General features: G+C 71.3%; 213 protein-coding genes, 2 tRNA genes and 1 riboswitch (2 of these 216 cut by a window edge). Of the genes, 141 read left to right on the forward strand and 74 right to left on the reverse strand.

The features are described from left to right. Window positions 1-331 carry the 3' portion of a homoserine kinase gene (thrB, locus tag Drose_RS07115; protein ID WP_260727389.1) on the forward strand. It extends 614 nt beyond the left edge of the window, so only the last 331 of its 945 coding nucleotides appear in the window; its start codon lies beyond the left edge, outside the window; the stop codon is at window positions 329-331. Window positions 332-614: 283 nt separating this feature from the next. Then, window positions 615-2,660, forward strand: coding sequence for a transcription termination factor Rho (gene rho, locus Drose_RS07120; RefSeq protein WP_260727390.1), 2,046 nt, complete (start codon window positions 615-617; stop codon window positions 2,658-2,660). Between the two features lie 422 nt (window positions 2,661-3,082). On the opposite strand, the gene Drose_RS07125 is transcribed toward rho, so the two are convergent. After that, window positions 3,083-3,985 (reverse strand): phosphatase domain-containing protein, encoded by a 903-nt coding sequence (locus tag Drose_RS07125; RefSeq protein ID WP_260727391.1) that lies wholly within the window; start codon window positions 3,983-3,985, stop codon window positions 3,083-3,085. Next, a complete protein-coding gene (locus Drose_RS07130) occupies window positions 3,978-5,048 on the reverse strand; it encodes a T4 RnlA family RNA ligase (RefSeq protein ID WP_260727392.1) in 1,071 nt (356 codons plus the stop codon). The genes Drose_RS07125 and Drose_RS07130 overlap by 8 nt, the downstream gene beginning before the upstream one ends. Before the next feature lie 240 nt (window positions 5,049-5,288). Here Drose_RS07130 and rpmE point away from each other — a divergent pair, with 240 nt between their 5' ends. From rpmE to Drose_RS07145, 3 genes are all read left to right on the forward strand, one after another. Continuing rightward, a complete protein-coding gene (rpmE, locus tag Drose_RS07135) occupies window positions 5,289-5,516 on the forward strand; it encodes a 50S ribosomal protein L31 (RefSeq protein ID WP_260727393.1) in 228 nt (75 codons plus the stop codon). A 94-nt stretch (window positions 5,517-5,610) separates the two neighbouring features. Further along, window positions 5,611-6,705, forward strand: coding sequence for a peptide chain release factor 1 (gene prfA, locus Drose_RS07140; RefSeq protein ID WP_260727394.1), 1,095 nt, complete (start codon window positions 5,611-5,613; stop codon window positions 6,703-6,705). 134 nt (window positions 6,706-6,839) lie between these two features. After that, window positions 6,840-7,052 (forward strand): hypothetical protein, encoded by a 213-nt coding sequence (locus tag Drose_RS07145; protein WP_260727395.1) that lies wholly within the window; start codon window positions 6,840-6,842, stop codon window positions 7,050-7,052. A gap of 11 nt (window positions 7,053-7,063) precedes the next feature. Here the strand turns inward: Drose_RS07145 and Drose_RS07150 are convergent, their stop codons facing one another. Beyond that, window positions 7,064-8,596 carry a GGDEF domain-containing protein gene (locus tag Drose_RS07150; protein WP_260727396.1) on the reverse strand — a complete coding sequence of 511 codons (1,533 nt, stop codon included), beginning with the start codon at window positions 8,594-8,596 and terminating at the stop codon, window positions 7,064-7,066. A 56-nt stretch (window positions 8,597-8,652) separates the two neighbouring features. Between Drose_RS07150 and prmC the strand changes: the two genes are divergently transcribed. Further along, the gene (gene prmC, locus Drose_RS07155) at window positions 8,653-9,501 is read left to right on the forward strand and encodes a peptide chain release factor N(5)-glutamine methyltransferase (RefSeq protein WP_260729628.1); all 849 of its coding nucleotides are present in this window, start codon (window positions 8,653-8,655) and stop codon (window positions 9,499-9,501) included. Window positions 9,502-9,547: 46 nt separating this feature from the next. Next, entirely contained in the window at window positions 9,548-10,189 is a 642-nt protein-coding gene (locus Drose_RS07160; protein ID WP_260729629.1) for an L-threonylcarbamoyladenylate synthase, read from the forward strand. A gap of 19 nt (window positions 10,190-10,208) precedes the next feature. Here the strand turns inward: Drose_RS07160 and Drose_RS07165 are convergent, their stop codons facing one another. Continuing rightward, complete coding sequence (locus Drose_RS07165) at window positions 10,209-10,859, reverse strand: L-threonylcarbamoyladenylate synthase (RefSeq protein WP_260727397.1); 651 nt, start codon at window positions 10,857-10,859, stop codon at window positions 10,209-10,211. A 38-nt stretch (window positions 10,860-10,897) separates the two neighbouring features. Here Drose_RS07165 and Drose_RS07170 point away from each other — a divergent pair, with 38 nt between their 5' ends. Next, the gene (locus Drose_RS07170; protein WP_260727398.1) at window positions 10,898-11,506 is read left to right on the forward strand and encodes an arsenate reductase/protein-tyrosine-phosphatase family protein; all 609 of its coding nucleotides are present in this window, start codon (window positions 10,898-10,900) and stop codon (window positions 11,504-11,506) included. 65 nt (window positions 11,507-11,571) lie between these two features. Here Drose_RS07170 and Drose_RS07175 read toward each other — a convergent pair whose 3' ends face one another. After that, window positions 11,572-13,038 carry an SDR family oxidoreductase gene (locus tag Drose_RS07175; protein WP_260727399.1) on the reverse strand — a complete coding sequence of 489 codons (1,467 nt, stop codon included), beginning with the start codon at window positions 13,036-13,038 and terminating at the stop codon, window positions 11,572-11,574. Window positions 13,039-13,082: 44 nt separating this feature from the next. Here Drose_RS07175 and Drose_RS07180 point away from each other — a divergent pair, with 44 nt between their 5' ends. The 12 genes from Drose_RS07180 (at window position 13,083) to Drose_RS07235 (ending at window position 23,057) form a co-directional block, all read left to right on the forward strand. Continuing rightward, window positions 13,083-14,333, forward strand: coding sequence for a serine hydroxymethyltransferase (locus tag Drose_RS07180; protein WP_260727400.1), 1,251 nt, complete (start codon window positions 13,083-13,085; stop codon window positions 14,331-14,333). Continuing rightward, window positions 14,330-14,719 (forward strand): hypothetical protein, encoded by a 390-nt coding sequence (locus Drose_RS07185; protein WP_260727401.1) that lies wholly within the window; start codon window positions 14,330-14,332, stop codon window positions 14,717-14,719. Before Drose_RS07180 ends, Drose_RS07185 begins: the two co-directional genes overlap by 4 nt. Window positions 14,720-15,196: 477 nt before the next feature. Continuing rightward, a complete protein-coding gene (locus Drose_RS07190) occupies window positions 15,197-15,412 on the forward strand; it encodes an AtpZ/AtpI family protein (RefSeq protein ID WP_260727402.1) in 216 nt (71 codons plus the stop codon). Window positions 15,413-15,445: 33 nt separating this feature from the next. Next, a complete protein-coding gene (gene atpB / locus Drose_RS07195) occupies window positions 15,446-16,222 on the forward strand; it encodes a F0F1 ATP synthase subunit A (protein ID WP_260727403.1) in 777 nt (258 codons plus the stop codon). 94 nt (window positions 16,223-16,316) lie between these two features. Continuing rightward, complete coding sequence (atpE, locus tag Drose_RS07200) at window positions 16,317-16,541, forward strand: ATP synthase F0 subunit C (protein WP_260727404.1); 225 nt, start codon at window positions 16,317-16,319, stop codon at window positions 16,539-16,541. 44 nt (window positions 16,542-16,585) lie between these two features. Then, on the forward strand, window positions 16,586-17,131 hold the full coding sequence (locus Drose_RS07205; protein ID WP_260729630.1) for a F0F1 ATP synthase subunit B: 546 nt from the start codon (window positions 16,586-16,588) through the stop codon (window positions 17,129-17,131). Further along, window positions 17,128-17,949 carry a F0F1 ATP synthase subunit delta gene (locus tag Drose_RS07210; protein WP_260727405.1) on the forward strand — a complete coding sequence of 274 codons (822 nt, stop codon included), beginning with the start codon at window positions 17,128-17,130 and terminating at the stop codon, window positions 17,947-17,949. The genes Drose_RS07205 and Drose_RS07210 overlap by 4 nt, the downstream gene beginning before the upstream one ends. A 40-nt stretch (window positions 17,950-17,989) precedes the next feature. Then, a complete protein-coding gene (gene atpA / locus Drose_RS07215) occupies window positions 17,990-19,627 on the forward strand; it encodes a F0F1 ATP synthase subunit alpha (RefSeq protein ID WP_260727406.1) in 1,638 nt (545 codons plus the stop codon). Window positions 19,628-19,630: 3 nt separating this feature from the next. Then, window positions 19,631-20,557, forward strand: a complete 927-nt coding sequence (locus Drose_RS07220) for a F0F1 ATP synthase subunit gamma (protein WP_260727407.1) — start codon at window positions 19,631-19,633, stop codon at window positions 20,555-20,557. Next, a complete protein-coding gene (gene atpD, locus Drose_RS07225; RefSeq protein WP_260727408.1) occupies window positions 20,557-21,990 on the forward strand; it encodes a F0F1 ATP synthase subunit beta in 1,434 nt (477 codons plus the stop codon). Before Drose_RS07220 ends, atpD begins: the two co-directional genes overlap by 1 nt. 314 nt (window positions 21,991-22,304) lie before the next feature. Continuing rightward, window positions 22,305-22,586 (forward strand): F0F1 ATP synthase subunit epsilon, encoded by a 282-nt coding sequence (locus Drose_RS07230; protein WP_260727409.1) that lies wholly within the window; start codon window positions 22,305-22,307, stop codon window positions 22,584-22,586. Between the two features lie 15 nt (window positions 22,587-22,601). Continuing rightward, entirely contained in the window at window positions 22,602-23,057 is a 456-nt protein-coding gene (locus Drose_RS07235; protein ID WP_260727410.1) for a DUF2550 domain-containing protein, read from the forward strand. 21 nt (window positions 23,058-23,078) lie between these two features. On the opposite strand, the gene Drose_RS07240 is transcribed toward Drose_RS07235, so the two are convergent. Then, entirely contained in the window at window positions 23,079-23,651 is a 573-nt protein-coding gene (locus Drose_RS07240; protein WP_260727411.1) for a cob(I)yrinic acid a,c-diamide adenosyltransferase, read from the reverse strand. Between the two features lie 28 nt (window positions 23,652-23,679). Between Drose_RS07240 and murA the strand changes: the two genes are divergently transcribed. Continuing rightward, window positions 23,680-24,963: a UDP-N-acetylglucosamine 1-carboxyvinyltransferase gene (gene murA / locus Drose_RS07245; protein ID WP_260727412.1), complete on the forward strand. Its 1,284-nt coding sequence runs from the start codon at window positions 23,680-23,682 to the stop codon at window positions 24,961-24,963. Between the two features lie 118 nt (window positions 24,964-25,081). Here murA and Drose_RS07250 read toward each other — a convergent pair whose 3' ends face one another. Continuing rightward, a complete protein-coding gene (locus Drose_RS07250; RefSeq protein WP_260727413.1) occupies window positions 25,082-25,390 on the reverse strand; it encodes a hypothetical protein in 309 nt (102 codons plus the stop codon). Window positions 25,391-25,459: 69 nt separating this feature from the next. Between Drose_RS07250 and Drose_RS07255 the strand changes: the two genes are divergently transcribed. Beyond that, complete coding sequence (locus Drose_RS07255) at window positions 25,460-26,311, forward strand: 3-hydroxyacyl-CoA dehydrogenase family protein (RefSeq protein ID WP_260727414.1); 852 nt, start codon at window positions 25,460-25,462, stop codon at window positions 26,309-26,311. On the opposite strand, the gene Drose_RS07260 is transcribed toward Drose_RS07255, so the two are convergent. Genes Drose_RS07260 through Drose_RS07270 form a run of 3 tightly spaced genes read right to left on the reverse strand, consistent with a single transcriptional unit; the run spans window position 26,296 to window position 30,166 of the window. Further along, complete coding sequence (locus tag Drose_RS07260) at window positions 26,296-28,488, reverse strand: ATP-binding protein (RefSeq protein ID WP_260727415.1); 2,193 nt, start codon at window positions 28,486-28,488, stop codon at window positions 26,296-26,298. The two genes, Drose_RS07255 and Drose_RS07260, sit on opposite strands and share 16 nt — an antisense overlap. Before the next feature lie 53 nt (window positions 28,489-28,541). Continuing rightward, complete coding sequence (locus tag Drose_RS07265) at window positions 28,542-29,327, reverse strand: ABC transporter permease (protein ID WP_260727416.1); 786 nt, start codon at window positions 29,325-29,327, stop codon at window positions 28,542-28,544. Further along, the gene (locus Drose_RS07270; RefSeq protein ID WP_260727417.1) at window positions 29,324-30,166 is read right to left on the reverse strand and encodes an ABC transporter ATP-binding protein; all 843 of its coding nucleotides are present in this window, start codon (window positions 30,164-30,166) and stop codon (window positions 29,324-29,326) included. The genes Drose_RS07265 and Drose_RS07270 overlap by 4 nt, the downstream gene beginning before the upstream one ends. 69 nt (window positions 30,167-30,235) lie before the next feature. On the opposite strand from Drose_RS07270, the gene Drose_RS07275 reads away from it, so the two are divergent. Continuing rightward, the gene (locus Drose_RS07275; protein WP_260727418.1) at window positions 30,236-32,227 is read left to right on the forward strand and encodes a protein meaA; all 1,992 of its coding nucleotides are present in this window, start codon (window positions 30,236-30,238) and stop codon (window positions 32,225-32,227) included. Between the two features lie 19 nt (window positions 32,228-32,246). On the opposite strand, the gene Drose_RS07280 is transcribed toward Drose_RS07275, so the two are convergent. Further along, on the reverse strand, window positions 32,247-32,876 hold the full coding sequence (locus Drose_RS07280; protein WP_260727419.1) for a DUF4126 domain-containing protein: 630 nt from the start codon (window positions 32,874-32,876) through the stop codon (window positions 32,247-32,249). 64 nt (window positions 32,877-32,940) lie between these two features. Between Drose_RS07280 and nucS the strand changes: the two genes are divergently transcribed. Continuing rightward, a complete protein-coding gene (gene nucS, locus Drose_RS07285) occupies window positions 32,941-33,600 on the forward strand; it encodes an endonuclease NucS (RefSeq protein ID WP_260727420.1) in 660 nt (219 codons plus the stop codon). Between the two features lie 168 nt (window positions 33,601-33,768). On the opposite strand, the gene Drose_RS07290 is transcribed toward nucS, so the two are convergent. Next, on the reverse strand, window positions 33,769-35,274 hold the full coding sequence (locus Drose_RS07290; RefSeq protein ID WP_260727421.1) for an aldehyde dehydrogenase family protein: 1,506 nt from the start codon (window positions 35,272-35,274) through the stop codon (window positions 33,769-33,771). Window positions 35,275-35,380: 106 nt separating this feature from the next. Here Drose_RS07290 and Drose_RS07295 point away from each other — a divergent pair, with 106 nt between their 5' ends. After that, on the forward strand, window positions 35,381-36,193 hold the full coding sequence (locus Drose_RS07295; RefSeq protein ID WP_260727422.1) for an alpha/beta fold hydrolase: 813 nt from the start codon (window positions 35,381-35,383) through the stop codon (window positions 36,191-36,193). A 466-nt stretch (window positions 36,194-36,659) separates the two neighbouring features. Here Drose_RS07295 and Drose_RS07300 read toward each other — a convergent pair whose 3' ends face one another. The 3 genes from Drose_RS07300 to Drose_RS07310 all read right to left on the reverse strand — a co-directional run bounded on the left by Drose_RS07300 (window position 36,660) and on the right by Drose_RS07310 (window position 38,318). Further along, entirely contained in the window at window positions 36,660-37,361 is a 702-nt protein-coding gene (locus Drose_RS07300) for an SDR family NAD(P)-dependent oxidoreductase (RefSeq protein ID WP_260727423.1), read from the reverse strand. Between the two features lie 30 nt (window positions 37,362-37,391). Further along, window positions 37,392-37,895: a MarR family winged helix-turn-helix transcriptional regulator gene (locus Drose_RS07305; RefSeq protein ID WP_260727424.1), complete on the reverse strand. Its 504-nt coding sequence runs from the start codon at window positions 37,893-37,895 to the stop codon at window positions 37,392-37,394. Window positions 37,896-37,961: 66 nt separating this feature from the next. Next, window positions 37,962-38,318, reverse strand: coding sequence for a DoxX family protein (locus Drose_RS07310; RefSeq protein ID WP_260727425.1), 357 nt, complete (start codon window positions 38,316-38,318; stop codon window positions 37,962-37,964). Between the two features lie 225 nt (window positions 38,319-38,543). Here Drose_RS07310 and Drose_RS07315 point away from each other — a divergent pair, with 225 nt between their 5' ends. The 6 genes from Drose_RS07315 to Drose_RS07340 all read left to right on the forward strand — a co-directional run bounded on the left by Drose_RS07315 (window position 38,544) and on the right by Drose_RS07340 (window position 44,022). Beyond that, on the forward strand, window positions 38,544-38,960 hold the full coding sequence (locus tag Drose_RS07315; protein ID WP_260727426.1) for a DUF7144 family membrane protein: 417 nt from the start codon (window positions 38,544-38,546) through the stop codon (window positions 38,958-38,960). A 55-nt stretch (window positions 38,961-39,015) separates the two neighbouring features. Next, window positions 39,016-40,026 (forward strand): alpha/beta hydrolase, encoded by a 1,011-nt coding sequence (locus Drose_RS07320; RefSeq protein WP_260727427.1) that lies wholly within the window; start codon window positions 39,016-39,018, stop codon window positions 40,024-40,026. 60 nt (window positions 40,027-40,086) lie between these two features. Further along, window positions 40,087-40,587, forward strand: a complete 501-nt coding sequence (locus Drose_RS07325; protein ID WP_260727428.1) for a DUF456 domain-containing protein — start codon at window positions 40,087-40,089, stop codon at window positions 40,585-40,587. Between the two features lie 45 nt (window positions 40,588-40,632). Then, window positions 40,633-41,406, forward strand: a complete 774-nt coding sequence (locus Drose_RS07330) for a maleylpyruvate isomerase family mycothiol-dependent enzyme (protein WP_260727429.1) — start codon at window positions 40,633-40,635, stop codon at window positions 41,404-41,406. Window positions 41,407-41,813: 407 nt separating this feature from the next. Then, window positions 41,814-43,601, forward strand: a complete 1,788-nt coding sequence (locus Drose_RS07335) for a 3-hydroxyacyl-CoA dehydrogenase family protein (protein ID WP_260727430.1) — start codon at window positions 41,814-41,816, stop codon at window positions 43,599-43,601. 154 nt (window positions 43,602-43,755) lie between these two features. Then, window positions 43,756-44,022, forward strand: a complete 267-nt coding sequence (locus Drose_RS07340; protein ID WP_390891417.1) for a hypothetical protein — start codon at window positions 43,756-43,758, stop codon at window positions 44,020-44,022. Here Drose_RS07340 and Drose_RS07345 read toward each other — a convergent pair. From Drose_RS07345 to Drose_RS07410, 14 genes are all read right to left on the reverse strand, one after another. Next, a complete protein-coding gene (locus Drose_RS07345) occupies window positions 44,013-45,014 on the reverse strand; it encodes a glycosyltransferase family 2 protein (RefSeq protein ID WP_260727432.1) in 1,002 nt (333 codons plus the stop codon). The two genes, Drose_RS07340 and Drose_RS07345, sit on opposite strands and share 10 nt — an antisense overlap. Beyond that, window positions 45,011-45,874, reverse strand: coding sequence for a glycosyltransferase (locus Drose_RS07350; RefSeq protein ID WP_260727433.1), 864 nt, complete (start codon window positions 45,872-45,874; stop codon window positions 45,011-45,013). Before Drose_RS07350 ends, Drose_RS07345 begins: the two co-directional genes overlap by 4 nt. A gap of 17 nt (window positions 45,875-45,891) precedes the next feature. Further along, a complete protein-coding gene (locus tag Drose_RS07355; protein ID WP_260727434.1) occupies window positions 45,892-47,373 on the reverse strand; it encodes an O-antigen ligase family protein in 1,482 nt (493 codons plus the stop codon). Beyond that, window positions 47,370-48,356, reverse strand: coding sequence for a YveK family protein (locus Drose_RS07360; protein WP_260727435.1), 987 nt, complete (start codon window positions 48,354-48,356; stop codon window positions 47,370-47,372). Before Drose_RS07360 ends, Drose_RS07355 begins: the two co-directional genes overlap by 4 nt. 36 nt (window positions 48,357-48,392) lie before the next feature. After that, on the reverse strand, window positions 48,393-49,679 hold the full coding sequence (locus tag Drose_RS07365) for a glycosyltransferase family 4 protein (RefSeq protein WP_260727436.1): 1,287 nt from the start codon (window positions 49,677-49,679) through the stop codon (window positions 48,393-48,395). After that, window positions 49,676-50,503 (reverse strand): sugar transferase, encoded by an 828-nt coding sequence (locus Drose_RS07370; protein ID WP_260727437.1) that lies wholly within the window; start codon window positions 50,501-50,503, stop codon window positions 49,676-49,678. Before Drose_RS07370 ends, Drose_RS07365 begins: the two co-directional genes overlap by 4 nt. A gap of 67 nt (window positions 50,504-50,570) precedes the next feature. Beyond that, a complete protein-coding gene (locus Drose_RS07375; RefSeq protein ID WP_260727438.1) occupies window positions 50,571-51,698 on the reverse strand; it encodes a DegT/DnrJ/EryC1/StrS family aminotransferase in 1,128 nt (375 codons plus the stop codon). A 32-nt stretch (window positions 51,699-51,730) separates the two neighbouring features. After that, window positions 51,731-52,759 carry a Gfo/Idh/MocA family protein gene (locus tag Drose_RS07380; RefSeq protein WP_260727439.1) on the reverse strand — a complete coding sequence of 343 codons (1,029 nt, stop codon included), beginning with the start codon at window positions 52,757-52,759 and terminating at the stop codon, window positions 51,731-51,733. A gap of 415 nt (window positions 52,760-53,174) precedes the next feature. Then, window positions 53,175-54,494 carry a hypothetical protein gene (locus Drose_RS07385; protein WP_260727440.1) on the reverse strand — a complete coding sequence of 440 codons (1,320 nt, stop codon included), beginning with the start codon at window positions 54,492-54,494 and terminating at the stop codon, window positions 53,175-53,177. Window positions 54,495-54,503: 9 nt separating this feature from the next. Further along, window positions 54,504-55,814 (reverse strand): glutamate-1-semialdehyde 2,1-aminomutase, encoded by a 1,311-nt coding sequence (locus Drose_RS07390; RefSeq protein ID WP_260727441.1) that lies wholly within the window; start codon window positions 55,812-55,814, stop codon window positions 54,504-54,506. Window positions 55,815-55,823: 9 nt separating this feature from the next. Then, window positions 55,824-57,398 carry a lipopolysaccharide biosynthesis protein gene (locus Drose_RS07395; protein WP_260727442.1) on the reverse strand — a complete coding sequence of 525 codons (1,575 nt, stop codon included), beginning with the start codon at window positions 57,396-57,398 and terminating at the stop codon, window positions 55,824-55,826. A gap of 19 nt (window positions 57,399-57,417) precedes the next feature. Then, window positions 57,418-58,380, reverse strand: a complete 963-nt coding sequence (locus Drose_RS07400) for a glycosyltransferase family 2 protein (protein ID WP_260727443.1) — start codon at window positions 58,378-58,380, stop codon at window positions 57,418-57,420. Window position 58,381: 1 nt separating this feature from the next. Continuing rightward, a complete protein-coding gene (locus Drose_RS07405) occupies window positions 58,382-59,569 on the reverse strand; it encodes a class I SAM-dependent methyltransferase (protein ID WP_260727444.1) in 1,188 nt (395 codons plus the stop codon). Then, window positions 59,566-60,597: an NAD-dependent epimerase/dehydratase family protein gene (locus tag Drose_RS07410; RefSeq protein WP_260727445.1), complete on the reverse strand. Its 1,032-nt coding sequence runs from the start codon at window positions 60,595-60,597 to the stop codon at window positions 59,566-59,568. The genes Drose_RS07405 and Drose_RS07410 overlap by 4 nt, the downstream gene beginning before the upstream one ends. A gap of 281 nt (window positions 60,598-60,878) precedes the next feature. Here Drose_RS07410 and Drose_RS07415 point away from each other — a divergent pair, with 281 nt between their 5' ends. The 3 genes from Drose_RS07415 to Drose_RS07425 are packed head-to-tail and all read left to right on the forward strand — an operon-like array spanning window position 60,879 to window position 63,534. Then, window positions 60,879-62,090, forward strand: a complete 1,212-nt coding sequence (locus tag Drose_RS07415) for a class I SAM-dependent methyltransferase (RefSeq protein ID WP_260727446.1) — start codon at window positions 60,879-60,881, stop codon at window positions 62,088-62,090. A 5-nt stretch (window positions 62,091-62,095) separates the two neighbouring features. After that, window positions 62,096-62,905: a sugar phosphate nucleotidyltransferase gene (locus Drose_RS07420; protein WP_260727447.1), complete on the forward strand. Its 810-nt coding sequence runs from the start codon at window positions 62,096-62,098 to the stop codon at window positions 62,903-62,905. After that, window positions 62,902-63,534, forward strand: coding sequence for a PIG-L deacetylase family protein (locus Drose_RS07425; protein ID WP_260727448.1), 633 nt, complete (start codon window positions 62,902-62,904; stop codon window positions 63,532-63,534). Before Drose_RS07420 ends, Drose_RS07425 begins: the two co-directional genes overlap by 4 nt. Window positions 63,535-63,678: 144 nt before the next feature. Here the strand turns inward: Drose_RS07425 and Drose_RS07430 are convergent, their stop codons facing one another. The 5 genes from Drose_RS07430 to mce form a co-directional block, all read right to left on the reverse strand. After that, entirely contained in the window at window positions 63,679-65,034 is a 1,356-nt protein-coding gene (locus tag Drose_RS07430) for a right-handed parallel beta-helix repeat-containing protein (RefSeq protein WP_260727449.1), read from the reverse strand. A gap of 185 nt (window positions 65,035-65,219) precedes the next feature. Continuing rightward, on the reverse strand, window positions 65,220-67,064 hold the full coding sequence (locus Drose_RS07435) for a coiled-coil domain-containing protein (protein WP_260727450.1): 1,845 nt from the start codon (window positions 67,062-67,064) through the stop codon (window positions 65,220-65,222). Window positions 67,065-67,190: 126 nt separating this feature from the next. Then, a complete protein-coding gene (locus tag Drose_RS07440) occupies window positions 67,191-68,432 on the reverse strand; it encodes a coiled-coil domain-containing protein (protein ID WP_260727451.1) in 1,242 nt (413 codons plus the stop codon). Window positions 68,433-68,648: 216 nt separating this feature from the next. Beyond that, a complete protein-coding gene (gene ccrA, locus Drose_RS07445; protein ID WP_260727452.1) occupies window positions 68,649-69,998 on the reverse strand; it encodes a crotonyl-CoA carboxylase/reductase in 1,350 nt (449 codons plus the stop codon). Between the two features lie 160 nt (window positions 69,999-70,158). Next, complete coding sequence (gene mce, locus Drose_RS07450) at window positions 70,159-70,635, reverse strand: methylmalonyl-CoA epimerase (RefSeq protein WP_260727453.1); 477 nt, start codon at window positions 70,633-70,635, stop codon at window positions 70,159-70,161. A 73-nt stretch (window positions 70,636-70,708) separates the two neighbouring features. Between mce and Drose_RS07455 the strand changes: the two genes are divergently transcribed. From Drose_RS07455 to Drose_RS07510, 12 genes are all read left to right on the forward strand, one after another. Then, window positions 70,709-71,896 carry an acetyl-CoA C-acetyltransferase gene (locus Drose_RS07455; RefSeq protein ID WP_260727454.1) on the forward strand — a complete coding sequence of 396 codons (1,188 nt, stop codon included), beginning with the start codon at window positions 70,709-70,711 and terminating at the stop codon, window positions 71,894-71,896. After that, a complete protein-coding gene (meaB, locus tag Drose_RS07460) occupies window positions 71,893-72,873 on the forward strand; it encodes a methylmalonyl Co-A mutase-associated GTPase MeaB (RefSeq protein ID WP_260727455.1) in 981 nt (326 codons plus the stop codon). The genes Drose_RS07455 and meaB overlap by 4 nt, the downstream gene beginning before the upstream one ends. Window positions 72,874-72,981: 108 nt before the next feature. Then, window positions 72,982-76,026 carry an FtsX-like permease family protein gene (locus tag Drose_RS07465; RefSeq protein WP_260727456.1) on the forward strand — a complete coding sequence of 1,015 codons (3,045 nt, stop codon included), beginning with the start codon at window positions 72,982-72,984 and terminating at the stop codon, window positions 76,024-76,026. A 47-nt stretch (window positions 76,027-76,073) separates the two neighbouring features. Continuing rightward, the gene (locus Drose_RS07470) at window positions 76,074-76,913 is read left to right on the forward strand and encodes an ABC transporter ATP-binding protein (RefSeq protein ID WP_260729631.1); all 840 of its coding nucleotides are present in this window, start codon (window positions 76,074-76,076) and stop codon (window positions 76,911-76,913) included. Then, window positions 76,910-77,560: an ATP-binding cassette domain-containing protein gene (locus tag Drose_RS07475; protein ID WP_260727457.1), complete on the forward strand. Its 651-nt coding sequence runs from the start codon at window positions 76,910-76,912 to the stop codon at window positions 77,558-77,560. Before Drose_RS07470 ends, Drose_RS07475 begins: the two co-directional genes overlap by 4 nt. 223 nt (window positions 77,561-77,783) lie before the next feature. Further along, window positions 77,784-78,491 (forward strand): Asp23/Gls24 family envelope stress response protein, encoded by a 708-nt coding sequence (locus Drose_RS07480; RefSeq protein WP_260727458.1) that lies wholly within the window; start codon window positions 77,784-77,786, stop codon window positions 78,489-78,491. A gap of 206 nt (window positions 78,492-78,697) precedes the next feature. Beyond that, window positions 78,698-80,371, forward strand: a complete 1,674-nt coding sequence (locus Drose_RS07485) for an acyl-CoA mutase large subunit family protein (RefSeq protein ID WP_260727459.1) — start codon at window positions 78,698-78,700, stop codon at window positions 80,369-80,371. Between the two features lie 88 nt (window positions 80,372-80,459). After that, window positions 80,460-83,420, forward strand: coding sequence for an ABC transporter permease (locus tag Drose_RS07490; protein WP_260727460.1), 2,961 nt, complete (start codon window positions 80,460-80,462; stop codon window positions 83,418-83,420). Next, the gene (locus Drose_RS07495) at window positions 83,417-86,446 is read left to right on the forward strand and encodes an FtsX-like permease family protein (RefSeq protein ID WP_260727461.1); all 3,030 of its coding nucleotides are present in this window, start codon (window positions 83,417-83,419) and stop codon (window positions 86,444-86,446) included. The genes Drose_RS07490 and Drose_RS07495 overlap by 4 nt, the downstream gene beginning before the upstream one ends. Next, window positions 86,443-87,315: an ABC transporter ATP-binding protein gene (locus tag Drose_RS07500; RefSeq protein WP_260727462.1), complete on the forward strand. Its 873-nt coding sequence runs from the start codon at window positions 86,443-86,445 to the stop codon at window positions 87,313-87,315. The genes Drose_RS07495 and Drose_RS07500 overlap by 4 nt, the downstream gene beginning before the upstream one ends. A 4-nt stretch (window positions 87,316-87,319) precedes the next feature. Beyond that, window positions 87,320-88,210 (forward strand): tetratricopeptide repeat protein, encoded by an 891-nt coding sequence (locus Drose_RS07505; RefSeq protein WP_260727463.1) that lies wholly within the window; start codon window positions 87,320-87,322, stop codon window positions 88,208-88,210. Between the two features lie 11 nt (window positions 88,211-88,221). Next, on the forward strand, window positions 88,222-89,490 hold the full coding sequence (locus tag Drose_RS07510; protein WP_260727464.1) for an arginase family protein: 1,269 nt from the start codon (window positions 88,222-88,224) through the stop codon (window positions 89,488-89,490). A 164-nt stretch (window positions 89,491-89,654) separates the two neighbouring features. Here Drose_RS07510 and Drose_RS07515 read toward each other — a convergent pair whose 3' ends face one another. Then, window positions 89,655-91,544 carry a penicillin-binding transpeptidase domain-containing protein gene (locus Drose_RS07515; RefSeq protein ID WP_260727465.1) on the reverse strand — a complete coding sequence of 630 codons (1,890 nt, stop codon included), beginning with the start codon at window positions 91,542-91,544 and terminating at the stop codon, window positions 89,655-89,657. A gap of 194 nt (window positions 91,545-91,738) precedes the next feature. Between Drose_RS07515 and Drose_RS07520 the strand changes: the two genes are divergently transcribed. Beyond that, the gene (locus Drose_RS07520) at window positions 91,739-96,601 is read left to right on the forward strand and encodes an NAD-glutamate dehydrogenase (protein ID WP_390891333.1); all 4,863 of its coding nucleotides are present in this window, start codon (window positions 91,739-91,741) and stop codon (window positions 96,599-96,601) included. A 67-nt stretch (window positions 96,602-96,668) separates the two neighbouring features. On the opposite strand, the gene Drose_RS07525 is transcribed toward Drose_RS07520, so the two are convergent. Next, window positions 96,669-98,120: a glycoside hydrolase family 3 protein gene (locus Drose_RS07525; RefSeq protein WP_260727467.1), complete on the reverse strand. Its 1,452-nt coding sequence runs from the start codon at window positions 98,118-98,120 to the stop codon at window positions 96,669-96,671. Window positions 98,121-98,301: 181 nt separating this feature from the next. Between Drose_RS07525 and Drose_RS07530 the strand changes: the two genes are divergently transcribed. Further along, on the forward strand, window positions 98,302-99,477 hold the full coding sequence (locus Drose_RS07530) for an ROK family transcriptional regulator (protein WP_260727468.1): 1,176 nt from the start codon (window positions 98,302-98,304) through the stop codon (window positions 99,475-99,477). A gap of 94 nt (window positions 99,478-99,571) precedes the next feature. On the opposite strand, the gene Drose_RS07535 is transcribed toward Drose_RS07530, so the two are convergent. After that, the gene (locus tag Drose_RS07535) at window positions 99,572-100,567 is read right to left on the reverse strand and encodes an ABC transporter permease (protein WP_260727469.1); all 996 of its coding nucleotides are present in this window, start codon (window positions 100,565-100,567) and stop codon (window positions 99,572-99,574) included. Window positions 100,568-100,665: 98 nt separating this feature from the next. Continuing rightward, window positions 100,666-101,679: an ABC transporter ATP-binding protein gene (locus Drose_RS07540; RefSeq protein ID WP_260727470.1), complete on the reverse strand. Its 1,014-nt coding sequence runs from the start codon at window positions 101,677-101,679 to the stop codon at window positions 100,666-100,668. 31 nt (window positions 101,680-101,710) lie between these two features. Here Drose_RS07540 and Drose_RS07545 point away from each other — a divergent pair, with 31 nt between their 5' ends. Genes Drose_RS07545 through Drose_RS07555 form a run of 3 tightly spaced genes read left to right on the forward strand, consistent with a single transcriptional unit; the run spans window position 101,711 to window position 104,526 of the window. Next, window positions 101,711-102,541 (forward strand): ABC transporter ATP-binding protein, encoded by an 831-nt coding sequence (locus tag Drose_RS07545; protein ID WP_260727471.1) that lies wholly within the window; start codon window positions 101,711-101,713, stop codon window positions 102,539-102,541. Window positions 102,542-102,592: 51 nt separating this feature from the next. After that, window positions 102,593-103,573 (forward strand): transporter substrate-binding domain-containing protein, encoded by a 981-nt coding sequence (locus Drose_RS07550; protein ID WP_260727472.1) that lies wholly within the window; start codon window positions 102,593-102,595, stop codon window positions 103,571-103,573. Then, window positions 103,570-104,526 carry a hypothetical protein gene (locus Drose_RS07555; protein WP_260727473.1) on the forward strand — a complete coding sequence of 319 codons (957 nt, stop codon included), beginning with the start codon at window positions 103,570-103,572 and terminating at the stop codon, window positions 104,524-104,526. Before Drose_RS07550 ends, Drose_RS07555 begins: the two co-directional genes overlap by 4 nt. Here the strand turns inward: Drose_RS07555 and Drose_RS07560 are convergent. Further along, complete coding sequence (locus Drose_RS07560; protein ID WP_260727474.1) at window positions 104,513-105,301, reverse strand: enoyl-CoA hydratase/isomerase family protein; 789 nt, start codon at window positions 105,299-105,301, stop codon at window positions 104,513-104,515. The genes Drose_RS07555 and Drose_RS07560 overlap by 14 nt on opposite strands. 61 nt (window positions 105,302-105,362) lie before the next feature. Between Drose_RS07560 and Drose_RS07565 the strand changes: the two genes are divergently transcribed. From Drose_RS07565 to Drose_RS07580, 4 genes are all read left to right on the forward strand, one after another. Next, window positions 105,363-105,833, forward strand: a complete 471-nt coding sequence (locus tag Drose_RS07565; RefSeq protein WP_260727475.1) for a DUF6232 family protein — start codon at window positions 105,363-105,365, stop codon at window positions 105,831-105,833. A gap of 16 nt (window positions 105,834-105,849) precedes the next feature. Further along, entirely contained in the window at window positions 105,850-107,655 is a 1,806-nt protein-coding gene (locus Drose_RS07570) for an Hsp70 family protein (RefSeq protein WP_260727476.1), read from the forward strand. A gap of 24 nt (window positions 107,656-107,679) precedes the next feature. After that, window positions 107,680-109,554, forward strand: a complete 1,875-nt coding sequence (locus Drose_RS07575; protein WP_260727477.1) for an Hsp70 family protein — start codon at window positions 107,680-107,682, stop codon at window positions 109,552-109,554. Window positions 109,555-109,622: 68 nt separating this feature from the next. Further along, on the forward strand, window positions 109,623-111,245 hold the full coding sequence (locus Drose_RS07580; RefSeq protein ID WP_260727478.1) for an acetolactate synthase: 1,623 nt from the start codon (window positions 109,623-109,625) through the stop codon (window positions 111,243-111,245). 101 nt (window positions 111,246-111,346) lie between these two features. On the opposite strand, the gene Drose_RS07585 is transcribed toward Drose_RS07580, so the two are convergent. Beyond that, window positions 111,347-112,861 carry a phospholipase D family protein gene (locus Drose_RS07585; RefSeq protein WP_260727479.1) on the reverse strand — a complete coding sequence of 505 codons (1,515 nt, stop codon included), beginning with the start codon at window positions 112,859-112,861 and terminating at the stop codon, window positions 111,347-111,349. Next, window positions 112,858-114,297 (reverse strand): phosphatase PAP2 family protein, encoded by a 1,440-nt coding sequence (locus tag Drose_RS07590; protein ID WP_260727480.1) that lies wholly within the window; start codon window positions 114,295-114,297, stop codon window positions 112,858-112,860. Before Drose_RS07590 ends, Drose_RS07585 begins: the two co-directional genes overlap by 4 nt. 36 nt (window positions 114,298-114,333) lie before the next feature. Here Drose_RS07590 and Drose_RS07595 point away from each other — a divergent pair, with 36 nt between their 5' ends. Both Drose_RS07595 and Drose_RS07600 read left to right on the forward strand, forming a co-directional pair. Further along, window positions 114,334-115,152, forward strand: a complete 819-nt coding sequence (locus tag Drose_RS07595; RefSeq protein ID WP_260727481.1) for a DUF1206 domain-containing protein — start codon at window positions 114,334-114,336, stop codon at window positions 115,150-115,152. Beyond that, on the forward strand, window positions 115,149-116,060 hold the full coding sequence (locus Drose_RS07600) for a diacylglycerol/lipid kinase family protein (protein WP_260727482.1): 912 nt from the start codon (window positions 115,149-115,151) through the stop codon (window positions 116,058-116,060). The genes Drose_RS07595 and Drose_RS07600 overlap by 4 nt, the downstream gene beginning before the upstream one ends. A 64-nt stretch (window positions 116,061-116,124) precedes the next feature. Here Drose_RS07600 and Drose_RS07605 read toward each other — a convergent pair whose 3' ends face one another. The 3 genes from Drose_RS07605 to Drose_RS07615 are packed head-to-tail and all read right to left on the reverse strand — an operon-like array spanning window position 116,125 to window position 117,161. Continuing rightward, the gene (locus tag Drose_RS07605) at window positions 116,125-116,484 is read right to left on the reverse strand and encodes a PLD nuclease N-terminal domain-containing protein (protein ID WP_260727483.1); all 360 of its coding nucleotides are present in this window, start codon (window positions 116,482-116,484) and stop codon (window positions 116,125-116,127) included. Between the two features lie 27 nt (window positions 116,485-116,511). Further along, a complete protein-coding gene (locus Drose_RS07610; protein WP_260727484.1) occupies window positions 116,512-116,799 on the reverse strand; it encodes a DUF202 domain-containing protein in 288 nt (95 codons plus the stop codon). Then, the gene (locus tag Drose_RS07615; protein WP_260729632.1) at window positions 116,796-117,161 is read right to left on the reverse strand and encodes a YidH family protein; all 366 of its coding nucleotides are present in this window, start codon (window positions 117,159-117,161) and stop codon (window positions 116,796-116,798) included. The genes Drose_RS07610 and Drose_RS07615 overlap by 4 nt, the downstream gene beginning before the upstream one ends. 39 nt (window positions 117,162-117,200) lie before the next feature. On the opposite strand from Drose_RS07615, the gene Drose_RS07620 reads away from it, so the two are divergent. The 12 genes from Drose_RS07620 to gatA all read left to right on the forward strand — a co-directional run bounded on the left by Drose_RS07620 (window position 117,201) and on the right by gatA (window position 133,207). After that, a complete protein-coding gene (locus Drose_RS07620; RefSeq protein ID WP_260727485.1) occupies window positions 117,201-119,735 on the forward strand; it encodes an FtsX-like permease family protein in 2,535 nt (844 codons plus the stop codon). Between the two features lie 433 nt (window positions 119,736-120,168). After that, window positions 120,169-120,948: an electron transfer flavoprotein subunit beta/FixA family protein gene (locus Drose_RS07625; RefSeq protein WP_260727486.1), complete on the forward strand. Its 780-nt coding sequence runs from the start codon at window positions 120,169-120,171 to the stop codon at window positions 120,946-120,948. 15 nt (window positions 120,949-120,963) lie between these two features. After that, window positions 120,964-121,920 carry an electron transfer flavoprotein subunit alpha/FixB family protein gene (locus Drose_RS07630; protein ID WP_260727487.1) on the forward strand — a complete coding sequence of 319 codons (957 nt, stop codon included), beginning with the start codon at window positions 120,964-120,966 and terminating at the stop codon, window positions 121,918-121,920. 326 nt (window positions 121,921-122,246) lie between these two features. After that, window positions 122,247-123,410 carry a cysteine desulfurase family protein gene (locus tag Drose_RS07635; RefSeq protein WP_260727488.1) on the forward strand — a complete coding sequence of 388 codons (1,164 nt, stop codon included), beginning with the start codon at window positions 122,247-122,249 and terminating at the stop codon, window positions 123,408-123,410. Between the two features lie 167 nt (window positions 123,411-123,577). Beyond that, window positions 123,578-123,844 (forward strand): hypothetical protein, encoded by a 267-nt coding sequence (locus Drose_RS07640; protein WP_260727489.1) that lies wholly within the window; start codon window positions 123,578-123,580, stop codon window positions 123,842-123,844. Further along, window positions 123,845-124,780, forward strand: a complete 936-nt coding sequence (locus Drose_RS07645) for a chitosanase (protein ID WP_313900003.1) — start codon at window positions 123,845-123,847, stop codon at window positions 124,778-124,780. A gap of 13 nt (window positions 124,781-124,793) precedes the next feature. Continuing rightward, complete coding sequence (gene mnmA / locus Drose_RS07650; protein WP_260727490.1) at window positions 124,794-125,864, forward strand: tRNA 2-thiouridine(34) synthase MnmA; 1,071 nt, start codon at window positions 124,794-124,796, stop codon at window positions 125,862-125,864. Between the two features lie 41 nt (window positions 125,865-125,905). Continuing rightward, window positions 125,906-126,817 carry a uroporphyrinogen decarboxylase/cobalamine-independent methonine synthase family protein gene (locus tag Drose_RS07655; protein ID WP_260729633.1) on the forward strand — a complete coding sequence of 304 codons (912 nt, stop codon included), beginning with the start codon at window positions 125,906-125,908 and terminating at the stop codon, window positions 126,815-126,817. Window positions 126,818-126,856: 39 nt separating this feature from the next. Then, the gene (gene ligA, locus Drose_RS07660) at window positions 126,857-128,944 is read left to right on the forward strand and encodes an NAD-dependent DNA ligase LigA (protein ID WP_260727491.1); all 2,088 of its coding nucleotides are present in this window, start codon (window positions 126,857-126,859) and stop codon (window positions 128,942-128,944) included. A 322-nt stretch (window positions 128,945-129,266) separates the two neighbouring features. Further along, on the forward strand, window positions 129,267-131,348 hold the full coding sequence (locus tag Drose_RS07665) for a putative bifunctional diguanylate cyclase/phosphodiesterase (RefSeq protein WP_390891334.1): 2,082 nt from the start codon (window positions 129,267-129,269) through the stop codon (window positions 131,346-131,348). 79 nt (window positions 131,349-131,427) lie between these two features. Next, entirely contained in the window at window positions 131,428-131,727 is a 300-nt protein-coding gene (gatC, locus tag Drose_RS07670; RefSeq protein WP_260727492.1) for an Asp-tRNA(Asn)/Glu-tRNA(Gln) amidotransferase subunit GatC, read from the forward strand. Between the two features lie 4 nt (window positions 131,728-131,731). Further along, on the forward strand, window positions 131,732-133,207 hold the full coding sequence (gatA, locus tag Drose_RS07675; RefSeq protein ID WP_260727493.1) for an Asp-tRNA(Asn)/Glu-tRNA(Gln) amidotransferase subunit GatA: 1,476 nt from the start codon (window positions 131,732-131,734) through the stop codon (window positions 133,205-133,207). 50 nt (window positions 133,208-133,257) lie between these two features. Here the strand turns inward: gatA and Drose_RS07680 are convergent, their stop codons facing one another. After that, window positions 133,258-133,434 (reverse strand): DUF4236 domain-containing protein, encoded by a 177-nt coding sequence (locus Drose_RS07680; protein ID WP_259861868.1) that lies wholly within the window; start codon window positions 133,432-133,434, stop codon window positions 133,258-133,260. Window positions 133,435-133,515: 81 nt separating this feature from the next. On the opposite strand from Drose_RS07680, the gene gatB reads away from it, so the two are divergent. Next, the gene (gatB, locus tag Drose_RS07685) at window positions 133,516-135,009 is read left to right on the forward strand and encodes an Asp-tRNA(Asn)/Glu-tRNA(Gln) amidotransferase subunit GatB (protein WP_260727494.1); all 1,494 of its coding nucleotides are present in this window, start codon (window positions 133,516-133,518) and stop codon (window positions 135,007-135,009) included. Window positions 135,010-135,101: 92 nt separating this feature from the next. On the opposite strand, the gene Drose_RS07690 is transcribed toward gatB, so the two are convergent. Further along, on the reverse strand, window positions 135,102-136,784 hold the full coding sequence (locus tag Drose_RS07690) for a metallophosphoesterase family protein (protein WP_260727495.1): 1,683 nt from the start codon (window positions 136,782-136,784) through the stop codon (window positions 135,102-135,104). Next, window positions 136,781-137,980: a PQQ-dependent sugar dehydrogenase gene (locus tag Drose_RS07695; RefSeq protein ID WP_390891335.1), complete on the reverse strand. Its 1,200-nt coding sequence runs from the start codon at window positions 137,978-137,980 to the stop codon at window positions 136,781-136,783. The genes Drose_RS07690 and Drose_RS07695 overlap by 4 nt, the downstream gene beginning before the upstream one ends. Window positions 137,981-138,061: 81 nt before the next feature. Between Drose_RS07695 and Drose_RS07700 the strand changes: the two genes are divergently transcribed. Then, the gene (locus Drose_RS07700; RefSeq protein WP_260727496.1) at window positions 138,062-138,985 is read left to right on the forward strand and encodes a 2-hydroxyacid dehydrogenase; all 924 of its coding nucleotides are present in this window, start codon (window positions 138,062-138,064) and stop codon (window positions 138,983-138,985) included. On the opposite strand, the gene Drose_RS07705 is transcribed toward Drose_RS07700, so the two are convergent. Next, window positions 138,979-139,350: a PH domain-containing protein gene (locus Drose_RS07705; RefSeq protein ID WP_260727497.1), complete on the reverse strand. Its 372-nt coding sequence runs from the start codon at window positions 139,348-139,350 to the stop codon at window positions 138,979-138,981. The genes Drose_RS07700 and Drose_RS07705 overlap by 7 nt on opposite strands. A 174-nt stretch (window positions 139,351-139,524) precedes the next feature. Between Drose_RS07705 and Drose_RS07710 the strand changes: the two genes are divergently transcribed. Further along, entirely contained in the window at window positions 139,525-142,368 is a 2,844-nt protein-coding gene (locus tag Drose_RS07710; RefSeq protein WP_260727498.1) for a hypothetical protein, read from the forward strand. A 495-nt stretch (window positions 142,369-142,863) separates the two neighbouring features. On the opposite strand, the gene Drose_RS07715 is transcribed toward Drose_RS07710, so the two are convergent. Together Drose_RS07715 and ilvD are read right to left on the reverse strand one after the other, a co-directional pair. Further along, complete coding sequence (locus Drose_RS07715; RefSeq protein ID WP_260727499.1) at window positions 142,864-144,126, reverse strand: serine hydroxymethyltransferase; 1,263 nt, start codon at window positions 144,124-144,126, stop codon at window positions 142,864-142,866. Between the two features lie 24 nt (window positions 144,127-144,150). Then, window positions 144,151-144,241: riboswitch (ZMP/ZTP riboswitch) on the reverse strand. Between the two features lie 47 nt (window positions 144,242-144,288). After that, on the reverse strand, window positions 144,289-146,133 hold the full coding sequence (gene ilvD / locus Drose_RS07720) for a dihydroxy-acid dehydratase (protein ID WP_260727500.1): 1,845 nt from the start codon (window positions 146,131-146,133) through the stop codon (window positions 144,289-144,291). A gap of 216 nt (window positions 146,134-146,349) precedes the next feature. Here ilvD and Drose_RS07725 point away from each other — a divergent pair, with 216 nt between their 5' ends. The 7 genes from Drose_RS07725 to Drose_RS07755 all read left to right on the forward strand — a co-directional run bounded on the left by Drose_RS07725 (window position 146,350) and on the right by Drose_RS07755 (window position 154,619). Then, window positions 146,350-148,227, forward strand: a complete 1,878-nt coding sequence (locus tag Drose_RS07725) for an acetolactate synthase large subunit (RefSeq protein WP_260727501.1) — start codon at window positions 146,350-146,352, stop codon at window positions 148,225-148,227. Window position 148,228: 1 nt separating this feature from the next. Further along, a complete protein-coding gene (gene ilvN, locus Drose_RS07730; protein WP_259861879.1) occupies window positions 148,229-148,747 on the forward strand; it encodes an acetolactate synthase small subunit in 519 nt (172 codons plus the stop codon). A gap of 21 nt (window positions 148,748-148,768) precedes the next feature. Then, window positions 148,769-149,782 (forward strand): ketol-acid reductoisomerase, encoded by a 1,014-nt coding sequence (ilvC, locus tag Drose_RS07735; protein WP_260727502.1) that lies wholly within the window; start codon window positions 148,769-148,771, stop codon window positions 149,780-149,782. A gap of 80 nt (window positions 149,783-149,862) precedes the next feature. Then, on the forward strand, window positions 149,863-150,297 hold the full coding sequence (locus tag Drose_RS07740; RefSeq protein WP_260727503.1) for a TipAS antibiotic-recognition domain-containing protein: 435 nt from the start codon (window positions 149,863-149,865) through the stop codon (window positions 150,295-150,297). A gap of 276 nt (window positions 150,298-150,573) precedes the next feature. Then, on the forward strand, window positions 150,574-152,184 hold the full coding sequence (gene serA, locus Drose_RS07745) for a phosphoglycerate dehydrogenase (protein WP_260727504.1): 1,611 nt from the start codon (window positions 150,574-150,576) through the stop codon (window positions 152,182-152,184). Window positions 152,185-152,326: 142 nt separating this feature from the next. Next, entirely contained in the window at window positions 152,327-153,355 is a 1,029-nt protein-coding gene (locus Drose_RS07750; RefSeq protein WP_260727505.1) for a 3-isopropylmalate dehydrogenase, read from the forward strand. A gap of 166 nt (window positions 153,356-153,521) precedes the next feature. Next, entirely contained in the window at window positions 153,522-154,619 is a 1,098-nt protein-coding gene (locus Drose_RS07755) for a branched-chain amino acid aminotransferase (RefSeq protein WP_260727506.1), read from the forward strand. Between the two features lie 59 nt (window positions 154,620-154,678). On the opposite strand, the gene Drose_RS07760 is transcribed toward Drose_RS07755, so the two are convergent. Beyond that, entirely contained in the window at window positions 154,679-154,948 is a 270-nt protein-coding gene (locus Drose_RS07760) for a hypothetical protein (protein WP_260727507.1), read from the reverse strand. A gap of 185 nt (window positions 154,949-155,133) precedes the next feature. Further along, on the reverse strand, window positions 155,134-155,664 hold the full coding sequence (locus tag Drose_RS07765; protein WP_260727508.1) for a carboxymuconolactone decarboxylase family protein: 531 nt from the start codon (window positions 155,662-155,664) through the stop codon (window positions 155,134-155,136). 311 nt (window positions 155,665-155,975) lie between these two features. Here Drose_RS07765 and cimA point away from each other — a divergent pair, with 311 nt between their 5' ends. Further along, the gene (gene cimA, locus Drose_RS07770) at window positions 155,976-157,577 is read left to right on the forward strand and encodes a citramalate synthase (RefSeq protein ID WP_260727509.1); all 1,602 of its coding nucleotides are present in this window, start codon (window positions 155,976-155,978) and stop codon (window positions 157,575-157,577) included. A gap of 37 nt (window positions 157,578-157,614) precedes the next feature. Here the strand turns inward: cimA and Drose_RS07775 are convergent, their stop codons facing one another. Both Drose_RS07775 and Drose_RS07780 read right to left on the reverse strand, forming a co-directional pair. After that, the gene (locus Drose_RS07775; RefSeq protein ID WP_260727510.1) at window positions 157,615-158,100 is read right to left on the reverse strand and encodes a nuclear transport factor 2-like protein; all 486 of its coding nucleotides are present in this window, start codon (window positions 158,098-158,100) and stop codon (window positions 157,615-157,617) included. 137 nt (window positions 158,101-158,237) lie between these two features. Next, on the reverse strand, window positions 158,238-159,254 hold the full coding sequence (locus tag Drose_RS07780) for an endonuclease/exonuclease/phosphatase family protein (protein WP_260727511.1): 1,017 nt from the start codon (window positions 159,252-159,254) through the stop codon (window positions 158,238-158,240). Between the two features lie 101 nt (window positions 159,255-159,355). Here Drose_RS07780 and Drose_RS07785 point away from each other — a divergent pair, with 101 nt between their 5' ends. The 10 genes from Drose_RS07785 (at window position 159,356) to Drose_RS07830 (ending at window position 167,987) form a co-directional block, all read left to right on the forward strand. Beyond that, window positions 159,356-160,126 (forward strand): prolipoprotein diacylglyceryl transferase, encoded by a 771-nt coding sequence (locus Drose_RS07785; RefSeq protein WP_260727512.1) that lies wholly within the window; start codon window positions 159,356-159,358, stop codon window positions 160,124-160,126. Next, a complete protein-coding gene (locus Drose_RS07790; RefSeq protein ID WP_260727513.1) occupies window positions 160,123-160,503 on the forward strand; it encodes a hypothetical protein in 381 nt (126 codons plus the stop codon). The genes Drose_RS07785 and Drose_RS07790 overlap by 4 nt, the downstream gene beginning before the upstream one ends. Further along, window positions 160,500-162,056, forward strand: coding sequence for a radical SAM protein (locus Drose_RS07795; RefSeq protein ID WP_260727514.1), 1,557 nt, complete (start codon window positions 160,500-160,502; stop codon window positions 162,054-162,056). The genes Drose_RS07790 and Drose_RS07795 overlap by 4 nt, the downstream gene beginning before the upstream one ends. Further along, entirely contained in the window at window positions 162,049-162,306 is a 258-nt protein-coding gene (locus Drose_RS07800; protein ID WP_260727515.1) for a hypothetical protein, read from the forward strand. Before Drose_RS07795 ends, Drose_RS07800 begins: the two co-directional genes overlap by 8 nt. After that, window positions 162,303-164,309: an amylo-alpha-1,6-glucosidase gene (locus Drose_RS07805; RefSeq protein ID WP_260727516.1), complete on the forward strand. Its 2,007-nt coding sequence runs from the start codon at window positions 162,303-162,305 to the stop codon at window positions 164,307-164,309. Before Drose_RS07800 ends, Drose_RS07805 begins: the two co-directional genes overlap by 4 nt. A 62-nt stretch (window positions 164,310-164,371) precedes the next feature. After that, complete coding sequence (locus Drose_RS07810) at window positions 164,372-165,196, forward strand: 3-methyladenine DNA glycosylase (RefSeq protein WP_260729636.1); 825 nt, start codon at window positions 164,372-164,374, stop codon at window positions 165,194-165,196. Further along, the gene (locus Drose_RS07815; protein WP_260727517.1) at window positions 165,193-165,642 is read left to right on the forward strand and encodes a barstar family protein; all 450 of its coding nucleotides are present in this window, start codon (window positions 165,193-165,195) and stop codon (window positions 165,640-165,642) included. The genes Drose_RS07810 and Drose_RS07815 overlap by 4 nt, the downstream gene beginning before the upstream one ends. A 65-nt stretch (window positions 165,643-165,707) precedes the next feature. Next, window positions 165,708-166,166, forward strand: a complete 459-nt coding sequence (locus Drose_RS07820) for a hypothetical protein (protein WP_260727518.1) — start codon at window positions 165,708-165,710, stop codon at window positions 166,164-166,166. Between the two features lie 88 nt (window positions 166,167-166,254). Continuing rightward, a complete protein-coding gene (locus Drose_RS07825; protein ID WP_260727519.1) occupies window positions 166,255-167,184 on the forward strand; it encodes an ATP-binding cassette domain-containing protein in 930 nt (309 codons plus the stop codon). Next, window positions 167,181-167,987, forward strand: coding sequence for an ABC transporter permease (locus Drose_RS07830; RefSeq protein ID WP_260727520.1), 807 nt, complete (start codon window positions 167,181-167,183; stop codon window positions 167,985-167,987). Before Drose_RS07825 ends, Drose_RS07830 begins: the two co-directional genes overlap by 4 nt. On the opposite strand, the gene Drose_RS07835 is transcribed toward Drose_RS07830, so the two are convergent. Then, window positions 167,971-168,912: an FAD-dependent oxidoreductase gene (locus Drose_RS07835; RefSeq protein WP_260727521.1), complete on the reverse strand. Its 942-nt coding sequence runs from the start codon at window positions 168,910-168,912 to the stop codon at window positions 167,971-167,973. The two genes, Drose_RS07830 and Drose_RS07835, sit on opposite strands and share 17 nt — an antisense overlap. A 215-nt stretch (window positions 168,913-169,127) precedes the next feature. On the opposite strand from Drose_RS07835, the gene Drose_RS07840 reads away from it, so the two are divergent. From Drose_RS07840 to Drose_RS07850, 3 genes are all read left to right on the forward strand, one after another. Next, window positions 169,128-169,916 (forward strand): fumarylacetoacetate hydrolase family protein, encoded by a 789-nt coding sequence (locus Drose_RS07840; RefSeq protein ID WP_260727522.1) that lies wholly within the window; start codon window positions 169,128-169,130, stop codon window positions 169,914-169,916. Window positions 169,917-169,990: 74 nt separating this feature from the next. Further along, window positions 169,991-170,062: transfer RNA gene (locus Drose_RS07845), tRNA-Gln, on the forward strand. Between the two features lie 65 nt (window positions 170,063-170,127). Continuing rightward, window positions 170,128-170,203: transfer RNA gene (locus tag Drose_RS07850), tRNA-Glu, on the forward strand. Between the two features lie 1,265 nt (window positions 170,204-171,468). On the opposite strand, the gene Drose_RS07855 is transcribed toward Drose_RS07850, so the two are convergent. Beyond that, the gene (locus Drose_RS07855; protein WP_260727523.1) at window positions 171,469-171,714 is read right to left on the reverse strand and encodes a hypothetical protein; all 246 of its coding nucleotides are present in this window, start codon (window positions 171,712-171,714) and stop codon (window positions 171,469-171,471) included. A gap of 106 nt (window positions 171,715-171,820) precedes the next feature. Beyond that, window positions 171,821-172,507 carry an IclR family transcriptional regulator gene (locus Drose_RS07860; RefSeq protein ID WP_259861912.1) on the reverse strand — a complete coding sequence of 229 codons (687 nt, stop codon included), beginning with the start codon at window positions 172,505-172,507 and terminating at the stop codon, window positions 171,821-171,823. 49 nt (window positions 172,508-172,556) lie between these two features. On the opposite strand from Drose_RS07860, the gene leuC reads away from it, so the two are divergent. From leuC to Drose_RS07875, 3 genes are all read left to right on the forward strand, one after another. Continuing rightward, entirely contained in the window at window positions 172,557-173,975 is a 1,419-nt protein-coding gene (gene leuC / locus Drose_RS07865) for a 3-isopropylmalate dehydratase large subunit (protein ID WP_260727524.1), read from the forward strand. 25 nt (window positions 173,976-174,000) lie between these two features. Continuing rightward, window positions 174,001-174,588, forward strand: a complete 588-nt coding sequence (gene leuD, locus Drose_RS07870) for a 3-isopropylmalate dehydratase small subunit (protein ID WP_260727525.1) — start codon at window positions 174,001-174,003, stop codon at window positions 174,586-174,588. A 137-nt stretch (window positions 174,589-174,725) separates the two neighbouring features. Beyond that, entirely contained in the window at window positions 174,726-175,304 is a 579-nt protein-coding gene (locus Drose_RS07875; protein WP_260727526.1) for an HU family DNA-binding protein, read from the forward strand. A 100-nt stretch (window positions 175,305-175,404) separates the two neighbouring features. On the opposite strand, the gene Drose_RS07880 is transcribed toward Drose_RS07875, so the two are convergent. From Drose_RS07880 to cofC, 5 genes are all read right to left on the reverse strand, one after another. Further along, window positions 175,405-176,289 carry an NUDIX hydrolase gene (locus tag Drose_RS07880; protein WP_260727527.1) on the reverse strand — a complete coding sequence of 295 codons (885 nt, stop codon included), beginning with the start codon at window positions 176,287-176,289 and terminating at the stop codon, window positions 175,405-175,407. Continuing rightward, window positions 176,277-177,818 (reverse strand): CYTH and CHAD domain-containing protein, encoded by a 1,542-nt coding sequence (locus Drose_RS07885; protein WP_260727528.1) that lies wholly within the window; start codon window positions 177,816-177,818, stop codon window positions 176,277-176,279. The genes Drose_RS07880 and Drose_RS07885 overlap by 13 nt, the downstream gene beginning before the upstream one ends. Window positions 177,819-177,886: 68 nt before the next feature. After that, entirely contained in the window at window positions 177,887-180,247 is a 2,361-nt protein-coding gene (locus Drose_RS07890; RefSeq protein WP_390891336.1) for an RNA degradosome polyphosphate kinase, read from the reverse strand. A gap of 57 nt (window positions 180,248-180,304) precedes the next feature. Further along, complete coding sequence (locus tag Drose_RS07895) at window positions 180,305-180,502, reverse strand: cold-shock protein (RefSeq protein ID WP_260727529.1); 198 nt, start codon at window positions 180,500-180,502, stop codon at window positions 180,305-180,307. Window positions 180,503-180,506: 4 nt separating this feature from the next. Then, window positions 180,507-181,157 (reverse strand): 2-phospho-L-lactate guanylyltransferase, encoded by a 651-nt coding sequence (gene cofC / locus Drose_RS07900; RefSeq protein WP_260727530.1) that lies wholly within the window; start codon window positions 181,155-181,157, stop codon window positions 180,507-180,509. A 73-nt stretch (window positions 181,158-181,230) separates the two neighbouring features. Here cofC and Drose_RS07905 point away from each other — a divergent pair, with 73 nt between their 5' ends. The 4 genes from Drose_RS07905 (at window position 181,231) to Drose_RS07920 (ending at window position 185,210) form a co-directional block, all read left to right on the forward strand. After that, entirely contained in the window at window positions 181,231-181,959 is a 729-nt protein-coding gene (locus Drose_RS07905; protein WP_260727531.1) for a lysophospholipid acyltransferase family protein, read from the forward strand. A gap of 97 nt (window positions 181,960-182,056) precedes the next feature. Then, the gene (locus Drose_RS07910) at window positions 182,057-183,082 is read left to right on the forward strand and encodes an NAD(P)H-dependent glycerol-3-phosphate dehydrogenase (RefSeq protein WP_260729638.1); all 1,026 of its coding nucleotides are present in this window, start codon (window positions 182,057-182,059) and stop codon (window positions 183,080-183,082) included. A gap of 9 nt (window positions 183,083-183,091) precedes the next feature. Continuing rightward, the gene (locus Drose_RS07915; protein WP_260727532.1) at window positions 183,092-184,204 is read left to right on the forward strand and encodes a cystathionine gamma-lyase; all 1,113 of its coding nucleotides are present in this window, start codon (window positions 183,092-183,094) and stop codon (window positions 184,202-184,204) included. A gap of 22 nt (window positions 184,205-184,226) precedes the next feature. After that, a complete protein-coding gene (locus Drose_RS07920; protein WP_260727533.1) occupies window positions 184,227-185,210 on the forward strand; it encodes a D-alanine--D-alanine ligase in 984 nt (327 codons plus the stop codon). Between the two features lie 7 nt (window positions 185,211-185,217). Here Drose_RS07920 and Drose_RS07925 read toward each other — a convergent pair whose 3' ends face one another. Continuing rightward, window positions 185,218-185,688: a GNAT family N-acetyltransferase gene (locus Drose_RS07925; protein ID WP_390891337.1), complete on the reverse strand. Its 471-nt coding sequence runs from the start codon at window positions 185,686-185,688 to the stop codon at window positions 185,218-185,220. Window positions 185,689-185,740: 52 nt separating this feature from the next. Then, on the reverse strand, window positions 185,741-186,703 hold the full coding sequence (locus tag Drose_RS07930) for a thiamine-phosphate kinase (protein ID WP_260727534.1): 963 nt from the start codon (window positions 186,701-186,703) through the stop codon (window positions 185,741-185,743). Between the two features lie 143 nt (window positions 186,704-186,846). Here Drose_RS07930 and Drose_RS07935 point away from each other — a divergent pair, with 143 nt between their 5' ends. The 3 genes from Drose_RS07935 to Drose_RS07945 all read left to right on the forward strand — a co-directional run bounded on the left by Drose_RS07935 (window position 186,847) and on the right by Drose_RS07945 (window position 188,112). Beyond that, window positions 186,847-187,080 carry an Lrp/AsnC ligand binding domain-containing protein gene (locus Drose_RS07935; RefSeq protein ID WP_260727535.1) on the forward strand — a complete coding sequence of 78 codons (234 nt, stop codon included), beginning with the start codon at window positions 186,847-186,849 and terminating at the stop codon, window positions 187,078-187,080. After that, on the forward strand, window positions 187,081-187,590 hold the full coding sequence (locus Drose_RS07940) for a DUF3515 domain-containing protein (RefSeq protein WP_260727536.1): 510 nt from the start codon (window positions 187,081-187,083) through the stop codon (window positions 187,588-187,590). Window positions 187,591-187,659: 69 nt separating this feature from the next. Further along, a complete protein-coding gene (locus tag Drose_RS07945) occupies window positions 187,660-188,112 on the forward strand; it encodes a CHRD domain-containing protein (protein ID WP_260727537.1) in 453 nt (150 codons plus the stop codon). Window positions 188,113-188,233: 121 nt separating this feature from the next. On the opposite strand, the gene rpmB is transcribed toward Drose_RS07945, so the two are convergent. Continuing rightward, the gene (rpmB, locus tag Drose_RS07950; RefSeq protein WP_223101777.1) at window positions 188,234-188,425 is read right to left on the reverse strand and encodes a 50S ribosomal protein L28; all 192 of its coding nucleotides are present in this window, start codon (window positions 188,423-188,425) and stop codon (window positions 188,234-188,236) included. 194 nt (window positions 188,426-188,619) lie between these two features. On the opposite strand from rpmB, the gene Drose_RS07955 reads away from it, so the two are divergent. The 11 genes from Drose_RS07955 to mutM all read left to right on the forward strand — a co-directional run bounded on the left by Drose_RS07955 (window position 188,620) and on the right by mutM (window position 198,996). Then, complete coding sequence (locus Drose_RS07955) at window positions 188,620-190,413, forward strand: DAK2 domain-containing protein (RefSeq protein ID WP_260727538.1); 1,794 nt, start codon at window positions 188,620-188,622, stop codon at window positions 190,411-190,413. A gap of 19 nt (window positions 190,414-190,432) precedes the next feature. Next, complete coding sequence (gene recG, locus Drose_RS07960) at window positions 190,433-192,622, forward strand: ATP-dependent DNA helicase RecG (protein WP_260729640.1); 2,190 nt, start codon at window positions 190,433-190,435, stop codon at window positions 192,620-192,622. A 35-nt stretch (window positions 192,623-192,657) separates the two neighbouring features. Continuing rightward, on the forward strand, window positions 192,658-193,224 hold the full coding sequence (rsmD, locus tag Drose_RS07965; RefSeq protein ID WP_260727539.1) for a 16S rRNA (guanine(966)-N(2))-methyltransferase RsmD: 567 nt from the start codon (window positions 192,658-192,660) through the stop codon (window positions 193,222-193,224). 57 nt (window positions 193,225-193,281) lie between these two features. Continuing rightward, a complete protein-coding gene (gene coaD / locus Drose_RS07970; RefSeq protein ID WP_260727540.1) occupies window positions 193,282-193,779 on the forward strand; it encodes a pantetheine-phosphate adenylyltransferase in 498 nt (165 codons plus the stop codon). An 87-nt stretch (window positions 193,780-193,866) separates the two neighbouring features. Continuing rightward, window positions 193,867-194,367: a hypothetical protein gene (locus tag Drose_RS07975; protein ID WP_260727541.1), complete on the forward strand. Its 501-nt coding sequence runs from the start codon at window positions 193,867-193,869 to the stop codon at window positions 194,365-194,367. Window positions 194,368-194,464: 97 nt separating this feature from the next. Beyond that, window positions 194,465-195,028, forward strand: coding sequence for a YceD family protein (locus tag Drose_RS07980; protein ID WP_260727542.1), 564 nt, complete (start codon window positions 194,465-194,467; stop codon window positions 195,026-195,028). 5 nt (window positions 195,029-195,033) lie between these two features. After that, entirely contained in the window at window positions 195,034-195,207 is a 174-nt protein-coding gene (gene rpmF / locus Drose_RS07985) for a 50S ribosomal protein L32 (protein ID WP_259861936.1), read from the forward strand. Between the two features lie 13 nt (window positions 195,208-195,220). After that, the gene (locus Drose_RS07990; protein ID WP_260727543.1) at window positions 195,221-196,237 is read left to right on the forward strand and encodes a phosphate acyltransferase PlsX; all 1,017 of its coding nucleotides are present in this window, start codon (window positions 195,221-195,223) and stop codon (window positions 196,235-196,237) included. Window positions 196,238-196,287: 50 nt separating this feature from the next. Next, the gene (gene rnc / locus Drose_RS07995; RefSeq protein ID WP_260729641.1) at window positions 196,288-196,998 is read left to right on the forward strand and encodes a ribonuclease III; all 711 of its coding nucleotides are present in this window, start codon (window positions 196,288-196,290) and stop codon (window positions 196,996-196,998) included. A gap of 4 nt (window positions 196,999-197,002) precedes the next feature. Further along, window positions 197,003-198,136, forward strand: coding sequence for a mannosyltransferase family protein (locus tag Drose_RS08000; RefSeq protein ID WP_260727544.1), 1,134 nt, complete (start codon window positions 197,003-197,005; stop codon window positions 198,134-198,136). Between the two features lie 8 nt (window positions 198,137-198,144). Beyond that, window positions 198,145-198,996, forward strand: coding sequence for a bifunctional DNA-formamidopyrimidine glycosylase/DNA-(apurinic or apyrimidinic site) lyase (gene mutM / locus Drose_RS08005; protein ID WP_260727545.1), 852 nt, complete (start codon window positions 198,145-198,147; stop codon window positions 198,994-198,996). Window positions 198,997-199,121: 125 nt separating this feature from the next. Here mutM and Drose_RS08010 read toward each other — a convergent pair whose 3' ends face one another. Next, entirely contained in the window at window positions 199,122-199,877 is a 756-nt protein-coding gene (locus Drose_RS08010; protein WP_260727546.1) for a spherulation-specific family 4 protein, read from the reverse strand. 26 nt (window positions 199,878-199,903) lie between these two features. Beyond that, the gene (locus Drose_RS08015) at window positions 199,904-200,560 is read right to left on the reverse strand and encodes a CAP domain-containing protein (protein WP_260727547.1); all 657 of its coding nucleotides are present in this window, start codon (window positions 200,558-200,560) and stop codon (window positions 199,904-199,906) included. Between the two features lie 305 nt (window positions 200,561-200,865). Between Drose_RS08015 and Drose_RS08020 the strand changes: the two genes are divergently transcribed. The 3 genes from Drose_RS08020 to Drose_RS08030 all read left to right on the forward strand — a co-directional run bounded on the left by Drose_RS08020 (window position 200,866) and on the right by Drose_RS08030 (window position 205,529). After that, window positions 200,866-201,060 (forward strand): hypothetical protein, encoded by a 195-nt coding sequence (locus Drose_RS08020; protein WP_260727548.1) that lies wholly within the window; start codon window positions 200,866-200,868, stop codon window positions 201,058-201,060. A gap of 282 nt (window positions 201,061-201,342) precedes the next feature. Beyond that, window positions 201,343-204,915: a chromosome segregation protein SMC gene (gene smc / locus Drose_RS08025; protein WP_260727549.1), complete on the forward strand. Its 3,573-nt coding sequence runs from the start codon at window positions 201,343-201,345 to the stop codon at window positions 204,913-204,915. Beyond that, a complete protein-coding gene (locus tag Drose_RS08030) occupies window positions 204,912-205,529 on the forward strand; it encodes an HAD family hydrolase (protein ID WP_260727550.1) in 618 nt (205 codons plus the stop codon). Before smc ends, Drose_RS08030 begins: the two co-directional genes overlap by 4 nt. Before the next feature lie 340 nt (window positions 205,530-205,869). On the opposite strand, the gene Drose_RS08035 is transcribed toward Drose_RS08030, so the two are convergent. Continuing rightward, entirely contained in the window at window positions 205,870-206,355 is a 486-nt protein-coding gene (locus Drose_RS08035; RefSeq protein WP_260727551.1) for a glutathione peroxidase, read from the reverse strand. A 170-nt stretch (window positions 206,356-206,525) separates the two neighbouring features. On the opposite strand from Drose_RS08035, the gene Drose_RS08040 reads away from it, so the two are divergent. Beyond that, window positions 206,526-206,963, forward strand: coding sequence for an NUDIX hydrolase (locus tag Drose_RS08040; RefSeq protein ID WP_260727552.1), 438 nt, complete (start codon window positions 206,526-206,528; stop codon window positions 206,961-206,963). Here the strand turns inward: Drose_RS08040 and Drose_RS08045 are convergent. Next, window positions 206,950-208,632: an alkaline phosphatase D family protein gene (locus Drose_RS08045; RefSeq protein WP_260727553.1), complete on the reverse strand. Its 1,683-nt coding sequence runs from the start codon at window positions 208,630-208,632 to the stop codon at window positions 206,950-206,952. The two genes, Drose_RS08040 and Drose_RS08045, sit on opposite strands and share 14 nt — an antisense overlap. 128 nt (window positions 208,633-208,760) lie before the next feature. Here Drose_RS08045 and ftsY point away from each other — a divergent pair, with 128 nt between their 5' ends. The 19 genes from ftsY (at window position 208,761) to Drose_RS08140 (ending at window position 225,335) form a co-directional block, all read left to right on the forward strand. Next, window positions 208,761-209,987 carry a signal recognition particle-docking protein FtsY gene (gene ftsY / locus Drose_RS08050; protein ID WP_260727554.1) on the forward strand — a complete coding sequence of 409 codons (1,227 nt, stop codon included), beginning with the start codon at window positions 208,761-208,763 and terminating at the stop codon, window positions 209,985-209,987. Window positions 209,988-210,046: 59 nt separating this feature from the next. Beyond that, complete coding sequence (locus tag Drose_RS08055; protein ID WP_260727555.1) at window positions 210,047-210,835, forward strand: phosphotransferase enzyme family protein; 789 nt, start codon at window positions 210,047-210,049, stop codon at window positions 210,833-210,835. Between the two features lie 175 nt (window positions 210,836-211,010). Further along, window positions 211,011-212,396 (forward strand): ammonium transporter, encoded by a 1,386-nt coding sequence (locus Drose_RS08060; RefSeq protein WP_260727556.1) that lies wholly within the window; start codon window positions 211,011-211,013, stop codon window positions 212,394-212,396. 27 nt (window positions 212,397-212,423) lie between these two features. Continuing rightward, window positions 212,424-212,762 (forward strand): P-II family nitrogen regulator, encoded by a 339-nt coding sequence (locus Drose_RS08065; protein WP_190249674.1) that lies wholly within the window; start codon window positions 212,424-212,426, stop codon window positions 212,760-212,762. Between the two features lie 27 nt (window positions 212,763-212,789). Further along, window positions 212,790-215,042, forward strand: a complete 2,253-nt coding sequence (locus Drose_RS08070; protein WP_260727557.1) for a [protein-PII] uridylyltransferase — start codon at window positions 212,790-212,792, stop codon at window positions 215,040-215,042. Between the two features lie 68 nt (window positions 215,043-215,110). Further along, window positions 215,111-216,649, forward strand: coding sequence for a signal recognition particle protein (gene ffh / locus Drose_RS08075; RefSeq protein ID WP_260727558.1), 1,539 nt, complete (start codon window positions 215,111-215,113; stop codon window positions 216,647-216,649). Continuing rightward, window positions 216,633-217,730, forward strand: coding sequence for an amidohydrolase family protein (locus tag Drose_RS08080; protein WP_260727559.1), 1,098 nt, complete (start codon window positions 216,633-216,635; stop codon window positions 217,728-217,730). Before ffh ends, Drose_RS08080 begins: the two co-directional genes overlap by 17 nt. Before the next feature lie 44 nt (window positions 217,731-217,774). Further along, window positions 217,775-218,425 carry a DUF402 domain-containing protein gene (locus Drose_RS08085; protein ID WP_260727560.1) on the forward strand — a complete coding sequence of 217 codons (651 nt, stop codon included), beginning with the start codon at window positions 217,775-217,777 and terminating at the stop codon, window positions 218,423-218,425. Between the two features lie 2 nt (window positions 218,426-218,427). After that, complete coding sequence (locus Drose_RS08090) at window positions 218,428-219,078, forward strand: DUF402 domain-containing protein (protein ID WP_260729642.1); 651 nt, start codon at window positions 218,428-218,430, stop codon at window positions 219,076-219,078. Window positions 219,079-219,253: 175 nt separating this feature from the next. Then, on the forward strand, window positions 219,254-219,721 hold the full coding sequence (rpsP, locus tag Drose_RS08095) for a 30S ribosomal protein S16 (protein WP_260727561.1): 468 nt from the start codon (window positions 219,254-219,256) through the stop codon (window positions 219,719-219,721). Continuing rightward, on the forward strand, window positions 219,696-219,953 hold the full coding sequence (locus tag Drose_RS08100) for an RNA-binding protein (protein WP_260727562.1): 258 nt from the start codon (window positions 219,696-219,698) through the stop codon (window positions 219,951-219,953). Before rpsP ends, Drose_RS08100 begins: the two co-directional genes overlap by 26 nt. 8 nt (window positions 219,954-219,961) lie before the next feature. After that, window positions 219,962-220,510, forward strand: a complete 549-nt coding sequence (rimM, locus tag Drose_RS08105) for a ribosome maturation factor RimM (protein WP_260729643.1) — start codon at window positions 219,962-219,964, stop codon at window positions 220,508-220,510. Next, window positions 220,507-221,211 carry a tRNA (guanosine(37)-N1)-methyltransferase TrmD gene (gene trmD / locus Drose_RS08110; protein WP_313900004.1) on the forward strand — a complete coding sequence of 235 codons (705 nt, stop codon included), beginning with the start codon at window positions 220,507-220,509 and terminating at the stop codon, window positions 221,209-221,211. Before rimM ends, trmD begins: the two co-directional genes overlap by 4 nt. Before the next feature lie 132 nt (window positions 221,212-221,343). After that, the gene (gene rplS, locus Drose_RS08115) at window positions 221,344-221,703 is read left to right on the forward strand and encodes a 50S ribosomal protein L19 (RefSeq protein WP_259861964.1); all 360 of its coding nucleotides are present in this window, start codon (window positions 221,344-221,346) and stop codon (window positions 221,701-221,703) included. A 610-nt stretch (window positions 221,704-222,313) separates the two neighbouring features. Then, the gene (gene lepB / locus Drose_RS08120; RefSeq protein WP_260729644.1) at window positions 222,314-223,120 is read left to right on the forward strand and encodes a signal peptidase I; all 807 of its coding nucleotides are present in this window, start codon (window positions 222,314-222,316) and stop codon (window positions 223,118-223,120) included. A 27-nt stretch (window positions 223,121-223,147) separates the two neighbouring features. Next, the gene (gene lepB / locus Drose_RS08125; RefSeq protein WP_260727563.1) at window positions 223,148-223,789 is read left to right on the forward strand and encodes a signal peptidase I; all 642 of its coding nucleotides are present in this window, start codon (window positions 223,148-223,150) and stop codon (window positions 223,787-223,789) included. Window positions 223,790-223,810: 21 nt separating this feature from the next. Further along, the gene (locus Drose_RS08130) at window positions 223,811-224,269 is read left to right on the forward strand and encodes an NUDIX hydrolase (protein WP_260727564.1); all 459 of its coding nucleotides are present in this window, start codon (window positions 223,811-223,813) and stop codon (window positions 224,267-224,269) included. A gap of 2 nt (window positions 224,270-224,271) precedes the next feature. Next, complete coding sequence (locus Drose_RS08135; RefSeq protein ID WP_260729645.1) at window positions 224,272-225,018, forward strand: ribonuclease HII; 747 nt, start codon at window positions 224,272-224,274, stop codon at window positions 225,016-225,018. Beyond that, the gene (locus Drose_RS08140) at window positions 225,015-225,335 is read left to right on the forward strand and encodes a DUF2469 domain-containing protein (protein WP_190249654.1); all 321 of its coding nucleotides are present in this window, start codon (window positions 225,015-225,017) and stop codon (window positions 225,333-225,335) included. The genes Drose_RS08135 and Drose_RS08140 overlap by 4 nt, the downstream gene beginning before the upstream one ends. 28 nt (window positions 225,336-225,363) lie before the next feature. Here Drose_RS08140 and Drose_RS08145 read toward each other — a convergent pair whose 3' ends face one another. Continuing rightward, the gene (locus tag Drose_RS08145; RefSeq protein ID WP_260727565.1) at window positions 225,364-225,549 is read right to left on the reverse strand and encodes a hypothetical protein; all 186 of its coding nucleotides are present in this window, start codon (window positions 225,547-225,549) and stop codon (window positions 225,364-225,366) included. Window positions 225,550-225,736: 187 nt separating this feature from the next. On the opposite strand from Drose_RS08145, the gene Drose_RS08150 reads away from it, so the two are divergent. Then, a complete protein-coding gene (locus Drose_RS08150; protein ID WP_390891338.1) occupies window positions 225,737-226,165 on the forward strand; it encodes a murein hydrolase activator EnvC family protein in 429 nt (142 codons plus the stop codon). Here the strand turns inward: Drose_RS08150 and Drose_RS08155 are convergent. The 4 genes from Drose_RS08155 to Drose_RS08170 are packed head-to-tail and all read right to left on the reverse strand — an operon-like array spanning window position 226,158 to window position 228,856. After that, window positions 226,158-227,336 (reverse strand): aminotransferase class V-fold PLP-dependent enzyme, encoded by a 1,179-nt coding sequence (locus Drose_RS08155; protein WP_260727566.1) that lies wholly within the window; start codon window positions 227,334-227,336, stop codon window positions 226,158-226,160. The two genes, Drose_RS08150 and Drose_RS08155, sit on opposite strands and share 8 nt — an antisense overlap. Beyond that, entirely contained in the window at window positions 227,311-228,222 is a 912-nt protein-coding gene (locus Drose_RS08160) for a tyrosine recombinase XerC (RefSeq protein WP_260729646.1), read from the reverse strand. The genes Drose_RS08155 and Drose_RS08160 overlap by 26 nt, the downstream gene beginning before the upstream one ends. Before the next feature lie 23 nt (window positions 228,223-228,245). Further along, entirely contained in the window at window positions 228,246-228,602 is a 357-nt protein-coding gene (locus tag Drose_RS08165; protein WP_260727567.1) for a hypothetical protein, read from the reverse strand. Next, the gene (locus Drose_RS08170) at window positions 228,599-228,856 is read right to left on the reverse strand and encodes an ACT domain-containing protein (protein WP_260727568.1); all 258 of its coding nucleotides are present in this window, start codon (window positions 228,854-228,856) and stop codon (window positions 228,599-228,601) included. The genes Drose_RS08165 and Drose_RS08170 overlap by 4 nt, the downstream gene beginning before the upstream one ends. A 106-nt stretch (window positions 228,857-228,962) precedes the next feature. Between Drose_RS08170 and Drose_RS08175 the strand changes: the two genes are divergently transcribed. The 3 genes in view from Drose_RS08175 to Drose_RS08185 are tightly spaced (at most 46 nt apart) and all read left to right on the forward strand, a layout consistent with a single transcriptional unit that may run on beyond the window. After that, complete coding sequence (locus tag Drose_RS08175) at window positions 228,963-229,907, forward strand: bifunctional helix-turn-helix transcriptional regulator/GNAT family N-acetyltransferase (protein ID WP_260727569.1); 945 nt, start codon at window positions 228,963-228,965, stop codon at window positions 229,905-229,907. A gap of 46 nt (window positions 229,908-229,953) precedes the next feature. Further along, window positions 229,954-230,325 (forward strand): YraN family protein, encoded by a 372-nt coding sequence (locus Drose_RS08180; RefSeq protein WP_260727570.1) that lies wholly within the window; start codon window positions 229,954-229,956, stop codon window positions 230,323-230,325. After that, window positions 230,325-230,686 carry the 5' end (the start) of a YifB family Mg chelatase-like AAA ATPase gene (locus tag Drose_RS08185; protein ID WP_260727571.1) on the forward strand. It continues 1,147 nt past the right edge of the window, so only the first 362 of its 1,509 coding nucleotides appear in the window; it begins with the start codon at window positions 230,325-230,327; the stop codon falls past the right edge of the window. Before Drose_RS08180 ends, Drose_RS08185 begins: the two co-directional genes overlap by 1 nt.

Below are 230,686 nucleotides of genomic sequence, written 5' to 3' on the forward strand. Positions count from 1 at the left end.
CGCCGCGCTGCTGGTCCACGCGCTCTCCGGCGATCCCGGCCGGCTCTTCGCGGCGACGGAGGACCGGCTGCACCAGCGGTACCGTGCGGAAGGCATGCGCGGCACGGCGGATCTCGTGTCGGCGCTGCGTGGCCAGGGTGTGGCCGCCGTCGTCTCGGGCGCGGGGCCGAGCGTGCTCGCGCTCGCCGTCGCCCACTGGACGCCGTCACCCTTGCCGGGTTGGCGTGTTCTGCCGCTGGATGTCGATATGGCGGGTGCGCGTCTCGGCGCTGAGCTGGGATGGGGTACGCTTGAACACGCCGAGCGGGACGACCCTGTTGCCGCTGGCTAGCGGAGTTGATTACTCTCTAGTCTTACAGCAGCCGCTCAGTGCGGCGATCTCATGCGGGGCGGCGTGCTCCGATTTCCGTGGCACCCCTTGCGCACGCCCGGTCGCCAACCCGCGTCTCTTGTGGTCGCGCGCGTACGGCTGGGCCAGATGGTGGCGTCCAGCCCAACGGCATAGCAGCGCTGCAACACCTCCCGCACCGCTCGCGAGGCGGGAGCACCCGCGGGCCGCCCGGCCACCGTATCGCAGATCCGGGCAGCTCCGGCCTAACGAGGGAAGGAATCCATTGAGCGACACCACCGACGTCACGTCGGATGTCTCGAACGACCGCACCGCGGTCGAGGCCGACGGCGCCGAAGCGGGCGCGACGCGTCGGCGGCGCTCGGGCACGGGGTTGTCCGGCATGCTGCTCCCCGAGCTGCAGAGCCTGGCCGCCTCGATGGGCATTTCCGGCACCGCCCGCATGCGCAAAGGCGAGCTGGTAGCGGCCATTCAGGAGCGCCAGGCGGGTGAGGCGCGACCGGCTACCACCACGCGCGCCCGCTCCTCCCGCACCGCGACCCCCGAGGCGGAATGGCCGTCCGCCACCGAGGTCACCGAGGCACCTGCCCGCGCCCCTCGGCGGGCCACCCGGGCCGCCGGCCCGCCCGAGCCGCGTGCGGCTCGTGAGGACGCCGCCGCGGCCGCCCCGACCGAGTCGGCCGAGAAGGTCGAGAAGGTCGAGAAGGTTGCCGAGCGTAACGGCCGTGCCGAGGCACCGGAGCGCGCCGAGCGTCCCAGCCGGTCCGAGCGTGCGTCCGAGCGTGCCTCGGAGCGTGCGGACCGGACTGAGCGGACCGAGCGCGGGGAGCGGACTGAGCGGACCGAGCGCGGGGAGCGGACTGAGCGGACCGAGCGCGGAGAGCGGGCTGAGCGCGGAGAGCGGGCTGAGCGCACCGAGCGGGCTGACCGGACCGAGCGGGCTGAGCGCAACGAGCGTGGGGACCGGGCCGAGCGCACCGAGCGCACCGAGCGCACCGAGCGCGGCGGCGCCGACCGCAACCAGCGTGGCACTTTCACGCAGCACGACGAGGACTCCGACGACGACGGCTCCGGCCGCCGCAGCCGCCGCAGCCGGTTCCGGGACCGTCGCCGGGGCCGCGACCGTGACGGCGCCGAGACCGGTGCCCGCGGTGGCAACGAGCCGCAGGTCAGTGAGGACGACGTCCTCGTGCCGGTGGCCGGCATCCTCGACGTGCTCGACAACTACGCCTTTGTCCGCACCACCGGCTACCTGTCCGGGTCCAACGACGTCTACGTCGCGATGTCCCAGGTCAAGCGGTATGGGCTGCGCCGGGGCGACGCGATCACGGGTGCGGTCCGCCAGCCACGCGACGGCGAGCAGCGGCGCGACAAGTACAACCCGCTGGTCCGGCTCGACACGGTCAACGGCATGGACCCGGAGGAGGCCAAGCGCCGCCCCGAGTTCTACAAGCTGACCCCGCTCTACCCGCAGGACCGCCTGCGGCTGGAGACCGAGCCGCACATCCTCACCACGCGCGTCATCGACCTGGTGATGCCGATCGGCAAGGGCCAGCGCGCGCTCATCGTGTCGCCGCCGAAGGCCGGCAAGACCATGGTGCTCCAGGCGATCGCCAACGCGATCACCCGCAACAACCCCGAGTGCCACCTGATGGTCGTCCTGGTCGACGAGCGGCCGGAAGAGGTCACCGACATGCAGCGGTCGGTGAAGGGCGAGGTCATCGCCTCGACCTTCGACCGTCCGCCGACGGACCACGCCACGGTCGCCGAGCTGTCGATCGAGCGGGCCAAGCGCTTGGTGGAGCTGGGCCACGACGTGGTCGTCCTGCTCGACTCGATCACCCGGCTCGGCCGTGCGTACAACAACGCGTCGCCGGCGTCGGGCCGCATCCTCTCGGGTGGTATCGACTCGACCGCGCTCTACCCGCCGAAGCGCTTCCTCGGCGCCGCCCGCAACATCGAGAACGGCGGCTCGCTGACCATCATCGCGACGGCCCTGGTGGAGACGGGCTCGACCGGTGACACGGTCATCTTCGAGGAGTTCAAGGGCACGGGCAACGCCGAGCTGAAGCTCGACCGGAAGATCGCCGACCGGCGTATCTTCCCGGCGATCGACATCGACCCGTCCGGCACCCGCAAGGAAGAGATCCTGCTGGCGCCCGACGAGCTCGCGATCGTCATCAAGCTCCGCAAGGTGCTGCACGCGCTCGACTCGCAGGAGGCGCTCAACCTGCTGCTCGACCGCCTCAAGAAGACCCGGACCAACGTCGAGTTCCTCATGCAGATCGCCCAGACGACGCCTGGCGAGTAACGACCCGGACCGCCCCCGCGTGCCACGCGGGGGCGGTCCGGTGTTCGACGGACACACTCGCACGACGTGGGCGCGGCGCACCGGCGAACCCGCACGCCGACCGGTGGGCGGGCCGCGACATCGAGCCGTGCGGTCGTCTATCGACCCCCTCGTCGCACTACCGGATCGTGACGTACGGGCGTGCGGGTGGTGCCTGTCGCTCGTGGTCGCTGCTGGACCGGGCGACTCCATGATCATGGGAACGATACGGCTGCCCCGATAGCCACATCTTTCCCATGATCTGTGAGTCGCCGGCCCGGAACCCCGCCGCCCCCGGGTCCAGCGGCGATCATGAGCGACAGGCGCCATCCGCACGACTGTGCGTCACCATCCCGTAGCGGAATACCGGGGTTGACGGACGGCCGCACGGCTGAGCCTTGCGGCTAGAAGTCGCCCTCCGCGACCTGGAACACCGTCAGCCCCAGCGAGCGCCACATGCGCACCACCTGCTGGCGGTCGTCGAAGACGCCGACCACGTGGAAGCGGCTGCGGATCTCCTTCTCGAAGATCTCCGCCTTCACCACGCTGTCCCGGCGCTGGTCGCCGAACTGCCGCATGAACAGGCCGGAGTGCGGGACGCCGACGTGCTCCTCCAGCCACGCCGCCGTCTCCTCGCGGCAGTCGTCGCTGCGGCCCGAGCAGAACACGATCTCGTGGCCGGCCGCGTGCATGGCCCGGACAGCGGCGATCACCGGTGCGTTCGGCAGGTCCGTCGAGACCCGGCTCATGTCGTACGGGCTGCGCCCGTTGAACAACGCCACGGTGCCGTCGATGTCGACCAGGACGGCCCGCGGTGCGTCCGGCGGCGGCACGTACGTCTCGCCGTTCGTCGCGTCGAGCACCGGCAACGGCAGCGGCAGGATGCGGCCCGCGAGGTACCGCTGATGCATCGAGCGGATGGCGTCCTCGCCGACGCGGTCCCCCTCGCCGCGCAGGGCGTCGCGGCGAAGGCATTCCTCCAGCGGCACGTCGGTGAAGTCGCGCACCGCGAAACTCGCCCCGCACCTGGCGGCCAGCTCGGCGAACTCGCGCACGACCCGGCTGCGCAGGTTGGTGTCGTCGCAGACCACGTGGGCGCCGACGCGCAGCAGGGCCTCGACCGCGGCATGGTGCGCGGCGGTGACCTGCCGCTCGGCCCGGTTGCGGCGCTCGTCCTCGTCGACCCGGCCGCCGTGCAGCATGCGGCGCAGGTCGTCGCGGTTGACCCGGACGAGGTGGGCCTGTTCCCTGGCCCACGTGGTCTTGCCGGAGCCGGGGAGTCCCCGGGTGATGGTGAGGCTAGGCAACGACTTCCTCCGTGACCGCGACCGACGGGCGCACCTGCTGCCAGAGGTACCTGCTGTAGTCCTTGCCGTCCAGTCGCAGGAACAGGCAGGCCCGCATGGGGTGCCGCGCGACGGCGGCCGCGAAGTCCCGCCGCGCCCAGCCGTCCGGCAGCCCCGACAGCGCCGCGGCGAAGGATGCCTCGACCCCGGCCGCGAGCTCGTCGACCTCCGCCCGGAGGGACGCGGCGATGCCGGTCGCCCAGGCGTGGAACTCGTCCGGCAGCGGCTCGAGCAACTCGTCGAGCTCGCCGTTGACGATGGCCTCCCACACGACGCGGGCGTTGAGCCCGGTGACGATGCGGTGCAGGCGCACGTATTCGGCGTACTTGATCTTCAGTCGCGTGTCGGGACCGGTGAAGTGGACGACGAGCCCCTCCCGGTTGGCGCGGGGCGGCGCGGCGAGCGCCTCGGCGAACGTCGAGTATCCGAACGACTCGACGACCGGGCCGGGCCAGTCCGGCACGGCCGACGGCGCGTGGCTGCGCCCGGTCGCGATGTCGACGGCACCGAGCAGCACGAGATCGTCGAGCCCCGCGTAGTCCAGCACGATCCGGTTGGCCGGATAGATGATCTCGAACAGCACCGTGCGGCCCGGCGGCGGCGTGAAGCGGTGCGCATACCGCGTGCGCCACGTCTGCGTCGCGTGCCGTGCCTGCTCGGAGTCGAACGACCCCCGTGTCGCGATCGCCCAGCCGTCCGGCGTCGGGAAGAGCACGCCGAGTGATCCGTCGGCCTTGTCGGTGACAATGACCGGACCGTCGAGATCGAGCTCCGGGGCGCCGGGCTGATCGTGGTTGAAGAACTTCGTGAACGGCCGCGCCAGCACCTCGCCGGTCGCCGCCGACACGACCAGGCCGCGGCAGGCCAGGGTCGCCCCGTTCCACACGCCCTCGTACTGCGCCTTCTCGGTGTAGTTGTAGATCAGCAGCGGCAGCGAGGGGTGCCGCTGGGCGCGGACGTACCCGCCGCTCGCCATGTCGGCGAGCAGCGCGGGATCGCAGAGTTCATCGAGGTGGAGGCTCATGGCGTGAGCCAGGGTAGGTGAGATCGGCAACCACCGCGACGGGCTTTCGTCCGGGTGTCGTTCGTCATCCCGGCGGGCCCGGAAACCGGTTCAGGCCGGCGGGAATGCGGCGCCGCCCGCAGGCGTTGCGTACACCGGTTGAGGTGCCGTGACCCGGTCGTGGCAAACTTGACCGACGGCCAGGTTCCGGTTCACGCCAGCACGGCGACCCGGCGACCGATTAGCGAAAGGACCGCGGCCATGAAGCCGGACATTCACCCGGAGTACGTGACCACCGAGGTCACCTGCTCCTGCGGCAACTCGTTCACCACCCGCAGCACCGCCAAGGGCGGCACGATCCACGTGGAGACGTGCTCCGTCTGCCACCCGTTCTACACGGGCAAGCAGCGCGTCCTCGACACCGCTGGCCGGGTCGCGAAGTTCCAGCAGAAGTACGCGAAGGTCCAGGCCAAGCAGGCCGCCAAGTAGCGACGCTTCCGGCGCCCGCTCCGCCCGTGTGCACGGGACCGGAGCGGGCGCCGGCTTCGTTTCACCCGATTTGTTCGTAGGGACCCGAGGGGACATGAGCACCGACAGCAGGCTCGCCACGCTCCTGGCGGAGTACCAGGAGCTCGAGCAGAAGCTCGCCGATCCCGGCATCCACGCCGACCAGGCGCTGGCCCGCAAGACCGGCCGGCGCTTCGCCGAACTGTCCCCGATCGCCAAGACGGCGGGCGAGCTCGACCAGACCAGGCAGGACCTCGACGCCGCCCGTGAGCTGGCCGCCGAGGACCCGGCGTTCAACGGTGAGGCCGAGGAGCTGGAGGCCCGCATCCCGGCGCTCGAGGAGCGGCTCGCCGAGCTGCTCGCGCCCCGCGACTCCAACGACGCCAAGGACGTCATCCTCGAGATCAAGGCGGGGGAGGGCGGCGAGGAGTCCGCGCTCTTCGCCGGCGACCTGCTGCGGATGTACCTCCGGTACGCCGAACGGCACGGCTGGGCCACCGAGATGCTCGACTCCCAGGAGTCCGATCTGGGTGGTTTCAAGGATGTGGCGGTCGCCGTCAAGACCCGCGGCATCCCCGACGGCGGCAACGGCGTCTGGTCGCGGCTCAAGTGGGAGGGCGGCGTGCACCGCGTCCAGCGGGTGCCGGCCACCGAGTCGCAGGGCCGCATCCACACCTCCGCCGCCGGCGTGCTCGTGACCCCGGAGGCCGAGGAGACCGGCGAGATCGAGATCGACCCCAACGACCTGCGCGTCGACGTGTTCCGCTCCTCCGGCCCGGGCGGGCAGAGCGTCAACACCACCGACTCGGCGGTCCGCATCACCCACCTGCCGACCGGGATCGTCGTGTCCTGCCAGAACGAGCGCTCCCAGTTGCAGAACAAGGACCGCGCGCTGCGGATGCTCAAGGCCAAGCTGGTCGCGCTCGCCGAGGAGCAGGCGGCCGCCGCGGCCGGCGACGCGCGGCGCTCGCAGGTGCGTACCGTTGACCGGTCGGAGCGGATCCGCACGTACAACTTCCCGCAGAATCGGATATCCGACCATCGGATCGGTTACACCGCGTACAACCTGGATCTGGCCCTCGCGGGTGATCTCGACGGTGTGCTGGACGCGCTGGCCGAGGCGGACCGCAAGGCGCGGCTCGCGGGCGAGGACCAGCTCAGCAGAGGGTGATGCGGGTCTAACGCGGACGTCACATCATCGAAACCGTGCGGCGGGACGCTGGACTCCGGTAGCGTTTCGTGCCGGACGGAGATCGTACTGATTGTGACCGCCGCTATTCCATCGACGCCACCCGGAGGGATGCCATGCCGTCGTCGTCGCCTGTCGACCTGTCCGCAGCCCCACGCGCCGTCGTGAGCACGGCCGCCGAGCTGATCTACAAGGTCGGCCGTTCCGTGCTCGGCGCGGAGCGGATGCCGACGGCGAAGGCCAACGCGTGGGCGGCGGTGTGCGCCGACCAGGAGCGTGCCCGCATCCGCGAGGAGAACGCCCGCGTGCTGCTGTCGCGGGCCAACTGACCCGCCGGTGCTCAGGACGCCGCGCGGGGCCTCGGGGCCTTGGCGCGGAGCATGGCGTGGTCGGCCGCCTCGAACGCCTCGGCCACGCTGTCGAAGTGCTCGCCCGACAGGCCGGCCCAGCCGATGGTCACGCCCACCGGGGTGCCCGGCACCAGTGACTGCCAGTCCTCTGCCGCCACCGCTGCCCCGATCCGGCGGGCGATCTCCCTCGCCTCGCCGGCGCTCGTCGTCGGCAGAACCACCACGAACTCGTCACCGCCGTAGCGCGCCACGAAGTCGCCCTTGCGCATCACACGGTTGAGGACCCCGGCGAAGCGCTGCAGGACCAGGTCGCCGGAGAGGTGGCCGTGGACGGTGTTGACCTCCTTGAACCCGTCGAGGTCGAGCACGCCCAGCACCGCGCGGCCGCCGGTCTCGAACAGCTTGGCGACGTGCTCCTCGAGGTAGCGGCGGTTGGGCAGGCCGGTGAGCGGGTCGGTCTGCGCCTCGCCCCGGTGGAAGTCGATCCGCCGCACCATGTCCTCGTGGTCGAGCAGGGCGGCGACACCCTCGACGAACAGGTCGCGGAGCCGGTCGAGCTGGGCCACCGCGACCCGGAACGAGCTGCGGTCGGCGTGGTAGGCCAGCCGGTAGTCGGCGGCGCCCAGGTGCGCCAGGGCGCGCAGGCGGTGCAGCTCGGCGCCGCCGAGGGAGTCCTCGCTGACGTCGGCGGTCTCCAGCCGCGCGACCGCCTCGATCGGGCGGCGCTCGGCGATCGCCTGGCAGACCGCCCCGAGGGTGCGCAGGTCGCGGGCCCGGGTCGACATGCCGCCGGATTCGAGCAGCGGCCATGCCTCGATCCCGGACCGGACCGTGCCCAGCGTGCCCATGCGGACGATCGCGTAGCCCATGGCGCCGCGGGCGATCGGCCGGAGCCTGTCGACCTCGTTATCCTTCTGCTTGCGCTCCAGGTCGTGCACGATGTCGCGCAGGATCCGCTGACACCCCTCGCTGTCGCCGCGGTGGTCGAGGTCGACGGCGAGCCGCAGCCGGATCTGCGGCGCGGCGAAGTCGGTGTTGGCGGTCGGCGAGCCGACCTCGACGGCCACCTCGCGGGCCCGCTCCATGGCGGCCAGTGCGTGACCGTGAAACCCCGTGTACGAATACGCCATCGCGAGGTTGTGCCAGCCCCAGGCGGTCGTCTCGTCGGTGAGCTCGACGGCGCCGAGCGCGCGTGAGCCGTGCACCAGCGCCCGCGCACAGCGGTCCAGCGAACCGGCGCGCAAGGCCACGATGGCGGCCAGCGCCTGCAACTCGCCGTATTGGGCGGGGTCCTGCACCTGGCTGGCCGCCGCCAGCCCGGCGTCGAGCGCGGCCGGATAGTCGGCCGACCGGCCCATGTTGATCAGCGCGATGAGCCGGAGCGTCAGCGCCTCGACACGGTCGTGCGGGGACTGGTCGTCGGCCAGCACCCGGTCGACGACCGCCATCGCCTCGCCCAGGTGATCCTGGAAGATCAGCCGGCGAGCGCGCGTCAACTCCGACGTGCGGTCGGCAACCGCCATCGGAACCCCCTTTCGGCGCGCCTCATGATTATGGGGTGCACAGCCTCGAAGATGACATGCCGGAACGCGGGTTGCCCACGCCGTCCGCGGCGATCGCCGGCGCGGCCCGGGTCCTGGCCCGCGCCGGTGTCGCTTCGCCACGGGTCGACGCGGAACTGCTGGCGGCGCACGTTCTGGGCATTCCGCGCGCCCGCCTCCTGACCGCACCCCGGTTCGCCACCGAGCAGGCGGCCGAGTTCGACCGGTTGGTACTGCTGCGCGCCACCCGTGTGCCCTTGCAGCATTTGACCGGGGAAGCGCCGTTCTTCGGGTTCGAGCTCCTGGTCGGCCCGGGCGTCTTCATCCCGCGGTTCGAGACGGAGCTGCTCGTCGAATGGGCGCTGCGGCACCCGGGCCGCACGGTCGTCGACCTGTGCAGCGGTTCGGGCGCGATCGCGATCGCGGTCGCCCGGGCCCGGCCGGACGCCGACGTCTACGCCGTGGAGGCGTCGGCGAAAGCGCTGGACTGGTTGCGCCGCAACGCGACCCGGCTGGCGCCGTCGGTGCGTGTGGTGCGCGGCGACGCGACCGACCCGACGGTGCTGTCCGATGTCGATGGCGCGGCCGACCTGGTCCTGTGCAATCCGCCCTACGTGCCGGAGGATGCCCCGGTCGACGTCGAGGTGCGCGACCACGATCCGCACGAGGCGGTGTTCGGGGGCCGGGACGGCATGGACCTGATGGCCGGCATCGCCCGCCGCGCGGCGGCGCTGCTCCGTCCCGGCGGCGTCCTGGCGATCGAGCACGACGACACCCAGGGCGAGACCCTGCCCGCGCTGCTGCGCGAGGCCGGCTTCACCGAGGTCGCCGACCACCGGGATCTGGCCGGTCGCCCCCGGTTCACCACGGCGCGGCTCCCGGCCTGACCGGGCGGGCCGCATCCCGGGAACGCCTGGCAGACTAGCGATCGTGATGCTCTACGACTGCAGCCAGCTAGCCGAGCGCGAGCGCGGCATCGCCGCAGCCATCGAGGCGGTGCAGCGGGGCGACCTGATCGTCATGCCGACCGACACCATCTACGGCATCGGCGCCGACGCCTTCAAGTCGTGGTCAGTCACCGCGCTCAACAACGCCAAGGGACGCACGGCACCGGTGCCGGTGCTGGTCGGGTCGCGGCACACCCTCGACGGGCTGGTGTTCGGCCTGCCACAGGCGGCCCGCGACCTCGTCGACGCGTTCTGGCCGGGCGCCCTGACCATCGTGGTCGAGCACGCCCCGAGCCTGCAGTGGGACCTGGGCAGCGACGACGGCACCGTGGCCGTTCGCATGCCGCTGCACCCGATCGCGCTGGAGGTGCTGCGCGAGACGGGCCCGATGGCGGTCTCCTCGGCGAACAAGGTCGGTCAGCCGCTGCCGCAGACCGCGGAGGAGGCCCGCGACCAGCTCGGTTATGCGGTGAGCGTCTACCTGAGCACGCCCGCCGAGCTCGACAACGTCACGAGCACCATCGTCGACGTCACCGCGAACCGCATGCGCGCGGTGCGCCTCGGCGGCATCGACCTGGACCAGCTCCGCGAGGTCGTGCCCGAGATCGAGGACCCGGCCGCCGCCTGAGCGGAGCCGGCCGGGCACGTCAGCCGGCGACGGCCTTGATCTCCTCGAGCGTCACCGGACCCTGCCGGAGCACCTCGAAGCCGTCGCCGGTCAGCCGGACCAGCGTCGAGGCCTTGCTGTGGGTGATCGAGGTCTTGTCCTCCAGCACCGGCACGACCTCTTCGCCGGACCAGTCCAGCTCGGGCAGGAAGTCGAAGTCCAGCGGCGCGCTCTCCTCGCCGGACCGGTTGAGGCTGGTCGCCGTGACGGGCGCGCCGAGCAGGTCGACGACCTGGAGGGTCGCCGGGTGATCGGGGACCCGCACCCCGACGGTGCCGTTGAGGGTGACGAGCCGGTCCGGCAGGCGACCGCTCTGCGGTACCACCACCGTCAGCGGACCCGGCGTGAACGCCCGGACGAGCCGGTCGGCCACCTCGTCGAGCCGGGCGAACTCGTGGGCCATGCGCAGCGATCCGCACGCCACGTGCATCGGGTTGTCGAGGCTGCGGCCCTTGGCCCGAAAGACCTTCTCGACGGCCCGCTCGTCCGTCGCCAGGGCAGCGACCAGATAGCCGGTCTCGGTCGGCAGGACCGCGAGCCCGCCCCGGCGCAGATGGTCGGCGACCCTGGCGGCGGCGCCGAAGGACAGCAGTTTGGCGGGGCTGTGCGCGAGCGCTTCGAACGTGGTCACGGACCGCCATGCTATCGCTGCCCCGTAGGCTTGCCGTCATGTCGTCACCCTTCAGCGTCCTGTGCGTCTGCATGGGCAACATCTGCCGGTCGCCGATGGCGGAGCGGCTGCTCGTCGCCGACGCGCTCGCGCTCGGGGCGTCGTCGGACCTGCTCTACGTGCACGGGGCCGGGACCGGCGGGTGGCACGTGGGGGAACCGATGGACCCGCAGGCCGCCAAGCAGGTGCTGGCCCGCGGCGGTGACGTCACCGACTTTCGGGCCCGCAAGCTGCTCGCCGAGCACGTCGACGCGTCCGACCTGGTCCTGACGGCGACCGGCGAGCAGGTCGACTTCATCCGTGAGCTGCGGCCCGACGCGGCGGCACGCACGTTCGTCTTCGGCGAGTTCGGCCGCCTGCTGCGGGAGGTCGACCTGGCCGCGCTCCCGCCGGCCGGCCGCGACGCGGACGGCGTCCATGCGCGCGGGGTGGCGCTCGTCGAGGCGGTCGACCGGGCCAGGGCGGACCGCGCGCCGCTGCCGGAGGACGACCTGGACGACCCGTGGGGGCGGCCGGACGCGTACTTCAGCCGCGTGGCCGACGAGGTCCACGCCGTCACCCGCCCCCTGTCCGCCGCCCTGTTCCACCACCCCGCCAAGTCGCGTTGATCATGCACTCGTGGTGCCGCGACACTCCCAAGATGCCCGGTTTGTCAGGCACCACAAGTGCATGATCAACGCGACTTGGCGGGGCGGGTGGCGGTCCTTGCGATGTTGCGGGCCATGCCGCCGAAGACGAACGCGTGGAACGGCGCGACCGACCACCAGTAGGCGTGGCCGGCCAGGCCCTTCGGCAGGAAGACCGCGCGCTGCTCGTAGACGGTGCCGCCCGAGCCGTCGCCGACCACGCGCATCTCCAGCCAGGCGCGGCCCGGCAGCCTCATCTCGGCGCGCAGGCGCAGCAGCTCGCCGGGAACGATCTCCTCGACCCGCCAGAAGTCCAGCGCCTCGCCGACGTAGAGCCGGTGCGGGTCCCGCCGGCCGCGGCGCAGGCCGACACCGCCGACCGCGCGGTCGAGCCAGCCGCGCACCGACCAGGCGAGCGGGAACGAGTGCCAGCCGTTCTCGCCGCCGATCGCCTCGATGACCCGCCAGACCCGGTCCGGAGGCACGGCGACGCGGTGGGAGCGCTCGTCGCGGTACACGCTGCCGCCCGACCAGTCAGGATCGGTGGGCAGCGGGTCGCTCGGCGCGCCCGGCAGGACGGCGTTGGCCCAGCGGGTCTCCACCTCGGCGTCCCGGACCTTCCGGAGCGCCAGGTGTACGGCGAGGTCGAACCCGGTCAGCCCGTCGTGCGGATCCGGCACGTAGCCGGCGATGTCGTGCTCGCGGCAGACCGCCTCGTGGATCAGGCTGCCGACCAGCGGGCGGGCGATCCGGTTCGGCACCGGCGTCACCAGGCCCACCCAGTGCGACGAGAGCCACGGCGTCAGGACGCGAATCGGCAGCAGGACGCGGCGGCGCAGGCCGGCGACCTTCGCGTACCGCTGCATCATGTCGGCATACGTGAGGACGTCCGGCCCGCCGATGTCGAACGCCCGGTTGACCCGCGGCGGGAACACCTCGGCGGCGGCGACCAGGTAGCGCAGGACGTCGCGGATGGCGATCGGCTGGATGCGGTTGCGGACCCACTTCGGGGTCACCATGACCGGCAGGCGCTCGGTGAGGTACCGCAGCATCTCGAACGACGCCGAGCCGGACCCGATGATCACCGCGGCCCGGAAGACCACGGTCGGCACCCCGCTGCGCAGGAAGATGTCGCCGACCTCGCCCCGCGAGCGCAGGTGCGCGGACGCCCGCTCGCCGGGCACCGGCCCGCCGAGGTAGACGATGCGCTGGACGCCGGCGTCGCGCGCCGCGATCACCACGTTCAGCGCGCTCTCCCGGTCGACGTCCTCGAACGCGGCCCGGCCGAGGGCGTGCACCAGGTAGTACACGACCTCGATGCCCCGCATGGCCGCGGCGAGGCCCTCCTCGGAGGCCACGTCGCCGGCGACGATCTCGACCTTGCCGGCCCACGGCACGTCACGCAGCCGGCGCGGGTCGCGGGTCAGGCAGCGCACCTCATGGCCGGCGGCCAGCAGGCGCGGGACCAGCCGACCCCCGACGTAGCCGGTCGCGCCGGTCACCAGGCATCGCATGACTTCATGCTTACCCTGAGCCGTCGCCACCTAGACTGCGATTCATGGGCGACACGTACTGGGGTCCGGACTTCGAAGCACTCCGCGATACCGATCCGGAGATCGCCGACGTCGTCCTCGACGAGCTGCAACGCCTCCGCGGCGGGTTGCAGTTGATCGCGAGCGAGAACTTCACGTCCCCGGCGGTGCTGGCCGCGCTCGGCTCGACGCTGACCAACAAGTACGCCGAGGGGTATCCCGGCCGGCGGTACTACGGTGGCTGCGGCCAGGTGGACCGCGCCGAGGAACTGGGGATCGAGCGGGCCAAGGCGCTGTTCGGCGCCGAGCACGCCAACCTGCAGCCGCACAGCGGCGCGAGCGCCAACTTGGCCGCCTATGCCGCGCTGCTCGTGCCGGGCGACACGGTGCTGGCGATGGAGCTGCCGCACGGTGGCCACCTGACCCACGGCAGCAAGGTCAACTTCTCCGGCAAGTGGTTCAACACGGTCGGCTACCCGGTGAGCAAGGATGACGAGCTCATCGACTACGACGAGGTTCGCGACCTCGCGCTCGCCCACCGGCCCAAGATGATCATCTGTGGGGCGACCGCCTACCCGCGGCTCATCGACTTCGCGCGGTTCCGCGAGATCGCCGACGAGGTCGGCGCCTACCTCATGGTCGACGCGGCGCACTTCATCGGGCTCGTCGCGGGCAAGGCCGTCCCGTCGCCGGTGCCCTACGCCGACGTGGTCTGCTTCACCACGCACAAGGTCCTGCGCGGCCCGCGCGGCGGCATGATCCTGTGCCGCGAGTCGCTCGCCCAGCGCATCGACAAGGCGGTCTTCCCGTTCACCCAGGGCGGCCCGCTGATGCACGTCGTGGCCGCGAAGGCGGTCGCGCTCAAGGAGGCGGCGCAGCCGCGGTTCGCCGACTACGCGCGGCAGGTGGTCGCCAACGCCCGTGAGCTCGCCGCCGGGCTGGCCGCCGAGGGCATGCGCCCCGTCTCCGGCGGCACCGACACCCACCTGGCCCTCATCGACCTGCGTGCGCTCCAGGTCACCGGCCGGGAGGCGGAGGAGCTGTGCGACGCGAACGGGATCACGCTCAACAAGAATGCCATCCCGTACGACCCGGAGAAGCCGATGACCGCGTCCGGCATCCGGGTGGGCACCCCCTCGGTGACCACCCAGGGCATGAAGGAGCCGGAGATGCGGGAGATCGCCGGCCTGATCGCGGCCGCGGTGCGCGGTGAGCGGGTCGGCGAGCGGGTGTCGGAACTGGTCGGGCGGTTCCCGGCGTATCCTGCACCGTTGTGAGGAAGCGACTGCGGCACCTGCCCGCCGGACTGATCGCGATGGCGGCGCTGCTCGTGGTGACCGTGCCGCTCGCGCTGTGGCGGGACGGCGGCGCGGGCGCGGCCGGCGCGGTCGCCGGCGTGGCCCTCGTCACCGCCAGCTATGTGGTCTCCGGCCTCGTCGTCGCCTGGACCGACCTCAAGGCTCGACACCTGCTCATGCCGGTGGCCCTGGCCACCTACGTGCTGAAGTTCGCCGTGATCGGCGTCGCCATGTGGTTCGTCGGCGGCTCCGGCTGGACCGGCCTGAGCTGGATGGGCGCCCTGGTCATCGCCGCGGTCGTGGTGTGGATGGCGGCCCACGCCGTGTGGGTGTGGCGCGCCAAGATCCCGTACGTCGAGCTCTAGCGCCCCCAAGCCCGCGTCGATCTTGCAGTTGTGGTGCCGGGACACTCCCTGAATGCCCGGGTTTGTCAGGCACCACAACTGCAAGATCGATGCGCGACGGAGCGGCCGACGGGTGCCGTGACGCGCGGTGGTGATAGCGAACGGGCGCACCGTCGTGCTGTTCGCACTCTGCGACGAGGCGTCGGCGGCTTGCTGGCGGCGATAGCGGCTAAATCACGAAAAAAGCGATTGTGGTGTTGCGCACGGTCATCTCTGCCATACGCATTGTTAAGCTGGACTGTCCGCAGAGCCGGTGGGGGTGACCGTGCGCAACATTTACTCAGGTATCGGTCGTGTAGTTGACGTCCACCGAGCGTCGGGCGTAGTAACGTTGACGGCCGCCGGTTGATGGCCTTGGACCCACAGCAACCCCCGCGCGAGCAGCACGCGGGGGTCGACGCACAGGTGTTTCCGACCGGCTGATATGGTCACCGCGTCATGGCCGGTAACCAGACTCCCAAGCAATCCGGATCGAGTGGAGCCAACGAGGGTTGGGTCGCCGTCGGATACCTCATCTCGGGCATTGCCGTGTGGGGCTTCATTGGTTGGCTGGTCGACCGGTGGCTCAACGCCGGTGGCATCGCCACCGCCATCGGATGTGTGCTCGGTGCGGCAGGCGGCATCTATCTGGTGGTCAAGCGCCTCGGTGCCTGATCCACCGATGGTTTCGATATCGAAAGGGACGTGGTGAGCGGTCTGGTTTTGGCGGAGGCGCCGTTCCCGCCGAGCGTGAACGACATCTTCCCCCCGAACATCGGGGACATCGGCCCCTGGCTGAGCAAGTTCACTCTGTTCATCTGGCTCGCCGTTGCCATCGTCCTGATCTTCTTCCTGGTGTCGTACCGCAACCCCAAGCTCGTTCCGACCAAGAAGCAGTGGCTCGCCGAGTCCGTCTACGGGTTCGTGCGTGAGGGCGTCGCCAAGGACGTCATCGGCCACGAGGGGCTGCGGTTCGCGCCCTACCTGGCCTCGCTGTTCTGCTTCATCCTGGTCGCCAACGTCTTCGCGATCGTGCCGTTCATCCAGGTTTCACCGATGGCACACATCGCGTTTCCGCTCATGCTGGCGCTGTGTACCTACGCCCTGTACCTCTACCAGGGCGTCAAGAAGCACGGCTTCCTCGGCTATCTGAAGCACGCCACCGTGCTGCCCGCCCCGTGGTTCATGCAGCCGCTGCTGCTGCCGATCGAGGCGCTGCAGGCGTTCATTCTCCAGCCGGCCACGCTCGCCCTCCGTCTCTTCGCCAACATGTTCGCCGGCCACATGCTGCTGCTGGTGTTCACCCTGGGCGGCTTCGCGCTGCTCAACGCGGAGAGCCTCTTCCTCAAGCCGATCTCAGTGATCTCCTGGGGCATGACCATCCTGCTCACGTTCTTCGAGCTGCTGGTCGCCGCCCTGCAGGCATACGTCTTCACGCTTCTGACGGCCAACTACCTCGCCGGCACGCTGGCCGAGGAGCACTGAGCCGACCCCCGCTTCGAGCCTCGAAAGCGAACGGCACCACCTTTTTCAGTTGTCCCGCGTGATCGTCACGCGAGATCTCAGGAGGAAACACACCATGACCCTGGCAGAAGTCAGCGGTAGCCTCAGCGCCATCGGTTACGGCCTCGCCGCCATCGGCCCTGGCATCGGCGTCGGTATCGTCTTCGCCTCGTACATCCAGGCCACCGCCCGCCAGCCCGAGTCGGCCGGTCTGACCCGTACGTACATGTTCCTCGGCTTCGCCGTGGTCGAGGCGCTCGCCCTGCTGGGTATCGCCTTCGGCTTCGTGTTCCGTAGCTAGTCCTCCCGCCCTCATCCACCACGAAAGCGGGAGGTTTCCCAATGCTGTTCTACGCCGCAGAGGCAGAACACAACCCGATCATTCCGATCTGGCAGGAGATCGTCGTCGGCCTCGTCGCCTTCGCGATCCTGTGCTTCGTGCTGATGAAGCTCGTCTTCCCGCGTATGGAGGAGACCTTCCGGGCACGGGTGGACGCGATCGAGGGCGGGATCAAGCGTGCCGAGGAGGCGCAGGCCGAGGCGAATCGGCTGCTCCAGCAGTACAAGGAGCAGTTGGCCGAGGCTCGCACCGAGGCGGCTCGCATCCGTGACGAAGCGCGCGCCGACGCGACGGGGATCCGCGAGGACATCCTCGCGAAGGCCCGCGAGGAGAGCGACCGCATCATCGCGGCGGGCCGGGATGCCCTGCAGACCGAGCGGCAGACCATCGTCCGCCAGTTGCGGGCCGAGGTCGGCTCGCTCGCGGTCGACCTGGCCGGCCGGATCGTCGGGGAGTCGCTGGAGGAGGAAGCGCGCCGGCGGGGCACCGTCGAGCGGTTCCTGCGGGAGATCGGCGACGCGGACGCGGCCGGTGCCGCCGGGCGGCGTTGATGGATGCGATCAACCGGGAGGCCTACGGGGCCGCCGCCGACAAGCTCGCCGAGTTCTCGGCGAGCGCTGGCGTGCAGCAGATCAGTTCGGTGGCCGAGGAGATCCTCGCCGCCGCCGACCTGCTCCGGCGCGAGCCGCGGCTGCGCCGGGCCCTGGCCGACCCGGCCCGCGCCGCTGCGGACCGCAGCGGGCTGGTCAGCTCGATCCTGTCCGGGAAGGTGAGCGACGAGACGGTCGCGCTGCTCTCCGCCCTGGTGAGCGGTCGCTGGTCCGGCCCGGGCGCGCTGCTCGACGGCGTCGAGCGGCTCGGCGTCGACGCGCTGCTCTCCGCCGCCGACAAGGCCGGGGAGCTGGCCGACGTGGAGGACGAGCTCTTCCGCTTCGGGCAGGTCGCCTCCGGCGACCCGCGGCTCGCCGCAGCGCTCGCCGACTCGACCGCACCGCTGGCCTCCCGCCAGGAGCTGGTCCGTGACCTGCTCGACGGCAAGGTCAAGCCGGCGACACTGAGCCTCGCGCTGCTGGCGCTGGCCGGGTTCGGCGGCCGTGGGGTCGACAGTTCGCTGTCCCGTCTCGTCGAGCTGGCCGCCGCCAAGCGCGACCGGTCGGTGGCGCACGTGACCACCGCGATCCCGCTGACCGCTGAGGAAGAGGATCGCCTGGCTGGCCGGCTCGCCGCGCTGTACGGTCGAGGAGTCTCCCTGAAGATCGACATTGATCCGCGCGTTATCGGAGGCATGCGGGTCAAGGTCGGCTCCGACCTCTATGACGGCACGGTCGCGCGCCGCCTCGCCGAGGCCCGCACGGCGCTCGCCAAATAATCCAATCCCCGAAGCTTGATACACAGATAGAAGGTTGAGGATGGCCGAGCTGACCATCTCCTCGGACGACATTCGGGGCGCACTCGAGCGCTACGTCTCGTCCGTTGAATCACGGATCTCCCGCGAGGAGGTCGGCGTCGTCTCTTACGCCGGCGACGGTATCGCCCAGGTCGAGGGCCTGCCCTCGACGATGGCCAACGAGCTGCTCGAGTTCGAGGACGGCACGCTCGGCGTCTCGCTCAACCTCGACGTCCGCGAGATCGGTGTCGTCGTCCTCGGCAAGTTCGAGGGCATCGAGGAGGGCCAGCAGGTCAAGCGGACCGGCCGGGTGCTCTCGGTCCCGGTCGGTGACGCCTTCCTCGGCCGCGTGGTCAACCCGCTCGGCGAGCCGATCGACGGCCGTGGCGAGATCGTCAACGAGGGCCTCCGCGAGCTGGAGCTCCAGGCGCCCAACGTCATGGCCCGCCAGCCGGTGAAGGAGCCCCTGCAGACGGGCATCAAGGCGATCGACGCCATGACCGCCATCGGTCGGGGCCAGCGCCAGTTGATCATCGGTGACCGCAAGACGGGCAAGACGACCGTCGCGCTCGACACGATCATCAACCAGCGGGACAACTGGCAGTCCGGCGACCCGAAGCGGCAGGTCCGCTGCATCTACGTCGCCATCGGCCAGAAGGCCTCCACGGTCGCCGCCACGCGCGGAATCCTGGAGGAGCAGGGCGCGATGGAGTACACCACCATCGTCTCCTCGCCCGCGTCCGACCCGGCCGGCTTCAAGTACCTCGCCCCCTACGCCGGTTCGGCCATCGGCCAGCACTGGATGTACGGCGGCAAGCACGTCCTCATCGTCTTCGACGACCTGACCAAGCAGGCCGAGGCGTACCGCGCCGTGTCGCTGCTGCTGCGCCGCCCGCCGGGCCGTGAGGCCTACCCGGGTGACGTCTTCTACCTGCACTCCCGGTTGCTGGAGCGCTGCGCGAAGCTCTCCGACGAGCTCGGCGGTGGCTCGATGACGGGTCTGCCGATCATCGAGACGAAGGCCAACGACATCTCGGCCTACATCCCGACGAATGTCATCTCGATCACCGACGGCCAGATCTTCCTCGAGTCCGACCTGTTCAACCAGGGCGTCCGCCCGGCCATCAACGTCGGCACCTCGGTGTCCCGCGTCGGTGGTTCCGCGCAGGTCAAGGGCATGCGCAAGGTCGCCGGCCGCCTGCGTCTGGACCTGGCGCAGTATCGCGAGCTCGAGGCGTTCTCGGCGTTCGCCTCCGACCTGGACAAGGCGTCGCGGGCCCAGTTGGAGAAGGGCGCCCGCCTGGTCGAGCTGCTCAAGCAGCCCCAGTACTCGCCGTTCGCGGTCGAGGAGGAGATCATCTCGATCTGGGCCGGCACCACCGGTCAGCTCGACGACGTCCCGGTCTCCGACATCCGCCGGTTCGAGTCGGAGCTGCTGCAGTACCTCCGCGGCAACCGCAAGGAGCTGCTGATCAAGATCGCCGAGACCAAGGATCTCGACGACGAGACGGTCAACAGCCTCACCGAGGCCGTGAAGAGCTTCAAGCAGGTGTTCTCCACCAAGGCGGACGAGGTGCACCTCAACGAGGCGCCGGCCAAGGCGCTGGAGGGTGAGCAGGATCGCGAGACCGTCACCCGCCAGGTCCGGAAGTCGGGCTGAGCCATGGCCGGTCAGGTACAAGCACTGCGCCGGAAGATCCGCACGGTCAAGTCGACCAAGAAGATCACCAAGGCGCAGGAGCTCGTCGCCACGAGCCGCATCGGCAAGGCGCAGGAGCGGGTCGCCGCTTCGCTGCCGTATGCCGAGGCGATCACGGGCGTGCTGACGGCACTGGCGACCAACACCAACGTCGACCACCCGCTGCTCGTGCCCCGGACCACGGTCCACCGGGCCGGTGTCCTGCTGGTCACCAGCGACCGCGGACTGTGCGGCGGCTACAACGCCAACGCGATCCGCACGTGTGAGCAGTTGATCGCCCGCCTGCGGGAGGACGGCAAGCAGGTCGCCCTCTACATCGCCGGACGAAAGGGCGTGGCCTACTACCGGTTCCGCGGCCGCGAGATCGCGGGGAGCTGGACCGGCTTCTCCGAGCAGCCGCGGTACGACAACGCCAGCGAGATCGGCGAGACGCTGATCCAGGCGTTCGTCAACGGCGCCGACGACTCGATCGACGGCCCGGGCGCCGACGGCATCCTCGGCATCGACGAGCTCCACATGGTCCACACGCAGTTCCGCTCCCTCATGACCCAGACTCCCGTCGCGCGGATCGTCGCGCCGATGGAGGTCAAGGAGCAGGAGGTCAGCGGGCCGCTGCCGGCCTACGAGTTCGAGCCCGAGGCGGAGCAGCTACTGGACGCGCTGCTGCCGAAGTACATCAACACGCGGATCTTCGCGGCGCTGCTGGACTCGGCGGCCAGCGAGTCGGCCGCCCGCCGACGCGCCATGAAGAGCGCCTCCGACAACGCCGACGACCTGCTCAAGCGGTACACCCGCGAGATGAACTCCGCTCGGCAGGCGGCGATCACCCAGGAAATCAGTGAGATCGTCGGCGGCGCCAACGCGCTGGCGGCGGCGGGAAGTGATGTGTGATGACTGCACCAGCAGACACGAAGACCGCGGTCGGCCGCGTGGTCCGGGTCATCGGCCCGGTCGTCGACGCCGAGTTCCCGCGTGACGCCATGCCCGAAATCTACAACGCGCTCCATGTCGACGTGGTCCTCGCCGAGGGCACGAAGAAGCTGACGCTCGAGGTTGCCCAGCACCTCGGCGACAACATGGTGCGCGCCATCTCCATGCAGCCTACCGACGGCCTGGTCCGCGGCGCCGAGGTGCGCGACACCGGCGCCGGCATCTCGGTGCCGGTCGGCGACATCACCAAGGGCCACGTGTTCAACGCCCTCGGCGAGGTGCTCAACGCCGACGAGTCGACGCTCGAGATCAACGAGCGCTGGGAGATCCACCGCCCGCCGCCCGAGTTCGCGGAGCTGGAGCCGAAGACCGAGATGCTGGAGACCGGCATCAAGGTGCTCGACCTCCTCGCGCCGTATGTGCGCGGTGGGAAGATCGGCCTCTTCGGTGGCGCCGGCGTGGGCAAGACGGTGCTCATCCAGGAGATGATCATCCGGGTCGCCCGGAACTTCGGTGGCACCTCGGTGTTCGCCGGCGTCGGCGAGCGGACCCGTGAGGGCAACGACCTCATCCTGGAAATGGCCGAAGGTAACGTCCTGGACAAGACCGCTCTGGTCTTCGGCCAGATGGACGAGCCGCCGGGCACCCGGCTGCGGGTCGCGCTGGCCGCGCTGACCATGGCGGAGTACTTCCGCGACGTGCAAAACCAGGAAGTGCTGCTCTTCATCGACAACATCTTCCGGTTCACCCAGGCCGGCTCCGAGGTGTCGACGCTGCTCGGCCGTATGCCGAGCGCCGTGGGTTACCAGCCGACCCTGGCCGACGAGATGGGTCAGCTCCAGGAGCGCATCACCTCCGTCCGGGGCAAGGCCATCACCTCGCTCCAGGCGATCTACGTGCCCGCCGACGACTACACCGACCCGGCGCCCGCCACCACGTTCGCCCACCTGGACGCGACGACCAACCTCGAGCGGTCGATCTCGGACAAGGGCATCTACCCCGCCGTCGACCCGCTGGCGTCCTCCTCGCGCATCCTCGCGCCGGAGTTCGTCGGCGCCGAGCACTACGGGGTCGCCCGCGAGGTGCAGCGGATCCTGCAGAAGTACAAGGACCTCCAGGACATCATCGCCATCCTCGGTATGGACGAGCTGTCCGAAGAGGACAAGGTGACGGTGGCCCGGGCGCGGCGCATCGAGCGGTTCCTGTCGCAGAACACCTACGCGGCGGAGCAGTTCACCGGCGTTCCCGGCTCGACGGTTCCGCTCAAGGAGACGATCGAGGCATTCAAGAAGATCAGTGAGGGTGAATACGACAGCTTCCCCGAGCAGGCCTTCTTCATGTGCGGTGGCCTTGAGGATCTCGAGCGCAACGCGCACGAGCTCATGAAAGGCTGACCGGCCGCTCCAGCGACCCAGGAGAAGGCGCGGACCCGGCGGGTCCGCGCCTTCTCTCGTTCCGCGGGATCGCCTTGTGCCAAAGCAACACCCGCGGTGGAAAATTTCAGCGATTGCCCCCGCTAGTCGGTGACGTGCGTCACGCTCTGAGGTAGTGGAAACTCACGTCGGGTAGTCGCCCCGGTCAATCCCGCGGCAGCGCGCTGAATCCGTTCCTGGGCTGTTGTGCCAACGTGGCGAGGGCCACTGCTCGATCGCCCGGATCATTGACTAGACTCGTCCAAACCGAATTGCGCACACGAGGAGTAACTAGCGTGGCGAGGCAACTGCACGTCGAGCTCGTAGCCGTCGAGGAAAAGGTGTGGTCCGGCGACGCTGACATGATCGTCGCCCGCACGACCGAGGGCGAGCTCGGTGTGCTCCCCGGACACGCTCCGCTGCTCGGCCAGCTCGCCGAGCCCGGCCAGGTGCGCATCAAGCAGTCGGGCCAGGAGTTCGCCTTCGACGTCTCGGGCGGATTCCTCTCGGTCACCGCGACAGGGGTGACGGTGCTCGCCGAGAGCTGCGCGCCCGCTTCCTCCGCCGCGGCGCACTAGGCAGAGGCGGCGGAGGTGAGGATCGTCGAGGCAATCGGGATCGGCGTCCTCATCCTGCTCGCCGCGTTGGCGCTGCTGTTCCTGCGCCGCATGGTCATCACCCGCCGGGGCGGCACGATCGAGCTCGGTGTGCGGTTGAGCACCATGGTGCCCGGCCGTGGCTGGTCCGCGGGCCTCGCGAGGTTCGCCGGCGACGACCTGCGGTGGTATCGCATCTTCAGTTTCTGGCCGGGCCCACGTCGGGTGCTTTCCCGACGTGGGCTTGCCGTTGACCGCCGCCGCGCCCCCGATGCCGCCGAGCGTCTCGTGCTGCCGCCGGACTGGGTCATCGTCCGCTGCGTCACCCGGCAGTCCCCGGTCGAGATCGCGATGGCCGAGCGGGCGTTGACCGGCTTCCTGTCCTGGATCGAGGCGGCCCCTCCCGGCGAGTCGACCCCGGACACCCGCCCGTACCGCTACCGCGCCGGCTGAGCGGCTTCCGCCGGCAAGGGGTCAGCGGGAGCCGCCCGGGACCCACTTCACGTCGCCGTCCGGGTTGGCGATCCGGCACAGGATGAACAGCAGGTCGGAGAGGCGGTTCAAGTACCGCAACGCGACCGGGTTCGTCGTGTCCGGCGCCACCTCCATCAGGGTCCACGCGCTGCGCTCGGCGCGGCGGGTCACCGTGCGCGCCACGTGCAGCAGCGCCGCGCCAGGGGTGCCGCCGGGCAGGATGAACGAATCCAGCTTGGGCAGCCGCGGATTGAACTCGTCGCACCACGCCTCGAGCCGCTCGACCTGCGCCTCGGTGACACGCAGCGGCGGGTGTGCCGGCTCCGGGGTGATCGGGTTGCACAGGTCCGCCCCCACGTCGAAGAGGTCGTTCTGCACGACGGTCAACGTGTCACGCACCTCGTCGGCCAGGTCGCCGAGCGCCAGCGCCACCCCGATGGCCGCGTTCGCCTCGTCGACGTCGGCGTAGGCGCCGATGCGCGGGTGTGTCTTCGGGACCCGGGAGAAGTCCCCGAGTCCCGTCTCGCCGGCGTCGCCGGTCTTGGTGTAGATGCGTGTGAGGTGAATGGCCATGCCTTCGACAGTACGGAATGCCCCTACGATGGCGGACGTGGACGTGATCCGTGTTGTGGGCGGCGCTCGGCTGGACGGCGACGTCTCCGTGGTCGGAGCCAAGAACTCGGCCCTGAAGCTCATGGCGGCAGCGCTCCTGGCGACCGGCCGGTCGGTGCTCACCAACGTGCCGCGCATCACCGACATCGCCATCATGGCCGAGGTGCTGCGCCGGCTCGGCTGCGACGTCGAGCAGGACGGCGACCGGGTGGTCATCGACGTGCCCGAGCAGTTGGGCGCCGAGGCCGACTACGATCTCGTCCGCCGCCTGCGGGCCTCGATCTGCGTGCTCGGCCCGCTGGTCGCCCGCTGCGGCCACGTGCGGGTCGCCCATCCCGGCGGCGACGCCATCGGCTCGCGGGGCCTCGACATGCACGTGGAGGGGCTGCGCCGGATGGGTGCGGACATCTCCGGTGAGCACGGGTTCGTCATCGCCACGGCGCCGAAGCTGCACGGCGCCACCATCTGGCTCGACTTCCCCAGCGTGGGCGCGACGGAAAACCTGCTGATGGCGGCGGTGCTGGCCAACGGCCGCACCGAGATCGACAACGCCGCGCGCGAGCCGGAGATCGTCGACATCTGCCGGATGCTCACGGACATGGGCGCCGACATCGAGGGTGCCGGCAGTTCCCGCCTCGTCGTGCGGGGCGTCAGCGAGCTGCGCCCCGTGGTGCACCGCACGGTCGGCGACCGGATCGTGGCCGGCACCTGGGCGTTCGGCGCGGCGATGACCCGCGGTGACGTGACCGTCCACGGCATCGACCCCGGGTTCCTGGAGATCGCGCTCGACAAGGTCGTCACCGCCGGCGGCGAGGTCACCACCGGGCCGGACTCGTTCCGGGTGCGGATGGCCGAGCGGCCCCGCGCCGTCGACGTCGTCACCCTGCCGTATCCGGGCTTCGCGACCGATCTGCTGCCGATGGCGGTCGGCCTGGCGTCGGTCAGCGAGGGCTCCTCGCTGGTCACCGAGAACATCTTCGACGGCCGGTTCATGTTCATCAACGAGATGTCCCGGCTGGGCGCCGACATCCGCACGGACGGCCACCACGCCGTGGTCCGCGGCAAGGAGCGCCTGTCCGGCGCACCGGTCACCGCGACCGACATCCGGGCCGGCGCGGGCCTGGCGATCGCCGGTCTGTGCGCGGACGGCGTCACCGAGATCCGCCACGTGCACCACATCGACCGCGGCTACCCGAGCTTCGAGTCGGACCTGCGGGGACTGGGCGTCGCGGTGGAGCGGGCGGTGGCCCCGCCCGACGAGTTCGACTTCTGACGATAACCCGAATGACAGCGTCGATCATGCACCTGTGGTGCCTGACAAACCCGGACGAGTTGGGAGTGTCACGGCACCACAAGTGCAAGATCGACGCATGGAAGGGGCGGTGGGTGGGTCAGGAGTTGATCAGGCGTCTGGCTCGGTCGAACTCGTCCGCGAAGACGAGCACGCGGACCATCCCGTCATGCCCGGTCGCCAGGGTGGCGCGCACGCCGTTGTGCCGGAGGCGGTCCCGCACGTCGCGGGCGAAGGCCAGGTCGCCGATGACGGAGACGGACCGCAGGAGGCCGTAGTCGTCGGTGGGGAACGGTGTGAGGGATATGCCACTGGGTGCCCCGCTGTCCTTGATCAGCCGGATGATGAAGACGAGCGCGGTGAGCACGCCGGCGGAGGCGGCCCATCCCGCGAGGTACATGAGGGGCACGTGGACAGTTTGCCACCGACGAGTAACGCAGCGTAGCGAGTTGGGTTCAAGAAACCGAGGAGAGAGAGCATGGCGGGTCGTCTTGCGGTCATCGGAGCGGGGCTCATGGGGTCCGGTATCGCCCAGGTCGCCGCGCAGGCCGGTTGGGAGGTGACGCTGCGGGACCTGAACGACGAGGCCGTCCAGCGGGGTCTCAGCGGCATCCGCGCGAGCCTCGGCAAGTTCGCGAGCAAGGGCACGATCAGCGAGGCCGACGTCGAGGCCGCGCTCGCCCGCATCCACCCCGCCACCGACCTCGACGCGGCCGCGAACGCCGACATCGTGGTGGAGGCCGTGTTCGAGCGGCTGGACGTCAAGCACGAGGTCTTCCGTGCGCTGGACAAGATCTGCAAACCGGACGCGGTACTGGCGACGAACACCTCCGCCATCCCGGTGACCCAGATCGCGGCGGTCGTCGAACGGCCGGAGCGGGTCGTCGGCACCCACTTCTTCTCGCCGGTCCCGGTCATGAAGCTCTGCGAGCTCGTCCGCGGGTACAAGACCTCCGACGAGGCGCTGGCGACCGTCCGGGCCTTCGCCGAGGAGATCGGCAAGACGTGCGTCGTGGTCAACCGCGACGTCGCAGGCTTCGTCACCACACGGCTCATCGCGGCCCTGGTCGTCGAGGCGGTCAAACTCGTCGAGAGCGGCGTGGTCAGCGCCGAGGATCTCGACCTGGCCTGCAAGCTCGGCTTCGGTCACGCCATGGGCCCGCTGGCGACGACCGACCTGACCGGCGTGGACGTGCTCTACCACGCGACCAAGAACATCCACACCGACACCGACGACCCGAAGTTCTTCCCGCCGGAGCTGCTCGCCCGGATGGTGACCGCGGGTGACCTGGGCCGGAAGACCGGCAAGGGCTTCTACACGTACTCGTGACGCTCGGCGCCGTCGTGCGCGGCGGTGGACGGCGCGAGGTCCACCGCCGCCGGGACGGTGAAGCTGAACCGGCTGCCACCGCCGGGGTTGTCGGCGACGGTGATCGCGCCGCCGTGCCGGTCGACGACCCGGCGGCAGATGGCCAAGCCCAGCCCGGTGCCGCCGTACGGCTGCCCCTCGTGCGCCCGGTGGAACGACTCGAAGACGCGCGGCTTGTCCGCGTCGGGCACGCCGATGCCACGGTCGGCCACGTCGACCCGGATCCAGCCGGGCCGGTCCACCACGGCGCTGATGTCGATCTTCGGAGTCCGACCCGGGTGGACGTACTTCAACGCGTTGCCGATCAGGTTGTCGAGCACCTGCCGCAGCATCGCCGGGTCGGCCTCGACGACGGGCAGCGGCCCCACGTAGATGTCCGGCCGCGCGGCGAGGTGGTTCACCCGCTCGGCCACGACCTCGGACACCAGCTCGGCGAGGCCGATCGGCTGGGTGCGCAGCGCCGCGTCCCGGGCCGTGGTGTAGGCCAGCAGGTCGTCGATCAGCCGGCGCATGCGGATCACGCCCGCGCTGACCCGGTCGATGCTCTGCAGCGCCTCGCGGGCGTGGGGCGGCGTCTCGGACAGCGCGTCGTGCGCCAACTCGGCGTGCGCCGCGAGGACGGTCAGCGGGTTCTTCAGGTCATGCGCGACGATCCCGGCGTACGCGGCCAGCTCGGCCTCACGCTCGCGGGCCGCGGTCACGTCGTGGAACACGGCGATCGCGCCCCGGCGACCGTCGACGTCGAGCGGGCGGCCACTGACCGAGAGCAGCAGGCCGTCGGGCCGGCCGGGATTGCGGATGACCATCTCGACCCGGTCCGTCGACTCGCCGTCCAGGGCGCGGACGAGCGGCAGCTCCTCGGCGGGGAAGGGGGTGACGCCGTCGGGCCGGTAGATGCCGTAGTGCGCCTGCCAGTGCTCCACGCCGTCGATGTCGGCGTCCACACCGAGCATCGCCTTCGCGGCCGGGTTGTGGACGAGGAACGCGCCGTCCTCGTCCACCACCCCCACGCCGTCACTGATCCGCTCCAGGATGCCGTTGAGGAGTGCCACCTGGCGGTGTGCCGACCGCTGCGCCTCCCGCAGTTCGGCGGTGGCGGCCGCGACCCTGGCCTCGGCCCGCAGTCGCGCACCGGCGAGCGCCCACAGCATCGCGCCGACCAGCAGCGTGAGCATCGTCCCGCCCACGCCGACCGTCCACGGCAGCAGCGGTGACCCGCCGCCGAGTCCGGCGGAGTCGGCGGTGACGACCAGCCGCCACTGCCGGTTGGCGATCGGGACCGCCACCTCGCGCCGCAGGTCCGGCCGCGTGGCCTGGCCGCGGCGCAGCGAAGCGACCAGCATCTCCTGCCCTCCGCCGTTGGCCGCGAGCAGGCTGCCGTCGACCTGGCCGCGGATCGCCTCGGTGAGCACCCAGCCGGCGAAGTCCTGGCCGCGCAGCCCGAGGATCACCCAGCCCTTGAACACCTGCCGGCCGCTCGGGTCCGGCACGCCCAGGACCGGCGCGGCCATCACGAACGACATCTGCTGCTCCTCGATCGGCAGTTCCCGGTCGCGCAGCAGCACGTACGTGTCCGACACGGCGGGCACGCCCGACCGCCGCGACTCGTTCAGCGCCGCCGAGGGCTCGGCCGACTGCGACAGGTCGACGCCGGCCGCGATCGCCGGGTTGCCGTCCAGCGGACGAGAGAAGATCGTGAAGAGGTGCTCCCGGCCGCTGCCCTCGGCCCGCAGGTCGAGGTTGGTCACGCCGCGCTCCCGCCAGTACCGCTGGATCTCCGCGATCCGCCCGTCCGCCGCGGCGACCGCGAAGACGAGTGACGTGGCGCCGGCGAGCCCGGCGTCGCGCAGCGGTGCCGTGGTGGCGGCGAAGTCGTCGGAGGTGAGGGTCTCGTGCGCGCCGAGCGCCGCCGCGACCGTGCGCAGCGTGTCCAGGTACCGATGGATCTCGGTGCGGACGGCGACCTCCGCGAGTGACGTGTCGCGGTCCAGCAGGGCGAGCGCACGCTCGTGCCGGCCGTCGCGGATCGACCCGGCCGCGTGCCACGACGCCGCGAGGCCGAGGGCGACGACGAGCCCGATCGCCAGGATCCCGGCCGTGCCGGCCTGCCGGATCGCCCTGCGCAGCCGTCCCGTCACCTTGCACTGTTCGGCAACGGTCCGGCAACCCTGAGGTTTTCAGCCCCGCGTGATCATGAGCGGTCGGTCCAGCGGAACGTCGCCAGGCACAGCACCAGCCCGCCCACGATCCACGCGCCCAGCACCAGTGCCGTCGTGCCGTGCTGCCAGCCCCCGTCGACCTCCTGCGCGGCGAACGAGTCGGGCAGGAACACCGACCGCATCCCCTGGCACATCCACTTCAGCGGGAACACCGACGCGATGTCGCGCAGCCAGCCCGGGATGTTCTGGTACGGGATGAAGATCCCCGAGATGAACTGCAGGACGATCGCGACCGGGGTGGCGACCGCCGGCCCGCTGCGGCCGCTGCGGGCCAGCGACGAGAACGCGATCCCGCACAGCGTGCAGGCGGTGATGCCGAGCACCCCGACCCAGGCGAAGGTCAGCCACTTGCCGGCCGTGGACGGCAGCGGCAGGTCGAACAGCAGCACTGCGGTGGCCAGCAGGAGCACCGTCTCGGCCAGGCCGATCGCGAGGACCATCACGACCTTGCCGACGAAGTACGCGACGCGGGGCATCGGCGTGCCGCGCAGGCGCTTGAGGATGCCCTTCTCGCGCTCGATCGGGATCTGGATGGCCAGCGACTGGAACCCGGTGGACAGCAGGCCGGCGGCGAGCATGCCGGCGGCGAAGTACTGGGTGTACGACACGCCGGGCGCGAGCTCGTCCTCGAAGATCGCGCCGAACAGGACGAGCAGCAGGAGCGGGAACGCGAGCGTGAACACCACCGACTCGCGGCTGCGCAGGAACTGCTTGATCTCCAGCCCGCCGCGCAGGAGGCCCAGGTGCAGGGCGGTCATTCGCCGGCGCCGATCATCCGCAGATACACGTCCTCGAGGCTGGGTCTGGTGATGGTCAGGCCGGGCACCTCGCCGCCGAACTGCGCGGCGAGCCTGGTCACGACCGCGGTCGGGGTGTCGGTCCGCTCGGACCGGGGCCCGTCGGGGCCGAGCCAGCCGACGGTCGCCGTGCCGCTGCCCCGGTCGCCCAGGCGGTCGGGCGTGTCGACGGCGATGAGCCTGCCGCCGGCCAGCACGCCGACCCGGTCCGCCAGCGTCTCGGCCTCGTCGAGGTAGTGCGTGGTGAGCAGGATCGTGGTGCCGGCGGCGGCCAGGTCCCGGATGAGGCCCCAGAACTCACGGCGCGCCTCCGGGTCGAAGCCCGTCGTCGGCTCGTCGAGGAACAGCAGCTCCGGACGGCCGACGATGCCCAGGGCGACGTCGAGCCGGCGCTTCTGACCGCCGGAGAGCACGCGGGTGCGGTCGTTCTGCTTGTCCGTCAAGCCGACCCTGGCGAGGACCGCGTCGGGATCGTCGGCCTTGGGGTAGTACTGCGCGAAATGCCGCACGACCTCGCGCGCCGTCAGGTCGTCGAACTCCCCGGTGCTCTGCAGCACGACGCCGACCCGGGAGCGCCACGTCGCGTCGCCGTGCTGCGGATCGACGCCGAGCACCGACACCTCGCCCGAGGTGCGCCTGCGGAAGCCCTCCAGGATCTCGACGGTGGTCGTCTTGCCCGCCCCGTTGGGGCCGAGGAGCGCGAACACCTCGCCGTCGTGGACCCGTAGGTCGACACCGTCGACCGCGACAGCGTTCTTGTAGCGTTTGTGCAGCCCGCGCACGGTGATCGCATCCGACACGGCACTCACCCTAGCCGCGGTGACAACTTTCACCCACGCGCCATAGTTACCGTTCAGTAAGGTTCACCCATGGTTTCAGAGAGGCTCCCAGAGCGCGACCGCCCGTGGGTCATGCGGACCTACGCCGGCCACTCGTCGGCCACCGCGTCCAACGCGCTCTTCCGCCGCAACCTGGCCAAAGGTCAGACGGGGCTCTCGGTCGCCTTCGACCTGCCCACCCAGACGGGTTACGACCCCGACGCCGAGCTCGCCCGCGGTGAGGTGGGGCGGGTCGGTGTGCCGATCGCCCACCTCGGTGACATGCGCACCCTGGTCGATGGCATCGATCTCGGCCGGGCCAACACCTCGATGACGATCAACGCGACGGCCATGTGGCTGCTGGCGCTGTACGTGACGTGCGCGCGCGAGCACGGCGTGCCGATCGAGTCGCTGGCCGGCACCACGCAGAACGACATCGTCAAGGAGTACCTGTCGCGGGGTACGCACATCTTCCCGCCCGGGCCGTCGCTGCGCCTGACCACCGACACCATCGCCTGGACCGTGGCCAACTGCCCGAAGTGGAACCCGGTCAACATCTGCTCGTACCACCTCCAGGAGGCCGGCGCGACGCCGGTCCAGGAGGTCGCCTTCGCCCTGGCGACCGCGATCGCCGTGCTCGACGCCGTGCGCGACTCCGGCCAGGTCCCCGGCGACCGCTTCGCCGACGTCGTCGCGCGGATCTCGTTCTTCGTCAACGCCTCGGTGCGGTTCGTCGAGGAGACGGCGAAGATGCGCGCCTTCACGACACTGTGGTCGTCGATCACCGAGTCCCGCTACGGCGTGACCGATCCGGCCGCCCGCCGCTTCCGTTACGGCGTGCAGGTCAACTCGCTGGGGCTCACCGAGGCGCAGCCGGAGAACAACGTCCAGCGGATCGTCTTGGAGATGCTGGGGGTGACGCTGTCGCGTGATGCGCGGGCACGGGCCGTACAACTCCCGGCCTGGAACGAGGCGCTCGGCCTGCCGCGGCCCTGGGACCAGCAGTGGTCCCTGCGGATGCAGCAGGTGCTGGCGTTCGAGTCGGACCTGCTGGAGTACCCGGACCTGCTCGAGGGTTCCCACGTGATGAGGGCGCTGGTCGACGAGATCGTCACCGGCGCGACCGCGGAGCTGGACCGGGTGCTGGAGATGGGCGGCGTGGTGGCCGCCGTCGAGTCCGGCTACCTCAAGAGTTCCCTGGTCGCGTCGCTCGCCGAGCGCCGGGCCCGCATGGAGCGCGGCGACGACGTCGTGGTGGGCGTCAACCGGTTCACCGAGACCGAGCCGTCGCCGCTGATGGCGGCCGGTGCCGCGGCCATCGAGCAGATCGACCCGGCGGTCGAGGCCACGGCGGTCGCGTCGGTCGCCGAGTGGCGGGCGTCCCGCGGCGACGTGAGCGCCGCCCTGGACGCGCTGCGGACGGCGGCCTCCGGGGAGGCCAACCTCATGGAGGCCACGCTCGAGTGCGTGCGCGTCGGGGTCACCACCGGCGAGTGGGCGGGCACGCTGCGCTCGGTCTTCGGCGAGTACCGCGCGCCGACCGGCCTCTCCGCCTCGGTGTCCCCGCCGACGGCCGACGGCCACCTGGAGCAGGTCCGCGAGCGCGTCCGGCGGACCGCGGACGAGCTCGGCAGCGGCCGCCTGCGCATGCTGGTCGGAAAGCCCGGGCTCGACGGCCACTCCAACGGCGCGGAGCAGATCGCGGTGCGCGCCCGGGACGCCGGCTTCGAGGTCGTCTACCAGGGCATCCGGCTGACCCCGGCGCAGATCGTCGCCGCGGCCGTCGAGGAGGACGTCGACCTGGTGGGCCTGTCGGTGCTCTCCGGTTCCCATCTCGCGGCCGTGGCGTCGGTACTGTCCGGGCTGCGCGCCGAGGGCCTCTCCGACGTGCCGGTGGTCGTCGGCGGCATCATCCCGCCCGACGACGCCGAGGTGCTCCGCGAGTCGGGGGTGGCGCGGGTCTTCACCCCCAAGGACTTCGCCATCACCGACGTGGTGAACGAGCTCGTCACCGTGGTGCGGGAGGCCCACAACCTCGCATAGCGGCCGGACCACCGCCGCCCTAGGACGGTCGATAGCCCTGGGCGTGGGCCCACTTCGCGGCTTCCTTCTCGGCCTTGCGGCGCTTCCGGCGGCGCAGCAGCCAGCCGAACCCGAGGAAGAGCAGCAGCAGGAACAGCAGGACCAGCACCGGCAGGACGATCGCGATCACCGACAGCAGCACGCTGGCGATGTCCTCGACGGTGCTGGCCACCGGGGCGCCGAAGCCGACCGTCGTGGCGTTGATGACCGGCCGTGACGCGGCCTTCATAGTGTGCACGCCGAGTGAGATCGCGCCGCCGACGACGATCGGGACCCATTGATGGCCGCTGAAGAAGTCGCCCGGGTCGGTGACCGTCACCGTCGACGAGCTCGCCGCCGCGCCGAAGGCCAGCCCGCCCGCCGTCGGCCGGATGAACGTCTGGATCACGTCATTGACGTGGTCGACCACCGGCACCTTGTCGGCGACGAACTCGATGGCCAGCAGCACCGCGACGATCGCCAGTGTCCAGCCGTTCTCCATCCACGCCCAGTTGGAGGGCAGGGTGATGAGGTCGGTGTACCGCGCGAGCACGCCGATGGCCAGCAGGGGGATGTACGCGTTCAGCCCGGCCGATGTCGCCAGGCCGAGGCCTGTCAATGACTCCAACACGTCCTCAGCATGACACCGGGACGCCAATCCGGCTGGCTCGGCATGCTCCGCGTAGGCTGTCGCGGTGCGTCTCGTCATCGCCAAGTGCTCGGTCGACTACATCGGCCGGCTCACGGCCCACCTGCCGCCCGCGACCCGCCTCCTGCTCATGAAGGCTGATGGTTCGATCTCGATCCACGCCGATGACCGGGCATACAAGCCGCTCAACTGGATGAGCCCACCCTGCCGGCTGGAAGAGTCCGAGGGCCTGTGGAAGGTCGTCAACAAGGCCGGCGAGGAGCTGCGGATCACGATCGAGGAGATCCTGCACGACTCGTCGCACGAGCTGGGCATCGACCCGGGCCTGGTCAAGGACGGCGTGGAGGCCCACTTGCAGGAGCTGCTGGCCGCCGCGCCGCAGACGCTCGGCCAGGGGTTCACGCTGATCCGCCGCGAGTACATGACGGCCATCGGCCCGGTCGACCTGCTCTGCAAGAACGGCGAGGGCGCCACGGTCGCGGTCGAGATCAAGCGCCGCGGCGAGATCGACGGGGTCGAGCAGCTCACGAGATATCTCGAGCTGCTCGGCCGTGATCCGCTGCTGGCGCCGGTGAGCGGCGTCTTCGCCGCCCAGGAGATCAAGCCGCAGGCTCGGGTGCTGGCCGAGGACCGGGGCATCCGCTGCGTGGTGCTCGACTACAACGCGCTGCGCGGCATCGAGCGCGACGAACTGACCCTCTTCTAGTCCCTCGGCCCGTCGGGCCCCCGTCGGGCCCCCGTCGGGCCCCCGTCGGGCCCGTCGGGCCCGTCGGGCCCGTTCGGCGCGTTGATCATGCACTTGTGGTGCCTGACAAACCCGGACATCTTGGGAGTGTCGAGGCACCACAAGTGCATGATCAACGTGGGAAGGGGGTTAGTGGGAGCGGCCGTGCACCAGGCGGACCACCTTGACGATCTGGGCCATGCTCTTCTCGGTGCGGTTGAAGGTCATGGCGGCCAGGACCGTCGGGCCGCGGCGCTTCACGATCGCCTTCGGGCGGGTGAACTCGCGCAGGCCGTCCTCGCCGTGGATGCGGCCGAAGCCGGAACCGCCGACGCCGCCGAAGGGCAGTGACGGCATCCCGGCGAACGTCAGCGCCGAGTTCACCGAGGTCATCCCGGACCGGATCCGCCGCGCGAGGTCCACGCCGCCCGACTTGGCGAACACCGCACCGCCCAGGCCGTAGCCGGTGCCGTTGGTCAGCCGGACCGCCTCGTCGGCGTCGCGGACGCGAGTGACCGTCAGGGTCGGGCCGAACGTCTCCTCCTGTACCGCCGCGGCATCCTCCGGCACGTCGACCAGGATCGTCGGGCTGACGAACGGCGGCCGGACCGCCTCCGCGCCGCCGAGCACCGCCCGGCCGCCCCGGGAGAGGGCGTCCTCGATGTGCCGGCGGATGACGTCGATCTGGGACGGCATGGTGATCGGGCCGATGTCGGCCGTGGCGTCCGCGCCGACCTGGAGCTTCGCGGCGCGGGAGACCACCCGGCCGAGGAAGTCGTCGTAGACCGCGTCGGCGACGTAGACCCGCTCGATGCCGACGCACGTCTGGCCGGCGTTGGTCAGGCCGCCCCAGACACAGGCCGACGCGGCGGCGTCGAGGTCGGCGTCGGCGGCCACGATCATCGAGTCTTTGCCGCCGCACTCGAGCAGCACCGGGGTCAGCGACTCGGCGGCCGCGGCCATGACCTTCTTGCCGGTGGCGGTCGAGCCGGTGAACGCGATCTTGTCGACGCCGGAGCGGCACAGGGTCGCGCCGACGTCGCCCATCCCGTGCACGACCTGTAGGACGGGACTCTCGGGTACCACCTCGGCGAACCGGTCGGCCAGCCACTGCCCGACCGCCGGGGTGTACTCGCTGGGCTTGAAGACGACCGCGTTGCCCGCCGCCAGCGCGTAGGCGATCGAGCCCATCGGCGTGAGCACCGGGTAGTTCCACGGGCCGATGACGCCGACGACACCGAGGGGGAGGTACTCCAGGTACGACGTGTGCTCCTTGAGCAGGAGCGAGCTGCTGACCCGGCGCCGCCCGAGGACCTTCCGCGCGTGCTGCGCGGCCCACGCGATGTGGTCGACGGCGGCGACGGCCTCGACCAGCGCGTCGGCGGTCGGCTTGCCGCCCTCGCGGCGCATGAGCTCGGTGAGCTCGTCGATGCGGTTGACGAGCAGGCTGCGGTAGGCGAGCAGCCGCCGCCTGCGACCGGCGAACTCCAGGCCCGCCCACCACGCGGCCGCGTCACGGGCGCGGGCCACGGCGGCGGTGAGATGATCCGGGGAGGCGACCGGAAAGCGGCCGACCTCCTCGCCACCGGCGGGATTGGTCGAGATCAGCGAGCCCTCGTCGACGGCAGGGACACCGGGAGTTCGCGTGGCGGTCATGGCGCGATTCTAGACCCGGAAATTACTCACGAGTAGGTCACGGATCCATGTCGAGGACCGCAGTGGTGCTCCGACCGGTTGGCGAACGACGAGTCAGGAGGAACCGTTGAAGACCGAGACCCTCACCGTGCCGGGTGCCACCGTCTACTACGAGGTTCGCGGTAGCGGGCCTGTGCTGCTGCTGATCTGCGGCGGCGTCTACGACGCGGAGGGCTTCGCGGGGCTGGCCGACGGGCTCGCCGACAGCCGTACCGTCGTCACCTACGACCGGCGGGGCAACTCTCGCAGCCCGCTGGACGGCCCGCCCGCCATGCAGAGCGTCGAGGAGCACGCCGACGATGCGTACCGGTTGCTCGCCGCGGTCGGGGTGACCGAGCACGAGCCGGCCGAGGTGTTCGGCAACAGCTCCGGCGCGACGATCGCCCTGGAACTGGCCGCCCGGCACCCCGAGCTCGTGCGCACGGTCGTCGCCCACGAGCCGCCGGTTTTCGAGCTGCTGCCGGACTTCGACCGGTTCCGGACCCTGACGCGACGCGTCGAGGAGACCTATCGGCAGGCCGGCTGGGGCGCGGCGATGGGCGTGCTCGGCGAGGGCATGGGCGAGGGACACCATGACGCCGGCGAGCCGCCGTCGCCGGAGTTCGCCGCGCGGATGCAGAAGAACATGGAGTTCTTCGTCGGTTACGAGGTGCCGCCGGTCGGCGCCTACCTGCCCGACCTCGAGGCGCTGCGGTCCGGCGCCACGCGCGTGGTGCCCGCCGTCGGCGCCGCGAGCACCGGCGAGCCACCGAACCGGGCCGGTCTGGAGCTGGCCACCCGGCTCGACACGACCGCCGAGGTCTTCCCCGGCGGCCACGGCGGCTTCGGCGACGCGGCGAACTTCGGCCCGAAGCTCCGCGAGGTCCTGGACCGCGGGTAGGGCGCGGAAGCGAGCGACCAGTTGTCATGATCGCGGAGCTGCGCACCCCCTTGGCTCAAGGCCGCGAAGTCGAGCCCAGCAGCGCCTGGTCGAACCCGGCCAAGGTGAACGATTCGGGCGCGTGGTTTCGCCGCCGAGGTGTGCCGGCCGGCGCGATCCGCCGCCGTGCCGTTCGCTTTTGTGATCATGGGAAAGATGTGGCTGCCCGGATAGCCAGATCTTTCCCATGATCATGGGGTCGCCCGGCACGGAACGCGCCGTGCCGGGTTCAGCGGCGACCGCGATCGACGGACACCCGCCCGCGCGAGCGTGCGAGCGCAGCCCGCAATGCCGCAGGCCGTACGGAGACGGACACCCGCCCGCGCGAGCGTGCGTCACCGGCCCATGGCGCAACACCGGGTAGACGGACCTCTACGCGGTCAGGAGTGCAGAACGCTTCGCGATGATGAAACTGCGGTCGAACCGCTCAGGAAGCGTGCTCCTTGAGGATTCGCTCGGCGACGGCGACCGGGTCGGCGAGCTTGCCCTCGATGTGCGCGTCGACCCATCGCTGCTTGCCCGGGAAGTAGGCGCCGGACCCCGCGGCCCGGCGGATGGTCTCCTGCATGCCGGTGTCCATCATGCCCGGGTCGACGTTGACGACGCTGATCCGCTCGTCGTCCTGCACCTGTGAGGCGACGACGTCGATGAACGTCTCGCCGGCCGCCTTCGTGGTGCAGTAGAGCGCCCAGCCGTCGATGATCCGCCGGGCCGCGCCCGAGGAGATGAACAGCACCCGCAGGCGTGCGTCGCGCGGCGCGGCCCGCAGGAAGGTGTTGGTCAGCACGACCGGCGCGGTGAGGTTGACCGCGATCGCGTTGGTGATGGCCTCGGTGGTGAGCTTGCCCACCTCGCCGATCGGATCGACGACGGCGGCGTTGTGGATGAGCACCGCGTCGTCGGAGCCCCGCAGGAACGAGCGCAGTGTGTCGTTGTCCGGGAGCCAGTGCGCGTCGGCCAGATCGGTGGAGAACAGCATGACGTCAGTGGGGCGCTCGTCACGCTGTTCTTGTTGGTCGGGGGTGAAGTGGCGGCCGACCGCCAGGATGCGGTCACCACGCGCGTTGGCCACGTCGAAGAAGGCGGCCCCCAGGCCGCGGGACACTCCGGTGATCACGACGGCACGCATGCGGTCACTGTATTCCTGTCGCGGCGGCATTTATATGGCGCGGGCGCCGGGGATCGGTGGTCCCTTCGGCGCACCGGGACACGTCTCGCCCAGCTTGCCCGCGATCGTGCCGAGTGCGTCGGCGAGCGCGGCGGTCTGAGCCCGGTCGAGGTGGTCGAAGATCAGCCGGCGCACGTCGGCGAGGTGGGCCGGCGCGACCTCGTCGGCGAACCGGCGGCCGGCCTCGGTGATGCGGGCGATGGTCACCCGTCCGTCGCAGGCGTCGCCGGTCACCTCGACGTATCCGAGGTCGACCAGCTTGCGCATGCGGTGACTCAACCGGCTCGCCGTCATGTTCATCTTGCCGGCCAGGTCGGACAGGCGCAGCCCGTCGTCGGCGTGGCTCAGCGCCGCCAGCAGCCCGTATTCGACGTGGACCAGGCCGTGCGGACGGAACGTGCGCTCCAGTTCGGGAAATCCGACGAGCACGATGGCGAGCAGCGACAGCCAAGCGCGCTGCTCGGTGTCGTCCAGCCGCCGTGCCTCGTCGTTCATGCCATCCATGGTGCCTGGATCTTGCCGGATGGGGCCAATGACGGGTCCGAAACGCGTCAGAACGCGTCAGAAGCGGCCGATCGCGATCACCACGGCGAGGGCGCCGAGGATCACGTTGATCGGGATCACCTGATGTTCCCTGGCGCGCACGTGGTCGGCGACGGCCAGGACCATGATGAGCGCGAGGCCGACCGCGGCGAGGGGCGTCAGGATCGTCGCGATCCCGGTCGCCCAGGGCAGGATGAGCCCGAGGCCGCCCAGGATCTCCGTCGCGCCGATGAACTTGACCGTGCCCGGCGTTCGCCGCTCGACCCACGTCATGTTCTTCGCGAGTTTCTCCTTGGGCTGACCGACTTTCATGGCGCCGGCCACGACGAAGGCCGCGCCCAGCAGGCCTTGCAGGATCCACAGGAAGACGTTCATTCCGGTTCCTTATGGTTGAAGGTTCAAGTTATTGACGCTCACGATATGACGGTCGTACTTGACGCGTCAAGCATTGCTCCGGGGTCGACCGGCACCGATGGGTCGTCGGGTGGGTCGCCGGGCGCATGCCGTCATCCTCCGGCCCACCCGGCCGCCGGTCATGGGACGAAATGTCCCGACGTCCGGGTGACGGAGGTTCACCCAGGGTCAGCCGACCGTGGCGGCATGGATACCACTTCCAGCTCGATGCGGCAGCGGTCCCGCTGGATCACCAGCTTTGCCGTCTTCGGTGGCAGCATGATGATCGTCATCGGCATCTTCCAGATCGTGGTAGGCCTGACCGCGATCTTCGAGGACACCTTCTACGTGCTCAGTGACAACTACCTCTTCGGCTTCGACGTGAGCACCTGGGGCTGGATTCACCTCGCGCTCGGTGTGATCGTCGCCGCCGGAGGCGTCGGGGTCCTCGTCGGGCAGGTGTGGGCACGCGTGCTCGGTATCGTGCTGGCCGCGCTGAGCGCCGTCGCCAACTTCCTGTTCCTGCCCTACTATCCGCTGTGGTCGATGCTGATCATCGCCGCCGACGTCGCGGTGATCTGGGCCCTGACGAAGTATGGGCGCGACGAGGCCATCGTCACCTAGGACCGTGTGGCCGGCCCACATGTGACCCGGCGCCACTCGGTGCGACCATGCGGTGATGCACGTCACTACACGCGGGCCGATCGACGGTCCACCCGTCTTGCTCATCCACGGCAACTGCTCCTCGTCGGGCTATTGGGAGCCCCTGATCCGTCACCTGCCGTCCGGGTGGCGGATCGTCGCGCCCGACCTGCGCGGCTACGGCGCCTCGGAGGCGTTGCCCGTCGACGCCACGCGGGGACTGCGCGACTTCGCCGACGACGTCGCCGGTCTGCTCGACTCCTTCGGCGGCGCGCGGCCGGTCGTCGTGGGGCACTCGCTGGGCGGGGGCGTGGCGATGCAGTTGCTGCTCGACCACCCCGACTCGATCGCCGCCCTGGTGCTCGAGTCGCCCGTCTCGCCGTACGGCTTCGGCGGCACCCGGGACCTGGACGGCACGCCCACCACACCCGACTTCGCCGGCACCGGCGGCGGCTCGGCCAACCCCGACTTCGTCCGCCTGCTCGCCGCCAAGGACCGCGGGACCGGCGAGCAGGCCAGCCCGCGCAACGTCATGCGGGCGTTCTACGTCGCCGCGCCGGAGTCCTTCGGCGCCGACGAGGAGCTCCTGCTCGACACCATGCTGTCGACGGCGACGGGCGAGGACAACTACCCGGGGGACGCCTCGGCGAGCGAGCACTGGCCCAACGCCGGCCCCGGCACCCGCGGCGTCCTCAACACCTTGTCACCGCGCTGGGTGAACCTGTCCGGCATCGTCGACCTGCCGGTCAAGCCGCCGATCACCTGGATCCGCGGCGACAAGGACGCGATCGTGTCCGACGCGTCGTTCTTCGACCTGGCGCAGCTCGGCAAACTCGGCCTGGTCCCCGGCTGGCCGGGCGACGAGGCGTGCCCGCCGCAGCCGATGGTGGGCCAGACCCGGGCGGTGCTGCAGCGGTACGAGCGGAACGGCGGCACCTTCCGCGAGATCGTCTACGACGACTGCGGCCACTCGCCGCACATCGAGCGGCCGGCCGAGTTCGCCGCCGTGCTGAAGGAGGTCGTCGGCGCTGCGAGGGTCCGTCAGTAGGGCGGTGGTGTCCGGCGAGGTCGCGGTGCCGCCGACCTTGACACCCCTTAGAGTCTTCGCGTGGATCTGACCGACAGCAGCGGGCTGGTCTCGCTCCTCGCCGGCGCCGCGGTGATCATCGGTGTCGTCGGGGTCGTCGTCCCCATGCTCCCCGGCCTGGTCCTGTGCTGGGCCGGGGTGATGGTGTGGGCGCTTTTCGGCGGTCACGGCGCCGTCGGCTGGACGGTCGCCGTCGCGGCCACCGTCGTGCTGGCGCTGGGCCTCGTCGCGAAGTACCTCGTGCCGGGACGCAACCTGAAGCGCGCCGGGGTGTCCAACCTCACCCTGCTGCTCGGCGGCGTCTGCGGCCTCGTCGGCTTCTTCGTCATCCCGGTCGTCGGCCTGGTGATCGGCTTCGTGCTCGGGGTCTACGTGGTCGAGCAGATCCGGCAGAAGGACGCGCGCCGCGCGTGGACGTCGACCAAACACGCCCTCAAGGCCGCCGGCGTGTCGATGCTCATCGAGCTCGCCACCGCGCTGGTCATCGCCGGCATCTGGGTCACCGGCCTGCTGATGGTGTGAAATCTCGCTACGGATTTTGTCCTAGGCGTCTGGCAAAGTGACGGGATGGAGATCGGTCGGCACATCGACGCCCTGGAGCGCGCCGGGCTGGACTTCGTCGACGCGGCGGAGAAGGCCGGGTTCGACGCACCCGTTCCCACCTGTCCCGAGTGGACCGTTCGAGAGCTGGTGCACCACGTCGGTTATGTCCATCGCTGGGCCGCCACCTACGTCCGGGAGTGCCGCACGGTGGTGCTGACCGACGACGAGGAGGAGGCCGCCGTCGGCCCGATGCCGGGCGACGCCGACCTCGTCGCCTGGTTCCAGGCCGGACACGCCGAGCTGGTCGACCTGCTGCGCGCCGCGCCCGGCGACCTCACCTGCTGGCACTTCCTGCCCGCGCCGTCGCCGCTGGCGTTCTGGGCCCGTCGGCAGGCCCACGAGACGACCATTCACCGGGCCGACCTACAGGGTGCCGTCGGCACGATCGGGGGTGTCGATGCCGACGTCGGCATCGACGGCATCGACGAGCTGCTCATGGGGTTCTACGGCTCGCGTGGCGGTCGTCGCCTGCGCGCCGAGGCGCCGTGCACGCTCTCGGTCGGCGTGACCGACGGGGCCTGCTGCGCCGGCCCCCACGCGTGGACCGTCCACATAGGGCCGGAGGGCGCGGAGATCAGCCGCGGCGACCCGGACGCCGCCGACTGCACGCTCCGCGGCCCGGCCAGCGATCTCTACCTGGCGTTGTGGAACCGGCGCGCCACCGCCGACCTCCACGTTGACGGCGACCCGGCGGTCCTCGACCTCTGGCGCTCGCGGGCCGCGATCCGCTGGACCTGATTTCTTGTCGTAGCGGTCCTGACGCGGCGCACGACGGTCGCCACGAGTTCGTCTTCGGGTCGTGGCGCATCACAAACCGGATGGAGCCGAGGACTTCGAGGGCTTCAAGCTCCGCCGGTTCGACCCCGTGGCCGGGGTGTGGCGCATATGGTGGGCATCGAGCCGGAGCGCCGGGCTGTGGCGGGCCCAAGCGCCCCCTGGCCGGCCGGTGAAGCACCGCCGGATCGGCGGACACGGTCCGCTGGGCGCCGGCGTTCGCCGAGGACGGCGGCGCGACGTGTCGCACCAACTGAACCATGAATGTGACTCGGGTGGTGAGCGGTGTTCACCGGAAGCACTCACCGGCCCGGCTCCGGCGGCATGGGATACTCGCCGGTAACTTGAGCGGTCGTCAGGGAGGTCGTGCGGTGGGGCGCGAGTTTGGATCCGTGGGCGTGGTGGGTCTTGGCACCATGGGCGCCGGCATCGTCGAGGTCTTCGCCCGCAACGGGCTGGCGGTGACCGCGGTCGAGGTCGGCGACGCGGCCCTGCGCCGGGGCGCGGAGACACTGCGGGGCTCGATCGACCGCGCGGTGAACCGCGGCAAGCTCTCCGCCGAGGACCGCGACACGCTGCTCGGTCACGTGACGTTCACCGTCGGGCTCGACGCCCTGCGTGACGTCGACCTGGTGGTCGAGGCGGTGCCCGAGCACCTCGACCTCAAGCGGCGGATCTTCGCCGAGCTCGACCGGGTCTGCAAGCCCGGGACGATCCTCGCGACCAACACCTCCAGTCTCTCGGTCACCGAGATCTCCGTCGCGACCAGCCGGCCCGACCAGGTGGTCGGCATGCACTTCTTCAACCCGGCGCCGATCATGAAGCTCGTCGAGGTGGTGCGCACGGTCGTCACCGCCGAGGACGTCGTCGCCGACGTCGAGGCGCTCTGCACGCGGCTCGGCAAGGTCGACGTGACCATCAACGACCGGGCCGGCTTCATCGCCAACGCGCTCCTGTTCGGCTACCTCAACCAGGCCGTTTCGATGGTCGAGGCCAAATACGCCACCCGCGAGGGCGTCGACGCCGCGATGAAGCTGGGTTGCGGCCTGCCGATGGGGCCGCTCGCCCTGATGGACCTGATCGGGCTCGACACGGCCTACGAGATCCTCGACACGATGTACCGGCGGGGCGGGCGCGACCGCCGTCACGCACCGGTCCCGCTGATCAAGCAGATGGTGACCGCCGGGCTGCTGGGGCGGAAGTCGGGGCGGGGCTTCTACACGTATGAGAAGCCCGGCTCGCCGGTGGTCGTGCCCGACGAGTTCACGCCGCGCGCCGACGCCGGGACGGCCGGCGCCGCCCGCGACGTCGCCAAGGTCGGGGTCGTCGGCTCCGGCACGATGGCGACGGGCATCATCGAGGTCTTCGCCAAGGCCGGGTTCGAGGTCGTGTCGGTGACCCGCGGTGCCGAGAAGTCGGCCCGGGCCTGCGAGGCGCTGAAGACGTCGCTGAACAAGGGCGTGGTCCGCGGCAAGCTGACCGAGGAGCAGCGCGACGCGACGATCGGCCGGATCACCTGGTCGGCGACGCTCGAGCACCTGTCCGACGTCGACCTGGTCGTCGAGGCGGTGGTCGAGGAGCTGTCGGTCAAGAAGGCGCTGTTCGCGTCGCTCGACGAGATCTGCAAGCCGGGTGTCGTCCTGGCCACCACCACGTCGAGCCTGCCGGTCATCGAGTGCGCGGTGGCGACCGAGCGGCCGGCCGACGTGGTGGGCCTGCACTTCTTCAACCCGGCGCCGGTCATGGGCCTGGTCGAGGTCGTGCGCACGATCCGCGCGTCCGACGAGACGGTGGCGACGGCGACGGCGGTCTGCCGCGCGCTGGCCAAGCACGCGGTGGTCTGCGCCGACCGCTCGGGCTTCGTGGTCAACGCGCTGCTGTTCCCGTATCTCAACGACGCGGTCAAGATGGTCGAGGCCTCCTACTCCACGGCCGACGACATCGACCACGCGATGAAGCTCGGCTGTGGCTACCCGATGGGTCCGTTCGAGCTCCTCGACGTGGTCGGCCTCGACGTGTCGCTGGCCATCCAGCGCGAGCTCTACCTAGAGTTTCGCGAGCCAGGCTTCGCCCCCGCCCCGCTGCTCGAGCACCTGGTGACCGCCGGCTACCTGGGCCGCAAGGTCGGCCGCGGCTTCCGCGACTACTCGAAGCGCTGACCGGAGACCCGGGCGGCATCAGCGAGTTCAGGCGCCCCGCCGCCGAGCACCGGATCCGATCGGTGGGGTGAATGATCGGTACGCTGAAGAGGTGAGTCCCCGTCGCAATCATTCTCGCCGCGACGCCGAGCCTGAGCCGCTCGACGTCGAGCGCATCAAGCGTGGCGTCGGCGGGGTGCAGGCGTGGAGCGACGGGGACTGGCAGGTGCGCACCATCCCCGCGGGCGCTGCCGCCAAGCCGTACCGCTGCCCGGGATGCGACCACGAGATCGCTCCCGGGATTCCGCACGTCGTGGCCTGGCCCGCCGACGAGCGCGGTGATCTCACCGACCGGCGGCACTGGCACACAGGGTGCTGGCGCGCTCGCGACCGCCGGACCCCCAACGTCCAGCGGTCGCGGAGCGCACCCCGCTACGGGTGACGGTCGCCGACCGTTTCCGCCGGGGCGGGAGCCGCCGAAACCGGCGCCGGTGGCGACTGCGCCGGGACGGCCGGCACCACCGGCGTCGGGGCGGGCCAGCCCGCCAGCCAGGTCGCCCGCTGCCGCCAGACGTCACGCCAGCCCTTGCCGGCCAGTGCGCGTAGCAGGACGCCGGCGCGCAGCAGGAGCCGGGCCTTCTTGGCGCGGCCGGCCGGCCAGCGCAGCCGGACGTAGGTCGTTTTGCCGCGCAGCACCATGATCCGCTTGTTCACCGTGCTCGACGCGGCGCCGCCGATGTGGAGCAGTTGGGCGTCGGGGACCAGGACCGGGCGGGCGCCGCGCTCGCGAGCCCGGGCGCTCAGGTCGATGTCCTCGCTGTACATGAAGTAGTCCGGCGTGAACCCGCCGAGTTCCTCCCACAGCGGACGGTCGATGAGCAGCAGGCAGCCCGAGACCGCCGGCACCTCGCCGCCGATCGCACGGTCCAGCGCCGGCAGCTCGTCCGGGTTGAACCGGGCCGACTTGCGAAAGACCGAGGACAGGCCGGTCGCGAAGCAGAGGTACCCCCACAGGCTCGGCAGCGCGTGCACCGAGTGCCCGTCGTCGGTCCGGTCCGCGCGGAGCGTCCGGCCGGTGTAGATCCGGTGGTCCGGGTGTGTCGCGGCGAATTCGATCAGGGTGCGGATGACGTCGCCGATCGGCTCGGTGTCCGGGTTGATGAGCAGGATCCAGCGGCCCCGGGCGTGTGCCGCGCCGAGGTTCACCGCGTTGCCGAAGCCGGCGTTGGTCGGCTGGCGCAGGACCCGGACCTCCGGGAACGCATGCTGGACGGCGGCCGCCGAGTTGTCGGTCGACGCGTTGTCGACCACGATCACCTCGATCGGCACCACCGTGCCCGCCTGTAGGGCCGCGAGGTTCTTGAGCGTGTGTTCGCGGGTGTTGTACGAGACGAGGACGACGCTGACGAGCGGGTCCTGGTTACGGCTGTTCACTGCGAGACTCCGACGCTGGTGCGAGTGGACGAGTCGTGGCCCCAGCCGACCTGGCTCCGGCGGGCGGCACGCGAAGCGGCGACGGTCAGAGCGACGTAGCCCACGGCCGCCGGCAACAGCCAGGGCCGGGGAAGGACCACGTCGCGCAGCCACGAGGAGCGCGCCGCCGGGCGGGCGGCACCCGCGGCGCGCAGAGCGGCATTACCCGCGCGCACCCGCGCCAAACGTCGAACCAGGTCGGAAGTGCGCCGCGGGGTCTCCACGACCGCCACCACGGCCGGTGTCTCGGCCTTCTCGCCGGGTCCGAAGAGCCCGTCGAGGAACAGGTCGTCGGCGACGACCTCCGGGAACGTGTCGAAGCGGGCGCGTCCCGCTGCGGACAGCATGACGACACCGCGGCCGTAGAGGGCGTCACGGTACGCCGGGAGCCGCCCGTTGATCGCGCTGTGCGCCCGGACGAGCAACGGCCGCTTGCGGGTGTCCAGGGTCCGGTGCGCGGTCGCGGCGAGGAGTCCCGGTGTCGAGGACAGGAAGGCCGCCAGCGCGCGGATGTCAGCGGCGGTCAGCGGGATGTCGGCGTCGAGGTACACGCGCGGGAAGCCCACCGCGACCGCGTCACCGGCGTTGAGCGCGGCGGACTTGCCCGGCTCCGGGCGATCGACGACCCGGACACCGGGACGCGCGGCGGCGACCGCGGCGGTGTCGTCGGAGCAGCCGTTGGCCACGACGGTGATGTCGATGTCCGGGGCGAGCAGTCCGTCGAGGCACCGGCCGATCACGGCTGCCTCGTTGTGGGCGGCGATCACGACCGAGATCGACCGCCGAAGGCGCCGGTCGGTGGGGGAAGGGTCCGAGGTCACTGATGGCTCCAAGAGAGTCAGCGGTTGAGCGCGCCGACCGCGGCGCCGCGGGTGGTGCGCGCCGGGTGGGTGAACCGCCACATCGCGCCCGCGGCGCCGAGTTGCAGGCCGAGCACCACGACGAAGGTGCTGAACGAGAACGAGTCGAACGTCAGACCGGTGAGTGCGGCGATCAGCGGCACCGCGGCGATCGCCGCGCACAGGTGCCGGTCGACCTCATTCTCGGCCCGGCGGAACGCGATGATGGCGAGGAACACGCCGGTGAAGTGCAGCACCACCATGGCGGCGATGCCGATGTAGCCGTTGTTCATCAGCGTCATGAGCCATTGGTTGTCGAGGTAGCGGTACAGCTCGGGGATGAACGTGCCGGTGCCCCGGCCGAGCCACGGCCGCTCGGAGGCGTACTGGAAGACGACCTCGTAGTCGTCCGTGCGTCCCTTGATGCTCGGGTCGTCCTCGGCGTTGCTGAACAGCGAGCGCAGGGTGCCCAGCAACCCGGGCCGGACGACCGAAAGGACCCCGAGCAGACCGGCGGTGACGACCAGGACATTGAACCGGAAGCGCCAGTTCCAGGCCGGCCACATGCACAGCAGGGCGACACCCACGGCGAGGATGCCGGTGCGGGACAGTGCGAGCGGGATGGAGCCGGCGATGATCAGCGTGCAGATCAGGAACAGCCGGCGCTCGGCCTTGCGGGCGGCGAAACGCGCGTAGTGGATGCCCAGCGGCACCGCGAACGCCATCACCACGCTGAACTCGATGTAGTGCCCGGTCGTGCCGGCCACCCGGATCAGCCCGCCGCCGCCGCGGTCGGCGAGGCCGACCAGCTCGCCCTGGAGCGTCAGGCCCGGGATGATGATGTTCTGCGTGAGGTCCTTCTTGGTGATGAACTGCAGGATGCCGAGCAACGAGTTGATCGCCGTGCAGTAGATGAGGACCCGCTGCAGGTCGTCGAGCCGCTCCCGGGTCGGCACGCCGTCGGCGGTCATGAAGACGATGCCCATGAACGCCAATGCGCCCAGCAGGGCGCGGTCGGCGGAGTTGGCCTCGAGGGTCGGCATGCCCCGGAACTGGCCGGCCGCATACGACAGCAGCAGCGACAGCGCGTAGGCGACGAACGCCCAGCGCATCGGCTGCGGGCCGGTCATCGCCAGCCGGGGATGCAGCTTGGACAGCAGCCACCACACCGCGAGCAGCAGGCCGACCAGCAGGCCGGGCCGGCCGACCGAGGTGAGGTCGGGCACGACGAGCCGGGAGGGCAGTAGCTGGATCAGGACGATGACGAAGACCAGCAGCGACGCCGCGTCGACGTGGCTACGCCGGCGCCGCGAGGCGTAGGTGCCCGTGTCGACGAGGACCGGGAGCAGGTCGGGGGAGGGCCGATAGGCCGCCGGCCGCTTCCTCGGCCTGCGTTTGAAGATCCGCAGATCGTCGGGCGCCACCGGGGTCGGTGGCGCCTTCGTCCCGCGGGTCTGCCCGGCCATCGTGCTGGAGGTCAACGGTTGCGCGCCTCGGCGTCCGCGTCCCGGCCGTCACGCCCGGCCCAGGGCGTGTTGCCCAGCGGCAGGATGATCGTCGCGTCGTCCGTCTCGCCACCGCGCCGGTGGTCACCCTCGCCCTCCACCTGCTTGTACGAGACGGTGAGCCCGGAGCCGTTGGTGTCGCTCACATTGCGGTTCTTGGCCTTGCCACCGTTGTTCGAGACGATCGTCGTCGGCTCGTCGGACAGGTTGACCGGCCGCCTCGGCTCGTTGCCGTTGACCGCCGTCGGTATCCGGCTCTTCGTGACCCGGTCGCTGTCGGCGATGACGTCGGTGCCGCCGTCCGGCTCGAGGTCGTCCGGGGCGGTCAGGCCCGCGGCGCGCCGGCGGGTGTTGTTCCGGCGGCGCAGCAGGTTGTCGCCCACGATCGTGATCGCCGCGGTGAGCAGCAGACCGACGCCGATGATGACCACGGCGGCGCGCTTCACCTTCGAGGAGACGACCTCGATGGTGTCACCCGGGTCGAGCACCTGCGTGGTGATCGCGCGGCCGGGCTGCGGCTTGTACCGGGCCTGCTTGTCCTCGACCTCCTTGGCGACCTGCTGCTCCAGGCGCTGCACGGTGGCCTTCGCGGCCTCCGGCGTCGACGCGGTCGCGGTCACGGTGAGAATGCTGGACCGGTCCTCGGCCACCACCTCGAACGAGGGGGAGAACCCCTCGGCCGCGATCTCCTTCTTCGTGGCGTCGGTGTTGAGCGAGATCGCCACGGCGGTCGCCATGATGTCCTCGCCGACCTCGACCCACGTGTTGGTCGACGCGAGCTCGGCCTGCGTCAGCGGGGTCCGGTTGGCCGGCGGGATGAGCATGATGGTGCCGGTCGACGTGTAGTCCGGCTTGATCGTGACGAGCGCCCACGTGGTAGTGGCCAGCGTCAGCAGGATCATCGGTGCCATCAGGTACCACCGTCGACCCATCAGCTTGGCGAGATCCCAGAGGTCCACGTCATCCCCTCACACAAGCGCGGTCGCTCGTCGGTATCACTGTCGGTGTTCTGCCTGGCGGACTTCAAGAGGCTGTTCGCCCGGGCCTGGTTGCCGAACGATTGAAGTCGTCTTGTATCTGGCCCGGCGGGTTGACAGCAAGTCATCCCATAGCCGGACATAGGCCGCCGCCTGATGCTCCCAGGCGAGGGTGTTACGGAATCGGGCCAGTGCGACATTTCGCATCGACGCGCGGGCCACGGGGTCATCGAGGAGGCGGTGCAGGGCGGCGGCAAGTTCTTCGGGCGTGCCGTGTTCAACGTAGACGCCGGCGTCACCGGCGCTGCGCCGGGTCTCCCTCATGTCCACACCGACCACGGGAAGCCCTCGTGCGAGGTACTCCACGGTCTTGGCCATTGTCGACACCTCGGCGTGCGCACTGCGCGGATCTGGCTGCAATCCGACGGAAGCGGTGCGCAACAGCCGGTCGATCTCCTCGACGCCGAGCCAGCCGGTGAACTCGACGACGTCGTCGAGCTTCCGCTCGGTGGTCAGCGCCCGCAGGCTCTCCAGGCACTCGCCGTCGCCCGCGACCACGAGCCGCCAGCCCAGCCGGCCGCGCAGCTCGACCAGCCGCTCGGCGGCCAGGATCGCGTTGTCGACGCCGTCCTGTGCGCCGAGCACCCCGAGGTAGACGATCGTGTGGTCGTCGTCGGCGGCGGGCGCGCTGTCGACCGGCTTGACCTCGCTCGCCGCGGGACCGTTGCGGACGACGACGACCCGTGACGGGTCGCAGCCGCCGCGGGTGATGGCGAGCTCCCGGTAGGACTCGTTGGTCGAGACGACCGCCGAGGCGGTGCGCTGGGACCACTTCTCGAGGCGCAGGAGCACCTTGTCGAGGGCCGAGCCGGGCCGGCCGCCGCGCGCCTGGTAGACCTCGGGCGACAGGTCGTGGTGGTCGAAGACCCACGGCCGGCCGATCGCGCGCATGGCGATGGCCAGCGGCCAGAAGACGTCCGGCGGGTTGCAGACCTGTGCGGCGACGGCCCTGTCCCGAAGTACCGCTGCCATGAGATGCCAGCCGATGCACAGGAACGACCAGGCGAACTCGACCGCGAACGAGACCGCGCCGCCGCTGGACTCGTACATCTTGTACGAGCGGATCCGCGCGTCGTTGGTGCCGGGCACCCTCGTGAGCTTCTGCTTGCCGCGCGGGCAGATCACCGTCACGCGGTAACCGGCCGCCTCCAGGGCCTTGACCTCACGAATAACCCGCCGGTCGCGCTCGACCGGCAGGTTCGCCACCGCTATGACCACGTGGAGCCGTGGATCTTTGTTCCTCACCGAGCCACCGATCGATTGAAGACGACGCCGACCGTGCGGAAGAGAATCTTGATGTCGTACCAGAGCGACTTGTTCTCGACATAGACGACATCGAGGTCCAGCGCGGCCTTGAAGTCGAGGGTGCTGCGGCCGGAAACCTGCCACAGGCCGGTCATGCCCGGCCGGCACGCGAAGCGGCGCTCGGCCTCCGGCGGGAACAGGTCGGCCTCCCAGGCGAGCACCGGCCGGGGGCCGACCAGCGACATCTCGCCGCGCACCACGTTCCACAACTGCGGCAGCTCGTCGATGCTGGTGCGGCGCAGGAAGCCGCCGATCGGGGTGATCCGCGGGTCGTTGACGAGCTTGTAGACGCCCTGCTCGCCACCGTCGACGTCCTCGTCCGAGGTGAGCATCTTCTTGACGAACTCGCGGTGCTGGGCGTCGCTGTTCTTGTTCGACATCGTGCGAAACTTGATGATCTTGAAGGAGCTGCGGTGCAACCCCAACCGCTCCTGCTTGAACAGCATCGGGCCGGGGCTCGTCCACTTCACGGCGAGCGCGACCACGAGGAGCACCGGAGACAGCACGACCAGGATGCACAGCGCGACGAAACCCTCGACCAGTTGCCGCAGCGACCGCTTCGGGATGAGCGAGCGGCCCTCCCGGTGTCCCTGGATCAGGCCCCAGCCGTTGCCGACGACCCGCAGGACGCGCTGCGGCATCGGGATCTCGACGGTGGCGTCGTCGGCGAGCTCGGACGCGGGTTGCTTGGGAAGGGACGAGAGCTCAACGGTCGCGTCGCCGGTGTCGACGACGGAGTCGGGAACAGCCTGGGGCGCTGTCAACAGCGACACCTCCTCACTGCGCGTTGGTGCGACAACGAACGAGCGAGCACTACGGGCCGGGGTCGGCTCAGACCGCGGCGATCGCCTTGGCGAGGCTTTCAGCCACGTAGGCGATGTCGTCGTCCCGCATGTGCGGGAAGAAGGGAAGGGACAGGATCTCGGTGGCGGCCTGCTCGGCCACCGGAAGGCTGACGGTCTGATCGGAGAGGTAGGCGAGCTGCTGGTGGCACGGCACGGGGTAGTGGACCCCGGTGCCGATGCCGGCCTCGTCCAGCAGGCGGCGCACGGTCGCACGCCCCGGCACCCGGACGACGAGCAGGTGCCAGGCGCTGTCCACGCCGGACAGCGGCGCGACCAGCGGGATGCTGTGTGCGGCCAGCGCCTCCGCGTAGACCGACGCGACGCGCCGGCGCTGCGCGGTGGCTTCGGGGAGGTCTGCCAGCTTGCGCCGCAGTACCGCGGCCTGCAGTGCGTCGAGCCGGCTGTTCCGCCCGATGTATCGGTGTTCATAGTGGTCGGTGCCCTCGGACCGGCCGTGGTTGGCCAGCGAACGGATGCGGGAGGCGAGTGCCGGGTCATCGGTGACGACCGCGCCGCCGTCGCCCCACGCGCCGAGGTTCTTACCCGGGTAAAAGCTAAAGGTCCCCGCGACGCCGTACGATCCGGCCCGCGTTTTCTCATCCCCGCCCTCATTCGGGGCGTCGGCGCCGTGGGCCTGCGCCGAGTCCTCGATCACGATCAGGCCGTGCCGCTGGGCGAACGCCAGCACGTCCGCCGGCGGCACCATGTGCCCGAAGAGGTGGACCGGGACGACCGCCTTGGTCCGCTCGGTGAGCCCGGCCTCGAGCGTCGCCGGAGTGACCAGGAGGCTGACCGGGTCGACGTCGACGAAGACCGGCCGGGCGCCGGTGGCCGCGACCGCGGAGGCGGTGGCGATGAACGTGTTGGCCGGGACCAGCACCTCGTCACCGGCGCCGAGCCCGAGGGCGCGCAGCGTCAACTCGATCGCGTCGGTGCCGTTGGCCACCCCGACCGCGTGCCGGGTGCGGCAGAACGCCGCGAAGTCCTGCTCGAAGGCATCCACCGCCGGGCCGCCGATGAACCGCGAGTTGCCGGCCAGCGCACGGACCTCCGCGACGACGTCCTCGACGATCGACGCGTGCGGAGTGGCGAGGTCGTTGAACGGGATGCGCACGAAGGGGGGGTCCTTTCCAGCAGGAGCGAGGATTACGCCGGCACGGCGTCGGTGGCGATGTCGTTGGCGGGAGAGATCTCGACGGTCCGGCCGGTCGCCATGGACTCCGCCGCGGCCTCCAGGACCTCGACGACGGCCAGCCCGCGGCGCCCGTCGACGGCCGGACGCCGGCCGGTGACGGCCGACTCGACGAAGTCGCGGTCCACCTCCGCGAGCGGCTCGGTCATCGGGATGTGCGGGGAGACGATGCCGCCGTAGCGGTACGACATCGGGACCGTGCCGTCGAGCGGCGCACCCTGGACACCCTTGTCGTAGATGCGCAGGCGGCCCTCGTCGAGCATGTCGTCGTAGACGGCCATCCGCTGGCTGCCGACCACGGTCACCCGGCGGACCTTCGACGGGTCGAGCCAGCTCACGTGGATGTTCGCGGTGGCGTCGATGGTGCCGTATTCCAGCCGGAGGTACGCGACGTCCTCGAACGGTGTGCCGGCGTGCCGGTCGCCCCGTGCGCTCACCGCCGTCGGCGTGGCGCCGAGGATCATGTTGATGATCGAGATGTCGTGCGGCGCGAGGTCCCAGACGACGTTGACGTCGGGCTGGTAGAGCCCGAGGTTCAGCCGCGCGGTGTCGAAATAGTAGATCTTGCCCAGCTCACCGGCGGCGACGATGTCGCGCAGGTGCTTCACCACGGCGTTGTGCTCGAAGGTGTGCCCGGTGGCGAGCGTCAGGCCGGCCTCGTCGGCCATCGCGACGAGCTCGCGGGCCTCCGCCGTCGACGCGGTCATGGGCTTCTCGACCATCACGTGCTTGCCGGCCGCGAGCAGCCGCTTGGCGAGCGGGCCGTGTGAGCGGGGCGGCGTGGCGATGACCGCGGCGTCGATGAGGTCGATGACATCGTCGAGGCTGGTTACGCACAGTGCGCTGGGGTACATGCGGCGCAGCGGCTCGATCCGCTCTGCCTGGGCGTCGATGGCGACGACGAGTGACACTTCGGGCAGCGAGGAGAGCACGCGGACGTGCTTGGCTCCCCAGTAACCACAGCCGATGACGCCAACCTTCATGACCGACCCTGACTCTCGAAGACAGATCCCGAAGAAAAATCCATCGCGCACCCCCCATGGGCAGTCGCCTAGGAACCCTCGCGGATGACGCACTCGCGAGGCAAGTAGGCATCGGCACTCTCGCCGTGTCGCATTTTTTACACGCGTCATTCAACGCGAACATGAAATGCCGCTACTGGTGCTGGGCCGCATAATTCTGAATTATTTGTATATTTTTGACTTAGGTTATTAAACGGACAGAGTGGTCTTCTGATCCGCAGGTCAACGCCCGTGTGGCCAGTAGCTCGACGATGTTCTGCCGGCTTGGTGCGCACTCGGTCGTTTTGTCAACCAGGACTAGCCGAACGGTTGAACAAATTCACCCTCAACCGGCTGGCTGTCGGATCGGATCATAGCCGTGCGGGCAATTCCCAAGTCAATTCCTGTCGACATAGTCACAGGGCAGCGTGGCGTGCCATCCGGGTGCCGCCAGCGGCGGCAGTTCGATGGACACGGTGCCGCCGGGTGACTGCACGCATGCGACCCGACCTGAGTCAATCCCGTCGTCCCACGCCGGTCCTTCCGATCTGGGATTGACCACCCGGAAGTTCACTACGCAGACGATCGCGATCAGCACGCTCAGTGCCGTCAACACCCGGGCGTCGTACTTCGGCAGCACCAGGCTGACCACCGCGACGAGCAGGAGGAGGGCGGGCGCGACGTTGTAGCGGGGTGTGGCGATGCCGCTCAGCCCGACCGGTGCGATGTAGAGGGCGGCGCTGTGCAGCGCCGCGGCGAGCGCGAACCACCACCGTGCCGTGGTCCTCCGCAGCCAGGCCAGCAGCAGCACCGCCACGACCAGCAGGACGGCCAGCGCGGTGAACACGAGGCTCACGGTGCTCACCTTGGTGCCGACCCACCGCTCGCCGAAGAACGCCGCCGGCACCGCGCGGAAGACGTAGCCGGTGACACCGAGCACCGGGTCCGGCGTGAGCCCCTCGCGCTCGCTCTGGCCGGTCAGCAGACCGAGGACCTGCACCGCGAACGGCACCCCGAACGCGGCGGCCTTGATCCAGGCGTACCGGTCGCGGTGGAACCAGACCACAAACGCCGCCAGCGGCACGTAGACGCCGGTGAGGATGTCGCTGGCGGTGACGAGCACGATGCCGGCACAGGCCAGGACCCGCCCCGCCGTGGTCGCGGGCCGGCTCACCAGCAGCCAGAACAGCAGGTACAGCCCGGTCCAGTGCAGGTTGGCGGGGGAGTTGAGCACGTCGCCCTGCGCCATCGGCAGCACGGCGACCGGGACCGACACCACCAGCCGGGGGAGGGTTGAGGTCAAGCGCCGAAGGCGTCGACCGGTGGGGGGTGGATTCGACGACAGGTATTCGCCGCTGAGGTGGTAGACGGCGACGGCGAACACGGTCGTGATCAGCGCGGCCCCGGCGGCCAGAACGGCACCCGCCCAGGCGGCGGGCAGCACCGCGGCGACCGCGGCCACGATCCGGGCGACCAGGTGGTAGTAGCCGGCGTACGACGTCGTGAACGCCCCGGCCCCGTCGCGCACGGCCTGGGTCAGGAAGATCTCACCGTCTTCCGCCCAGATCGTGTTCAGCGCGCCCGGGCCGGGCTGGCGCAGCAGGCTCGCGGCCGTGCCGGCCACGACGGCGGCCGTGGTCAGCGCGATCGACCTGCCGCGGCCGCGCGGTGGTGTGTCGATCGCCTCATTTGTGCGGGTCTGCGACGTCAGCGCCATGGACAGTCCTCAGACGTACGGGCGGAACACCGGCTTCACCGGCCGCCCCACCAGATGACCCTCGACACCGTCACTGAGCGCCTTCGCGTAGACGGCGAGCGCACCGTCGACCGCTTCGACCGTACGGTCGACGTCCGCGTCGGTGTGCGAGTAGCTCATGACGAACGACGGGGCGATCACCCCGCGGCGGATCAGCTCCTGAAGGAACAGCGTCCGGAACGCCTGGGAGCGCTCGCCCTCGGCGTCCTTCGTCACGTAGATGAGATTGCTGTCCCGGCCGGCGACGCCGAAGAACTCGGCGATCCCGTGCGCCTGCGCGGCCTGCCGCACACCCTCGGCGAGCCGGCGGCCCTGCCGGTGCAGGTGCTCGATGACCGGCTCCCGCTCGTACGCTTCGAGCACCGCCATCGCCGCGGCGAGCGTGTGCGTGTCGGCGCCGTACGTCGTGGAGAGCAGGAACACGCGCTCCCGGTCGGTGCGCAGGCCGCCCAGCTCCATCAGCTCCGGCTTGCCGACCAGCGCCGCGACCGCGAAGCCGTTGCCGAGCGCCTTTCCGTAGCTGGTCAGGTCGGCCCGGACCCCGTACACGTGGGAGGCGCCCCGGACGTGCCAGCGGAAGCCGGTGATGATCTCGTCGAAGATGAGCACGATGCCGTGCGCGTCGCACAGCGCCCGCAGCCCGGCCAGGAAGCCCGGCGCCGGCGGCTCGGTGGTCTCGACCTCCTGCACCAGGCAGGCGATCCGGCCCGGGTGCGCGGCGATGAGCGCCTCGACGCTCGCGAGGTCGTTGTAGCGGTACTTGACGGTGAGCTCGCGGACGGCCTGCGGGATGCCGCCGGGCATGCCGGTCGTACCGATGAACCAGTCGTCGGTCGAGAAGAACGGGTGGTCGCCGCAGATCGCCACCAGGTCCCGCCCGGTGGCCGCCCGCGCGAGCTTCACCGCGGCACTGGTCACGTCGGAGCCGTTCTTGGCGAACTTCACCATCCGGTCGTCCTGCCCGAGCGTGCGGCGCAGCTTCTCCGCCGCGGTCAGCTCGAGCGCGGCCGGGCGGGTGAAGTTGAGCCCGTTGCGCATCTCGGCGGCGGCCGCCGCGACGACCGGGGCGTACCCGTGGCCGAGCGAGACGGCCCGCAGCCCCATGCCGTATTCGACGAACTCGTTGCCGTCGACGTCCCACACGTGGCAGCCCTCGCCACGCACGATGAAGCCCGGCGCCTCTTCCGGGAACTGGTCATCGCCCTTCGCGTACGTGTGGGCGCCACCGGGGATCACGGCGTGCGCCATCGGCCGCAGGCGGTTCGACTCCTCGAACTGCAAGACTCTTTCCTACGCTTTCTTCAGCATGGGGCGGATTCGTCCCATGACCATTCCCGACAGGCGCCGGTCGAGCGCGAGCAGCACGCCGCCCGAGATCGCCGTGGCGAGGACGCCGTAGACCACGAACTTGAGCGTCCACGGTCCGCTGATCAGGCCGAAGCGGTCGACGCTCCAGGTGATCCCGAAGCCCAGGAGGCTGGCGAAGAGGGCCGGCAGGGTCGGCCGGACGACGCGCCAGCTACTGACCTTCAGCACCCGGTTGAAGGTGATGTAGGCCATGACGATCGTGATCGTCAGCTCCAGGCCCGCCATGCCGAGCGCGATGGCGGCGACCTGCTTACGGTCGTCGGCCGAGCCGTCGAGCCACTGCCCGATGACGTAGAACCCGACGATGCCGACCGCTAGCTGGGTCCAGGCGAGCGCGGTGTTGATCCCGACCCGCCCGACCGCCTGGAGCGCCGGGCCGAGCAGCACGCCGTAGACGTTGACCGCGCCGACGATGCACAGCAACTGCATGCCGACACCGGCCGGCGACCACTCCGGGCCGAGCAGCGCGACGAGCGGCTTGGCGTCGGCGGCCAGGATGCCCAGCGCGGGCAGCCCCACGACCGCCGAGACGTGCAGCATCTTGCCGAGCCGGTCGGCGAGCACCTCGGGCTCCCGTTGCAGGCGGGCCAGCTCCGGCAGCGACACCTGCTGCAGCGACCGGGACGTCACCTCGGTCAGCATGTCGGGCAGGCGCTGCGCGATGCGGTAGAGACCGACGGCGACCGGCCCGAACCACTTCGCCAGGACCAGCACGTCGATCCGGATCGCCAGGAAGACGCCGATGCCGCCGAGCGCGGACTGCGCCGAGAAGCCCCGCAGGTCCCTCCACGCCTGCCTGGGGAACCGGAGCCGGGGCCGCCAGTCGGTGACCGTCCACAGCACGACCGCGCCGACCACGCCGGTGACGAGCTGCTGCGCCACCAGCGCCCACGCCTGGAAGCCGACGAGCGCCAGGATGATGCCGACGATGCCGCCGATCGCGTTCGCGATGAGCGTGCGGATGGCCAAGGGACGGAACGTCATCTTCCGGCGCAGGATCGCCTCGGGCACCACGGTCAGGCCCTGCAGCACGATCATCGGTGTCAGCGCGACGCAGAGCCAGGTGATCTCCGGCTGCTCGTTGAACGCCGCCCACAGCGGTGCCGCGCCAGCGGCCAGGGCGGTGAGGCCGAGGCTGCCGCCCATGACGACCCAGAAGCCCGCGTCGAGGTGGTCGTCGTCGAGCTGCTCGCGCTGGATGATCGTGGTGAGCAGCGTCTGCTGGAGCAGCATCTGCGTGATCATCACGAACAGCAGTGCCGTCGCCACGACGCCGAACGCGTGCGGGCCCAGCATGCTCGCCAGGACGAACGTGACGATGGTGGTCGTGCCGAGCCGGCCCGCGGTCAGCGCGTACGACCAGAAGATGGCGGACTTGAGCCGTTTCCGCGGCGCCTCTTCGCGCTCTGGCTGTTCGGGCGCCTCGATCTCGACGGTGCGGTCCAGGTCGACGGTCCGGTCGAGCGGGTCGACGGACTGATCGATGGTCTGGCTCATGCGGGCTCCGCTCGCTGCTTCAGGACTGCTGGGAATCTCCCGCCGGCGGCTGCTCCCACGGCGGCGGAGCGATCGGCGTGCGCGTGATGGTCCGGCGGATCCGGCCGAGCTTGGCGCGACCGCGCCGGGTGCCCCACGACGTGAGGAACGCCGCGGTCCCGGCGGCCCGCTGTGTCACCGGCAGCTCGTTGTTGAGCAAGGCCTTGGTGATCTCCCAGGTCATCCGGGTGTGGTGGCTCTGGTTGCTGGCCGGCCTGCGCTTCTTCGACTTCTTCGCGCCCGGCTCCAGCCACTCCAGGACCTCGTCGGTGTCCCGGTTGGCGCCGAACGTGTTGGTGGCGTGCATGCGGCGGAAGAACAGCCGCTCCGGCACCTGGACGAACTCACCGCGCAGCGCCAGCTCGTGCAGCATCACCACGTCGCTGGAGAGGAACGGGCCGAGCAGGCGCGTCCTGCGCAGCACGTCGGTGCGCAGGACGCCGAATACCTCGTTGCAGAGGTTCCACTTCCGGGCATACCACGAGACCCGGCTCCGCGAGCGCAGGTCCGCCGTGTCCATCGCGTCGTCCCACGGGCCGATCTCGTTGCCGTCGCTGTCGATCAGCATCGTCTGCGGGAACGCGAGGATCGCCGACGGGTGCGCGTCGAGCGCGGCGACACACCGGCTGATGAGGGTCGGCGCGGCGAGGTCGTCGTGCGCGGTGAGCCGGAACAGCTCGCCGCGCGCCAGCGAGACGACGCGCCGGAAGTTGCCCGCCTCGCCGAGGTTCTCCGGATTGCGGTAGATCCGCAGCCGGTCGTCCTTCTGCGCGTAGGTCTCCAGGATGTCCCAGGTGCTGTCGGTGGAGAGGTTGTCGCAGACGACGATCTCGAAGTCCGGATAGTCCTGCGCCAACATGGACTCGAGCGCCAGCGGCAGGTATCGCTCGACGTTGTACGTCGTCATGCCGATCGTCACCCTGGGCGTGCCAGCACCGGTCATGTCAGGCCACCAGGATCTCTGCGGTCACGCCCAGGTCCGCCAGGGACTTGGCGATCTCGTCCTTGTACGCCGGGTTCGTGATGATCACCGCCTTCGGTTGGAGCGCCGTCAGCGTCGACGGCGGGTCGACCCGGTGTCCGGTGACCGGCAGGAACCGTCCCCACTTCCTCGGGTTGAGGTCGACCACACCGTGCAGGCCCAGTTCGCGGTCGGCGAGCGTGAGGAACTGCACGCCCCGCGATCCGGCGCCCCACAGGACGGGCTTCGCGCCCTCCGCGTTGAGCCGCGAGATCGTGCTCCGCCAGCGCTCGCGCTCCGCGTGGTGCCGCTCGGCGAAGCCGGCGATCGCGGCGAGCTGCTTGTCACGGGCACGCAGCGAGGGCAGCTCGCCGGTGTGGGCGACGTGGCCTCCTGCCCGTGGGCGGTTCGCCGAAACCTCGATGTAGCGGAACATCCCGGAGAACAGCGTGCCGGTCGACTCCACCGTCCAGCCGGCCCGGCCGAAGATGCTCGCCAGCGAGTAGGCGTCGAAGTACGACACGTGCGGGTAGATGACCTCCCAGCCGGCGGTGGCGAGGTCGTAGACCGCGTCCGGCACCTCGACGTATCCGAAGACCTCGCGACCCTTGGCCTGCTCGCGCAGGTCGACGAGGAACTCGTAGGGGTCGTCGAGGTGCTCGAACCAGTGGCGCGAGGTGAAGAAGTCGTAGTCGGGCAGGCCGCTGCCGCGCGGCGCCAGTCCGCTGTGGAAGGTGACCGCGCCCTGTTCGCCGACCTCGCCGGCGTACATCGCGTCGTAGCCGACGCCGCGCGCGCCGCCGACGTGGGTCAGCTCCTTGAGGAACTCGCCCTGCCCGCAGCCGATGTCCAGCACGAGCTTGCCGCTCAGGTCGTACCGCTCGCTGAGGCTCTGGACGAGATCGCTGGAGAACCGCTGGAACGCCGGGGAGAAGTGGAGGTTGGTGTCCATCGTCGTGTCGTAGACCAGCAGGTCCTTGTCGAACGCGACATTACGGACGTAGGCACAGGTCGGACAGTGCGCCAGCACCATCCTGCCCACCGGTGAGGCGACGGCGTCGCCGTGCGCCTCCCAGTGCACCCCGCACAGGACGGGGATCTCGCCCAGGTCGGCGAACTCGACGAGCCGGTCGTCGCCGCAGGCGTCGCAGATCCGCTGATCGTCGCTCACGCGTTCACCCACCGCAGGTTGTCGTCCAGCTTGCCCTGCTCCATCAGCGACCGGATGCGCTTGATGCGCTGGTGCCGCTCGCTGCCGAACTGCTCGATGGTCAGCCCGTGCCGCTGGTACTCCTCGACGAGCTGCTCCACGCCCAGCTTCACCGTCCACTTCGGCTGGAACTCGGGGATCTCGGCGGCGATCAGGTCACACGTGACGCGGTAGTTGCGCAGGTCGGTGCCGGCGCCGGCCGCGAAGGTGACCTCGCTGCCCGGGACCACCTCGGCGACCAGGTTGGCCACGTCCCGGATGAGGTAGTTCTCGCTGGAGCGTCCGATGTTGTACGCCTTGGCGTGCACCCGCTCGCGGCCGACCTCCAGCAGCGCGAGGAACGCCGCGGAGATGTCCTCGATGTGCACCAGCGGCCGCCATGCCTTGCCGTCGGACAGCAGCCGCACCTGGCCGGTGAGCAGCGCGTGCGCGGCGAGGTCGTTGACGACGAGGTCACCGCGCAGGCGCGGGGAGAAGCCGTACGCCGTGGCGTTGCGCAGGAACGTGGGGGAGAAGTCGTCGTCGGCCAGCTCCAGCAGCCCCTGCTCGGAGAGGATCTTCGACTCGCCGTACGGGGTCACGGGCTGGAAGCCGGCCGTCTCGTCCAGCGGCGTGTCGTCGTCGCCCTTGCCGTACAGCGAGCAGGACGACGCGAAGAGGAAGCGCCGCGCGCCGACGGCCTTCGCGGCCCGGGCCAGGCGGAGCGTCGAGCGGTGGTTGACGTCGTACGTCAGGTCCGGGTTGAGGTTGCCCAGCGGGTCGTTGCAGAGCGCGGCGAGGTGCACCACCGCGTCGAAGCCGGTGACGTGCTCCGGCTCGACGTCCCGCAGGTCGACGCGGAGCGTCTTGACCTCCTCGGGCGCCGGGCCGAGGACGCAGTCCGCGAAAAGCCCGGTGTCCAGGCCGACCACCTCGTGCCCGGCTTGACGGAGTATCGGCACCAGCACGCTGCCGATGTATCCGTCGTGACCAGTGACGAGTACGCGCATGGCAAAGCTCCCGAACGCTCGGCGGGTGGAAGGCGAGTCTATGAGGCGCCGAAAAGGCCCTCGGTGGTGTGTCGGACTTCTTACTCTGGCGTTTACCGGAAGCCACCGGCGACCGCTAGCTTCTTGCCTTGGATTTTGCCTTAGGCTGACTCGTCCATGGCCGCGTGGGGCGTGGCTTCGGATGTGATTCGTCAGTCATTCGCTGGATCGCCGGTTCGCTGGTGGGGAGCCTAGCGCCAGTGACAATTTGGGGGGAACATATGCCCGTAGTCTCGTGCCGGTTGTGTGGGGCCGAGCTCACCGAGACCTTCGTCGACCTTGGGATGTCCCCGCTCTGCGAGAGCTACGTGCCCGCGGAGAAGATCGACGCCCCGGAGACCTTCTACCCGCTCCACGTGCGGATCTGCTCCGAGTGCCTGCTCGTGCAGCTCCCGGCGTACGTGGCGGGTGAGGAGATCTTCTCCGACTACCTGTACTTCTCCTCCTACTCGACGTCCTGGGTGGAGCACGCCCGGCGGTACGCGGTGTCGATGATCGAGAAGCTCAACCTAACGGCCGACAGCCTGGTCGCCGAAGTGGCCAGTAATGACGGATACCTTCTCCAGCATTTTGTGGACGCAGGTATCCCGGTGGTCGGCGTTGAGCCAGCGGGAAATGTCGCAGCGGTTGCCCGGGAAAAGGGCGTCCGCACCGAGGTGTGCTTTCTCGGGCCGGAAACGGGTGCATCGGTCGCGGCGCAATACGGCGCCGCGGATCTGGTGGCGGCAAATAACGTTTATGCCCATATTCCGGACATTATTGGGTTTTCGCAGGGCCTGGCTAATCTGGTCAAACCGGGCGGGTTGGTCACCCTTGAGTTTCCGCACCTGCTGCGCCTGATCGAGCGGCGCCAGTTCGACACCATCTACCACGAGCACTACCAGTACCTGTCCCTGCTCACCGCGTCGCGGGCGCTGGCGAAGGGCGGCCTCACCGTCGTCGACGTCGAGGAGCTCTCCACGCACGGCGGCTCGCTGCGCGTACACGCCATGCACGCGGATCACGCGGGGGAGCCGTCGCTCGCCGTGAAGAACCTGCTGGAGGCGGAGGCGGCCGCCGGCCTGCACACGCTGGACGGGCACAAGGGCTTCGCCGACGAGGTCTTCACGATCAAGCGCGACCTGCTCGACTTCCTCATGACGGCGCGCCGCGAGGGCAAGCGGGTGGTCGGCTACGGTGCGCCGGGCAAGGGCAACACGCTGCTCAACCACTGCGGCATCCGGGAGGACCTGCTCGAGTACACGGTCGACCGGTCGCCGCACAAGCAGGGTATGTTCCTCCCCGGTACGCACATCCCGATCCACGAGCCGGAGCGCATCGCCGCGGACCGGCCCGACTATGTCCTGGTCCTGCCGTGGAACCTGCGCACGGAGATCGGCGCGCAGCTCTCCTACGTGCGCGACTGGGGCGGCAAGCTGGTGTACCCGATTCCCGCGCTCGAGGTAGAGGGGTAGTTGCGGTGAAGGTGGTCCTGTTCTGCGGTGGCCTCGGCATGCGCATGCGCGAGGGCACGAACAACGCGCCCAAGCCGATGGCGATGATCGGTGACCGGCCGCTGCTGTGGCACGTCATGCGGTATTACGCACATTTCGGGCACACCGACTTCATCCTCGCGCTCGGCTACGGTGCCGCCGTGGTCAAGGACTACTTCCTGCACTACGACGAGACGCTGTCCAACGACTTCACCCTCGTCGGCGGCAACCGTGACGTGCAGTTGTTCTCGACCGACATCACGGACTGGAACATCACGTTCATCGACACCGGCCTCAAGGCGACCATCGGCGAGCGGCTCATGCGCGTGCGCAAGTATGTCGAGGACGAGCCGATGTTCCTGGCCAACTACGCCGACACGCTCACCGACGCGCCGCTGCCCGAGATGGTCGAGCGGTTCCGCACGTCGGAAGCGACCGTGAGCATGCTGGCCGTACCGCCGGTGTCGACCCACCACGTCGTCGAGATGGGCGACGACGGGTCGGTCTCCCGGGTCCGGGACTTCCGTGAGCTGATGACGTGGGAGAACGGCGGATACTTCATCATGCGGCCGCAGATCTTCGACGCCCTGCGGGAGGGCGAGGACATGGTGCCGCACGCGTTCGACCGGCTGATCCCCGACCGCAAGCTCCTGGCCCAGCAGTACGACGGGTTCTGGCGCGCGGTCGACACCTTCAAGGACCGGGCGGAGATGGAAGAGGCGTACAACGGCGGCAACTGCCCCTGGATGCTGTGGGACTCCGCACGACGGCCGGTCGTACCGGCGCAGCGCTCATGATCGGATTCTCACTCGCCGGCGTGCGGTCCGTCGTCCTGCTGGGTGCCCACCCGGACGACATCGAGATCGCCGCCGGCGGCCTGCTGCTGTCGTTGCCGGCCGGGGTGTCGGTGGAGTATGTCCTGGCGACCGGGGTCCCCGACCGGCAGGACGAGGCCCGGTCGGCGGCGTCGGCGTTCCTCGCGCGGGCGTCGTCGCTGCGGTTCCATCTGCACGACCTGCCGGACGGGCGGCTGCCCGCACACTGGAACGCGGCGAAGGAGATCGTGGAGGCGGCGGCCGGGCTGGGCCGGGCAGACCTGGTGCTGGCCCCGTCCCGGAACGACGCGCACCAGGACCACCGGCTGCTGGGCACGCTGGCGTCGACCGCGTTCCGCGACTCGCTGGTCCTGCACTACGAGATCCCCAAGTGGGACGGCGACCTGTCGCGGCGAAACGTCTACGTGCCGTTGACGGTGGAGCAGGGCCGCCAGAAGGTGGCGCTGCTCCACGAGCACTTCCCGTCGCAGAAGGCGCGCGACTGGTGGGACGACGAGGTGTTCCTGGGCTTGGCCCGCCTCCGCGGCATGGAGTGCCGGTCCCACTACGCGGAAGCGTTCACGGTGGACAAGGCGGTCTTGTCGTTCTGACCGCGTCAGCCCGCCTGTCGCCGAAGCCGACTTGACCTTGGTGGCTTTCGGGGGCCCCGACCACGGAAAGCGACCAAGGTCAACGCAAGCCCTCATGATCTTGAATCTATCGCGATCATGGGCAAGGCGGGGTGCTGATCGGTGTCAGCCGTGGGTCACGGGCTTGGCGGTGTCGAGGTACACGTTGCTCGACTCCCACTTCACGCCCGGCAGGTCCTCGTTCGACGCGGGGCCGTAGCGGCTGTTCCGCACGAACACGTTGCCGCGGAAGACGACGTTGTCGGCCTTCGTGTCGGGGCGGATGTTCACCGTGTAGTTGCCGCCGGTGAACAGGTTGTCCTCGACCAGCAGGTTGCTCAACGACGGCGCCGTCTCCGAGCCTAGCTGGAACCCCGCGTTGAACGGTTCGTTCGTCGTGGGGTTGAAGGCCTCCAGCGTGTTGTGCCGCACCACCATGCCCGTGCCGCCGGTCGTCTGCAGGATGTCCTGGTGATCCTTCTCGTCGGTGAAGATCAGGCCGTGAATCCAGCAGTCCTCGATCACGGCGCCGTCCGAGACGCGCGGTCCCTCGTTCAGCGTGTGCATGTGGACCCGGCGCAGCGTGTAGTGGCCGAAACCGACGCCCAGCCCTTCACCCTCGCCCTGGATCTCCGAGTCCTCGACGGTGAGGCTCGCGTCGGGGACCATGTCGTCGAACACCCGGATAATCATCCCGCCCTTGTTCTTGCAGGTGATCTTCGACCGCTTGATCGTCACGTTCTTCGCCTTGATGTCCAGGCAGTCGGTGAGGATCTTCCCGTCGATGACCGTGCCGGGCTCGGTGATCACGTATTTTCCGGTGTACGGCGTGAGCTTCGTCCCGGCGGGAACGCCCGTGTTCTCCGGCCCGGGCCACGGCTTCGAGGCCTTGACGGGGCCGGGAGTGAGGCCGGCGCCGCTGGTCGCGTGTTTCTTGCCGGGCTCGTCGAAGGCGTACTTCGCCTCGTACGGCTTGGCGTCGACCGACGAGTCGCTCACGATCACCGGCGCCGCGGCGCTGTGCGAGAAGCCCGTCGTGCAGCCGTGGACCTTCACCCGGCTCGCCGTGTAGTTGCCGTGGCCGACGCCGGTCATGTCCTTGCCGCCGCAGAACACCTCGGTGTTGTCGATGACGGTGCCGGTGAACCCGGCGAACACCTTGATCGCGACCGTTCCGGTGTGGTGGACGGTGGTGTTGGTGATCTTGACGTTGTTCGCCTTGACGTACAGGGCGTTGGTGAGCTTCTGCCGGTCGACCGTGGCACCGTCGGTGCTGATGACGGTGGCCTTCTCGTGGGTGCCGCCGTCCGGACCGGCGTGGCCGTCACCGTCGACCAACTGGAGGATCACGACGGTGGCGGCGCCCACGACGGCCAGGGCGCCGACGATCGCGCCTCCGATGATCCACGGGCGGCGCGGGCGGGATGGCGGTGGTGTCGCATCGCGATCGGCTCGGCTTCCCCGCACCTGATCAGTGCTCACACCATCTCCCCCAGAACGCGGTCTGGCCACCCGCCGCACAGACCCGCGGACGATACGTGAGGAACATTGCCCCGATCAACCCGACTGTCAACTTTCGGCATCCTTCCCACAGGAAGTCGCAGGCCACAAGCAGTCGGGGCCACGCACCGAATCGTCGGCGCGCGGCCCCGAGCCGACGGGAACGGTCAGCGCGTGCCGCCGTTGGCCTCCACGGCGACCTTGCCGTTGCTCGGCGCGCCGGTCGTCGTCTTCTCCTGCGTGGCCGCCTCGCGGATGGCCTCGGCGGCCTTCTCGGCGTCGGCGACCGTCTGAGCGGCGCGGTCGGCGGCCTCGGTGCCGGCGGCCGTCGCCAGTTCGTCGATCTCCTTGGCCCGCTGCTCGGCTTTCCTGATCTTCTCCTCGGCCGCGCGGAGCCGCTCCTCGGTGGCGGCGAGCTTCGCGGCCGCCTCCTCGGCATTGGCCGTCTGCTGCCGCAGCTCGGCGAGACGCATCTCGGCTGCGGTGACCTGGCTGGTCAGCTCGGTCTCCTGAGCGCGCAGCCCGGCGAGCTGGGTGCTGAGCTCCGCTTCCGACTTCGCGATCCGGCTGGTGAGCTCGGTTTCCTGCTCGCGCAGCTCGGTCAGGCGCGCCTCGGCCGCCTCGACCTCTTCGGCCCGCTTGTCCAGCGCGGTCTCCCGCTCGCGCAGCTCGGCCAGACGCGTCTCGACGTCGGTCTCCTTCGCCTGCACCTCGGCCAGGCGCGCCGCGGCCGTGGCCGCCGACTCCGCCGCCGTGGCCGCCGTTGCGGTGTCGGCCGCACTCACAAGTGCCTCGGCCTCGGTCTTGGCGGTCGCACGGAGCTGCTCGGCCTCCGTTTCCGCGGTGGCGCGGGCCTTGGCCAGCTCCTCCTCGGCGGTCGCCCATAGCTGGGCGATCTCGGCCTCGCGCGCCGTGCGCAGGTCGAGCAGCTCCTGCTCGACGGCGGCGCGTTGCTCGGCCGCCCGCTGTTCGGCCTCGGCGCGGGCCTGGTCGTCGTCCTTGGCGGCCTGCTGCTGGATCTGCGCCGCCTGCTGCCTGGCCTGCTCGGTCACGGCGGCGGCCGACTGCTCGGCCTGCGCGGCGAGCACGTCCGCAGCCTCCCTGGCCTGGGCGGTCACGGTGGCGGCGTGCTGCTCCGCCTGCGCGGCGACGGCCGCCGCGGCCTCCTGCGCCTTGGCCGCCACGGCCGCGGCCGCCTGCTGGGCCTGGGCATTGACCGCCTCGGCCTGCTGTTGCGCCTGCGCGGCCAGGGCCGTCGCCTGCTGCTGCACCGCCGCGAAGTGCTGGTCCGCCTGCGCCCGCACCTGGGCCGCGTGCTGCTCCGCCTCGGCGCGCAGCGCCGCCGCCTGCTGCTCGGCCGACGTGCGCAGAGCGTGGGCGTGCTGCTCGGCCTGCTGGCGGGCCTGCTCGATCTGGGCGGTGCCGGTCTGGACGATCCGCTGTGCCTCGGTCTGCGCGGTGGCGATGATGTGCTCCGCCTCGGCGCGCGCCCGCGTCGCGCGCTCCTCGACGGCGCGGGACTCGGCGTCGATCGACCGGCGACGGTCCGCCACCGTCCGCTCCTCCTCGGTGCGGCGGGCGGCGAGGGCGAGCTCGAAGTCCTCGTTGGCCTGGGCGGCGCGGCCACGGGCGTCGGCGAGGAGCCGCTCGGCCTCGGCACGCAGGCCGGCGATCTCCTGCGCCGCGCTGGCGCGGATCGATTCGGCCTGGTCCTCGGCGAGGCCGAGGATCTGCTCGACGCGTGGTCCGAGGTGCCGGAAGGAGACCTCACCGTGGTGCGGGATGCGACGGCGTAGCTCGGCCAGCTCCATCTGCAGGTCTTGCGCCTGCGAGGCGAGGGCCTGCACCTGGCCCCAGACCTCCTCGTTCTCCAGTTTCAGTGCGGCGATCTCGTTCTCGGACTGGGTCCAGTACTTGTCGACCTGGTCCTTCTTGTAGCCCCGGATCGCGGTCTCGAAGTCAGGCTCCGAAGAGACCCCGGTCCCCGAGCCGAAGAGGTCGCCGTCTGACATAGCATCCATCCTCACACGCAACGTCCCGCCACGCGCAATTACACACCGCGCATGACGGGACGTGCGATCGAACTCCCCGTGAATGGTTCAGGAAGCGGCAGATCATCCGCCGCGACCTACCGTACGTCAGGCGGAGACCTTCTCGCCGTCTCCCGACTTGCCCTTCTTCTCGGACCCACCCTGCTGCGGCGGCGAGACCGACGGCATGATGCCGGCGAGGCCGGAGAGCATCTGACCGAGCTGTGAGGTGACCGCGTCCTTCTGGCGGGTGAGGTCCTCGACCTCGCGCCGGGCACGCTGCGTGGTGTCGTCGGCCTCGGCGCGGGCCTCGCTGAGCACCCGGTGCGCCTCGGCGCGGGCCTCGTTGACCGTCTTCTCGGCGAGTGCCTTGGCCTTGTCGACGGTCTCGGCGGCGGCGCGCTCGGACTCGACACGGCGCGTCTCGGCGCGCTGCTCGATCTCCTTGGCGCGATCTTCGGCGGCACGGGCGCGGCCCTCGGCCTCGGTGACGAGCTTCTGCGTCGCGGCGACGGCGGAGGCGTGGCGGGCGGACTCTTCGCGCTCGGCCTTCTCCTGCCGCTCGGCGATCTCGAGGGCCAGGGACTGGAGGTCCTTGTCGCGCTTGTCGCGGGCGTCGGTGAGCAGCTTGGTCGCCTCGGCGCGCTTCTCCTCCGCCTCGCGGGCGGCCTTGGCGCGTAGCTGGGTGATCTCCCGCTCGGCGGTCGCTCGCAGCGTCGCGACCTCACGCTCGACGGTCGCCTTCAGTTCGGCGACCTCGTGGGCGGTGGCGGTGCGGAGCTGCTTGGTCTCCCGCTCCGCGTCGGCCCGCAGCGTGTCGGCCTCGCGCCGGGCCTGCACCCGGACCTCGGCGGCCTCCCGCTCCGCGGCGGTGCGCAGGTTGCCCGCCTCGCGCTCGGCGGTCGCCTTCATGGCGGCGGACTCGGCGCGCGCCTTGTCGGTGATCTCGCGAGCCTCGAGCCGCGCCGCGGAGATGATGCCCTCGGACTCCCGCTTGGCCTCGCCCCGGTGGTCGTTGGCCTGCTCCTCGGCCAGGCGCAGGATCTGCTCGACCCGCGTGCCCAGGCCCGACAGCGTCGGCCGGTTGTTCTCCTCCAACTGTTTGTTGGTGTCGCTGAGCTTCTGCTCCATCGTGCCGAGCCGCTGTTCGGCCTGGCGGATGCGGCGCTGGGCCTCGGCGATTCGGCCCTCGGCCTCTTCCCGGGCCTGGTTGGCCTGCTGGAGCTGCGCGTTGAGACGCTGCAGCTTGCTGTCGACCTGCTGGCGGTCGTAGCCGCGCAGGACGACGCTCAGCTCTTCGTGATCCGAGCCGTTCTGGAAGAAGTCAACCGAGGACTGCTGCTGGGGCATTGGCACATACTTGCAGACCACCCGGGGGCCTTCGCAAGGGTACAACGGCTATCTTCCTCAGGGCCCGCATGGTCAACTTTGCGGGTCCAGGACACGCCACGGTTTTGTCATGCGGTGCGGGCGTGTCACCTGACGGTGCGACCGCTGAGCCGCACCGGGCCGGTCACGACGCTGTGACCGTCCCGGGGCGGGGTCATGGTGGGCCGGCGGGCCGGCCTACCGGTCGCGGAACCGGTTGATGGCGTCGGCGTGGCGGGCGCGGAACTCGGGATCCCGCACGCCGAGACCCTCCGCGGGAGCCAGGCCGAGCACGCCGACCTTGCCCTGGTGCGTGTTGCGGTGGACGTCGTAGGTCGCCTGCCCGGTCTGCTCCAGGGAGTAGGTGCGCGAGAGCGTCGGGTGGATCCGTCCGCGCGCGATGAGCCGGTTGGCCTCCCACGCCTCACGGTAGTTCGCGAAGTGGCTGCCGACGATGCGTTTGAGGTTCATCCAGAGGTACCGGTTGTCGTACTGGTGCAGGTAGCCGGACGTGGAGGCACACGTGACGATCGTGCCGCCGCGCTTGGCGACGTAGACGCTCACGCCGAACGTCTCCCGGCCCGGGTGCTCGAACACGATGTCGGGATCCTCGCCACCGGTCAGCGAGCGGATCTCCGCGCCGAAGCGGCGCCACTCGGCGACGTCCTGCGTCTGCTCGTCCTTCCAGAACTGATACCCCGACCGGTCGATCACCAGCTCGGCGCCCATGCTGCGGCACAGCGCGGCCTTCTCCGGGCTGGACACGACACACACGGGCGTGGCGCCGCCGTTGAGGGCGAACTGGACCGCATACGAGCCGAGGCCGCCGGACGCGCCCCAGATGAGCACGGTGTCACCCTGCTTCATCTGTGCGCCGTGGTGGGAGACGAGCTGCCGGTAGGCGGTCGAGTTGACCAGCCCGGGGCAGGCCGCCTCCTCCCAGGACAGGTGCGCGGGCTTGGGCATGAGCTGGTTGGCCTTCACGAGCGCCAGCTCGGCGAGCCCGCCGAAGTTCGTCTCGAAGCCCCAGATGCGCTGCTGCGGGTCGAGCATCGTGTCGTCGTGCCCGGCCGCGTCCTCCAGCTCCACGCTGAGGCAGTGCGCGACCACCTCGTCGCCGGGCTTCCACTTGCTCACCCCCGGTCCCACCCGCAGGACGACGCCGGCCGCGTCCGAGCCGACGACGTGGTACGGCAGGTCGTGACGTTTGCTGAGGTCGCTCTGGTTCCCGTACCGCCGCAGGAACCCGAACGTCGAAACAGGCTCGAAGACCGAGGTCCAGACGGTGTTGTAGTTGATCGCGCTGCCCATCACCGCGATGAGCGCCTCACCCGGTCCGACGGCCGGTGTCGCGACCTCCTGGACGTGCAAGGACTTGCGCGGGTCCTTGTCGCGGGTGGCCAGGCCGGCGAACATCTCGGCCTCGTCGGCCCGGACCACCACGCCCCGGTAGCTGTCGGGCACCGGCAGGTCCGCCACGGCGCGGAGCTCGGCCGCGGGGTCGGTGGCCCCTTCCGCCTGCATGATCGCGTCGAGGATGTGCTGCACCGCTACGTCTCCTAACGTCCACGATTTCCAAGGGAAGCGTCGCCGGAGGAACAGGGGGACGACTATGGGGAACGGCGACACATTCACGTGCGCCGAGGCGGAGGTTACTGAACGGTAGCTAAATCAGGAACCGGCCTGTGAAGAACTCCACTGGCCCGCTTCAGCCGTCCTCGCGTGAATCTGCGCGGCAAGGCTCCACCAGCTCCACGAGCACGCCGCCGGCGTCTCTCGGGTGCACGAAGTTGATGCGCGAGTCGGAGGTGCCACGGCGGGGCGTGTCATACAGCAGCCGTACCCCGCGCTCGCGCAATGAAGCGCACGCGGCGTCGACATCCTCCACGGTGTAGGCCAACTGTTGTACGCCGGGACCGTTGCGGTCCAGGAACTTGGCGATCGTCGACGAGGGTGACAGCGGTGCGAGCAGTTGCAGGCAGCCGCCTTCGGTGGAGGGTCCGACGGACAGCATGGCCTCGCGGACGCCCTGCTCCTCGTTGACCTCTTCGTGCACGCAGCGCATGCCGAAGACCCGTGCGTAGAACTCGATCGCTGCGTCAAGATCCGCGACCGCGATGCCGACGTGGTCGATCCGCAGGATGCCGATCGGTGAGATATCCAACTTCTGATCCGAGGTCTCCATGGCGATAGTCTGAACTGATCCATCGTTCAGGTCGCAACGCGGCTGCTGTGAACCATCTCTCGGAGGCCACCCGATGACTCAGTCGGTGATTGTCAACGGCGCCCGCACGCCGATGGGGCGACTGCTCGGCGCGCTCAAGGACTTCCCGGCCACCAAGCTGGGCGAGATCGCGATCAAGGCGGCGCTCGAGCGCTCCGGCGTCGCGCCTGACCAAGTGCAGTATGTGATCATGGGGCAGGTGCTCCAGGCCGGGGCCAGCCAGATGCCCGCCCGCCAGGCGGCCGTCGGCGCGGGCATCCCGATGAGTGTGCCGGCCCTCACCATCAACAAGGTATGCCTGTCGGGCCTCGACGCGATCGCGCTCGCCGACCAGCTCATCCGGGCAGGTGAGTTCGACATCGTGGTCGCGGGCGGCATGGAGTCGATGACCAACGCGCCGCACCTGCTGCTCAACCAGCGGCAGGGGTACAAGTACGGCGACGTGGTGGTCAAGGACCACATGGCCCTCGACGGGCTCACCGACGTCTTCGACCAGGTGTCGATGGGCGAGTCGACCGAGCGGCACGTCGCCCGACTCGGCATCACCCGCGAGGCGCAGGACGCGTTCGGCGCCGCGAGCCACCAGAAGGCCGCCGCCGCCCAGAAGAACGGCCACTTCGCCGAGGAGATCGTCCCGGTGGAGATCCCGCAGCGGAAGGGCGACCCGCTGCTGGTGACCGACGACGAGCAGATCCGGCCGGAGACGACCGCCGAGACGCTCGCCAAGCTCCGGCCGGCCTTCACCAAGGACGGCACCATCACCGCCGCCACCTCCTCGCCGATCTCCGACGGCGCCTGCGCCGTTGTCGTGATGAGCCGTCGGAAGGCCGAGGAGCTGGGGCTCACCTGGCTCGCCGAGATCGGCGCGCACGGCAACGTCGCCGGCCCGGACAACTCGCTGACCAGCCAGCCGTCCAACGCGATCAAGCACGCGCTCACCAAGGCCGGGCTCACCACCGACGACCTCGACCTGGTCGAGATCAACGAGGCGTTCGCCGCCGTGGGCGTGCAGTCGACCGCCGACCTCGGCGTCGACCCGGCGATCGTCAACGTCAACGGCGGGGCCATCGCGCTCGGCCACCCGATCGGCATGAGCGGTGCCCGGCTCGCCCTCACGCTCGCCTTGGAGCTGCGTCGCCGCGGCGGCGGGCTCGGCGCGGCCGCGCTGTGCGGTGGCGGCGGCCAGGGTGACGCGCTGCTGCTGCGGGTCCCCAAGCAGTGACGGTCCGCCGCTCCCGAGACGTGTCGTCGCTCGTCGAGAGCGCCCGCGACGGCGACCCCCGGGCGGTGGCACGGCTGATCACGCTGGTGGAGGACGGCGACGAGGTGCTGCCGCGGCTTGCGGCGGCCCTCGCGCCGCACACCGGTGACGCGCGGGTCATCGGCCTCACCGGCGCGCCCGGCGTCGGCAAGTCCACCACGACCAACGAGCTGGTCCGGGCCTTCCGCAAGGCCGGACGGCGGGTCGGGGTGCTCGCCGTCGACCCCTCCAGCCCGTTCACCGGGGGTGCGATCCTCGGCGACCGCGTCCGCATGCAGGACCACGCCACCGACCCGGGCGTCTACATCCGCTCCATGTCCAGCCGCGGCCACCTCGGCGGGCTCTCCGCGGCCACCCCGCAGGCGGCACGGGTGCTCGAAGGGGCGGGCTGCGACCCGGTCGTCGTGGAGACGGTCGGCGTCGGGCAGGCCGAGGTGGAGATCGCCGGCCTCGCCGACACCACGCTGGTCCTGCTCGCACCCGGGATGGGCGACGCGATCCAGGCCGCCAAGGCCGGCGTGCTCGAGATCGCCGACATCTTTGTCGTGAACAAGGCCGACCGCGACGGCGCCGACGCCACGTACCGCGACATCCAGGGCATGATCGGCCTCGGCGAGCGCGCACCGGGGCAGTGGCGGCCCCGGGTCGTGCGCTGCGTCGCGGCCCGCGCCGAGGGCATCGACGACGTCGTGGCCGCGATCGACGAGCACCGCGAGCACCTGGAGCGCTCGGGCGAGCTGCGCCGGCGGCGCGAGCGGCGGGCCGCGGCGGAGGTCGAGGCGATCGCGCTGGGCACCCTCCGCGCCCGCATGAAAGACCTTCGCAGCGGCACCGAACTGCACTCCCTCGCTACGGAAGTAGCGCACGGTCGACTGGATCCCTACGCAGCGGCAGCGGCCCTGTTGGCTCAACTCGACGCAGGTGGGCGGTCTGGCTAAGGTCTGCGCGTCAACCTTTCGTCAGGGTCGGTCCGGCCGATCCTGACGGCCCGTGGCAGGCCGTCAGGATCGGCCGGACCGAGCCTGGGACCAGCACAGGGGGCTCACTTGACGGCCTGGACCGTCATGTTGCGCGGCATCAGGCACCGGGCCGGCCGGTCGCTCGTGGTCTTCCTCCTCGCCGTCACGGCGACCACGGCGGCTGTCCTCGCTCCCGCGTACGGACGTGCCGCGCAGCAGTCGGTGCTCACCGACGGGCTGTCCGCAGCGTCCACCGGCGCGACCGGGCTCACGGTCGGCGCCAAGGGCACCGGCGACAGCGCGGCCTTCATGGACCTCGCCGAGATCCGGCGCGCCATGAACACGGCACTCGCCAAGGACAACCGGCTCGCTGACCGCCTGGACCTGCCGGTGGCCGCCGTCGACACGGAGGTCACCTTCGACGGGACGGGCGCCAAACTCGCCTATCGCGACAACGCCTGCACCCGGCTCGACATCGACGGGGACTGCCCGGACGGGCCGGGCCAGATCGTCGTCAGCAAGCGCACCGCCGCCGGCCGGAATCTCCGGAAGGGCGACGACCTCACGCTGCACCTCGGTCCGGCGGGCGCCGGCCGGGACAAGACCTTCCGGATCACCGGGCTCTACAGCCCGAAGGACGCCGACGCCGCCTACTGGGGCCGCACCGCGTACTTCAGCGCGGGGACGGACGGTGCCGGTGAACACGTCGACTCGCTGTTCACGATGACCGAGGAGGACGTCCGCGCCGACGCCGCGGCCACCGTCTCGGCCCGGCTGGAATACCCGCTGCGCCCCCGCCTGGTGCACCTCGACGACGTCGCCGGGCTGCGCGACGGTCTCCAGCTCCTCGGCGACCGCCTGCGCGGGCAGGAGCTGGAGGTCACCACGACGCTGCCGGCGGTGCTGCGCGACATCGACGCCGACCAGCGTGCGATCGCCCGCACGGCACCCGTCGTGGCCGTACCGCTGCTGCTCCTGTGCTGGTTCGTGCTGTTCCTGCTTGTCGCGTCGCTCACGGAGGAGCGTGCGCCCGAGATCGCGCTCGCGAAGTTGCGGGGTTATCCGGCCGGGCGGGCGGCGCGGTTCGGTCTCGGGGAGGTGCTGCTGCTGACCGCGGCGGCGGTCCCCGTCGGCATCGTCGCCGGACTCGTGCTGGTGCGGGCCGCCGCCGGCGCGCTCCTCGCGCCCGGCGTGGGCGTCGAGGTGCGCTGGCCGGTGTTCGCCGCGGCCGGCATCGCGTTCGCCGCCGGGCTCGTCGCCGCCGTCCTCGCCGGCCGCCAGACGCTCGCCAGACCCGTGCTCGGCCTGCTGCGGCGGGTGCCCGAGCGGGGCGGCCGGCGGGCCGGCGTCGCCGAGGGGATCGTCGTGGCGCTCGCCGCGGCCAGCCTCATCGCCGCCGTCAGCGACCGCGGATCCCCGCTCGCGCTGCTCGCGCCGCCGCTGCTCGCCGTGGTCGCCGGCGTGGCCGCGGCCCGGCTGCTCAGCCTCTGGTCGGTTGCCCGGCTGCGGATCGCGCGCCGGCGCGGCCGCATCGTCGCGCTGCTGTCCGCGGCCCAGTTGTCCCGCCGCCCCGCCGGCCAGCGGCTGGTCGTGGTCGTCACCGTCGCCGTGGCGCTGCTGTCGTTCGCCGCGACCGCCTGGGACGTCGCCGCGACCGCCCGGCGCGACACCGCCGAGGACGCCGTCGGTGCGCAACGGGTGCTGACGGTCAACGCCCAGCACCCGGCCGAGCTCGCCGAAGCGGTCACGAAGGCCGATCCCGGTGGGCATGCGATGGCGGTCGTACGAGCAAGCCAGCGCTTCGACAACAGCACCGTCGAGCTGCTGGGGGTCCAGGCCGACCGGCTCGCCGGCGTGGCCGTCTGGCGCGGGCACTCCCGCGAACAGGTGGCCGAGATCGCGGGGCGCCTGCACCCGACCGCCGCCGACCCGCTGCGGCTCGGCAAGGACCTCAGCGCCGAGGTGTCCGTCGAGACGCTGCCGGCCAAGCCCGCGCTGCGCCTCGCCGCGATCGTCGCCGACCCCGGGCAGCCGCCCCGGACGGTGCCGCTGGGCCCGCTGGCCAAGGGCATCCGCACCTACCACGCGGTGCTGTCCGGCTGCGTCACCGAGTGCCGGCTGATCGGGCTCGCCGTCGGCCGGGCCGCGGGCGGCAGCGACCCGTTCACGGTCACCGTCGCGGTGCGCGCGCTCACCACCGACGCCGGCCCGCTGGCGCCCGGCTTCGACCTGGCCGGCCGCTGGCAGGCCCGGCCCGGCGCCGGGAGCGCCAAGGTGACGGTCCACGCCGGCACGGCCCTCGTCATCGACGTCTCCGGCAGCGACCCGGCCGACGCCGTCGTCGAGCACGTCGACACGCCCGAAGCGCTGCCCGCCGTCCTCGCCGGTGGCGCGCCGGCCGACGACGCGCGGGCGGCGACGTTCGCACTGCCCGGCTTCTCCGAGCAGCCGCAGCCCTTCACCGTCGCGGCGCGCACCGACAGCCTGCCCCGGGCCGGGCGGCACGGCGTGCTCTTCGACCTGGACTACGCGACCCGCATGGCCGAGCGCAGCGCCAGCCTCACCGACAACGGCGGCCTGCGGTACGAGGTCTGGGCCGGCACCGGCGCACCCGCGGACCTCGACCAGCGGCTCGCCGCGGCGGGGGTGCGGGTGCTGACGAGCGAGACCATCGACGGCTACCTGGACCGGCTGGCCCGGCGGGCACCCGCGCTCGGGCTGTGGCTCTACCTGCTGGCCGGGGCCGCGGCGATCCTGCTGGCGATCGGCGTGGTGCTGCTGACCGCATACGTCGGGGTGCGCGCCCGGCTCTACGAGCTGGCCGCCCTGCGAGTCGCCGGTGTGCGCGCCGGTCAGTTGCGGCGGGCGGTCTTCCGCGAGCACCGTGCGCTGCTCGGCCTGCCGTTCCTGGTCGGCCTGGCGGCGGGCGTCGCGGGCGCGTTCGTGATGCTTCCGGGCATGCCGCTGGTGACCGTCGACGAGCCGACCGGCTCGTTCGCCTTCGAGCCGGGCATGGGCGCCCTCCCGGCGGCCGTCGCCGTCATGGTGGTCGGCCTGTTGCTCGCCGTCCTGGTGGTGCTGCGTCTGCTCGGCCGCGCCACCCCGCTGCGGCTCAAGGACGGTGCCCAGTGAGCGGTCCGGAGCGGAGCGGAGGCGGCGTGAGCGCAGGCCTTGCTGTGATGTGCCGGGGGCTGGTGTACATCTACCGGCTCGAGGGATACGACGTCGTCGCCCTGTCCGGCGTCGACCTCGACATCTCGGCCGGGGAGTCGGTCGCGTTGCTCGGGCCGTCCGGTTCCGGTAAGTCGACGCTGCTGTCGCTGCTCGCCGGGCTGCTCCCACCGTCCGCGGGCCGGCTCACGGTCGGCGACCACGACCTGGTCCGGGCCACGCCGGCCGAGTTGCAGACGCTGCGGGCCACGGACGTGGGCGTGGTACTGCAGGGCGCGTCGCGCAACCTCCTGCCGTACCTGACGGCGGAGCAGAACGTGCGCTTCGCGCAGCGCGGCGTGCCCGCGGAGCGGCGGCGGGAGCTGCCCGATCCGCGTGACGCGCTCGCGATGGTGGGCCTGACGGGGCGGGGCCGCAACCGGCAGCGCCCGCAGCGACTCTCTCCTGGTGAGCGCCAGCGGTTGGCGCTCGCCGTAGGGCTGGCCGGCCGGCCGGGCCTGCTGCTCGCGGACGAGCCGACCAGCCAGCTCGACACCCGGGCCCGCGACGAGGTGCTCCTCGCCCTCGACGCGGTGCGTCGCTCGGGCACGACCGTCGTGGTCGTGACCCACGACCCGGACGTCGGGCTGCGCATGGGGCGCACCGTCACCATCCGCGACGGCAGGGTCGGCGCGGAAGGCAGGCGCGGAGAGGACTACGCGGTGGTGGGTCGCGACGGTACGGTGCACCTGCCGCAGGAAGCGCTGCGCATGCTGCCGCCGGGCACGCTCGTTGGCATCGAGCCCCAGCCCGACGGCACCGTGCTGCTGGTGCCGGCCCGTTCGTCCGACGTGGAGGGTGTGCAGTGAAGACGTTGACGGTCGACGGCGTGACCGTGGCCTACGAGCGGGACCATCCCGTCCTGCGTGACGTGTCCGTCGTCGTGTCACCGGGGCAGATCCTCGCCGTCACCGGACCGTCCGGCGCGGGCAAGACGACGCTGCTGTGGGCGATGGCGGGCCTGTTGCGCCCGGCCGTCGGGGCGGTGTCGGTCGACAACACGCCGCTGCGCGACCGCGACCACGCGGTCGCCGAGCGGGTCGTGCTCATCCCGCAGGACAACGGCCTCGCCGCGATCCTCACCGCGCAGGAGAACATCCAGGTCGCGATGATCGCCGGCGGCGCCGCACCGGCCGACGCCCGCCGGGCGACGGTGTCGTCGCTGGAGCGCCTGGGCCTGGCCGGCCAGGCCGACCAGTTGGTCGAGGAGCTTTCCGGCGGCCAGCAGCAGCGCACCGCGATCGCCCGGGGCCTGGCCCTGCACGGCGAGGTGGTCCTGGCCGACGAGGTGACCAGCGAGCTGGACGCGACGAACCGCCAGCGGGTCATGGAGATCCTCCAGGAGGAGGCCCGCCGCGGCGCCGCGGTCGTCTTCGCCACCCACGACCCGGAGGCCGCGGCCGCCTGCGACCGCGAGTTGCACCTCTCCGACGGCGCCGCCGAACTGATCCGCTGACCGCTCGCCCGAACACGGCGGACCCGCACCGCTCGGAGTGCGGGTGCGCCGCTCGACGCCGACCGGTGCACGGATGGTCGTCGCGGCCCTCTCGAGCGCCGTTGCGGGATTGCTCCGGGTAGCGGGGCGGACCGTAAGTCGGGGTGTTCGGGGGAGTCCCTTGCCTGGCGGGCCGCGAGTACGCTCGGCGCGGCCTGAGAACAGGGACAGGGGAGAAGCAGACATGACCGAGGCGACGGCGGGCATCCCCGCCCGCACCGATGCGCACGATCCTGACATGACCCGCGACGCGCTCGCCGCCGTCGAGCCCGCCGCGCCGGCCGCCGTACCGGCCGCCGTGCCGGCCCAGGGCGGCGCGCCGGCCGAGGAGCAGTCGCGCCTGCGTGCCGCTGCCGACGAGGCGGCCGAGCGGGTGACCACCTTCGCCGCCGACGCCGCCGAGCGGGTCGGCGAGTTCGCGTCCTCCACGGCGGCCGCGTCCGGGCGGATCGCCTCGCAAGTGGTCGACCGCCTGCGCAACAACGCCGAGCTGGCCGCCGAGCGCGGCACCACCACGATCGCCGACGAGGTCGTCGAGAAGATCGCCGGCATCGCGGCCCGCGAGGTGCCCGGCGTCTACGACCTGGGCGGCGACGTCGCACGCGTGTTCGCCGCCGTCCGCGACCGCATCGGCCTGGGGGAGTCGGAGGGTGAATCCTCCGACCGCGGCGTGCAGGTCCGCCTGGAGGGTCGTTCGGCCGTCGTCAAGATCACGCTCGTGATCGAGTACGGCTTCGTCCTCTACTCGGTGGCGGAGAAGGTCCGCGCCAAGGTCATCGGGGCGGTCGAAAACCTGCTGGGTCTCGAGGTCACCGCGGTGGACATCGTGGTCGACGACGTTCACGTCGAGGACAAGGCGCCGGTCGGCGACGCGGCCGACTACCACCCCTGACCCACCGCCCAACCCTCTCGACTCCCGTCGATCTTGCAGTTGTGGTGCCCCGCAAACCCGGACAATCTGGGAGTGTCCCGGCACCACAACTGCAAGATCAACGCTAAATGGGGGGAGGGGGTCCGGTGGGCCTTAGCGATCGTTCAGGGGGTCGATAGCATCGAGGGAGACGGAGAACCCGCCACACCCGAGGAGCGCCGACATCCATGGACGCCCACGAGATCGCCGAGGGGCGCGCGCGCTGGCAGCGCCGCTACGACGAGGCCCGCAAGCGTGACGCCGACTTCACCACCCTGTCCGGGACGCCGGTCGAGCCGGTCTACGGGCCGCCCGAGGGCGCCGACGTGCCCGGCTTCGAGCGCATCGGCTGGCCCGGCGAATTCCCGTACACCCGGGGCCTGCACCCCACCGGATACCGCGGCCGCACCTGGACGATCCGCCAGTTCTCCGGATTCGGCAACGCGCGGCAGACCAACGCGCGATACAAGATGCTCCTCGGCGCGGGCGGCGGCGGGCTGTCCGTCGCCTTCGACATGCCGACCCTGATGGGCCGCGACTCCGACGAACCGCAGTCGCTCGGCGAGGTCGGCCACTGCGGCGTCGCCATCGACTCCGCCGCCGACATGGACGTGCTCTTCGACGGCATCCCGCTCGCCGACGTGACCACGAGCATGACGATCTCCGGGCCCGCCGTCCCGGTCTTCTGCATGTATCTCGTCGCGGCCGAACGCCAGGACGCCGACCTCCGCAAGCTCGACGGCACCCTGCAGACGGACATCTTCAAGGAGTACATCGCGCAGAAGGAGTGGCTGTTCCCGCCCGAGCCGCACCTGCGTCTCATCGGCGACCTGATGGAGTTCTGCGGCGCGAACATCCCGAAGTACAAGCCGCTCTCCGTGTCCGGCTACCACATCCGCGAGGCCGGCGCGACCGCCGCGCAGGAGCTGGCGTTCACGCTCGCCGACGGGTTCGGCTACGTCGAGCTGGGCCTGAGCCGCGGCCTGGACGTCAACAAGTTCGCCCCCGGGCTGAGCTTCTTCTTCGACGCGCACATCGACTTCTTCGAGGAGATCGCGAAGTTTCGCGCGGCCCGGCGGATCTGGGCCCGCTGGCTGCGCGACGTCTACGGCGCCACCAGCGAGAAGGCGCTCTGGCTGAAGTTCCACACGCAGACCGCCGGCGTCTCGCTGACCGCGCAGCAGCCGTACAACAACGTCGTCCGCACCGCGGTCGAGGCCCTGAGCGCCGTGCTCGGCGGCACGAACTCGCTGCACACCAACGCGCTCGACGAGACCCTCGCGCTGCCCACCGACGAGGCCGCCGAGATCGCGCTGCGCACCCAGCAGGTGCTGATGGAGGAGACCGGCGTGACCAACGTCGCCGACCCGCTCGGCGGTTCCTGGTACGTCGAGGCGCTCACCGACCGGATCGAGGCCGAGGCGGAGGCCATCTTCCAGCGGATCCGCGACATGGGCGGCGACGGCACCGTCACCAGCGGCATCCTGCGCGGCATCGAGGACGGCTGGTTCATGTCCGAGCTCGCCGACAGCGCGTTCCTGTACCAGCAGGCCTTGGAGAAGGGCGACAAGCGGGTCGTCGGCGTCAACGTGCACACCGGCTCCGTCACGCGCGACCTCGACATCCTGCGGGTCTCGCACGAGGTGGAGGTGGAGCAGAACCGGCTCCTCGCCGCCCGCCGCACCGGCCGCGACAACGCGCTGGTCAAGGAGCGCCTGGAGCAGATGGTCGCCGCGGCGCGGACCGACCAGAACCTGATCCCGGCGATGCTCGACGCGGCGCGGGCCGAGGCGACCCTCGGCGAGATCTGCGGGGCATTGAAGGATCTCTGGGGCGTGTACCGGGAGCCCGCCCGCTTCTGACCCTTTCCGCGTTACCGAATCGCAACGCAACCGGATTCTCCCCCGGCTGGTCTACCTACGTACGACCTTGACCAACGGGGGAGGGTCCTTGCTGGCACTCGTGCTCGCGGCGTTGCGGGCGAGGCGCGCGCAGGCGCTGACGCTGCTCGTGTTGAGTACCTTGGCCGCGGCCGCCGCGGCGGCCGCCCCGTGGTACGTATTGGCGTCCACCGAGCGGGTGGCCACGCGACACATGGAGACGGCGCCGATCCAGGAGCGCTCCCTCGAAACCATCGCCGAAGGTCCCATCGAGGGCGGCTCGATCGCGGCGCTGCTGGCCGCCGACGCCGAGCTCACCCAGCGCATCGTGGGCCTGGACGGCTTCACCACGTACACGCAGGCGTTCATCGGCGGCCAGGCCAAGTCCGCGCAACCGACCGCGCAGGGTGACACGCGTGGCACCACCTCACCGCTGACGCTGCGCACCGGCGCCTGCGAGCACGCCTCGATCGAGGGCGCCTGCGCGACCGGCGCCGACGAGGCGATGCTCAGCTACCGCACCGCCCGCTGGCTACAGGTGAAGGTCGGCGACCAGATCACCTTCTCCAGCCCGGACCTCCAGGCGCCGGCCGTGCTGAAGGTCGTCGGCATCTATCTCCCCGAGAACCCGGGCGACCCGTTCTGGAGCGGCAACGCCAAGTTGCTCGCGGTCGACCTGCCGACCGGCGCGGCGCCCGAGATCACCGAGCCGGTCGACGACGCCGTGCTCGTCGGGCCCGCCGTCCTCGACCGGCTCAAGCCCAAGGCCGTCCGCATGATCGTCGACATGGTGGCGCGGCCCGCGCTGCTGGTCGACCACCAGCCGGACGAGGTCCGCGCTTCCCTCAACGCCTCGACGGTCGAGGCCGGCAACAACCGGCTGACGCTCAACACCCAGCTACATGCGACGATCGACCGGGTCGAGCGGGACCGGCAGTTGGTCTCGCTGGGCGTGCCCGTCGGCGCGTTCCAGCTCCTCGTGCTGTGCTGGTTCGCGCTGTACCTCGCGGTGAAGTACACGGGCGAGGAGCGGCGGCCCGACATCGGGCTCGTGAAGCTGCGCGGCGCGACCCGCGGTCGGACCTGGGCCCTGGTGAGCGGCCAGAGCGCGCTGCCGATGCTGGCGGGTGCGGTGCTCGGCCTGCCGGTCGGATATCTCGTCGCCACCGCCGTCAACGGCTCGATCCGCGAGCCCGCCGTGCGGGACCGGGCGTTGACGCTGTCGGTCGGCGCGGTCGCCCTCGCCGTCCTCGGCGCACTGCTCGCGGCGCTGCTCGCCGAGCGCCGGTCGCTCGGGGCGACCGTCGCCGAACTGCTGCGGCAGAGCCCGGCCCGGGCCCGCGCCTGGCGGGACCTCTTCGACCTGGTGCTCGTGGTCGTCGCGGTCGCCGCGGTCTGGCAGGTGAAGACCCGTGCCGAGGGAGACATCGCCGGCCTCGCATTGCTCGCCCCGGGCCTGGTCGCCCTGGCCTTCGCGCTCGTCGCCGCGCGCCTCATCACGTACAGTGCCGGCCGCATCGTCGAAAGCGCGCTGCGCCACGGCCGTGCGGCGCGCGCGCTCACGGCCATCTACCTGGCCCGGCGCCCGGGCGTGCACCGGCTGGCCGCGCTGATGATCGTGACCGTGGCGCTGCTGTGCACCTCGTTCCTGACCTGGAGCGCGGGGCGGGAACAGGGCCGGGTCCGCGCGGAGCTGGAGGTCGGTGCCGACCGGGTGTTGTCGGTACGCGCGGAGAACCGCCTCGCCCTGCTCCACGCGGTCCGCCGCGCCGATCCCGAGGGTCGCCACGCGATGGCGGCCGTCCAGTCACTGCGCTCCGGCAACGACCGGGTCCTCCTGGTCGACAGCCCGCGGCTGGCGGCGACGGCGACGTGGCGGCCGGAGTACGGCATGACCGCGGCGGAGACCGCCGCCGCCCTGCACCCGCCCGCCCCGGACGCCGCCTACGTCACCGCCGACACGCTGACGCTCGACGTCACCAACCACTACACGGTCGTCGACGATCAGCGGGTGGTCGTCCTCGACGTGATCATGGCCGATCCGAAGGGCAACCGGCTGGTCGCCCGGCTCGGTCCGCTGCGGGAGGGCCGGCAGCGGCTCACCGCGTCGCTGCCCGCCTGCGCGACCGCACCCGGCTGCCGGCTCAGCTCGCTGGGCATCATGCAGAGCACGCTGGAGGCGAAGATCTACTTCCCGTCTCGCCCCGGCGTCGAGGTGACCGTCCACGGCATCAGCCAGAGCGGCGCCGACCCGACCGTGGTGGCCAGGGAGACGCTCACGGACCGCACCCGGTGGCGCCTCGACGTGTCCGGCACGCCGCCGAACCTGATCGTCACCCCGGCCGCCGACGGGCTGCTGCTGCGGGTGGGGCCGATCCGCCAGGGCAGCACCGACCCGGGCGTCTATCCGCTCGACTCGCCCGCGCCGATCGCGAGCATCCGCGCCAAGCGGCTCCTGCCCAAGATCGCCGGTGACCAGCGGGTCAGCTACGGCTCGATCGCCCTGTCCGAGCGGGTCGTCGGCACCGCCTCCCGGCTGCCCCGGCTCGGCGACCAGGGTGTGCTCATCGACCTGGAATACGCCGACCGGCTCGGCGCGGACTTCGGTGCCGGCGAGTCGATGCAGGTGTGGCTGTCCGCGTCCGCGCCGGCGGACATGACGGACCGGCTCAGCCGCGAAGGGCTCATCGTCCTCGGTGAGGAGACGATCGACGGTGTCGCCGACCGGTACGGGTCGTTCGGCCCGCCGCTGACCCTGCAGTTCATGCTGCTGTCCGCGGTCATCGGGCTCGCGCTGGCGATCGGCTCGGCCTCCGTGGTCGCGGCGGTGGAGCGCCGGCCGCGCGCCCGGGAGCTGACCGCGCTGCGGTCGCAGGGCGCCTCCGCGCGGCTGGTCCGGCGCGTGAGCGTCGAGGGCTACATCGTCCTCGTGGGCGTGTCACTGCTGCTCGGCCTCGTGCTCGCGGCGCTGATCCGGTTCACGATCGGTGACGTCATGCCCTACTTCGCCGACGGATGGAGCGCGCCGTGATCGGGCTGGCCCTGTCGATGATCCGGGCCCGTCCCGGACAGGCGCTCACGGCGTTCATCCTGGCCATGCTGGCGATGGCCGCCGCCGTCAGCGCGCCGGTCTACACGACGACCGCCGACCGGGCGGTCGTCGCGAGCGAGGTCGCCGCCGCGCCGGTCGAGGAGCGGGTGGTGCGGGCCCGGCGGGTGTCCGAGACCCGGGACCGCGCCTTCGAGGACCTGGTGCCGCAGGTCTTCACCATTCCAGGGTTCAGCGGCGTGTTCAGCACCGAGTACGACTCGTACGTGACGACCGCCGACCCGAAGGTCGATGCGGTCGCGCCCCGCCTGGTCTACCGCGACGACGCCTGCGCGCACCTGCGCTTCGTCGCCGGCCGCTGCTTCATCAGCGACACCGAGATCGTGCTGAGCAAGGAGACTCTCGACCAGCTCAAGCTGCCGATCGGCGCGACCGTCCAGACCAGCTTCGCGGCCTACGACACGGAGGGCTACGAGTGGGTCTCCGCCGGGCCCGCGGTCACGCTCACCGTCGTCGGCGCCTTCGAGGTCGTCGACAAGACCGACCAGTACTGGGCCGACTTCGACTACTTCAACCCCCGCCGCACCGACCGGCTGGTGACCTCCCCGATCTTCGCGAGCCGGCTCACGCTCGAGGGCATCGAGCACTCACGCGAGCGGCAGGGCCTCGACGTGGTCATCGGCGACGGGGCCATCTCGGGCGACACGCTCGACGGCGTGAACGCGGCGGTGCGGGAGGGCCGCGACAAGCTGACCGCCCTGCCCGGCGGCGCGACCGTGCACACCGGGTTGCCGGCCCTGCTGGCCCGGATCAACGCCAACCGCTCGCTCGTCGGCGAGGTCGTACCCATCGCCGCGGTACCGCTGGTGCTCCTGTGCTGGTTCGTCCTCTTCATCGCGGTCGCCTCGGCGACCCAGGAGCGCCGTCTGGAGCTCGGGCTGTTCGCCCTGCGCGGGGTCAGCGCGCCCCGGCGCTGGTGGCTCGCCGCCGGCGAGAGCATCGTGCCGATCCTGGCCGGGGCCGCCGCCGGCTTCCTGCTGGGCCACTACCTCGTCCGGCTCGCCGCCTGGCTGCTGCTGCACAGCTCGGCGGAGGTACCGCTGTCCGCCGGCGCCGACTGGTGGGCGCTGACCGCGGTCGCCGGCGCGATCTTCGCGGCCCTGCTCGCCCAGCGTGCCGAGCTGGCGAAGAAGACCATCGACCTGCTGCGCAACGTGCCGAGCCGGCTGTCGCGCTGGCGCAACGCCCCCGTCCTCGAGGCCGCGGTGGTCGTGCTCGCCGTCGTCGCCGTGATCCAGATGCGCCAGGGCGACAACGGGCTGACCGGGTTCGCCGTCTTCGCGCCCTCGCTGATCGTCATCGCCGTGGCCCTGCTCGCCGCGCGGGCCGTGCTCCCGATCGCGGAGCGGGTCGGGCGCCGGGCCATGCGCCAGGGCCGGATCGGTGCCACGCTCGCGGCCTACGCGATGTCCCGCCGTCCCGGCAGCCAGCGGATCCTCGCCTTGTTCGTGGTGGCGATCGCGCTGCTGTGCTTCGCGGCGACCGGGGCCAGCGCGTCGAGCGACACCCGCGACCGGCGGACCCGGGTCGAGCTGGGCGCGCCGCGCGTGCTGTCGCTCGAGCCGCTCAGTCGCGCCGCGCTGCTGGCCAAGGTCCGCGCGCTCGACCCGGACGGCACCTTCGCCATGGCCGCCTCGATGGTCCCGGTCTCGGAGGACACGGGCATACCGCCGATGCTCGCCGTCGACAGCTCCCGCCTGCCCACTGTGGCGCTCTGGGACGACCCCCACGTCACCGCGCAGGAGGCGGCGGCGCGGCTGCATCCCCGGGTCGGCCGCGAGCCGATCATCGTGAACAACAAGGACCTGTCCCTCGACGTCACCGTCGACGCGATGGTCGACGCGTTCCGCGTCCGGTGGACCGCGGTGGTCGTACCGCTGGACGGTTCGGCGACCGGGGAGGTCGACCTCGGCGGGGTCCAGTTGGGCCGGCGAACGTACGTGCGGAACCTGCCGATGTGCGTTGACGGCTGCCGGCTCGTGGCACTGCGGATCGACCAGCCCGAGGGGCGCGGCTTCGACGTCTCGATGACGCTGCACAGTCTGAAGCAGGCCGGGAGGACCATCGCCGACGAGGCCGGCTTCGCCGACACCGACGCGTGGCGGGTGCCTCAGTCGCCGGGGCCGAAGCTGCTCGTACCGACGCTGTCCGCGACCAAGGACGGACTGCGCGCCGAGGTGGCCAACTATCGGGGCGCCGACGTCGCCGTGCGGATCATGCCGACCGACGCGCCGTCGCCGCTGCCGGTCGTGATGGCCCGTACCGCGGGTATCGGCGACCACATGAGCGGCTTCGACGGCGCGCAGCTCCCGATCGACCTCGCGGCCGAGGTCGACGCCGTGCCACGTCTCGGGCCCAAGGGCGGGCTCGTCGACTTCGACTACGCCGAGCGGCACTCGATCGACGGCGGCGAGGCGTCACAGCCGCAGATCTGGCTCGGCGAGCGCGCCCCGGCCAACGTGCTCGACCTGGTCCGCGACCAGGGCCTGACGGTCATCTCCGACCGGCAGCTCGGCCCGCTGCGCGCGCAGCTCGACGAGCAGGGGCCGGCGGTCGCGCTGCGCTTCCACGAGCTGGCCGGCGGGTTCGCGGTGCTGCTCGCGGTGGGCGCGCTCTGGCTCGTCTCCAGCCTCGACCGCCAGCGGCGCGCGGGCGAGCTGCGTGCGCTGCGGGCACAGGGTGTGGCCCGGCGGGACGCCGCCGCCAACGGATACCTCGCGCTCGTCGGCACGGCGGCGGTCATCGGGCCGTTCGCGGCCTTGGCGAGCTGGCTCCTGGTGCGCGAATACCTCCCGGTGTTCACCGACGACCCCGGTACGTTCGAGGTCTCGTACTGGCCGTCGCCGATGCCGGTCGCCGTGGCCTGGTCGGCGGCCGGGCTGCTCCTGGCCGTGGCCGCACTGCTCGCCGGAGCCCGGCTCCGCGCTTCGACAAGGGGGATGCGATGAACGGTTTGGCGGTCGCCTGCCGGCGGGTCGTGCACATCTACCGGGCCGAGGCCGGCGACGTCGTCGCGCTCGCCGGGGTGGATCTGTCGATCGGACCGGGGGAGACGCTCGCGCTGGTCGGGCCGTCCGGCTCCGGCAAGTCGACGCTGATCGCGCTGCTGGCCGGGCTCATGCGTCCATCGGCCGGCCGGGTCAACATCGGTACCTACGACATGGGCAAGCTGTCCGACAGCGAGATCGCCCGGCTGCGGGGCACCGAGATCGGCGTCGTCCTCCAGGGCGCCGCCCGCAACCTGCTGCCCTATGCCTCGCTGCACCGCAACATCTGGCTGGCGCAGCGGCGCGCGGCCCGTACCGAAGGCATCAAACTCGACGATCCCGACCGCATCCTCGACCTCGTCGGCCTGCCCGGTCTGGGCCGGGCCCGCATCGACGAGCTGGCGCCCGGCGCCCGGCAGCGCGCGGCCCTCGCCGTCGGTGTCGCCGCCGGCCCCGGCCTCCTCCTCGTCGACGAGCCGACCAGCCAGCTCGACACCGCCGGCCGGGACGAGGTGATCGAGGCGCTCGAGACGGTCAACCGGGAGCGCAACACCACCATCGTCGTGGTCACCCACGACGGTGAGGTCGGCACCCGGCTCGGCCGCGCCGTGACCATCCGCGACGGCCGGGTCGGCGCCGAGGGGCGCGACGGCCAGGACTTCGCCGTGGTCGCGGGTGACGGTACGGTGCAGCTACCGCCGGAGGTTCTCGGCGAGTTCCCGCCCGGCACGCTCTTCACCGTCGACCACGTCGACGGTCAGGTCACGCTGGTGGCGGGCGGATCCGACCGGTCACTTGCGGCGGACCACCTGGGGCACGTGCAAAACTAGGGCCATGAGCGACCCACGGCAGACCCAGTCGATCTTCACCCGCGGGGCGGTGGACCTCGGCGCCCTGGCCCGCAGCAACGCGGCCGCCGCGCAGCGATCTGCCCAGCCCACCCCCGCCTCCCCCAGTGCGCACATCGTCGACGTCACCGAGGCGAACTTCCAGAGCGAGGTTCTGCAGCGGTCGCTGACCACGCCCGTCGTGGTCGACTTCTACGTCGCCGGGAGCCAGCCGCACCAGCAGTTCTCCCCGCTGCTGGAGAAGCTCGCGGCGGAGAGCGACGGTGCTTGGGTGCTCGCCAGGGCCGACATCGAGGCCAGTCCGCGCCTCGCGCAGATGTTCCGGATCCAGGGCATCCCGTTTGTGGTGGCGATCGTCGGCGGCCAGCCGGTCGACGCCTTCAACCAGATGCTGCCGGAGCCGCACCTGCGCCAGTGGATCGACGCGGTGCTCAAGGCCGCCGGTGTCGACGTCGAGCGACCGGAGGACCCGCGCCTGCTCGCCGCCGACGACGCCATGGCCGACGGTGACCTGGACGCGGCCGAGGCCGCCTACCGCAAGATCCTGGCGGAGACGCCCAACGACGCCGTGGCCGAGTCGGGCCTGGCCCAGGTCGGGCTGCTCCGCCGCACCGAAGGCGTCGACCTCGGCGCGGCCGTGGCCGCGGCGCAGGCCGCGCCCGGCGACATGGCGGCGCAGTTGCTCGCCGCCGACGTCGAGGTGCTGTCGGGCGAGGCGGAAAAGGCCTACCAGCGACTTGTCGACCTGATCCGCCGCACGGCGGGCGACGACCGGGAGACCGCGCGCAAGCACCTGGTCTCGCTGTTCACCGTCGCCGGCCCCGACGACCCCGCGGTCGCCAAGGCCCGCCGGGCGCTGGCGAGCGCGCTCTTCTGAGCCGGGCGCACATGCGCCGAATCGCCGTCGTCGACGCACCGAGCAACCTGGGGTTGCGGCCACCGACCGCCACCTCCGTGCCCGGCTGCGCGAAGGCGCCCGGTGCCCTGCGCGACAACGGGCTGCTGACCCGCCTGGGTGCCCGTGACGCCGGGTGCATCACCCCGCCGCGGTACGACCCGGCGGGGTGGGAGCCCGGCGACGGTGTGGCCCAGGCAGACGAGATCGCCGTGTTCGTCCGCCGGCTGGCCGACCGGATCGGCACGATCCTCGGCGCCGGTGACTTCCCGTTGGTCCTCGGCGGCGACTGCTCGATCCTCCTGGGCGCGGGCCTGGCGATGCGGCGCCATGCCGCGACGCTCGACGGGCGGATCGGGCTGGTCTACGTCGACGGTCACTCCGACTTCCGGCACGAGGGCAACGCGTCGTACGTCGGCGCCGCCGCGGGTGAGGCCCTGGCCCTGGCCACGGGCCGCGGCCAGGCCAACCTGGCGGCGATCGAGCAGCGGCGCCCGTACTTTCGCGACGTCGACGTGGTGCTGCTCGGCATCCGCACGCACGATGAGTACCGTCTGGATCTCCAAGCGGCGGGTATCGTCGCGCGCGCCGTCCCGGAGCTGCGCTCCAACGGCGCGGCGCGCTCGGCGCAGTGGGCTCGCGACCAGCTCCGCGACTGCACCGGCTTCTGGGTCCACGTCGACGTCGACGTGCTCGACCCCGCGGTCATGCCCGCGGTCGACGCCCCCGATGTGGGCGGCATCGCATACCGGGAGCTGGAGATCCTGCTGAGCAGCCTGGTGTCCGACCCCCGCTGCGTCGGCGCCCAGGTGACGGTGTTCGATCCGGACTACGATCCGGACGGCCGGTATGCGGCGGAGGTGACCGACGCGCTGGTGGCGGGCCTGGAGCCGCTGGTGACGTCGTCGGCCCTGGTCGCGGCCGACCTGCCCCCTCCGGTTTCGGCTCCTCCGGTGTCCGCTCCTCCTGTGCTCTCGGTGCCGCCTGTTGTCTCCGCTCCTCCTGTGCCGGCTCCGCCGGAGTTCGTCGAGGCTTCGCCGGAACAGGCGGACGATCCTGATCCCGTGGAGCCGGACGGTCCGGAGCCCGGGCGGACCAGAATGCTGGGGCCCGGCGCGCTGGCGGTGCCGTTCGTGCCCGCGCAGACGGTCCCTCACCGCGATGCCGCGGACGGGGTGGAGCCCCCGGAGTCGCCGCTGGCCGACGTCGTGCCGGCGGCGCGGACCCCCCTCGACAAGGAGGAACCCGAGCCGGCGAGCTGAGCGGCACGGCCTGGCGGCGGATTGCGGCGGAACGCGTGCCGGCTGGCGCGCCCCGGCGGCGACACCTCCGAGACCCGCGCCCGAATTGTCGGCTTTATTGCTGGTTGGTCGATGCGAAGTCTTTCGGATCACGACAAGTTCGCCCACCGGCCACCCCGCCGGGGTCAGCCGATCGTCTGGAAGAACTTGCCGGCGATCGGGACCGCCGCCGCGGTACTGGCGCCGCCGTTCTCGACGAACACGCAGAACGCGATGTCGCCGCGGTAGCCCATGAACCACGAGTGCGTGTGCGCCGGGTCGTTGTCGTACTCCGCCGTGCCGGTCTTGCCCCGCAGGTCGCCCGGCAGGTTCTTGAGCTGGTCCGCCGTGCCGACCGTGACCACCTCGCGCATCATCTGCCGCAGCGCGTCCAGCGACGCGGGGTTGAGCTGCGGGCCGTCGGCCGCCGGGCTCTTGGGGGCCGGGTCGAGAACGAGCTGCGGCTGCTTCCACTGGCCGCGGGCGATCGCCGCCGCCGCGCCGGCCAGGATGACCGGGGACGCGAGCGTGGTGCCCTGGCCGAAGGCGGCGGCCGCCTGCTCGGACTTCGAGCCGTTCGTCGAGACCTTGCCGGTGAACACGTCCGCGCCGAGGTCCCACGGGATGCCGATGCCGACCGCCTGGGCGGTCTTCGCCAGGCCGTCGGGACCGAGCTGCGGCGCCAGGCTGGCGAACGCGGTGTTGCACGACTTCGCGAAGTCGGTGCGCAGGGGGACGTTGCCGAGTTCCATGTCGTGGGAGTTGCGGAACGTGCGGCCGTCGACCGTCAGGTTCTTCGGGCACGACACGATCGACTCGCCGGTGAGGCCCTTGTCCAGCGCGCTCAACGCGGTGATCGTCTTGAACGTCGAGCCGGGTGGCGTCTGGCCGGTCAGCGCGAAGTTGTTGCCGGCCGCGCCGGGGCCGTTGGCGACCGCGACGATCGAGTTGTCGCTGATCCGGATCGCGACCAGGGCCGAGCGGCGCGTGTCGAGCGCCAGGGCCTGCTCGGCCGCGTTCTGGATGGTGACGTCGAGCGTTAGTTTGATCTTGGCACCCTCGGCGGGATCCGCGGAGAAGAGCTTCACATCGGGTGTACCGGTGGGCTTGGGGATGACCACGGACACGCCGGGCCTGCCCTGGAGGATCGAGTCGTACCTCTGCTGGAGCCCCGACAGGCCGACGACGTCGCCGACCTTGTACTTGCCCGGGTTCTTGTCCATGATCTCCTTCGTCACCTCGCCGGAGACGCCGAGGAGCGCGCGGGCGAACTGCGCCGAAGGCGCCAGGGACTGCGTCGAGTTGCGGGTGACGACACCCGGCGTGGAGCGGAGCTTGTTCGCGACCGAGTCGTACGCCTCCTTGCGGAGCGTGACGATCTCGACGAACGCGTCCGACTTGGCGGACTTCACCCGGTTGGGCAGGTTGGTCAGGTCGACGGACACGTTCGCCGCCGTGAACGCCTCGCCGAGGTTCTTGACGACCAGGTTGATGTCGGTGATCTGGCGCGGCTCCACGCCGACGATGACCACGGCCTTGCTGCTCACGATCGGCTGCCCGGCGCCGTCGAGGATGCTCCCGCGGGTGCCCGCGGTCTTGCGGACGGCGAGTTTGTCGGTGTCCTGGAGGTCGGGGTGGATCGTCTTCGCGCTGAAGACCACGGTCCACTGCTTGTCGACCCGCCTGGCGTTGACCGTCGTGTCGTACGCCCACGTGGAGCCCGACACCGGCCACTCCACGCCGACGACCGCGCTGCTCTGGTCGTCCTTGACCGCCGGGGCGCCCTTGAGCGCCAGCTTCGGCGGCTGGGCGGCCAGGTCGCCGGCGACCGTGGTCAGCAGTTTCTGGGCCGCGTCGCCACTGAGCGCCTTGCCGTCCGGACCCACGAACTTCAGGCCCGCGATGTTGCCCTGCTCCCACGCCCCGAGGAACGTCTTCAACGCGTCGTCCGGCGGCTTGCTCGAGCACGCCGGCAACGTGCCGAGCACCGCCAGGGCGGCGAAGAGGGCGATGGGGCGACGGAGTGAAACGGCCATGTGGGCGATTCTGCGTCATGAAAGCCAGGATCCGCACGCCCCAAGATCGAACAAGTACGACAATTAGTGCACGGGTGTGCGGTTGATCGGGTAACCGACGTTTGCCCGGCTGGGCGGCGGGTCGACATGTCAGGGGTACGTCTTAGGCTGTCAATGGACAACCCACAGCGTCGTGGGTGAGGGGAGAACAACCGATGAACGGGCCTACGGCCACCCGGGTGAGCGAACCCGAAGCCGAACCTGCGGTCGAAGACGACGAGTTAGAGCAGCAAGTGCCAAACGCGGAGCATCTCGTCGCGGAGGCCGTCGTCCTGGCGACAGCCCAGGACGCCGACCCCGAGCTGGTCGCGCACTACTGGCGCCTCGTACCCGACGAGGAGCTCGCCGGCTGCGACGTGGCCAAGATGGTCGCCGCCACCCGGTCCCACCTGGAGCTGGCCCAGCAGCGGGTGCCCGGCGAGCTGAAGCTGCGGCTCGGCATGAGTGTCGCCGGCGGCACGTCGCTGGAGATCGTCACCGACGACATGCCGTTCCTCGTCGACTCCATCACAAGTGCCCTGTCGTCGCGCGACATCGACCTGAATCTGATGGTCCACCCGCTCGTCGTCGTCCGGCGGGCACCGCTGGGCGCGCTGGAGAAGGTGCGGGTCGGCCTCGAGCCGGAGGACGCCGCACCGGGTGACATCGTCGAGAGCTGGATCCGCGTCGAGGTCGACCGGATCCGCGACGAGGCCGATCTCGAGGAATTGCGCAACGACCTGGCCCGGGTGCTCAACGACGTGCGCGAGGCGGTCGAGGACTGGCCCAAGATGCGCATCCAGGCACTCACGCTGGCCGACGAGCTCGGCAGTGCGCAGCTACCGGTGCCGGACAAGGACATCACCGACTCCGTCGAGCTGCTGCGCTGGCTGGTGGACGACCACTTCACGTTCCTCGGCTACCGGGAATACCGGCTGACCAAGGGGGACGACGGCGAGGAGTTGCTGCAGGCGGTGCTCGGCTCGGGCCTGGGCATCCTGCGGGCCGACCAGACGCACCCCCGGGTGCTGAGCTCGATGACCGCCGAGGCCTACGCCAAGGCGCTGGAGAAGCGCCTGCTCATCATCACCAAGGCCAACTCGCGCGCGACCGTCCACCGTGCGGCATACCTGGACTACATCGGGTTCAAGCAGTTCGACGCCCAGGGCAACGTGGTGGGGGAGAAGCGGTTCCTCGGCCTGTTCTCGTCGGCGGCCTACCGCACCAGCGTCCGTGACCTGCCGGTCGTCAAGCGCAAGGTCGCCGAGGTGGTCGAGCGCTCGGGGCTGTCGCCGCGCAGCCACTCCGGCAAGGACCTGCTGGAGACGCTGGAGACCTACCCGCGCGACGAACTGTTCCAGATCACGACCGACGAGCTCTTCAACGCCGTCATGGGCGTCCTGCGCCTGGCCGGCCGCCGTCAGCTACGCCTGTTCTTGCGCCGCGACGGCTACGGGCGGTTCATCTCCTGCCTGGTCTACCTGCCCCGCGACCGGTTCACCACCGCCAACCGGCTGCGCATCCAGCAGATCCTGCTCGCCGAGCTCAACGGTATCGGCGTCGACTACACCACCCGGGTCGGTGAGTCGAAGTTCGCCCGCGTGCACTTCATCGTGCGCACCGAGCCCGGAAACCCGCCCGGCGACCTCAACGTCGACCGTCTCACCGAGCGCCTGGCCGAGGCCACCCGCCTGTGGGACGACGACTTCCACATGGTGCTGGAGCGCAAGCTCAACGACGAGCACCAGGCCAAGCAGCTCCACCAGCGGTATGTGGGCGCGCTCCCAGAGACGTACAAGGACGAGCACACGCCGAACGAAGCGGTGAAGGACGTCGCCAAGCTGGAGCTGCTCGACGAACCGGGCCAGCTCGTCATGCACGTCTACCGGCGCCGGCAGGATGAGAGCGACCTCCGGTTCAAGGTGTTCCGCTACGGCGAGCCGATGATCCTCTCCGCCGTCCTCCCGGTGCTGCACTCGCTCGGCGTGCGGGTCACCGACGAGCGGCCGTATGAGATCGTCCGCTCCGACGGCACCATCTACCTCTACGACTTCGGGCTGCAATTGCCGTCCGACTCGCGGGCGATCATCGAGGTCCGCCCGCACCTGGAGAACGCGTTCTCCGCCACCTGGCGGGGTGAGGCCGAGGTCGACAGCTTCAACAGCCTCGTGCTGAAGGCCGGCCTCACCTGGCGCGAGGTCGTCATCCTCCGGGCCTACGCGAAGTACCTGCGCCAGGCCGGCACGGTGTTCTCGCAGGACTACATGGAGACGACGCTCCTGACCTACCCCTCGATCGCCGCGAAACTCGTGGACCTGTTCACGGCGCGCTTCGACCCGCGACTGCAGCTCTCCGACACGGCGCGCTCGGAGTGGTCGAAGGAGATGGTCGCGGCGATCAACGAGGACCTCGACACGGTGACCAGCCTCGATCAGGACCGCATCCTGCGCTCGTTCCTGCACCTGATCCAGGCCACGCTGCGCACGTCGTTCTTCCAGCGTGGTGCGGCGGGACGCCCCAAGTCGTACACAGCCTTCAAGTTCGACTCGCAGTCGATCCCCGACCTGCCGGCGCCGCGACCGCGGTTCGAGATGTTCGTCTACTCGCCGCGGTTCGAGGGTGTGCACCTGCGGTTCGGCTCGGTCGCGCGGGGCGGTCTGCGCTGGTCCGACCGGCGTGAGGACTTCCGGACCGAGATCCTCGGCCTGGTCAAGGCGCAGATGGTGAAAAACTCGGTCATCGTGCCGACCGGTGCCAAGGGCGGGTTCGTCCTCAAGGAGAAGCCGGGCGACCGCGACGAGGCCGTCGAGTGCTACCAGCTCTTCATCTCGGCCCTGCTGGACGTCACCGACAACCTCGATGGCGGCAAGGTCATCGCGCCGCCCGAGGTGGTGCGGCACGATCCCGACGACCCCTACCTGGTCGTCGCCGCCGACAAGGGCACGGCGACGTTCTCGGACATCGCCAACGAGATCTCGATGAAGTACGGCTTCTGGCTCGGCGACGCGTTCGCGTCCGGCGGCTCGGCCGGCTACGACCACAAGAAGATGGGCATCACCGCCAGGGGCGCCTGGGAGTCGGTGAAGCGGCACTTCCGCGAGCTCGGCGTCGACACCCAGACGACCGAGTTCACGGTGGTCGGCGTCGGCGACATGTCCGGTGACGTGTTCGGCAACGGGATGCTGCTCTCGCGGCACATCCGGCTCGTGGCCGCGTTCGACCACCGGCACATCTTCATCGACCCGCAGCCCGACGCCGCGACGGCGTTCGAGGAGCGGGCGCGGCTGTTCGCACTGCCCCGGTCCTCGTGGGACGACTACGACAAGGCGCTGATCTCCGCCGGCGGCGGTGTCTACCCGCGCACGGCGAAATCGATTCCGATCTCGCCCGAGGCGAAGGAGGCGCTGGGGATCCCGGCGTCGATCACCGCGCTCACGCCCAACGAGCTGATGCACGCGATCCTGGCCGCGCCGGTGGACCTGTTCTGGAACGGTGGCATCGGGACGTACGTCAAGGCCACGAGCGAGTCACACGCCGACGTCGGCGACAAGGCCAACGACTACGTCCGGGTCAACGGCCGCGAGCTGCGCGTCAAGGTCGTCGGTGAGGGCGGCAACCTGGGCCTGACCCAGCGGGGCCGGATCGAGTTCGCGCTCGGCGGCGGCCGCATCGCGACCGACTTCATCGACAACTCCGCCGGCGTCGACTGCTCCGACCACGAGGTCAACATCAAGATCCTGCTCGACCGCGCGGTCCTCGACGGTGCGCTCGCCCCGAAGGACCGCAACCCGCTGCTCGCAGAGATGACCGACGAGGTCGGCGAGCTGGTCCTGAAGGACAACTACGACCAGGCGACGGCGCTCGGCAACGCCCGTGCGCAGTCTCGCTCGCTCCTGCCGGTCCACAAGCGGCTCATCGCCGACCTGGAGCGGCGTGGCCAGCTCGACCGCGCGCTGGAGGGCCTGCCGACCGACGAGGAGCTCGACGCGCGCGCCGAGGCGGGGGTCGGCCTGACCTCACCCGAGTTCGCGGTCCTGCTGTCCTACGTCAAGATCGTCCTCGAGCGCGAGATCCTCGACTCGAACCTGCCCGACGAGGACTGGACCAACGCGGTGCTCGTCGACTACTTCCCGACCCCGCTGCGGGAGCGGTTCGTGGAGGCGATGGCCGAGCACCCGCTCCGCCGCGAGATCGTCACCACGCAGGTGGTCAACGAGGCCGTCAACCGCGGCGGCACGTCGTTCTTCCACCGCGCAGCCGAGGAGACCGGAGCCGGCGCCGCCGACATCCTCCGGGCATCCGTGGTGATCCGGGAGGTGTACGGCCTGGGCGAGCTGCGCCGCGCCGTCGAGTCCCTCGACAACCAGGTCCCGACGGGGGCGCAGACAGCGGTCTACCTGGAGAGCCGGCGACTGCTCGACCGGGCGGTCCGCTGGCTGGTCTCCAACCGGCGCCTGCCGATCGACGTCCCCGGCGAGATCGCCCGGCTGCGGCCCGGCGTCTCGCGCCTGCTGCCGCAGATGGAGACGCTGTTCCGCGGCCAGGAGCGGGAGGCGCTGCACGCCAACGCGGCCACGCTGCGGGGGATGGGCCTGCCGGACGAGATCGCGGACACGATGACCCGGATCATGTACGGCTTCGGTCTCCTCGACATCGTCGAGGTCGCGTCGCAGACGGGCCGGGACGTCAGCGAGGTCGCCACGGTCTACTACGTGCTGTCGGAGCGGTTCCGCGTCGACGACCTGCTCTCGCGGATCTCCAGCCTGCCGCGTGAGGACCGCTGGCAGACGCTGGCCCGGATGGCGCTGCGCTACGACCTGTACGCGGCCCTGGCCGCCCTGACGGCGGAGGTCCTCAACGCGACGGCGCCGGACGACGACGCCGAGGCCCGCGTCCACGAGTGGGAGCAGAGCAACGCCACGTCGATCGCCCGCACCCGCAACGCGATCGGCGAGTTCGGCGAGTCCCCGGGCGACCTGGCCGCCATCTCGGTGCTGCTCCGCCAGATCCGCACACTGGTCCGCACCTCCGCCGCCTGACCACCCATGATCGCGAAGGGTTGTGGCACCCCGGGTGCCGCAACCCTTCGCGATCCTGACGGTCGGGTCAGGCGGCCAGGCCCAGGGTCTGAGCGGCGGCTCGGCCGTTGGCGTGGCTGGCGCCCCACGTGGTGATGAACGCCTGCGCCTTGGCCGGGCGCCACGACGACGGCCAGCCCATCTCCACCACCGTCACCGCGTGGGTCTCGGCCAAGTCCTCGACCAGTGCGCGGGCGCCCGGCAGGCGGTGGACGTTGCGGCCCACGACGACGATCGGACGGGCGCCGGCCCGGGCGCGGAGCTGGGCGGCGTCGGCCTGGTCGGCCACCACCCGGACCTGCTCGGTGCCGTTGACGTGCGGGCCCAGGCCCCACGGGACACGGCCGGCGGCGATCGAGGACTCCGACTCCAACTGGACGATCAACGGGGGCGTGCCCGCGTCCAGTTTGCCCTCGACGCGCACCGCGCCCAGGGCGGCCGGGTAGCCGACGCCGGGCTCCTCGCGGTCGGTGCGGTCGCCCTGGCGGGTCCACTCCGCCAGGGCGGTGACCCGGGCCACGGCCTCCTCCAGGCGCGCCACCGGCAGGCGGCCGTCGCGGACCGCGGCCACGATCTCGTCGGCGCAGGCCAGGGTGAGCGCCTCGTCCACGTCGGCGCCGACGCAGAGCAGATCGGCGCCCGCCGACAGGGCCAGGACCGCGCCGGCGGGGACGCTGCCGGCATGCCGGGCGGCGCCGAGCATCTCCAGCGCGTCGGTGACCACGACACCGTCGAAGCCGAGGTCGCCGCGCAGCAGGTCGACGAGGACCGCACGGCTGAACGTGGCCGGGGCGTCGCCGGTCAGGGCCGGCACCCGGATGTGGGCGGTCATGATCGACTTGATGCCGGCCTCGATCGCGGCGACGAAGGGCGGCAGCTCCCGGCCACGCAGGACCGACAGGTCGATGTCGACCGTCGGCAGCTCCAGGTGCGAGTCGGCGAGGGTCGCGCCGTGGCCGGGGAAGTGCTTGGCGCAGGCCGCGACCCCGGCGCTCTGGAGGCCGAGGACGGCGGCGGCGGCGTGCGCGGCGACGGCCTGCGGGTCGGCGCCGAAGCTGCGGGTGCCGATGATCGGATTGTCGTCGGCGGTGTTCACGTCGACGGTCGGCGCGAGGTTGAGATTGAGCCCCAGCTCGTCCAGCTCGGCGCCGATCGTGCGGTAGACACGGCGGGTGATGGCGGGGTCGCCGAGGACGCCGAGGGCGGCATTGCCGGGATACGGGCTGCCGGAGCGATGGGCGAGCCGGGTGACGTCGCCGCCCTCCTCGTCGATGCCGATGAGGACGCCGTCGCGGGCGGCGTGCAGGCTCGCGTTCAGTGCGGCGAGCTGGTCGCGGTCCACGATGTTGAACCCGAACAGGACATGCCCGGCCAGCCCCTCGGCGAGCAGGTCCACGGCCCAGCGTGGAGCCTGCTCTCCCCGGAAGGCGCTCAGCAGCGTGCCCAGGGCCAGCCTGCGGAGTCCGGGATCAGTCGACACGGTATCCCCCCTCGGCGCCGACGAATGCCGCACACTCGTCTGATGCGCTATCCACGATCGTAAGAGCTTCCTGGCCAGTTGTGGGTAGGCCGAGTGGGTGATCCGACCGTACGCTTTCACATTAGGTTGCCTGTGGCAGGTTAATAGGAAAGTTTACTAAAAGCTAGGGGTGTTCGTCGCGATGAGTTCCGCCCGATTGCCCGGCACCCCCAGGTTGCTGCGTGCCCTCAACGACCGTGCCGCTCTCGAGCTGCTCCTGAGCCGCGGACCGCTGACCCGGGCGCAGCTCGGCGAGCTCACCGGGTTGTCCAAGGTCACCGCGTCGCAGTTGGTGGAGCGGCTGGAGGAGCGCGGCCTCGTGACGCGTGTCGGCGAGCAGGCCGGTGGCCGTGGCCCCAACGCGCAGATGTACGCCGTGGTGCCGGAGATCGCGTACGTCGTCGGTGTCGAGGCCGGCCCGCAGCACGTGGTCGCCGCAGTGGCGGACATCACGGGCAACATCGTCGGTCGCACCGACGTCTCGATCGGCGACGGGGTGGAAGACCCCGTCAAGGTCGTCCACGCCGCGGTCGTCGAGGCCGCGAGCGCCGCGGGCGCCCCGACCGACCGCATCCGCCGGATCGTCCTGGGCACGCCGGGCCTCGTCGACCCGAAGAGCGGCGAGATCACCTTCGCCTGGGACCTGCCGCGCTGGCACCGTGGGCTGTTGCCCGCGCTGAAGGAGGACCTCGGCCGGCCGGTCCTGTTCGAGAACGACGTGAACCTGGCCGCGATCGCCGAGCAGCACAGCGGCGCCGCCGTCGGGGTGAAGGACTTCGTGCTCGTCTGGCTGGACCGCGGCGTCGGCACGGCGGTCGTCCTGGACGGACGCCTGCACCGCGGCAGTGTCGGTGCGGCGGGTGAGATCGGATACCTGCCGGTCGCCGGCACGCAGGTGAGCCGCGACGTGTCCCGCCGGGCGAAGAGCGGGTTCCGCACCCTGGCCGACGCGGCGGCGGTCAAGGCGATCGCCAGGACGCACGGCTTCAAGGCCGCCGGGGCCGCCGACGCGATCCGGTCCGCGATCGCCGCCGGCACGGCGGGCAGCCCGTTTCTCGACGAGTTGGCCCGGCGCATCTCGCTGGGTGTCGCGTCGGTCGGCCTGGTCCTGGATCCGGAGCTGGTGGTGCTGGCCGGTGACGTCGGCCAGGCGGGCGGCGCCGACCTGGCCCAGCGGGTCCAGAACGAGGTGGCCGCCATCGCGGTGGTGTCGCCGCGGGTGGTGGCCACGGAGGTCGAGTCGGAGCCGGTCCTCCACGGCGCGATCCTGACCGCCCTGGACACGGTCCGCGAGGAGGTGTTCGGCTCGACGGCGTGACGGCGTGACGGCCGCCGAGCCGGAGCGGCGTGGTCGCCGAGCCGGGTGGCGTGGAGATGCGAGCGGCGCGGCCGCCGAGCCGGGCGAAGGCCGATCAGTTGGCGTCGCGGCGGCGCATGCTGACGAACGCACCCGCCAGTACCGCCGCCAGCGCCAGCGCGATGATCAGGCCACCCTGCTGCCAGCTCCCGGAGAAGCCGGCCTCCGGGACGCAGCCTCGCAGGCGGCAATCGGCGGTGTCCACCTCGAAGGTGTAGCTCTTGGTGAGCCAGGCCGACACGTAACTCGACAGCCGGTACTTCTCCGAGTAGTCCGTGCCGATCAGCCCGAAGATGATGATCGACCCGAGCTCGTAGATCAGCAGGTAGGCGACGCCGACGCCGAGGGCCGTCGACGTGTGCCGGCCGATCGAGGCGATGGCGAACCCGAGCGCCGTGCCCGCGGCGGCCAGCAGGACGACCCGCGCGCCGGTCAGGAGCAGCGACACCACGTCCGAACCCGACAGATGGCTGACGGTGTCCGAGCCGGCGGACACGGCCAGGAACGCGCCGGTCCAGACGGCCAGGTACACCACCGAGACGGCCGCCACCCCGGTACACGCGGCGATGAGTTTGGCGGCCAGGACCGACGCCCGGCGCGGGACCCACAGCAGCAGGTTGACCATGCCGCCCGAGCTCCACTCCACGCCCACGAACGAGGCGCCCAGCACGAACCCGGCCACGGCCAGCACGATCGCCGCGGTGTAGTACAGGTCGGGCCACTGGCGGTGGAACGAGAAGCCGTAGTCGAGCATCATGTCGGCGGTGGGGCGCGGGCCGTAGTCGCAGCCGCGCGGGAACTCCTGGCCCGGCTCCGGCTGCTTGAGGCCGCTCTGCACCTTTTCGCACGTCTCGACGTTGCGGTCGTAGACGGCGGCGGCGCCGGCGGCGCGCTCGGTGGCGGTGGCCACCTCGCCGGCCGTGGGGGTGCTGCGGGTCAGCGTGAAACCGAACGTGAGGAACGCCAGCAGCGTGCCGATGAGCACGAGCGTGACGACCGTGACCCGGCGACTGAACAGCCGCGTCCACTCAGCGGTCAGCAATTCGGTCATGCGTCCTCCGCTGCGCTCCGGACCCGCCTGACCTCCGGACTGCCTGACCTCCGGGCTGGGCCCATGATGACCGGCCCCTCCGCTGCGCTCCGGACCGGTCATGCCGGCCGGCCGTGTTCCATGACGTGCCCCGTCGGACCGTCCACGACGTCCTCCGGTCCGGGCCAGTCGGAGTTGTCCACCGGGCGGAACTGGCCGCGCCGCGGGCCGCCGCCGGTCAGGCTCAGGAACGCGTCCTCCAACTGCGCCACCGGCGTCAGCTCGCGCACCCAGAAGTCGTGGAGGCCGAGTGCCCGCGTCACCCATGCCGCGTCGGCCAGGTCGCGCACGACGATGTGATCGCCCGCCACGGTCACGTCGGCGCCCGCGTCGGCGAGGAGCCGCGCGGCGCGGTGGTGGTCGTCGACCCGCACCCGATACGTGCCGCGGTCGGCGACCGCGAGCACCTCGGACACCGGTCCGGCGGCGACGGTACGCCCGCGCGAGATGATCGTCACCGAGTCGCAGACCTGCTGGATCTCGGCCAGGATGTGGCTGGAGATCACGATGGTCATGCCCCGGTCGGCCTGCTCGCGCAGCAGGTCGCGCATCTCGCGGATGCCCGCCGGGTCGAGGCCGTTGTTCGGCTCGTCGAGGATCAGCAACTCGGGGTCCTTCAGCAGCGCCGACGCCACGGCCAGCCGCTGTCGCATGCCCAGCGAGTAGGACTTGACCTGGTCCTCCGCGCGGTCGGTGAGCCCCACGTGGTCGAGGACGACGCCGATCCGGTGCTTCGGCACGCCGCCGGCCTTCGCCAGCAGTGCGAGGGTTTTGTACGCCGTGAAGTTGCCGAAGAACGCCGGCGCCTCCACGATCGCGCCGACCCGCGACGCGACCGCCGGCAACGCCCGTGGCACGGGCCGGCCGAGAATCCGCATGGTCCCGGCGTCGGGGCGCAGGAGCCCGAGCAGCGTCTTGAGCGCGGTGCTCTTGCCGGAGCCGTTCGGGCCGAGGAAGCCGTGGATCTCACCCTGCGCCACGACCATGTCGAGGCGGTCGAGCGCGACCCGCGGCTTGCCGAACAGGCTCTGGTAGGTCTTCACAAGACCTTCGATTTCCAGCGCGGCAGTCATCCCCGCGCACGATACGGGTTCCGCCGACCGTGTGGGGGGCAGGCTCGGACATCGGCTCGGCCCGTGGTTGGATTGGCACGTGTCAGATGACCTTGTCATCGCCGTGGATCGGGCGACCGTCACCCGCAACCGCACCGACCTCGTCCGGTCGGTCGACTGGCAGGTCGAGCTCGACGAGCGGTGGGTGGTGCTCGGGCCCAACGGCGCCGGCAAGACCACGCTGCTCAACCTGGCCGGTGCGCGCGTCTATCCCTCGCGCGGCTCGGTCACGGTGCTGGGGGAGCGGCTCGGCCGCACCAACGTCAACGAGCTCAAGACCCGGCTCGGCTTCACCTCCAACGGGCTGGCCCTGCCGCCGGACGAGACGGCCCTCGACGTGGTGCTCACGGCGTCGTGGGCGGTGGTCGGCCGGTTCACCGAGCGTTACGACGACGTCGACGTGGCACGGGCGCGGAGCCTGCTGGAGCAGTTCGGCGTCGGCGCGCTCGCCGACCGGCTCTACGGCACGCTGTCGGAGGGCGAGCGCAAGCGGGTGCAGATCGCCCGGTCGCTGATGGCCGACCCCGAGCTGCTGCTGCTCGACGAGCCGGCGGCGGGCCTGGACCTCGGCGCCCGTGAGGATCTCGTGCGCCGGCTCGGCACCCTGGCCGCCGACCCCGACGCGCCGGCGATCGTGCTCGTCACGCACCACGTCGAGGAGATCCCGCCCGGGTTCACGCACGCGCTGCTGATGCGAGCCGGCGGCGTGGTCGCCCAGGGCCTGCTCAGAGATACCGTCACCGCGGAGAATCTCTCGAAGACCTTCGGCCTGCGGCTGCGACTGTCCACAATCGACGGCCGGTATCACGCACAGGCGGCCTGACGGCTCCGCCGATTCTTCGGTACGGTTCGATGAACCGAAACGGAGGATCGTTTGGCAGAGCCGGAAGTCGAGGCACCGCCGGAGCCGAGGCGGGTCCACCGGACCAGGCTGGTCCGGCTGGTGGCGTGGATCGTGGTCCTGGTCGCCGTCGTGGTCGTGGCGGTCGTCGTGGTCGTCGACGTCGGGCCGCCGTCCGAGGCGGAGCTGCGCCGCCAGGCCGTCGGCGGCAAGAGCGAGCTGCTCATCGGTGTGAAGGACGACACGCCCGGCGTGAGCCTGCGTGACCCGGCGACGGGGGAATACACGGGGTTCGACATCGACATCGCCTACCTCGTCGCCGGTGATCTCGGCTTCCGCCCCGACCAGGTGCGATTCCTGTCGATCGAGACCGAGGACCGGTCCCGCATGCAGGCCCGCGGCGTCGACGGCCGGTTCGTGACCGTCGATCTCGTGGTGGCGAGCTTCAGCATGACCAAGGAGCGGGCCGAGCAGCCGGGCGTGCGGTTCGCCGGGCCGTACCTGAGCACCCAGCAGTCGGTCGTCACGCTGACCGGGCACAAGGGTGTCAGCAGCCTCGAAGACCTGCGCGGCGAGAAGGTCTGCACGCTCGCGACCTCGACGTCGAGCAACGCGGCGAAGGCCGCCGGCGTCACCTTCTCCGGCAAGAACGAGATCAGCGACTGCGTCGCCGGGCTCAAGGCCGGCGAGTTCGACGCGGTGACCACCGACGCCGCGATCCTCGCCGGGTTCGTCGCCGACGACCAGGGCAAGACGCTCGTCCACCACGACGTCGGGCTGGTCGACGACGAGCTGTGGGGCATCAACTGTGGCGACGACGATGCCATGCAGACGCTGGTCAACCTCATCCTGTACCGCTCCGCGCACGACCCGGCGGACCGCCGCTGGGAGGAGGCGTACGACCGTCACCTGCGCAGCGAGCAGCGGTGGAGTCCCAACCAGCAGGTCGCGATCGACCACCAGCCCGCGATCCGCCGGCCGGACGTGCGTCGCTGGCCGTGGGAGCGCAGTTGACCGACCGGCAGTGGCTGCTGCCCTTGCTGCCGGCGTTCCCGCTGGTGCTGCTGGTGCTGCGGCTGTGGTACCTGAGCCGCCAGAACCTCGAGACGATGCTGCTCCTGGTGCAGTACGTCAGCCCGCTCGGCCTGCTGAGCACGCTGACGATCGCGCTGCTCTGGGTCTTCCCGGCGACGATCCTGCTCACCCGGGCCCTCGGCGCGCTGCTGCTCGTCAGCGACCCGCACCGGGCCGCCCGGTCGCGGCTGGCCCGTGTCGCCGGGCGCATCCCCGACTGGGTGGTCGTCGTCGCCGTCGTCGTCGGCGCGCTCACCTGGCAACTGCGGTTCCTGCCCACGCTGGTGATGGCCACCCTGTCGATCCTCGGCCTGGTGATCCGCCAGCGGGTCGCCAACGTCGGCGCCTACGCCGCCGCGACGGGTGTGGTGCTGCCGTTCGTCGTGGCCCTGCTGGAGTACACCTCCTTCGGCCCGGCGATCGTCGACGCGATCCGGGAGGGCGAGGCGGTGACCGTACTGCTGCTGGCACTGCCGCCGGCGGCGACGCCGCTGCTGACCGGGCCGGTGCCCGCCCGGGCGGCCCAGGCCGTCACCCACTGGCCGGCCGGGTGCGCCGCGTTCGCCGCCCCGTTCCTGATCGGCGTGATCTTCCTGCGGGCGCCGATCCTGCCGACGGTCGCGATGGAGGTCGACGACGGCGTGCTCGTCGGCTCCGTCATCACCGTCGACGACCGGATGACCACCGTGATCGACACCGGCGGCGCGGTTCGGTTCGTGCTGAACGACCACGTGCGGTCGAAGACCCTGTGCGACGCGGGCGACCGGCCACCGGCCAGCCGGGTCACCGTCCACGGCTGGTCGGTCGAGCGGACCGCACTGTCCTGGATCGCCCCGGCCCGGCGGCCGGCGGCCATCGACCCGCGATGCGAGGGCCGGGCTACTTCCCGGTGAAGGTCGGCTTCCGCTTCTCCACGAACGCGGCCATGCCCTCGACCTTGTCCTGCGTGGCGAAGAGCGCGGCGAACAGCTCGCTCTCCCACCGCAGGCCGGACGCCAGATCCAGGTCAAGGCCGCCGTCGACGGCCAGCTTCGCCGCGCGCAGCGCCAGGGCGGGGCCGTCGACGAACCGGCGCGCCATCTCCACCGCGGTGTCGTAGACGGCCTCAGCCGGTACGACCCGATCCACCAGCCCGATCGAAAGGGCCTCGTCCGCCTTGACGAACCGTCCCGTCATGACGAGGTCCTTGGCGCGCGCCGGGCCGATGAGGCGGGCGAGGCGCTGCGTGCCGCCCGCGCCGGGGATGATGCCGAGTGTGATCTCCGGCTGGCCGAGCGTCGCGTCCTCGGCCACGACCCGCCAGTCCGCGGTCAGCGCCAGCTCGCAGCCGCCGCCGAGCGCATAGCCGTTGATCGCGGCGACGACCGGCTTCGGGATGCGGGCGACGGCGTCGAACGCGCTGGTGAGCGCGCTCGCCCGTGCGGCCATCGCCGCGTAACCCATGCCGGCCATCTCCTTGATGTCGGCACCGGCGGCGAACACCTTCGGTCCCCCGTAGAGGATGATCGCGCGAACCGACTCGTTGTCGGTCGCCTCGCGCGCCGCCTCCCGCAACTCCTCCTGGACCTGGATGTTGAGCGCGTTCATCGGCGGGCGGTCCAGCCGGATCGTGCCGATGCCATCGGCGATTTCCAATTGAACCAGTGCGCCGGCCTTCTCCGCCACCATGTGTCTCCTCAACGTCGTTGTCGTTGTCCGCAGCGTATTCCGCCGTACCCTGTGAGGTGCGATGGCCACCACCTATTACCGCGACAACGTGGTGCACGTCAGTTCCGGCGGTGTGCGGGTCGATGACGTCTGGTATCCGCTGGAGACCCTGACGTACATCTGGCACCGGCGGACCGGACGGCTGCGCCACGGTGGCTACATGCTGTTGACCCGCGGCCTCGGGGTGCTGGTGGTCCTCGGCCTGCTCGCCGGCGGGGGCATCCTGGCGCGGCGGATCGACTTCAGCGGCGAGCAGAAGACGATGTACATCGCCGGCGGCATCCTCGGCGTGCTCGTCATCGGCGGGATCGTCGCGTTCAGCGTCGAGGGCCTGCTCGACCTGCTCGACCGGGCGCACGACCACGGCAAGGGCGTCCACGAGATCTGGGTCCGCACCAGCGACGGCGAGACGATGATCTACTCGACGACGGACGCGCCGAAGTTCGGCCAGATCTACCGCGCCCTCCAACGTGCCGTGGAGCAGGCACCGTAGTTCTAGACTCGCCCGCATGGTGGCCTTGGGTGTCGACTTCGGCACGTCGCACACCGTGGCCGTCGCGCGGTGGCCGGACGGGCGGGTCCGTCCGCTGCTCTTCGACGGCTCGCCGCTGCTGCCGTCCGCCGTCTTCTGCGAGCCCGGCGACGCCGACCTTGTGGTCGGGCGTGACGCACTCCACAGCGCCCGGCGGGAGCCGTCGCTGTTCGAGCCCAACCCCAAGCGCCGCATCGACGACGGGTCCGTGCTGCTCGGCGAGCGCGACGTCACCGTGCACGCCCTGCTGACCGCGGTCTTCCAGCGGGTCCTCGCCGAGTTCACCCGCACCGCCGGTGGCGCGCCGACGGCCGTGACGGTGACCCACCCCGCCGGTTGGGCCGCCACCCGGCGGAAGGTGCTCAAGGACGCGGCGCGAGCCGCCGGTCTCACCGGCGCCGTCCTCGTGCCCGAGCCGGTGGCCGCCGCGACGTACTTCGTGCGGGTCCTGCGCCACATGGTGCCGGTCGGCTCCGCCGTCGTCGTCTACGACCTGGGCGCCGGCACGTTCGACGGCAGCGTCGTCGCGCGGACGGCGGAAGGCTTCGAGGTGCGCGCCGTCGGCGGCCGCGACGACCTCGGCGGCCTCGACTTCGACGAGGCCGTGCTCACCCTGATCGGGCGTTCCTGCCCGGCCGCGGACCGGCAGCGGCTCACGGCGCCGTCGACGGTCGAGGAGGCGCGTGCCGCCCGGCTCCTGCGCGAAGAGGCCAGGGAGGCGAAGGAGCGGCTGTCGCGGACCTCCGCCGTGACCGTCCTGGTGCCGCTGCTGGACGTGGACGTCCAGCTCACCCGCGACGAGTTCGAGGCGGCCGCGCGGCCGCTGGTGGAGCGCTCGGTGCGAGTGCTGACGGAGACGGTACGGCTGTCGAAGGTCGCCTCCGACCGCATCGCCGGCATCTTCCTCGTCGGCGGGGCGAGCCAGATGCCGCTGGTGGCGACCGAGCTGCACCGGGCGTTCGGGCGGGCGCCGGTGATGATCGAGCAGCCCGAGCTGGTGGTCGCCGAGGGCAGCGTGCTGGTCGGCCCGGCGGTGCGCCCGCGGTCCGCCAAGCCGTCGACCGAGATCGTCCCGGCCAGCCCGGCGCCGGTGCTGCCGCCGCGTTCGCCGGCTGGTCCGGCGCCCGGGTCGCCGGTGCCGCCGCCGGTCAGTCCCGGGCCCGCGGGGGTCGTGCCGCACAGCCCGCCGTCCCCGCGGCGGCGGCCGGTGTCGCCGGCGGCCGTGCCGATGACGCGGCCGGGTCCACCGTTCGTGCCGGTACCGCAGCCGATCCGGGTCGTCTACCCGCCGCCGCAGGTGGTGTATGTCCCGCAGTACGTGCTGCCGCCCGTCCCGCCTCCTCCACGCCGCCGGCCGCCGTGGAGCATCCGCTGGCCGGCGCGGTTCATGACGCTGTACGCCGTGCTGCTGTTCATCTTCGTCGCGCTCGCGTTGCTCGTGCAGGTGGTCGAGCCGGAGACCAGGGACCAGGCCGAGTGGCGCCAGTTGCGGGGTGATGCCCTGCAACTGGCGATCGCGGGCGCGATCCTGGCGTCGCTGCTGATCCACGCCGCCCGCCGGCTCCGGCGGGGGACGAACGGGCACCTGTGGTATCCGCTGCTGCTCTGCGGCACGCTCGGCGTCGGCGCGGTGGTCACCGGGCTGGGCCACCGGTCGGCGGAGGCACTCGGTGCCGTGTTCCTGGCCTCGACGGTGTTCCTGCTGCTGCCGACCGCTCGGGCCTGGGTGCGCAAGCCCCCGCGCGCCCCCGAACCGGACACCTCCGAGGGCACGGAGAGCTAGTGCGCGCCGCCTAGACTTCCAGGCATGCCTACGCCTGGGATCCGGCTCGGTGTCGACTTCGGCACCTCGAACACCGTCGCGGTGGTGCGGTGGCCGGACGGGCGTTCGCGCCCCCTGCTCTTCGAGGGCTCGCCGCTGCTGCCGTCGGCCGTCTACGCCGAGCCCGCCGGTCAGATCGTCGTCGGCCGGGACGCGGTGCATAGCGCGCGCCTGGAGCCGGCCCGCTTCGAGCCCAACCCGAAGCGCCGCATCGACGAGGGCACCGTGCTGCTCGGCGACCGCGAGGTGGCGGTCAACGACCTCATCGCCGCGGTGCTGCGCCGCGTGCGGGACGAGTGGACGCGTACCGTCGGAGGTGAGGCTCCCGACGTCACCGTGACGTTCCCGGCGTCGTGGGGCGCGACCCGCCGGCTGTCGATCGCCGACGCCGCGGCCGCCGCCGGGCTCGGCCGGGTGCGGCTGGTGCCCGAGCCGGTGGCCGCCGCGGCGTACTTCACCCAGGTCCTCGGTCACGAGGTGCCGGTCGGCTCGGTGGTCGTGGTGCACGACTTCGGCGCCGGCACGTTCGACGCGTCGGTGGTGGCGCGCACCGCGGGCGGCTTCGAGGTGCTCGCCGTCGACGGCCGTGACGACATCGGCGGCATCGACGTCGACAACGCGATCGTCGCCCACATCGGGTCGATCTGCCGGCCGCAGGACCCGGCGGCGTGGCAGCGGCTGATGAGCCCGGCGACGGTCGAGGACCGCCGGCACCGCCGCATGCTCTGGGACGATGTCCGGGTCGCGAAGGAGCGGCTGTCCCGCCAGCCGTCCGCCGACCTGACCGTCCCGCTGCTCAACGTGGACGTCCACCTGACCCGTGAGGAGCTGGAGCGCCTGGCCCAGCCGCTGCTGGAGCAGACGGTCCGCGTCACCCAGGGCGTGATGCGCTGGGCCCAGTTGAGCGAGGACAGCATCGCCGGCGTCTTCCTGGTGGGTGGCTCCAGCCGGATGCCCCTCGTGGCGACCCTGCTCCACCGCGCCCTCGGTGCCGCCCCGGTGGTGATCGAGCAGCCCGAGCTCGTGGTCGCCGAGGGCAGCATGCTCGCCGGCTCGACAGCGATCCCCGCCGCCGCGGCGCCCGCCCCGGGCCCGGCGACCGGCGTGTTCCCTCGGGTGCCGGGCTTCGACTGGCAGCAGCCCGCCCCTACGTCCGGCCCGCCGGCGGGTGCGTTCGGCCCGGCGGGCGCCGCCGGCCCGGGCGGGGTGGGCGCGGTCGACGGGTTGTTGTGGCCCGATCTGGGCTCGATCAACGGCGACGCGCCGGTTTCCGCCGCCCCGATGTCCGGCATCCCGGCCTCCGGGCCGCCGGCCGGTCATCCCACGTCCGGGCCGCCGGCCGGGTATCCGACCTCCGGGCCGCCGGCCGGAGGGCCGCTCGCCGGTGCGGGGCCGGTCTTCGCGCCGCCGGGGAACCCGCGCGGGCCGGCCGGCGGCGCCAGGTCCGGGACCTACACGGCCGGGCAGGTGCCGGGGCCGCCGCCGGGGAGCAACCGGCCGGTCTCCGCGCCGCCGCAGCGGCCGACCGGTGCCGGGCGGGTCTTCGTCTCCGGCGGGGCCGGTCCCGCGCCGAAGGCGGAGCCCGCGACCCGCTACGACGAATACGGCAAGTCAGTCCGCCCCGATGAGGCTCCGCCGCTGCCGCGATCGGGGCCCGCCCGGCAGGCCACCCCGAGCCGTCCGCGACCGGTCGAGGGCGAGCGCCGGCGGGGCCCCTTCGCCCGCGCCGTGCTCACCCTGTTCACGCTCCTGCTGCTCGTGCTCACGCCGGTCGCCGCGGGATACGTCTCGTACTACCTGACGACCGATCGCTGGCCGCCGCCGGTGCGGGGCTGGCTGGGCGACGACACGAGCCCCTGAACTCCGAGGGTCCGTCCGTAGGGCGGCGGCGCCCTGCTGACGAACCCTCTTGTGAGTAGCATTCGCGTATGACGCAGATCGACGGGCACGGCGGAGACCTGGCACTGGCCGCATTGCGGAGCTTCGGGGTCGACGAGATGTTCACCCTCTCCGGCGGGCACGTCTTCCCGCTGTACGACGCGGCGAAGAAGGCCGGCGTGCGCATCGTCGACGTGCGGCACGAGCAGTCGGCGGTGTTCGCCGCCGAGGCCGTCGCCAAGCTGCGGCGCCGCCCGGGGCTCGCGGTCCTCACCGCCGGACCCGGGGTCACCAACGGCGTCTCCGGGCTGACCAGCGCGATGTTCAACGGCGCGCCGATCGTCGTGCTCGGCGGCCGCGCGCCGCAGTTCCGCTGGGGTTCCGGCAGTCTCCAGGAGATGGACCACCTGCCGATCGTGCGGGCGGTCACCAAACACGCGGAGACGATCTTCGCGACCGACGAGGTCTACGCCCGGATGCAGGCGGCGGCACTGACCGCCCTCACCCCGCACCGCGGACCGGTCTTCGTCGACCTGCCGCTCGAGGTGGTGTTCTCGACCGCGGACGGCGTCGAGGCGACGCGGGCACAGCCCGTACCAACGCTGGAACCGGATCCCGACGAGGTGCACAAGGCCGCCAGCATGCTCGGCGCGGCCGAGCGGCCGGTGATCATCGCCGGATCCGACGTCTGGGCCGGTGACGCGACCGCCGCGGTGCGGGAGGCCGCCGAAGCGTTGCGGATCCCGGTCTTCGCCAACGGGATGGGTCGCGGCTCCCTGCCGCCGGACCACCCGCTCGCCTTCGCCCGTGCCCGGAAGGCCGCGTTCGGCGGTGCCGACGTGATCGCCGTGATCGGCACACCGCTCGACTTCCGGCTCGGCTTCGGCGACTTCGGCGGCGCCCGGGTCATCCACGTCACCGACGCCCCGTCGCAGAAGGCCGGCCACGTCACCCCCGCCGCGGCGCCCACCGGCGACCTCCGGCTGATCCTGTCGGCGTTCGCGAGCCACAGCGGATCCGTCGCCGACCACGAGGGCTGGATCGAGACGCTGCGCGCCGCGGAGAACAAGGCCAAAGCCAAGGAGGTCGAGGCCCTGGAGGCCGACACCGACCCGATCAAGCCCAGCCGAGTGTACGGCGAGCTGCGCAAGGTCCTGGCCGAGGACGCCGTGACGATCGGCGACGGCGGCGACTTCGTCTCCTACGCCGGCAAATACCTCGAGCCGGCCCGGCCGGGCACCTGGCTCGACCCGGGCCCGTACGGCTGCCTCGGCACCGGCATGGGGTATGCGATGGGCGCCCGGATCACGTATCCGGACCGGCAGATCTGCGTGCTGATGGGCGACGGCGCGGCCGGCTTCTCGCTGATGGACGTGGAGTCGCTGGTGCGGCAGGACCTGCCGGTGGTCATCGTGGTCGGCAACAACGGCATCTGGGGCCTGGAGAAGCATCCCATGCGGATGATGTACGGCTACGACGTCGCCGCCGATCTCCAGCCGGGCCTGCGCTACGACGACGTGGTGAAGGCCCTGGGCGGCGCCGGCGAGACGGTCGAGAAGCCGGGTGACCTGGCGGCTGCCCTGGGCCGGGCGTTCGACTCCGGCGTGCCGTATCTGGTGAACGTCCTGACGGATCCGGAGGACGCCTACCCGCGGTCCTCGACCCTCGCCTGACCCGCCACCCCCCTCCCGCGTTGATCTTGCAGTTGTGGTGCCTGACAAACCCGGACATCCTGGGCGTTTCGAGGCACCATAACTGCAAGATCAACACGGGGTTAGAAGGCTCCCGCTCTGCGCAGCCTCCGGGGGCGGCCGTCGGGGTCGTGGACGACGCGGTACACCAGGCCCGACCACTGAGAGGTCCACCACGACAGGCGCGGCGCGTGGTACGGGCGGAGCCGTCCCCTGGGCCGCGGCCCGCTGCGGCCGTCGTCGTGCCACTCCTGCAACGCCCGCGCCGACTCCTCGAACACCTTGACCGCCGCCGGCGGGTCGGCGGGCACGTCGTCGAGCTCGAGATGCTCGCGGGCCAGCCGCAGGCGCAGCTCCCGGCCGTACTCGCCGGACGGGTCGAGGACCGCGCAGGTGAGCTCCGAGTCGTGGGTCCAGGATCGCAGCGACACGTTGTCGGAGCCGACGGTCGCCCAGGTGTCGTCGACGACGCAGACCTTCGCGTGCACGTAGATCGGCGTGCCCTCCGCGTTCTCGGGGCTGAAGACGTGCAGCCGATCGCCGCCGGCCTCGCGCAGCATCGCCAGTGCGCGGTCCCGGCCGTACAACTGCGGGAGCCGCCCCAGCAGGCCCGGTTGGTCCGGATAGCGCGGCACCACAGCCACGAGGTGCAGGTCGGGCTGGTCCCGCAGCGCGTCGGCGAAGCAGCCGGCGACCTGCGGCGACCACAGGTACTGGTCCTCGAGGTAGATGAGCCGCCGGGCCTTCGCCACCGCCTTGCGGTAGCCGCGCGCGACGCTGAACTCACCGCCGGGCGCGAAGGGGTAGCCGCCGTGGCGGTGCGGGTAGGTCCGCAAGAGCTGGACGCTCAGGTCCCCGGCCGGCGCCGGGTCGGGCAACTGCGGCGGCAGCGGGTCGGCGTGGGTGTCCTCGTTGTAGAGCTTGTCGTGGAGCCGGAAGAACGGGTTGCGGGACAGCGGTGCGGGGTCCTCCCAGCGCTCGCGGAACGTCCGCTCGACCTCGCCGACCACCGGCCCTTTGAGCTCGAGCTGCACGTCGTGCCAGGGCGCCCGGTCACCGTAGACCGGCGCGATCGCGACCGCCTGCGGGTCGCCGGCGTGGCCGCTGTCGTCGCCGCGGCCGTGGCACAGGTCGATGCCGCCGACGTAGGCGACGTCCAGCTCGGGGCGGCCCGGGTGGCGCAGCACCACGAACTTCTGGTGGTGCGACCCGCCGGCGCGCACGCGCATGTCCCGCAGGCACTCGCCGCCGGCCGCCTCGATCTCGTCGCCGAGGTGCTGGTTCTCCTCCTCGCTGAACTGGAGACCGTCCCAGTGCGAACGCCACACCAGCCCCTTGACGACCACGCCGCGCCCGGCCGCCTCGCACAGCACCCGGGAGATCTCGGTGCCGCCGTCGCCGAGCCGCTCGTCGGGGTCGCCGCGCCAGTCGGTGAACATCAGCACGTCGCCGCGCACCATGCGCTCGATCGCCGGCAGCAGCTCCGCGTAGTAGTCGCGGCCGTCGACCAGCGGGCGCACGGCGTTGCCGTCGGACCAGGGGCGCAGTCGCGTGTGCGGGTTGTCCCGCTCCTCCTCGGTCAGGAACCAGTCGCTCACCGCGCCGCGACCTCCTCCAGGTCGCTGCGGGCCGGCGGTGCGTCCTCCTCGCACGGCTCCGCCGTGAGGTCACAGTTCGGCTGGATGAGCCACCAGACCGCGCCCACCCAGAGCGCCGCCAGCAGCAGGCTGCCGAGGACGTCCGTCGGGTGGTGCATCCCGCGGTACATCCGCGAGACCGCCACCCAGGCCGGCATGAGGACGGCCGCGCTCACGAACAGCCAGCGCCACCAGGACCGGGTCCGCGGCACGACGAGGACCGCGGCGACCGCCCAGACGCAGATCGTGGCCGCCACGTGCCCGGACGGGAAGCTCGACGTCGGCATCGGCCCGTCCATGTTCTCCACGTCGGGCCGGGCCCGGCCGACGATGGCGGCACTCGACAGGAACAGCGTCAGCTCGCCGAACATCACCGTCACCAGGAAGACGACCGGTCGCCAGCGGCGGATGGCGGCCAGCGCGACCGCGCCGAGGGCCAGGCCGATGGCGAGGATCGCGTGGGTGTTGCCGACCTCGCTGCCGATGATCGTGACCCTGCCGAGCACGTCGTGCCGGTTGCCGGCGAACCAGTGCGGGACGGTGCGGTCCCACAGGATGTCGCCGTTGCCGTCCTGGTACCGCGCGAGCGGCAGGCCCATCGCCACCAGCGCGCCGAACACGAGCACCCAGGCGATCGCGATCCCGGCGACGGCCGTGCCGGTCCGCCCGGTGCGCCGGTGCGGCGCGGTGGGGCGCAACTCGCCCGCCGCCTCCGGCTCGATGCCCTCCTCGAGCGGGTGGGTGACCCGCTCGCCCTCGTGGCGCCGCAGCAGCTCGAACGCCGTGGTGCACACCAGCAGCCACGCGATGCCGAGCGACCAGGCGCCGATCACGTCCGACAGGAAGTGCACGCCGAGCGCCAGCCGGCTGAACCCGACGAGCACGACCAGCGCGCCGACGCCGATCAGCGCCGCCCTGCGCCACCGCGGCCGCAGCGCGGGCAGGAACACCAGCAGGAGCGCGCCGTAGCAGATCAGCGAGTTCAGGGAGTGGCCGCTGGGGAAGCTGTTGCCGCCGCCGTGGGCGATGGGCTGCTCCACGACCGGCCGCAGCCGCCCGACGGCGATCTTCAAGGTGGGATCGAGGACGAGACCGCCGGCCGCGGTCACGACCAGGAACGCGGCGAGCTTGTACTGTTTGCGGACCGCGACGAGGGTCACCCCGATCGCGATGAGCCAGAACAGCACGCCGAAGCTGCCCAGGCGGCTGATGCCACCCATGATCGCGGTGTGGAGGTCGCTCGGCGCGATTGCGGCGTTGAGCCGTTCGGCGATGCCACGGTCGACAGACTCCAGCGGCACCCATCGCACCCGTACCGCGATCACGAGCAGGCTGAAGAGCAGGGCCGCGGCTCCGAAGCCGGCCATCCGTCGCAGTGCGCCACTATCCGTCCTCACGTTTGCCAGCATGCCCAAATTGGGGAACCAGAGAACATGACCGCCGTGACTACCGCTCACCGGGCCACCGACAGTGGGCTCCTGAAGGGCCTCACCCGCGTAGGCTTCATCGGATACGGGTTGCTGCATCTTGCGCTCGCCTGGGTCGCTGCGCAGATCGCCCTGGGGGAGAGCGGCCAGGAGGCGGACCAGTCCGGCGCGTTCCGGACGCTCGCCGCGCAGCCGTTCGGCAAGCCGCTGCTGTGGTTCGTCATCGCCTGTCTCGTCGCCCTCGCGGTCTGGCAGGCCATCCTCGCCGTCTGGGGTCACCGGGACGTCCGCGGCAAGGAGCGGATCGCCGAGCGGGTCTTCTCGGGCGCCCGCGTGATCGTCTACCTGGTGCTCGCGTGGTCCGCCGGGAAGGTCGTCACCGGCGCACCGCAGTCGAGCGCCGAACAGCAGCAGCAGGTCACCGCCGGGATCCTGGCCAAGCCGGCCGGGCAGTGGCTGGTCGCGCTGATCGGCGTCGGCGTGCTCGCGTTCGGCGTCGGGATGATGTGGTACGGCCTGAAGCGCGAGTTCGAGAAGAAGCTGTCCATCGGCGGCGAACTGCCGTACAAGGCCCGCCGGGCGGTGATCCGCGCCGGGCAGATCGGCTACACGTCGAAGGGCGTCGCGTTCGGCATCGTCGGCCTCCTGCTGGTGCGGGCCGCGGCCACGAACGACCCGGCGAAGTCCCGCGGCCTGGACGCGGCCCTGCACACGATCGCCGACCAACCGTTCGGCAAGTTCCTGCTGCTCGCGGTCGCCCTCGGGGTGGCGGCGTTCGGCGTCTACTGCTTCTTCCAGGCCCGGTACCGCAAGGTGGGCACGTGACGCGCTCCGCGGTCATCGTCAACCCGTCGAAGGTCGTCGACCTCGACGAGCGTCGCCGGGAGATCTGCGCCGCGCTCGCGGCGGCGAACTGGCCCGAGCCGCTCTGGCTGGAGACGACCCCGGACGACCCAGGCTGCGGCATGGCGGTGCAGGCGGTCGCCGAGGGTGTCGACGTGGTGCTCGCGTGCGGCGGCGACGGCACCGTCATGGCCGTGGCGTCCGTGCTCGCGGGCACCGGCATCGCCCTGGCGCTGATCCCCTCCGGCACCGGCAACCTCCTGGCGACCAACTTCGGCATCACCAGGGACGTGCGGGCGGCGCTCGACGTGGCGATCAGCGGCGCCCGCCGCCGGATCGACGTCGGGGTGGTCGAGGGCGCCGACACGGTGACCGGCCATCCGGGCACGTTCACCGTGATGGCCGGCATGGGGTTCGACGCCGCGATGGTGGGCGAGACGCCGGACGACCGCAAGCGCCGGTTCGGCTGGGTCGCCTACGTGGTTTCCGGCCTGCGCAATCTCCACCGTCGCCGGATGCCGCTGCGGATCCGCCTCGACGGTGGCCGGTGGATGCACCGCCGGGCGAGCAGCGTCCTGGTGGCCAACGTGGGACGCCTACAGGGCGGCATCCCGTTGCTGCCCGACGCGGCCCCGGACGACGGGTGGCTGGACGTGGCGGTGCTCACGCCGCGCGACATCACGGACTGGGCGCAGCTCGCCTGGGGCGTCGTCCTGCGGTGGGGAAGGACACCGCGGCTGGAGACGTTCCGAGCCCGCCGGGTCGAGGTGCTCACCAGCCGTGCGGAGCCGCGCGAACTGGACGGCGACGTGGTGGCCCCGGCCCGCCGCCTGATGGCCGAGATCGTCCCGGGTGCCCTGCTGTTGTGCGTCCCCGCCGAGCGGGGCTGAGCAGCGGCGACGTCGACTGGGAACGCGCCATCCGGCTGCCGGCCGACCCGAGGACTGCCCTCGATCAGGGCGTCGGGCCTTCGTCCTCCCGGCGCTTCAGGTCCTCCTCCCAGCGACGCAGCAACTCCGCGTCGTTGCGGGACTGCGTCGTGTCGATCCCGCGCAGGAACTCGGGGTCGTCGTCCGGTGCCAGCGGCCGCCTCGGGCCGCGGCCGCCGGCCGCCACCCCGGCGTGTTGTTCCATGGCGACCGGCCGCCCGGCGAAGAACCACGCGATCGGCCCCACGATCGGCAGCAACAGGATCACGAAGAACCACACGGGCCGGGGGAGCCCGCGGACGTCCTCACGCTCCGAGGACAAGCAATCGATCAGCGCGACGAGCGTCGCGACCAGCACGATGATGAAGGGCAGTGCGCGTCCCATGGCGCCATCATGACTCAGCGAACGGGCCTATGACACCAGCAAGAGGGTGCCCGTCACGCAGTACAGGAGGATGAGGACGACGAGCGCCGGCAAGGACCGTCCGATCGGGGTGGGGATCCGCCGGGTGCGGCGGCGGGTCAGCGCCACCATGCCGGCCCAGACGAGTGCGATCGCGGCCAGTGCCCACGTGCTCACGGGTGGCGCCGTGTGGGTGACGGCCATGCGGGCTAGTAGCAGGGCCACCACGGTGAGTGAGATGAGGGTGCGCCGCCAGGACAGGATGGTGCGTTCGATCTGGGCGCCGTCGGGGTTCACAGCAGGGTCGCCACGAGCAGGGCACCGGCGCCGATGGTGACGATCAGCGCGAGGACCGCCGGGAAGCGGGACGGCGGCAGCGCCTCACCCAGCCGCATCGCCCGTTCGCTGCGGGCCCAGTGGTCGACCGCGCGCAGCGCGACCAGGCCGCCGAGGGCGAGCAGCGACACCGCGATCCCCACCCGGAGGCGATGTTCCGGGAGGAACTGGGAGACCGCCAGGCCGCCACCGACGAGGGCCAGTGCGGTGCGGAGCCAGGCCAGGAACGTGCGCTCGTTGGCCAGCGAAAAGCGGTAGTCCGGAGTGGTGCCGACGGATCGGACCTCATCCGGATCGAACCAGCGTCGGATCATTGCCCACAGCGACAAGGTTGTCAGACTCCCTCGGTACAGTCGCGCGCGATGCTGCGAACAACTCTTGCCGGACTACGCGCGCACAAGCTCCGGCTGTTGCTGACCGCGACCGCCATCATGATCGGTGTCGGTTTCCTGGCCGGCACCCTGGTCTATGGCGACACGGCCAAGGCGGCCTTCTACGACGACCTGGCCCGGGCCGCCAAGAACGTCGACGCCTCCGTCGGCACCTCCAATGCGGTCAGCTTCGCCGAGACCTCGCGGCGTCTCGACTTCGGCGTCGTCGACGAGGTGCGCTCGGTGCCCGGCGTGGCACACGTCGACGGCCGCATGGCCGAGCGGCTGCCGATGCTGGACGGCAAGGGCCGCCTCATCTCCAACCTTGGCCGCATCGGCTGGGCGTTGTCGACGCCGGGTGACGGGCATCTCTCGATGTACGACATCGGAAAGGGGCGCCTCCCCGCGCGCACCGGCGAGATCGCGGTCGACGACACCACCGCGGAGATCTACGGCTTCACGGTCGGCCAGCAGGTCTCCGTCGTCGGACCGGACCAGCGGCCGGTGGCGCTCACCATGGTCGGCGTCATGGACCTCGGCGCCAACAAGCGCTTCGCGGGCCTGACCGTCGCCGCGCTCACGCCGGAGGACATGCGCACGCTCACCGAGGCGAGCGGGTTCGCCGAGGTGGTCGTCTCCGCGCGGCCCGGTGTGACCCAGCGTCAGCTCGCCGACCGCCTCCAGGAGCACCTCGGCGGCCGGGCGCGGGTGCTGACCGGCGAGGAGGCGCGCGCCGACTACGCGGTCGCCGCCGCGAAGTACGTCGACGGCTTCCTCGTCGTCATCTTCGGCTTCGGCCTCATCGCGCTCGCGGTGTCCGTCTTCGTCATCTACAACACGTTTGCCATCCTGGTCGCCCAGCGGGTCCGCGAGCTGGCGCTCCTGCGCTGCGTCGGCGCCTCCCGACCGCAGTTGTTCGGCTCGGTGGTGCTCGAGGCGGTGGTCGTCGGCGTGGTCGCCTCGCTCGGCGGCCTGCTCGTCAGCACCGTCGTCGGCGAGGGCCTGCTCATCGGCCGCAACACCGTCGGCAGCGGCGTGCGGGTCGACCGGCTGATCGTCACGCCCACCACCGTCGTCGTCGGGGTCTGCGCGGGCACCTTCTGCACCGTCGTCGCCGCGCTGCTCCCGGCGGTCACCGCGAGCCGGATTCCGCCGTTGGCCGCGCTCCGCGCCACGACGCTGGCGGCGGCCGCTCCCGGCGGCCGTCCGCTGCGCACGGTGATCGCGGCGGTGCTGGCCGCGGGCGGTGCCCTCGTCATGATCGCCGGCACCCGGGTCCCCGGCTTCAACGGCGTGCCGATCGTGTTCGCCGGCGCGATCGCGGTCTTCACCGGCATCGTCATCGCCTCGCCGCTCATCGTCGCCCGGCTCACCGCCTGGGCCGGCTGGCTGCCGGCGAAGCTTCTCGGCGCGCCGGCCCGCCTCGCGGTGACCAACGCGCTGCGCAACCCGAAGCGGGTCGCCGCCACCACGAGCGCGCTCATGGTCGGCCTGGCCCTGATGAGCGTGTTCAGCGTCCTGCTCGCGACCGCCCGCGCCCAGGCCGAGCGGGAGCTCGACGAGAACTTCGCGGTCGACTACATCATCAGCGGCGTCTACACGCCGGGTGGCCAGACCCGGCGGGTGCCGATCGCGGTCACCGAGGTCCTGCGCTCGCACAGTGAGCTGGCGGCGGTCGCGGGCGCGCGCAGCCGGGACGCCGACGTCGACGGCCGGCGGGCCGAGATCTGGGCGATGGAGCCCGGCGCGCTCGACACCGTGCTGCGACCGGAGATCACCGCCGGTTCGGCCGCGGCGCTGCGGCCGGGCACGGTCGCGCTCAACCGGTTCTTCGCCGACGCGATCGGAGCGAAGGTGGGCTCGGAGATCCGGGTCAGGTCGCAGACGCTGCGGGTGGTGGCGCTCTACGACGACGCGCCGACCGAGGGCCAGGCCCTCGTCCACTGGGACGACTACGCGACCATCTTCGGGCCCGGCGACCCCGATCAGGTGCTGGTGAAGGCCGCCGAAGGGGTCAGCCCGGAGGCGTCTCGCGCGGCGGTCGACGCGTCGTTGAAGGAGGCGCCGCTCACCCAGGTCTCCAGCCAGGCCGAGTGGCGCGCCCGGATCACCGGCACGCTCGACGAGCAGCTCGGCGTGTTCTCGGCGCTGCTGGGCATGTCGATCGTCATCGGCCTGACCGGCATCGCCAACACGCTCGCCCTGTCCGTCCTGGAGCGCACCCGCGAGTCCGCACTGCTGCGCGCTCTCGGCCTGTCCCGCGGCCAGCTTCGCGGGATGCTCGTCCTGGAGGCGATGCTCATGGCGGTCGTCGGCGCGGTGGTGGGTGTCGGGTTCGGCGTGCTCGTGGGCGTCTCGGCGGCGGTCGGCCTCATCCGGCAGTACGGTCACGGCAGCCCCGTCCTTCCGTATGGCCAGCTCCTGCTGTACGTCGTGATCGCCGCCCTGGCCGGCGCCGTGGCCGCACTCCTGCCGGCCCGCCGCGCCGCGCACCCCCCAATAGCGCCCGCCATGACCGACACCTAACCCGCCGCCCCCGCCGCCCGTTACCCCCACGCCCCCACCCCCATCCGCGTCGATCTTGCAGTTATGGTGCCGGGACGCTCCCTGAATGCCCGGTTTGTCAGGCACCACAACTGCAAGATCGACGCGTCATCGGCGGGGGCCGGGGTGGGGGTGCGGCCTGCGGCGACGGTGTGTGACCTTTTCCGCAGCGGGGTGGGATGTGGCTGCGGAGTGTGGTGGAATGAGTCGGACTTATCGGGAATTATGGGCTATTTCGCCCCCTCTTGGGTGCGGACTGCTCTCGTTGGGTGACGATTTTCACCGCCAAATCCAACCTACTCACAAGTAACGTTCGGAGGGCGAGCCTGTTACCACGCGGGTCGCGCCGTAACGTGGGGCGCAAGTCGCCGGCGAAGGCGCAGGTGACTGTCAAGCAGGAGGACCTCGGACAACGATGAAGATCGTCGTACTCGTCAAGCAGGTGCCGGACTCCGGTGCTGAACGGAACCTGCGCAGTGACGACAACACCGTCGACCGTGCGTCGGCGAACAATGTGATCAACGAGATGGACGAGTACGCCATCGAGGAGGCCCTGCGCCTCCAGGAGGCGCACGGCGGTGAGGTCGTCGTCCTGACCGTCGGCCCGGAGCGCGCCACGGAGTCGATCCGTAAGGCGTTGTCCATGGGCCCCGACTCGGCAGTCCACGTGGTGGACGACGCGCTGCACGGCTCGTGCGCCGTCACCACGTCGAAGGTGCTGGCCGCCGCCATCGCCCAGCAGAACGCCGACCTCGTCATCTGCGGCGCCGAGTCGACCGACGGCCGTGTGCAGGTCATGCCGCACATGGTCGCCGAGCGGCTGGGCGTCGCGGCGCTGACCGGAGCGCGCAAGCTGACCGTCGACGGCTCGAACCTGACCATCGAGCGGCAGACCGACGAGGGCTACGAGGTCGTCACCGCTGCCGCTCCCGCGCTGGTGAGCGTCTGGGACACGATCAACGACCCGCGGTACCCGTCGTTCAAGAACATCATGGCCGCCAAGAAGAAGCCGGTGCAGACGCTGTCGCTGGCGGATCTCGGCATCGCCGCCGGTGAGGTCGGCTTCGCCGGAGCGACCAGCGCGGTTCTGGAGCACAGCAAGCGCCCGCCCCGCCAGGCCGGCAACAAGATCGACGCGGGTGACGACGGCGGCGTGAAGCTCGTCGAGTACCTCGCCTCCGAGAAGTTCGTGTAAGGGGAGACGGAAACGATGGCTGAAGTTCTGGTCGTGGTCGAGGCCTCCCAGGGCGGGGTCAAGAAGGTCACGCTCGAGATGCTCACCCTGGCCCGCGATCTCGGCGAGCCCGCCGCGGTCGTGCTGGGCGGCGAGGGCGCCGCGGCGCCGCTCGTGGACAAGCTCGCCGAGTTCGGTGCGACGAAGGTGTACGCCGCGGAGAGCGCCGACATCGACGGTCACCTGGTGGCGCCGAAGGCCACCGTGCTGGCGAACCTCGTCCGGCAGGTCTCGCCGGCCGCCGTGCTGCTGCCCTCCACGCAGGAGGGCAAGGAGATCGCCGCCCGGGTGGCCGTGAAGCTGGACAACGGCCTGCTCACCGACGTGGTGGCGCTCGGCGCCGACGGCGTCGCGACCCAGCCCGTCTTCGCCGGCTCGACGATCGTCAAGTCGAAGGTCACCAAGGGCCTGCCGATCGTGACGGTCCGCCTCAACTCGTTGACCCCGACGCCGGCCCCGGTCACCGCCGCGGTCGAGTCGGTCGCGGTCAGCGTCGAGGACAAGGACAAACTGGTCAAGATCGTCGAGCGGAAGGCGGAGGCGAAGGGCGCCCGCCCCGAGCTCGCCGAGGCGTCCATCGTCGTGTCCGGCGGTCGTGGTGTCGGCAGCGCCGACGACTTCAAGCTGGTCGAGGAGCTGGCCGACCTGCTCGGCGGTGCCGTGGGCGCCTCCCGCGCGGCCGTCGACAGCGGCTACTACCCGCACCAGTTCCAGGTCGGGCAGACCGGCAAGACGGTCTCCCCGCAGCTCTACATCGCGCTGGGCATCTCCGGCGCCATCCAGCACCGGGCCGGCATGCAGACCTCGAAGACGATCGTCGCGGTGAACAAGGACCCCGAGGCGCCGATCTTCGAGCTCGCCGACTTCGGCGTGGTGGGCAACCTGCACAAGGTCGTCCCGCAGGCCGCGGAGGAGATCCGGAAGCGCAAGTAGGGTCCGGTATCGCGGGAAAGAGCGCCTCTCGGGGCGCTCTTTTCTCGGTGGGCCGGCCTTCCGCGCGGGAGGCCGCCGCCGGAGTGCGCGGCGTCGCCGTCGTCCTGGGGCTGGCGGCCAAGGCGAGTGGACGTGCCCGCCGTGCGTGCGGCGGGCATGCCGCTCAGGCAAGGGTGCGTTGGCGAAGTGCCCGAATTGGGCCTGGCGATCGGGTGGCCGTGACCAGGATTGAACGACCTCCGCACCCGGCACCACCGTGCCAACGTGGTGATCATGGGACGGCCGGTAGGGAAGTAAGGAGCGGCTGCCCGTTAGGCTTGGGCCCAATGTCGTACCTCGACCACGCCGCCACCACGCCGATGCTCCCGGAGGCGCTCGACGCCTTCGTCGCCACCGCGCGCGAAGTCGGCAACGCCTCGTCGTTGCACGCCCCCGGCCGCCAGGCCCGTCGCCGGGTGGAGGAGGCGCGCGAGCGGGTCGCCGCCGCGCTCGCCGCCCGCCCGTCCGAGGTGATCTTCACCGGCGGCGGCACCGAAAGCGACAATCTCGCCGTCAAGGGCATCTTCTGGGCGCGCCGGGCCGCCGACCCGCGCCACAACCGGGTCGTCGCCAGCGCCGTCGAGCACCACGCCGTGCTCGACTCGGTCGCCTGGCTGGAGCAGCACGAGGGCGCCGCCGTGACCTGGCTGCCGGTCGACGCCGACGGTCGGGTCCGGCCCGAGGCGCTGGCCGAGGCGCTGGCCGGTGGCGACGTCGCGGTGGCGACCGTCATGTGGGCCAACAACGAGGTCGGCACCGTCCAGCCCGTCGGCGAGCTGGCCGCGCTGGCGACGGCGGCCGGCGTGCCGTTGCACACCGACGCCGTCCAGGCGGTCGGCCAGGTGCCGGTCGACTTCGCCGCCACCGGGGCCGCGGCGCTGACCATCAGCGGCCACAAGCTGGGCGGCCCGATCGGCGCCGGCGCGTTGCTGCTCGGCCGGGAGGTCGGCTGCACGCCGCTCGCCCACGGCGGCGGCCAGGAGCGGGACGTGCGGTCCGGGACGCTCGACGTGCCGGCCATCGTCGCGTTCGCCGTCGCGGTGGAGCTGTCGGTGAAGACCTCTCGGGAGACCGCCGAGCGGATCGGGCGGCTGCGCGACACGCTGGTCGAGCGGGTCCGCGCCGTCGTGCCCGACGCGATCCTCAACGGCGACCCCGTCGACCGGCTCCCCGGCAACGCGCACTTCTCGTTCCCCGGCTGTGAGGGCGACGCGTTGCTCCTGCTCCTCGACGCGCAGGACATCGCCTGCTCGACCGGCTCGGCCTGTTCCGCGGGGGTGGCCCAGCCGTCGCACGTGCTGCTGGCCATGGGCGCGGACGATTCGCGGGCCCGCTCGTCGCTGCGGTTCACGCTCGGCCACACCTCGACCATGGACGATGTCGACGCCCTGGTCGCGGCCCTGCCGGGAGCGGTGGAGCGAGCCCGCAGGGCGACCGCCAAGTTCAGGTGACCGAAACGGAGGGGCCGGGACGGGCGCCGGTGGGCCGAATCCCTTCGGGTGAATTCACCACCGACGCCGGTGAATATCGCCAGGTGTGGCGGCCGGTGATTTGGTTACGGCAATTCTCCGGCGTTTCTCTCGCCGTGCCGAAGAGCGCCTCACCCTATGTTTGCGCCGTGTCTGTCGAAACCGCTTCCGCCGTCGTCGCGGTCAAGCTCGACCGGGAGCGGCCGCGGCCGCTGTGGGTGCTGCCGTTGCAGCAGTTCGTGTACCGGCAGTTGATGTACGTGGTGCTCATCCAGTCGTTCGGCACCGCGCTCACCGGGGCGCGGCCGCGGTGGCACAAGCTGCACCGCACCGGCACGGCCGGGGCGAACGCCCCGGCGGTTCCCGGCCCACGCGGCGTCGCCAAGGTTTCACAGTCCGTCGGGGAGGGTTCCTGAGTGCGCCGTACCACCGTCCGCCGCCGCCTCGGTGTCGCGGTCTTCCTCATCGTTTCGCTGGCGATGGCCGGCCTCGCGACACCTGATCAGGAGGCGCCCGGCGTGCGGGAGCCCACGGCGCACTCGACGCCGGCCCGCGCGCAGGCGCCCGGAACCGACCGGCGGGCCGTTGTCGCGTCACCGGTGGCGTCGCCCTCGAAGCGCTCGATCACGGTGCCCTCCGGCCAGCGGATCCGTGGCGATCTCTCGGACCCGCGGCAGCAGGACATCGCCATGCGCCTGCTGTCCAGCGCCGAGAACTCCACGCTGGACTGGACCGCGCGGTACGCCTACATCGAGGACATCGGCGACGGCCGCGGGTACACGGCCGGCATCGTCGGGTTCCGCACCGGTACGGGCGACCTCAAGACCGTCGTCGAGCGGTACACGACGGCGGTGCCCCGCAACCGGCTGGCCGCCTACTTGCCAGCCCTGCGGAAGGTGAACGGCACCGAGTCCCACGAGGGCCTCGACCCGGGGTTCGTTCCCGCCTGGCAGGCGGCCGCCGCCGATCCGGCGTTCCGGCGCGCCCAGGACGCCGAGCGCGACCGGATGTACTTCACCCCGGCCCTCAGCCAGGCGAAGCAGGACGGCCTGAAGGTCCTGGGCCAGTTCGCGTACTTCGACGCGATCGTGACGCACGGCGCGACCGGGCTGGCGACGCTGCGCCGGGCCGCGGCCCAGGTGGCCCCGCCGCCCGCGAAGGGCGGTGACGAGGCGGCGTACCTGGAGGCGTTCCTCGACGCGCGGATCGCCCTGATGAACACCGAGCGGGCGCGCCGGGACCTGAGCCGGATCGAGAGCACTCAACGGGTGTTCCTCCGCGACCGCAACTTCGACCTGAGCCTCCCGCTGCGCTGGACGGTCCACGGCGACGCGTACGAGATCGGGACCTGAGTAGGCTTGTCGTGTGAGAGTGCTAGCGGCGATGTCCGGCGGGGTCGACTCGGCGGTCGCGGCTGCCCGGGCGGCGGAGGCCGGGCACGACGTGACCGGCGTCCACCTCGCGCTGTCGCGCAACCCCCAGACGTACCGCACCGGTGCCCGTGGCTGCTGCACGCTGGAAGACGCCCGTGACGCCCGCCGGGCCGCGGATGTGATCGGGATCCCGTTCTACGTCTGGGACATGGCGGAGCAGTTCCACGCCGGCGTCGTGGACGACTTCGTGGCGGAGTACGCCGCGGGTCGTACACCCAACCCCTGTCTCCGCTGCAACGAGAAGATCAAGTTCGCGGCCGTCCTCGACCGGGCCGTTGCCCTGGGCTTCGACGCCGTCGTGACCGGCCACCACGCCCGCCTCGGCGAGGACGGGCTGCTGCGGCGCAGCGTCGATCCGGCCAAGGACCAGTCCTACGTGCTGGCGGTGCTCACCCGCGCACAGCTCGACCGCTCGATGTTCCCGCTGGGCACCTCGACCAAGGCCGAGGTGCGTGCCGAGGCGGCGGAGCGAGGGCTGGCCGTCGCCGACAAGCCGGACAGTCACGACATCTGCTTCATCGCCGACGGTGACACCAAGCGTTTCCTGGCCGACCGGCTCGGCTCGACACCCGGCGACATCGTCGACGTGACCACCGGCGCCGTGATCGGGCGACACGAGGGTGCGTATGCGTACACCGTCGGCCAGCGGCGCGGGCTCGACCTGCGGGTGTCGGCGCCGGACCGCACCCCGCGATACGTGCTGTCGATCACGCCGGTGACCAACACCGTGACGGTCGGGCCGGCCGCGATGCTCGATGTGTCCACTGTGGTCGGTGAGCGGCCGGTGTGGATGACGGCGTCGTCGTCGGTGCGCTGCGAGGTCCAGATGCGGGCACACGGCGAGACGACCCCCGCCGCGGTCGAGCTGGCCGGCGACCGGCTGGTGGCCCGGCTGGAGCGACCCGCCCGCGGCATCGCGACCGGGCAGGCTGTCGTCTGCTACCAGCCGTCCCCGGACGGCGACATCGTGCTCGGCTCGGCGACGATTGCGGAGACATCGTGACCTTTCCCTGGCCCGCCGGCAGCGCCACCGGTATCGGCTCCATGCCCGGCACCGACGTCGGCGAGGCGCAGCGGATCGTCCTCGGGGAGCTGCCCGACCTGCCCCACCTGCCGGAGCTGCCCGGCCGCGGCCCGGGCGCCAACATGATCGGGCGGGGCGGCACCTTCCTGGTCGAGCTGCCGATCGAGTTGTACGCGGCGCGCTGGCGGCTCGCGACCCGGCCCGGCCACGACCTGCGGGTGGCCCGCGACTTCCTCGAGCGCGACCTGGACACGATGACCGAGCAGGCGGGGGAGTTCGCCGGCACGTTCAAGGTCCAGGTGCCCGGCCCGTGGACCCTGGCCGCCGCGCTGAACCTGCCGATCGGCGGCGCGGTCCTGCGCGATCCGGGTGCCACGCGGGATCTGGCCGCGTCGCTGGCCGAGGGTGTGCGCGAGCACGTCGCGTCGGTGCGGGCGCGGCTGCCGCACGCCTCCGTGCTGCTCCAGCTCGACGAGCCGTCGCTGCCGGCCGTCCTGGCCGGTCGCGTCCCGACGGAGAGCGGCTTCGGCACGCTGCGCTCCGTGGACGTCAGCGTGGCGCGTTCGGTGCTCGCGCAGGTGATCTCCGCGGCGGAGGTACCTGTCGTGGTGCACTCCTGCGCACCGGACGTGCCGCTGTCCCTGTTGCGTGAGGCCGGGGCGGTCGGGGTCGCGCTCGACCTGTCGCTGGTCCGCGACCTGGACGCGCTGGGCGAGCAGTTGGACGGTGGGATGGGCCTGTTCGCCGGGGTGTCCGGGCGGACCTCTGCCGACCTGGCGTCGTCTGTCCGGGACCTCTGGCGCAAACTCGGCTTTCCGCTCGCCTCCATGGCGGCGCGGGTCGTCGTGACGCCGCCGTGCGGCATGGTCGCCGTCGCGGTGTTGAAGGCCGTTCGCGACGCAGGGCGACGGCTCACGGACGACGCGTCGTAGCTGCGATTTTTTGTCGTACGGGGGCGGTAGATTCGGGTCATGAGCGACCTTGATGCCGAGCCCACCCTCGAAGCGCGTGAGCGGCACGCCGAGCTCTCCCGCGAGCTGGACGAGCATCAGTATCGCTACTACATCCTCCAGTCGCCGAGCGTCGACGACTCGGTCTACGACCGGTTCATGCGTGAGCTGGAGGCCATCGAGGCGGAGTATCCGGCACTGATCACGCCCGACTCGCCCAGCCAGCGGGTCGGCGGCACCTTCTCGACCGACTTCGCCGCGGTCACCCACGCCGAGCGGATGCTCAGCCTCGACAACGCGCTCAACGACGCCGAGCTGGACGCGTGGGTCGAGCGCATCGAGCGCGACGCCGGCCAGCAGCCGAGATACCTGTGCGAGCTGAAGATCGACGGGCTGGCGGTCAACCTGACGTACAAGAAGGGTCGCCTGGTCCGGGCCGCGACCCGCGGCGACGGGCGCACCGGCGAGGACATCACGCTCAACGTCCGCACCATCCGCGACGTCCCGGAGCGGCTCACCGGCGACGATCTTCCCGCACTGCTCGAGGTGCGCGGCGAGGTGTTCTTCACACTGGCCGGCTTCGAGGAGGTCAACGCGGCACAGGTCGCGGCGGGGGAAAACCCGTTCGCCAACCCGCGCAACGCGGCCAGCGGCAGCCTGCGCCAGAAGGACCCGCGCATCACCGCGTCCCGCCCGATGCGCATGCTCGTTCACGGGTTCGGTGCCCGCGAGGGGTTCAACCCGGTCAGCCAGTCCGAGGCCTATGAGCTGATGCACGCCTGGGGCCTGCCGACCTCCGAGCGGTGGAAGGTCTTCGACGATCTCAAGGGCGTCCGGTCCTACATCGCCGACTACGGCGACAAGCGGCACAAGATCGAGCATGAGATCGACGGTGTGGTCGTGAAGGTCGACCAGATGTCGATCCAGCGCCGGCTCGGCTCGACCAGCAAGGCGCCGCGGTGGGCGATCGCGTTCAAATATCCGCCCGAGGAGGCGATGACCAAGCTCCTCGACATCGAGGTCAACGTCGGCCGGACGGGTCGCGTCACACCGTTCGCGATCATGCAGCCGGTGTTCGTCGGCGGTGTCACGGTCGCGCAGGCCACCCTGCACAACGCGCAGGAGGTCGTGCGCAAGGGCGTGCTCATCGGTGACACGGTGGTTATCCGCCGCGCCGGGGAGGTCATCCCCGAGGTGCTGGGTCCGGTCGCCGACCGGCGTGACGGCACCGAGCGCGCCTTCGTGATGCCGACCCACTGCCCGTCCTGCGGGACGGCACTGGCCCCCGAGAAGGAGACCGACGTAGACATTCGCTGCCCCAACGCCCGCTACTGTCCGGCCCAGCTCCGTGAGCGCCTGTTCGCCCTCGCCGAACGCAGCGGCCTCGACATCGAGGCGCTCGGCGCGAAGTCGGCCGCGGCCCTGCTCGAGTCGGTGATCACCAACGAGAGCGAGCTCTTCGACGTCACCGCAGACCGGCTGCTCAAGGCGCCGTTCTTCGTGAACAAGGACGGCTCCCTCAGCAGCACCGCCCAGCAGCTCCTGGTCAACCTCGAGGAGGTCAAGCAGCGCCCGCTCGCGCGCGTGCTGATCGCTCTGTCGATCCGCCACGTCGGCCCGACGGCGGCGCAGGCGCTGGCCAACTCACTCGGCTCGATGGAGGCGATCGCCAACGCCACGACCGAGGAGCTGGTGGCCGTCGAGGGCGTGGGACCGACGATCGCCAGGGCCGTCCACGACTGGTTCGAGGTCGACTGGCACCGGGAGTGGGTCGACCGCTGGGCCGCCGCGGGCGTCCGCATGGTCGAGGAGCGCGCGGACACCGGCCCGCGTTCCCTGGAGGGCATCACGGTCGTCGTGACCGGCTCCCTGGACAAGTATTCGCGCGACCAGGCCGCCGAGGCGGTGACCTCCCGCGGCGGCAAGGTCTCCGGCTCGGTCTCCAAGAAGACCCACTTCGTCGTGGTCGGCGAGTCCCCGGGCTCCAAGGCCGACAAGGCCGCCTCCCTGAAGGTCCCCATCCTCGACGAGTCCGGCTTCGACCTCCTGCTCTCCGCCGGCCCGGAAGCCGCCCGCGCAGCGGCCCAGCCCACCGAGCCCCCCGCCTGACTACTCCTTACCGGTCCTTACCGGTCGTGCTCGGCCCGATCTGGTCCGGCAGCTCGGGTGAGTCGGTTCGCCGCGACATCACCGCCCTGCTGACGGACCCGGATGAGGCCGACAATTCGGGCGCGCGGCTCGGCTTCGCGGCTTGCACTGGGCGGCGTCGCGTCTTCCCGGGCCGTGCTGCTGATCTATCCATGGTGGCATCGCCCGGTCGGTTGAATACCGGCGGCTTGTGCATCGATTCCGCATCCTTCCCGATTCCGGGGCCGCCGAGGGTGCAGGCTCGCAGGGCGCCGACGAAACGACACCGAACACCAGTGCGTCGATGATGCCGAACCTGGGGGAGCCGATGAAGCAGAGCGCGCTGCGTAACTCGGCGCCTCCCCGCAACGCTTCCCGGTTCGTCGCCTACGTTGCCACCATCATGGTCGCCGCCGCCGGCGTCCTGCTCGCCAGTCTGTTGAGCGGCTTCCCGGACAGTCTGCCCGCCGCGTTCTGGTGCTTCGCCGCCCTCGCCGTCGTCGCCGACACACCGTGGTTCATGCAGGCCGGGCCCGACGACGTGGTGCCCGCGTTCCCGTCGGTCTGCTTCGCCTTCGCCGTCATGCTGGCGTTCGGGTTCGCGCCCGCGGTGCTCGTCCAGTTGGGAGCGGTCGCCGTCGCCGCGGTGTGGCTCAAGCATGCCGCCTGGCGGGCCGCGTTCAACGCGGGGCGGTATGTGCTCTCCTTCGCCGCCGCGGCCGCCCTCCTCGACGTGGTGCTGCCCGAGCGGCGCGCCGACATGCACACGATGCTCAACGGCGGCATGCCCGTGCTGTGGATCGTCGTCGTCGCCGGGTGCTGGTTCCTCGTCAACAACCTGCTCGTGTCGACCGCCGTCTGGCTGCGCTTCGGCGGGCGGTGGCCGGCGGTGCTCAAGACGGCGCTCCGCGACGATGCCCTGCCGGCCGGGGCGTTGCTGCTGTCCGCGCCCGCCCTGATCGCCGCCGCGCACGTCGACGTGCTGCTCGTCCCGCTGGCCATGGTGCCGCTGTTCGCCGTACGCCGGATGACCAAGCTGTCGCTGCAACGGGCGCGGGAGGCCCGGCTCGACCCGCTCACCGGCCTCGGCAACCGTACGGCGCTGGAGCGCGCCGTGGCCAACTGGGTGCCGGAGCACGCCGAGCGTGCCGAGGGCGGGGCGGACGATCGACGCCTCGCCCTTCTGCTGCTCGACCTCGACGGCTTCAAGCAGGTCAACGACGCCCTCGGGCACCGGGTCGGGGACCGGTTGCTGGAGGAGGTCGCCCGGCGGGTCGCCGGCGTGGCGGACACGGGTCTTGTCGGGCGGCTCGGCGGCGACGAGTTCGCGGTGGTCGTACCACATCTGCGGGACACGGCGGAAGCGAAGGCCCGGGCCGCCGGGATGCTCGCCGCACTGGCCGAGCCGGTACTCCTGGACGGGCTCCCGATCGACGTCGGCGGGTCGGTGGGCGTGGCCGTCTACCCCGAGCACGGCGGCGACTTCGAGGAACTGTTGCGGCACGCCGACGTCGCGATGTACGACGCCAAGGCCCGCGGCGACAACCTCGCCGTCTACGCCCCCGAGTCGGACCACAACACACCGGAGCGGCTGAGCCTCCTCGCCGACCTCCGCCGTGCGCTCGAGTCTCCGGAGGGCACCGGAATCGAGTTGTACTACCAGCCGCAGGTCGAACTCGCCACCGGCGCCGTCGTCGGGCTGGAGGCATTGCTGCGCTGGCGGCATCCTGTCCGCGGGCCGGTCGACCCGGAGGAACTGATCAAGGTCGCCGAGCGCAGCTCCGTCATGCGGCTGCTGACGCTGCGCATCGTCGACGAGGTCATCGACCAGCTCGCCGCTTGGGGCCCGGCCGCCGACGGCATGCGGGTCGCGGTCAACGTCAGCGTCCGCGACCTGCACACCGGCGAGATCGCCGACCGGATCGCGGCCCGCCTGCGCGAAACCGCGGTGGACCCGTCGCGGCTCGAGCTGGAGATCACCGAGGGTGCGTTGATGGCCGATCCCCGCCGGGTGCTGGCCACACTGGCCCGCCTGGAGCGTCTCGGTGTCGCGATCGCGCTCGACGACTTCGGTACGGGCTACTCCTCGATGCTGCACCTGCGCCGGCTGCCGCTGGCCGAGGTGAAGATCGACCGCTCGTTTGTGCTGGGCCTCGCCACCGACCCCGACGACGCGGCCATCGTGCGGTCCATGATCGACCTGGCCCGGGCGCTGGGCCTGCGGGTCGTCGCGGAGGGCGTCGAGAACGAGCGCACCTGGCGGCTGCTGGTGGACGCCGGCTGTGACCTGGCGCAGGGCTGGTACTTCGCGCGGCCCATGCCACCCGCCCAGCTCATCGACTGGCTCGCCAGGCGGAATCGGTCCACCGTCGCGCACAGCGCCTGACACGGACGAAATAGACTCGTCGGGTTGACGACCGCATGTCACGCCGCGTCAAGCCGACGACTGAAGGAGTACCGCGCCGATGGCCACGATTTCCCGCGAGGAGGTGGCGCATCTCGCGCGCCTCGCGCGGCTTGCCGTCACCGATGAAGAGCTCGACACCTTCGCCGGGCAGCTCGACGTCATCCTGCAGGCCGTCGCGCAGGTGGGCGAGGTCGCCGCGGCCGACGTGCCGCCGACCTCGCACTCGGTGCCGCTGACCAACGTCTTCCGCGACGACGTCGTGGCCCCGTGCCTGCCCCGTGCGGACGTGCTGGCCGGTGCGCCCGACGCCGAGGACAACCGCTTCCGCGTCCCGCGGATCCTGGACGAGGAGGCCTGATCCGATGACCGACGTCACCAAGCTCTCCGCCGCCGAGCTGGGCCGCCGCCTGGCCGCGAAGGAGGTGTCGGCCGTCGAGGTCGCCACCGCGCACCTGGACCGCGTGGCGGCCGTCGAGGCCAAGGTCAACGCGTTCCTCCACGTCGACCGCGACGGCGCACTGGAGGCCGCCAAGGCCGTCGACGCCAAGCGGGCCAAGGGCGAGGAGGTCGGGCCGCTCGCCGGTGTGCCGATCGCCGTCAAGGACGTGATCACCACCAAGGGCGTTCCGACGACCGCCGGCTCGAAGATTCTCGAAGGCTGGCGCCCGCCGTACGACGCGACGATCACCACCCGGCTGCGTGCGGCCGGCCTGGTCATGCTCGGCAAGACCAACATGGACGAGTTCGCGATGGGCTCGTCGACGGAGTACTCGGCCTACGGCCCGACGTACAACCCCTGGGACACCTCGCGCATCCCCGGCGGCTCCGGCGGCGGTTCGGCCGCGGCGGTCGCGGCCTATGAGGCGCCGCTCGCGATCGGCACCGACACGGGCGGCTCGATCCGCCAGCCCGCCGCGGTGACCGGGACCGTGGGCGCGAAGCCGACGTATGGCGGCACCTCGCGGTACGGTCTCATCGCTTTCAGCTCTTCCCTCGACACGCCCGGCCCGTGCGCCCGGACCGTCGAGGACGCCGCGCTCCTGCACGCGGTCATCGGGGGTCACGACCCGATGGACTCGACCTCGATCCCGCAGCCGGTGCCCGACGTGGTCGGCGCCGCCCGGCTGGGCGCGACCGGCGACCTGAGCGGCGTGCGGCTGGGGCTGGTGAAGGAGTTCGCGGGTGAGGGCGCCGAGCCCGGCGTCGTCGCCGCCTATCGCGAGTCGATCGAGGCGCTGGTCAAGCTGGGCGCCGAGGTCGTCGAGGTGTCGTGCCCGAGCTTCAAGTTCGCGCTGCCGGCGTACTACCTGATCGCGCCGAGCGAGTGCTCGTCCAACCTGGCCCGGTTCGACGGCGTCCGGTACGGGTTGCGCACCGGCGACAACGGTGAGCACTCGCTGGAGGAGGTCATGTCGCTGACGCGCGACGCGGGCTTCGGCCCGGAGGTCAAGCGGCGCGTCATCCTCGGCACCTACGCGCTGTCGGCCGGCTACTACGACGCCTACTACGGGCAGGCCCAGAAGGTCCGCACCCTGATCACGCGTGACTTCCAGGCGGCGTTCGGTGTCGCGGACGTGCTGGTCGCGCCGACCACGCCGTTCGTCGCTTTCCCGCTCGGATCGCGTACCTCGGATCCGTATCAGATGTATCTCGCGGATCTTTACACGATTCCGTCGAACCTCTACGGCGGGCCGGCGATTTCGGTGCCGAGCGGGCTGTCCGAAGGGCTGCCGGTCGGACTGCAGATCATGGCCCCGACGATGGCCGACGACCGCATGTACCGCGTGGCGGCGGCGCTGGAATCGGCACTGCCGCCGTTGACGCCGCCGCCGCTGTAGTCATGGGAATCCGGGGGCTTCGGCCCTGTGCGCAAAGCCCCCGGTCGGCGTCAGCCCCGGCTGCCCTGCCGCCAGGAGAACGGGCCGGGCAGGTCGACGCGGTTCTTCTTGGTCCGCGAGTTCCACGACCAGGGGCCCAGCTTGAAACTCCACGAGGAGAATCCGTCCTGCGTGAAGTGGAATATGAACGGGCCGAACTTCTTGCTCTTCCGAAACTGCACGGGCATGACATCGCTCCTTCCGAGTGGTGGCCAGTTGATACCCAATGCCGTGCGTGGATACACCAAGGCTGAAAGCAGGCAGACACAATGAGCACCGTGACGCAGATGTCGTACGACGAGACGGTGGCCCGGTTCGAGCCGGTCATCGGCCTGGAGACCCACGTCGAACTGGGCACCAACACCAAGATGTTCTGCGGCTGCCCGACCACGTTCGGCGCCGAGCCCAACACGCAGGTCTGCCCGGTCTGTCTCGGCCTGCCCGGCGCGCTGCCCGTCGCCAACCGGGCCGCGATCGAGGCGACGATCCGCATCGGCCTGGCGCTCAACTGCTCGATCGCACCGTGGGGCCGGTTCGCGCGGAAGAACTACTTCTACCCGGACATGCCGAAGAACTTCCAGATCAGCCAGTACGACGAGCCGCTGTGCGTCGACGGTTACCTCGACGTCGAGATGGAGGGCGAGCTCGTGCGCATCGGGATCGAGCGGGTGCACCTGGAGGAGGACACTGGCAAGACCCTGCACGTCGGCGGCGCGACCGGACGCATCCACGGCGCGACCGAGTCGCTCGTCGACTACAACCGGGCGGGCATCCCGCTCGTCGAGATCGTCACCAAGCCGGTCCCCGGCACCGGCGCCGGTGCGCCGCAGGTCGCCCGCGCGTACGTCACCGAGCTGCGCGACGTGATCCGCACTCTCGGCGTCTCCGACGTCCGCATGGAGCAGGGCTCGCTGCGCTGCGACGTGAATACGTCGCTGAACCGCCCGGGCTCGCCGTGGGGCACCCGGACCGAGACCAAGAACGTCAACTCGCTGCGCAGCGTCGAGCGAGCGGTCCGTTCGGAGATCATCCGCCAGGGATCGGTACTGGAGGCAGGCGGCACGATCGTCCAGGAGACCCGCCACTTCCACGAGGACACCGGCGACACGACCTCGGGCCGCAGCAAGGAGACGGCGACCGACTACCGGTACTTCCCTGAGCCCGACCTGGTGCCGCTGGCCCCGGCGGCGGAGTGGGTCGAGGAGCTGCGGTCCGCGCTGCCCGAGCTGCCACGGGTCCGCCGGGCACGGATGCAGTCGGACTGGGGCTTCTCGGATCTTGACATGCAGTCCGTCGTCAACGCGGGCGCGGTGGAGCTGATCTCGGCGACGGTGTCGGCCGGCGCGACCCCCGCGGCCGCCCGCAAGTGGTGGCTGGGCGAGCTGGCCCGTCGCGCGAACGAGACCGAGGCCGAGCTCGACGCCCTGGGTGTGACCCCGGCCGCGGTCGCCGAGCTCCAGGCGCTCGTCGACTCCGGCAAGATCAACGACAAGCTGGCGCGGGTCGTCCTGGAGGGCGTCATGGCCGGCGAGGGCACCCCGGCCGAGGTGGTGTCGTCACGCGGCCTGGAGGTCGTATCCGACGAGGGTGCCCTGACGAAGGCGGTCGACGAGGCGATCGCGGCCAACCCGGACATCGCGGCGAAGGTCCGCGACGGCAAGGTGGCGGCCGCCGGCGCCCTGGTGGGTGCCGTGATGAAGGCGACCGCCGGCAAGGCGGACGCCAAGACGGTGCGCGAGCTGATCATCACCCGCCTGTCCTAACCCCCTCCCCCTTCCTCTCGCGTTGATCATGCACTTGTGGTGCCTCGACACTCCCGCGATGTCCGGGTTTGTCAGGCACCACAACTGCATGATCAACGCGAAAGGAAGGGGGAGGGGGAGGGGGTTAGGGTCGGGGTCGGGGTGGCGCCGGGCTTTGTGTCCTCGGGGACGATGTGGCGCTGGAGGGCCACCTCGGTCAGGCCGGTGCCGCCGACCTGGATGTCGTCGTAGGCGGACAGGCGATGGTTCTCGTCGAAGTACAGGATGGAGAGCGCCAGCGGGAGGGGCTTTTCGCTTTCGAGGCCGCGCAGGCCGGCGCCGCCCGTCGAGCCCTCCACCATCAGCAGGGTGCGTTCCGTCGGCTGCTTCGGCGGTTGCGGGCTCGCCGACGCGGAGGCCGACGCGGAGGCCGACGCCGACACCGACGGCGACGGGGCCGCGACGGCCATCGGCGCCGGCGCGTCCAGGCGGGTGATCGACCGTTGGTGCTTGTGGCCGGCCAGGACCAGCGGGCACGCGCCGGCCAGCGGCTGGGCGGCCACCGGGTCGTGGACCAGCGCGACGTCGACCGGCTTGTCGCCGGAGCGGATCTTCTCGGCCAGCAGTTCGCCCGAGGTGATCACCTGGTCGTGCTGCTGGTTGTTGGTCGTGTCGGTCGACTTGTCGGGCGTGAACCTGGGGTCGCCGATGCCGGCGAAGGTCAGGCCCTTGACCGTGGTGATCGAGTTGTCGAGGACGATCGCGTTGGGCTGGCGGGCGACCGCCGCCGCGGTCACGGTCGAGTCGTGGTTGCCGCGGATGTAGAGGTACGGGATGCGCAGCCGGCTGATCTCGTTGACGTACGACGCCTCCGGCTCGCTGCCCCAGTCGTTGATGTCGCCCGTGTCGACGATGACGTCGACGGCGAACTGGTCGGCCACCGAGCGGATCACGCCCCAGGCCGCCGGGTTGAGGTGCATGTCCGAGATGTGCAGGACCTTCGTCGCGCTGGTGTTCGGCTCGTAGACGGGCAGGGCGGAGATCGTGCCGTAGAGCTTGCTGACGTTGAGCACGAGCTTCTGCAACTGCGCGCGGTACTCCTCGTAGCGGTCGGAGATCTTGCGCGCGTCACCGATGATGGCGGGCGCGTTGACGAGCAGGCCGCGGTAGGTCGGCTCCTGGATCGCGGCGGGCTTGAAGGTGAACACGGTCGCGCCGCCGGTCGAGGCGAGCGCGGCGACCACCAGGACGCCCGCGATCGCCGTCTCCCGCCGCGCCCGGAACGCCAGGCCGACCAGGACCATCGCGCCGAGGATGCCCGAGCCGGCGGTCTGTAGCGCCAGCCGGCGCACGCCGAGGTCGAGCTGGTCGACGGCGTCGTGGCTGATCTGCTCCAGGTTGCCGCCACCGTCGGCGACCACCGCCCGGGCGCGCGCCTCGTCCAGGGAATCCAGCCGGATGCGCAGGTGGACCGGGCCGTCGTGGCTGTCGAGCTCGAGCGAGCCCAGCGGCGGGATCTCGACCGACGTGTCGCCGTGCCAGGCCGGTAACAGCGACAACTGTGCCCGGAACGGCCCGATGTCCTGGGTGGTGGTGCCGCCCAGGGTCACGCCGATCAACATGCCGATCATGGCCACGACGCCGACGAGCGCGCCGCGCAGGACGCGCCGCAGCCGGGCGAGCGGCGGTGCGGCCGGCCGGATCGGACGGCGCCTCCGCCCGGCCGCCATGAGGATCGCCCGGCGCTGGACACGGCGGGCGGCCAGGGCGGCTCGTCGATGGAACGGAGACGTCAACTCTTGCCGGCCTCACCGACGTTGCTGATCACGATTCGGAGGAGTTTGTCGTCGTCGGCCTTCGGCGTGCCGCGGCCGTCCTTGTTGGAGGTCGAGATCCACACGCTGCCGTCCGGGGCGAGCTGGGCGGCGCGCAGCCGGCCGTGGGCGCCCTTGAGCAGGGCGGTCGGCGCCCCGAAGATGCCGCCGGCCTGGGTGACCTGCATGACGTACAGCCTGGCGCCCTTGAGGCAGGACGCGACCAGGTATCCGTCGACGTAGGTGAGACCCGAGCAGGACGCCTCGTCCGTCTTCCACACCTGGATCGGGTTGACGTACTTCGGGTCGCTGCCCTTGCCCTCGACCGCGGGCCAGCCGTAGTTCTTCCCGGCTTCGATCATGTTGATCTCGTCCCAGTTGCCGGCGCCGAACTCCACCGCATACAGCCGCTTGCTGTCGTCCCAGGTGAACCCTTGCACGTTGCGATGTCCGTAGCTGTACACCGCGGTGCCGAACGGGTTGCCGGGCGCCGGCTTCCCGTCGGGCTGGACGCGCAGGATCTTGCCGCCGAGGCTGTTGAGGTCCTGCGCGGTCTCCGGCCTGGCGCCGTCACCGGTCGAGACGTAGAGGAAGCCGTCGGGGCCGAAGTGGATCTGGCCGCCGTTGTGGATGGTCGACTTCGGGATGCCGGTGAGGATCGGCGTCGGCTGCTGGCCGAGCACGAACTTGCCGACCCGGTTGTCGTCCTTCGCCGTGTAGTAGACGAACACGGTCTTGTCGGTCTCGTAGTCGGGCGACACGGCGATGCCCATGAGGCCGCCCTCGCCACCCGGCACCGCGTCGCCGATCTTCTGGAGCTCGGCCACCTGGAGCCCGTCGGACGTCGACTCCTTGCCGACCTTGAGCAGCCGCTTGCTGTCACGCTCGGTGACCAGAGCGGAACCGTCCGGCAGGAATGCGATGCCCCACGGCACCGCAAGACCCTTGGCCAGGACCGTCGTGGCCACCTCGGTCTGACCGCCGCCCTCAGCACCGCCGGAACCCGAGACTGTGGGATACGGCGAGAGCTTCGGCGGTGAACCCAGCTCATCAGGCGGCGGAGGCCCGAACGAGCAGGCTCCCAGGGCCAGAACCGTCGCCACCGCGGCGATCAGGCTCCGGCCGATGTGTCGGTACGTCCGGGCGCTCACCCGGCCAAGACTAGCGTCGCCGGACATCATTCCACCTTTCAGTCACGACCAGAGGAGCCACATGGCGCCCGGTGCGTTCCGACGGCGGCAACCCGCATCATCGAATCCATGACGAACACGACGAAGATCTGGATCCCGCACGAGCGCGGGTCCGACCTGCTCGGCCCGGTGCCCGAAGGCTGCCGCGTCGAGATCATGCCGAGCCCGGACGAACTGCCGTCCGACCCGGCCGACGTCGTGTTCTGGGTGCCGCCGTTCCTGGCCAAGCCCGACGTCGTGACCCTGGCCGAGCGGATGCCGGCACTGCGGGTCGTCCAGCTCATGACTGCCGGCGCGGACGCCTGGACCGGCCGGCTGCCGTCCCGGGTCACGCTGTGCGACGCGCGGGGCGTGCACGACTCGTCGACCGCGGAGTGGGTCGTCGCCGCGATCCTCGCCTTCCTTCGGGACTTCCCGGTGTTCGCGCGGGCTCAGGAGCGGGGGCACTGGGCGTACCGCCAAACGGGCGAACTCGCCGGGAAGCGCGTCCTGATCGTCGGCTCGGGCTCGATCGGGCGGGCGCTGGAGGCCCGGCTGCTGCCGTTCGAGGTGTCGGTGACGCGGGTCGCCCGGCGGCCGCGGCCCGGCGTGCACGGCGTGGCGGAGCTGGCCGGGCTGCTGCCGTCGGCGGACATCGTGGTGCTGCTCGTGCCGCTGACGGCGGAGACGATCAGGCTGGTGGACAAGGCGTTCCTGGGCCGGCTGCCCGACGGTGCGCTGCTGGTCAACGCGGCCCGCGGGCCGGTCGTCGACACCGAGGCGATCATGGCGGAGGTGTCCGGCGGCCGCATCGGCTTCGCCGCGGACGTGATCGACCCCGAACCGTTGCCGTCCGATCACCCGTTGTGGCGACTGCCGAACGTCTTGCTCACCCCGCACGTGGCCGGGTCGGTGCGCGGACTGTTGCCGCGGGCGTACGGGCTGGCGGGGGAGCAACTGCGCCGGTTCGTGGCGGGAGCGCCGCTCGACAACGTCGTCAGCGACGGCTACTGAGCCTTTTCCAGCTCCTTGCCGCTCGCCTCGATCACTCGCGGGAGATCGTCGGCGCGGACGGCGTCGAGGGTGACCAGGTGGCCGTTGGCCAGCCGGGCCTGCACGGAGCCGCCCTGGGCGACGAGCCCGTCGACGGCGGCCCACAGGAACCGGCGGCTGCCCAGCAGGGCCCGCACGGTGAAGCCGCCCTCGTCGACGTCGGTGCCGGCCCGCCACGCCCACACGGTCACGGCCAGCGGGATCAGCGGCACGGGCAGGAACCAGAGGCTCTCGGCGAGCAGCGGCACGGCGCCGATCACGGTGATGGCGGCCGCGACGGCGATCGCGGCGCTGCGCCGGAACTTGACCTTGACCTGGTTGCTCACCCTGCCATCCTCCCATCTCCCGGGGACCGGTTTCTGCCGGTGGGTGGAGACATACTGACGGCCGTGGGGATCCTCTCGCTCGACACGTCCGGCGGGGTTACGCTCGGTGCCGTGTTGGACGAGATCGGCACCCGTCGGCCCCGGGTGCTGCCGTCGATGGCGGGAGGCTAGGACTTGACGACCGCAAACTCCTGGGTCGCCGGGGTCAAGAGCAGCCGCCGCGTCGGTGTGCGCCCGACCGGGGTGCTCGCCGGCGCGCTGCTCGTCACCGCCACGCTCGTCGCGCTCGTCGTCGCCGGCTGGGGCATCAAGGAGTTCAGCATCCTGTGGGGCGCCGCCGCCGTCGTGTCACTCGCCGGGGTCCTCACCCTCACGCTGCGCGGCTTTCCGCTCTTCGCCATCCTGACGGCGGTGGCCGGTGCCGTCGTCTGGGGCGCCGCGACCCGCACCTGGCTGCCCGAGAGCTGGTTCGACCTGGTCGGGCTGCTCAAGTTCATCGGCATCAACCTGGCCTTCGACGTGCCGCTCGTCGGCGGCTTCCTGTCCGCACTCGTGCTCGACGCCCGGCGCCTCTCCCGAGCCTCGATCGAGGAGGCTGTGAGCGGCCGCCGCTGGTGGGGTGAGCCCGACGACCACCTGCCGCGGCTCAAGGAGTTGGAGGCGCTGCCCTCGGCCCGGTTCTTCGCGCTCGGCGAGGGCGGCTGCACCCATCTCGTGGTCGCCGGCCGCCGGGTGGCACTGTTCCTGCCGACGGTCTGGCCGCACGGCGAGTTCACGATGGACACCGCCGGCCAGGTCCTGCGCGGCGGCCGGCTGTTCGTCCCCGGCTCGGAGGACGTCGACGGCCTCGCCGCCGAGGTGCACACCTGGCGCGAGCAACTGGCAAAGGTCGGCGCCGCGGTCCGGGGCTATCTCGTGGTCGCGCCGCCCCGGGGCGACGCGACCACGGACCTCGCCATCTCCGTCGCGCCCGGCGAGCACCTCCAGTTGGTCCACGCGCACGAGATGGCGGAGGCGGCGGGGCGCTGGCTGGCCGCCGAGCCGTACCGGGTGGACATCGCGGTCATGGAGCGCCTGCTGAAGATCGCCTCCGGCAGCCAGTTGCCCGAGCCGTCGCCGTTGGCCCGCACGTTCGCCCGAGAGGCCGCGACCCAGCCCGCGAGCCGCGCCGCACTGCCCACCGACGCGGCGTTCGCCGCGGCCGCCGGCGAGACCGAGGACGTCGCCGACGAGCGCAAGAGCCCGGTGCGCGGCCGGTTGGGCCGGCTCACGCGGGGCGCCGACCCTCGCACCCGCGACGAGTCCGGCTCCATCCCGGCCGACGGAGCTTCCGCTTTGGAGGCCGCCGACCGGGATTCCGTCGCATCCGGCTCCGCCGACTCGGGGGAGTCCCGGTCGACCCGCGAGCTGGTCGGCGCCTGGGACAGCGACTCGGCGAGCCGGCTGGCGGCCTGGGCGGCCGACGACCCCCCGCCCACCGAGATGCCCCGGGCCGGCCGGCGAGCCCGCCACGAGGCGCCCGAGGACGACCTGTCCTCGCCGGTATCCTCGTGGTCCTCGCCGCCGGCCGACCGGCTGAACACCGGCGAGTTCGTCGTGCCCGCCGTGCCCGGCGAGCCGTCCCGCTGGTCGAACGCCGGCGACGGCTTCCCGGTGATGTACGAGACCGGGACCTGGCCCGCGTCGAGCCCCGAGACCACGCCGTCGTCCAGGTGGGAGCCGCGTGCCGACCCGGCCGAGTCCGTGCCCCGGGCCGGCCGGCGCCGTGCCCGCTCGGACGAGGACGAGCCCCCGGCGACGCCGCTGTCGACAGGGTCGTTCGGTTACAGCACACCGGCGCCGCCGCCCATCGTCCCGGCCGGCGCCACCACGAGCGGGAGTCCGGACACCCAGCCTTCTTCGCCGCCACCGGCCGCCGTCCGGCCGGCCGCTCGTCCGGTGGTGCCGCCGCCGGCCGTCGCTCGTCCGTCTGTGCCGCCGCCGGCCGCGCGGCCCGTTGTTCCGCCGTCCTCAGCCGCGCCGCCGCCGTCCTCAGCCGCGCCGCCGCCGGCGGGGCGGCCGTCGTGGAGCGGCGGCCTGTTCGACGAGGTCGTGCCCGATCTGGTCGCCGAGCCGTTCGAGCTGCGTCGCTCCTGGGAGCCCGACCCGGCGGCCCGTTCCGCGCGCCGTCGCGAGCGGACCCAGCCGGCCGAGCCGCGGCCGTCCTCCGGCGGTCCCGCGCAGGCCGTTCCGGACGCGTCGTCCAGCGGCCCGCCGGTGCGTGATCTGCCGGTCCGTGATCTGCCGGTGACGCCGCCTCCGCCGGTCGACGAGGGCCCGGCCTGGTGGGAGCCGGAGGCGGCCAAGCCCGTCCGCGACCCGAAGCCGGCCGAGAGCGGCGGCAAGCGTTCGCGCTGGGGTCGGGCCAAGTCGTCCGACAAACCCGATAAGCCAGATAAGCCCGACAAGCAGGAGCTTGCCGAGCCGGTCACCGTCGGCAAGGCCACGGAGGCCACGACCCGCTGGGACCGCTTCGGTTCGGCTGCTGGACCTGACGAGACGTCCAGCCGGTCGTCCGGACCGAGGCCGGACGAGTCGGTGGGCCGTCGGGGTGGGACCGGTTCGGCGGCACGCTCCGACGAGCCCGCGGGCCGGTGGGACAGTCCCGGTTCGGTCGAGCAGGCCGGCACGTCGACGAGCCGGTGGGATCGTCTGGGGGCGGCCGAGGGCGGCGACGATCGGACGTTCCGGCGGGACAGCTCGGCGGCGGGCCGGGAGGTCGGCACGGAGCGCCCGGCGTGGGCCACCGAATCGACGTCGAGCTACGAGAGTGACCCGAGCGGCGAGTTCGCTCCCGGCCGCCGGTCGAGCCCCGACCCGGAGGACCGCCCAGGCGACTCCGGCGATCGTGGGTCGTTGCCCGCCCGGCGACAGCGTGACTTCAACTTCGACGACGACGTCAAGCCACTGGAACTCAACCTCGACGAGGAGCCCCGCAACAAGGAGGGCCGCGGCCGCCGCTTCCTGCGCCGAAAATAGCCTCGGCGGACCGGGCATTCGGGACATCACGATGCATCGGCGCTCATGTATGAGCGGGACTTTCATGATCGCGAAGACTTGTGTGCCATGGGGTCGGCCGGCGACCCCGGTGTTGCGCTACGGGACGGTAACGCACAGTCGTGCCGGTGGTGTCTGTCGCTCATGATCGCCGCTGGACCCGGGGCGACGCGTTCCGGGCCGGGCGACTGCATGATCATGGGAAAGATGTGGCTATCGGGGCAGCCACATCCTTCCCATGATCATGGGATCGAGCGCCTGGCGGCGGATTGGGCCGGAACGGGCGCCGGTCGGCGCGCCTCGGCGACGCTTCGCGAGACCGCGGCCCAATTGTCTGCCCTGTTCGGGTTGACCAGGGGGTGCCGGGGCTGAACTTCGCGCCCTGTGGCATAGGTGCGGCAAGTCTTCAGGATCATGAAAGCACGGCGATAGCGGCGCGGAACGCCGACGGGCGATCCGCGCCGCTCGCGGCACGGGCTAGTGCCAGCCGGGCATCGGGTAGCCGGCCAGCAGCTCGCGGACCTCGGCGGCGATGGTGTTCAGCGCCGGCTCGTCGTCCTTGACGGCCGCGTCGACCGCGCGGGAGATCCAGTCTGCGACCTGGGGCATCTGGGCCTCGGTCAGGCCGCGGGTCGTCAGGGCCGGGGTGCCCAGGCGGACGCCCGAGGGGTCGAACGGCTTGCGGGTGTCGTACGGGACCGTGTTGTAGTTGGTCTCGATGCCCGCCCGGTCGAGCGCGCGCGCCGCCGGCTTGCCGCCGATGCCCTTGTTGGTCAGGTCGAGCAGGATCAGGTGGTTGTCGGTGCCGCCCGAGACCAGGTCGAAGCCGCGCTCGATCAGGGCGTCGGCCAGTGCGCGGGCGTTGGCCACGATCTGGTGGGCATACGTCCGGAACTCCGGCTTCGCCGCCTCGCCCAGGGCGACCGCGATGCCCGCCGTGGTGTGATTGTGCGGGCCGCCCTGCAAGCCGGGGAAGACCGCCTTGTCCAGCGCCTTCGCGTGCTTCTCGTCCGACATCAGCATCGCGCCGCGCGGGCCGCGCAGGGTCTTGTGGGTCGTCGTGGAGATGACTTCGGCGTGGCCGACCGGCGACGGGTGGGCGCCACCGGCGATCAGGCCGGCGATGTGGGCGATGTCGGCCACGAGCACGGCGTCGACCTCGCGGGCGATCTCGGCGAAACGCGGGAAGTCGATGGTGCGCGGAATGGCCGTACCACCCGAGAAAATGATCTTCGGTCGTTCGCGGAGCGCGATGTCGCGCACCTCGTCGAAGTCGATGCGGCCGTCCTCGCGGCGGACCGTGTACTGCACGGCGCGGAACCAGGCGCCGGTGGCCGAGACGGACCAGCCGTGGGTCAGGTGGCCGCCCATCGGCAGCGCCATGCCCATGATCGTGTCGCCCGGCTTGGCGAGCGCCATGTAGACGGCCAGGTTGGCCGGCGAGCCGGAGTAGGGCTGCACGTTGGCGTGGTCGACGCCGAACACCGACTTGGCGCGGGCGATCGCCAGCTCCTCGATCGGGTCGATGAACTTCTGGCCCTCGTAGTAGCGCTTGCCGGGATAGCCCTCGGAGTACTTGTTCGTGAGGACGGTGCCGGTCGCCTCGAGCACGGCCTGGGAGACGTAGTTCTCCGAGGCGATCATCCGTAGGGTGTCGTGCTGCCGCTCGGCTTCACCCTGGATGAGGCCGGCCAGCTCCTGGTCGGCCTGGGTGAGGGCATTCAGTGCGGGGACGTGCATGAGCTGCCTCCTGGCGTTCAGCCGATCGGGCACCCAGGCGCGCGGTGCCAGCGATGCAATGGGAGCTCCCCGGTGGTCGGTTCCACCTTGATGTGCGCCAGTCGCGGGTACCCCGAGATGGTAGTCCACAACCGGACCGGCATCCGCGGGGTACGGCGCACGTCACGGCACCTTGCGATACGCCCCGTCGCTCGCGGACGTCGCCATCGAGGCGTAGGCCCGCAGCGCCGCCGAGACCGGGCGGTCGCGGTCGGCCGGGGTGTACGGGTGTTCGCGCTTGTCCTGCGCCACCCGCCGCGCCTGCAACTCGTCCTCGGACACGCGCAGCTCGATCGACCGGTTGGGGATGTCGATCTCGATGATGTCGCCGTCTTCCACGAGGGCGATCAGGCCCCCGCCCGCCGCCTCGGGGGAGACGTGGCCGATCGACAGACCGGAGGTGCCGCCGCTGAAGCGCCCGTCGGTGATCAGCGCGCAGGCCCGTCCCAGGCCCCGGCCCTTGAGGAACGACGTCGGGTACAGCATCTCCTGCATGCCCGGGCCGCCCTTGGGCCCCTCGTAGCGGATGACCACGACGTCGCCCTCGGTCACGACCTTGCCGAGGATGCCCTCGACGGCCGCGTCCTGCGACTCGAAGACGCGCGCCGGGCCGCGGAAGGTGAGGTTCTCCTCCGGCACGCCGGCGGTCTTGACCACGCAGCCGTCCGGCGCGATGTTGCCGAACAGGATCGCGAGGCCGCCGTCGGCGGTGTACGCGTGCTCCAGGGAGCGGATGCAGCCGTCGGCGGCGTCCGTGTCCAGGGTGTTCCACCGGTTGGTGGTCGAGAACGGCTCGGTGGTGCGGACCCCGCCGGGCGCGGCGTGGAAGAGCTCGATCGCGGCCTCGGAGGCCGTGCCGCCGCGGATGTCCCACTCCGCCAGCCACGTCTCCAGTGTCGGGGCGTGGACGCTGGAGACGTCGCGGTTGAGCAGGCCGGCCCGGTCCAGTTCGCCGAGGATGGCCGGGATGCCGCCCGCCCGGTGGACGTCTTCCATGTGGTACTTCGGGCTGTTCGGCGCCACCTTCGCGAGGCACGGCACGCGGCGCGAGATCGCGTCGATGTCGGCGACGCTGAAGTCGACCTCCGCCTCGCGGGCGGCGGCGAGCAGGTGCAGGATGGTGTTGGTCGAGCCGCCCATGGCGACGTCGAGAGCGACCGCGTTTTCGAACGCGGGGCGGGAGGCGATCGCGCGGGGCAGCACCGCGGCGTCGTCCTCGCCGTAGTACCGCTTGCAGAGGTCGACGATCAGAGTGCCGGCCCGCTCGAACAGCGCCTTGCGGGCGGCGTGCGTGGCGAGGACCGAGCCGTTGCCGGGCAGGGCGAGGCCGATCGCCTCGGTCAGGCAGTTCATCGAGTTGGCGGTGAACATGCCGGAGCACGAGCCGCACGTCGGGCAGGCGGAGCGCTCGATCCGGGCGAGCTGCTCGTCGGTGACGGCCTCGTTGGCGGAGGCGATCATGGCGTCGATGAGGTCGAGCTTTTCGTGGACCACGCCCTCGATCGCGACGGTCTTGCCGGCCTCCATGGGGCCGCCGGAGACGAAGACGGTCGGGATGTTGAGACGCAGGGCGGCGAGCAGCATGCCGGGCGTGATCTTGTCGCAGTTGGAGATGCACACGAGGGCGTCGGCGCAGTGCGCCTGCACCATGTACTCGACGGCGTCGGCGATGAGCTCGCGGCTGGGCAGCGAGTAGAGCATGCCGCCGTGGCCCATGGCGATGCCGTCGTCGACGGCGATGGTGTTGAACTCCTTGGCGACCCCGCCGGCCTCGGCGACCGCGTCGGCGACGATGATCCCGAGGTTGCGCAGGTGGACATGGCCCGGCACGAACTGCGTGAAACTGTTGGCGATGGCGACGATCGGCTTACCGAAGTCGGAGTCGGTCATGCCGGTGGCGCGCCAGAGGGCGCGTGCGCCGGCCATGTTGCGACCAGAAGTAGAGGTCTTGGACCGCAGCTCGGGCATACCTGCCAGCATGACATGGTCCAGATCCTGGGATCGGTTGACTCAGGCCGTGAGATACGTCAGAGTGGGCACATGTCGTCGAGGTCGCTCCGAGTACTTATCATCTAGCGCGCCGACGCCTGCCGTCAGCGCGCTAGCCCCCCGTGCATCGCACGTGGGGTTTTTTCATGTCCGGGGCCATGACCAAGACACCTTCGAGCGAAAGTGCGAACTGCGATGACGAGACCGACGCCTGAAGTCCTCGCCCACCGAGCACATCCGACGCCACCGCCCGCCGCCGCGTCCACCGCGACGCCGGCCACGGTCGCGGCCGAGAAGGTCGCGAAGCCGGCAGGCCGCCCGGCGGAGGAGCTCCTCACCGGTGCCCAGATCCTGGTGCGCTCGTTCGAGCAGCTCGGCGCGGACGTCGTGTTCGGCATTCCCGGCGGTGCGATCCTTCCGGCGTACGACCCGCTGTTCGACTCGGAGGCGGTCCGGCACATCCTGGTCCGCCACGAGCAGGGCGCCGGCCACGCGGCGACCGGCTATGCGCAGGCGACCGGCAAGGTCGGCGTCTGCATGGCCACCTCCGGTCCCGGCGCGACCAACCTGGTGACCCCGATCGCGGACGCCTACATGGACTCCGTCGGCATCGTCGCCATCACCGGCCAGGTCTCCTCGGCCTCGATCGGCACCGACGCGTTCCAGGAAGCGGACATCGCCGGCATCACGCTGCCGATCACGAAGCACAACTACCTGGTCAAGTCGGGCGAGGAGCTGCCCCGCATCCTGATGGAGGCGTTCCACCTCGCCTCGTCCGGCCGGCCTGGCCCGGTCCTCGTCGACATTCCCAAGGACGTGCTGCAGAAGCAGACGACGTTCAAGTGGCCGCCGACGATGGAGCTGCCCGGGTACCACCCGACGCTGCACCCGCACGGCAAGCAGATCCGCGAGGCGGCACGCCTGATCACCAACGCCAAGCGTCCGGTTCTTTACGTCGGCGGCGGCGTGATCAAGGCCCGCGCCTCCGAGGTGCTGCGGAAGCTGGCCGAGCTGACCGGCGCGCCGGTCGTCACCACGCTGATGGCGCGCGGCGCGTTCCCCGACTCGCACCCGCAGCACATGGGCATGCCCGGCATGCACGGCTCGGTCGGGGCGGTCTACGCGCTGCAAAAGGCCGACCTGCTGATCGCCCTCGGCGCGCGGTTCGACGACCGCGTCACCGGTGAGCTGGCCACGTTCGCGCCGAACGCGCAGGTCGTCCACGCCGACATCGACCCGGCCGAGATCGGCAAGAACCGGGTCGCCGACGTGCCGATCGTCGGTGACGCCAAGCACGTCATCGAGGAGCTGATCGCCGCGGTGACCGCCGAGCACAACGCCGGGCGCAAGCCCGGCCTGACCGACTGGTGGGCGACGCTCGACGACATCCGCGTCCGGTATCCGCTGGGCTACGAGGAGCCGGCCGACGGGACGCTCTCCCCGCAGTACGTCATCGAGCGCATCGGCGCGATCGTCGGGCCGGACGCGATCTACACGGCGGGTGTCGGCCAGCACCAGATGTGGGCCGCGCAGTTCGTCAAGTACGAGCACCCGGCGACCTGGCTGAACTCCGGCGGTCTGGGCACCATGGGCTACGCGGTGCCGGCGGCGATGGGCGCCAAGGTCGGCCGGCCGGACAAGACGGTCTGGGCGATCGACGGCGACGGCTGCTTCCAGATGACCAACCAGGAGCTCGCCACCTGTGCGCTGGAGGGCATCCCGATCAAGGTCGCCGTCATCAACAACGGCAACCTCGGCATGGTCCGCCAGTGGCAGACGCTGTTCTACGACGAGCGGTATTCCAACACCGAGCTCGGCACGCACAAGCACCGGATCCCCGACTTCGTGAAGCTGGCCGACGCGCTCGGCTGCGTCGGTCTGCGCTGCGAGAACAAGCAGGACGTCGACGCCACGATCGAGGCCGCGATGCGGGTGACCGACCAGCCGGTCGTCGTCGACTTCGTCGTCGGCAAGGACGCCATGGTGTGGCCGATGGTCGCCGCAGGCACGAGCAACGACGAGATCATGTTCGCGCGCGGCGTCGCGCCCACGTTCGACAAGGACGACATCTGAGATGACCAAGCACACCCTCTCCGTTCTGGTCGAGAACAAACCCGGCATCCTGGCTCGGGTCGCCGGGCTGTTCGCCCGGCGCGGCTTCAACATCGACTCCCTGGCTGTCGGCGAGACCGAGCACCCCGAGGTCTCCCGGATGACGATCGTGGTCAACGCGGAGGACTCTCCGCTGGAGCAGGTCACCAAGCAGCTCAACAAGCTGGTGCAGGTCCTGAAGATCGTCGAACTCGACGCCAACGCGAGCGTGCAGCGCGAGCTGCTGCTGGTGAAGGTGCGCGCGGAGCGTCCGGTCCGCTCGCAGGTCCTCGAGACCGTGCAGCTCTTCCGGGCCCGCGTGGTCGACGTCTCCCCGGATGCCCTCACGATCGAGGCGACGGGGACGTCGGAGAAGCTGGACGCGCTGCTTCGTGATCTGGAGCCGTTCGGTATCAAGGAAATGGTCCAGTCCGGCGTCGTGGCCATCGGCCGCGGTTCCCGCTCCATCACGACCGGCCCGGCGCTTCGCGCCGCCTCTTAGAAACCATTGAAAGGACAAGCAATGCCCGCCGAGGTGTACTACGACGACGACGCCGACCTGTCGTTGATCCAGGGCCGAAAGGTCGCGGTGCTCGGCTACGGCAGCCAGGGCCACGCCCACGCGCTGTCGCTGCGCGACTCCGGTGTCGACGTTCGTGTCGGCCTGCCCGAGGGCTCGAAGAGCCGCGCCAAGGCCGAGGAGCAGGGCCTGCGCGTGCTCACGCCGGCCGAGGCCTCCGCCGAGGCGGACGTGATCATGATTCTGGCGCCGGACACGGCCCAGCGGACCCTCTACGCCGAGTCGGTCGCGCCCCACCTGACCGCCGGCAAGGCGCTGTTCTTCGGCCACGGCCTCAACATCCGGTACGGCTTCATCACTCCGCCCGCGGACGTGGACGTGGCGATGGTGGCACCGAAGGGCCCGGGCCACCTGGTCCGCCGGCAGTTCGTCGACGGCAAGGGCGTGCCCTGCCTCGTCGCCGTCGAGCAGGACGCCACCGGCAACGCCTTCGCCCTGGCCCTCGCCTACGCGGCGGGCATCGGCGGCACGCGTGCCGGCGTGATCAAGACCACGTTCAAGGAGGAGACGGAGACCGACCTGTTCGGCGAGCAGGCGGTGCTCTGCGGCGGCGCCTCGGCGCTGGTGCAGACCGGCTTCGAGGTGCTCACCGAGGCGGGCTACGCCCCCGAGGTCGCATACTTCGAGTGCCTCCACGAGCTGAAGCTGATCGTGGACCTGATGTACGAGGGCGGCATCGCCCGCATGCGGTACAGCGTCTCCGACACCGCCGAGTACGGCGACTACAGCCGCGGCCCGCGCGTCGTCGACGCCCGGGTCAAGGAGGAGATGAAGCGCATCCTGGCCGAGATCCAGTCCGGCGAGTTCGCCCGCGAGTGGATCGCCGAGGACGACGCCGGCCGGCCGAACTTCGCCAAGTACCGCGAGCAGGGCGCGAACCACCCGATCGAGGAGACCGGCAAGAAGCTGCGCTCGATGATGAGCTGGGTCGACCGGCCCATCACCGAGACCGCCTGACATCCGGCGAAGAGGCCCTCGCCACGGCGGGGGCCTCTTCGCTTGACTCTCCCGTCGCTGGAGGCTCCACGCTCGTCGGTATGACGACGAACCTGACGCCTGACGAGCAGCGCGAACTCTTCGGAGACTTCGACCCCGACCAGCACGCCGAGGAGGCGGAGCGGAGATGGGGCCAGACCGAGGCGTACCGGCAGTCCGCGCAGCGGACCTCCAACTACACGAAACAGGACTGGGAGCGCATCAAGGCGGAGGCCGAGGCGAACACCGAGGCCCTCGCGGCGGCGTTCACCGCCGGTGTCCCGGCCGGCGACCAGCGGGCCACGGATCTCGCCGAGGAACACCGGCGGCACATCAGCCGGTGGTTCTACGACTGCTCGTACGAGATCCACCGCGGTCTCGGTGACATGTACGTCGCCGATCCGCGGTTCACCGCCAACTACGACACCGCCCACCCCGGCCTGGCGCAGTACATCCGCGACGCGATCCACGCCAATGCGGACCGCGTCCGGTCGTAGGACCGAACCCGAGCGCGGCCCCGGTCGTGGGGGACTCCACGACCGGGGCCGTCGCCGTGGTGCGGGGGAGCCTGGTCAGGATCCGGCAGGGATCGACACGGACGGGTGTTGTGATCGCGCTCACGCCGCGGTGAGCGGGGGGTGCCGGGGCCACGGGCCTACGATCGCGTGAAGGCCGACCCCAGCCCGGCCCCGTCGCCGTCTCTTGTGCGTGGCGTGCAATGCCGCGCCCCACGCATCGACGCCAGCCGCAGCCTGAGAGCCGAGGACCGCCGTATGACCCTCCCTCCTGACCCCCCGGTGGTGCTGATCGCCGAGGAGCTGGCCCCGTCCGCCCTCGAAGTGCTCGCCGACGACTACGACGTCCGTCACATCGACGGCACCGACCGTCCGGCGCTGCTCAAGGCGCTCGCCGACGCCAGTGCGGTGATCGTGCGAAGCGCCACCCAGATCGACGCCGAGGCCGTCGCCGCCGCGCCCCGGCTCAAGGTCGTCGCCCGCGCGGGCGTCGGCCTGGACAACGTCGACGTCCCCGCCGCCACCGCCCGTGGCGTCATGGTCGTCAACGCACCCACCTCCAACATCGTCTCCGCCGCCGAGCAGGCCGTCACGCTGCTGCTCGCCGTCGCGCGCAACACCGCCGCCGCGTCGGCCGCGCTCAAGGCCGGCGAGTGGAAGCGGTCGAGGTACACCGGCGTCGAGCTGTCCGGCAAGGTCGTCGGTGTCATCGGCCTGGGCCGCATCGGCGTCCTGTTCGCGCAGCGCATGGCCGCGTTCGGCGTCCGGCTGGTCGCCTACGACCCCTACATCCAGCCCGCGCGCGCCGCCGCGCTGGGCGTGCGGCTGCTCGGCCTCGACGAGCTGCTGCGGGAGAGCGACTTCATCTCCATCCACCTGCCGAAGACCCCGGAGACGGTGGGGCTCATCGGCGCCCGCGAGCTCCAGCTCGTCAAGCCCGGCGTCCGCATCGTCAACGCGGCCCGCGGCGGCCTGGTCGACGAGCAGGCCCTCGCCGACGCGATCGCCGCCGGCCGGGTCGCCGGCGCCGGCATCGACGTCTTCGCCAAGGAGCCGTGCGTCGCGTCGCCGCTGTTCGCGTTCGACAACGTGGTCGCCACGCCGCACCTGGGCGCGTCCACCCACGAGGCGCAGGACAAGGCGGGCCTGGCCGTGGCGCGCAGCGTCAAGCTGGCCCTCGACGGGGAGTTCGTCCCCGATGCGGTGAATGTCCAGGTCGGCGGCGTCGTCGCGGAAGAGGTACGACCCCTGCTGCCCCTGGCGGAGAAGCTCGGCCGGGTGTTCACCGCGGTCGCCGGCGGGGTCGCCTCCTCGGTCACCGTCGAGGTGCACGGCGACGTGGCGGCGCACGACGTGTCGGTGCTCAAGCTCGCCGCCACCAAGGGGCTCTTCAGCGGTGTCGTCGCTGAGCAGGTCACCTACGTCAACGCGCCGCACCTGGCGGCCGACCGGGGCGTCGAGGTGGCCCTCGCGGTGTTCACCGAGTCGACAGATCACACAAATCTGGTGACCGTGCGTGGGGCGCTTCCGGACGGCCGGGTAGCCTCGGTCTCCGGCACCTCCGTCGCCGGCCCGCGCGAGGCCCTGAAGCTGACCGACATCGACGGCTTCAGCCTGGAGCTCGGCGCCGATGGAGTGCTGTTGTTCTTCCGATATGCCGACCGCCCCGGGGTCGTCGGCACCGTCGGGTCGATACTGGGAACGGCGGGGGTCAACATCGCGGCGATGCAGGTCGCCCGGCGCGAGGCCGGCGGCGAGGCGCTCATGACGCTGACCGTCGACAACGCGGTCGGGGCGGACCTGCTCAACGAGGCGCAGCAGGCGATCGGCGCCACAGCGGCGAGCACGGTCGACCTGTCCGGCGAATAGCAGACATTCCTCTCAAAGAGGGCGGGGAGCGTGGCGGCGTTCCCCGCCCTCGCTTTTGCGGTGTTTCCTGGATCGTGAGACGGCCGTCCACGAAGTAGGACGAGCGCGTACCGTTATCGGGTCTGAGGAAAGGGGCGCAGTGGTGGCGAGAATCGCGGTCGTGGCCGGCGACGGCATCGGGACGGAAGTGGTGGCACAGGCGCTGAAGGTGCTGCGTGTCGTCCTGCCGGAGGTCGAGACGAACGACTACGACCTGGGTGCCGCCCGCTACAACCGCACCGGCGAGGTGCTCCCCGGCAGCGTGCTGGAGGAGCTGCGCGGCCACGACGCCATCCTGCTGGGTGCCGTCGGCGACCCGAGCGTCCCGCCGGGTGTCCTGGAGCGCGGCCTGCTGCTGAAACTGCGGTTCGACTTCGACCAGTACGTGAACCTTCGCCCCTCTCGGCTCTGGCCGGGCACGACCAGCTCGCTCGCCGGCGTGAAGCCCGGCGAGATCGACCTCGTCGTCGTCCGGGAAGGCACCGAGGGCCTCTACGTCGGCGCCGGTGGCAACCTGCATCAGGACACGCCCGCCGAGGTCGCCACCGAGGAGAGCCTCAACACCCGCCACGGCGTCGAGCGGGTCATCCGCGACGCCTTCGCCCGTGCCCGCAAGCGCGAGCGGCGCAAGGTGACGCTGGTCCACAAGACCAACGTCCTCACGCACGCCGGTGGCCTGTGGGCGCGGACCTTCGACGCGGTCAAGGCCGAGTTCCCGGACATCGAGACCGAATACCAGCACGTCGACGCGGCCGCCATGTTCCTGGTGACCAACCCGCAGCGCTACGACGTGGTCGTCACCGACAACCTTTTCGGTGACATCCTCACCGACATCGCCGCCGCGGTCACCGGCGGCATCGGGCTTGCCGCCAGCGGTTCGATCAACCCGGAGCGGGCGTTTCCGTCGATGTTCGAGCCCGTGCACGGCTCGGCGCCGGACATCGCGGGCAAGGGCATCGCCGACCCGTCGGCCGCCGTGCTCTCCGCCGCGCTGCTGCTCGACCACCTCGGTCACCCCGAGGCCGCCGCGCGGGTCTCCGAGGCCGTCGGCGCCGAGGTGACGGCACGGACCCCCGGTTCCGCGCTGTCGACCGAGGCGGTCGGTGACCGCTTGGCCGCCGCGGTGGCATGACCCCACGTCCGGCAAGGCGTCCGCGAGCACCGCGGGCGCCTGCCGGAAGTATCCGCCGTTCCGCGCGCTGGCTGCGATTGAACGTCCGTTCGGGTAAGTTGCAGGCACGGCGTGCGGACTTCGCGTGCCGAGATTCTGGGTGTATCCGGGTGTAGTGGAGGCAGGTATGAACGGCGGTGAAACTCTCGACTTCGAGATCCGTCCGCATTTGTCGCCGGTAGCCGCCGAGGAACGGTCCGCGTTGATGGCCAACCCCGGTTTCGGGCGGATCTTCACCGACCACATGGTCACCGTGCGGTATGCCGACGGCAAGGGCTGGTATGACGCCCGCGTCGAGCAGCGCGCGCCGATCCCGATGGACCCGGCGACCGCCGTGCTGCACTACGCGCAGGAGGTCTTCGAGGGCCTCAAGGCCTATCGGACCGTCGACGGCGGGGTCACGCTGTTCCGCCCCGACGCCAACGCCGCCCGCTTCCGCGCCTCGGCGCAGCGGATGGCCATGGCCCCGGTGCCCGAGCGGCTCTTCCTCGACGCGCTGGAAGCGCTCATCCGCGTCGACCGCGAGTGGGTGCCCAACGATCCGGAGGGCAGCCTCTACCTGCGCCCGTTCCAGTACGCGAGCGAGGTGTTCCTCGGCGTCAAACCCTCCTCGGAATACCTCTTCCTGGTCATCGCGTCGCCGGTCGGCAGCTATTTCAAGGGTGGCGTGAAGCCCGTCAACGTCTGGGTGTCCCGCGACTACACGCGGGCCGCCACCGGCGGCACCGGCGCGGCGAAGTGCGGCGGCAACTACGCCGCCAGTCTCGTCGCCCAGGCCGAGGCGATCGAGCACGGCTGTGACCAGGTGGTGTTCCTCGACGCCGTCGAGCAGAAGTACGTGGAAGAGCTCGGCGGCATGAACGTCTTCTTCGTCTTCGACGACGGCTCGATCGTCACCCCGCCGCTCACCGGCACGATCCTGCCCGGCATCACCCGCGAGTCGGTGATCCGCCTGGCCCGTGACGGAGGTCTGACGGTTCGCGAGGAGCTGTATTCGTACGAGCAGTGGCGTGCGGACGCGGTGAGCGGCAGGCTGCGCGAGGCGTTCGCCTGCGGGACGGCTGCGGTGATCACCCCGATCGGCGTGGTCCGCGACCGCGAGGGCGAGTTCACGGTCGCCGACGGCAAGGCCGGCCAGACGACGATGTCGCTGCGTGACACGCTGGTGGGCATCCAGCGGGGCCAGTTCGACGACCCGTACGGCTGGGTCCACCGCGTCCTGTGACCCCGGTTGACCCGGGTTCGATCCTGGCAGGTCCCACGACCTTCTAGGATCGGCCGCGGTCAGGCGGGCCAGCGGCCCAGGTTGGCGTTGCGGCCCAGCGCGGTCCGGTTGATCCGCGGGGCCGGCCGGCCGTAGGCCATACGCAGCGCCTCCTCGGCCAGTCGCGCATCCGGGCAGGGCCAGAACGCCTTGCATTCGCAGAAGTTGTCGGGGCGTGGCCGGTGCGCCTCGTGCAGGGCCCGCGCCACCCGCCACAACAGCGGGTCCGCGCATCCCGACGGAGGGTCGAGCGGTGGCCCGTCCGGGCCGTTCGGAACTCCGTCGGTCATCGTGCCCCCAGGTCCACGGCATACGCGCTGCGTAACGACCGTTATCGTCGCGACGCGGGCAGGCTGTCCGCAACGTGCACATGCGAGTTACACCGCAACGGTCGATGCCGTCCACCCGAAAGACCCGGACATGCGTACGGGTGCCGGAGCCGCCACTCCGACACCCGTACAAGAGGAAAGCTCCGTTAGCCGAGAGCCGCCTCTGCATCGAGGGTTACCGCCAACGCGTGAACCACCGCGGCGGCGCGCAACACCTCGTCGACCACTTCCCGGGACACCCCTGCACCGTGAAGTGATCTTTCGTGCGATTCCAGGCACACCCCGCACCCGGTGATCGCGGATACTGCCACTGACCACAGCTCGGAGTCGACCATGGGGACCCCGGGCGTGGCGGTCACCTGGCGGCGCAGCCGCGCCGGCAGGTGCTGATACGCCTCGTCACCGATCAGGTGCTTGGCGCGGAAGTAGACGTTGTGGATCGCCATGCGCGACGCCACCGCCTTGGCTGTCTCGGCGGCCTCCGGCTTGAGGTGGTCGTCGGCCTCGGCCGCGACGGCGCGGAGGACGAGCGCGCTGCGGGTGGTCATCGCGCCGGCGAGCACGGTGCCCCAGAGCTGCTGCTCGGTGAGCCGGTCGCCGGAGAGCACGGAGTTGAGGTTCAGTGCGACGTCCCGCGCATACGGCGGGAGCGCCGCCTTGAGCGCCGAGATCGACATCGAACGTGCACCTCCCTCACCACGGCGTCCCTCCGAACCTGCTCCAAACCTTGACCGATCCGCGTTACAGCTTCGTGACGAACAGGGTGAATCGTGAAGCAGATCACCTGAGTTCTCAAAATCCGGAATCACCTGTCACACGCGGCGAGCGCGTGGCAAGCTACCGAACGTGACTCGGCTCATTATTGGCCCCTAGCGCGCCCAGCATCCTCCGCTGGCCGCGCAGACCTCTCGCATTCCGCGAGGGGTCTTTTTGTTGGTCCTGCCCCCTGCCGAGAGTCGAGAGTGCCAAAGCCAAGAGGAGACAAACCATGCAGGTGTACGACACGACACTGCGCGACGGGGCCCAGCGCGAGGCGATCAGCTACTCGGTGGTCGACAAGCTCGCCGTGGCGCGGCTGCTCGACGAGTTCGGCGTCGGGTTCATCGAAGGCGGCTGGCCGGGGGCGTTGCCGAAGGACACCGAGTTCTTCCGGAGAGCGCGGACCGAGCTGAACCTCAAACACGCGGTGTTCGTGGCGTTCGGCGCCACCCGGAAGGCCGGCGTCCGCGTGCAGGACGACGCCCAGGTCCGTGCGCTGCTCGACGCCGAGACCCCGGCGGTGACGCTCGTCGCCAAGTCCGACCTGCGCCACGTCGAGCGGGCCCTGCGCACGACCCCCGAGGAGAACCTCGCGATGGTCCGCGACACGGTCGCCTACTTCGTCGCCGAGGGCCGGCGGGTCTTCCTCGACTGCGAGCACTTCTTCGACGGCTACCGGTTCGACCCCGACTACACCGCCGGCGTCGCGCTGGCGGCCCTGGAGGCCGGCGCGGAGGTGGCCGTCATGTGCGACACCAACGGTGGCATGCTGCCGTCGCTGATCACCCGCACGGTCGGCGAGGTCCGCGAGCGGCTCGCGGTGGCCCTCGGCATCAGCCCGGAGGAGGCCGTCGCCCGGCTCGGCATCCACTGCCAGAACGACACCTCCTGCGCCGTCGCCAACACCGTCGCCGCCGTCGAGGCCGGCGTACCGCACTTCCAGTGCACCGCCAACGGCTACGGCGAGCGGCCCGGCAACGCCGACCTCTTCGCCGTCGTCGGCAACCTGCAGCTCAAGCTCGGCATGCCGGTCCTACCGGACGGCTGCATCGAGCAGATGGTGCGCGTCTCGCACGCCATCGCCGAGATCGCCAACATCGCACCCGACACCCACCAGGCCTACGTCGGGTCGTCAGCGTTCGCCCACAAGGCGGGCCTGCACGCGAGCGCGATCAAAGTGGATCCCGTGCTCTACAACCACATCGACCCCGTCGTCGTGGGCAACGACATGCGGATTCTGGTGACCGAGATGGCCGGCCGGGCCAGTATCGAGCTCAAGGCGCGCGAGCTCGGTATCGACCTGGCCGGTCATCCGGAAGCCCTGTCGCGGGTCACCACCCGGGTCAAGGAACTGGAGGCCCGCGGGTGGTCGTTCGAGGCCGCCGACGCCTCCTTCGAGCTGCTGGCCCGCGCCGAGCTCGCCGACGGCACGCTGCCGCGGCCGTTCGCCCTGGAGTCCTACCGGGTGCTGGTCGAGCACCGCGAGGACGGCGCGGTGGTGTCCGAGGCGACGGTGAAGGTACGGGTCCGCGGCGAGCGGATCATCGCCACCGCCGAGGGCAACGGCCCGGTCAACGCCCTCGACGAGGCGCTGCGGGTGGCGCTGACGAAGCACTACCCCGAGCTGTCCCGCTTCGAGCTCGCCGACTACAAGGTCCGCATCCTGGAGGGCAGTCACGGCACCGGTGCGGTCACCCGGGTGCTGGTGGAGACCCGGTCGACGGGCGAGGACTGGACCACCGTCGGTGTCCACGAGAACGTGGTGGAGGCGAGCTGGCAGGCGCTCGTCGACGCCCTGAGCTACGGCCTCTCGCACCAGGTGCGCGTCTGACCGGTACGGTGGGGCCGCCGTCCGGCGGCCCCACCGTCTACGGGCACTTGTTCTGCTTGAACGCCGCCAACTGGGCCGGGTCCGGCTCGAACCGCCATGCGCCGTCCTGGTAGCGGACCGTGCTGGTGCCGGTCTGGTTGTTCGTGCTCCCGGTGGGCGTGTGCGACCACTTGATGGTGGCGGTCGAGTCGTCGACCGGCGTCACCGCGGTCACCAGATAGTTGCCCTGCTGCGTCGCGCACGTCGATATGAGATCGACGTAGGCGTCCTTGCCGATCGCCGCCTTCGCGTTGTCCGTCCACAGGTCCCAGGCGCCCGCCCAGTCGCCGTCGGACAGGCTGTCGAACAACTGCTCGGCGGTGACCTGAGCGGTGGCGGCGTCCTGAGGCTGCGCCGTCACCTCAACCGTCGGGCGGTCGTCAGCCGACTCGCCGGCCTCGTCCGTCTTGCCCGAACACCCGGCAATGCCCAGGACAAGCGGCACGACGAAGGCGACCGCGAGGCCGCGGAAGGTTCGTGTCACCCATCTGCTCCAACATGGTTCATGTCCGGGCGGTCCCGCCCGATCCGTACGTGAAGGTACTCCCGGCCAACGAACCGCGTATAGCCGGAGGTACGCAGGAGCGAGGTCTTCTGCCGGATTCGGCACGAACGGCCGGTTCAGTTCCCACCCTTCGGCAGCACAAGTTCCGCGTAGACAGCCTTGTGGTCACTGCCGGTGATCCGGTGGACCGACACCTTCCGCACCCCGACCCGCTCGTCGGCGACCACGTGGTCGAGGGTCACGCCCGGGATGTACCACCGATCGTCGTAGGGCCACGACGTGACGAGCCCGGCCCCGACCACGTCCGCGGCGTCGCGGTAGCCCTTGGCGAGCACCTGGCGGAACGCCTCGTGATCCAGCGTCGCGTTGAAGTCACCGAGCAGGATGTTGACCGGCCCGTCGGGCGTGGCCGCCGGCTGCGCCGCCAGGTCGGCGACGAAGCAGTCGTCGCGGGACCTCGTCGCCGGCGCGCACGGGTGCACCGACTCGACGTGCAACTCCACGGCACCGGGCACGGTCACGCCCGCCTTGGCCTGGCCGAAGTCGGAGACGAAGCGGCGGTATCCCTGGTCGGCGACCGAGAAGCGGCTGTACACCGCGGACCCGCTGACGCCCGGTCGCGGGTAGGACACGGCGTTGGGCAGCAGGTCGTCGAGCCCCGCACGGCGCAGTGCCGCCTTCGCCTCGTCGGTGAACTCCTGCAACGCCAGCAGGTCGACCTTGTGGTCGCGGACCAGGGCGACGATCTGCGCGGGATCGGCCCGGCCCAACAGCATGTTGACGCTCATGACCCGCAGCGACGGCCCCTGGTCGGGACCCGGGTCGCCGTCGGCGATCCAGCGCGGCAGCACACAGGCGGCCAGCGCGATCGCGGCGAGCGCGACCAGCAGGGCCGGCCAGATCCGCTTGGTGAGGATCGCGACGAGCAACGGGACGAACGACGCGACCGCCACATACGGCGTGAAGGCGATGAGCTGCACCGTCGGGAAGCCGCTCTCCAGCCCGAACACCCGGGCGGCTGCCCAGAGCACGAACGGCGTCACCATCAGCCACAGGAGTGCGGTGAGCCATCGCCGCCGCCGGCGCGGGAGCTCCGGAGGGGCGACGGGCAACGTCTCCGCGGTGCTGACCATCCCGTCAGGGTAGAGCAGCCGCGCCAGCCCCGGGGGCACGGCGATGTCGGCTCGGCGCCTTCCGCGCCGTTCCGGGCGCTTTGGCAGTAGGCTCGGCAGCCGTGCACCCGGTGATCGCGCGGTTCGGTCCGGTGGCGATCCTCACGCACGACGCGTTCGTCACGCTCGGCATCGGGGTTGCCGCCCTGGTCCTCCTGTGGGAGGTCCGGCGGCGGAAGGCCCAGGACGAGCGGTTGTGGTATGTGCTGGCCGGTGCCCTCGCCGGCGGAGCGCTGTTCGCCCGGCTGGGCACCTGGGCGCAGCACCTCGACCCGCGCGACAACGCGACGCTGATCGAGCAGTGGGCGTACGGCAATCGCAGCATCCTCTCCGGCCTCGTCGGTGCCTATGCCGGCGCGCTCGTGGCGAAACGGGTCGCGCGGTACCCGTACAAGACCGGCGACCTCTTCGCCCCGGCGGTCGCGATCGGTATGGCGGTCGGCCGGCTCGGGTGCTTCTTCGCCGAGCCGCCGGGCACGCCGACGAGCCTGCCGTGGGGCGTCACGCTCGACGCCGGGCAGGCGGCGGCCATGCACGTGCCGGCCGGCGTGCCCCTCCACCCGTCGTTCGCCTACGAGATACTCTTCCACGCCGCCGCCTTCGTGGCCCTGCTCGCCCTGCGCAAGCGGGTCACCACACCGGGCCGCCTCTTCACGCTGTACCTCGCCGCGTACGCCACGTTCCGGTTCGGCGTCGAATTCGTGCGCGGCAACGAGGTCGTGTACGCGGGGCTCACCCGAGCCCAGATGTTCCTCCTGGCCTGCGTGCCACTGGCCGCCGCCCGCCACGCCTGGCGGGCACGCACCGACCGAGCGGAGACCGTGACGACATGACGCCGCCATCGCCGAACAACTGGACCGTCCCGCCGCCGCCCGGCGAGGAGCGCCCGATCCGCGGGAAGAAGGTCTTCGCCGGGATCGGGCTCGCCGCCCTGGGGCAGGTCGCCGCGATCGGGCTCGGCGTGCTCGCCACGTTCCTCTTCGCGATGTCCGAGAACAGCGAAAACGCGCTGTTCGGCGTCTACCTCGAGATCCTGCTCCAGGTCCTGCTGTTCCTGGCCTGCCTGATCCTCGGCATCGTGTGGATCGCCCGGAAGGACCGGGGGATCGGCCTCGGCCTGATCATCGGCTGGGCGGTCAGCGTCCTGGTCTTCCCGGTCGCCGGGATCGGTGTCTGCATCGCCATCGTCAACAGCCAGGGAGCGTCGTGACCGATACGGGAATGCCACTGCGCGGGGACAGGATCCACCGGTACGTCAACGCCTTCTGCCCGCGCTGTCACGACGAGTGGCCCGACCGGCCCCTCCAGGACGTGCGGCGGCTCTCCGGCTGGCTCGCCGAGCGCGACGGCCGGATCTGGCTGGAGCGCGGCTGCCCCAGCCACGGCCTGATCCGCACGCTCTACGACGAGGATCCGGAGATCCTGCGGTACCTCGAGCGGTGGACGGCGCCGACCAAGTCGCACATCCCCGACCTGGCCGGCAACTTCGCACCCGTGCCGTCGGCGTATCTCGACGGACTGCCGGAGATGCAGACCCAGCACACGTGCATCCTCCTGGCCGATCTGACGGACGCCTGCAACCTGCGCTGCCCGACGTGCTTCACCGACTCCTCGCCGGCGATCGAGGGTGTGGTACCGCTGGCCGACGTCCTCGCGAGCGTGGACACCAAGCTCTCGCGCGAGAACGGCCGCGTCGACGTGCTCATGCTCTCCGGCGGCGAGCCCACCCTGTACCCCCACCTCGAAGAACTCCTGCGGGAGGTCGCGACGCGCAACGTCGTGCGGGTCCTCGTCAACTCCAACGGGGTCCGGATCGCCCGCGACGACGGCCTGCTCGACCTGCTGGCCGAGCACCGGGAGCGGGTCGAGGTCTACCTCCAGTACGACGGCGTCACCGAGCGCGCCGCCCGCCACCACCGCGGCGCCGACCTGCGCCGGCTCAAGGAGCAGGCGATCGACCGGCTCTCGTCCCGCGGCATCTTCACCACGCTGACCATGACCTGCGCGCTGGGTGTCAACGACGACGAGATCGGCGCGGTCGTCAAGCGGGCCCTCGACACGCCCTACGTCGGTGGGATCTCGCTGCAGCCGCAGTTCGGCTCGGGTCGTTCGGGTCCGATCGACCCCCTCGACCGGCTCACCCACACCGGGGTCCTCGCCCGGCTGGGGCCGCAGACCGGCGACCTAGTCACCTGGCGCGATCTCACGGCGTTGCCGTGCTCGCACCCGCACTGCTGCTCGGTCGGGTATCTGCTGCGCGACGACGCCGGGCAGTGGCAGTCGATGACGAAGCTGATCGGGCACGACCGGCTGTTGTCGTTCCTCGACCTGGCACCGGACCTGGTGGCCAACCGGATCGCCGACGTCCAGCTCCCGGCGGCGCTGCGAGCGGCGGTGAAGGACTCGTTGCTGGGCCTGCTGTCGGAGCAGTCGTCGCTGTCCCACCCCGACGTCGGCCAGCTTTGGCGCGACATCTGCGAGAACTGCGACCTCGGCATCTCCACCCTCACGACGCTGGTCTCCTCGTCGCTGCCCGGCGGCCGCAACCGGCTGCGCAAGATGCTCGGCGAGCGGGTCAAGCGGATCACCGTCAAGCCGTTCATGGACATGCACACGATGATCGAGGAGCGCCTGCTGCAGTGCTGCGTCCACGTGGCGACGCGCGGCGCCGGCGACCGCGACCAGTGCGCGCCGTTCTGCGCGGTGCAGGCGTGGCCGCCGCTGTCGATCCAGCGTCTGCCGCGGGCCGCCGGCCGTGGCTGACAAGCCCTACGACCCGCTCCGGCTCTGCGTCTACGCGACGATCGCGGCCCTCGCCTGGGTCCTGGGCCCGATCGCGGTGGTCGGCTTCGCGCTGCTGGGCTTCTTCGGGTACCTGCGGGCGCGGCGCCAGGGCCTGACCCGGTCCAAGTGCGTCCTGCGCGACACCCGGCTCGTCCTGACGTACCTGGGTGTCCTGGCCCTCGCGGGGGTGGTCGGCGTCGGGTGGCAGGTCTACGGTTGGCTGCCGTGAGCGACCTACCGCCCGCGCTGAACCGGAACCCGAACGGTTCGCAGCCCTTTCTGCACGAGCACGTGACGTGCGTCGCCGCGCCGGCCACCTGGCTCTCGCGCCCGTCCGGCCAGCTCACCGGCGGCGCCGACGGCCTCTACGTCAACGATCGCAGGGTGGTGTCCCGGCTGGTCGTCACCGTCGACGGAGTGCAGCCCGTGCCGGTGACCGTGCACCGCACGGGTGCCGCGTCGGCCCGGTTCGCGGCGGTGCTGCCGGGACTCGGCGACGACGGCCCGGACCCGACGGTCACGCTGTCGCGGCGGCGCCTCGCCGAGCCGCTCGGCGGCACCGAGACGATCACGCTGACCAACGTCTCCCACACCACGCTGACCGTCGAGGTGGCGGTCGACGCGGCGACCGACTTCGCGAGCGTCGGCGCGGTCAAGGACGGCGCGGCCGGAGCCGCGGTGTCCGACGGCTGGCGCGCGGCCGACGGCATGGCGGTCGCGGTCGAGGCGACCCCGCCGGGCGACGCCGGGCCGCTGCGCTGGCGGGTCACCGTGCCGCCGCGCGGCGAGTGGTCGGCCGAGCTGCGCTTCACCCGCACCGATGTGCCGCAGGTCGCGCGCGGCAAGCGGTTCAGCACGCTGCGGGTCGCCGCCGCCGACCGGCGCCTCGACGCGCTGATCCGGGCGAGCGTGCAGGACCTCGACGCGCTGCGCCGCACCGACGGCGAGGACGTCTACTACACCGCGGGCAGTCCCTGGTACCTCACGCTCTTCGGCCGCGACTCCCTCTGGTCCGCCCGGCTCGGCCTGCCGCTCGGCCACGAGGTCGCCGCCGGCACGCTGCGCGCGCTCGCCAAGCGGCAGGGCGTGCGGTCCGACCCGGACACCGACGAGGAGCCCGGCAAGATCCCGCACGAGATCCGGCCCCCGGACGCCGCCTACCACCTGCCGCCGGTCTACTACGGCACCGTCGACGCGACCGCTCTCTTCGTCAGCACCCTCGCCGACGCCTACCGCTGGGGCATGCCCCGCGCGACTGTCGAGCCGCTGCTGTCCAATGTGGAGCGGGCACTCGAGTGGCTGGCCGGGCACGACGGCTTCATCGCCTACCGGTCCAGCGGCAAGGGCCTGACCAACCACGGCTGGAAGGACTCCGGCGACGGGATCCAGCACGCCGACGGGCGGCTGGCGACGGGCCCGCTGGCGCTCAGCGAGGCGCAGGCGTACGCGTACCGGGCGGCCGTCGACGCGGCCTGGTTGCTGGAGTCGTTCGGCCGCGAAGGAGCCGGGCGGTGGCGTGCCTGGGCGGCCGACCTGGCGAAGCGCTTCCGCGCCGCGTTCTGGTGCCGCGGCGGCTATCCCGCCATCGCGCTCGACGGCACCGGGCAGCAGGTCGACAGTATCGCCTCGAACATGGGGCACCTGTTGGGCACCGGCCTGCTCGACGCGGGGGAGAGCACCGCGGTCGCCGGGAAGCTCGCCGAGCTGCGCTCGCCGTTCGGCATCCGGACCGTCGCGCCTTCCTCGGCCGGGTACAACGCCCTTTCGTACCACCTCGGCTCCGTCTGGCCCCACGACACCGCGATCGCGCTCCTCGGGCTGGCGCGCGACGGGCACGCGGCGGAGGCGGCGGCCGTCGTCCGGGCGCTGCTGGACGCGGGGGAGCGGTTCGACTTCCGGCTGCCGGAGCTGTTCGGCGGCGACGATCTGCCGACGCCCTATCCGGCCTCGTGCCGCCCGCAGGCGTGGGCCGCCGCGGCCGGCCCGGCGATCCTCACCGCCCTGCTCGGGCTCGCCGCCGACGTGCCGAACGGGCGGATCACGTTCGCCCCGCTGGCGCCCTCGCCGGTCGGTGCGTTCCGGGTGCGGGGCCTGAAGATCGCCGACGGTGAGCTCGACGTGAGCGTCGACGCGTCCGGCGGCCTGACGATCCACAATGGACCTGTCGGCGTGCTGTTCCGCTTGGCCGACGGGTCACCGGCGCGGATCGGGCCGGCTGCGTCGGCGGCGTGAGCCGCCGGACGGTGCCGCCGCGGTTCGCCGCGTTCTAGACTTGTGCGGTGCGCACGCTGACCATGCTCGACCGGTCGACGTGGGAGGCTCGCCGGGCTGCCCACGAGGGCCGGGTCGACGCCTGGGTCGTGCCGCACCTGGAGCGGCGCAAGCGGGGGCAGAAGCATCCCGTCGAGGACTTCCTGTTCACCTACTACTCGTATCGCCCGGCCCAGTTGCGACGCTGGCATCCCGGGGCCGGTGCGGCGCTCGAGGGTGACGAGGAGAGCACCGTTCCGGCCGAGCTCGTCACCCGGCGGCAGCCGGCGATCGCCTGGATCCGCGGGCTGCTCGCCGCCACCGCGTCCCGGCCGCCGCACCTGGGCTGCTTCGGGCTGCACGAGTGGGCCATGGTCTACCGCCAGACCCGGGACGAGATCCGGCACAACGCGTGGCCGTTGCGCCTCGGATCCGCCGGCACCGACGCGGTCGTTGCGGCCGGCCGGCTCCGGTGCAGCCACTTCGACGCGTTCCGGTTCTACACCGCACCCGCCCGGCCGCTGAACCTCCTCCAGCCCACCCGCGACGGACAGCACGCCAACGAGCAGCCGGGGTGCCTGCACGCCAACATGGACCTCTACAAGCACGCCTACAAGCTCGCCCCGCTGGTGCCGGCGGAGCTGGTCGCCGACTGCTTCGAGCTCGCCCGGGACATCCGCACGCTCGACATGCGGGCGTCGCCCTACGACCTCGCCGGGCTCGGCTACGACCCGGTCCGGATCGAGACGGCCGAGGGCCGGTCGCGATACGTCGAGGCGCAGCGGTCGTTCGCCGAGCGTTCCGCGCCGCTGCGCGCCCGGCTGATCGCCGAATGCGACCGGTTGCTCGCGGTGGGGGAGGACCCGTGACCGGCGGGACGCCGTGGGTCCGGGGCGAGCTGCCGTGGCTGCGCTCGGGCCCGCTCTACCGCGTGCACACCGACGCCCTGCCCGAGCTGTCCCGGTTCCTCGACCGCTGGTCCTATCACCGGGTCGACCTCGACGGCCGCCCCATGGCCTCCCGCGCCGGGGCACACCGCGCGCTGGCCACCGTGTTCGGCTTCCCGGACCACTACGGCGCCAACTGGGACGCGTTCGCCGACAGCTTCGCCGACTACCTCGCCGCACGCGACGAGCACATTCCGGTCGCGATCCTGTGGCACGACATCGAGTCGGCCGCGCCCGCGACCGCGGCGGAGGTCGGCTGGGCGCTGCTGGAGCACGCCGCCGCCGCGCCCCTGCCGGTGCACGTCTTCGCCATCGGCGATGGGGACGACTTCGACCGGCCGTCCGGGCCCCCAAATCCACATACCTGACGCGGCGTCCGGCCCCGTACGATCTTGTCGACCCCCGACCCCCATCCCAGACGAGGACGGACGGCATGAGCGAGGTGCGGCGGCTGCTGCGGCCGTTGCTGGGCCTGTGGGACATGGAGGCGACCGTCGGCGGCGTGGTCACCAGCCGCGGCTGGACGAGCTTCGCGTGGGCCGACGACGGCGAGTTCCTCGTGCAGCGTGCCGACGCCGGTCCGCCCGGGGAGGACGTGCCGCGGGACTGGCTGGAAAGCTCACCGTTCCCGACCGTCTCGGTCATCGGCTACGACGACAGCGAGGAGGGCTTTACGCTGCTCTACTCCGACGCGCGCGGGGTCCTGCGGGTGTACGGATTGAGCCTCGTCGGCCGCGAATGGCGCATGTGGCGCGCCGCTGAAGGGTTCCACCAGCGGTTCAAGGGCGTCCTGAGCGACGACGGCCACAGCATCACCGCATTCTGGGAGCGCTCGACCGACGGCCGCACCTGGCTGCGCGACTTCGACATGACCTACGAGCGCCCTCGCTGAGGGTGTTCACAGTTTCTCTTAGCGCCCCCACAGCATCACTTCACTAGCTTTCCGCTCGTAGCAGACGCTCCGGCGGAAGGACCCTCTCATGATCGAGGCTGTCGGCCTCACCAAGCGGTACGGCGAACGGGTCGCCGTCGACAACCTGTCGTTCACCGTCCGGCCGGGTCAGGTCACCGGGTTCCTCGGTCCCAACGGCGCCGGCAAGTCGACGACGATGCGGATGATCCTCAGCCTCGACGCCCCGACCAGCGGCCGGGTCACCGTCAACGGCAAGGCGTTCACCGCGCTGGACAACCCGATGCGCGAGGTCGGTGCGCTGCTCGACGCCAAGGCCATCCACGGCGGGCGCAGCGCGTACCACCACTTGCTCTGCCTGGCGCAGAGCAACAACCTGCCGCCCCGGCGGGTCGACGAGGTGCTCGACATGGTCGGCCTGTCCGGGGTCGCGCGGAAGCGGTCCAAGGGCTTCTCGCTCGGCATGGGCCAGCGGCTCGGCATCGCGACCGCGCTGCTCGGCGACCCGCGGATCCTGATGTTCGACGAGCCGGTCAACGGCCTCGACCCCGAGGGCATCCTGTGGATCCGCAACCTGATGAAGTCGCTGGCCGCCGAGGGGCGCACGGTGCTCGTCTCCAGCCATCTCATGTCGGAGATGGAGCACACGGCCGACCACCTGCTCGTGATCGGCCGCGGCCGGATGATCGCCGACTGCACGGTGCGGGAGTTCATCGACCGCAACTCCGCGCTCGCCGTCCGCGTCCGCACGCCCGACAGCGCCTTCCTCGCCGAGGCGGTCACCCGCAGCGGCGGCAAGGTCGCCGCCCAGCCCGACGGCGCGCTGCTCGTGACCGAGCTGCCGCTCCAGCGCGTCGGCGACCTTGCCTTCGAGCACGGCGTCCGGCTGCACGAGCTGTCGCCGCTGCAGGCGTCGCTGGAGCAGGCGTTCATGGAATTGACCAGGGACAGCGTCGAGTACCACGCCGCCGTCCCGTCCACCTCCCAGGAGGTTCGATGACCGACTTGGTACTGCCTCGCGCCGGCCTCGGCGGCATGCTGCGCTCCGAGTGGACGAAGCTGCGCACCGTCCGCTCGACGATGTGGTCGCTGACCGCGATGGCCGCCATCTCGCTGGGCCTGATGTCCGTGATCGCCTGGGCCATCGTGCTGCAATGGGACCAGTCGTCCCCGGAGCAGCACGCCCTCCTGCGCGGCGCCCCGCTCCAGATCGTGATCAACCAGCCGATCTTCATCGCCCAGTTGGTGATCGCGGTGCTCGGTGTCATGGTGATCTCGGCCGAGTACACGACCGGCATGATCCGCTCGACACTGCAGGCCCAGCCGCGCCGGGTCACGGTGCTCGCCGCGAAGATCCTGGTCTTCGGCGCCCTGATGCTGGTGGTCGGCGAGGTACTGTCGTTCGCCGCGTTCTTCCTCGGCAAGGCGATCATGGCCGAGCACATCCCGCTCTCGCTGAACGACCCGGGCGTGCTGCGCTCGGTCGTCGGTGCCGGCCTGTACACGGCGGTGCTCGGCCTGTTCTCGCTGGCGTTCGGCGCCATCGTGCGCCACACCGCGGGTGCCATCACCGCCGTACTGGGCCTGATCCTCATCGTGTCGAACCTGGCCGGCCTGCTGCCCGGCCGCTGGGGCGCGTACGTCTACTCCTGGATGCCGACGAACGCCGGCCAGCTCGTCTTCCAGCCGACCCTGTCCGACAACCCGCTGCTCACCCAGTGGCAGGGCTTCGCGGTGTTCTCCGGCTGGACCGTGCTCCTGCTGGCGGTCGCGACCTTCCTGTTCGTCAAGCGGGACGCGTGATCCGGCCGACGAGGTCGGCCACCTCGTCGGCGTAGCCCCAGGCAAGGGTGATTCCGGCACCCCCGTGGCCGTAGTTGTGGACGACTCTCGTGCCGCCGGGCAGCGGCACGGGGTCGACCTCGATCCGGGCGCCGCCGTGGCGGGCGGGGCGCAGGCCGGCGGCGTGCCGGAGCACCGCGGCACCGGCCAGCTCGGGGACGAGCCCGACGCAGCGGCGCAGGATGGCCGCACCCGTCGCCGGGTCGGGGGTGGTGTCCCAGTAGTCCGGCTGGAAGGTGCCGCCGAGCACCACGTCGCCGCTGCGCGGGTGGATGTACGTCATCCCCTCCGGATGGTCCTCGTCTCGGACCGACGTCACCAGGCCGGGGTTGGCGACCACGACGATCTGCCCGCGGGCCGGGTGCACGGCCGGGTCGTCCGCGAGGGTCCGTGCGCCCAGGCCGGTCGCGTTGACCAGGACCGGCGCCTCGCCGGCCAGATCGGCCAGCCGGGCGATCCGGCGCGTGACGATCGTGCCGCCCAGCGCCGTGACGCGGTCGGCGAGCCACCGGAGGTACACCTCCATCTCGACCGACGGCACCGTGAACCGCCACTCGCCGGGCACCGCCGTGAAGTCCGGCACCGCGGCGGCCCACCACGGCGTCGCGGCCGGCCCGCGCAGCAGCATGCGGGTCGGGCGGGGCACCACGCCGGGCACACCGCCGGATGCCTGGACGCTCAGCTCGTCGTACGTGCGGCGGGCCCGTTCCAGGACCCGCGGGCCGCCTTCGGTGTGCGTCGGGTACCACACGGCGGCGGCCAGGGCCGACACGGTCGCGGACGGCTCGTCGGCGGTCGTCACGGTCACGCGGGCACCCGCCTCGAGCAGCCGCACCGCGGACGTCAGCCCGACGACGCCGGCGCCGAGAACGATCACGTCGGTCATGTCTCCAGGCAAGCAGGCTTTTGCCCGGCCGTCCAATGCGCATGCGGTGCCGCGCGACAGGCCACACCGTCCTCGCCGGCGCCGTCCCAGTCGAGGTCGTAGACGTCGGGCCCGATGGCGGTGATCGGCGGAGCCGGCCGGGCGGCTCGACCCCGGTGGCAAGTTCCGCAACGCGTTCGTGCGGCGGCATCTGTCCGGGGAGTAGATTTCCGACCGTGCGTATCGCTCGTTTTGCCCACAGCAGTGGCATGTCATTCGGGGTCGTCGAGGGCGAGCCCGCGGCGGGGCCGGCCGGCCTGACCGTCGCCGAGATCGACGGGCACCCCTTCGGGGAGCTCCGGTTCACCGGCCAGCGCTGGGCGGTCGCCGACGTGCGACTGCTCTCGCCGATCCTGCCCAGCAAGGTGGTGTGTGTCGGGCGCAACTATGCCGACCACGCGGCCGAGCTCGGCAACGACGTGCCGAAGGAGCCGCTGCTCTTCCTCAAGCCGTCCACCTCGATCATCGGCCCCAACGACGCGATCCGGCTGCCTCCGCAGTCCCAGCAGGTCGAGCACGAGGCCGAGCTGGCGGTCGTGATCGGTGTCACCGGTGCGCGCCGGGTCGACCGGGCGGGTGCCGCCGCGGCCATCTTCGGGTACACCTGCGCCAACGACGTCACCGCCCGTGACCTGCAGCGCAAGGACGTGCAGTTCACGCGGGCCAAGAGCTTCGACTCGTTCTGCCCGATCGGGCCGTGGATCGTCACCGGCGTCGACGTCGGCGACGTCGAGGTCCGCTGCGAGGTCAACGAGGAGGTCCGCCAGTTGGGCCGGACCAAGGACATGGTGTTCGACGTGCTGACACTCGTGTCATATGTGTCACATGTCATGACGCTGCTGCCCGGCGACGTGATCCTCACCGGCACCCCCGCCGGTGTGGGCCCGCTGGCGGCCGGCGACGAGGTCGTGGTCTCGGTCGAGGGCGTCGGCGCGCTCAGCAACAAGGTCCTGACCTTGGATTAGGCGTGTCGGCGACAAACGATTTGGCGGGGAAGGGGACCTCCGGTAAAGTTCTCTTCCGGCGCGTTGAGCGCCAATGGGGTATGGGGTAATTGGCAGCCCAACTGATTCTGGTTCAGTTAGTCTAGGTTCGAGTCCTGGTACCCCAGCGCCGCAGCAACATCGCGGTGCTGTAGTGTTTCACCGCACGTCAGCACGAAGCTGGAAGTACTGGGGCCCCGTCGTCTAGCGGCCCAGGACGCCGCCCTCTCAAGGCGGTAGCGCCGGTTCGAATCCGGTCGGGGCTACCACAGCGCGCAGGCCGCGCTCCTCATTCAGGGGAGCGCGGTTTGTTCGTTCAGGGCCGGCCCCGCCTGGCCCCGGACTCGGCCCACTCCGGCCCGGACCGCTGCGCACGGCTCCTCGATCTCCCTACGCCGCCGGCCTCGCGTTTCGGGTCCGCTCGGCCGCTGGCTTCTGTTGGTGGCTGGTCGGCGGCGTCGCCGTACGGCTACTTGATCACGCAAAGCCGCGAAGTTCAGCCGTGCGGTCGTCTGTCAACCCGGTGTCGCGCTACGAGACCGTGACGCACAGTCGTGCGGGTGACATCTGTCGATCGCGGTCGCCACTGGACCCCGGACGGCGCTCTCCGGTCCGCCCGACTCCATGATCATGGAGTCGGGCGGCGTGGCGGCGGATTCCGCCAGAACGCGCGCCAGCCGGCGCGCCTCGGCGACAACACCTCCGAGTCTTACGCCCGAATTGTCGTACTTGTCTGGTTGGCAAGGGGCTGTCAGGCTCGACGTCGCGGCCTGCTTGATCACGCGGCGGCCTGGACCGCGGTGTCCGCGCCGTCGCGGCCGGTTCGATCGCTTGATCACGCGGCGGCCTGGACCGTAGTGTCGGCGCCGTCGCGGCCGGTTCGATCGCCTGCGCCTGGCCGTTCTCGCTGAACGCCGGCTTGCCGTCCAGGCACGGCGCCGCGGACGGCTTGGCGACGCCGCCGGTCATGGCCTCCTCGAACGGCGGGCTGTCCGCCAGCTTGCCGACACGTGGGCGTCGCGCTGCTCGCAGGCGGCATCGGTGATCCCGGTCGGGTCACCCCGCGGGTTGCTTGGCCGCCGCAACGCCAGGCAGCTTCACGTCCGCGAGGAGTGGGACCGCGATCGCCTTGACCGCGTCCTCGGCGGGGGCCGGAGGCCGGAGGCCGCGACGAGGGTCACCGGATCGTCCGGGCGCGCGGGACCGGCGCACCGCGGCCCGATGCGGTCGTCGGACCAGGGTCTCGAGATCCTCGAAGACCTTGCGCTTCCGGCCGTCGAGCGGCGACTCGAACGTCGGCCGCCGACCCGGGTCCGGTGACCGGGTCGACCCGGGCGAACGCCGCCACGGAGCCGGGAACGGCGCGCCCAGGCAGGGTGCCGTCCTTCCAGCGCCGCACCACGGCGAACGCGCCGCCTGTGGCGATCACCGCCAGCCCGTTGACGTCGACCGGGATCGTATCGAAGGATTGCCATGTGGGCGTTCGACCGATCCGGCGCTCTCCGTTGGCCGGAGAGCACCGGATCGGTCGATCTCAGAGCTGGGTCGCGATGCCCAGCAGGGCCGCGATGAACACGAACAGGCCGATCATCGTGGTCATGCAGCCGCCACGGCCGGTGCCGCTCGGCTGGGCCGGCGGCTCGGGAGCGGCGGGAGACTCGGGCGCGTCGCGGCCGTCGGGGCCACCGGTCGACGGGGAGGCCGGGGTGCCGGCCGCCGGCGCCGCGGAGTTACCTTCGTCCAGTGGTTCCGGTGCGGCTGGGGTGGTGGAATCGGGCACTGGCGTTCCTTCCAGCTCATGCATTCCAGGAATGCGCCGAAGGCGCACCCGAGATGGTAAACGCCACCACCGAGTTGACCTTGGCGGGCTTCCGTGGAACGGACGGCTACAGGCCGGAGAGGCGTTGGCCCGCTCGAACCACCGCCATCGCGTGGCGGTCGCCCGGGCGGCGGCCCAGACGCTCTATCGGGCCCGACACGCTGATCGCCGCGATCACCCGCCCCGTGCGGTCGCGGATCGGAGCCGAGACGCTCGCCACGCCCGGCTCGCGCTCGGCCACGCTCTGGGCCCATCCCCGCCGGCGGACCTCGGCCAGCGTGCGGCCGGTGAACTTGCACCGGGGCAGCAGCGGCATCACGGCCTCCGGGGGCTCCCACGCCAGGAGGACCTGGGCCGCGGAGCCGGCCGTCATCGGCAGCACCGCGCCGATCGGCACGGTGTCGCGCAGGCCGCTGGCGCGCTCCGCGGCCGCTACGCACAGCCTTTCGTCCGCGCGTCGCAGGTACAACTGCGCACTCTCGCCGGTCGCGTCGCGCAGTGCGGTCAGCATCGGCTCCGCGGCGGTCAGCAACACGTCGGGCGCGGCGTTCGCGAGCTCGCCCAGACGCGGGCCGGGGCGCCAGCGCCCTTGCGCGTCTCGAACGAGTAGGCGGTGGATCTCCAGGGCCTGTGCGAGCCGGTGCGCCGTTGCCCGGGGAAGCTTGGTCCGGTCCACCAGTTCGGCAAGGCTGGCGCCGTCGACACAGGCGGCCAGGATGACCACCGCCTTGTCGAGCACGCCGACACCGCTCATACTGTGTCCCACAGACCGAAACATACCTCCCAAACTTTAGGATGTCCAGATGGTGGGAGACGCACAACAGACGCCACGCACGCTGGCCGAGAAGGTATGGGACGCGCACGTCGTACGTTCCGCTGCCGGCGAGCCCGATCTGCTCTACATCGACCTGCACCTGGTGCACGAGGTCACCAGCCCGCAGGCGTTCGACGGCCTGCGCATGGCGGGCCGCCCGGTCCGCCGCCCCGATCTCACGATCGCGACCGAGGACCACAACACGCCGACCGACAACCTGCTGACGATCAGCGACCCGGTTTCCCGCACCCAGATCGAGACGCTGCGGAGAAACGCCGAGGAGTTCGGCGTCCGGCTGCACTCGCTCGGCGACGCGCAGCAGGGCGTGGTCCACGTGATGGGGCCGCAGCTCGGCCTCAGCCAGCCCGGCATGACGATCGTCTGCGGCGACTCACACACCTCGACCCACGGTGCCTTCGGCGCGCTGGCGTTCGGCATCGGCACGAGCGAGGTCGAGCACGTCCTCGCGACCCAGACCCTGTCGCAGGCCCGGCCGAAGACCATGGCGGTCAACGTCGTCGGCGAGCTCGGCCCGGGCGTCACCGCCAAGGACCTCGTCCTGGCGCTCATCTCGCAGGTCGGCACCGGCGGCGGTCGCGGACACGTGGTCGAGTACCGCGGGCCCGCCATCGAGAAGCTCTCGATGGAAGGCCGCATGACCATCTCCAACATGTCGATCGAGTGGGGCGCCAAGGCCGGCATGATCGCGCCGGACGAGACGACCTTCGCCTACATCGAGGGCCGGCAGTACGCGCCCAAGGGCACCGACTGGGACCGCGCCAAGGAGTACTGGCAGAGCCTGCGCACCGACGAGGGCGCCAAGTTCGACACCGAGGTGACGCTCGACGTCTCGCAGCTCACCCCGTTTGTCACCTGGGGCACCAACCCGGGCCAGGGCGCGCCGCTGGGCGGCCATGTGCCACACCCCGAGGACTTCACCGAGAGCGCCGAGCGGACCGCCGCCGAGAAGGCGCTGGAATACATGGCGCTGGCGCCGGGCACGGCGCTGCGCGACATCGCGGTCGACGTGGTGTTCCTCGGCTCGTGCACCAACGGCCGCCTCGAGGACCTGCGCGCCGCCGCCGAGGTGCTGCGCGGCCGGAAGGTCGCCGACGGCGTCCGGATGCTCGTGGTGCCCGGCTCGGCGTCCGTGCGGGCCGCCGCCGAGCAGGAGGGCCTGGACAAGGTCTTCGCCGAGGCCGGTGCGGAGTGGCGGTTCGCCGGCTGCTCCATGTGTCTCGGCATGAACCCCGACACGCTCAAGCCGGGCGAGCGCTCGGCGTCGACGTCCAACCGCAACTTCGAGGGCCGGCAGGGCCGTGGCGGCCGTACACATCTCGTGTCGCCGCCCGTCGCCGCCGCCACCGCCGTCGTGGGGCGGCTCGCGGCCCCCGCCGACCTGAACTGAGACCGGAACAGAGGGACACAGGACCATGGAGAAGTTCACCGTTCACACCGGCACGGCCGTCCCGCTACGCCGTTCCAACGTGGACACCGACCAGATCATCCCGGCCGTCTACCTCAAGCGGGTCACCCGCACCGGGTTCGCCGACGGCTTGTTCAACGCGTGGCGGTCCGACCCGGCGTTCGTCCTCAACAACCCGGCGTACGAGGGAGCGTCGATCCTCGTCGCCGGGCCCGAGTTCGGCACCGGCTCGTCCCGCGAGCACGCCGTCTGGGCCTTGCAGGACTACGGCTTCCGGGTCGTCGTCGCGCCGCGTTTCGGCGACATCTTCCGGGGAAACGCGCTCAAGGCCGGGCTCCTGCCCGTTGAGCTCGACCTGAAACTCGTCGAGATCCTGTGGGCCGCCGTCGAGGCGGATCCGAAGCTGTCGGTAACGGTCGACCTCGAGGGTCGCCAGTTGCGCGCCGACGGCCACGAATGGGAGTTCCCGCTGGACGATTTCAGCCGTTGGCGCCTGCTGGAAGGGCTGGACGACATCGGTCTCACCCTTCGCCATGTGGACGCTATCGACGCCTTCGAACAAGGTCGTCCGGAGTGGACACCCGTCGTTCACTAGGCCCACGTTGGGCGTCTCGATGAGCCTTCGGTCAAATCCGTTGCTCCACAACGATTTCTTTTCCGTCATATGTTTGTATCCTGTGTGCGTTGGGATACCTTGCCCACAGGGACTTCATTTCTGGTACGGGAGGAAACGTGAACAAGGCCGAGCTCATCGAGGCGCTCAGCGCTCGCCTGGGCGACAAGAAGTCGGCAAACGCGGCGCTGGACGCGGTGCTGGCCGAGATCCAGAACGCCGTGACCAAGGGCGACAAGGTCGCCATCACGGGCTTCGGGGTCTTCGAGAAGCGCGTTCGTGGTGCGAGAACGGCCCGCAACCCGCGCACCGGCGAAGCGGTGAAGGTGAAGAAGACCTCGGTGCCCGCGTTCCGCGCCGGCGCCAGCTTCCGCGAGATGGTTGCCAGCGGCAAGGTGCCGAAGGTCGCCCCCGCGAAGAAGGCCGCCACCAAGACGGCCGCCGCGAAGGCCACGACGGCGAAGGCCACCGCCGCCAAGGCGACCACGGCGAAGGCTGCTCCGGCCAAGGCCGCGAAGGCCGCTCCGACCAAGGCCGCCGCCAAGGCCGCCGCCAAGGCGGCGCCGGCCAAGAAAGCCGCCGCCAAGACCACGCGTGCCGCTGCCGCGACCACGGCGCGCAAGACCACCACCGCCACCACGGCCGCGAAGACCACGGCCGCGAAGAAGGCGCCGGCCCGGAAGGCCGCTGCCAAGTAGGCGCACACCATCCACTCACGCACGACGAAGGGCGGCACCGCGATCGCGGGGCCGCCCTGCTTTCTGGAGAGCGTCCAGATCGGACGTCCGAAGTGGACCTTTACGACTGGTCGGCGACGGTCGCCGGGACGAGCTTGTCCCGGCCCACGAGGCGGCCGTCGGCGAAGCTGAGGATCCAGCCGGCGCCCTTTCGAGTGTGGAAGTCCACGTCGGTCCGGCGGGTCAGCTCGGTCAGCAGGGGCGGCATCAGCTTGCCCTGGCTGCACACCACCGTTACGCCGCCCTGCTTGGCCACCTCGACCAGCGCCGCCGCCGCGGTGTCCGGCGGCTGCTCCTCGTCGAAGCGTGCGTCGAGCTCCAGCGGCAGGCCCAGCGGCTCCACGGTCTGCCGGCACCGCAGGGGGGTGGCCGACACCGTCCGCTCCGGCCGCAACAGCGTCAGCAGCTCGTTCAGGGCCCTTGCGTCGCGTTCCCCGGTGGCGTCCAGCGGCCGGTCGCCGTCCGGGCCGGACCATTCGCGCCGCTTGCCGGCCCTGGCGTGCCGGACCAGCGCCACGACGGAGGTCACCCGCGGCAGGTCCAGGAACGCCCGGACGACCCCGCGGTCGTGGGCGTAGCTCAGCAGGCGCTGCGCCTCGCCGGCCGGCACCCACCGGGCCTCCTCGATCTCGTCGTCGGCCGGCCGGGGCGTCCACGACTGCGCGCGCATCGACCAGAAGTCGACGTGCTTCTCCACGCCCGGCTCGCCGGTCAGGTACCGGATGGACGGCAGGCGCACCTGCGGTACCGCCGAAACGAGGGTCTCCTCGTAGACCTCGCGCACGGCGGCGGCCAGCGCGTGCTCGCCGGGGTCGAGCTTGCCCTTCGGCAATGACCAGTCCTGGTAGCGGGGACGGTGGACGAGGACGACTTCGACGGCGCCGCCGGCGACGGTGCGCCATACGACGCCACCCGCCGCGCGGATGACCGTGTTCACTTCAGCCATGCGATGTTCTTTTCCTCCATGACAGCCGCCCACACCGCCGGGAACGTGTTCCGTGACCGGGTCACCGCGGCGCGTTCCCGCTCGAACAGCCGCCCGGCGGTGACGGCGAGGGTGTGGTCGTCGGGGTCGGACGCGGCGATGTCCAGCCACGCGTCGGCGGCGATCGCGGCGTCCTGGTGCTCGCCGAGGACGGTTTGCGCCTTGGCGATGGCCTTTGCCAGCAGTGCCGCGTCCGGGCCCACGATCGGGGCGGCCGCGTCGGCGGCGTAGCGGGCGCGCTTGGCCCGCTTGCGGACCTCGTGCCACTCGTCGTCGGGCAGGTCCAGGGTGAGGCCGCCGGCCGCGGGAGCCGCACCGCCGCCGTAGGCCAGGCGCCGCCACGGTCTGCGCGCGATGTCCGGCAGGACCTCCGTGGCCCGTGCGGAGGCCGGCGGCGACAGGCCCGGCGCCCGGGCCGCCTCGACCAGCGAGTCGAGCAGCGCGACGTACCGCGGCGCGTGCAGCGCCTCGTCCAGCGCCGTCAGCGCCTTCTCGTGCCGCGCGGCGAGCTCCGCGTCGATCCGCTCCACCGCCGCGGCGGCGAGCGGCGCGAGCGGGTCGCGCGCCGCGGTCTGCCGCAGCCGGGCCCGCAGCACCTCGACGTCCCGGGCGCCGCCGAGCGCCTCGGCGAGCCAGCTCAGCTCCGCCCGGAGCGTGGCGGTCCAGGCCGGATCCAGCAGGGCCTGGAAGGTCTGGAGGTCGCTGCGCAGCCGGCGGGTGCCGACCCGCATCTGGTGCACGGGGGTGTCGCCGTTGGGCAGTGTCTCGCGCAGCCTGGCGAACGGGTCGTGCCGGACGATGCGGGCCACGTCGCGGCGGATCGCCTCGGTCACCACGTCGCCGGCCCGGGCCTTGCGCCGCAGGGGCGCCGGCGGCGGCACCGCTGGATCGGCCAGCGGCCCGCCCGCCGTGAGCGCGCGCACGTGTTCCGGGACGCTGTCGGAGACCGTCGCCCCGGCCGTCAGGAGCAGATCCTCCAGCCGGTCGAGGAGCCGGGGCGGCCCCGCGCGCAGCTCCAGCGCGATCTCGCGGAACCGGTGGGCGACCTTCCGGCCGTCGAGCACCGTGACGAAGTCGTCGGCGACCTCGGCGAGCACCGTGCCGTCCCGGTTCACCACGTCGTGAACGGTCCGCACGGTCCGCAGCACGGCGGCCGGTGCCAGGTCGGCACCGCGCCGGTAGGCCGTCACGAGGTCGAGCAGGACCGGCGGGACGACGCCGGGACGGGTGGCGGGTCGCGAGTGCTCGTGCCGCACGCCGGCGACCGACGACGGCAGGTGCACCGTCCAGGCCTTCGCGGCCGACTCGCCCTTGCGGTGCCGCAGCGAAGCCCCGGCCCGCGCGAGCAGTCGGTCGGCGGTGTCGTAGTAGGTCGCCTTCAACGTCACCGGGGGGCGCACCGCGACCCTGGTCCCACCCTTGCCGGCGGCTTCGAGATCGGGCATCGTGAATTCCTCGGCGACCAGGTATCTGTGGTCTTCCTCCGGCATCCGGTCACCCTAGCGTCTGCTGCACGGCCGCGGCCCGGCCTCGGTCATGGGACAGACGCTACAGGCTGTCACTCCGCGCGGTCGACGATCCGGCGCAGCAAGGCCTCCTGCGGATTGCGGCCCGGGCGTCGGTGCCACTGGCCGCTGCCGGTCAGCTCGAACGCCCCGGTGTCCTCGCTCATCATGAGCGTCAGCACGCGGTTGAGCTCCTCGGTCGAGGCCGGGTCGGTCACCTGCACCAGCGCCTCGACACGGCGGTCGAGGTTGCGGTGCATGAGGTCGGCGGAGCCGATCCAGTACTGCGCCGCGGCGCCCCGGCCGAATCGGAACACCCGTGAGTGCTCCAGGAACCGGCCCAGCACCGAGCGGACGCGGATGTTGTCCGAAAGGTCCGGCACGCCCGGGCGCAGCGCGCAGATGCCGCGCACGATGAGGTCGACCCGCACGCCCGCCTGGCTGGCCCGGTAGAGCGAGTCGATGATCTCCTCGTCGACCAGCGAGTTGACCTTGATCTGGACCAGGCCCTCCGGGCCGATCGCGATCTCCCGGTTGATCCGCTCGACGATGCCGCGGCGCACCCCGTGCGGCGCGACGAGCAGCCGCCGGTAGGAGGTCTGCCGGCTGTATCCGGTGAGGACGTTGAACAGGTCGGTCAGGTCGGCGCCGACTTCCGGGTCGGCGGTGAGCAGCCCGTAGTCCTCGTAGAGCCGGGCCGTCTTCGGGTGGTAGTTGCCGGTGCCGACGTGGCAGTACCGCCGGATGTGGTTGCCTTCCTGCCGCACGACCAGTGCCGTCTTGGTGTGCGTCTTGAGGCCGACCAGGCCGTACACCACATGGCAGCCGGCCCGCTCCAGCGTCCTGGCCCAGCCGATGTTGGCCTTCTCGTCGAAGCGCGCCTTCACCTCGACGAGCACCACGACCTGCTTGCCCGCCTCGGCCGCGTCGACCAGCGCGTCGACGATCGGTGAGTCGCCGCTGGTGCGGTACAGGGTGAGCTTGATCGCCAGCACGTTGGGGTCGGCGGCGGCCTGCTCGATGAACCGCTGCACGCTCGTGGAGAACGAGTGGTACGGGTGATGGACCAGGATGTCGTGGTCCCGCAGCCGGGCGAACACGCTGCGCGGCGTCTCACCCTCGGCGAAGTGCGGGTGCGTCGCCGGGACGAACGGCGGGTCCTTGAGGTCCGGCCGGTCGACGCCGTTGTAGATCTGCCACAGCGCGGTCAGGTCGAGCAGGCCGGGGACCCGCAACACGTCGTGCGCGTCCATGTCGAGCTCGCGGACCAGGAGCTCCAGCACGTGGTCGGAGATCGACGCGGCCACCTCGAGCCGCACCGGCGGGCCGAACCGGCGCCGGGCCAGCTCCCGCTCCAGCGCCTGCAACAGGTCCTCGTCGCGGTCCTCGTCGAGCTCCACCTCGGCGTTGCGGGTCACCCGGAACAGGTGGTGCTCGACCACCTGCATGCCGGAGAACAACTGCCCGAGGTGCGCCGCGATCAGCTCCTCGACCGGCAGGAACCGCATCACCCGGGCGCCGTCGCGGGTGACCCGGTCGAGGGCGAAGAAGCGCGGCACATTGTTGGGGACCTTGATCCGGGCGAAGAGCTCCGGGCCGCCGTCCTGCTCCCGCACCACCACGGCCAGGTTCAGGGAGAGGCCGGAGATGTACGGGAACGGGTGCGCCGGGTCGACCGCGAGCGGGGTCAGCACCGGGAAGATCTGCTCGCGGAACGACGCGCGCATCTTCTCCCGCTCGGCCGGGTCGAGCTCGCTCCATCTGACGATGTGGATGTGCTCCTCGGCCATCGTCGGCGCGATCTCCTCGGCGAACACCCGCGACTGGCGGGCCATCAGCGCCGACGTCTGCTCCGCGATCTGCTCCAGTTGCTCCGTCGGCGGCAGGAATCCGGGCCGGCGCACCGGCAGGCCGGTCTGTAGGCGCCGCTTCAGGCCGGCGACGCGCACCATGTAGAACTCGTCGAGGTTGCTGGCGAAGATGGCCAGGAACTTGGCGCGCTCCAGCAGCGGCGTCGCGCGGTCCTCCGCCAGGGTCAGCACCCGCGCGTTGAAGTCGAGCCAGGACAGCTCGCGATTGAGATACCGATCCTCGGGGAGTGGTTTCGCCTCCGGTACGGGCAGTGCCTCCTCCGCCGGCCCCGAAGGCTGCGGCACCGGCCGGCGCTCGGCAGCGGGCGCCGCTTCGGTCGTGGTGCCGATCGTTGCGCTGTCTTCCACCGTGATCTCGTTCACCGTGACCTCGCTCACCGTGACTGGATCCGGCGCCGCGGGCCTCGTGACCTTGGTGGCTCGCCGAGCCCGGGCCGGCGTCCCCGTGCTGCCGGAACGCGTCGTCCTGGCCGGTGTGCTCGCCGGGTCGGACCGCTGGGCGGTGCCGCGCGAGCGGCTACGACCGGTCGAGCTCTCGTCCACCGGATCATCATGGCCTGTTCGTGCCGGTCTCAACATGAACTTATCGCTGCCAAAGGGTCACGGGAGCGTCGGGAGTGTGACCTTGGTGACCGTGCCCACGTCGTCGTGGTCGAGCCGGACCCGCTGACCGAGCCGCAGGTGCCGCAAGCCGGAGGCGTCGAACGCCGCCGCCGGGAAGGAGATCTCGGCGCCGTCGTCGAGCAGCACCGTGCCGGTGCGGGTCGCCTCGTCGAAGGTCGCCACCGTGCCCTGCATGCGATCACGCTACCGTGCAGAGGACCTGTCCGGTATGCGTGCCGAGACCCAGTCTTGCCGCAGCGTCCAGATCCGCCGCCGTGTCGACGTCCCGGCGCAGGCTGGGCCACCTGCCGTCCAGCTTGGCCGCACCCGAGCGCAGGTGCGCGGCGGCCGAGCCGGGGCCGAAGCGCGGTGCCAGGGCCGCCCCCGACGGTGCCGTGAGCAGGACGGTGCCGGTGCCCTCCAGGTCGGGCACGAATGCCCGCCCACCGGCCCGCACCGCCGCCACCAGTGCCGACTCCAGGTCGGCGGGGCGCAGCGCGGGCAGGTCGGCGGTCAGCGCCGCCACCGGGCCCGCGGCACCGCGGGCGCCGAAGGCGAAGGCCGCGTTGAGCCCGGCGGCCGGGGCGTCCGGCAGGCAGTTGGCGCCGAGCCGGGCCAGCTCGGCACGGACGGCCCGGTCGTCGCAGACGGCAACCACACCGGCGACCACCCCGCAGGCGAGCGCCGCGGCGACCGTGTCCCGCGCCATCGCCAGGACAAGATCGGGGTGGGTCGCCTCGGGAACGGCGCCGCGCAGCCGGGTCTTGGCGGTCGGCAGCGGCTTGACCGGCACCACCGCCACCCACGTCACCGGCGTGTCCGGAGCCGTCGACCGGCCGTGGCTGAGCATGACCCATCCTGACACGGCGGCGTAGCCGGTCGCAGTGGCATGATTCGCAGCAGAGCCATGAGGGGAGGGTGAGATGGCGCGCCGGAAGCTCGGCTTTTGGCGGCGTTTCGCCGTCATGACTGTGAAACCCACGATCAAGGCGCTGACCCGACGCGCCTGGGCGGGAATGGAGCACATCCCCGCCCAGGGTGGGGTGATCATCGTGGTCAATCACATCTCGCACGCCGACCCGCTCGCTGTCGCGCACTACATCTACGACGCCGGCCGGTGGCCGTCGTTCCTGGCCAAGTCGAGCCTCTTCGACGTGCCGGTCCTCGGTTACCTGCTCAAGGCCGCGCACCAGATCCCGGTGCGCCGCGGCACCACCGACGCGGTCAAGGCGCTGGAGGCGGCCCGGGCCGGGATCCGCAACGGCGAGGCCGTCGTCATCTACCCGGAGGGGACCACCTCCCGAGAGCCCGAGCTGTGGCCCATGCGCGGCAAGACCGGCGCGGCGCGGCTCTGGCTCGACACCCGCGTGCCGGTGATCCCGGTGGTGATGTGGGGCCCGGAGCAGATCTTCGACCCGCGCACGAAGAAACTGGACCTGTTTCCGCGGAAGCTGATGCGGATCACCACCGGCGCACCGATCGACCTGTCCGCCTGGGCGGACGCCCAGCCGAGCGCGCAGATCCTCACCGAGATCACCGACCACATCATGCTGCACCTGCGGGACATGCTCGTCGAGCTGCGCGGCGGCACCCCGCCGCCGCTGTGGATCCCCGGACGTTCCAGCCGATCGGACGAAGAGCGGACGGTATGAGCCGAGCGGAGAGGCCGCTCATCATGGGTGCGGGAAGCGCAGAGTTGGCCAAGGGCTCACGGCGGCGCCGGGGCGAAGCGGAGGCGGTCGAGTGACCATTCGTAGGGCAGCGGTACTCGGGTCGGGCTCGTGGGGCACGGCCTTCGCCAAGGTGCTCGCCGATGCCGGGACGCCCGAGGTCACCATCTGGGCGCGGCGGCCCGAGGTCGCCGCCGCGATGCGGGAGCGGCGCGTCAACCTCGACTACCTGCCGACGATGTGGCTGCCCGACGCGGTGACCGCCACCGGTGACGCCGCGGCGGCCATCGACGGCGCCGATCTCGTGGTGCTGGCCGTGCCGTCGCAGACGCTGCGGGACAACCTCGCCGGCTGGGCCGGCCTGATCGACCCCGACGCGACGCTGGCCAGCCTCATGAAGGGCATCGAGCTCGGCACGCTCAAGCGCATGAGCGAGGTCGTCGTCGAGGTCGCCGGCGTCGAGCCCGAGCGCGTCGCCGTGGTCACCGGTCCGAATCTCGCTCCGGAGATCGCCGCGGAGCAGGTCGCGGGCACCGTCGTCGCGTGCCGCGACATCCGCCGGGCCGAGCTGGTGCAGCGGGCGATCAGCACGCGCTACCTCAGGCCGTATACCAATGACGACGTGGTCGGCTGCGAGCTCGGCGGTGCCGTGAAGAACGTCATCGCCCTCGCCTACGGCATGGCCGTGGCGCTGGGGTTCGGCGACAACACCCGCGCGACGCTGATCACCCGCGGCCTGGCCGAGACCGCCCGGCTCGGTGCGGCGCTCGGCGCCAACCCGATGACGTTCGCCGGCCTCGCGGGCCTGGGCGACCTCGTCGCCACGTGCTCGTCGCCGCTGTCGCGCAACCGCACCTTCGGCGAGCGGCTCGGCCGCGGCGAGACGCTCGAGCAGGCGCAGGCCGCGACCCGGCAGACCGCCGAGGGCGTCAAGAGCTGCCTATCGATCCGCGACCTCGCCCGCAGCGTCGGCGTGGAGATGCCGATCACCGAGCAGGTCGAGCTGGTCTGCCACGAGAACCTCGACCCGCTGAAGGCCCTCGCCGCGCTCATGGCACGCGAGACCAAGCCGGAGCGGCCGGGCGTGCCGTCGACCGGCCAGTAGGGTGGCCGCATGCCTCTCGGTGACGGCACGCGGGCCGTGCACGCCGGACTGCCCGAGGCGGTGCCCGGCCAGCCGTTCCTGCCGGGTCCGGTGCTCGGCGCGCCCTACCACCTCGATCCGGTCGCCGGTCCGCGGCCGGGCGTGGACGGGTACGGGCGGACGGACAACCGCACGTACCGCGCCCTCGAAAGCGCGATCGGCGAGCTGGAGGGCGGCGAGTGCGTCGTCTTCGCGTCCGGCATGGCGGCCGTCACCGCCGTCCTGCTCACCACGCTGCGCAGCGGCGACACCGTGGTCGTGCCCCAGGACGGGTATTACCTGACCCGCGCCTTCGCCGGCGAACACCTGCCCGACCGCGGCGTGACGGTGGCGACGGCGCGGACCGCGGGGCCCTACCCGCCGTTCGACGGCGTGCGCCTGCTGCTGCTGGAAACCCCGTCGAACCCGGGACTCGACGTCTGCGACGTCGCCGGGCTCGCCGCCGCCGTCCACGAGCGGGGCGGTCTCGTCGCCGTCGACAACACGACCCCGACCCCGCTCGGCCAGCGCCCGCTCGACCTCGGTGCCGACTTCTCGGTCGCCTCCGGCACCAAGGCGCTGACCGGCCACTCAGACCTGCTGATGGGCTACGTCTGCACCCGCGACCCGGAGCTGGCCGCCACGATCAGCACCTGGCGCGACCGCACCGGCGCCATCCCCGGCCCGTTCGAGGCGTGGCTGGCGCACCGGTCGCTGGGCACCCTCGACCTGCGGCTGACCCGGCAGGCCGCCAACGCGGCGGCCGTGACCGAGCTGCTGGCCGGCCATCCGGCGGTACGGTCCGTGCGCTGGCCCGGCCGCCCGCAGGACCCGGCCTACGGCCTGGCGCGCCGGCAGATGCGCCGGATCCCGGGTGTGGTGACGTTCGCGCTCGCCGACAAGGCCGCCGTCGACCGCTTCTTCGCGGCCTCCGAGCTGATCTTCGCGGCCACCTCGTTCGGCGGCCTGCACACCTCCGCCGACCGGCGCGCGCAGTGGGGCGACGACACGCCGGAGGGGCTGGTGCGGTTCTCGTGCGGTGTCGAGGACACCGCGGACCTGGTCGCCGATCTGCGTCAGGCGTTGGACGCAGCGGGGACTTGACTTGTTGGCTAGGGTCGGCGGCGTGGAGACGCCAGAGAAGACCCGGGTCGCCGTCGTGTTCGGCGGCGGCAGCACCGAGCACGCCATCGACAGCGTCGGCGCGGCCGACGTCCTGGCGGCGCTCGATGCCGACGACCAGTTCGAGATCGTGCCGATCGGCGTGACCAGCGAGGGGCGCTGGGTCCTGCCGGCCGGCCCGGCGGCGAGCTCCACCGACCTCGTGCCGGTCACCGGCGACATCACGGTCGTCGACGCGCGCGACGGGGTCGCCCGGCTCGCCGGCATCGACGTCGTCTTCCCGGTGCTGCGGGGAGCCTTCGGCCACGAGGGCACCATCCAGGGCCTGCTGGAGATGGCCGACCTGCCCTACGTGGGCTCCGGCGTCTTCGCCTCGTCGGCCGCGCTCGACCACGACCACCTGCGCAAGCTCGCGGTGGCGGCCGGCCTGCCGGTCGCGCCCTATGCGGTGCTGCGCGCGGGCGTCTCCCTCGATGAGGCCGATCGTGCCCGGCTGCCGCTTCCGGTGGTCGTGCGGCCCGCGCGTGGCACCGGCGGGGAGACCGTCGTGGACGACTGGGCGGACCTCGGCGCCGCCGTCGCCGCCGCCCGTGAGGTCGACGGCAAGGTGGTCGTCGCGACCGTGCCGGCCGGCCGGCGGGTGACGGTCGGCGTGCTCGACACCGCCGGCGATCCCGAGTGCAGCGTCCCCGGTGCGGTCACCGGCGACGGCACCACGGCCCCGGCGGAGCTGGACCGTGACGTGGAGCGGGCGGTGCGGGAGCTGGCCGTCCAGGCGTTCGTGGCGCTGGACTGCGCCGGGCTGGCCCGCGTCGACTTCACCGTGACCCCGGCGGGCGAGATCACGCTCGACCGGATCGACACGATGCCGGCGTTCGAGCCGGGCGCGCCGTTCCCGTCGGTCTGGGCGGCGAGCGGGTTGCCGTACGACTCCCTCGTCGCACGCCTGATCCGGGCGGCGGTGCGGCGGGGGACCGGCCTGCACTGACCGCCGCTCAGAGGTCCTTGCCGAAGGAGCGGACGTCCTCGTATTCCTTGTAGTGGCCGAAGTCCTCGATCCGGACGTAGCCGGACCGCTCGTACAGGGCGATCGCCTCGGGCTGGGCGGTGCCGGTCTCCAGCCACATCCGCCGCCGCCCGCTCCGCCGCGCGTCGTCCTCCACGGCGACGAGCAACGCCTTGGCCACGCCCCGGCCGCGGTGGCCGGGAACGACGTACATCCGCTTGAGCTCCGCCGTGTCCTCGTCCTCGGCCAGGGTCCGCCAGCCGACGCAGCCGATCGGCTCGTGGTCGGGGTCGTAGGCGATCAGGAAGCCGCCCCCCGGCGGGTCGAACTCGCCGGGGAGGATCGGGGTGCTGTCGCCGTCGCCGCCGTACCGCTGGACCAGCTCCGCCAGTGCGGCGGTCGTCAGGGTGTTGGCGACCCGCGAACCGTAGCGGGTCAGCCGGATGTCTATCTCGCTCACGAGGGTAAAGGGTACGAGTCGATCCGTGCCTTACCGCATCGGTGGTGGTCGACTACCTGAAGTGATCCCAGCCCGGGGCTCCGCCCGTGTACCGGCGCCCGTCGACCGTCACGCCGCCACCCGCTGTGAACGGGCCGGCGGGCAGGACGGAACCGACGACGAGCCACTCGGCGGCCAGCTCGGTGTCGGCCGGGAAGGTGGCGGCGAGCGCGTGGTCGTCGCCGCCGGCCAGGATCCAGCCGTAGGGATCCACGCCGAGCGCGGTCGCCGCGTCACGCATCTGCGCCGGCACCGTGAACGCGTCGCGCCGCACGTCGATGCCGACGTCGCTGGCGGTCGCGATGTGCCCGAGGTCGGCGAGCAGCCCGTCCGAGATGTCGATCATCGAGGTGGCGCCGAGCCGGGCCGCCAGCGGGCCGAGGTGGTACGGCACCTCCGGGCGCCGGAACGCCTCCACCAGCAGCTTCGGCGAGCGGAAACCGCGCGACAGGATCGTGTACCCGGCCGCGGCGTGCCCGATCCGCCCCGCCACGGCGACGATGTCGCCGGGCTGTGCCCCCGTGCGGACCACCGGCTCGCGTCCCTCCAGGTCGCCGAGCGCGGTCACCGCGATCGTCAGCGTCGGGCTCGCCGAGGTGTCGCCCCCGACGACGATCGCGCCGGTCTTCGCCGCTTCCGCCGCGAGCCCGTCGGCGAGCTCCTCCGCCCAGGAGATCTGGAGATTGGCCGGTGCGCACAGGGCCACCAGCAGCGCGGTCGGCCGGCCGCCCATCGCGGCGATGTCCGCCAGGTTGGCGGCGGCGGCCCGATGGCCGATGTCGCGGGCGCTGGACCAGTCCCGGCGGAAGTGCCGGCCTTCGACCAGCACGTCGGTGCTGGCCACCACCCGGCGGTCGGGGGTCGCGACCAGCGCCGCGTCGTCCCCGGGTCCGAGCAGGACATAGGGCGACTCCGCCCCGAGCCGGGCCGTTACCCGCGAGATCAGCCCGAACTCCCCGGCGGCTGCTACCGTCACCCGTCCTCCAAATCGATGCTCGATTCTGTCGCCGAAGCTGCGTGTCGTGGCATGATCACGCACGGCGGTTGATTTGCCGATTCCCATGGTGCGGTAGGTTCACGCCTGATCAGCGCTCGCGCGGCGCAGGAAGGGGTCGTGTCGTGGTACAGGCATACATCCTGATCCAAACAGAGGTCGGCAAGGCGCGTGATGTGGCATCGGCCATTCAGGGCCTCGCGGGTGTGGTCCGGGTCGACGCTGTCACGGGTCCGTATGATGTAGTGGTGCTGACGGAGGCCCGCAGCGTCGACGAGCTGGGCAAACTTATTGTGAGCAAGGTCCAGATGGTGCCCGGCATCACCCGTACTCTCACCTGCTCGGTGGTGCACTTATAGATGTCTCCCGCGAAAATCGCGACCCTCACCGCGTTGCCTGTGGCGCTGGTGGCCGGCCTTGTCGTGTTCTGGGTGCTCGGCGGATTCCCGCAGCAGCCGAAGCCGGCGTCGGTCTCGGCGGTGCAGGTCGAGGCCGCACCCCTCGATCCTGACACGGCCACGGTCTGCCGTGCGCTGACGGCGAAGCTGCCCTCGACGCTGGGTGGCCTCGACCGCCGCCCGGTCACGGCCGGCAACGAGCAGAACGCGGCGTTCGGCGACCCGGCGATCGTGCTGTCCTGCGGAACGGCAAAACCGGCAATTCCGCAAAATGCCCAGCTTCTCGGTCTTTCCAACGTATGTTGGTTCCCGGAGGAGCGCGGCGACCAGACCGTCTGGCAGACAGTGGATCGCAAGGTGCCGCTCCGGGTGGTGGTACCGAAGGCCGTCGACGGCTCGTGGGTCGTGAACCTCTCGGCCTCGATCACCGAGACCGTTCCCGCCGCCGACCCCGGTCCTGTGCACTGCTGACCGCCTGCCGCCCTCCGCGTGGTCTTCCCCTCGGTTCGGAGTTCTGTTCCGTTCTTCGAGGAGACCACCATGCGTGTAGCACTGGCACTCACGACCGTCGCCACCGTCGTCTCGGCCGGCGTGCTGGCCGGCGGCCCCGCGTCGGCGGCGCCGCCGACGATCAGCCTCGGGGCGTACCTGACGGGGCGGCAGGAGGTGCCGAAGGGCAGCGGAGACCCGGACGCCACGGGCATAGGGTTGTTCCGGCTGCACCCTGACGGCCGGCTCTGTTACGTCCTGAGGGTGCGCGACGTCACGGGCGACGTGACCCAGGCCCACATCCACGCGGGCCGTGCGGGCCGCGACGGCGGCGTCGTCGCCACGCTGTCCCCGCCGGCCTGGCACGGTTCGGTGGCCGGTTGCCGGAACATCGGCTCGAAGGCGGCTCGCAAGATCGCTTCCAACCCGGCCCGCTACTACGTGAACGTCCACTCCACGGACTTCGAGAACGGCGCGTTGCGCGGTCAGCTCCACCGCGCCTGAACCGGCTCTCGTGGAGCGTTGTGGTCGCCCCGGCAGCCACGACGCTCCACGGCCCGGGAGCTCCCGGCCGGACACGCCAAAAGGCCCCGCGACCACGTCGCGGGGCCTCACGCTGGCTGGATCAGCCGCGGACGACCTTGCCGGCCTTCAGGCAGGAGGTGCAGACCTGCATCTTCCGCGTGGTGCCGCCACCGGCCGGGGTGCGCACCGTCTGAATGTTGGGGTTCCAACGGCGGTTGGTCCGCCGGTGCGAGTGGGACACATTGTGGCCGAAGCCCGGTCCCTTGCCGCAGACGTCGCACACGCTAGCCACGGGGATCTCCTGGGAATTGATTGCGTCTCGGGCTGGAATCACACCCGCGCCGCGGGCCGGACTCCAGGCGTCATCCGCTGGACTCCCAGCAGACAACCCGGCAAGGTTACCTGATCCAACCCCGCCACACCCAATCGGCCCGGTCAGGCGCCGCTTCGGTGGGGAATGTCAGTGGTCGCCGTTAGGCTCGGGCCGTGCCCGACAGTGTGGACGCCGCCACCGTCGGCCGGTGGTGTGCCACCGGCCTCGACGCGCTGCGTCGCCACGAAGACGAGATCAACGCGCTCAATGTCTATCCGGTGCCCGACGGTGACACCGGCACCAACCTGGTGCTCACGCTCGCCGCCGCCGTCGATTCCATGACCACCGCCGCCGAGGGCCGAGCGCTCGGCGCGACCCTGCGCACGGCTGCCCGTGCGGCGCTGCTCGGCGCGCGGGGCAACTCGGGCATCATCCTGGCCCAGTTGTTCAAGGGACTGGCCGAGTCGCTGGCCGACACCGAGACGGCCGGCGGGCCGGACCTGGCACGGGCGCTCGACCACGCGGCGAAGACCGCCTATCTCGCGGTCGCCGCCCCGGTGGAGGGCACCGTGCTGTCGGTGGGCGCCGCCGCCGCACGAGCCGCGAACGCGGCGGTCCTGCGGGCCGCCGCCGGTGAGCCGGTCGGCGCCGCGGAGGTGGCCGGCGGCGGTTCCGCGGGGTCGGCGGGGGCGGCAGGGCCGGTCGGCGCCGCGGGCGTGGCCGGCGGCGGTTCCGTGGGGGCGGCAGGAGCGGCAGGGCCGGTCGGTGCCGCGGGCGACACCGTGGCAGCCGTCGCACGGGCGGCGGCCGACGGGGCGCGGGCGGCGCTGGCCCGCACGCCGGAGCAACTGCCGGCGCTCGCCCGGGCCGGGGTCGTCGACGCCGGCGGGCGCGGGCTGGTGGTGCTGCTCGACGCTCTGGTCGAGACGCTCACGGGAGAGACCGCGCCGGAGTTCGCCACCAGGGTGCCGGCCATCGCGGGCAGGCCGGCCATCGCGGGCCGGGCGTCCGCCGGGGAGGGCCGCCCCGCCGAGATGGAGCGCGAGGCGGGGTCGGACGAGTTCGCTTATGAGGTGCAATACCTCCTGGACGCGCCCGCCGAGGCCGTCGACCGGCTGCGTGATGTGCTCGGCCGGCTGGGGGACTCGCTCGTCGTCGTCGGCGACGAGCGGACCTGGCACGTCCATGTGCACGTCAACGACGTCGGGGCCGCCGTCGAGGCGGGGATCGAGGCGGGGCGGCCCAGCCGGATCACCGTCACGCGGTTCGCCGATCAGATCGCGGCCCGGCAGGGGCTCGTGCTCATTCCGCGGCAGCGGGAGCGGGCCGTCGTCGTGGTCTGCGCCGGGACGGGACTGGGGGAGTTGCTCACGGCCGAGGGGGCCACGGTGCTCGGCGGCACGCCGTCGACCGGGGAGATCCTCGAGGCGATCAAGGCGACCGGCGCCGGGCGGGTCGTCGTGCTGCCCAACGACCCCAACGTGCTGGCCGTCGCCACCGCCGCCGCGGCCGAGGCGCGGGCCGTCGGCATCCGGGCCGGGGTCGTGCCGACGCGGTCGCCGGTGCAGGCACTCGCGGCGATGGCGGTGCGGGATCACCAGCGGCGGTTCGAGGACGACGTGATCGCGATGGCCGAGGCGGCCGCCCGCTGCCGGTCGGCCGAGGTCACCGTCGCCAGCCGCGAGGCGCTCACCGTGGCGGGACGGTGCCGTTCGGGCGACGTGCTGGCGATCGTCGACGGCGAGGTGAACCTCATCGGCCAGGACCTGTGCCAGACCGCCGTCCAACTGCTCGACCGGATGCTCACCGCCGGTGGTGAGTTGGTGACGTTGATCGTGGGGCAGGGGGCGCCCGCCGATCTCGGCGAGACGCTGCGGGCGCATGTCGGTGGCGCCTGGCCGTTCGTGGAGGTGCAGTGCTACGAGGGCGGCCAGCCGCACTACCCGCTGCTGGTAGGAGTGGAGTGACGCGGTGACCGAGATCGAGATGGCGACGCCGCTGCAGAAGGTGGTCGGCGGCAACGGGGCGAAGCTGCTCGGCGAGAGCCTCGACCTGCACACGGTCGGCGACCTCGTGTATCACTTCCCGCGCCGCTACGAGGAGCGCGGCGAGCACACCGACATCCGCTCGCTGGAGATCGACGCCGAAGTCACGGTGTTCGGGCAGGTCAAGCGGGTCAGCTCGCGGTCGTTCACGCAGCAGCGCGGCGCGACCAAGGGCAAGCGCGGCTCGCTGGTCGAGGCGGTCATCGGCGACGACAGCGGCGGGGAGATCAGCGTCACGTTCTTCAATCAGCCCTGGCGGGAGAACCAACTGCGGCCCGGGCGCTGGGGACTGTTCTCCGGCAAGGTCGGCCGCTTCAACAACAAGCTCCAGCTCAACCAGCCCGACTACCTGCTGCTCGCCGCGGGTGAGGGCGCCACCGAGGGCGAGGAGGCCGTCGAGGAGTTCGCCGGGGCGATCATCCCGGTCTATCCGGCGACCGCCAAGGTCCCGACCTGGCGGATCGCCGCCGCCGTCCGCACGGTGCTCGACGTGCTGCCGCCGACGACCGACCCGGTGCCGGCGACGATCCGGGCGAAGCGCAAGCTGTCCGCGCTCGACAAGGCGCTGCGCGACATCCACCGACCCGAGTCGCAGCAGGCGCTGTACTTCGCCCGGCGCCGCCTCAAGTGGGACGAGGCGTTCGCGCTGCAGTTGACGCTCGTACAACGCAAGCTCCGGGCGGCCGACTGGCCCGCGACACCACGGCCGAGGCGCCCGGACGGCCTGCTCGCGGCGTTCGACGCCGGCCTGCCCTACGAGCTGACCCGCGGCCAGCACGACGTCGGCGAGGAGATCGCCGCCGACCTGTCACGGCCCCACCCGATGCACCGGCTCCTCCAGGGCGAGGTCGGCTCCGGCAAGACCCTCTGCGCGCTGCGCGCGATGCTCCAGGTCGTCGACGCCGGCGGCCAGGCGGCGATGCTCGCGCCGACCGAGGTCCTGGCGGCCCAGCACTACCGCAACGTCCAGGACCTCCTCGGCGGCATGGCCCGGGCCGGCGAGCTCGACGCGGCGCCGGAGGCCACCCGCGTCGCGCTGCTGACCGGCTCGCTGGGTGCGGCCGCGCGCCGCCGGGTTGTCGAGGAGCTCCGCGACGGCACGGCCGGCATCGTCGTCGGCACCCACGCCCTGCTCTACGAGGGGGTGGACTTCGCCGACCTCGGCCTGATCGTGGTCGACGAGCAGCACCGCTTCGGCGTCGAGCAGCGCGACGCCCTGCGCGCCAAGGCGGAACAGCCGCCGCACGTGCTCGTCATGACCGCCACCCCGATCCCGCGCACCGTCGCGATGACCGTCTTCGGTGACCTGGAGACCTCGGTGCTGAGCCAGTTGCCCAAGGGCCGGTCGCCGATCGCCTCCCACGTCGTGCCGGTGACGGAGAAGCCCGCGTTCCTCGACCGGGCCTGGCGGCGGCTCCGCGAGGAGGTCGCCGCCGGCCATCAGGCCTACATCGTCTGCCCGCGCATCGGCGACACGAAGTCGGAGGGTGAGGACCTCGGCGGCGACGACGGCCGCCGCCCGCCGGTGGCGGTGCTCGACGTGGCGCCGGAGCTGGCCGACGGGCCGCTGCACGGCCTGCGCATCGGCGTGCTGCACGGGAAGCTGCCGGCCGACGAGAAGGACGCGGTCATGCGCTCGTTCGCGGCCGGTGACCTCGACGTGCTGGTCGCCACCACGGTGATCGAGGTCGGCGTCGACGTGCCGAACTCCACGATGATGATGATCCTCGACGCCGACCGGTTCGGCGTCTCCCAGCTCCACCAGTTGCGCGGCCGGGTCGGCCGGGGCAGCGCACCCGGGCTCTGCCTGCTCGTCACCGAGGCGGGCGAGGGCACCCCGGCCCGCGCCCGCCTCGACGCGGTGGCGTCCACGACCGATGGGTTCAAGCTGGCCGAGCTCGACCTGGAGCAGCGCCGCGAGGGCGACGTGCTCGGCGCCGCCCAGTCCGGCCACCGCTCCCACCTGCGGCTGCTGTCCCTCCAACGCGACGCCGAGCTGATCGGCGAGGCGCGGACCGAGGCGATCGAGCTGCTCGAGGAGGATCCGGAGCTGCGGCGATACCCCGGGCTGGCCGCCACGATCGCCCAACTCGTCGACGAGGAGCGGGCCGAATACCTGGAGAAGGGCTGATCCGGCGGCTGCGGGCCACCCCCTAGGCTGAAGTCGTGACACGCATCGTGGCCGGGACGCTCGGCGGCCGGAGGCTGGTCGTGCCGGCCGGGCAGGGGACCCGTCCCACCTCCGACCGGGTGCGTGAGGCGCTGTTCAGCACGCTCGACACCCTCGTCGACCTCGACGGTGCCCGCTTCGCCGACCTCTACGCCGGCTCCGGCGCCGTGGGGCTGGAGGCCTGCTCGCGCGGGGCTTCGCACGTACTGCTGGCGGAGTCCGACGCCAAGGCCGCCCGGGTCGCGCGGTCCAACATCGCCACGCTCGGCGTGGGTGGCCGGGTCCGGCTCGTCGCCGACAAGGTCGAGCGGCTGCTCGCCGGCCCGCCCGAAGAGCCGTTCGACGTGGTGTTCGTCGACCCGCCCTACGCGGTCACCGACGAGCGGGTGCGTGACGTCCTGCGGGCGCTCGCCGAGCGGTGGCTCGCCCCGGACGCCCTGGTGGTCGTCGAGCGGTCCGGCCGCGGCGCCCCGATGGCCTGGCCGGAGGGCCTCCAGGGGCACGCCGAGCGGCGGTATGGCGAGACGACCCTGTGGTATGCCCGACGCGACGCGGAAGGCTGACGTGGCCTTGTCCGGTCCTTTGGTACGGTCCCCGCTCATGAGGCTTGGGCTGGTGCGATGAGGCGCGCGGTCTGTCCGGGTTCGTTCGACCCGGTCACGAACGGGCACCTCGACATCGTCGGGCGGGCATCGAAGATGTTCGACGAGGTTGTCGTTGCTGTGCTGATCAATCAGAGCAAGGCGGGGCTGTTCACCGTCGACGAACGGCTGGAGATGCTCGCGGAGGTGACCGCCCCCTACGCCAACGTCAGGGTCGACGCCTTCCAGGGCCTGCTGGTCGACTTCTGCCACACCCATGAGATCACCGCGATCGTCAAGGGCGTCCGGGTCGCCGGCGACTTCGACTACGAGCTGCAGATGGCCCAGATGAACCTGGGGCTGGGGGGCATCGAGACCCTCTTCATGCCGACCAACCCCAGGTTCTCGTTCGTCTCCTCGAGCCTGATCAAAGAGGTTGCCAAGTGGGGCGGCGACGTTTCGCCGCATGTACCCGATCTCGTGGTGAATCGGCTGCGGGAGCGGTTCGCCTCCGGCCGTGATCCGTCGCGAAACTGAGCGGAAACCAGAGTGGCGATGGAGCGGCATCACGGTTTGGGCCGCATGATGGTTACGTCGTTCGACGTTGGACAGGAGTGACCGCAGGTGGATCCGCTCGAGAACATCGACCAGATCATCGCGCTGGTTGAGGGTGCACGGTCGGCGCCGATGTCGCGGAGCAACTTCGTGTTCGACCGGGCCGAGATGATCAACCTGCTCGACCAACTGCGCGCCGACCTGCCGGGTGAGCTTCGGCGGGCCACCGCGCTGCTCGAGGAGCGGGACAAGATCGTCGACGCCGGGCGGCGCGAGGCCGAGCGGATCATCGCGGAGGCGGAGGCGGAGCACACCCGTCTCGTCTCGATCAACGAGATCGTCGTCTCCGCCGAGCACGAGGCGTCCCGGATGATCAACGAGGCGCGTGCGGAGACCCAGCGGCTGCGCGACGAGGTCGACGACTACGTCGACACGGCCCTGGCCAACTTCGAGCAGTTCCTGACCAGGTCGCTCGCCTCCATCGAGCGCGGCCGGGACAAGATGCACGCCCTGCGGGAGATCGGCTCCTTCACCCCGTCCGGCGAGGACGACCGGCCGTTGCCGTTCTGAGAGGCGCCCGGGGAAGCGATAAGGTAGGGGCGATTCGACGGAAGATCTGCCGCTCGGGTAGCCTTGTCCGTCGGCCCTGCCTGGCCGGAGTCTGAAGATGCCACACCAACAGCACCCGCAACTGGATCCCCGGTCGCCGCTGGTCCTCGAGACGAGAGACCTCCCACGCCGACCGGGTGCTCTGCATGCGGTCTCGCGGAGGGTGCCGGCCCCGGATGACCTCGGTCTGGAGCTGATCGGCGTGCCCCAGGGCGCCGAGCTCGACCTCCGACTGCGCATGGAGTCGGTGTCCGAAGGCGTTCTCGTCTCCGGCACCGTCACCGGCCCGCTGGTGGGTGAGTGCGGACGCTGCCTACGTCCGATCAGCGACACGCTGGACGTCCCGATCCAAGAGTTCTATGCCTACGTGCACAGCACCACGGACGAGACGACCGACGAGGACGAGGTCGGACGGCTGCAGGGCGACCTGATCGACCTGGAGCCGGCACTGCGGGACGCGGTGGTGCTCTCCCTGGCCGCCAACCCCGTGTGCCGCGAAGACTGCCCAGGGCTGTGCCCCGACTGCGGGGTGCCGCTCGACGAACTGCCCGAGGGACACAGCCACGAGCAGCTCGACCCGCGCTGGGCCGCCCTGTCCCAGATCAAGACGTCAGAGGAGTAAGACCCGTGGCCGTTCCCAAGCGGAAGATGTCGCGCAGCAACACCCGGTCGCGCCGGAGCCAGTGGAAAGCCGTCGCGGTCTCCACGCAGCCGTGCCCCCAGTGCCGCTCGCCGAAGCTGCCCCACGCTGCCTGCTCGGTCTGCGGCACGTACAACGGCCGCCAGGTCATCGAGGTCTGACCACCGGGTCCGGGTGACGCGATCCGACCGATCGCCGCACGGCGGGGATCTCCCGTCCGGCGTCGCGCGGATCGCCGTCGACCTCCTCGGCGGGGATGGGGCTCCCGCCGTGGTGGTTGACGGCGCTCTGCGTGCATGCAGCGCCGATCCAGACCTCCAACTCGTCCTCGTCGGGCCGCAAGCAGCGGCGGACGAGGTCATCGGCGCGCTCGCGGTCGCAGACCGGGAGCGCGTCAGTGTCATCGTGGTCGAGAGTCACATCGGCATGGCCGACGCGCCGTTGCGCAACATCCGCCGGGAGACGACGGTGCGGGCCGCCGCCGAGGCGGTCTACGCCGGCCGGGCCCACGGCATGGTCTCGGCCGGGTCGAGCGGCGCCGCCGTCGCCGCGTCCGCGCACGTCCTGGGCCGGCTCCGCGGTGTCCGCCGGCCGGCGCTCGCCGCCGCGCTGCCCACCCCGCACGGGCCGGTCCTGCTCGTGGACGTCGGGGTGACCCTCGACGCGACGATGCTGGAGCTCGTCCAGCACGCGGTGCTCGGCGCCGCCTACGCCGTCGCCGCACTCAAGATCCAGAAGCCGCGCGTGGGCCTACTGTCCATCGGCAGCGAGCCCGGCAAGGGCGATCGCCTGCGCCGCGCCGTCTCCATCGCACTGTCGGACATCCCGCTGCCGACCGGCGGCCGGTACGTCGGCCTAGTCGAGGGCCACGACGTGCCGCAGGGCGGCCCGGCCGACGTCGTGGTGACCGACGGCTTCACCGGAAACGTCCTGCTCAAGGGCATCGAGGGGGCCCTGCGGGGCACCCGGGGCCACGAGGCGGCCGCCGTGCTGCTCGGTGTCGTCGGCGACGTCGTGGTGTGCCACGGCTCCGCCGCCGGCGCCGACATCGCCGACGGCATCACCCTCGCCGCCCGTCTGCACCGCGACCGCATCATCCCCGCGGTCGCGGGGCTCGCCGACGATCTGCTGACCGAACTCTCCTCGGCCGGCGGCCTCACCATCCGTGACGCATTGGGAGAGCGCTCGTGAAGAAACCGACCCAACTCGAGGCCGCCTTCGGCGTCGACTTCGACTCCGACATGCTGCGGCGTGCGCTGACGCACCGGTCCTACGCCTACGAGAACGGCGGCCTGCCCACCAACGAGCGGCTGGAGTTCCTCGGCGACGCGGTCCTCGGTGTGGTGATCACCACCGCCCTGTTCCACAACCACCCCGACCTGCCCGAGGGCCAGCTCGCCAAGCTTCGGGCCAGTGTGGTCAACATGCGGGCCCTCGCCGAGGTCGCCCGCCGGCTCGGCCCCGAGGGCATTGGCCCCTACCTTCTGCTCGGCAAGGGCGAGGAGGCCACCGGCGGGCGGGACAAGGCGAGCATCCTCGCCGACACACTCGAGGCGCTCATCGGCGGGATCTATCTGCAGTACGGCCTGGACACCACCGCGCAGGTGATCCACAAGCTGTTCGACGGGCTGATGGCGGAGGCCGCGCTCCGCGGCGCGGGGCTGGACTGGAAGACCAGCCTCCAGGAACTCACCGCCGGCCGTGGCCTGGGCGTTCCCGAGTACCGCATCGACGAGGAGGGGCCCGACCACGCCAAGAAGTTCACCGCCTGGGTGATCGTGGCCAAGCGGCGCTACGGCGGAGCGCAGGGCGGCAGCAAGAAGGAGGCCGAGCAGCGGGCCGCCGAGGCCGCCTGGAAGGAACTGTCCGCACGGTCGGTCGCCGACCAGGGGCGGGCCGGCGAGCCCGAGCCGGCGGAGACCGAAACCCTCGATGATGACGCCGGTCACTGAGGTTGTGCAGCGGCACAAACCGATGCTGCTGGCGTACCCCCTGGGGCTGTACGCGCTGAGCCGCCTCCTCCAACTGCTCTTCGTCTGGTGGATGGCGGACGACGGCAAGGTCCGTGACCGGCTGCTCGCCTGGGACGGCGGGCACTTCATCCGCGTCGCCGAAGAGGGCTATCCGACCGGGTACACGTACAACGCCGAGGGTCAGCTCGTCGGCAACGGCCTGGCGTTCTTCCCCGGCTACCCGATGCTCGTCCGGCTGACGCACTTCGTCACGCAGTTCGACTACGGCACCGCCGCGATCACCGTATCGTGGATCGCCGGAGGCTTCGCAGCGGTCCTGCTGTGCGCCCTCGGCACCCGGTTGTACGACGAGCGGGTCGGCCTGGCGCTCACCGCGCTGTTCTGCGCCCAGCCGATGTCGATGGCGCTGTCGATGGCCTACTCGGAGGCGCTGTTCACCGCGCTCGTGGCCGGCATGCTGCTGTGCGCGCACCGCGGCGACTGGCTCCCGGCCGGGCTGCTCGGGCTCGGCGCCGCCCTGACCCGGCCGACGGGCGCCGCGGCCGCCGTCGCGCTCGCCGTCGCGGCCGGGCTGGCCGTCCACCAGGGGCGGCGGGAGGGTGGCACAGGCCGTACCACTGCCTGGAAACCCGCGGTCGCAGCCGGGATCGCACTGGCCGGTGTGCCCGCCTACCTGCTGTGGGTCGGCATGCGTGTCGGCGATCTCGGCGCGTGGTTCGACATCCAGACGGCCGGCTGGGGCACGACGTTCGACTACGGCCGATCCAGCCTCATGTTCGTCCGCGACGCGCTGCGCGACGGCGATGGCTGGGTCCAGGTCAGCGTCGCCTGGATGCTGATCGCCGTGGTGATCGCTGCCGCGGTGGCGATCACGATGAAGGTCTGGCCACCCCTGACCGTGTACGGGCTGATCGTCCTGGTGCTGGCCGTCGGCCAGGGCGGCTACTACCACTCGAAGCCGCGGCTGCTGGTCCCGGCGTTGCTGATCCTCGTCCCGCCGGCCGTCGCACTCGGCAGGGCCAGACCGCGCACGATGGCGCTAGTCTTGGCGGCCTGCGGTGCGTTCGGGCTGTGGTACGGCTCGTATCTGATCACCGTCTGGCATTACGCGATCTAAGGACTCCTATGCCTGAGCTGCCCGAGGTCGAGACCGTCCGCCGCGGCCTCGACAAGTGGGTGTCCGGCCGGCGTATCGCCACCGTCGAGGTGCTGCACCCGCGGGCGATCCGCCGCCACCTGCCCGGCTCGGCCCACTTCGCCGACGTGCTCGCCGGTCGGCGGGTCGGGGCGGTGATGCGGCGCGGGAAGTACCTCTGGCTGCCCCTCGACGACGAGGACGCCCTCATCGGCCACCTCGGCATGTCCGGTCAGCTCCTGCTGCGGCCGGTCGCGGCCCCGCCGGAGACGCACCTGCGGGTGCGGTTCACGTTCGACGACGACGGCCCGGAGCTGCGCTTCGTCGACCAGCGCACGTTCGGCGGCCTCAGCGTGTCGGCGGGCGGTGCCGTCCTGCCGGCCGAGCTGGCGCACATCGCGCTCGACCCGGTCGACTCGCTGTTCGTCGACGACGCGTTCGTGGAGGCCATGCGCCGCCGCCGGACGGAGGTCAAGCGGGCGCTGCTGGACCAGACCCTGATCTCGGGCGTGGGCAACATCTACGCCGACGAGGCGCTGTGGCGGGCCTCGTTGCACGGTGCGCGGGACACGTCGCGGCTGACCCGTCCGGCGGTCCGCCGCCTGCTGGAGCACGTCCGTGACGTGCTGAACGAGGCGATCGGGCAGGGCGGGACAAGTTTCGACGCGCTGTATGTCGACGTGAACGGTGAAAGCGGATACTTCGACCGGTCGCTGAATGCGTACGGCCGGGAGGGTCTTCCCTGCAAGCGGTGCGGCACTCCGATCCGCCGTGAGGCATTCATGAACCGGTCGTCATTCTCGTGCCCGAAATGCCAGCCCCGTCCGCGCCGCATTCTATAGACGGTGGTTGTTGTACGGTCGACGGTTTTTCTCTCGGCCGAGCGCGCACGTTTTCTCCCGTCACGATCTGTTGCGAATTGCCGAGAAGAGGTCGATCTTGGAGGATTCCGGCCCTGTGGCGGGGTTCAGGCGCCCGCTGCCGGGCCCCACACGGCTGCCGCCGTCGGGGCCGCGTTGACCTGGCGGTGCGGGCGGGAGCGGCGGGGGAGCGGCGTGGGCTTGCTCAGCTCGCCGATGCTCCGACCCAGGCCGCACCAGGCGGGCAGGTCCGCGTAGGGATCCGGGGCGCCCAGGTCCGTCACCAGGCCGAAGCCTGCCCCACGGGCCACCTGTAACCGCGACGCCTCGTCGAGATTCCACGGCGGAACCGCGTGCACCAGGTGCCCGTCGCCGGGGCGGGCCCCCTCGCACGACCAGCGGCGGTACTCGCGCCAACTCCCGTCGAACACGCACACCGGGATGCCCAGGTCGCGGTACGCATCGTCCGGTGGCTCGCCGGGGTTCAGCACGACGTCCGGCAGGCCCGCGCGGGTCGCGGCCTGCGCGGCGACGGCCACCGGGCCGATCGCGTACGGACTGACGGGCGTGCGGTCGAGGAACACCCCGCGGACCGGGTATCCGGCCCAGCGGTACACGTCGGCGCGGATCTGGCTGACGGGCCGGGTGCCGTAGTCGACGTCGACGTAGCCGAGCAGTCGCGTGCCGGCGGCATCGAGGCGGCTCATGGCGGCCGTCCACAACGGATCACGGCCGCTGCCGGGTCCGTGCGCCACGTCGACGACGACGGTGAATGCCGGACCGTGTCCCGCGATGATCTCCCATGCGTGTGGCCGGGCGAGCGGATGCGCCCGCAGTGGCAGGAGCGTCGGAACCCGGTCCACGACCGGACTAACGATGCTGGGCCCCCTCAAGCACGGCCGGTGTCCATGGTCCGACAAGCCGTGCGGCCGCGCATCGCGGCGCCGCCACCGACCGGTCTGATGTCGCGGCCGACCGGTACGTCGCGATCGTTGTCGTCGCGCGGCCGGCCCCTGACCGCGTCGCCCGCGTCGCCCGCGTCGCCGCGCCGCGCGGTCAGCTCGCCGGCGAATTCCGAATAGCCGGCCTTTGCTGCGCGTGCCGCCGGATCGCTGCCGTCATTGCCCCTGCCGCCGGTGACGTTGTTGGTCGCCGGGTCCGCGCTGTTTGCCCGTGCGGCGGTGCGGATCTGGCCATTCATGCGGACCGGCTCGCATCGCTCCTTCCGCCGTCCATTGTTCACGAGTTGTACGATCCGGTCCTCGTAATTCGTATTGAACTTCGCGGAACCGAGTGCGGGCGCGGCGCTGCTCGATTTCCCGGCCGGGGACGCGGATTGCGACGGCGCGACGGAAGTGGGCTCGCCGGTCCGCTCCACGACGGTTTCCGGCGCGGCCGGTTGCGCATTGCCGGTGCTGGGTCCACCGTCCGTGAGAGCGGGAATGATCACCGCGCTCAGGTCGTGGCGGACCGGCACGCCGGTGGTGATCGTGGCGCTGCCGACGGGGCCGAGCCGGTCCAGGAGACCGGGCTGCGGCGCTGTCATCGCATGTCTCCCGGTCTGCTCAGCAAGGCCTTTGAATTTCCCCGGAGACGCTACTTCCCAGTGGCGCCGTGGGGCAACCGGTGGCACACTGCCACGATCGGGCGGCGCGGTGCCGATCACGCACCCGGGTGAGTGAGAACACCCTGGCCAGGACGTTTGGCGTGCCAGTTGGCTTGACTAAGTCGCGTGCCCGAAGGAACATAGAGGGGTCGCCAGTCGCGCCCATTCATGCCCTTGTGCTTCGGTCGCGGGTGCTGGGCGCGCGTTTGCCGGAATCGACCGGCTGCGCTTATCAAGGAGACGATATGGCTAAGGCCCTCTTCGGCCACGTGGGCGGTGCGCCCGATCGGCGCCTCGTAGACGAGGTCACTCAACTGCGTGCCAAGGTTCGGGCGCTCGAGTTCGAGATCGTTCGGCTCCGTGCCGAAAACGACCGGCTCGCCGCGGCGGCTTCGGAGACGGATCACCTGGTCCGCCTCGCTGAGCCGGCGATGGCCTGAGTTTTCAGGACGTCGGAAGATCGCCGGCAGGCCGGCGATCCTCGGTGGAACCTACGCAGAACCGCACAGTAACCCGCGCGCCGACATCCATGGGGTCTCGGCGCGCAGTCATGTCCGGGGTCGGTCGGCCCGGACGTCCGGTTGGTGACTCGAGTGACCCGAGTGGCCGGTGTGCCCACGACACGCGCATTATGGTGTGCGGTGCTGCGGGGTTGGGTAGTCTCCCGGCGGTACCCTCCCGGATGACACAGCCCGGCAAATCACCTCGACCCGTGGAGTTCCGTGCACCTCAAGAGCCTGACGGTCAAGGGCTTCAAGTCCTTCGCCTCCGCGACCACACTGCGGCTGGAGCCGGGCATCACCTGCGTCGTCGGGCCCAACGGCTCCGGCAAGTCCAACGTGGTCGACGCGATCTCCTGGGTGCTGGGTGAGCAGGGCGCCAAGGCGCTGCGCGGCGGCAAGATGGAAGACGTCATCTTCGCCGGGACCGCGGGCCGGGCCCCGCTGGGGCGCGCCGAGGTCACCCTCACGATCGACAACGCCGACGGTGCGCTGCCGATCGACTACACCGAGGTGTCGATCACCCGTCGGATGTTCCGCTCCGGCGAGAGCGAATACGAGATCAACGGCAACCAATGCCGCCTGCTCGACATCCAGGAACTGCTGTCCGACTCCGGCATCGGCCGCGAGATGCACGTGATCGTCGGCCAAGGCCGGCTCGACGGCGTCCTGCACGCCCGGCCCGAGGACCGCCGCGCGTTCGTCGAGGAGGCAGCCGGCGTCCTCAAGCACCGCAAGCGCAAGGAGAAGGCCCTCCGCAAACTCGACGCGATGCAGGCCAACCTCAACCGCCTCGGTGACCTCACCACGGAGCTGCGCCGCCAGCTCAAGCCGCTCGGCCGGCAGGCCGAGGTGGCGCGGCGCGCCGCCGGCATCCAGGCCGACCTGCGTGACGCCCGGCTCCGGCTCCTCGCCGACGACCTGGCGACACTGCGCACCACCCTCGACAAGGAGATCGCCGACGAGACCGCGCTGCGCGCCCGCCGCGAGGAGGTCGAGGCCGAGGTCGAGGCGATCAACGAGCGGCTATCCGCGCTGGAGGCAGAGCACGCCGCCGACGCGCCGGTGCTCGCCGAGGCGCAGGACACGTGGTACCAGCTCTCCACCCTCCAGGAGCGCTACCGCTCGCTGCACCAGCTCGCCGCCGAGCGGTACCGCAACCTTTCGGCGGCCCCGGTCGAGGAGCGCCCCGGCCGGGACCCGGACCAGCTCGTCGCCGAGGCGGAAAAGGTCCGCGAGCAGGAGGAGGAGCTGCGCGCCGCGCTGGAGGCGAGCCAAGAGCGCCTGGCCGAGGCCGTCGAGCGCCGGCAGGACCTGGAGCGCCGGCTCGCGTTCGCGGAAAAGGCGATCGTCGCCGCGCACAAGGCCATCGCCGACCGGCGGGAAGGCCTCGCGAAGCTCACCGGCCAGGTCGAGTCCGCCCGCAGCCGCGCGACCGCCGCCGCCGACGAGATCGAGCGGCTCGCCGTGCAGCTCGCCGAGGCCGAGACGCGCGCAGAGCACGCTCAGGGACTCTACGAGGAGGCGAGCGCCGGCGCCTCCGTCGCCGACCACGCCAACGCCGACCTGGAGCTGCGCCACCAGGAGGCGACCCGCGAGCTGGAGTCGATCAACAACGAGGTGCGCCTGCACAGCGACGCCGAGCGGGCCGCCGAGAAGGAGGCCGCCCAGTGGAAGGCGCGTGAGGAGGCCCTCGCGATGGGCCTGCGGCGCAAGGACGGCGCCGGCACCCTGCTGGCCCGCGGCGACCGGGTGCCCGGCCTGCTCGGCAGCGTCGCCGCTCTGCTGTCGGTCGAGGCCGGCCACGAGGCTGCCCTGGCCGCCGCGCTCGGCGCGCTCGCCGACGCCGTCGCGGTCGCGGGCGTCGAGGGTGCGGTCGCGGCCGTCGAGATGCTCAAGCAGGACGACGCCGGTCGTGCCGCGTTGCTCATCGCCTCGGCGCCGATGCTCGACGCGCCGCCGGTCGAGCGGGTGCCGTTGCCGCCGGGTGCCGCCTGGGCCATCGACCTGGTGCGGGCGCCCGAGGAGCTGCGTCCGGCGCTGGAGCGGGCCCTGGGCGACGTCGTCTTCGCGCCCGACCTGGCGGTGGCCAAGCGCATCGTCTCCTACGCGCCCGGCCTGCGCGCGGTCACCCCGGAAGGCGACGTGCTCGGCGCCTACGCGGCCGCCGGCGGTTCGGGCAAGCAGCACAGCTTCATCGAGGTGCAGGCCGCCGTCGAGGAGGCCCGCCAGCAAAAGGTCGACGCCGAGCGGCGCGTCGCCGAGGCCCGTGAGCTGCTCGCGTTGGCGCGCAACGCGGCCGGTGCCGCCAAGCAGCAGGTCGCCGAGGCCGCCGCCGCGAAGAAGGAGGCCGACAGCCAGCGCAACGCGGCCGCGCGGCGGCTCGCCGAGTTCGGCGCCGCGGCGAAGTCGGCCAAGGCCGAGGTCGAGCGGCACGCGGCGGCGAAGGCCAAGGCGGAATCGGCCCGCGAGTCCGGCCTGACCGCCCTGGCCGAGCTGGAGGAGCGGCTGGCGCTCGCGGAGGATACGCCGCTCGACGAGGATCCGTCGACGCAGGAGCGTGACGACCTCGCGGCCGAGGTGCCGGCGGCCCGCCAGCACGAGATGGAGGTCCGGCTCGCCGTGCGGACCGCCGAGGAGCGCGTCGGCGCGCTCGTGGGCCGGGCCGACGCGCTGCTGCGCCAGGCCGCCGCCGAGCGGGCCGCCCGGGAGCGGGCCGCCGCGCGCAAGGCGACCCGGGCCCGGGGCGCCAAGGTCGCCGAGACCGTCATGTCCGGTGCCGCCTTCGCCCTGGAGCAGCTCGCCACGTCGATCGCCGAGGCCCAGGAGACCCGCGACACGCTCGCGTCCACGCGGGCCGAGCGCGAGACCGAGCTCACCGAGGTCCGCGGCCGGTCCAAGCAGCTCACCGCCGAGCTGGACCGGCTCACCAACGCCGTGCACCGCGACGAGGTGGCCCGCGCCGAGCAGCGACTGCGGATCGAGCAGTTGGAGGCCCGCTCGGCGGAGGAGTTCGGCCTCGACGCCGACACGCTCGTCGCCGAATACGGTCCCGAGGTGCCGGTCCCGCCAACCGCCCCGGAGGTGGCCGCCGCCGAGGCCGAGGGGAAGCCGGCGCCTGAGGCGGTGCCGTTCGACCGTCCCACGCAGGAGAAGCGCGCCGCGAAGGCCGAGCGCGAGCTCAACCTCCTGGGCAAGGTCAACCCGCTGGCCCTCGAGGAGTTCGCGGCGATGGAGGAGCGGTACAAGTTCCTCTCCGACCAGCTCGAAGACCTCAAGGCCACCCGGCGGGACCTGCTCACCGTGGTCAAGGACGTCGACGACCGCATCCTCGAGGTCTTCACCAGCGCGTACCACGACACGGCCCGCGAGTTCGAGCAGGTCTTCTCGGTGTTGTTCCCGGGCGGCGAGGGCCGGCTGGTGCTGACCGACCCCGAGGACATGCTCACGACGGGCATCGAGGTCGAGGCCCGGCCGCCAGGCAAGAAGATCAAGCGCCTGTCGCTGCTCTCCGGCGGCGAGCGCTCCCTGACCGCGGTGGCGCTGCTCTGCGCGATCTTCCGCGCCCGCCCCAGCCCGTTCTACATCATGGACGAGGTCGAGGCCGCGCTCGACGACGTCAACCTGGGCCGGCTGATCACGCTGTTCGAGCAGCTCCGCGAGCGCAGCCAGCTCATCATCATCACCCATCAGAAGCGCACGATGGAGGTCGCCGACGCCCTCTACGGTGTGACCATGCGCTCCGGTGTCACCGAGGTCATCTCCCAGCGCCTGCGGACGGAAGAGGCGGCGTGATCCAGAAACCCACGGCGGTGCTGATCGACTTCGACGGCGTCGTGCGCGCGTTCGACCCGTCGATCAATGCCGAGATCGAGGCGCGGTACGGTCTGGAGCCCGGCACGGTCCTCGACACCGCCCTCCAGTGGGACCGCCTCCTGCCCGCGATCACCGGCCGCATCACCCACGAGCAGTGGTTGTCGACCGTCGCCGACACCCTGGCGGAGAAGGTCGGCGGCCCGGAGCGCGCGGCGGAGCTGATGCGTGAATGGGTGGTCTACCCGGGCCATGTGGCGCCGGAGGCCCTGCGATTCGTCCGCGACGTCCGCGCGGCGGGCTTGCCGGTCGGCCTGGCGACCAACGCGACCGGCGACCTCGACCGCGTGCTGGCGTCGTTCGACCTGGTGGGAGAGTTCGACGCGGTGGCAAACTCGTCGGCGATAGGGTTTCACAAGCCGACGAAGGAGTTCTTCGCCGCGGCCTGCAAGATGGTCGACACCCCGTCGGCGCGCTGCCTCCTCATCGACGACACCGACCGCATGGTGCGGGGTGCCCGGGTCGCCGGCCTGACGGCGTACCGCTATTCGCCCGGCGACGACCTCACCTACCCCCGCCGCGCCCTCGGCATCTAGCCCATCGTGCGGACATGCCCCGCGAACGATATTCCGCCGAGGAACGTTCATTCATGAACGGAACATCGTTCGCGGGGCATGTCCGTTCGTGGCGCGCAGCGGTGTCCGCTCGATCTCATGATCATGGGAAAGATGTGGCTGCCCCGATAGCCAGACCTTTCCCATGATCATGGAGTCGCCGGCCCGAGACGTGCCGCCCGGGTCCAGCGGCGCCCACGAGCGACCGGGCGCCACCCGAACGACTGTGCGTCACGATCCCGTTGCGCAACACCAAGGTTGACAGACGACCTCGCGGCCTCGCGTTCCAGCGGCACGAAGTTTTCCTCGATCATGCTCCGCGCTAGGACAGCGTCGACTCGATCGCCTTCACCACCTCGTCGGACTTCGGCTGGACCTTCGGGGCGAACCGCGCCGTCACCGCGCCGTCGGGGCCGATCAGGAACTTCTCGAAGTTCCAGCGGATGTCGCCCGCGTGACCGTCGGCGTCGGCGACCGGGGTGAGCAGGTCGTAGAGCGGGTGGCGGCCGGCGCCGTTGACCTCGACCTTCTCGGTCATCGGGAACGTCACGCCGTAGGTGGTGCTGCAGAACTCGGCGATCTCCTCGGACGTGCCCGGCTCCTGCCCGCCGAACTGGTTGCACGGCACCCCCAGCACCGTGAAGCCGCGCCCCTCGTACTCGTGCTGGAGCGCCTCCAGGTCAGCGTATTGCGGCGTCAGGCCGCACCGCGACGCCACGTTGACGACCAGCACCGATTGACCCTGGAACCGCCCCAGATCCAGCGCGTTCCCCCGCAGGTCCGAGATCTTGATGTCGTAGAAGCTCATGCCTTGATGGTAGGCGCGGACCCACCCTCCGCCCCCCCAACCAGCGTCGATCTTGCAGTTGTGGTGGTTGACAAACCGGAACATTCTGGGAGTGTCGCGGCACCACGACTGCAAGATCGACGCGGGTTGGGGGGCGTGGGCGTGAGGGGGTGGGGCATAGGGTGGTTGTTGTGGCGGGTCAGCAGATCGCGGTCGGTGCCGTGGTGCGTCGGGGCAAGGACGTCCTGCTCGTCAGCGACCCGCCGGACTGGGCGCTGCCCGGCGGGGCGGTCGCCGCCGGGGAGCCGCTGCTCGCCAAGGTGGCCGTCGAGGCCGGCTACGCGACGGTGCTCGCCGAGCGGCTCCTGTGGGTCGCGCGCTACACGACCCAGGGCGTCGACTACGAGATGCTCGGCTTCGAGGTGACCGGCGTCGGGCCGCGCGACGGGGCGGCGGGGGAGTGGGTCCACCTCACCGAGGTGGTGGAGCGGCTGCGGCGCATGTGGTTCGCGCCGATCCGTGAGCCCGCCGTCGCCTATCTCACCGGCCGGGCCCGCGTCGCCACCCTGTGGACGTGGGCCGACCTGGAGGGTGACCCGGTCACGCACCCGGCCGTCAGTTCAGCTTGAGGGCCGCCACCTCACCCAGCGACTTGTCCGGCCGGGTTCCCTGGATCACCACCCGCGCCGCGCGACCCTCCAGCAACAGCAGCCCCACGGCGTTGCCGAAGTACGGGCCCGCAAGCTTCTTCCAGCGCACGACCGGCTTGCCCAGGCCCAGCACCCGCGCGAACGAGCGCATCACGCGGGCCGCCGGCGGATTCCAGCCGAACTTCATCGCCGGCCGGATCAGCTTCGGCATGTCGTTGTGCACCGGCGAGCAGGTTAGCTGGTACACCGGCGTGACGACCTCGGGGCCCAGCGACGCCTTCGCCGCGTAGGAGTGGTGAACGTCACCCGAGAGCACGCTGATCGTGGCCGGGGCGGGTGACACCCCGCCGTTTCCGGCGCCGATCTGGCTCAGCAGCGCGGTGAGCGCCTCGAACGAGCGGCCGAACGCCGCCCAGTGCTCGAGGTCGACGGCCTGGCGCAGCCGTTCGCCGAGCCGGCTCACCCAGCCGCGCGGCGACTCGGCGAGCTTCTCGGTGGCCGCCTCCAGGTGGTGGATGGCCGGCGGCAGCAGCCACGGCAGCGAGGAGCCGATCAGCAGGTGGTCGTAGTCGCCGGGCAGCTCCTTGGCGAACCATGCCCATTCGCTGTCCAGCAGCATGGCCCGCTTGCCGCGCTCCAGCTCGCGTCCGGCCCGGTTGTCGAGCACCACGAGGCGCGTCCGGTCGATGTCGACGGTGTAGCTCCAGCGGTACGAACCCCGCTCGCGATCCGCCCGCGAGCCGAACCCGTCGAGGATCTCCGTCGCGTCGCCCGCCGCCACCACCGCCGAGTACACCGGGCACTCCGCCAGCGCGCCGGGCGCCAGGTTGCCCATGTGCTGATACACCCAGTACGACGACAGGCCGGCTTGTATCCGCTGGTCCCACCAGCTCAGCCGGGCCATTTGCTCGCGCCAGCGCTGCGAGGTGTTCCAGTCGTCGATGATCTCGTGGTCGTCGAAGATCATGACACTCGGCACAGTGGACAGCAGCCAGCGGATCTCCGGGTCGGTCCACGAGTCCAGATAGAGCTTCGTGTACTCGTGGAAGTCCACCACCTGCGTCGACGGCGCGTCGGCCCGCCGCTTCGCCCGCCGCCGCCGCAGCCAGCGCTGGATCTTCTCGGGCGTCTCGTCGGCATACACCTGGTCGCCGAGCAGCACCAGGAGATCGGGCCACTCGGTCGGACCGGCCGACCGGATCGACTCGATGAGCCGGGCCGCGTAGGCGTCCAGGGCATCCGGTGGATAGCGGGTGACGCTCAGCGGGCTGGCCTCCCGGCACGATCCGAACACCAGCCGCACGGGCGCACCCTTCGGCCGAGTCCGGATGACCGGAGGTGGGCACGGGTCGTCCGGCAGGGGCCAGACATCGACGCCGTCGATCCGCAGGGTGTACTCCGTGACGGCGTCCTCCGGCAGCCCGGAGACCACGACCAGCGCGTAGTGGTGCCCGTGGACCGAGAAGGTCCGGGTGGCCCCGCTCGCGGGCCCGGCGACCACCTCGACCGTCGCGGGCCGGGCGGTCTCGACCCAGACGGTCGCCTGGTCGCCCTCGACCCGGCGCAGCACCGGCCCGAGCACGAGCACGCCCCTGTCGACGTCCAGGTCTGTGGCGGAGGTGTCGGCGTCGGACACGGCGTCGGACATGACGGGGGACCTCCAGGGCGCGGCGGGGGTGGTGCCGGGTGGCTGCCGGGTGCCTTCCGATGATCCTGCCCAGCACGTCTCGGCGCCACCGCAAGCCGTTCGCCGTGGCGTCTGGGAGGATTCCTGACATGGAGTCGTACATCGTCTTCGGCCTGGTACTGCTCGTTGTGGTGATCGGGGCCACTCTGGCGCTCGTCGCGCCGCGCTATCGGAAACCGCCGACACTGCCACCGCCCACCGAGGAGAAACCCCCGACTCCGGCGCCCACCGAGCAGGCGCCCACGATCGAGAAGGCGCCACCGAGAGCGAAGGCGCCGCCGGCCGGGATCAAGCCGTCGGTCATCGATGCCCCGCCGCCGGTGCCGGCGGCGCCGCCCGTTGTCGAGGCCCCGCCGCCCGTCGAGGTGCCCGAGGTCGAGGTTCCCGCGCCGACCGCCGGCCGGCTCGTCCGGCTGCGGGCCCGGCTGTCCCGCTCGCAGAACGTCTTCGGCAAGGGCCTGCTGGCGCTGCTGTCCCGCGACAAGCTCGACGACGACACGTGGGACGAGGTCGAGGAGACGCTGATCGGTGCGGACGTCGGCGTCGCGGCCACCACGGATATCGTCGGCAAGCTGCGCGAGCGCGCCCGGATCCACGGCACCGCGACCGCGACCGAGTTGCGGGCCATGCTCGCCGACGAGCTCGTGGCCGCCCTCGACCCGCAGATGGACCGCACCCTCGCCGCCAGGCCGCAGGACGGCCGTCCCGCGGTGCTGCTCGTCGTCGGTGTCAACGGCGCCGGCAAGACCACCACCTGCGGCAAGATCGCCCGGGTGCTCGTCGCCGACGGTCACACCGTCGTCCTCGGCGCCGCGGACACGTTCCGTGCCGCCGCCGCCGAGCAGCTCGCCACCTGGGCCGGGAGGGTCGGTGCCGAGGTCGTGCGCGGCCCGGAGGGGGCCGATCCGGCGTCGGTCGCGTTCGACGCGGTCAAACGGGGTATTGATGCCGGTGTGGACACGGTGCTGATCGACACGGCCGGCCGGCTGCAGAACAAGGTCGGCCTGATGGACGAGCTGGGCAAGGTCAAGCGGGTGGTGGAGAAGCACGGGCCGGTGGACGAGACCCTGCTCATCCTCGACGCCACCACCGGACAGAACGGGTTGGAGCAGGCCCGGGTATTCACCGAGGTGGTGGACGTCACCGGGGTCGTGCTGACCAAGCTCGACGGCACCGCGAAGGGCGGCATCGTCATCGCGGTCCAGCGCAAACTCGGCATTCCGGTGAAACTGGTCGGCCTGGGCGAGGGCCCCGACGACCTCGCGCCGTTCGATGCCCGACAGTTCGTCGACGCGCTCGTTGGCGCGGACGCGTAACCTCGGACGGTACCTTGGGACCGTAGGTCTCGCCGGCTCGGTCAGCGAAGGACGATCACGTGACGCAGCAGGAGATCCCGCTCCACGGCGGGAACACCTCCGTCGTGGTGCGCTCGGGCGACACGGTGCGCCGCAACGCAGGCCCGTGGACCCCCGCGGTGCACGCATTGCTGCGCCATCTCGAATACGTCGGGTTCACCGGGGCGCCGCGGGCCTTCGGCATAGACGAGCGGGGCCGTGAGGTCCTGTCATACCTGGAGGGCGAGTGCGGTGAATACCCGCTCGCCCCCCACTGGGTCACCGACGAGGCGATGGTCACGGTGGCCACGATGCTGCGGATGTTCCACGACGCCCAGGCGGGCTTCCGTCCGCCGCCCAACGCGGTCTGGCGCTCGTTCGGGCCCCCGCCGCCGGACACCGAGGTGATCTGCCACCACGACGCGGCGCCGCACAACGTCATCTGGCGGCCCGACGGCACGCTGTCGCTCATCGATTTCGACCTCGCCTCGCCGGGCGCCCGCATCTACGACGTGGCTTATGCGGCCTGGACCTGGGTGCCGCTGTTCTCCGACCGCGACTCCTACACGCTGGGCTGGAAGCGGCCCAACCGTCCCCGCCGGCTGCGGATGTTCGCCGATGCGTACGGGTTGACTCCCCGCGACCGGCACCGCCTGGTGCGGGTGATCCGCAAGCGGATCGTGGACCACATCGAGGGCATCCGGCGGATGGCAGCCGCCGGCGATCCGGCCTTCGTGCGGATCGTGCACAAGGGACATCTCCGCCGTCCGGTGCGTGATCTGCGCCTGATCGACTATGAGTGGCACACGCTCGAATACGCCCTTCGGTAGGTCCATTTCGTTTGTGTGAGCGTTTCTTCACACGCAGGAAACATGACGTGACGCGGTAGAAACCGCGCGGCGCCGGTGCGCGAAACGTGGGACATGAAAGCTCTCGCGCAACCGGCTGAAGGGCAGTGCCGCCTCGACGGTCGGGAGGGAGGATCTCGCCTACGAGGAGGCCAGCGTGCCTGAAGCGACCATCGATACCGGCAACACCGCATGGTTGCTGGTGTCGACAGCGCTCGTGCTGCTCATGACGCCCGGTCTGGCGCTGTTCTACGGTGGCCTGAACCGCTCCAAGGGCGTTCTCAACATGATGATGATGAGCTTCTCGGCGATCGGGCTCGTCAGCGTCCTGTGGTTGTTCTACGGCTTCTCGGCCGCGTTCGGTTCGGACTCCGCCGGCGGCCTGTTCGGTGACCTCGGCCAGTACTTCGGCACAAAGACCTACATCGACCTGTTCTGGGGGGCCACCGCCGGGAACCCGAGCGGCATCGGCATCCCGACCTTCGTCTTCATGGTGTTCCAGATGACGTTCGCCGTCATCACGGTCGCCCTGATCAGCGGCGCGATCTCCGACCGGGCCAAGTTCGGCGGCTGGCTGCTGTTCGCGTTCGGCTGGGCCACCCTCGTCTACTTCCCGGTCGCCCACAACGTGTGGGGCGGCGGCTGGATCGCGCGGAAGCTCCACCCGCTCGACTTCGCCGGTGGTACCGCCGTCCACATCAACGCCGGTGCGGCGGCTCTCGGCGTGGTGCTCGTCCTCGGCAAGCGCATCGGCTGGCCGCGCGAGAGCATGAAGCCGCACAACGTGCCGTTCGTCGCGCTCGGTGCCGGCCTGCTGTGGTTCGGCTGGTTCGGCTTCAACGCCGGCTCCGAGCTGACCGTCGACGGCGTCACCGGCCTGGCCTTCGTCAACACGCAGGTCGCGACCGCCGCCGCGGTGCTCGGCTGGATCATCGTCGAGTGGATCCGTGACCGGAGGCCGACCCTCGTCGGCGCGTCCTCCGGCGCGATCGCCGGCCTGGTCGCCATCACCCCGGCCTGCGGCTTCATCGACTCGTGGGCGGCCGTTCTGCTCGGTCTCGTCGCCGGCATCGTCTGCGCCCTGGCAGTCAGCCTCAAGTACCGCTTCGGCTTCGACGACTCGCTCGACGTGGTCGGTGTCCACTTCGTCGGCGGCTGGATCGGCTCCCTGTGGCTGGGCTTCTTCGCCAACCCCGACCTCAACGCGGCGATCACCGACACGGTCGGCGCCAAGGCAGGTCTCTTCATGGCTGGTGGCGCGGGCCAGCTCGCCGGGCAGGCCGCTGCCAGCGCTATCGTGACGGTCTACTCGTTCGCGATCGCCTTCCTCCTGGCCTTCGTGATCCAGAAGACGGTCGGCTTCCGGGTCAGTGCCGAGGCCGAGGTCGAGGGCATCGACATCGCCGAGCACGCGGAGAGTGGTTACGACCTGACCCCGTCGGGTGGCGGCAGCGGCGGCGCGTTCGCGATGGCGGGCGTGGGGACGAGCAAGGCGGCAGCAGCGCCGGCCGAACAGCCGGCGTCCGAAAAGGTAGCCGGATAGCGTCGAGGGATGTCGGAGGGAATGGGCATGAAGCTGGTGACCGCGGTCATCAAGCCGTACCAGCTCGACGCGGTGAAAGAGGCACTCCACGCCCTGGGCGTGGCCGGCCTGACCGTGAGCGAAGTTCAGGGATACGGACGTCAGAAGGGTCACACCGAGGTCTACCGCGGTGCGGAGTACACGGTGGAGTTCGTCCCGAAGATCCGGGTCGAGATCGTCACCGACGAGCTCGACTTCGAGAAGGTGGTGGACGCCATCGTGACCGCCGCCCGCACCGGCAAGATCGGTGACGGCAAGGTCTGGGTCACCTCTGTCGACGAGGTGGTCCGGGTCCGCACCGGCGAGCGCGGGCTCGACGCCCTGTAAGCCGCTGCGATCCCTACCCTGAAGCACATGACACGACCGTCGGCGCCCGCCCCGGTGCTGTCCACCGAGGCGGGCGCCGACGCGCGTGCCGAGCGCTCCGCCGCGCTCGACGGCTGGCTGGCGAAGGTCTACGCCGAGGCGGGCGGTGTCGCCGACGGCTTCGCGCTGGTCGCCGTCGGCGGTCTCGGGCGCCGCGAGTGCGCCCCGCGCAGCGATCTCGACCTGGTCCTGCTGCACTCGGGCGGCGCGGCCGAGTCGGCGGCGGGCGAGCTGGGGACGCGCATCTGGTACCGGATCTGGGACGCGAAATTCGCTCTCGACCACTCCACCCGCAGCCCGGAGCAGGCGCTCACGCTGGCCCGCGAGGACGTCAAGGTCGCCATGGGGCTGCTCGACGCACGACTCGTCGCCGGCGACGGCGGCCTGCTCGATCGGCTGCACCAGCATGCCGTCGCGCAGTGGCGGCGGGAGGCCCGTCACCTGCTGCCCGCCCTGCGGCGGCTCACCCAGGACCGCTGGAAGGCCCACGGCGAGCTGGCGTTCCTCCTGGAGGGTGACGTCAAGGAGTCGCGCGGCGGCCTGCGCGACTTCGGGGTGCTGCGCGGCATCGGCTTCGCCGGGGTCGCCGACGGGCCCCGCCCGGCGGTCCGCGGCGCACACCGCACCCTGCTCGACGTCCGCGACGCCCTGCACGCGGTGCGCGGCCGGCGGGTCGACCGGCTCCTCGCGCAGGACCGTGACGAGGTCGCGGAACTGCTCGACCTGGGCGACCGCGACGACGTGCCGCGCCGTATCGCCGAGGCCGCGCGGACCATCGCCTACGCGAGTGACGACGCCTGGCGCGCGGTCGAACGCTGGGCGGCGCCGAGCACCCGCGGTCACACCGGGCGCCGACCGCTGGCCCGCGACGTCGTCGAGCAGCACGGCGAGGTCGTGCTGGCCCGGACCGCGGTCACCCCGCGCCCCGAGCCGACCCTGCCGCTGCGGGTCGCCGCGGCCGCCGCCCGGGCCGAGCTGCCGATCGCGCACGCCACGCTGGAGTGGCTCGGCGGGTTTGCCGCCCCGATGCCCCAGCCGTGGCCGGCACCGGCCCGTGACGCCCTGTTCACGCTGCTCGGCAGCGGTCCGTCCATGATCGCGGTCTGGGAGGCCTGCGACCGGTACGGCCTGGTCGTGAACTGGCTGCCCGAGTGGGCCCGGGTGCGCAGCCTGCCGCAGCACAACCCGGTGCACCTGTTCACGGTCGACCGGCACCTGGTCGAGACCGCCCGGCAGGCGGCCCGGCTGTCCCGCGACGTCGACCGCCCCGACCTGCTGGTGCTCTGCGGCCTGTTGCACGACATCGGCAAGGGCCTGCCCGGCGACCACAGCATCGTCGGCGCGCCGATCGCGGCCGGCGTCGCCGCCCGCCTCGGCCTGAGCCCGGCCGAGGTCGCGCAGGTCGAGAAGGTGGTCCGGCTGCACCTGCTGCTGCCCGACACCGCGACCCGGCGGGATCTGTCCGACCCGCAGACGATCGCCACTGTGGCGCGGGCCGTCGGCGACGCCTCGACACTGGCGCTCCTGCACGCTTTGGCCCGCGCCGACGCGGCCGCGACCGGGCCCGCCGCCTGGTCGGACTGGAAGGGCCGGCTCATCGCCGACCTGGTCCGCCACGTCGAGCGGGCACTCGACAGCGGTGTGGTCGAGCCGCCGCCCTCGCCGGCCGCCGCGCTGCCGCTGCCGGCGCGGCTTCCGGACGTACACCTCGATGCGGATTCCGTGTCGGTGACCGCACGGGACCGTCGTGGCCTGCTCGCGGCCGTGGCCGGGTGCCTCTCGCTGCACCGGCTCGACGTGGTGACGGCCGACACGGTGACCCTCGACGGGGTGGCGCGCATGGTGTGCGCGGTGCAGCCGCGGTACGGCGGGGAACCCGACCGGGACGCCGTCGTCAGCGACCTGCGCCGGGCCGTCACCGGCGACCTGCCGGTGGCCGAGCGGCTGGCGGCCCGGGAGCGGTCCGCCCGGCGCGGCACCGCCGCACCGCCCCGCGTCGTCTGGCAGCCGGCCGCGGCGGCCACCGACGCGACGGTGCTCGAACTGCGTGCCACCGACACACCGGGCCTGCTCTTCCGGGTGGCCAGCGCGCTGGAGGACGTCGGCGCCGACGTGCGCTCGACGCGCATTTCGACGCTCGGCGGTGACGTGGTCGACGCGTTCTACCTGGCAGGCATCTGGGAGGCGGATGACCGGGCACGCGTCGAGGCGGCCGTGCTCCAGGCCGCGCCGTCGGCCTGACGGTCGCGCCGCCCTGCCGGTGGTCGCGTACCCTTCAAGGGACTCCTACACCCGAGGACGGATCCGTCGTGTTTGACACCTTGAGTGACCGGCTCTCCGGCATCTTCACGAAGCTGCGGAGCAAGGGGCGGCTCACCGACGCCGATGTCGACGCCACCGCGCGGGAGATCCGGCTGGCGCTGCTCGAGGCCGATGTCGCGCTGCCCGTGGTCAAGGCGTTCGTCGCCCGGCTCAAGGAGCGTGCGCGCGGCGCCGAGGTGTCGCAGGCGCTCAACCCGGCCCAGCAGGTCATCAAGATCGTCCACGAGGAACTCGTGGCGACGCTCGGTGGCGAGGCCCGGCGGCTGCAGTTCGCCAAGAACCCGCCGACCGTGATCATGCTCGCCGGTCTCCAGGGCTCCGGCAAGACGACCCTCGCCGGCAAGCTGGCCCGCTGGCTCAAGGCGCAGGGACATCAGCCGCTGCTCGTCGCCGCCGACCTCCAGCGCCCCAACGCGGTCAACCAGCTCCAGGTGCTCGGCGGCCGGGCCGGGGTCGAGGTCTACGCGCCGCAGCCCGGCAACGGCGTCGGCGACCCGGTCTCCGTGGCCCGCGAGTCGATCGAGCACGCCCGGCGGCAGATGCGCGACATCGTGATCGTCGACACCGCCGGCCGGCTCGGCATCGACGCCGAGATGATGCGGCAGGCCGTGAACATCCGCGACGCCGTCGACCCCGACGAGGTGCTGTTCGTCATCGACGCGATGGTCGGTCAGGACGCGGTCGCGACTGCCGAGGCCTTCCGCGACGGCGTTGGCATCTCCGGCGTGGTGCTGTCCAAGCTCGACGGCGACGCCCGCGGTGGCGCGGCGCTGTCGGTGCGTCACGTCACCGGCCAGCCGATCATCTTCGCGTCGACCGGTGAGAAGCTCGAGGACTTCGACGTCTTCCACCCCGACCGGATGGCTTCGCGCATCCTCGGCATGGGCGACGTGCTCACCCTCATCGAGCAGGCCGAGCAGGCGTTCGCCGAGGACGAGAAGGAGCGGATGGCCGCCAAGCTCATGGGCGGCGAGACGTTCACACTCGAGGACTTCCTCGAGCAGCTCCAGGCGGTGCGCCGGATGGGCCCGATCGCCAACGTGCTGGCCATGATGCCGGGCATGGGGCAGATGAAGGATCAGCTCGCGGAGCTCGACGACAAGCACTTCGACCGGGTCGTCGCGATCATCCGGTCGATGACCCCCAACGAGCGGGTCAACCCGAAGGTTCTCAACGCGTCGCGCCGGGTGCGCATCGCCAACGGCTCGGGCACCACCGTCACCGACGTCAACCAGTTGCTCAACCGCTTCGCCGACGCGCAGAAGATGATGAAGCAGATGGGCGGCATGATGGGCCTGCCCGGCGCCCGGCGCAAGGCGACGAAGTCGCCGAAGAACAAGCGCAAGGGCAACAAGGGCGGCAACGCGCGCCAGCCGCGCCTCGGCGGCGGCATGCCGATGATGCCGCAGCTCCCGCCGGGCCTCGACCCGTCGCAGTTCGACCCCAACGCCGCCGGCACGCCACAGGGGTTCCGGCCGCCGAAGCTCGACTTCTCGAAGCTGATGAAGCGTGACAAGGAGTCCTGAGCCCGCGCTGCACGTCCGGGGCGTGCTGCTGCCCGAGGACACGACCGTCGACCTGTGGCTGGTCGGGGACCGGGTGACCTTCGAGCCGGTCCCGTCGGCGGTGACGGTCGCCGACGCGGGGTTCATCCTGCCGGGCCTGGTCGACGCGCACTGCCACCTCGGCATCGCGCCGGGCGGGCGGCCCGCCGCCGGGGTCGGTGAGGCCCGCTCGCTGGCGGTCGTCGACCGTGACGCCGGGGTGCTGGCGATCCGCGACGCGGGATCCCCGATTCCGTACGGGTCGCTCGACGACGACCCCGACGTGCCGCGCCTGGTGCGGGCCGGGCGGCACGTCGCGCCGCCCAAGCGGTACCTGCGCGACATCGGCGTCGAGGTGGGCGAGGCGGACCTGGCCGGTGAGATCACCCGGCAGGCCGCCGCCGGCAGCGGCTGGGTCAAACTGGTCGGCGACTGGATCGACCGCGGCGTCGGCGACCTCGCCCCGGCGTGGGACCTCACTGCCATGGCGGGCGCCGTCAAGGCCGCGCACGCCGCAGGCGCGCGGGTCGCGGTGCACACGTTCGCCGAGGAGTCGGTCGCCGCCCTGGTGCGCGCCGGGGTCGACTCGGTCGAGCACGGCACCGGCCTCGCGGAGGACGACATCGCCGAGATGGCCCGCCGTGGCACCGCCCTGGTCCCGACGATGATCAACATCGCCACGTTCGGCGGGATCGCGGCGCAGGCCGAGGGCAAGTTCCCGGGGTACGCCCGCCACATGCTCGCCCTGCGGGACCGCTTCCCGTCGGTGGTGCGCGCGGCGCACGAGGCCGGCGTGCCGATCTACGTCGGCAGCGACGCGGGCGGCGGCATCAACCACGGCCTGGCCGCCGAGGAGATGCTCCTGCTGCACCGCGAGGCCGGCCTGTCCCCGCTCGACGTCCTGCGTGCCGGCTCCTGGGGCGCCCGCGCGTGGCTGGGCTTCCCGGGCCTGGTCGAGGGCGGCCTGGCCGACCTGGTCGTCTACGCCGAGGACCCGCGCACCGACCTGACCACGCTGCTCCGACCGGAGCGCATCGTGCTGCGTGGCCGGGTGGTGCGCTGAACGACGGCGGCCGGCCGGTTGGCCGGATCGAGTAGGCTGGGTCCGTGCCGCTGCGTCCCGGAAGACCGGTCCTGCACCGGCACTTCACCCATGACACGCTGGTCTGGGCGCCCCTGACGCGGGTGGTCTCCGACGACGAGCAGGGCACGTGTCTCTGGCTCGCCACCGGCAGCCCGCTCATCCGTGAGGTCACGGTCGACGGCGCGGGGCCGCGCGACATGCCGTTCGCCGACTGGATCGAGAGCCCGAAGAAGATCATCCAGGATGTGTACCGCGGGCCGAGCTGCCTCAAGTTGCATCCTCGCGACGCCGCGTATTCGGTCTGGTGGCTCTTCGACCCGCAGGGCGGCTTCCGGGCGTGGTACGTCAACCTCGAGGAACCGTCCGTCACCTGGGACGACGGTGAGGTCGCCGGTGTCGACCTGACCGACCAGGACCTCGACATCTGGGTCTGGCCGGACCGCCGCTGGGGCTGGAAGGACGCCGACGAGCTCGAGGAGCGCCTGGCCTATCCCGGCGCCTACTGGGTCGATGACCCGGACGCGGTCTGGGCCCAGGGCCGGGCTGTCGTGCCGGCGATCGAGGCCGGCGCCTGGCCGTTCGACGGTACGTGGACCGACTTCCGGCCGCCGGCGAGCTGGACCATCCCCGAGCCCGTCACGGAGGGCTGGGACCGACCGAGGGAGCGCCGTTGAGCGTGGTCTTCACACCCGGCCAGGTGATCATGCACCGCAACGTGCGGCTGGGCCGGATGGGCTGGGTCCGCCCGGCCCGCGTGGTTTCCGACGACGAGCGGGGCCTGCTGTTGTGGATCGCCCGCGGCACACCGGTGGTCAACGAGGTCTCCGGCGACGGCCGGGGGATGCGCACGATGCCGTTCGCGGAGTTCGTGACGCTCGGCACCAGCCTGAAGCACGGCACCTGGAGCGGTCCCGGCGTGCTGAAGCTGCACCGGCCCGGCGACCCGGCGCACTCGGTGTGGTGGTTCCGCGACGACGCCGACGAGTTCACCGGGTGGTATGTCAACCTGGAGCGCCCGGCGATCCGCTGGAGCGACGACAACGGCACCTCCGGGGTCGACGTCACCGACGAGGACCTCGACATCCAGGTGGCGCCCGATCGGTCGTGGAACTGGAAGGACGAGGAGGAGTTCCTGGAGCGGCTCGCGCTTCCCGAGCACTACTGGGTGAAGGACGAGGCGGCCGTACGAGCCGAGGGCGAACGTGTCGTGAAGGAGATCGAGGCGGGGTTGTTCCCGTTCGACGGCACGTGGATCGACTTCATGCCGCCGCCCGAGTGGAAGCTGCCAGCGCTGGAACCCGGCTGGGACCGTCCGCCGATGCAGTGAGCCCCTGGTTTTTGCGCTCGGTAGCCGGTCTGGCACAATGTTCTGTTGGTATACGGTGCGCGTCCGAGCCCTCTAACCCGGCGTCGTGCCAGTCCCACAGAGCTGCCGACGGCGCCATCCCCACGGTGTCCGGGCGGTCGCTCGGCTTCCAACAGATCCAGGAGCGAGCAACCAAGTGGCCGTCAAGATCCGGCTCCTGCGGATGGGCAAGATCCGCAACCCGCAGTACCGCATCGTCGTCGCCGACTCGCGCACCAAGCGTGACGGTCGGGCGATCGAGTTCGTCGGGCTCTACCACCCGAAGGAGGAGCCCTCGCGCATCGAGGTCAACTCCGAGCGGGTCCAGCACTGGCTCTCCGTCGGCGCCCAGCCGAGCGAGGCCGTGCGGGCGATCCTCTCCAAGACCGGCGACTGGCAGAAGTTCAAGGGCCTGCCGGCACCGGCCGAGCCGCTGAAGGTCCGCGCGGCTGCGCCGGACCGCCGTGCGGCCTACGAGGCGGAGGCGCAAGCCGCCGCCGGCCTGGCCACCGCACCGAAGGCGAAGAGCGCTCCTCGCACCCGCGGGGACGGTCCTGCCGAGGCCGGGGCTCCGGCCGCACAGGCGGAGGAGCAGAGCGGTGCCGGCGCCGGCGCGGAGGCCTGACGTGCTGCGCCCCGCGCTGGAGCACCTGGTCAAGGGCATCGTCGACAACCCTGACGACGTCCGCGTCCGCATGGTCGACTCCCGGCGTGGGCAGCGTCTCGAGATCCGGGTCAACCCGGAGGACCTCGGCACGGTGATCGGCCGGGGCGGCCGCACCGCGAAGGCGCTGCGGCAGGTCATCACGTCGATCGGTGGCAGGGGCGTGCGCGTCGAAATCGTGGACGCGTACTGAGCGGCATGCTGCTTGTCGTCGGCCAGATCATCCGTGCGCACGGCGTCCGCGGCGAGGTCGTGGTCGACGTGCGCACGGATGATCCGGCAGATCGTTTCGCCGTCGGGTCGGTCCTCACGACCGACTCGACGGCGGTCCGGCGCCTGGCGGCCGTCCCGGCCGGTGCCTGGCGGCCCCCGGCGGCCGTGACCGTCGAGTCGGTGCGGCCCCACCAGGGGCGCCTGCTCGTCGTCTTCGAGGGCATCTACGACCGCAACCTCGCCGAGGACATGCGGGGCGTCCTGCTGTGCGTCGACAGCGCCGTCATTCCGCCCAGCGATGATCCGGACGAGTTCAACGACCACGAGCTGGTGGGCCTGAGCGTCGTCGACGCCGGCGGCGAGCGGGTCGGCGAGCTGGTCCGCGTCGACCACGCGCCGGCGCACGACCTGCTCGTCGTGCGGCTGACCGACGGCCGGACCGGGTTGGTGCCGTTCGTCCGCGAGATCGTCCCGCAGGTCGACGTGCCCGGCGGCCGTATCGTGATCACTCCGCCGGAAGGCCTCTTCGACCTATGAGGGTCGACGTCGTCACCATCTTCCCGGACTATCTCGCCCCGCTCGACCTGTCGCTGATCGGCAAGGCCCGGGCCGCCGGCACGCTCGACCTCGCCGTGCACGACCTGCGCACGTGGACGCACGACGTGCATCGCACGGTCGACGACACGCCGTACGGCGGCGGTCCCGGCATGGTCATGCGCCCCGAGCCGTGGGGCGAGGCCCTCGACGCTCTCGCCGGGCCGGAGACGCACCTGATCGTCCCGAGTCCGGCGGGCACCCCGTTCAGCCAGGCAACCGCCCGGGCGCTCGCCGGCGACTCCCACCTGATGTTCGCCTGCGGCCGGTACGAGGGCATCGACCAGCGCGTCCTCGACCACGCCGCCTCCCGCATGCGGGTGAGCGAGGTCTCGCTCGGTGACTACGTGCTCTTCGGTGGCGAGGTTGCCGTGCTGGTCGTCCTGGAGGCGGTCACCCGGCTGCTGCCCGGCGTCCTCGGCAACGCCGACTCACTGGTCGAGGAGTCCCACGCCGACGGCGTGCTGGAGGCGCCGATGTACACCAAGCCGCCGAGCTGGCGGGGGCTGGACGTGCCGGAGATCCTCCGCTCGGGTGATCACGGAAAGATCGCCCGTTGGCGCCGTGAGCAGGCACTTCAGCGCACGGCCGAGCGACGGCCGGACCTGATCGCCGGCCTGGAACGTCCCGATCAAGGGGCCTGATTTCAGGTTCGCGGTGCCGATGTGGCAAAGTGGTGAGGTTGCCGCGGGCAGAAAGCCCGCGCGCCCATGATCACCCTAACCCTCGCGCGCCGCGGAATTCGGGCGTGCCTTGAGTGACGAGGAACAGCCGCGATGAACACGCTGGACGCGCTGGACGCACAGTCGGTGCGGACCGATATCCCGAGCTTCCGCGCCGGCGACACCGTCAAGGTGCACGCCCGGGTCGTCGAGGGCAACCGGTCCCGGGTCCAGATCTTCCAGGGCGTCGTGATCCGTCGCCAGGGTGCGGGCCTGCGGGAGACCTTCTCGGTCCGCAAGGTGAGCTTCGGCGTCGGCGTCGAGCGCACCTACCCGGTCAACAGCCCGGCCGTCGACCGGATCGAGGTCGTGACCCGGGGCGACGTGCGCCGCGCCAAGCTCTACTACCTCCGTGACCTTCGTGGCAAGAAGGCGAAGATCAAGGAGAAGCGCGAGACCAAGGTCAGTAGCTGACCGCACGGTTGTCCTCAGGGAGGGGCGCGACGCGCACCCTCCCTGAGCCGTGTCCGGGAGTGGCGTTTCGGTCGAGCGGGGATCGGACTCCCCAAAGCGGTCTTGTGCATCTAGGCTGACGCCGATGGCAAGCGACCCCTACGGCCGCGACGGTTACGACGATCGCGACGATGACATACACCCACGTCAACGCCCCCTTGAGCAGGAGGGCGGGGAGCGTGGGCAGCGCGGCTTCGGCGGCGTGCAGTATCCGGGCCACGACTACTGGGGCACCGGAGGGCAGCAGGCCGAGGGCCGGGATCAGCGCCTCTATGACGGCGGCTGGAGCCGTGACGACGACCGCGCCGGGTGGAACGCCGGCCGGGAGTATGACGACCCCTACGACAGCCGTGGCCGCCGGGACCGTGACGAGCCGCCACTGATGCGTGACCGGGCCATCGACGACGACCGCGGCGGCCCTCAGCCCGGCCACGACGACCGCGCCCACGGCGACCGTGGCTACGAGCGCAGTTACGACCGTGGCCGCGGCGCCGCGCGCTCCCGGGGCGGCTACGACGAGGACAGCTCGGCCTCGTCGTGGCGCAGCAAGGTCCGCAGGAAGCGCAAGAACATGCCGCTGTGGCAGGAACTGCCCCTGCTGCTCATCGTGGCGTTCTGTCTCGCCGTCCTGATCCGCACGTTTCTCGTCCAGGCGTTCTTCATCCCGTCGGGCTCGATGGAGGAGACCCTCCTCGTCGGCGACCGGGTCCTGGTCAACAAGGTCCTCTACGACGTCCGCGAGCCCGAGCGCGGCGAGGTCGTCGTTTTCCAGGGGCCGGCCAACTGGGCGCCGGAGAACCAGGTCGACAAGGATGCCGGCTTCTTCGCGGAGCTGGGGCGGACGGTCGGCGACCTCGTGGGATTTTCACAGCCGGGCGAGAAGGACTTCATCAAGCGGGTGATCGGACTGCCCGGCGACACGGTCGCCTGCTGCGACGTGCAGGGCCGGGTGACGGTCAACGGCTATCCGCTCGACGAGTCGTCGTATATCTACGAGGACTCGCCGCTCGACGCCGTGCCCAACCCGAGGCAGTGCACCGCACGCCGCTTCGATCCGGTCAAGGTCGAGCCCGGCCAGATGTTCGTCATGGGTGACCACCGGGGTGTGTCGCAGGACTCGCGCTGCCAGGGTCAGGTGCCGATCGAGAACGTCATCGGCCGGGCTTTCGTGATCCTCTGGCCGAGCAGCCGGTGGGGGTGGCTGTCCGTGCCGGACACGTTCAAGAACGTGCCGAGGAGCGCCGCCGGCCCGCCCGGTCCGCACCTCACCCGGGCACCGCGAATCCCGTTGGTTCCGGATATGGTGATTGCCCCGCTGGCGATGTCTCTCACGGTTTCGACCCGTTCGGCGCGTCAGGTGTGGTTGAGGCGCCGCTGATGGAAATGAACACGTACCCTTCAGTGCGTGATTGACGAGCAGACCAAGAAGCCCAGTAGCTTTTGGCGCGAGTTGCCGGTGTTGCTGGGTGTGGCGATCATCGTCGCCGTCGTGGTGCGGGCCTTCGTTCTCCAGACGTTCTACATCCCCTCCGAGTCGATGGAGAACACGCTGCTGATCAAGGACCGAGTGCTGGTCAACAAGCTGGTCTACGACTTCCGCTCGCCGCACCGGGGCGAGGTCGTCGTCTTCGAGGCGCCGAACTCCTGGCGCAACGACCCGTCGGAAGAGGACTTCATCAAGCGGGTCATCGCGGTCGGCGGGGACCACGTCGTGTGCTGCGACGACAAGCAGCGGATCACGGTCAACGGCACGCCGCTCGACGAGACGTACATCTACACGAACCCGGACGGGCTGCAGGACCTGCCGAGCGAGGAGCAGTTCGACGTCACGGTGCCGAAGGGTCGTCTGTGGATGATGGGTGACCACCGGTCGAGGTCGGGCGATTCGAGGTACAACTTCATCCGCTCCAAGGATCCGAACCAGGCCACCATCGCCGAGGACGACGTCGTCGGGCGGGCGTTCGTGGTCTTCTGGCCCTTCTCCAGAGCGAAGTGGCTCAGCGTCCCGGACACCTTCGACAAGGTGCCGAATCCCGCCACCGGGTGACGACGCCGTAGGCTCGTCGCTATGACGGAAGAAGCGGGACCCACCGACCGCTGGGCGGCCCGGGTGCTCCTGCTCGATCCGGCGGGCCGCGTGTTGCTGCTGCGCGGCTGCGATCCGGCTCGCCCCTCCTACCAGTACTGGTTCACGGTGGGTGGCGGGCTGGAGCCGGGGGAGACCCCGGTCGAGGCGGCGATCCGCGAGATCTTCGAGGAGACCGGGCGGCGCGTCACCGCGGCCGACCTGGAGGGTCCGGTGCGCAGCGACGTGGTGCGCTTCCCGTTCGACGGCCAGTGGTACACGCAGGAGCAGTCCTTCTTCGTGGTGCGTACGCTTGCATTTGAAGTTGATTTGACGCACTTGGGCGAGTACGAGATCGGCAGCATAGACATTAGTCGGTGGTGGACCGTCGATGAGCTGACGGCCACCTCGGAGCGGTACTACCCGGAGGACCTCGTCGCGCTGCTGCGGGAGGTGGGGTGACGATGCTCGCGCCGCCGCGCACCGTCGTGCACCGCGCCGCCGGCCTGTGGGCCTTGGAACGGGCGTTGCAGCGCCGAGGCTTCGACCGCGTCGCCGGGGCCGACGAGGCGGGACGGGGAGCCTGCGCCGGGCCGCTCGTGGTCGCCGCGGTCGTGCTGCCGCAGGGCCGGCGCGGCGAGATCGAGGAGCTCAACGACTCGAAGCTGCTGACGCCCGCCGCCCGCGACCGGATCTACGACGAGGTCGTCGCCCGGGCCGAGGCGTGGTACGTGGTCGTGATCCCGCCGGGGGACATCGACCGCCGCGGCCTGCACGTGTGCAACCTGGCCGGGATGCGCCGCGCGTTCGCCGGACTGGCGGTGCGGCCCGACTACGTGTTGACCGACGGCTTCCGGGTGGACGGCCTCGGGGTGCCGGGCCTGGCGGTGTGGAAGGGCGACCAGGTCGCCGCCTGCGTGGCCGCGGCCAGCGTGGTGGCGAAGGTCACCCGGGACCGGATCATGCGGGAGCTGCACACCACGTACCCGCAATATGGTTTCGACGAGCACAAAGGCTATTCGACGCCGGATCACACGGCGGCGCTCGCGGCGCACGGGCCGTGCGCCGAGCATCGTTTCTCATATGCGAACGTGGCGGCGGTGGAGCGGCCGGGCCGAAGGCGCGGTAACGTCGGCGTGGCGCCCGGCGAGGCCGCACGGGTGCCGGCGCAAGTGGGCGACAATGTGGCTATGGAAGGCGGACCGCGATGAGCGCCGAAGATCTCGAGAAGTACGAAACCGAGATGGAGCTCCAGCTCTACCGGGAGTATCGCGACATCGTCCGCCAGTTCTCCTACGTGGTGGAGACCGAGCGCCGGTTCTATCTGGCCAATCAGGTCGACCTGCACGTGCGCAACTCGGACGGCGAGGTCTACTTCGAGGTCGAGATGCACGACGCCTGGGTCTGGGACATGTACCGTCCGGCCCGCTTCGTGAAGAACGTTCGCGTGATGACCTTCAAGGACGTCAACGTCGAGGAGCTGGAGAAGCCCGACATCTCGCTGCCGGACAACGGCTTCGGTAGCTGAGCCGAGCCGACGGCGGGTCTCGTGCGCGTCAGCGCCGAACCCGCCATGGGTCGGTGCCCCTGACCTTGTTGTAGAGGTACCAGCCGCCGCCGACCACCAGCGCGCCGACGATCAGGTAGAAGACGGCGCCGAACAGCATTTTGATCAGCCACCAGGCGACCATCCCGATGAGGATGAGCGCTGCGGTGACCAGGAGGATCTTCACGGCGTTCATGTGACCGATGGTCGCACACTTGTCCACAAGGCCCGTGTCGTCCACAGGCCGGGCCGGTGGCGGTTGCCGGGCCCCGGCAGATTCGGCGAGGCTGCGCGGCGTGTTGAGGCTTCCGCTCAGGCTCATTGTCATCCTCACTGTCGCGGCCGCGTCCTGTCTTCCCTGTCTTCCCGGTGGCGTGCCGGCCGTGGCGGCACCTTCCGCGGCCGTGTTCCGGTCACCGCTGGCCGGCCCGCTCTCCGTCACACGGCGGTTCGAGTCGCCACCCGATCCCTATGCCGCGGGCCATCGTGGTGTCGACCTGGCCGGGGAGCCCGGGGCGCAGGTGCTGAGCGCGGGCACCGGTGTCGTCGCGTTCGCCGGACCGGTCGCCGGACGGTCCGTCGTCAGCGTCGACCACCCCGGCGGCCTGCGGACCACCTACGAGCCGGTCGACCCGGCCGTGCGGGCCGGCACCGTGGTCGCCGCCGGCACGCCGCTCGGCGCGCTGCATGCCGGCCATCCGGACTGTCCCGCGGCGGCCTGCCTGCACTGGGGCCTGCGCGCCGGCGACACCTACCTCGACCCGCTGCGCCGCCTGCGCCGCGGCCGGGTCCGGCTGCTGCCGCTCATCTGATGAGCTTCGGCAGGCCGTCGGCGAGGCGCTGGAAGTCGTCCACGCGGTTGTACACCTGGGCCGACAGCCGCAGGTATCCGCGCCCGTGCCACGCCGCCAGCCCGACCTCGGCGCTCAGCTCGTCGGAGATCCGCCGCCGCAGCGCGACCGCCGACGTCAGGTCGGCGGCGACACCAGGGGGCAGCGGCACCAGCGTCATCGGCAGGCCCGTCGCCGGCGGCACCTCGACCCCGAGGGCATCGGCGACGAGGCGCTGGCCGTGCTCGGCGAGGGCCCTGTTGTGCCGCCGAACGGTCTCGAGGCCCAGCGACCGGAGCACGAAGAGCCCGGTCGGCGCGGCCAGCCAGGGGGTGTAGTCGTGGGCGCCGAGCCACTCGAGGCTCGCCGGGAAGCCGGCCTCCGTCGACCAGGAGAGCACCAGCGGGCGGATCCGGGCGCGCCAGGCGGGTGCCACGGCCAGCAGGGCCGTGCCACGGGGCGCGTAGGCCCACTTGTGGAGGTTGCCCACCCAGAAGTCGGCGCCGAGCTCGCGGACCGGCTCGTCGAGCAGCCCCGGGCCGTGCGCGGCGTCGACGTGGATCGCGACCCGGTCGCCGTGCGCGCCTCGCACAGCCTCGATGATCCGCCTGACCGGAAACACCCGGGCGGTGGCGGCGGTGATCGGGTCGACGATCACCAGCCGGGTGCGCGGTGTGACCGCGGCCAGCACCGCCGCCGTCACGGTGGCGTCGTCGGCCGCCAGCGGCACGGGCGCGATCCGATGGACCGCACCGGTGCGCCGGCAGATCTCGTCCACCGCGAGATCCACGGCGCCGTAGCCGTGGTCCGTGGTGACGATCTCGTCGGTGGCGGCGAAGCCGAGGCTGGACAGCACGATCGAGGTGCCCGTGCTGGCGTTGTCGACGAGCGCGCTGCCGTCCGGGTCGGCACCGACGAAGGTCGCCAGGTGCCGGCGGACGTGGGTGATCCGCTCCTCCAGGCCGACGCTGAAGAAGCGGTGCGGATTGGCCTCCATCTCGTCGCGGAGCCGCTGCTGAGCGCGTTGCACGGCGATCGGCACCATCCCGAAGGACCCGTGGTTGAGCTGCGCCACGGACGCGTCGTTGGAGAACAGCAGCCGCGCGCCCGGAATCGGCTGCGGTGCGTCAGGCGCGGGGATGGGCTTGTTCATATGCGGCACGCAATCGCTCGATCGACACATGAGTGTAGATCTGCGTGCTCGACAGCGAGGCGTGTCCGAGCAATTCCTGCACCGAGCGCAGGTCGGCGCCGCCCTCCAGCAGGTGTGTCGCGGCGGAGTGGCGCAGATCGTGCGGTGACGTGTGGGGCAGGCCCGCCGCGCGGGCGTATCCGTCGACGAGCCGCCGCGCCGCCGTCGCCTGCAGCCGGGCGCCCCGCGCACCGAGCACCAGCGCGTTGCCGCTGCGCTCGTTCGCGAGGGCCGGGCGGCCGTGTCGCAGCCACGCGGTGAGCGCCTGGTCGGCCGGCAGCCCGTAGGGCACGGCACGCTCCTTGTCGCCCTTGCCGACCACCCGCACGACCCGGCGCATCCGATCGATGTCACCCAGGTCGAGCCCGCACAGCTCGCTGACGCGGATGCCGGTGGCATAGAGCAGCTCCAGGACGAGGCGGTCGCGGAGGCCGACCGCGTCGGGCCGGGTGCCGGCCGCGGTGACGAGCGCCTCGGCCTGGTCGGCGCGCAGCACGGTCGGCAGGTCGCGGTGGGCCTTCGGACTGGCCAGCCGCTGCCCGGGATCGGTCTCGATCAGCCCTTCGCGGTGTGCCCACGCGGTGAAGGTGCGGGCGGCGGCCGCGTGCCGGGCCAGGCTCGTCCGTGCGCGACCGGCGGCCCTGCGCCGGGCGAGCCAGCCGCGCAGGACGGCGAGAGTCAGCTCGGCCGGTCGGGCGGCGCCGCCGCGGGCGGCGTGGTCGAGCAGCGACACGACATCGCCGACGTAGGCGCGGACCGTGTGGACCGAGCGGTTGCGCTCGGCGGCGAGATGGCGGGCGAACTCGTCGACCGCCTCGCGCATGGCCTCCGGCAGGGCGGCATGCATGTCCTGTACGGCCTTCGGCGCGCTCACCGGCGCTGCTGCTCTTCGAGGAACCGCTCGATCAGGCCGCGCACGACGGCGGCCATCGTGAACCCGTGCTCGGCGCACCAGGCCCGCAGCTCGGCGTGCCGGTCCGTGGGCAGCCGAAACGTCACTAGCTGGCTCTCCTCGCCGACGGGCAGCGCACCGCCGAGGGCCTGTAACTGGACCGGCCGCAGCTCCGGCGTGCCGATCAGCGCCCGTCCGCGCAGCTCGGGGCCGGCGAGCAGCTCCGAGTGCCCGGCGGGGCCGGTGCGGCCCAGCAGCCAGACGGTGATCTCCTGCCGGCTCTCCGGCGGCAGCGTTTCGAGCAGTGCGACGAGCTTGTCGGCGGGCCCTGTCATAGCTCCACGATAGCGGCCGCTATCGACACGTCCAGGACTCGAACGCCCTGGATCTCTTCGAGTAGGGCGGGGAGCGACCGGTCGATGACGGCGCCGGGCACACTCACGGTGAACTCGTCCGTCGCCACCAGGCCGTCCCGGCTCAACACCCGCATCTGCCGGATGTCAACGCCGAGACGGCCCAGCAGCGTGGTGACCTGACCGAGTGAGCCGGGCCGGTCGGGCAGTTGCACGATCACCTGACGGAGCGACATGGGGCAATCCTGACGACCGGGCGTTTCCGGGCAGTTACGACGCCACGTCCCGCGGCTTTCCGGTTAATCGTTGACGGAGTCAAGTAATTGCATGACGATGTCAATCATGACTATCGACACGGTTACGGCGGTGCGGCGGTTCAGCCGCTTCTACACGAACCTGATCGGGGTCCTGCGTGCCGGGCTGCTCGACTCGCCGTTCTCGCTCGCCGAGGCCCGGGTCCTGTTCGAGCTGGCCAACGCGCCCACCGCGCTGGACGTCGCCGACCTGCGGCAGCGGCTCGACATGGACGCGGGGTACCTCAGCCGGATCCTCGGCCGCTTCGAGGCCGACGGGCTGGCGGTCCGTGAGCGTTCCGACACGGACGCGCGCCGGCAACGCATCCGGCTGCTGGAGGCGGGCCGCGCCGCGGCCGCCGACCTGGATGCCCGCTCGAACGCGCAGGTGCGCGACCTGCTGTCTCCCGTCAGCGAGACCGACCAGCGGCGGCTCGTCGGCGCGATGGGCACGATCGAGTCGATCCTGGGCGGTGCGGCGCCGCCGCGGACGGTCGTCCTGCGCCCGCTCGGCCCCGGCGACCTCGGCTGGGTGGTCCAGGGGCACGGCATTCTCTACTCCCGGGAGTACGGGTGGGACGCGACCTTCGAGGCGATGGTCGCCCGCATCGTCGCGGACTACGCCGAGTCCCACGACCCGCACCGCGAGCACGCCTGGATCGCCGAGGTCGACGGCGTGCCGGCCGGGTCGGTCTTCTGCGTGCGCGAGTCGGCGGAGACGGCCAAGCTCCGGCTGCTGTTCGTCGACCGGGAGGCCCGTGGACTGGGTGTCGGAAGCCGCCTGGTCGACGAGTGCGTGCGGTTCGCCACCCGGGTGGGCTATCGCGAGATGGTCCTCTTCACCCACGACGTCCTCGCCAACGCCCGGCGCATCTACCAACGGGCGGGTTTCGTGCTCGACAGCGAGGAGCGCAAACCCGCCTACGGCCAGGACCTGGTCCACCAGTACTGGAGGCGCACGTTGTCCACAAGCACCCCGTTGTCCACAGTTTGATCTCCACGGGCCCGCGCCGCCCGCCCCGTTCCGGCACAGTCGCCGCATGACCCACCACAACCAGCTCGTCGGCGGCTATGGCGAGCGCCTCGCCGGTCGATATCTCGTGTCTCAGGGCCTGGTCATCCTCGACCGCAACTGGCGTGTCCCAGCCGGCGTCCGCGAGGTGCGCGGCGAGCTCGATCTGATCGCCCGAGACGGCGACGACATCGTGTTCGTGGAGGTCAAGACGCGCCGCAGCACGCGGTTCGGCGGGCCGGCCGAGTCGATCGTCCCCGGCAAGGCCCGCCGCCTCCGCAAGCTGGCCACGCAATGGCTCGCGGCCAACGGTGCCGGATACCGCGACGTCCGCTTCGACGTGATCAGCGTCTTCCTGGGCCGGACAGCCGCGGTGCAGCACCTGCGCGGGGCACTCTGATGGGCTACGCGAAGGTCCGCTCCGTCGCGCTGCACGGTGTCGTCGGCGAGGTCATCGTCGTGGAGGCCGACGTCGCACCCGGCCTGCCCAGCCTGATCGTCTCCGGCCTGCCCGACGCCGCCCTGAGCGAGGCCCGCGACCGGATCCGGGCCGCCGTCCACAACTCGGGCGCGAGCTGGCCCCAGCAGCGCATCACCGTCAACCTCCTGCCCGCCCACATCCGCAAGCACGGCTCCGGCTTCGACCTCGCGATGGCCGTCGCGGTCCTCGCCGCCGGCGCCGGCCTGCCCATCGGTCGTGTCGTCGACGCGGTGGTGCTCGGTGAGCTCGGCCTGGACGGGACGCTGCGTCCGGTCCGTGG

Origin of the sequence: Dactylosporangium roseum, from assembly GCF_025264685.1 — a bacterium.
Taxonomy (GTDB): Bacteria; Actinomycetota; Actinomycetes; order Mycobacteriales; family Micromonosporaceae; genus Dactylosporangium; species Dactylosporangium roseum.

Coding starts and splice junctions, on each gene's coding strand:
- Drose_RS07130 (WP_260727392.1), bottom strand. CDS start 5,048: ATGAGCCTCCACCTCGATGAACTCTGCGATCCCGCGCTGCTCGCCGAC.
- rpmE (WP_260727393.1), top strand. CDS start 5,289: ATGAAGCCGGACATTCACCCGGAGTACGTGACCACCGAGGTCACCTGC.
- prfA (WP_260727394.1), top strand. CDS start 5,611: ATGAGCACCGACAGCAGGCTCGCCACGCTCCTGGCGGAGTACCAGGAG.
- Drose_RS07145 (WP_260727395.1), top strand. CDS start 6,840: ATGCCGTCGTCGTCGCCTGTCGACCTGTCCGCAGCCCCACGCGCCGTC.
- Drose_RS07150 (WP_260727396.1), bottom strand. CDS start 8,596: ATGGCGGTTGCCGACCGCACGTCGGAGTTGACGCGCGCTCGCCGGCTG.
- prmC (WP_260729628.1), top strand. CDS start 8,653: ATGCCGGAACGCGGGTTGCCCACGCCGTCCGCGGCGATCGCCGGCGCG.
- Drose_RS07160 (WP_260729629.1), top strand. CDS start 9,548: ATGCTCTACGACTGCAGCCAGCTAGCCGAGCGCGAGCGCGGCATCGCC.
- Drose_RS07170 (WP_260727398.1), top strand. CDS start 10,898: ATGTCGTCACCCTTCAGCGTCCTGTGCGTCTGCATGGGCAACATCTGC.
- Drose_RS07175 (WP_260727399.1), bottom strand. CDS start 13,038: ATGCGATGCCTGGTGACCGGCGCGACCGGCTACGTCGGGGGTCGGCTG.
- Drose_RS07180 (WP_260727400.1), top strand. CDS start 13,083: ATGGGCGACACGTACTGGGGTCCGGACTTCGAAGCACTCCGCGATACC.
- Drose_RS07190 (WP_260727402.1), top strand. CDS start 15,197: ATGGCCGGTAACCAGACTCCCAAGCAATCCGGATCGAGTGGAGCCAAC.
- atpE (WP_260727404.1), top strand. CDS start 16,317: ATGACCCTGGCAGAAGTCAGCGGTAGCCTCAGCGCCATCGGTTACGGC.
- atpA (WP_260727406.1), top strand. CDS start 17,990: ATGGCCGAGCTGACCATCTCCTCGGACGACATTCGGGGCGCACTCGAG.
- Drose_RS07220 (WP_260727407.1), top strand. CDS start 19,631: ATGGCCGGTCAGGTACAAGCACTGCGCCGGAAGATCCGCACGGTCAAG.
- atpD (WP_260727408.1), top strand. CDS start 20,557: ATGACTGCACCAGCAGACACGAAGACCGCGGTCGGCCGCGTGGTCCGG.
- Drose_RS07240 (WP_260727411.1), bottom strand. CDS start 23,651: ATGGCCATTCACCTCACACGCATCTACACCAAGACCGGCGACGCCGGC.
- murA (WP_260727412.1), top strand. CDS start 23,680: ATGGCGGACGTGGACGTGATCCGTGTTGTGGGCGGCGCTCGGCTGGAC.
- Drose_RS07255 (WP_260727414.1), top strand. CDS start 25,460: ATGGCGGGTCGTCTTGCGGTCATCGGAGCGGGGCTCATGGGGTCCGGT.
- Drose_RS07265 (WP_260727416.1), bottom strand. CDS start 29,327: ATGACCGCCCTGCACCTGGGCCTCCTGCGCGGCGGGCTGGAGATCAAG.
- Drose_RS07275 (WP_260727418.1), top strand. CDS start 30,236: ATGGTTTCAGAGAGGCTCCCAGAGCGCGACCGCCCGTGGGTCATGCGG.
- Drose_RS07290 (WP_260727421.1), bottom strand. CDS start 35,274: ATGACCGCCACGCGAACTCCCGGTGTCCCTGCCGTCGACGAGGGCTCG.
- Drose_RS07300 (WP_260727423.1), bottom strand. CDS start 37,361: ATGCGTGCCGTCGTGATCACCGGAGTGTCCCGCGGCCTGGGGGCCGCC.
- Drose_RS07305 (WP_260727424.1), bottom strand. CDS start 37,895: ATGAACGACGAGGCACGGCGGCTGGACGACACCGAGCAGCGCGCTTGG.
- Drose_RS07310 (WP_260727425.1), bottom strand. CDS start 38,318: ATGAACGTCTTCCTGTGGATCCTGCAAGGCCTGCTGGGCGCGGCCTTC.
- Drose_RS07315 (WP_260727426.1), top strand. CDS start 38,544: ATGGATACCACTTCCAGCTCGATGCGGCAGCGGTCCCGCTGGATCACC.
- Drose_RS07320 (WP_260727427.1), top strand. CDS start 39,016: ATGCACGTCACTACACGCGGGCCGATCGACGGTCCACCCGTCTTGCTC.
- Drose_RS07330 (WP_260727429.1), top strand. CDS start 40,633: ATGGAGATCGGTCGGCACATCGACGCCCTGGAGCGCGCCGGGCTGGAC.
- Drose_RS07380 (WP_260727439.1), bottom strand. CDS start 52,759: ATGAAGGTTGGCGTCATCGGCTGTGGTTACTGGGGAGCCAAGCACGTC.
- Drose_RS07385 (WP_260727440.1), bottom strand. CDS start 54,494: ATGGCGCTGACGTCGCAGACCCGCACAAATGAGGCGATCGACACACCA.
- Drose_RS07395 (WP_260727442.1), bottom strand. CDS start 57,398: ATGAGCCAGACCATCGATCAGTCCGTCGACCCGCTCGACCGGACCGTC.
- Drose_RS07400 (WP_260727443.1), bottom strand. CDS start 58,380: ATGACCGGTGCTGGCACGCCCAGGGTGACGATCGGCATGACGACGTAC.
- Drose_RS07410 (WP_260727445.1), bottom strand. CDS start 60,597: ATGCGCGTACTCGTCACTGGTCACGACGGATACATCGGCAGCGTGCTG.
- Drose_RS07425 (WP_260727448.1), top strand. CDS start 62,902: ATGATCGGATTCTCACTCGCCGGCGTGCGGTCCGTCGTCCTGCTGGGT.
- Drose_RS07435 (WP_260727450.1), bottom strand. CDS start 67,064: ATGTCAGACGGCGACCTCTTCGGCTCGGGGACCGGGGTCTCTTCGGAG.
- Drose_RS07440 (WP_260727451.1), bottom strand. CDS start 68,432: ATGCCCCAGCAGCAGTCCTCGGTTGACTTCTTCCAGAACGGCTCGGAT.
- mce (WP_260727453.1), bottom strand. CDS start 70,635: ATGGAGACCTCGGATCAGAAGTTGGATATCTCACCGATCGGCATCCTG.
- Drose_RS07455 (WP_260727454.1), top strand. CDS start 70,709: ATGACTCAGTCGGTGATTGTCAACGGCGCCCGCACGCCGATGGGGCGA.
- Drose_RS07470 (WP_260729631.1), top strand. CDS start 76,074: ATGTGCCGGGGGCTGGTGTACATCTACCGGCTCGAGGGATACGACGTC.
- Drose_RS07480 (WP_260727458.1), top strand. CDS start 77,784: ATGACCGAGGCGACGGCGGGCATCCCCGCCCGCACCGATGCGCACGAT.
- Drose_RS07485 (WP_260727459.1), top strand. CDS start 78,698: ATGGACGCCCACGAGATCGCCGAGGGGCGCGCGCGCTGGCAGCGCCGC.
- Drose_RS07500 (WP_260727462.1), top strand. CDS start 86,443: ATGAACGGTTTGGCGGTCGCCTGCCGGCGGGTCGTGCACATCTACCGG.
- Drose_RS07505 (WP_260727463.1), top strand. CDS start 87,320: ATGAGCGACCCACGGCAGACCCAGTCGATCTTCACCCGCGGGGCGGTG.
- Drose_RS07510 (WP_260727464.1), top strand. CDS start 88,222: ATGCGCCGAATCGCCGTCGTCGACGCACCGAGCAACCTGGGGTTGCGG.
- Drose_RS07515 (WP_260727465.1), bottom strand. CDS start 91,544: ATGGCCGTTTCACTCCGTCGCCCCATCGCCCTCTTCGCCGCCCTGGCG.
- Drose_RS07520 (WP_390891333.1), top strand. CDS start 91,739: ATGAACGGGCCTACGGCCACCCGGGTGAGCGAACCCGAAGCCGAACCT.
- Drose_RS07530 (WP_260727468.1), top strand. CDS start 98,302: ATGAGTTCCGCCCGATTGCCCGGCACCCCCAGGTTGCTGCGTGCCCTC.
- Drose_RS07535 (WP_260727469.1), bottom strand. CDS start 100,567: ATGACCGAATTGCTGACCGCTGAGTGGACGCGGCTGTTCAGTCGCCGG.
- Drose_RS07540 (WP_260727470.1), bottom strand. CDS start 101,679: ATGACTGCCGCGCTGGAAATCGAAGGTCTTGTGAAGACCTACCAGAGC.
- Drose_RS07560 (WP_260727474.1), bottom strand. CDS start 105,301: ATGGTGGCGGAGAAGGCCGGCGCACTGGTTCAATTGGAAATCGCCGAT.
- Drose_RS07565 (WP_260727475.1), top strand. CDS start 105,363: ATGGCCACCACCTATTACCGCGACAACGTGGTGCACGTCAGTTCCGGC.
- Drose_RS07570 (WP_260727476.1), top strand. CDS start 105,850: ATGGTGGCCTTGGGTGTCGACTTCGGCACGTCGCACACCGTGGCCGTC.
- Drose_RS07575 (WP_260727477.1), top strand. CDS start 107,680: ATGCCTACGCCTGGGATCCGGCTCGGTGTCGACTTCGGCACCTCGAAC.
- Drose_RS07580 (WP_260727478.1), top strand. CDS start 109,623: ATGACGCAGATCGACGGGCACGGCGGAGACCTGGCACTGGCCGCATTG.
- Drose_RS07595 (WP_260727481.1), top strand. CDS start 114,334: ATGACCGCCGTGACTACCGCTCACCGGGCCACCGACAGTGGGCTCCTG.
- Drose_RS07605 (WP_260727483.1), bottom strand. CDS start 116,484: ATGGGACGCGCACTGCCCTTCATCATCGTGCTGGTCGCGACGCTCGTC.
- Drose_RS07620 (WP_260727485.1), top strand. CDS start 117,201: ATGCTGCGAACAACTCTTGCCGGACTACGCGCGCACAAGCTCCGGCTG.
- Drose_RS07625 (WP_260727486.1), top strand. CDS start 120,169: ATGAAGATCGTCGTACTCGTCAAGCAGGTGCCGGACTCCGGTGCTGAA.
- Drose_RS07630 (WP_260727487.1), top strand. CDS start 120,964: ATGGCTGAAGTTCTGGTCGTGGTCGAGGCCTCCCAGGGCGGGGTCAAG.
- Drose_RS07635 (WP_260727488.1), top strand. CDS start 122,247: ATGTCGTACCTCGACCACGCCGCCACCACGCCGATGCTCCCGGAGGCG.
- Drose_RS07655 (WP_260729633.1), top strand. CDS start 125,906: ATGCCCGGCACCGACGTCGGCGAGGCGCAGCGGATCGTCCTCGGGGAG.
- ligA (WP_260727491.1), top strand. CDS start 126,857: ATGAGCGACCTTGATGCCGAGCCCACCCTCGAAGCGCGTGAGCGGCAC.
- Drose_RS07665 (WP_390891334.1), top strand. CDS start 129,267: ATGATGCCGAACCTGGGGGAGCCGATGAAGCAGAGCGCGCTGCGTAAC.
- gatC (WP_260727492.1), top strand. CDS start 131,428: ATGGCCACGATTTCCCGCGAGGAGGTGGCGCATCTCGCGCGCCTCGCG.
- gatA (WP_260727493.1), top strand. CDS start 131,732: ATGACCGACGTCACCAAGCTCTCCGCCGCCGAGCTGGGCCGCCGCCTG.
- Drose_RS07680 (WP_259861868.1), bottom strand. CDS start 133,434: ATGCCCGTGCAGTTTCGGAAGAGCAAGAAGTTCGGCCCGTTCATATTC.
- gatB (WP_260727494.1), top strand. CDS start 133,516: ATGAGCACCGTGACGCAGATGTCGTACGACGAGACGGTGGCCCGGTTC.
- Drose_RS07695 (WP_390891335.1), bottom strand. CDS start 137,980: ATGTCCGGCGACGCTAGTCTTGGCCGGGTGAGCGCCCGGACGTACCGA.
- Drose_RS07700 (WP_260727496.1), top strand. CDS start 138,062: ATGACGAACACGACGAAGATCTGGATCCCGCACGAGCGCGGGTCCGAC.
- Drose_RS07715 (WP_260727499.1), bottom strand. CDS start 144,126: ATGCACGTCCCCGCACTGAATGCCCTCACCCAGGCCGACCAGGAGCTG.
- ilvD (WP_260727500.1), bottom strand. CDS start 146,133: ATGCCCGAGCTGCGGTCCAAGACCTCTACTTCTGGTCGCAACATGGCC.
- Drose_RS07725 (WP_260727501.1), top strand. CDS start 146,350: ATGACGAGACCGACGCCTGAAGTCCTCGCCCACCGAGCACATCCGACG.
- ilvN (WP_259861879.1), top strand. CDS start 148,229: ATGACCAAGCACACCCTCTCCGTTCTGGTCGAGAACAAACCCGGCATC.
- ilvC (WP_260727502.1), top strand. CDS start 148,769: ATGCCCGCCGAGGTGTACTACGACGACGACGCCGACCTGTCGTTGATC.
- Drose_RS07740 (WP_260727503.1), top strand. CDS start 149,863: ATGACGACGAACCTGACGCCTGACGAGCAGCGCGAACTCTTCGGAGAC.
- serA (WP_260727504.1), top strand. CDS start 150,574: ATGACCCTCCCTCCTGACCCCCCGGTGGTGCTGATCGCCGAGGAGCTG.
- Drose_RS07755 (WP_260727506.1), top strand. CDS start 153,522: ATGAACGGCGGTGAAACTCTCGACTTCGAGATCCGTCCGCATTTGTCG.
- Drose_RS07760 (WP_260727507.1), bottom strand. CDS start 154,948: ATGACCGACGGAGTTCCGAACGGCCCGGACGGGCCACCGCTCGACCCT.
- Drose_RS07765 (WP_260727508.1), bottom strand. CDS start 155,664: ATGTCGATCTCGGCGCTCAAGGCGGCGCTCCCGCCGTATGCGCGGGAC.
- cimA (WP_260727509.1), top strand. CDS start 155,976: ATGCAGGTGTACGACACGACACTGCGCGACGGGGCCCAGCGCGAGGCG.
- Drose_RS07780 (WP_260727511.1), bottom strand. CDS start 159,254: ATGGTCAGCACCGCGGAGACGTTGCCCGTCGCCCCTCCGGAGCTCCCG.
- Drose_RS07790 (WP_260727513.1), top strand. CDS start 160,123: ATGACGCCGCCATCGCCGAACAACTGGACCGTCCCGCCGCCGCCCGGC.
- Drose_RS07810 (WP_260729636.1), top strand. CDS start 164,372: ATGCTCGACCGGTCGACGTGGGAGGCTCGCCGGGCTGCCCACGAGGGC.
- Drose_RS07820 (WP_260727518.1), top strand. CDS start 165,708: ATGAGCGAGGTGCGGCGGCTGCTGCGGCCGTTGCTGGGCCTGTGGGAC.
- Drose_RS07825 (WP_260727519.1), top strand. CDS start 166,255: ATGATCGAGGCTGTCGGCCTCACCAAGCGGTACGGCGAACGGGTCGCC.
- Drose_RS07830 (WP_260727520.1), top strand. CDS start 167,181: ATGACCGACTTGGTACTGCCTCGCGCCGGCCTCGGCGGCATGCTGCGC.
- Drose_RS07835 (WP_260727521.1), bottom strand. CDS start 168,912: ATGACCGACGTGATCGTTCTCGGCGCCGGCGTCGTCGGGCTGACGTCC.
- Drose_RS07860 (WP_259861912.1), bottom strand. CDS start 172,507: ATGAGCGGTGTCGGCGTGCTCGACAAGGCGGTGGTCATCCTGGCCGCC.
- leuC (WP_260727524.1), top strand. CDS start 172,557: ATGGTGGGAGACGCACAACAGACGCCACGCACGCTGGCCGAGAAGGTA.
- leuD (WP_260727525.1), top strand. CDS start 174,001: ATGGAGAAGTTCACCGTTCACACCGGCACGGCCGTCCCGCTACGCCGT.
- Drose_RS07880 (WP_260727527.1), bottom strand. CDS start 176,289: ATGGCTGAAGTGAACACGGTCATCCGCGCGGCGGGTGGCGTCGTATGG.
- Drose_RS07885 (WP_260727528.1), bottom strand. CDS start 177,818: ATGCCGGAGGAAGACCACAGATACCTGGTCGCCGAGGAATTCACGATG.
- Drose_RS07895 (WP_260727529.1), bottom strand. CDS start 180,502: ATGCAGGGCACGGTGGCGACCTTCGACGAGGCGACCCGCACCGGCACG.
- cofC (WP_260727530.1), bottom strand. CDS start 181,157: ATGCTCAGCCACGGCCGGTCGACGGCTCCGGACACGCCGGTGACGTGG.
- Drose_RS07905 (WP_260727531.1), top strand. CDS start 181,231: ATGGCGCGCCGGAAGCTCGGCTTTTGGCGGCGTTTCGCCGTCATGACT.
- Drose_RS07915 (WP_260727532.1), top strand. CDS start 183,092: ATGCCTCTCGGTGACGGCACGCGGGCCGTGCACGCCGGACTGCCCGAG.
- Drose_RS07940 (WP_260727536.1), top strand. CDS start 187,081: ATGTCTCCCGCGAAAATCGCGACCCTCACCGCGTTGCCTGTGGCGCTG.
- Drose_RS07945 (WP_260727537.1), top strand. CDS start 187,660: ATGCGTGTAGCACTGGCACTCACGACCGTCGCCACCGTCGTCTCGGCC.
- recG (WP_260729640.1), top strand. CDS start 190,433: ATGGCGACGCCGCTGCAGAAGGTGGTCGGCGGCAACGGGGCGAAGCTG.
- coaD (WP_260727540.1), top strand. CDS start 193,282: ATGAGGCGCGCGGTCTGTCCGGGTTCGTTCGACCCGGTCACGAACGGG.
- Drose_RS07980 (WP_260727542.1), top strand. CDS start 194,465: ATGCCACACCAACAGCACCCGCAACTGGATCCCCGGTCGCCGCTGGTC.
- rnc (WP_260729641.1), top strand. CDS start 196,288: ATGCTGCGGCGTGCGCTGACGCACCGGTCCTACGCCTACGAGAACGGC.
- mutM (WP_260727545.1), top strand. CDS start 198,145: ATGCCTGAGCTGCCCGAGGTCGAGACCGTCCGCCGCGGCCTCGACAAG.
- Drose_RS08015 (WP_260727547.1), bottom strand. CDS start 200,560: ATGACAGCGCCGCAGCCCGGTCTCCTGGACCGGCTCGGCCCCGTCGGC.
- Drose_RS08020 (WP_260727548.1), top strand. CDS start 200,866: ATGGCTAAGGCCCTCTTCGGCCACGTGGGCGGTGCGCCCGATCGGCGC.
- Drose_RS08035 (WP_260727551.1), bottom strand. CDS start 206,355: ATGAGCTTCTACGACATCAAGATCTCGGACCTGCGGGGGAACGCGCTG.
- Drose_RS08045 (WP_260727553.1), bottom strand. CDS start 208,632: ATGTCCGACGCCGTGTCCGACGCCGACACCTCCGCCACAGACCTGGAC.
- ftsY (WP_260727554.1), top strand. CDS start 208,761: ATGGAGTCGTACATCGTCTTCGGCCTGGTACTGCTCGTTGTGGTGATC.
- Drose_RS08065 (WP_190249674.1), top strand. CDS start 212,424: ATGAAGCTGGTGACCGCGGTCATCAAGCCGTACCAGCTCGACGCGGTG.
- Drose_RS08070 (WP_260727557.1), top strand. CDS start 212,790: ATGACACGACCGTCGGCGCCCGCCCCGGTGCTGTCCACCGAGGCGGGC.
- trmD (WP_313900004.1), top strand. CDS start 220,507: ATGAGGGTCGACGTCGTCACCATCTTCCCGGACTATCTCGCCCCGCTC.
- rplS (WP_259861964.1), top strand. CDS start 221,344: ATGAACACGCTGGACGCGCTGGACGCACAGTCGGTGCGGACCGATATC.
- lepB (WP_260729644.1), top strand. CDS start 222,314: ATGCCGCTGTGGCAGGAACTGCCCCTGCTGCTCATCGTGGCGTTCTGT.
- Drose_RS08130 (WP_260727564.1), top strand. CDS start 223,811: ATGACGGAAGAAGCGGGACCCACCGACCGCTGGGCGGCCCGGGTGCTC.
- Drose_RS08135 (WP_260729645.1), top strand. CDS start 224,272: ATGCTCGCGCCGCCGCGCACCGTCGTGCACCGCGCCGCCGGCCTGTGG.
- Drose_RS08140 (WP_190249654.1), top strand. CDS start 225,015: ATGAGCGCCGAAGATCTCGAGAAGTACGAAACCGAGATGGAGCTCCAG.
- Drose_RS08145 (WP_260727565.1), bottom strand. CDS start 225,549: ATGAACGCCGTGAAGATCCTCCTGGTCACCGCAGCGCTCATCCTCATC.
- Drose_RS08155 (WP_260727566.1), bottom strand. CDS start 227,336: ATGAACAAGCCCATCCCCGCGCCTGACGCACCGCAGCCGATTCCGGGC.
- Drose_RS08160 (WP_260729646.1), bottom strand. CDS start 228,222: ATGCATGCCGCCCTGCCGGAGGCCATGCGCGAGGCGGTCGACGAGTTC.
- Drose_RS08165 (WP_260727567.1), bottom strand. CDS start 228,602: ATGACAGGGCCCGCCGACAAGCTCGTCGCACTGCTCGAAACGCTGCCG.
- Drose_RS08170 (WP_260727568.1), bottom strand. CDS start 228,856: ATGTCGCTCCGTCAGGTGATCGTGCAACTGCCCGACCGGCCCGGCTCA.
- Drose_RS08175 (WP_260727569.1), top strand. CDS start 228,963: ATGACTATCGACACGGTTACGGCGGTGCGGCGGTTCAGCCGCTTCTAC.
- Drose_RS08180 (WP_260727570.1), top strand. CDS start 229,954: ATGACCCACCACAACCAGCTCGTCGGCGGCTATGGCGAGCGCCTCGCC.